This window comes from Streptomyces sp. Act143 (assembly GCF_003143935.1).
Classification (GTDB): Bacteria; Actinomycetota; Actinomycetes; order Streptomycetales; family Streptomycetaceae; genus Streptomyces.
The window spans coordinates 6,220,384-6,386,628 of record NZ_QFRX01000001.1; the positions used below are offsets into that span (position 1 = coordinate 6,220,384).

Genomic DNA, 166,245 nt, shown 5'->3' on the forward strand with positions numbered 1-166,245 from the left:
GGCCATGACGGACGTCGTCGCGGCGGTGGAGAAGGCCAAGCAGGACATCGTGGACGGCAAGGTCACGGTCAAGACGTCGTAACGGCGCCAAGATCGACATCAGGCCACGCCGCCAGGTCCGTCAATAGGCCCTCTGGGCGCCCTTCCAGCTCGTACGCCCCTGAAGGGGCGGGCGCCGAATTCGCGCCTGCCCCGCCGTGCCTGGCACGCACGCTCGCCGCGTTGCCGGACCGCCCACGTGGCTCCGCCACGCGGACGCCCCGGCGCCTTGCGATCGCACGCACCAGGCACGGCAGGGCCCGCCCTCCGGGCGGACGACGCGAATTCGGCGCCCGCCCCTTGCCTCCCGCAAGGGGCGTACTGCTGTCCGTAATCTGGGCTGTATCTGTGGCCACAGCTCGATAACGGACCGGACAGAAGGGTTTTTCCGTCTGGTCTACGCGCGTTACGCTGCGGCGGAACCAGCGCCTGGTATGGGCGCTTGCACAAAGGAGTCTCGTTCCATGCGCCGGGTGTCCCGTATCACGGTTGCAGGCGTTGCAACCGCAGCCCTTGCCCTGACCGCGTCCGCGTGCGGCAGCTCGTCCAACGAGTCGTCGAACAGCGACAGCAAGAACCTGGGCCTCGCCCTGGCGTACGACGTCGGCGGCAAGGGTGACCAGTCCTTCAACGACGCCGCGACCGCCGGCATGGAGAAGGCCGACAAGGAGTTCGGCTACAAGTCGACCGCGGTCGAGCCGCAGGACGGCGAGTCCGAGGCGGACAAGGTGCAGCGCCTGGAGACCCTGGCCAAGCAGGGCTACAACCCGGTCATCGGGGTCGGCTTCGCCTACGCGCCCGCGGTCAAGGCGGCCGCCGCCAAGTACCCGAAGACCACCTTCGGCGTCGTCGACGACGAGCAGATCAAGGCCGACAACGTCGCGGACCTCGTCTTCTCCGAGGAGCAGGCCTCCTACCTGGCCGGCGTCGCCGCCGCCAAGACCACCAAGTCCAACGTGGTCGGCTTCATCGGCGGTGTGGACGTGCCGCTGATCCACAAGTTCGAGGCCGGCTTCAAGCAGGGCGTCGCGGACACCAAGAAGGGCGTCACGGTCAAGTCGCAGTACCTGACCGAGACCGCCGCCGAGGGTGGCTTCTCCAGCCCGGACAAGGGTGAGGCCGCCGCCGAGGGCCAGATCGACGACAAGGCGGACGTCGTCTACGCCGCCGCCGGTCTGTCCGGCCAGGGCGTCATCAAGGCCGCCAACGCCAACAAGGTGTGGGCGATCGGCGTCGACTCCGACCAGTACAAGCAGGACGCGCTCAAGGCGTACAAGGACTCGATCCTGACCTCCGCCATGAAGAACGTCGAGGGTGCGGTCTACGACCTGGCCAAGTCGGTCAAGGACGGCAAGCCGGAGACCGGTGTCATCCGCGGCAGCCTCTCCAACGGCGGCGTGAGCCTGTCGAACTCCAACCCGGTCTTCGCGGACAACAAGGACACCCAGGCCGCGATCGAGAAGGCCACCGCGGGCATCAAGGACGGCTCCATCAAGGTGAAGACCTCCTGACCCCACCCGGTCACAGGCCTTGGCCAAATAAGCGCTGTAATGGCAGCGTTACGGCCACGGAACGGGGTGCGGAGACCATGGCTCACCGCACCCCGTTCGCGCGGCAGAATGCTCGGAACGGATCGTTGGCCGAAAATGAACGATCAGGTCCGGGCACTATTTAAAGCAGGGGCGCTACGCGCGTAGAGTGGCCCCTTCCACAAGGAGAGTGCGCCATCGACGCGACCAGCAGCCCTCCGCTCACCGATCAGTCGACGATCGCCGTCGAGCTGGCGGGGATCACCAAGCGGTTCCCGGGTGTCGTCGCCAACCACGACATCCACCTGACGGTACGAAAGGGCACCGTCCACGCCCTCGTCGGCGAGAACGGCGCCGGCAAGTCGACCCTGATGAAGATCCTCTACGGCATGCAGAAGCCGGACGAGGGCACCATCGCGGTCGCCGGCGAGCAGGTGACGTTCGGCAGCCCCGCCGACGCCATCGCCCGCGGCATCGGCATGGTCCACCAGCACTTCATGCTCGCCGACAACCTCACGGTCCTGGAGAACGTGGCCCTCGGCAGCGAGAAGCTGTACGGCATCGGCGGTGGCGCCCGCAAGAAGATCAAGGAGATCTCCGACCGCTACGGGCTCAACGTGCGCCCCGACGTCCTCGTCGAGGACCTCGGTGTCGCCGAGCGCCAGCGCGTGGAGATCCTCAAGGTCCTCTACCGCGGCGCCCGGACCCTGATCCTCGACGAGCCCACCGCCGTCCTCGTGCCGCAAGAGGTCGACGCGCTCTTCGACAACCTGCGCGAGCTCAAGTCCGAGGGCCTGTCGGTCATCTTCATCTCGCACAAGCTCGGCGAGGTCCTCTCCGTCGCCGACGAGATCACCGTCATCCGGCGCGGCACGACCGTCGGTACGGCCGTCCCCGCCGAGACCACCCCGCGCCAGCTCGCCGAGATGATGGTCGGCAGCGAGCTCCCCACCCCGGAGACCGCCGAGTCGACCGTCACCGACCGGGCCGTCATCGAGGTCAAGGGCCTCACCGTCTACGCCTCCGGCGGCGCCTCCATCGGCGTCGACACCGAGTCCGTCACCGGCGGCCTCGCGGCGGCCGGCGCCGACGTCAAGAAGGCCCTGGACGACGTCACCTTCACCATCCACGCCGGTGAGGTCATGGGCATCGCCGGTGTCGAGGGCAACGGCCAGACCGAGCTCATCGACGCGCTGATCGGCACCAAGAACGCCGACTCCGGCACCATCGCCTTCCTCGGCGAGGACATCACCCCCTGGCCCACCCGCAAGCGCCGCGAGCAGGGCGTCGGCTACATCCCCGAGGACCGCCACCGCCAGGGCCTGCTCCTGGAGGCCCCGCTCTGGGAGAACCGCATCCTCGGCCACGTCACCGAGGCCCCCAACGCCAAGGGCTTCTGGCTCAACCCCAAGGGCGCCCAGGCCGACACCCGCCGGATCGTCGAGGAGTACGACGTCCGCACCCCCGGCATCGACGTCACCGCCGCCTCCCTGTCCGGCGGCAACCAGCAGAAGCTGATCGTCGGCCGCGAGATGAGCCACAGCCCGAAGTTCCTGATCGCCGCCCACCCCACCCGCGGTGTGGACGTCGGCGCACAGGCCCAGATCTGGGACCGCATCCGCGAGGCCCGCCGCCAGGGCCTCGCCGTGCTGCTGATCTCCGCCGACCTGGACGAGCTCATCGGCCTGTCGGACACCCTGCGCGTGATCTACGACGGCAAGCTCGTCGCCGACGCCAACCCCGCGACGATCACCCCGGAGGAGCTCGGCTCCGCGATGACCGGTGCCGCGACCGGACACCTTGAGCACGTAGAGACCGGCGAGGCCGCCGGATCCGCCCCGGAGGACGAGGCCCGATGAAGAAGTTCGACAAGGAGCGCCTGCTCCTCGCCGTGGCCGGTCCGGCCCTGGCGCTCGTCGCGGCGATCCTGCTGACCTCGGTCGTGCTGGTCGCCTCCGGCAAGAGCCCGATCGAGCCCTACCGGCTGATGATCGAGCAGGCCGGGTTCTCCGACGTCCAGGTCCTGATCATCAACCAGGCGTCGATGTACTACATCGCCGCCCTCGCGGTCGCCCTCGGCTTCCGCATGAACCTCTTCAACATCGGCGTCGACGGCCAGTACCGCCTCGGCGCCATGATGACCGCCGTCGTCGGCGCCCACGTGGCCCTGCCGGCCGCCCTCCAGGTGCCGCTGCTGCTCCTGGTCGGCGCGCTCACCGGCGCCATGTGGGCCGGTATCGCGGGCGTGCTGAAGGTGACCCGGGGTGTCAGCGAGGTCGTCGCGACGATCATGCTGAACTCCATCGCCACCAGCGTCATCGGCTACCTCACCCTCACCGACAACTGGGGCGTGCCGCTCGGCGACAACGTCACCACCGGTGTGATGAAGGAGTCCGGCTGGGTGCCCGGCATCGACCTCGGCTCCGACGTCGGCGAGATCTACGGCCTGGTCTTCCTCGCCGTCGCCATGGGCGTCGGCTACTGGTTCGTCCTCAACCGCACCCGCTTCGGCTTCGACCTGCGCGCCACCGGCGAGTCCGAGACCGCCGCCGCGGCCTCCGGCGTCAACGCCAAGCGCATGGTCCTCACCGCGATGCTGATCTCCGGCGCCGTCGCCGGCATCTCCGGCCTGCCGCTGCTCCTCGGCGACGTCCACACCTACAGCCTCAGCTTCCCGGCCGGCCTCGGCTTCACCGCCATCGGCATCGCCCTGCTGGGCCGCAACAACCCCGGCGGCATCGCCCTCGCCGCCCTGCTGTGGGCGTTCCTCGACAAGGCGTCCCCCGCCCTCGACTACGCGGTCCCGGAGCCGTACGAGAAGGAGATCGCCACGATCATGCAGGGCCTGATCGTGTTCGCGGTCGTCATCTCCTACGAGGTCGTCCGCACCTGGGGCCTGCGCCGGCAGCAGAAGCGCGTCGGTGAGGAACTCGCCGCGGCCGCCGCCCAGAACACCAAGAAGGAGGTGGCGGTCTGATGAGCACCGCGACCATCGCCAAGGCGCCGGCCAAGCAGCCCGGCAAGGGCGGCCGCCGCATGTCGCTGCCCGTCCTCCTCCTGATCATCGCGGGCGTGCTGGTCCTGACCTCGGCCGTCCGACTGATCACCGACGCGGACGGCATCACGTCCACCGGCCAGATGTCCACCGCCCTGCGCGCGGCCGTCCCGATCGGCCTGGCCGGCCTCGGCGGGCTGTGGGCCGAGCGGGCGGGCGTCGTCAACATCGGCCTCGAAGGCATGATGATCCTGGGCACCTGGTTCGGCGCCTGGGCCGGCTACCAGTGGGGCCCCTGGACCGGCGTCGTCGTCGGCATCATCGGCGGCGCGCTCGGCGCCGTCCTGCACGCCATCGCCACGGTCACCTTCAACGTCAACCACATCGTCTCCGGTGTGGCCCTGAACATCCTGGCCCTCGGCACCACCCGCTACCTGTCGAAGTTCACCTTCGAGGACGCCCCGCAGGGCTCCTCCAAGCAGTCCCCGCCGATCGAGTCGCTCGGCACCTTCGACGTCCCCGGTCTGTCCAGCTGGCTGGAGACCCTCAACCAGAAGCACTGGTTCCTGGTCTCCGACATCGCGGGCCTGGTCGGCGGTCTGATCACCGACCTGTCGCCGCTCACCGTCGTCGCCGTCGCCCTCGTGCCCGCCACCTGGTACGTGCTGTGGCGCACCTCGTTCGGCCTGCGGCTGCGCTCCTGCGGCGAGAACCCGATCGCGGCGGAGTCCCTCGGCGTCAACGTCTACAAGTACAAGTACATCGCCGTGATCATCTCCGGCGGCTTCGCCGGCCTCGGCGGTGCCTTCCTGTCGATCGTGTCGTCCAACGTGTACCTCGACGGCCAGACGGCCGGCCGCGGCTACATCGGTCTCGCCGCGATGATCTTCGGCAACTGGATGCCGGGCGGACTCGCCCTCGGCGCGGGCCTGTTCGGCTACACCGACAGCCTCAAGCTGCGCGGCGGCACCACCAACGTCCACGCGCTGATCCTGCTGCTCGCGATCCTGCTGGTGGCCGGTGCGATCTACCTGATCTGGAAGAAGAAATACGTCCCCGCCGCCGTCACCGCCGTGATCTCGGCCCTGATGTTCGTCTGGTACACCACCACGAACGAGGTCCCGAACCAGGTCGTGACGGCCAGCCCGTACGTCATCACCCTCCTCGTCCTGTCGCTGTCCGCGCAGCGCCTGAGGATGCCGAAGGCGGACGGACTGCCGTACCGGAAGGGCCAGGGCAAGTGACCGTCTCCGCCGACTTCGACTGGGACGCCCTGCGGGAGGTGGCACGCGAGGCGATGAGCCACGCCTACGCCCCCTACTCGGGCTACCCGGTCGGCGTCGCGGCCCTCGTCGACGACGGGCGCACGGTCTCCGGCTGCAACGTCGAGAACGCCTCCTACGGCCTCGGCCTGTGCGCCGAGTGCGGGCTGGTCTCGGAGCTCCAGCGCACCGGAGGCGGCCGGCTGACGCACTTCACGTGCGTGGACGGCCGGGGCGAGGTGCTGGTCCCGTGCGGTCGCTGCCGTCAGCTCCTGTACGAGTTCGGCGGCCCCGACCTGCTGCTGGAGACACCGGCGGGAATCCTGCCGCTGTCGGAGATGCTGCCCCAGGCCTTCGGCCCGGACCATCTCACCTCCAAGTAACTCCCGTGCGGCCCCTCTGCCTCGGCGCGGAGGGGCCGCGCGATTTCTCTGTACGTCCGGAAGGAAAGCCATGACTGTGGCGATGGATGCCATCTCCGTCATCCGCACCAAGCGGGACCGCGGCGAGCTCAGCGACGAGCAGATCGACTGGGTCATCGACGCGTACACCCGCGGCGAGGTCGCCGACTACCAGATGGCCGCGCTGAACATGGCCATCCTCCTCAACGGCATGAACCGCCGCGAGATCTCCCGCTGGACCGCCGCGATGATCGCGTCCGGCGAGCGCATGGACTTCTCGTCCCTCTCCCTGCCGACGGCGGACAAACACTCCACGGGCGGCGTCGGCGACAAGATCACGCTGCCGCTGGCGCCCCTGGTCGCGGCGTGCGGAGCGGCCGTTCCCCAGCTCTCGGGCCGCGGCCTCGGCCACACCGGCGGCACGCTCGACAAGCTGGAGTCGATCCCCGGCTGGCGCGCGCTGCTCTCCAACGAGGAGATGCTGCACGTCCTGGACACCACCGGCGCGGTGATCTGCGCGGCGGGCGACGGCCTGGCCCCGGCGGACAAGAAGCTGTACGCGCTCCGGGACGTCACCGGCACGGTCGAGGCGATCCCCCTCATCGCCTCGTCCATCATGTCGAAGAAGATCGCCGAGGGCACGGGCTCCCTGGTCCTGGACGTGAAGGTCGGCTCGGGCGCCTTCATGAAGACCATCGAGGACGCGCGGGAGCTGGCGTCGACGATGGTCGGCCTCGGCACGGACCACGGTGTGAAGACGGTCGCCCTCCTGACGGACATGTCGACCCCGCTCGGCCTGACGGCGGGCAACGCGCTGGAGGTCCGCGAGTCGGTGGAGGTCCTGGCGGGCGGCGGCCCGGCGGACGTCGTCGAGCTGACGATCGCGCTCGCCCGCGAAATGCTGGACGCGGCGGGCGTCCGCGACGCCGACCCGGCCAAGGCGCTGGCCGACGGCTCCGCGATGGACGTCTGGCGCCGGATGATCGCGGCGCAGGGCGGCGACCCGGACGCCGAGCTCCCGGTGGCCAGGGAGCAGCACGTCATCAAGGCGGGCGCCGCCGGCGTCCTGACCCGCCTCGACGCCTACGACATCGGCGTCGCCGCCTGGCGCCTGGGCGCCGGCCGGGCCCGCAAGGAGGACCCGGTACAGGCGGGCGCGGGTGTGGAGATGCACGCCAAGCCCGGCGACACGGTCACCGAGGGCCAGCCCCTCCTGACCCTCCACACGGACACCCCGGAGCGCTTCGAGTACGCCCTCCAGGCGATCGAGGGCTCCTACGACATCGCAGCGCCCGGAACGGACTTCACCGCCTCCCCGGTGGTGCTGGAGCGGATCGCCTGATCCTCCGCCGACGTCAGGGACCCCGGCCTCCGGGCCGGGGTCCCTGGTGCGTACCCGGTCAGCCGAGCAGGGCCGCCACCACCACCAGCACCGGCACCGACAGCACCGTCGACACCAGGATCGAGTCCCGCGCCAGCCGCTCGCCCACCCCGTACTGGGAGGCGTACGTGTAGAGGTTCTGCGCGGCCGGGAGTGCCGAGGTGACCACCACGTCCAGGAGTTGATGGCCGCGCAGGCCGAAGACGCCCGCCGCCAGGACCCAGGCCAGGGCCGGCTGGCCGAACGACTTCAGGGCGACCGACAGCAGGACCGGGGCGCGGTCGGGGCCCTTGCCCGGCATCGTGCTGCCGCACAGGGAGATGCCGAAGGCGAGCAGGACCGCCGGGACGGACATGCCGCCGATCAGCGTCAGCGGGTCCATCACCGGGCTCGGCACGCGCACCCCGGTCGCCGCCGCGAGGACGCCCGCCAGGGAACCCACGGCGATCGGATTGCGCAGGGGCGTCAGCAGACGGCGCCACAGCGGCCCCTTGTCACCGTCACCGGACAGGTCGAGGACCGTCACCGCGACCGGCGCGACCAGGACGAGCTGGAACAGCAGCACCGGGGCCACCAGCGAGGCGTCTCCCAGCACGTACACCGCGATCGGGATGCCCAGGTTGCCGGAGTTGACGTAACTGGAGCACAGCGCGCCGATCGTCGTCCGCCCCACGCCCCACCCCCGTACGACACCCGCCGTGACGAACACACCCGCCGCCGCTGCCGTGCTGAGCGCCGTCACCAGCAGGCGGCTGGAGAAGACCACCGACAGGTCGGCCTTCGCCAGTGTGGTGAACAGCAGGGCGGGCGAGGCGACATGGAAGGCGAGCTTGGTCAGCACCTCGCGGCCCTGGTCGCCCAAGTAGCCGCGCAGACCGATGACATAGCCCACGCCGATCACCACCGCGATCACGGCGAAGCCCGTCAGCACTCCCTGCACGGAACCTCCTCGGAGGTGAGAAGGGCGTGCGGGAGCCGGGGCGGTGCCGATATGTGGGGCATGCACCTAACCCTCCGGGGCAGGAGGGGGGCAGGTCAATGTGATCCCGGTCGGCGGACAGACGCCAGGGCGGCCCCGGCCGCGATGAGTTCCGCCGCCCCCTCCGGTCTACCGCTCGTGGACGCTGCCATGACACCCGCCGTACTCGTGCTCGCCCGCCCCGTCACCCGGGACGAGGTGGTGGGGCTGTGCGAGGACGTGCGAGGGCTGCTGGCGGCCACCGGGGCGGGGGTCGTGGTCTGCGACGTCGGCGGGCTGGGACCGCCGGGGCTCGGCGTCGTCGACCTGCTGGCGCGGTTGCAGCTCGCCGCCCGGCGGGCCGGGGGGCGGATCAGACTGCGCGATCCGGACCCGGCGCTACACGCTCTTCTCGGCCTGGTCGGACTCCGCTTCGAGATGGAGGGGGAGGCCGAACAGCGGGAACCACCGCTGGGTGTCGAGGAAGAAGTGGAATCCGGTGAGCCGCCCGTCTGAGATCTCCAGTACCTGCACCGCCCAGGGGGCGTAACCGCCCTCCTCGGGGTCCGGCTTGTACTGGGCGAAGCCCGGCAGACCGTTGACCTGCACCGGCACCAGACGGGAGCCCTCGCAGGCCGAGCCCAGCGTCGTCATGAAGCCCGTGATGTCGTCGTGGCCCGTCAGCCACAGGTCGAACGGCGGCATCGTCATGATGGCGTCCTCGTGCAGCAATGCCGTCAGGGCCGTCATGTCGTACCCCTCGAAGGCCGCCACATAGCGGTCCAGGAGCTTCTGCTGCTCCTCGTCCAGCGGGTCGGAGACGGCCGCCTCCGCGCCATGCCGGCCCTCGCCCTCGGCGAGGGTCGCGCGGGCCCGCTGAAGGGCGCTGTTGACCGACGCGACCGAGGTGCCGAGGAGCTCGGCGACCTCGCTCGCCTTCCAGGCCAGGACCTCGCGCAGGATCAGCACCGCCCGCTGCTTCGGCGGGAGTTGCTGGAGGGCGGCCATGAAGGCGAGCCGCACGGACTCCTTGGCGACGGCCGCCTCCGCCGGGTCCTCGACGGTGGGCAGGACGCGGGCGTCCGGCATCGGCTCCAGCCAGGTGTTGTCCGGGCGCGGGGAGAGGGCGGCCTGGGCGAGGGGGGTGGACTCGGTGAGGTCCATGGGGCGGGCGCGCTTGTTGCTCGCGGTCAGCATGTCCAGGCAGACGTTGGTCGCGATGCGGTACAGCCAGGAGCGCAGACTGGACCGGCCCTCGAACTTCTCGTAGCTCCGCCAGGCCCGGACCATCGTGTCCTGCACCGCGTCCTCGGCCTCGAAGGAGGAGCCGAGCATGCGGTAGCAGTAGCCGGTCAGCTCGACCCGGTGCTTCTCCAGCCTGATGTCGAGGTCCGCCGTCGTCGTGTCCGTCATCGTCCACCCACCCCTGTGGCCGTTCTGTGTCGCGCCTTTGCGCCCAGCACGTCCGAAGCTATCGCAGGGCACTGACAACGGCCCCTGGAGCAGGTGAACACGCAGGTCAGAAAGCCGATCCCCCTGGCCGACCGACCTCGACCAGGGGGAAGACAGGGGGAGCGGACGTGCGGCTCAGGCAGTCAGGAGCCGCTGCTGAACCCGAGCCGCACGCGTACCCAGGAGCGTGATCGTGACCACGCCGAACACCGCCAGCAGGCCGACCCCCACCGTCCCGGCCCAGCCGCCCGCGTGGAAGGCGAGCGCCCCGACCGTGCTGCCCGCGCTGGAGCCGATGTAGTACGCCGACTGGTAGAGCGCCGACGCCTGGGCGCGGCCCTCCGTCGCCGTCTTGCTCACCGCCGAGGAGGCCACCGCGTGTCCCGCGAAGAAGCCGCCCGTGATCAGCACCAGGCCCAGCAGGACCAGGACGAGGGAGTCGGCCAGGGACAGGACCAGGCCCGCCGCGGTCGTCGCGCCCGCCGCGTACAGCGCACCCCGGCGCCCCAGCCGCCCGACCAGGCGGCCGGCCGTCGACGCCGAGACCGTGCCCACCAGGTAGACCAGGAAGATCGAGCCGATGATGCCCTGCGGAAGCCCGAACGGCGCCTCCGTCAGCCGGTAGCCGATCACCGTGTACACGCCGCCGAAGACGGTCATGAACAGCGCGCCGATCGCGTACAGGCGGCGCAGCAGCGGGTTGGCGAGGTGGTCACGGACCGTCCCCGCCAGGACCCGGGGCCGCAGCGACCCGGCGACGAAGTGCCGCGGGGCCGGGAGCAGCAGCCGGAACGCCACCGCGCAGCCGACCGCGATCACACCGATCACGCCGAGCGCGACCCGCCAGCCCCACTCCTGGGCCACCCACCCGGTGATGACGCGGCCGCTCATGCCGCCGACGCTGTTGCCCGCGACGAAGAGACCGATGGCCGTGATCAGCGCCCTGGGGCGGACCTCCTCCGCCAGGTACGCCGTCGCGGAGGCGGGCAGGCCCGCCAGCGCCGCACCCTGGACGGCCCGCAGCGCGACCAGCGCCGGCAGCGAGGGCGCGAAGGGGACCAGGAGCCCGACCGTCACCGCCACCGCCAGCGACGCCGTCATGACCGTACGCCGCCCGAACCGCTCGGACAGGGCGCTCATGGGGAGGACGAACAGGGCCAGTCCGCCCGTGGCCGCCGCGACCGTCCAGCTCGCGTCGCTCGCCGCCACTCCGAACTCGCCGGAGATCAGCGGCAGAAGGGCCTGCGTGGAGTAGAGGAGGGCGAAGGTCGCGACACCGGCGAGGAACAGGGCGAAGCTCATCCGGCGGTAGCCGGGGCCGCCCGGGGACAGACGGGAGTCGACGACAGGAACGACGGGGTCGGCGCCCACGCGGGTGGTGGACGCCTCGGTACTGGCAGGCATGACTCGAAACTACGACCGCCTGCGTTGATGCGTCCAATGCATGAACTCGCCATAATCGTTCCCATGGTGCATCAACCCAGCTCACAGGGCCGCCTGTCACCGTCCAGTGACACAGAAGACATGCCGGAGATGTCACTGCTGCTGGCGCCGCGGCTCGCCTACTTCGCCGGTGTCGCCCGCACCGAGCACGTCACCCGGGCCGCGCTGGAGATGGACGTCCCGCAGTCCACGCTGTCCCGCGCGATGGTCCGCCTCGAACGGGACCTGGGGGTCGACCTGTTCGCGCGTATCGGCCGCACCGTCTCCCTCACCCCGTCCGGCCGTGCCTTCCTCCGGCACGTCGAACGCGCCCTCGCCGAGATCGAGCGGGCCGCCGAGGAGGTGCGCGCGGACGCCGATCCGGCCACCGGCAAAGTGGCCTTCGGCTTCCTCCACACCATGGGCTCGGAGACCGTCCCCGGCCTCATCCGCGCCTTCCGCGCCGACCACCCCCGCGTCCGCTTCAGCCTCGTCCAGAACTACGGCGAGGCGATGATCGAGCGGTTGCGGGCGGGTGAGCTCGACCTCTGCCTCACCTCCCCGGTCCCGGACGCCCCGGACCTGGTGGCCCGCCGCCTCGACGAACAGAAGCTGCGCCTGGTGGTGCCGGCGGACCATCCGCTGGCCTCGCGCAAGCGCGTCCGGCTCGCCGAGGCCGCCGACGAGACCTTCGTGACCCTGGAGCCGGGCTATGGGCTGCGCAGGATCACCGACGACCTGTGCAAGGAGGCGGGCTTCCGCCCGAGGGTGGCCTTCGAGGGGGAGGAGGCGGAGACACTGCGGGGGCTGGTGGCGGCGGGGCTGGGGGTGGCGTTGCTGCCGCCGCCGGCCGTGGCACGCCCGGGGGTGGCGGAGCTGACGGTGACGGCCCCAAGAGCGGTACGGGAGATCGGCGTCGCGTGGCTCGACGGCCACCCGGACACGCCCCCGGTGGCAGCCTTCAAGAAGTTCCTGCTTTCGAGAAGGGGGAATCTGCTGCCCGCCTAGGGGCGCGGGGCTGTTCCGATGTGCGGCTCCGCCGCGTGGGCGAGACCAGCCACCGCGCACCCGCAGCCCCCGCAACGCGCGACGCCCGAGCCCTACCGCCGCAAAGACCGCCCGAACCCGGAGGCCAACGGCATCCGCAGGCCCAACGGCGGCGGAGCGGCGAGCGCGTCCTCGACCGGCCGCGACAACGGCCGCCCGAACAGCGCCCCCATCACGAAGTCCTCCGCCAGCGCCAGCACTTCGTCCCGGTACTGCCGCAACCCGTGTCCGTCGGCGTGCACTTCGAACCGGCACACGTCCCGGTTCGCCTTCTTCGCCCGGGCCGCGAGACGGAACGACAACTCTGGGTCCGTACGCTCGTCATGCGTGCCGTGCACCACCAGCACCCGCCGCCCGACGAGCTGCTTCACCGGTTCGGGTGGCGCGGCCACGTCTTCCTCCGGCAGCCAAGGGGCGAGTGCCACAACGGAGTTGACGGCCTCGTGGCCACCCGCACGGAGTGCCGCGCGTCCGCCCATGCCGACACCGGCGAGGCACACGGAGACGTCTCCGTAGCGCCGTACGACCTCGTCCGCCGCCCAGGTGGCGTCGTGCGCGAGATGGGCCTCCGAGCCGTTCCAGCCGCGACAGCGGTAGTGGACGACGTGCGTGACCAGGCCGTCCGCGCGGCCCGCGCGGGCCAGCCGGCGGCTGAGGGCGCGGACGGAGGCGTTCGCCAGCAGGGGGGACGGTCTGCGTTCGGAGAGTTCCTCGCCGCCGGGGAGCAGCAGCACCACCCCGCTCACCGCCGTCGGTTCCGGACCCGGTGCCCGCCCCAGCCGGGCCGTGCGAACCGGCGTCGATTGCTGTGCCATGGCAGAACAGTGTCAGAAGCAACGGTGTACGCCACCTGTCGGGGCGGTCACCGTTACGTATCGGCGGAGTTGTACACCGCGCGATCTACGCGCGTAGGAGTTAGAGTGCGGAAATGACGAGCCAGACTGACCGGATGGGGAACACCCCGAGCTCGGACCAGATCCGCCGGGCGCCCAAGGTTCTGCTGCACGATCACCTCGACGGCGGGCTGCGCCCCGGCACGATCGTCGAGCTCGCCCGGGAGACCGGGTACGCCCAACTCCCCGAGACGGACGCCGACAAGCTCGGCATCTGGTTCCGCGAGGCCGCCGACTCCGGTTCCCTGGAACGGTACTTGGAGACCTTCTCGCACACCGTCGGCGTGATGCAGACCCGGGAGGCGCTCGTGCGGGTCGCCGCCGAGTGCGCCGAGGACCTCGCCGCGGACGGGGTCGTCTACGCCGAGGTGCGCTACGCGCCCGAACAGCACCTGGAGAAGGGGCTGACCCTCGAAGAGGTCGTCGAGGCCGTCAACGAGGGCTTCCGGGAGGGCGAGCGGCGGGCCAGGGCGGACGGCAACCGCATCCGCGTCGGCGCCCTCCTCACCGCCATGCGGCACGCCGCCCGCGCCCTGGAGATCGCCGAACTCGCCAACCGCTACCGCGATCTGGGTGTCGTCGGCTTCGACATCGCGGGCGCGGAGGCCGGCTTCCCGCCCACCCGGCACCTCGACGCCTTCGAGTACCTCAAGCGGGAGAACAACCACTTCACCATCCACGCCGGCGAGGCCTTCGGGCTGCCGTCGATCTGGCAGGCGCTCCAGTGGTGCGGCGCCGACCGGCTCGGCCACGGGGTGCGGATCATCGACGACATCGAGGTGCAGGGCGACGGGAGCGTCAAGCTCGGGCGGCTCGCCTCCTACGTCCGCGACAAGCGCATCCCGCTGGAGCTGTGCCCCAGCTCCAACCTCCAGACCGGGGCCGCCGCCTCCTATGCCGAGCACCCGATCGGGCTGCTGCGGCGGCTGCACTTCCGGGCCACCGTGAACACCGACAACCGGCTGATGTCCGGCACCAGCATGAGCCGGGAATTCGAGCATCTGGTCGGGGCGTTCGGTTACACGCTCGACGACATGCAGTGGTTCTCCGTCAATGCGATGAAATCAGCGTTCATTCCTTTCGATGAACGACTGGCGATGATCAATGACGTCATCAAGCCCGGATATGCCGAGCTGAAGTCCGAATGGCTGTTCCAGCAAACCGCTTCCACCAGCGGTTCTGTGCCGGACGAGGGCTGATCGAGGGATAAATCGCACATCGGAATGCGGACGGGTATTCACAATCCGTCCGCATTTTGATGTTTGCGGCGGATGGCCTGGCATGTTTACGGTCGTGGACCGCTCACACCCATCGTCATCTCATTTCGAGGACGCAATTTCATGAAGCAGTCTGCTGCCAAGACCCTCGGTGTCGCCGCCCTCGGTGCCGCCTTCGCCGCCGCCGGCGCGGGTGCCGCGAACGCCGCCCCGGCCGTTCCGGACGCCTCCCAGGCGCTGGACACCGTCACCAAGACGCTCCCGGCGGAGAACGTCTCCCGGGCGCTGCCCGGTGCCGGTGAGGCCCTGTCGCAGGCGCAGCCGGCGGTCGCCGCGGGCCTGACCGCCGTGCAGCCGGCCGCCCAGAAGGTGCTCGCCGACGGCCCGACCGCCCCGGTCGCCGGCCTCCTCGGCGGTCTGCCGGCCGGCCAGACCGGTCTGCCCACGCACGGCCTGCCCGTGAACGGCCTTCCGCTGGGCTGAGCGGCGCCCTCGAACGCCCCGATGGGGCGCACCCCGTGGAACAAGGGGTGCGCCCCATCGGCGTACGTACGGACGGGGTTACCAGGCGGCCTGCGTCCGGTCCGCCTTGTCCTCGGACGGGAACAGGATCCACAGGGCGATGTAGAGCAGGAACTGGGGGCCGGGCAGCAGGCACGAGAGCAGGAAGATCACCCGCATCGTGGTGGCCGAGGTGCCGAAGCGCCGAGCCAGCGCGGCGCACACTCCGCCGATCATGCGGCCGTGGGTGGGGCGGGCGAGGCGGTTCATCATCTGCTCCTTCGTGAGCGTCGTCGGAGGCTCTTCCACCGGCTCTTCCGGTCGCCTCATCTGCCATCAACGCTACGGAGACGAAGGGGGCAAAGCGTCGCTCTACGGTGCGATCCCGACCCTGGGAAACGTCGGGGTCCGACCCTGAGCCGCCTCCTCCTGGGGCACCTCGGTCCGCTCCAGGCGCTCGGAGCGGCGGCGCAGCCAGGCGCGGGACGCGGGGACGACGGCGAGGTGGGCGAGCAGCACGCCGAGCGTGTTGAGGATCAGGGAGTCGACGTCCGGGACCCGGCCGGGCACGCCGGTCTGGAGCAGCAGGACGCCCAGCGAGACCAGGGCCCCGGCGGCCCCCGTACGGATCAGGGACCCCAGCGGTGACGCCTCCAGCCTGCCGTGGGCCGTGGGGAGCAGGACGCCGAGCGGGGCCAGCAGGGCCAGCCCCTGGGCGATCCGGCGGGCCGCCTCGGGCCAGCCCAGCGCCAGGTCGGCCCGGATGCCGGCGAACGGCGTCACATTGGGCGGCATCACCCAGGGCACGTCCAGGGGACGCAGCGTCAACCAGGCGACGAACGCGAGGTGAGCGACGAGGAGGACACCCCCTGCCGCACGGAGTCGGATCGCGGCGTTGCCGCCGATGAAGCCTTGACGCTGCACGCCCCCCTAGACGCCACCCCCGGCACGATCGGTTCCGGCACACCCCGACACGCCTGCGTGAGGCGTATGCCACAGGGCACGCAGCCGGGCGCCACTCAAGCCACCACTCAAGCCACTCAAGCCGCTGAAGGCGCGCCTCAGGCCACTCAAGCCACTCAAGCCGCTCAAGCCGCTGAAGGCGCGCCTCAGGCCACTCAAGCCGCTCAAGCCGCGCAAGGTGCGCAAGGTGCGCCTCAAGCCGCTCCAGGAGCGGCTCAGCCGCCCGTGACCTCCGATGACGGTGGCTTGCGGCTGCTCGGGTCGGTGCGGACCTCGTCCGTGCACTCGTAGCTGCGCAGCGTGGCCTTGTCCGGGCCGCCGAGGATCACCGAGCCGTCGCCCTCGGCCGCCGCCGAGTCGGAGAACGTGCAGACGATCTGGGCGAGCGCGGAGTCGGTGAGGGCGTCCGGCGGGAAGCTGAGCCGCAGGGTGTCGTCGGGGTCGTCGGGGCGCGGCCCGCTCACCGTCATGCCGTCGCGGACCGTGGTGGTGTACCCGGCCTCCTGCTCACCGGCCGACGGTGCCGCCGCCAGCTGGTTGAGCAGCTCCTGCGCGACCTGGACCCGCCGCAGCGAGTCCGCCGTGCCGTCCTCGACGCTCACCGTCCGGTCGACGGCCACCAGCGACGAACCGCACAGCAGGAACACCTGCACGGGCAGCCCGCGCGAGGACTGCGTGGAGACGTCCGGCGAGGAGGCGGAGCACGCCACCCGGGAGGGCGCGGGGCCGAAGTCCGTCGGGACCTCGGTGGCCCGGATGCCGCAGCCGGTGAGCAGCGCGGCCAGCACCGGCAGCGCGAGGAGACGTCGTACCCTCATGAGCTCTTCTTCCCCTCGCCCTCCTGCGCCAGTTCCGACGCGTCCCGGGGCAGCCGGAGCGTGAACACCGCGCCGCCCTCGGGGGAGTTGGCGGCGGTGATCTCGCCGCCGTGGATGTGGGCGTTCTCCAGGGCGATGGAGAGGCCGAGCCCGCTGCCCTCGGACCGGGGGCGGGAGGCGCTCGCCTTGTAGAAGCGGTCGAAGACGTGCGGCAGGACGTCCGCGGGGATGCCGGGCCCGTGGTCGCGCACCTCGATGACGACCTCGGCGCCTTCCCCGCCCTCGGCGTCCGACGTCCGCACCGCGACCCGCACCGGCGAGCCGCCGTGCTTGAGGGCGTTGCCGATCAGGTTGGCGAGGATGACGTCCAGGCGCCGCGGGTCGAGGCGGGCGTGGATGCCGCGCTCGGCGTCCAGGTCGACGGCGTCCAGCCAGGCCCGCGCGTCGATGCAGGCGGTGATCTGGTCGGCCACGTCGACGTCGTCGAGGACCAGCCGGGCGGTGCCCGCGTCGAAGCGGGTGACCTCCATGAGGTTCTCGACCAGGTCGTTCAGGCGGCGGGTCTCGCTGACGACCAGCCGGACGGCGGGCTCGATCATCGGGTCCATCGACCCCGACTCCGCCTCCAGCTCCTCCTCCAGCACCTCCGTCACCGCGGTGATCGCCGTGAGGGGCGTACGCAGTTCATGGCTCATGTCCGCCACGAAGCGCCGGGACGCCTCGTCCCGCGCCGCCATGTCGGCGACCCGCTTCTCCAGCGCCTCGGCCGCGTTGTTGAACGTCCGTGACAGGTCGGCCAGTTCGTCCGTCCCGGACACCCTGAGCCGGGTGTCCAGCCTGCCCTCACCGAGCCGGCGCGCCGCGACCCCCAGCCGGTGCACCGGCTTCAACACGGTCGTGGCGGCGGCCTGCGCGAGCAGCGCCGAGCCGATCAGGGCGAGGCCGGTGGCGATGCCGAGCGACCAGGCGAGGGAGTTGAGGTCTTTCGCCTCCGGCTCCAGCGACTTCAGCATGTACCCGGTGGTGCCGCCGTTGATCACCCTCGTACCGGCCACGAGATACGGGGTGCCGTCCTCCACCACGCGCTGCCAGTACAGGTGGTAGGCGTACTCGTTGTGGGAGTCGACCTTCTGTTCCTCGTCCACCGCTGTGCGCAGCGACTTGGGCACGTCCTGGAGCGAGAAGCCGTTCAGGGCGCCGGAGTTGGCGGAGATGTCCGCGCCGTCGGCGTTCCGCGCGACGAGCAGCACGCTGAAGCGCTGGCTGCTGGTCGCCATCTCGCCCGCGACGCGCTGGAGTTCGTACTGCTCGGGGTGGGTGCGCAGCAGGCCCGCGCGGTTCTGCATCTCCTGCTGGAAGTCCCTGAGCACCGCGTCCTGGGTGCGGGTGAGCACGGCCTCGCGGTTGAGCCAGTACGCGATCCCGGACGCCGAGACGGCGGCGGTGAGCGCGACGAGACCGAAGACGACGACGAGCCGGAGTCGCAGACTGGTGAAACGCAGCCGCGACAGATGTCCCTTGCGAGCCGCGGCCCAGCCGCGGACCCCCCCTTGCGCTTGGGTCACTGAGGCGTGTCCAGCCGGTAGCCGACACCACGGACCGTACGGATCAGTGTCGGGGACGACGGCACGTCCTCGACCTTGGCGCGCAGCCGCTGCACACAGGCGTCGACCAGCCGCGAGTCACCGAGGTAGTCGTGCTCCCAGACCAGACGCAGGAGTTGCTGCCGGGACAGCGCCTGCCCCGGGCGCCGGCTCAGCTCCAGGAGCAGCCGCAGCTCGGTGGGCGTGAGCTGGAGGTCCTCGCCGTTCTTGGTGACGGTCATGGCGGCCCGGTCGATGACCAGGCTGCCGAAGGTCGCCGAGTCGTTCGCCTCCCGCTCGCCACGCCGCAGCACGGCACGGATCCGGGCGTCGAGCACCCGCCCCTGCACGGGTTTCACGACGTAGTCGTCGGCACCGGACTCCAGGCCGACCACCACATCGATGTCGTCGCTGCGCGCGGTCAGCAGAATGATCGGCAACTGGTCCGTGCGCCGGATGCGTCGGCACACCTCGAAACCGTCGATGCCGGGCAGCATGACATCCAGCACGATCAGGTCCGGCCGCTGCTCACGCAGCAGCTTCAGGCCGTCCTCGCCGGTGGCAGCGGTGGCAACCCGGTGACCCTGGCGCGTCAGAGACAGCTCCAGGGCCGTACGGATGGCGTCGTCGTCCTCGATCAGCAACAGGGAAGGCACGGGGCTCATTCTGGCCCATGGCGGGGCGGGGTTTCGACACCTGTACACCTACGTGCCCATAGCGCTGCTCTCCGTGTTCGCGCTGTGCGTCCACTGTCACAGACCCCTGTGACAGGTCTGTGACAGTCGGCGGACACGGCCATGAAGGTGCGAGGGCAAGCTTTTCGGCACAGGCAAGGAAGCACCGCGGAGACAGCGCGGGGATCCACCGCCTGAGCAAGCCGAACACCGGAAGTCCACGACGGGGGGCGCGAGATGAACACGCTGCACAGCAACAGCACCAGCGCAGTGATCACGCGCCTGCACGACGTGAACGGGGGCCGGGGTTCCGAGAAGTCCGGTGCCGTGAGCGGGCGGGGGTGCGCTCGCGGCACCGGGCGTCAGCACACCGCGTACATGACGGTGGTTGACGGTTTCACGGGGGAGACGCACGGGGGAGCCGCGTACAGGGAGGACTCGGGGGAGCGTCGTCGCTCGCTGTCGGAGGCGGAGTTCACCGCCTACGTCCAGGAGCGCCGCGCCTCCCTGTACGCAACCGCCTACCACCTCACCGGTGACCGCTTCGAGGCCGAGGACCTGCTGCAGAGCGCGCTGTTCTCGACGTACAAGGCGTGGGACCGGATCAGTGACAAGGCCGCGGTCGGGGGCTACCTCCGCCGCACCATGACGAACCTGCACATCAGCGCGTGGCGCCGCCGCAAGCTGAACGAGTACCCGACCGAGGAGCTGCCGGAGACGCCCGGCGACACGGACGCGATGCGCGGCACGGAGCTGCGCGCGGTCCTGTGGCAGGCGCTGGCCCGGCTGCCCGAACTCCAGCGGACGATGCTGGTCCTTCGCTACTACGAGGGCCGCACCGACCCGGAGATCGCGGACATCCTCGACATCAGTGTCGGCACGGTCAAGAGCAGCATCTGGCGGTCGCTCCGCCGGCTGCGCGAGGACGAGATCCTCAGCCACGGCCGTGACGAGGAGAACGCCTTCGGGGAGCTTGTCGCCTGAGGGCCGGGGGGCGCGGCACCGCTACGGGGGAGCGGTAACGGTGGTGCCGCGACACGGGGGAGCAGTACCGGGGGGTTTCACGGGGGAAACACCACGGGGGAAACGGGGGAAACGGGGGAAACGGGGAAGAGCGGGGGGAACACGGGGGAAAGCGGGGGGAGCTCCTCCACGGGGGAAGTACCGGGGGAGCACCGAGAAGCGGGGCTGGAGGGCCGGGGGGTCCGTCCAGCCCCGTTCTGGTGTGCGCGGTCAGCGGTGGACGGCCATGGGGGCCGCCTCGGTGGCGCTGTCCCCGACCGCGATGCCCTCGGCGGGATCGGTCCCCTCGATGCGGTAGGCGCCGGTCCTGCTCTCGGGGACGTCGTCCGCGCACTCGGCGACCCGGGCGGTGCCCAGACGCTCGCCGACCGTGAAGACGGACTTCTCGGTGGGCAGGTAGTCGCGGTTGTCGTACGTCACCAGCCCCGCACAGGAAGCCGAGCCCCCGGACCCGCCGCTCGATGCCGTGCATCCGTTCGCCGCCAGCAGCGCAGCGACCGCCACCACCAGTGCTCCACGTGTGATCGTCATGGCCCTACGACGCGGAAACCCCCGGGGACGTTCAGCCCGCCTGCGCCGAGGCCGCCGGACGGCGGCCCGCCGCCGCTGCCGCCAGGCGGCCCAGCGCCTCGTCCTTGTCGCAGGCGTGGGCGCCCAGCGCGGTCTGGCGGGCGATGATCGTGCGCTCCAGGCGCATCAGGCGCCAGCCGCGGCGGATCAGGAACGGCACCGACTTGCGGCCCTCCTTGAGGTCGCGCAGGAAGCGGCGGCGGAACGTCTGCACGGGGCCGCGGCTCAGGCACAGCGCGTCGGCGAGGACGCCGAGGTCCCGGCAGCGGGTGACGATCTCCGCGGCGAAGATGCCCTCCGCGATGAACAGCGGGGTGCGGCCGATGTCGACGGTCTCCGTGCCGGTGATGGCGCTGAGCGAGATGTCGTACTGCGGGACGTCCGTACGGCCCGTGCGGCACAGCTCGGTGAGCGCGGCGACCGCCGCGTCCGCGTCCCAGGACTCGGGGTGGTCCCAGTCGATGTCGGAACTCCCCGCCACCAGCGGCAGCGTCGGGTCGTCGCCTTCCTTGTAGAAGTCGTCGAGGCGCAGCACCGGGAGGCCGGAGCGGGCCGCGAGAAGGGACTTGCCGGAGCCGGAGGGGCCGCAGAGCAGCACGACACGCGTCGGTATGGACGAAGGGGAACTCACGGGACACCAGTGTGAGGCATTCACCTGCTGTTCAACGACCCCGCGGGTCGCCTTTGAAGCGCGCGTCACACCTCAACTACCCTTCGTGTCGACCCGATTACCCAGTGCGAGCCGAAGGTGGCAGCAGCAATGGCCCGACAAGCGTCCCCCTCCACCCCCACTGCCCAGCGTGCGCTGGCCGCCCTCGCGACCGCGGGCGTGGCCCTGGGCGCGGGCGCCGCGTCGGCCGCCGCGGACACCCAGCCGGTCGCCGACGAGCTGGTCCGCACCCGCCCCACCTCACTGGGCCAGATCGACCCCCAGGCCGGCCTCCAGAGCATCACCGGCACGGTCGGCTACGTCACCGGCCCGGTCGCCGGGCTCAAGCCCAACCCGCTGGCCGGGACGGGCGTCGACCCGCTCGACAACGGCCTCGGCACCCAGGTCGCCGACTTCCAGCCGGTCGCCACGCAGATGCTCACGGCGCCGGTGGCGCAGGCCCAGTCCATCGGGGGCATGCCGGTCATCGGACAGGTCACCGGCCTGCTCGGCAACGGCTGAGACCACCGCCGGGCGCAGCGGAGAGCCGCGTCTCCCCTGGACGGAGGGGAGGCGCGGCTCTCCGGACCTGGAGGGCCTTCGGCGGCTCAGTACGAGGAGCCCGACGCGCCCAGCGAACCCGTCGGGTGCCAGACCGTCTTCGTCTCCAGGAACGCCGTCATGCGGTCGATTCCGGGGACGGCCGCGTAATCCACAGGCTGTGGACGCAGCACCCGCTTCAGGTTGTCGGCCGCCGCGATCTCCAGCTCCTTCGCCAGTACGTCGTCGGCGCCCGTGAGGTCGATCGCGTTGACGTCCTGGTGCGCGGCGAGCGGCGCCGCGATCTCCGCCGTACGGCCGGACAGGACGTTGACCACGCCGCCGGGCAGGTCGGAGGTGGCCAGCACCTCGCCCAGGGACAGGGCGGGCAGCGGGGCCTTCTCGGACGCGATCACGATCGCCGTGTTGCCGGTCGCGATGACCGGGGCGACGACCGAGACCAGGCCGAGGAACGACGACTCCTGCGGGGCGAGGACCGTCACCACACCCGTCGGCTCCGGCGAGGACAGGTTGAAGTACGGGCCCGCCACCGGGTTCGCGCCGCCGATCACCTGGGCGATCTTGTCGGTCCAGCCCGCGTACCAGACCCAGCGGTCGATCGCGGCGTCGACCTGCTCGGCCGCCTTGGACTTCGACAGGCCCTCGGCGTCGGCCACTTCGCGCACGAACTGCGCCTTGCGGCCCTCCAGCATCTCGGCGACGCGGTAGAGGATCTGGCCGCGGTTGTACGCCGTCGCCCCGGACCAGCCGCCGAACGCCTTGCGGGCGGCGACCACCGCGTCACGAGCGTCCTTGCGGGACGACAGGGGTGCGTTCGCCAGCCAGTTGCCCTTCTTGTCGCTCACCTCGTACACCCGGCCGCTCTCGGAACGCGGGAACTTCCCGCCGACGTACAGCTTGTAGGTCTTGAAGACAGAAAGTCGCTCAGACATCGAGGTACGCCTCCAGGCCGTGGCGGCCGCCCTCGCGGCCGAAGCCCGACTCCTTGTAACCGCCGAACGGCGAGGTCGGGTCGAACTTGTTGAACGTGTTGGACCAGATGACGCCCGCGCGGAGCTTGTTGGCGACGGCCAGGATGCGCGAGCCCTTCTCCGTCCAGATGCCCGCCGACAGGCCGTACTGGCTGTTGTTGGCCTTGGCGACGGCCTCGTCGGGCGTACGGAAGGTCAGCACCGACAGGACCGGGCCGAAGATCTCGTCGCGGGCGACGGTGTGCGCCTGGGTGACGTTGGTGAACAGCGTCGGCGCGAACCAGTAGCCGCTCTCCGGGAGTTCGCAGGCCGGGGACCAGCGCTCGGCGCCCTCCGCCTCGCCCTGCTCCACCAGGGAGGTGATCCGGGCGAGCTGCTCGGCGGAGTTGATCGCGCCGATGTCCGTGTTCTTGTCCAGCGGGTCGCCGAGGCGCAGCGTGGACAGGCGGCGCTTGAGGGAGTCCATCAGCTCGTCCTGGATCGACTCCTGCACCAGGAGGCGGGAGCCCGCGCAGCAGACCTGGCCCTGGTTGAAGAAGATGCCGTTGACGATGCCCTCGACGGCCTGGTCGACCGGGGCGTCGTCGAAGACGATGTTGGCGCCCTTGCCGCCCAGTTCGAGGGTGAGCTTCTTGCGGGTGCCCGCGACCGTGCGGGCGATCTCCTTGCCGACGGCCGTGGAACCGGTGAAGGCCACCTTGTTCACGTCCGGGTGCGCGACCAGCGCGGCGCCCGTGTCGCCGTAGCCCGGAAGGATGTTGACGACACCCTTGGGCAGACCGGCCTGGCGGCAGATGTCCGCGAAGAACAGCGCCGACAAGGGGGTCGTCTCGGCCGGCTTGAGGACGACCGTGTTGCCGGTCGCCAGCGCCGGGGCGATCTTCCACGCCAGCATCAGCAGCGGGAAGTTCCAGGGGATGACCTGGCCCGCCACGCCCAGGGGGCGGGGGTTCGCGCCGAAACCGGCGTGGTCGAGCTTGTCGGCCCAGCCCGCGTAGTAGAAGAAGTGCGCGGCGACCAGGGGCAGGTCGGCGTCGCGGGTCTCCTTGATGGGCTTGCCGTTGTCCAGGGTCTCCAGGACGGCCAGCTCACGGCTGCGCTCCTGGATGATCCGGGCGATGCGGAACAGGTACTTGGCGCGCTCGGAGCCGGGCAGCGCCGACCACTTCTCGAAGGCCTTGCGGGCGGCCTGCACGGCGCGGTCCACGTCCGCCTCGCCCGCCTGGGCGATCTCGGACAGCACCTCTTCCGTGCTGGGGCTGACGGTCTTGAAGACCTTGCCGTCGGCGGCTTCCGTGAACTCGCCGTCGATGAACAGGCCGTAGGAGGGCGCGATGTCGACGACGGAGCGGGACTCGGGTGCGGGAGCGTACTCAAAAGCCATGATGGATCAGTCCACCGTCACGTAGTCGGGGCCGGAGTAGCGGCCGGTGGCCAGCTTCTGACGCTGCATCAGCAGATCGTTCAGGAGCGAGGAGGCGCCGAAGCGGAACCAGTGGTTGTCCAGCCAGTCCTCGCCCACGGTCTCGTTGACCAGCACCAGGAACTTGATGGCGTCCTTGGTGGTGCGGATGCCGCCGGCGGGCTTCACGCCCACCTGGATGCCGGTCTGCGCACGGAAGTCCCGTACCGCCTCCAGCATCAACAGGGTGTTGGCGGGAGTGGCGTTGACCGCGACCTTGCCCGTCGAGGTCTTGATGAAGTCGGCGCCCGCCAGCATGCCGAGCCAGCTCGCGCGCCGGATGTTGTCGTACGTCGACAGCTCGCCGGTCTCGAAGATGACCTTCAGTCGGGCCGAGGTCCCGCAGGCCTCCTTCACCGCGACGATCTCGTCGTAGACCTTCATGTAGTGGCCCGCGAGGAACGCCCCGCGGTCGATGACCATGTCGATCTCGTCCGCGCCGGCGGCGACGGCGTCGCGCACGTCGGCCAGCTTCACGGAGAGGGCGGCGCGGCCCGCCGGGAAGGCGGTGGCGACCGAGGCGACCTTCACGGTCGAGCCCGCGACGGCCTCCTTGGCGGTGGCCACCATGTCGGGGTAGACGCAGACGGCCGCGGTCGGCGGGGTCGTGCGGTCGGTCGGGTCGGGGTGGACCGCCTTGGCGCCGAGCGCCCGGACCTTGCCCGGGGTGTCCGCGCCTTCCAGCGTCGTCAGGTCGACCATCGAGATGGCGAGGTCGATGGCGTACGCCTTCGCGGTGGTCTTGATGGAACGGGTGCCGAGGGAGGCGGCGCGCGCCTCCAGGCCGACCGCGTCGACGCCGGGCAGCCCGTGCAGGAAGCGGCGCAGCGTGCTGTCGGACGCGGTCACGTCCGTAAGAGCGTGTGCGGGGGATGCAGTGGTGGGCATGGTCACCACACGAGCATATCTACGCGCGTAGCGGCTGTACACCCCCGCCTGCTGATCTCCGCCGGGCCCACCAGGTACGAGCGCCGCCGACGCCGTCGGGCAGAATCGGCCCCATGACGACCAAGGACCGGATCTACCGCTCACCCGCGGCCATCGCCGGAGGCGTGCTGCTGCTCGCCATCGCCGCCTGGCTCGGCATCGACGCCCTGGTCCAGGGCACGGGCCGCACCCCCTGGCTGGCGCTCGCCGCGATGATCCTGGTGATCCCGCTGGTCGTCGCCTTCACCCTGCGCCCGGCCGTCTTCGCGGGCGAGGACCGGCTGCGCGTCCGCAACCCGTTCCGCGTGATCGTGCTGCCGTGGAGCCAGATCTCCGGGTTCCGCTCCGGCTACTCCAACGAGGTCGTCGCCGCCACCGGCACCAAGTACCAGCTCTGGGCCATTCCGGTGTCCCTGCGCGCCCGCAAGAAGGCGGCCCGGCGGACCGCCCGGGCGGCGGCGGGCGAGCCGGCCGGCGGCCGGCGCTCGCCGGGCCTGGGGCTCGGCTTCCCGAGCACCGGCTCCGTCGCCGACGCCAAGGACGCCGCCGACGGTCCGCTGCGCGCCGAGACCGACAAGGTCATGGACGAGCTGCGGGACCTGTGGGAGTCCCGGGAGAAGGCCGAGAGCGCGCAGGGCGAGGTGTCGGTGCGCTGGGCGTACGAGGTGCTGGGCCCGGTCCTGGCGGGCGCGGTACTGCTGGTGATCCTGATCGCGACCGGCTGACCCCGGATCACGGCCCGCGGCGCCGTGATCCGCCCCGTGCTCCGCCCCCTACGGCGCGCTCGGCCACACCAGCACCATGTACGCCCCCCAGTACGCCGACCCCAGCACCGCCCCCGTCAGCGCCAGCGCGCGGTAGCGGGCCGGGACGCGGAGGAGCCGGACGGCGACCGGGAGCAGCAGCGGGAAGCCCGGGAGGAGGAAGCGGGCGCGCGGGAAGTAGACGCCGCCGCTGGCCAGGACGATCGCCAGCAGCACGCCCGCGAAGAGCAGCAGGGGAAGCGGCTGGCGGTCCCTGAGGCACAGGGCGAACAGCGCCACCGACGCCAGCAGCGTCACCGTCACCAGGACCAGGAACAGCTCGGGCGTCGAGTCCCGGACCAGCAGCTCCCGGAACCGGCGCAGGGTCTCCCGGCCCCCGTCCACGTCGTTGTGCCACAGCCGCTGAACGGCGAAATAGCCGTCCCAGCGCCCCAGCCGCAGCCCCACCCAGCCGACGTACCCGCACCAGCCGAGCGGGGCGAGCAGGGCGGCCGCGAGGACCCGTACGCAGAAGCCGCGGCGCAGGGCGAGCAGACAGGTCACCGACACCGCGGCGGCGACCGCGACACCGGTCGGCCGGGTCAGACCGGCCGCCACCGCGAGCCAGGCCGCCGTGAGCGGGCGGTCGGCGAGCAGGGCGTACAGGGCCCAGGCGGCGCACGCCGTGAACAGGGACTCCGTGTAGCCCATCCACTGCACGAGGCCGACCGGGAGGGCGGCCCACAGGATGGTGAGGAGGATGCCGGCGCGGCGGCCGTGCAACCGGTCGCCGACCGCGAAGACACCCCAGGCCGCGGCGAGGGAGGCCAGTACGGCGATCGCCAGGCCGGTGGTGGCACGGGTGCCGGGGGTGACGGCCGCGACCGCCTTCACCAGCACCGGGTACAGCGGGAAGAAGGCCAGGTTGTTCGCGTCGTACGCGGTGCCCAGCTCGTGCGCGTAACCGTGGTCGGCGATGCCCAGGTACCAGTCCGCGTCCCACTGGGTCGCCAGGATCGGCCAGACGCCATGGCCCTGCCGGTGCGCCCAGAGGGCGAGGACCAGCAGGCCCAGCATGCGTACGGCGACGTAGCCGAGGAGGGCGGGGGCGGCCCGGCGCAGGGCGGGCGCGCAGGGGCGGGCCGTGGTCGCGGTGTCGGGCCGCCGGCTGCCCGGGATGCTGGGGGCGGTCGAGGACACGGGGCGGCTCCGGGGAGTGCGGCGGACGGGTGGTCCGTTCACCGTTTCCCGGCGGGCGGGCCGTGGCGGGGAGCGTGTGCGGGGTGGGGCGCGAAATCACCCGTTGGGGTGCCCCGGCGGGCGGGGCACCCCCGGTCGTACGGGTCAGATGCCGGCCGCCGCCGACAGGTCCCGCTTGATCGTCTCCAGTACGTCCGTCGCCCTGGCGCGGGCCGCCGGGAGGTCCGCGTGGGTCGCGACCGGGACGACGACCTCCAGGTAGCACTTCAGCTTCGGCTCGGTGCCGCTGGGCCGGACGATGACGCGGGCGCCGTCCAGGGTGTACCGCAGGCCGTCCGTGGGCGGCAGCCGGTCCGTGCCCCGGGTGAGGTCCTCGGCCTCGGTGACGGCCAGTCCGGCGAGCGCGGTCGGCGGCTGCTCGCGCAGGCGCCGCATGGCGTCCGCGATGACCGACAGGTCCTCGACCCGCACCGACAGCTGGTCCGTGGCGTGCAGGCCGTGCTCGACGGCGAGGTCGTCCAGGAGGCCGAGGAGCGTGCGGCCCTCCTCCTTGAGCTGCGACGCCAGCTCGGTGATGAGCAGCGCGGCGGTGATGCCGTCCTTGTCGCGTACGCCGTCCGGGTCGACGCAGTAGCCGAGGGCCTCCTCGTAGCCGTACCGCAGGCCGTCCACGCGGGCGATCCACTTGAAGCCGGTGAGGGTCTCCTCGTACGGCAGACCCGCCTTCTCGGCGATCCGGCCGAGGAGGGAGGAGGAGACGATCGACTCGGCGAACGTGCCCCGCGCGCCGCGCCGGACCAGGTGGGCGGCGAGCAGCGCGCCGACCTCGTCGCCGCGCAGCATCCGCCACGCGCCGTCCTGCTGGACGGCGACGGCACAGCGGTCGGCGTCCGGGTCGTTGGCGACGATCAGGTCCGGGGCCGTCTCCCGGGCCTTCGCGAAGGCCAGGTCCATCGCGCCGGGCTCTTCCGGGTTGGGGAAGGCGACGGTCGGGAAGTCCGGGTCGGGCTCGGCCTGCTCGGCGACGAGGACGGGGGTGGGGAAGCCCGCGCGCGCGAACGCCGCGAGGAGGACGTCCTTGCCGACGCCGTGCATCGCCGTGTAGACGGTGCGGGCGGTGCGGGGGGAGTCCGGGGCGAGGACGGCGTCGGTGCGGGCCAGGTAGGCGTCGAGGACGGCGTCGTCGAGGGTCTCCCAGCCGGCCTCCGGACGGGGGACGTCGTTCAGGCTCACGATCGCGTCGATCTCCGCCGCGATCTCCGCGTCGGCGGGCGGGACGATCTGGGAGCCGTCGCCGAGGTAGACCTTGTAGCCGTTGTCCCGGGGCGGGTTGTGGCTGGCGGTGACCTCCACGCCCGCCACCGCGCCGAGGTGCCTTATGGCGTACGCCAGGACGGGGGTGGGGAGGGGGCGGGGGAGGACGGCGGCCTTCAGGCCCGCGCCGGTCATCACCGCCGCCGTGTCGCGGGCGAAGTCGGCGGACTTGTGGCGGGCGTCGTAGCCGATGACGACGAGGCCGTCGGTGCTGCCCTGCTTCTTGAGGTACGCCGCGAGGCCGGCCGCGGCGCGGATGACGACGGCGCGGTTCATGCGCATGGGCCCTGCGCCGAGTTCGCCCCTGAGGCCGGCGGTGCCGAACTGGAGGGTGCCGCTGAAGCGGGCGGTGAGCTCGGTGACGTCCCCCGCCTCGATGAGCTTGCCGAGTTCGTCACGGGTGTCGGGATCGGGGTCCTCGGCGAGCCAGGTCCTGGCGGTGGTGATGAGGTCGTCGTGCACCGGGGTCAGCCTCTCGTCGTGTGTGCGGTGCGGGTGCGTGGGGGTGCTGACACCCACGCGTCCCGGCCGGCTGAACGGTTCCCCCTCCAGCCGACCGAGACGGGGCGGTCAGATGCGGCCGAGCACCTGTGCCAGCAGCGCGCCCATCTGCGTCGCCGAATCCCGGCCCGCCTGGAGGACCTCTTCGTGGTTGAGGGGCTCGCCCGTCATGCCCGCCGCGAGGTTCGTCACCAGGGAGATGCCCAGCACCTCCGCACCCGCCTCGCGTGCGGCGATCGCCTCCAGGACCGTCGACATGCCGACCAGGTCCGCGCCGATGACGCGGGCCATGCGGATCTCCGCCGGGGTCTCGTAGTGCGGGCCGGGGAACTGCGCGTACACGCCCTCTTCGAGCGTCGGGTCGATCTCCTTGCACAGGGCGCGCAGGCGCGGCGAGTACAGGTCCGTCAGGTCGACGAAGTTCGCGCCGATGATCGGGGACGTGGCCGTGAGGTTGATGTGGTCGCTGATCAGGACCGGCTGGCCGGGACGCATGCCCTCGCGCAGACCGCCGCAGCCGTTGGTGAGGACGACCGTCTTGCAGCCCGCCGCCACCGCCGTACGGACACCGTGCGCGACCGCCGCCACGCCGCGGCCCTCGTAGTAGTGCGTGCGGCCCAGGAAGACCAGGGCGCGCTTCTCGCCGATCCGGTACGAGCGGATCTTGCCGCCGTGGCCCGCGACCGCCGGCGGCGGGAACCCGGGCAGCTCGGTGACCTGGAACTCGGCGTCGGGCACGCCGAGGGCGTCCACGGCCGGAGCCCAGCCGGAGCCCATCACGAGGGCGACGTCGTGGGTCTCGGCGCCGGTCAGTTCGCGCAGGCGCGCGGCGGCGGCGTCGGCGGCGGCGTGCGGGTCGCCCTGGATGTCGTCCGGAAGAAGAGATGCGTTCACGCGGATGAGCGTAGCCGCTTCCGGCCTACGCGCGTAGATGACAGAGCGAACGGGATGGCGATCGTTGTCTTGTCGTTTCCAACGAAGGGCGTGACTCCGGTTACCGGGCGGGTCAGCAGGGGCGCTTGCGCAGCTCCATCACATAGTCGTGCGGCGCGCCCGCCGATTCCGCCGCGTCCGCGATCTCGCCGAGGTAGCGGGCCGAGGGCAGGCCGCCCTCGTAGGCGTCGAGGACGTACACCCACGCCGACTCCTCGGAGTCGAGGGTGTGCACCCGGACCCGCATCCGGCGGTAGATGCCGAGCCCGACGCCCTCCCAGCGGTCCAGGGACTCCTCGTCCAGCGGGGCGATGTCGTACAGCGCGACGAAGACCTGGCAGGTGGGGTCCTCCACGATCGTCGCGAGGGCGCCCTCCCAGCCCATCTGCTCGCCGCCGAAGGTGAGCCGCCAGCCGTTGAGCCAGCCGGTCGCGCGCAGCGGCGAGTGCGGGGCGCGGCGCGTCATCAGCCGGGCGTCGAGATTGCCGGCGTAGGCGGCGTAGAGCGACATGCAGAGAGGGTACGGCAGCGGCATCCGGCGTCACTCCCGTAACAGTGGCGTCTCGGGCGGGGCCCCGGGCGGTAGCACCTTGAAGCGTGCGGGACAATGGAGTACGTGACTCGGATCGTGATCATCGGTGGCGGACCCGGCGGATACGAAGCGGCGCTGGTCGCGGCGCAGCTCGGCGCGGAGGTGACCGTCGTCGACTGCGACGGTCTGGGCGGAGCGTCGGTGCTGACCGACTGCGTGCCGTCGAAGACCCTTATCGCTACGGCCGAGGTGATGACCACCTTCGACTCGTCGTACGAAGAGCTCGGCATCATCGTCGCCGACGACACCCCGCCCCTGGAGCAGGCCGCCCGGGTCGTGGGCGTGGACCTCGGCAAGGTCAACCGGCGGGTGAAGCGCCTCGCGCTCGCCCAGTCGCACGACATCACCGCCTCCGTCACGCGGGCCGGCGCCCGGGTCATGCGCGGCCGGGGCCGCCTGGAGGGCATGCAGGCCCTCGACGGCTCCCGCAAGGTGGTCGTCAGCACCGCCGACGGCAGCGAGGAGACCCTCACCGCCGACGCCGTCCTCATCGCGACCGGCGGCCACCCCCGCGAGGTGCCCGACGCGCTGCCCGACGGCGAGCGCATCTTCAACTGGACGCAGGTGTACGACCTCACCGAGCTGCCGGAAGAGCTCATCGTGGTCGGTTCCGGTGTGACGGGTGCCGAGTTCGCCGGCGCCTACCAGGCGCTCGGCTCCAAGGTCACCCTGGTCTCCTCCCGCGACCGCGTGCTGCCGGGCGAGGACCCGGACGCCGCCGCCGTCCTGGAGGACGTCTTCCGCCGCCGCGGCATGAACGTCATGGCCCGCTCCCGCGCCGCCGCCGCCAAGCGGGTCGGCGACCGCGTCGAGGTCACCCTCTCCGACGGCCGCGTCATCTCCGGCACCCACTGCCTGATGGCCGTCGGCGCCATCCCCAACAGCGCGGGCCTGGGCCTGGAGGAGGCCGGCGTCAAGGTGCGCGACTCCGGGCACATCTGGACCGACAAGGTGTCCCGGACGACGGCTCCCGGCGTCTACGCCGCCGGTGACGTGACTGGCGTCTTCGCGCTCGCGTCCGTCGCCGCCATGCAGGGCCGTATCGCCATGTACCACTTCCTGGGCGACGCGGTGGCCCCGCTGAACCTCAAGACGGTCTCCTCCAACGTCTTCACCGACCCGGAGATCGCCACCGTCGGCTACACGCAGGCCGACGTCGACGCGGGCAAGATCGACGCGCGGGTCGTCAAGCTGCCCCTGCTGCGCAACCCGCGCGCCAAGATGCAGGGCATCCGCGACGGCTTCGTGAAGATCTTCTGCCGTCCGGGCACCGGCATCGTGGTCGGAGGTGTGGTCGTCGCGCCGCGCGCCTCGGAACTGATCCATCCCATCTCGATCGCCGTCGACAACAACCTGACCGTCGAACAGATCGCGAACGCGTTCACCGTGTATCCGTCCCTTTCGGGGTCGATCGCGGAGGTGGCCCGTCAGCTCCACACCCGTAAGGAAACCGGCGAGGTCTGACGGCCGAAACCGACTCCCCGCTGGTCACGGGGAGTTGCCGACCATTCGTGCGGCATAGTCGGGCGGAGTAGGCCCTATACCACTTCCGACTCTGCTGTGCGAACAACTTCGTTTATTCGGCGCATACTGCTGAAAGCAGACGGTCGTCCGCGTTACTGTCAGTTTCGTGTTCGCTGCAGAACGTCGCCAATTGATCCTCGAAATGGTGCGAGCGAACGGGGCCGTGTCGCTCCGTGAGCTCGCCCGCGTCGTCCAGACCTCCGAAGTGACCGTACGGCGGGACGTGCGCGCGCTGGAGGCAGAAGGACTCCTCGACCGCCGACATGGCGGTGCGGTATTGCCGGGCGGGTTTACGCGGGAGTCCGGCTTTCCGCAGAAGTCACATCTCGCGACCGCCGAGAAGACGGCCATCGCCGACCTCGCCGCGAACTTCGTCGAAGAAGGCGAAGCCATCGTGGTCGGGGCGGGTACGACGACACAGGAGCTGGCCCGCCGGCTCGCTCGTGTACCCGGGCTGACCGTCGTCACCAACTCCCTGCTGGTGGCACAGGCGTTGGCCCATGCCAACCGGGTGGAGGTCGTGATGACCGGCGGCACTCTGCGCGGTTCCAACTACGCGCTGGTGGGCTCCGGCGCCGAGCAGTCCCTCCAGGGGCTGCGGGTCTCGCGGGCCTTCCTGTCCGGCAGTGGTCTCACCGCCGAGCGCGGGCTGTCCACGTCCAACATGCTGTCGGCGTCCGTCGACCGGGCGCTGGTGCAGGCCGCGGCGGAGGTCGTCGTGCTCGCCGATCACACCAAGCTCGGCACGGACACGATGTTCCAGACCGTGCCGACCGATGTGATCACCCGGCTGGTGACGGATGAGCCGCCGGCTCATGACGACCGCGCCGGCACGGAGTTGCAGGCGCTGGCCGACCAGGGTGTGCAGATCGCCGTCGCGGGGGCGTCCGGGAAATCGGGGGCCTCGGGGACCTCGGGGGGTGATTCCGTCCCCCCGCGCCAAGCGCGCCGTGACGTCGCCCTGCCGGGGCCGCGGCGAGTACCGGGCGGCGCCGGGGCGGGACTTCGGGCAACGTCGGTTCTGAGTGAGCCGGCGTCGGGGGCGGAGCGGGCGGCGCGGGTTGCTGACATGCGGCGGCGTTAAAGGCGCCGACGCCTGATCGCCGTAGGGGTTCGTGCAATTGCGCGAGTGCACATCGTGTGTGGCTGGTCGCGCAGTTCCCCGCGCCCCTAGGCGGGCTTCAGTCCCCTCAGGGTCAACATGAGCAATCTGTCCGCCAGGGCCTCGTCCCCCGGGCTCTCCTCCGCCGCCAGTGCGATCGCGTGCGTCAGCTGGAGCAGGTCGCCGATCGCCACTTCCGGCCGGACCGCCCCCGCCTCCTGCGCTCGCCGCAGCAGCGCGCCGCCCGCCTCCCTGATCGGGTCGCTGCAACGCGCCAGGGCCGATCCGTCGTCGGACGTCACCGACATCAACTGCCTTGCCAGGCCCCGGTATTCGCCCGCGTGCGTGACGATCTCGCGCAGCCAGGTCACCAGGGCCGCGCAGGGGTTGGGGTCGGCCAGCAGCTCCCGGGAACGCGCCAGCAGGTCTGCCACCGCCTCCTCGAACACCGCGCTCAGCAGCGCGTTGCGGTTGGGGAAGTGGCGGTAGAGGGTGCCGATGCCGACGCCCGCGCGTCGTGCCACGTCCTCCAGGGACGCCTCCGCGCCATGGGCGGCGAAGGCCGTGCGGGCCTCGGTGAGGAGGCGTTCGTAGTTGCGGCGGGCGTCGGCGCGCATGGGGCGGGCCGGTGCCGGAGCCGCCGGAGTCGCCGGGGCCCCCGCGCTCCCCGCGGTCTCCTGTGAGGTCGCGCCCACCATGGCTCCCACCTGCTCTCTCGCACGCCCCCGATATGCCTCCAGGATGCCATCGGAGACGGCCCTCCGGGCTTGCCGGGGGCCGCTCAGGACGTACCTTCTTCTCGGGGACGCCCTTCTCGGGGCTTCCCCTGACATCTCAGGACTTCTCATGGCGAGAGCAGCGCCGGGAGAGTGCGTATGGAGATCGCCGGAGCGGACGCGCGGCGGGTGCTCGGGATCGCGAGCGAGCTGGCGGACGCCGGGTCGGAGCGAGAGTTGCGGGAGCGGGCCCTGGGGGCGCTGATGGAGCTGATCCCGGCCGACGCGGGGCAGGCCTACCGGCTCTCCGTCGACGGGAGCGGGGTGTCCGCGCTGTCCGTGCCCGAGGACTCCTTCCACGCGGACCCGATGGTGATCTACGACCATCCGCTGGACCACCCGCTGACCGAGGTCATGCTGGAGACCCCCACGTCACAGGCCTGGCGGGTCAGCGACGTCGTCGGGGACCGGCAGTGGTGGCGCACCCACTGCTACAACGCGGACTTCCGGCCCTTCGGGCTGCGCCGGCACCTGGTGGCGACCGCCGGTTCGGGCGCGGGAGCCGTCGAGGGGTACGCGCTGGTCAGGTCCGGCGCCGACTTCAACGAACGGGAACGCGACCTGCTCGGCCTCGCCCAGCTCCAACTGACCGGCCTGGAACGGCGGCTGGCCGAACGGCAGCGGCTGCTCGCGCTCTCCGCCGCGGCCCTGGCCCTGGCCGCGAGCCACGGCTGGGGCGTGGCGGCGCTCGGCGAGGACGGCCGGCCCGAGCCGCTGAACGCCCTCGCCGCCGAACTCCTCGCCGTCGTGCGGGACGATCCCCGGAGGGGGCAGGAGCGGCCGTTCACCGTCCGGGACGTCGAGGTGCGGCCCGTGCCGCCGGACGCCCCCGGACTGCCCGCCCTGCTCCTCCTGCGCGACCTCGCCCGGGGCCGGACCCTCGCCCGGCTGCTCGGGGTGACCGAGCAGGAGCACCGGACGCTGCGCCACCTCCACGACGGCCGTACGGCGACGGAGGCGGCCCGCAGGATGGGCCTGTCGCCGACCACCGTGCGCGGCTACATCGCCTCCCTGCACCGGAAGCTGGAGGCCGGTCACACGGCGGCGCTGCTGCGGCGGGGACGGGATCTCGGACTGCTGAGCGACTGAGCGCGCCCGCCGCAACCCCTCAGAATTGACGGATGGTCACCGGCCGGGTCCTCTCGGTTCACTGGCTTGAGGCGCTCCGCACGACGCGACCTCAGGGGGACCCTCATGGCCACTACCTCGTCACATCCGCCCACCACCACAGAGGCGCCGTCCGCCGGGACCGCGCGGCGGCTCGCGGGGCTCGCGGCCGTGCTGGGGCCGCTGCTGTTCGCGGCGGCGTTCCTGATCAGTCCGTACGACACCAACGCCGACGCGGACGAGATCGCCCGGGTGATCGCCGCCCACCAGGGAGCCACGGAAGTGTCCGTGTGGCTGTGGACGGCCGGGACCCTCGTCATCGCCCCGGGTCTGGTCGCCGTGGGGATGCTCGCCACCGCGCGATCCGCCCGGCTCGGCCTGTGGGGCTCGGTCCTCTTCGGCACCGGGCTGCTCGCGATCACCCTGACCCCGTCGCTCGACACCGTCGCCCTCGGCGCGCTCGACAAGGGAGTCGACGTCAGCACCCTCGCGAAGGTGGCGAAGGGCACCGACGACCTGGTCGTGGTGGGCGTGCCGGTCCTGTACTTCGTCGCCGCCCACGTCATCGGCGCCGTCCTGCTCGGTGTCGCGCTGCTGCGCACCCGGACCGTCCCGGCGTGGGCCGCCTGGCTGCTGATCCTGTCCATGCCGCTCAACGTCGCCGGGTTCGTCACCGGCGTGGAGCCGGTGACCGTCCTGTCGTTCGTGATGCTCGCCGTCCCCTTCGGCTGTGCGGCCCTCGCCTTCGTCCGCCACGGCACGGGCTGGGTGCGCGGCACCTCCTGAACCACTGCCTCGGGGGACCCCCTTGGACCACTGCCTCGGGGGAAGACGGAGCGCCCGGCGGACTGACTGCTCCAGTCCGCCGGGCGCCCCGGGATGTCGTACGAGAGTCTCCGTACGGTCAGTCCTTGATCTCGCAGATCGCCGCGCCGGACGTGATCGACGCGCCCACCTCCGCGGACAGGCCCTTGATGGTGCCGGACCTGTGCGCGTTGAGGGGCTGCTCCATCTTCATGGCCTCCAGGACGACGACCAGGTCGCCCTCCTTGACCTCCTGGCCCTCCTCGACGGCGATCTTGACGATCGTGCCCTGCATCGGGGAGGCGAGGGTGTCGCCGGAGGCCACGGGGCCGGACTTCTTGGCCGCGCGGCGCTTGGGCTTGGCGCCCGCCGCGAGGCCGGTGCGGGCCAGCGACATGCCGAGGGAGGACGGCAGGGAGACCTCGAGGCGCTTGCCGCCGACCTCGACGACGATCGTCTCGCGGTCCTTGTCGTCCTCGTCCGTCTCCGCGTCGGCGGGGGCGGCGAAGGGCTTGATCTCGTTGACGAACTCGGTCTCGATCCAGCGGGTGTGAACCGTGAACGGGTCCTCGCTGCCGGTCAGCTCCGGGGCGAACGCCGGGTCCTTGACCACCGCGCGGTGGAACGGGATGGCCGTCGCCATGCCCTCGACCTGGAACTCCTCCAGGGCGCGGGCCGCGCGCTGCAGCGCCTGCTCACGGGTGGCGCCGGTGACGATCAGCTTGGCCAGCAGGGAGTCCCAGGCCGGGCCGATGACCGAGCCGGACTCGACGCCCGCGTCCAGGCGGACGCCCGGGCCGGCCGGCGGGGTGAAGGCGGTGACGGTGCCGGGGGCCGGGAGGAAGTTGCGGCCCGGGTCCTCGCCGTTGATGCGGAACTCGAAGGAGTGGCCGCGCAGGACCGGGTCGCCGTAACCGAGCTCCTCGCCGTCGGCGATGCGGAACATCTCGCGGACGAGGTCGATGCCGGCGACCTCCTCGGTGACCGGGTGCTCCACCTGGAGACGGGTGTTGACCTCCAGGAAGGAGATCGTGCCGTCCATGCCGACCAGGAACTCGACCGTGCCGGCGCCGACGTAGCCGGCCTCCTTGAGGATGGCCTTCGACGACGAGTACAGCTCGGCGACCTGCTCCTCGGACAGGAACGGCGCCGGGGCCTCCTCGACCAGCTTCTGGTGGCGGCGCTGCAACGAGCAGTCACGGGTGGAGACGACGACCACGTTGCCGTGCTGGTCGGCCAGGCACTGGGTCTCCACGTGCCGCGGCTTGTCCAGGTAGCGCTCGACGAAGCACTCGCCCCGCCCGAACGCGGCCACGGCCTCACGGACCGCGGACTCGTAGAGCTCCGGGACCTCTTCCAGGGTCCGGGCGACCTTCAGACCACGGCCGCCGCCGCCGAAGGCGGCCTTGATCGCGATCGGCAGGCCGTGCTCCTCGGCGAAGGCCACGACCTCCTCCGCGCCGGAGACCGGGTCCGGCGTACCGGCGACCAGCGGCGCGCCGGCGCGCTGGGCGATGTGCCGGGCGGCGACCTTGTCGCCGAGGTCGCGGATGGCCTGCGGCGGCGGGCCGATCCAGATCAGGCCCGCGTCCAGGACCGCCTGGGCGAACTCGGCGTTCTCGGACAGGAAGCCGTAGCCCGGGTGGACGGCGTCGGCACCTGACTCCCGTGCCGCGTTCAGGATCTTGTCGATGACCAGATAGCTGGTGGCCGGGGTGTCACCGCCCAGAGCGAACGCCTCATCCGCGGCGCGGACATGCAGAGCGTCCCGGTCCGGGTCGGCGTAGACGGCCACGCTCGCGATACCGGCATCCCGGCAGGCCCGGGCCACGCGGACAGCGATTTCGCCACGGTTGGCGATGAGCACCTTGCGCACGATTGAGGCTCCCTCCTTGAAACAAGCCGAGTTTAGGGACTGCCGACACGGCACTTCGACCCGTCCCCAATGGTGAGCTTGCCCACACGGAGCGTGATTCGAGGCTCGCTCGACCCGCGAAATCCCTTGTCGCGCTTCGGTACGCAGGACTCCTCCGGAAAACCCTAGCCCGCCCCTGTGGTCAAGGTCTCTGTCACCACGTGCTGCGGGCCACTCTGTTTCTTTGTGGAGTCCCTACGAATGGCCCAATGATTCTTTGCCGTTCGCAGAACCCTTGTCCCACGGTTTACCCGTTAGTAGCGTTCGCGCTGTATCGAACGTACTTGGGGTAACCAGGGCTCGGCTTGAGAGTGGGTGGGGACCGGTGGTGCGCAGACCGGTGGCGTGGATCGTGGCGGTCGTCCTCTTCGTGGAGGCGTTCGGGATCGCGGCGGTCAACTGGTTCCTCGGGGTGGTCGTCGACCGTCAGGACATGTCCCTCGCCGGCCTCGACCCGGACATGATGTCGGTCTCGTCGAAGGTCGGCGGCATCGTCTTCGGCCTCTACTTCGCCCTGTGCGGTCTGGTGGCACTGCTGGTGGCGCTGCGCAACCGGCCGCCCGCCGGCTTCGGCCGCATCCTGCTGATCAGCGCGGCCGTGGTGCACGCCCTGCTGGGCGCGTTCGCCTGGGGTCTGCTGGGCCCGGCCGAGTTCGTGTTCATGGTGGTCGTGCTGGCGCTGATCGTGCTGCTCCTGATGACGTACGACAGTCCTCAGGAGCCCGCCGACGCCGTCCCCGGGGACCCCAAGGGGGACGGCGGCGCCAAGGGGGGCGCGGACCCCGTCACTTCTCCGCCGGCGCCCACAACTCCGTGATCCGCACGCCCAGTTCGGCCAGCAGCCTGCGGACCAGGGGCAGGCTGATGCCGATCACGTTGCCGTGGTCGCCGTCGATGCCGTCGATGAACGGCGCGCTGCGGCCGTCGAGCGTGAACGCCCCGGCGACGTAGAGGGGTTCGCCGGAGGCGACGTACGCGGCGATCTCCTCGTCGGTCGGCTCGCCGAAGCGGACGACGGTCGAGGCGACGGCCGAGACGTACCGGCCGGAGACGGTGTCGTAGACGCAGTGGCCGGTCTGGAGCGTCCCCGCGCGCCCGCGCATGGCCTTCCAGCGGGCGGTGGCCTCCTCGGCGTCCGCGGGCTTGCCGAGCGCCTCGCCGTCGAGGTCGAGCACGGAGTCGCAGCCGATCACGATGGCGCCCTTGATCTCGGGCTTCGCCGACACCACGGAGGCCTTCGCCTCGGCGAGCGCGAGGGCCAGTTCGGCGGGGGTGGGGGCGCTGACGGCGTCCTCGTCGACGCCGCTCACGATCACCTCGGGGGCCAGCCCGGCCTGCCGCAGCAGGTTCAGCCGGGCGGGGGACTGGGAGGCGAGGACAAGTCGGCGGCGCGGCTGATCAGTCATGCGGTCAGGGTATCGGCGGCCGTCATTTCGTGCCGAGCACGAGCATCGCCAGCAGCATGGCCAACGCCAGGAACAGGCCCAGTCTCCGCAACATCTCCTGCATGTCGCGCAGTTCCTTGGGCGGTTCGTTCTCGGGGTCGGACCAGAGCATGGGGCCAGCGTGCGCGGGCGGGGCGGGGCGGCGCCTGAGTACGCGTACTCAACTTCACCAAAAGGGTCTGGAGTTCCATTACTGTGTCTATCGTTAAAGGAACTTCAGTCCCGTTTGGAAGGTCGTGCTGCCATGTCCACCGACGTCTGGACCACCGTCTGGGCCGCCTCGCCCCAGCTCCCGAGCGAGGGCTTCACCCCCAACTGGTCGCGGGAGGGCTTCTGGCGGCAGTCGCTGCGGCAGGTCGTCCCGCTGAGCGGCGGCGGGGAGCGGGTGCGGATACGGCTGTCGAACGCGTACGGCACCTCGTCGGTGCGGGTCGCGGGGGCGAGCGCGGGCGGGCGGAGGCTGAGCTTCGGGGGCCGCCCGGACGTGGCGATCCCGGCCCGCGGGGAGGCCGTCAGCGACCCGGCCCGACTCGCCGTCGCCGCGGGGGAGTCGGTCGCCGTCACGCTGTACTTCGACGCGGCGACCGGGCCCGCGACCTTCCACGCGCAGGCGTTCGCGACCAGCCATCGCGGGGAGGGGGAACTGCTGGAGTCCGCCGACGGCTTCGACGCGGTCTCGGAGTCCTGGTACTTCCTGAGCGCGGTGGAGGCGGACGCCGGACGCGGCGACGGGGTGGTGCTGTTCGGCGACTCGATCACCGACGGGTTCGGGTCCACGACGGGCGCCGACCGGCGGTGGTCGGACGCGCTGGCGAGGCTGACCGGGCGGCCCGTGCTCAACGCCGGGATCGGCGGGAACCTGCTGCTCAACGACTCCGCGTGGTACGGCGAGAAGGGCGTCCACCGGTTCGGGCGGGACGTCCTCAGCCAGGCCGGGGTGGACACGGTCGTCGTCCTGCTCGGGCTGAACGACATCGGCTTCAGCGAGGCCGGCGAACAGCCCACGTACCGGCCCGCCCCGGTGGTCGAGGCGGACGAACTGATCGCCGGGTACCGCGCGTTGATACGGCAGGCCAGGAGCCGGGGCCTGACGGTCGTGGGCGCCACCCTGCTGCCCTTCGGCGGCTCGGACCACTGGGGCGGGCACGCGGCCGAGGTGAGCCGTGAGGTGAACGAGTGGATCAGCCGCGCGGGGGAGTACGACGCGGTGGTGGACCTGCACCGGGTGATGGCCGATCCGGCGGACCCGGACCGGCTGCACCCGGCGTACGACTTCGGCGATCACCTGCACCCGAACGACAAGGGGTACCAGGTGATGGCCGAAGCCCTGGCGGCGGTTCTCCAGCCGGTCGTCTAACCGGGCCAGTACGTACGTGCCCAGGTCGACGGCCCCGGCTGGGGGAGCCTGCGGGTGGCGATGCGGGACGGGTCCGACCACCCGTCCCGCGGCTGGGGGGCGCCGGACGGCGCTGCCGCTGCCGCCGCGGCGCGGGCTCTGACCACCGCCAGGGCGGCGGCCAGCTCCTCAGGGGTCGGGTTGCCCCGGACGACCTTGATGTTCACAGCGACTCCTTACAGGGGGATGTTGCCGTGCTTCTTGGGCGGCAGCGACTCGCGCTTGGTGCGCAGCTGGCGCAGGCCGCGGACGATGTGGTGGCGGGTGTCGGACGGCATGATCACGGCGTCGACATAGCCGCGCTCGGCCGCGATGTAGGGGTTGAGGAGGGTGTCCTCGTACTCCTGGATCACCCGGGCCCGGGTGGCCTCGACGTCATCCGCCTCGGCGATGGTGCGCCGGTGCAGGATGTTGACCGCGCCCTGGGCGCCCATGACCGCGATCTGGGCGGTGGGCCAGGCCAGGTTGAGGTCGGCGCCCAGGTGCTTGGAGCCCATGACGTCGTAGGCGCCGCCGAAGGCCTTGCGGGTGATGACCGTGATCAGCGGGACGGTCGCCTCGGCGTAGGCGTAGATCAGCTTCGCGCCGCGGCGGATGATGCCGTCGTGCTCCTGGTCCACGCCCGGCAGGAAGCCGGGGACGTCGACGAAGGTCAGCACCGGGATGTTGAAGGCGTCGCAGGTCCGCACGAACCGGGCCGCCTTCTCGGACGCCTTGATGTCCAGGCAGCCGGCGAACTGCATCGGCTGGTTGGCGACGATGCCGACCGGGTGGCCCTCCACGCGCCCGTAGCCGGTGACGATGTTCGGCGCGTACAGCGGCTGGGTCTCGAAGAACTCGGCGTCGTCCAGGACGTGTTCGACGACCGTCTTGATGTCGTACGGCTGGTTGGCGCTGTCCGGGACGAGGGTGTCGAGCTCGCGGTCCTCCTCGGTGACCGTGAGGTCGGCCTCCTCCGGGTAGACCGGCGCCTCGGAGAGGTTGTTGGACGGCAGGTACGACAGCAGCTGCTTGATGTACTCGATGGCGTCCTTCTCGTCCCCGGCCATGTGGTGGGCCACGCCGGAGACGGCGTTGTGGGTGCGGGCGCCGCCGAGCTCCTCGAAGCCGACGTCCTCGCCGGTGACGGTCTTGATGACGTCCGGGCCGGTGATGAACATGTGCGAGGTCTGGTCGACCATCACCGTGAAGTCGGTGATCGCCGGGGAGTAGACCGCGCCACCCGCGCACGGGCCCACGACGAGGCTGATCTGCGGGATGACCCCCGACGCGTGCGTGTTCCGGCGGAAGATCTCACCGTAGGCGCCGAGCGAGGCGACCCCCTCCTGGATGCGGGCGCCGCCGGAGTCGTTGATGCCGATGACCGGGCAGCCGGTCTTCAGCGCGAAGTCCATGACCTTGACGATCTTCTGGCCGTACACCTCGCCGAGCGCCCCGCCGAAGACGGTGAAGTCCTGCGAGAACACGGCGACGGGGCGGCCGTCCACCGTGCCGTACCCGGTGACGACCCCGTCGCCGTACGGGCGGTTCTTCTCCAGCCCGAAGTTGGTGGAGCGGTGCCGGGCGAACTCGTCCAGCTCGACGAACGACCCCTCGTCGAGCAGCAGCTCGATCCGCTCGCGCGCCGTCAGCTTGCCCTTGGCGTGCTGCTTCTCCACGGCGCGTGCGGAGCCGGCGTGCGTCGCCTCGTCGATGCGGCGCTGGAGGTCCGCGAGCTTGCCCGCGGTGGTGTGGATGTCGATCTCTTCCGGCTCGGCCATCGGGTCGCGGCTCCCTGCCTGCTCAAAAGGGGGGACGGTTACTCATCCGTAGAGTAGTGGCGGGCCCACCCATCAGCAGTGCGGCGTAGGACACACCTAGGGTGGCTTGCATGACGCCGCGAGATGCTTCAGACGACAGCCGCTGGTCCGACCTGGACCGTCCTCCGCTCAATGTCACCGCGCTGCGGCGTGGTCTGGTGCGCGAGGGCGGGCTGTGGCGCGAGGTGGAGGTGGTGCAGCGCACCGGCTCCACCAACAACGACCTGGTGGGCCGGGCCGTCAAGGGGGACGCCGGGGAAGGGGCCGTCCTCGTCGCCGAGGAGCAGTCGGCGGGGCGGGGACGGCTCGACCGTCAGTGGACGGCGCCGGCCCGTTCGGGGCTGTTCTTCTCGGTCCTGCTGAAGCCGGCGGAGGTACCGGTGGCGCGGTGGGGGTGGCTGCCGCTGCTGACCGGCGTGGCCGTGGCGACCGGGCTGTCGCGGGCCGCGGGGGTCGACACGGCACTCAAGTGGCCCAACGACCTGCTGGTGACCGTGGGCGGCGAGGAGCGCAAGGCCGGGGGCATCCTCGCGGAGCGGGCCGGGGAGGACGGGATCGTCGTCGGGGTCGGCATCAACGTCACCCTGCGCGAGGACGAGCTGCCGGTGCCGGCGGCCGGCTCGCTGGCGCTGGCGGGGGCGGTGAGCACGGACCGCGATCCGCTGCTGCGGGGCGTGCTGCGGGCGCTGGAGGAGTGGTACGGGCGCTGGCGGGCGGCCGGGGGCGATCCGACGGTCAGCGGGCTTCAGGAGACGTATGCGGCGGGGTGCGCGACGCTGGGGAGGACGGTGCGGGCCGAGCTGCCGGGGGACCGCTCGATCACCGGGGAGGCGGTGGCCGTGGACGGCGACGGCCGTCTGGTGATCGCGACGGAGAACGGCGTACAGGAACCGGTGGGGGCGGGCGACATCGTCCACTTGCGACCGGCGTGAGCCGACGGCTCCTCGGGGGCGCGGGGCGGTGCCATCAGCGGCTCCGCCGCTGGGCGCGACCAGCCGCAACGCGCCCGCGGCCGGCAACGCATCCGCAGCCACCCCCTCCTTCGGCTCCACGGGAGTGAGCTACCGCACACCTGCCGTAAAGTGAAGGCCGGTCGATACCTGGCCGTGGCAGATCGGAAGGGCAGCAGGCGTGACCGTCGACGACACGGGTTCCGGCGCGGACTCGAACGGCGCCGACCCCGCAGGGGCCCCGCACCCGCTCGCCGTGCGTCTCGAAGCGCTGATCCTCGGTGCCGAGCGGCGCTACACGCCCTTTCAGGCGGCCCGTACCGCCGGTGTCTCCATGGAGCTGGCCACCCGTTTCTGGCGGGCCATGGGCTTCGCCGACGTCGGACAGGCCAAGGCCTTCACCGAGGCGGACGTGCTCGCCCTGCGGCGCCTCGCCGGTCTCGTCGAGGCCGGGCTGCTCAGCGAGGCGATGGCCGTGCAGGTGGCCCGGTCCACCGGGCAGACCACCGCCCGCCTCGCCGAGTGGCAGATCGACTCGTTCCTGGAGGGGCTGACCGAGCCGCCCGAGCCCGGCATGACCCGTACCGAGGTGACGTACCCGATCATCGAGCTGCTCCTGCCCGAGCTGGAGGAGTTCCTCGTCTACGTCTGGCGCCGCCAGCTCGCCGCCTCCGCCGGACGGGTCGTGCAGGCCGCCGACGACGAGGAGATGGTGGACCGGCGGCTGGCGGTCGGCTTCGCCGACCTCGTCGGGTTCACCCGGCTCACCCGGCGGATGGAGGAGGAGGAGCTCGGCGAGCTGGTCGAGGCCTTCGAGACCACCGCCGCCGACCTGGTCGCGGCCCACGGCGGGCGGCTCATCAAGACCCTCGGCGACGAGGTGCTCTACGCCGCCGACGACGCCGGTGTGGCCGCCGAGATCGCGCTGCGCCTCATCGAGACCATGGCGAACGACGAGACCATGCCCGAGCTGCGCGTCGGGATCGCCTTCGGCACGGTCACCACACGGATGGGCGATGTCTTCGGCACGACCGTCAATCTGGCCTCCCGGCTGACCTCGATAGCTCCCCGCGACGCCGTCCTCGTCGACACCGACTTCGCCCAGGAGCTGATCCGCACCGCCGAGGCGCCGGCCTCGGAGGCGGAGGCCGCCGAGGCCGCGGCCGCCGCCGAGAAGGAGGGCGAGGAGCCGCCGACGTACCGCTTCGCGCTCCAGCCGATGTGGCAGCGGCCGGTGCGCGGGCTGGGCGTCGTCGAGCCGTGGCTGCTGACGCGGCGGAGCGAGCCCGCCTGACGCCGTCGGCTCAGTGGCTCAGCGGCCCCACGCACAGGCCGATGACGGGCACGCACACCCCCACGCCACCGCCGGGCTGGCCCGGCTGCGGGGTCGGGGTCGGGGCCGGTGCGGGCGGGTTCGTGCTCTGACTCGGTGCCGGGGACGGCGTACGTGTCGCCGTCGGTGTCGGCGTCGGGGCGGGCCGCGGGGCCGCGCCCGTCGGATCCGGGGCGTCCGGGATGGTCGTGGGACCCGGGGCCGCCACCGTCCCCGCCGGTGCCGAGGGCCGCGGTACGAGACTCACCCCCGTGGTCGGCGCCGCGCTCGCCCCGCCCATGGCCGAGGTCGCCGACGGGCTCACCTTCGGGACCGCCGCGACCGTGGCGGCGGCGTTGGCGGACCGGTCCGTGCCGGAGCCCGGGTGCGGGCCGCCGAGGTGGGGCTCGGCCTCCGCGGTGCCGAGCCCGCCACCGCCCAGAGTGCCGTCGGGGGCCATGCGTACGAGGCTCAGCGTGCCGGCCGCCACGGCCAGTCCGCCGACGGCGAGCAGGACCTTGCGGGGGCGGGGCCGGCGATGCCGGCCGCGCGAGCCGAAGAGACGTTGCGGCACGGCGTCGACGGCGTCGGGGACCGCGGCCCCGGCGGCCGTGTCCTGTGTGTCCGTCGTCGTCATGGCGACCCTCCCCGATATGTCCGCCGATACCGCGCCCGCTGCGCTCACGCCCCCTGTGCGCCGTGGCGGAGCGCACGCTATGCGCTCCCGTGGGCGAGGGAGCCGGAGTCGGGCGGGATGTCACTCGAACGGGGTGTCGGGCGCTGACACGGGAACGCGCGCCGTGCGGCGGCCCGCCCTTTCGCCCCCGGGGCCGGACTGCGATGATCGGCCCCGGTGAAGTCTGTTAACCCACGTTAACTGGAGGGTGTCATGAGCGAGGAACGGTACGGGGAGTTCGTGCTGGTGCGGCGGCACGGACACGTCGCGGAACTCGCCCTGGACCGGCCGAAGGCCATGAACGCCGTGTCCACTGCGATGGCCCGCTCGATCGGCGCCGCCTGCGCCGCGCTGGGCGACGACCGGGACGTACGGGCGGTCGTGGTGACGTCGACCCACGAACGGGCGTTCTGCGTCGGCGCCGACCTCAAGGAGCGGAACTCCTTCACGGACGCCGATCTGGTCCGGCAGCGGCCCGTCGCGCGCGGCGCCTACACCGGTGTGCTGGAACTGCCCGTGCCGACCGTCGCCGCCGTCCACGGCTTCGCGCTGGGCGGCGGCTTCGAGCTGGCCCTGTCCTGCGACCTGATCGTGGCCGACGGCACGGCCCTGGTGGGGCTGCCGGAGGTGTCGGTCGGGGTGATCCCGGGCGGCGGGGGCACACAGCTGCTGCCGCGCCGGGTGGGTGCGGCCCGGGCGGCCGAGCTGATCTTCACGGCCCGCCGGGTGGAGGCCGCGGAGGCGCGGGAGCTGGGCCTGGTGGACGTCCTGGTGGAGAACGGCCGGGACCGGGAGGAGGCGCTGGCGCTGGGCGCCCGGATCGCCGCCAACTCGCCGGTGGGGCTGCGGGCGGCGAAGAAGGCGCTGCGGCTCGGGCACGGCCTGGACCTGCGGGCCGGCCTGGAGGTGGAGGACGCGGCGTGGCGGTCGGTGGCGTTCTCGGGGGACCGGGCGGAGGGCGTGGCGGCTTTCAATGAGAAGCGGAGCCCGCAATGGCCGGGCGAGTGAAGGGCCTTCAGGGGCGCGGGGCCGTGTCGGTTTACGGCTCCGCCACGCGGCGCGACCAGCACCCACGCACCCGCAGTCGCCGGCCGGCCCGACCCCGCCGTCACCCTTCGCGCCCTCCCAACACCGCTTATCACCCAAAACATCCCTAACCTGGAGCAATGGCGGAGGACACGCGGCTCACGGCAGTCGTCGCGCTGGCGCAGGGCATGGCCGCGGCCCACGGCTCACGGGAGGCGTGGCGCGCGGCGGCCACCGGCGCCTGCCGTGCCCTCGGCGGGAGCTTCGCCGCGCTGTCCGTCTGGGAGCGCGAACTCGGCCGGCTCCGCGTCCTCGTGAACGTCGGGGACCGCGCCCCCGACGAGGAGGAGTTCCCCGACGCCGAGGCCTACCCCGTGCACCAGTTCCCGGAGATCACCGAGTTCCTGCACGAGCGGTGGGCCGGGGGCGGCGAGCCCAACGCCTGGGTGGAAACGGCCGAGGGACCGGCCGCCGGAGTCCGCCCCGGGTACGTCCATCAGCGCGTCGCCGCCCTGCGCAGGAGAGGCCGTGGCTGCTGTGTCGTCGCGCCGATCGTCCTCAACGGCCGCGCCTGGGGTGAGCTGTACGTCGCCCGCCCGGCCGGTGAGCCCGTCTTCGGCCGGGCCGACGCCGACTTCGCCACCGTGCTGGCCGCCGTGGTCGCCGCCGGGATCGCGCAGGCCGAGCGGCTGGAGGAGGCGAGACGGCTGGCGTTCACCGACGCCCTCACCGGGCTCGCCAACCGCCGCGCCGTCGACGTACGCCTCGACGAGGCCATCGAGCGGCACAAGCGGGAGGGGGTCGTCGTCAGCCTCGTCGTCTGCGACCTCAACGGGCTCAAGCGGGTCAACGACACCCTCGGGCACGCCGTCGGCGACCGGCTGCTGGAACGTTTCGGGTCCGTGCTGTCGCTGTGCGGGGCCATGCTGCCGGGGGCGCTGGCCGCGCGGCTCGGGGGCGACGAGTTCTGTCTGCTCGCGGTCGGGCCGGCCGCCGACGAGGTCGTCAAGGCGGCCGACGAGCTCTGCCGCCGGGCCGCGGAGCTGGAGCTCGGGGAGGGCGTGGCCTGCGGGGTCGCCTCCACCGAGGACCCCATCGGGCCGGTGCGCTCGGCCCGCCGGCTGTTCCGGCTCGCCGACGCGGCGCAGTACCGCGCGAAGGCCGAACGCGCCGCCAAGCCGGTCGTCGCGGGGCGGGAAGGTCCGGACGACCCGGTCGTACGGCTTGCGGACGCGCCTTCGGCCGACCGGGAGGCGCGCGGGGAGCGGCGCCGCTTCCGGGGGCGCCGGGTGTGACGTACCAGCGGGTAAGGGGCGAACCCCGCACCCACTCGTGACATCTTCGTCTTCACTGCGTACGCTCCTGAATATGGATATGCACACTGTGGTGGTGGGGACGTCCGGGGTGACCGCGTCCGACGTTCTCGCCGTGGCGCGCGACGGCGCCCGGGTCGAGCTCTCCGCCGAGGCGGTCGCGGCCCTCGCCGCCGCCCGCGAGATCGTGGACGCGCTGGCCGCCAAGCCCGACCCGGTCTACGGCGTCAGCACCGGCTTCGGCGCCCTGGCGACCCGGCACATCAGCACCGAGCTGCGCGCCCAGCTCCAGCGCAACATCGTCCGCTCGCACGCCGCCGGCATGGGCCCGCGCGTCGAGCGGGAGGTCGTACGGGCCCTGATGTTCCTGCGCCTGAAGACCGTCTGCTCGGGACACACCGGTGTGCGGCCGGAGGTCGCGCAGACCATGGCCGACGTACTGAACGCCGGGATCACCCCCGTCGTGCACGAGTACGGCTCCCTCGGCTGCTCCGGCGACCTCGCGCCGCTGTCCCACTGCGCCCTGACGCTGATGGGCGAGGGCGACGCCGAGGGCCCGGACGGGACCGTGCGGCCCGCCGGTGAGCTGCTCGCCGAGCACGGCATCGCGCCCGTCGAACTGCGCGAGAAGGAGGGCCTCGCCCTCCTCAACGGCACCGACGGCATGCTCGGCATGCTGGTCATGGCCCTCGCCGACCTGGACACGCTCTACAAGTCGGCCGACATCACCGCCGCGCTGTCCCTGGAGGCGCTCCTCGGCACGGACAAGGTCCTCGCGCCCGAGCTGCACGCCATCCGCCCCCACCCGGGGCAGGCCGCCAGCGCCGCCAACATGCTGGCCGTGCTGAAGGACTCCCAGCTCACCGGGCACCACCAGGACGACGCCCCGCGCGTCCAGGACGCCTACTCGGTGCGCTGCGCCCCGCAGGTCGCCGGTGCCGGACGCGACACCATGGCGCACGCGCGGCTGGTCGCCGAGCGCGAGCTGGCCTCCGCCGTCGACAACCCCGTCGTCCTGCCCGACGGGCGGGTGGAGTCCAACGGCAACTTCCACGGCGCGCCCGTGGCCTACGTCCTCGACTTCCTCGCCATCGCCGCCGCCGACCTCGCCTCCATCGCCGAGCGGCGCACCGACCGGCTGCTCGACAAGAACCGCAGCCACGGGCTGCCGCCGTTCCTCGCCGACGACGCCGGAGTGGACTCGGGGCTGATGATCGCCCAGTACACGCAGGCCGCGCTGGTGAGCGAGCTGAAGCGGCTGGCCGTACCGGCGTCCGCGGACTCGATCCCGTCCTCCGCCATGCAGGAGGACCACGTCTCCATGGGCTGGTCCGCCGCGCGCAAGCTGCGCACCGCCGTCGACAACCTCACCCGGGTCGTCGCCGTCGAGCTGTACGCCGCCACGCGCGCCGTCGAGCTCCGCGAGGGGCTGACCCCGGCGCCGGCCTCGCGGGCGGTCATCGAGGCCGTGCGCAAGGCCGGGGTGCAGGGCCCGGGGCCCGACCGGTTCCTGGCGCCGGACCTGGCCGCGGCGGACGCGTTCGTGCGCAGCGGGCAGCTGGTGGCGGCGGCGGAGTCGGTGACGGGGCCGCTGCGCTAGGCTGTGCACAGCAGGAAGGGGCCTCGTCGCAGGACGGGGCCCCTTCGGTGGTTCTGCGTGCTTACTTGAGCTTGGCGACCTGGGCCTTGACGACGTCGGCCGGGATCTCGGTCTTGCCGCCCTTGGACAGCGCGGCCAGGTTCACGGAGTAGAACGTGGCCACGGTGTTGCCCTTGCGGACCACCTCGGTGAGGAAGGTGGCCGTGCCCTCGCCGTCCATGTCGACGTCCTCGGCGAACGCCACGGACTCGTCACCGGCGCCGGAGCTCTTCGCCGTGGTGACCTTGGTGACCTTGCTGTTCTCGCCCTCGGCCTTGAGGCCGTAGCCGCCGGAGCAGGCCGTCACGCCGTCGGAGACGGCCTTGAGGGCCTTCTCGGCGCCGTCGCCGTCGTAGGAGGACAGGCCGACGAAGGTGATGCTGACGTCGAAGGCGCCCTCGATGTCGGCCTCGCTGAGCTCCGACGGGTCCTTGGCGGCCGACGGGTTCGCGGTGACGGTGTTGCTGGCGTTGGCGTCCGTCTCGCCCGGGGCCAGCGCGGCCGTCGCCCAGGCGAGCGGGTCGCACTGGGCCTTGTCGGTCTTCACGTCGCTCTTGGACTTGGGGAGGGTGTCGTCGCCCGACTCGACCTCGTAGTCCTTGACGTCGCCCTTGGCGAGCAGCAGCTTCTCCAGCTCGGCGGAGGTCAGTGCCTTCGCGGCCGGCGCCGACGAGGCGGCGGCGGACTCCTTGGCGTCGGTGCCCTTGGCGTCGTCCGAACCGTTGTCGGAGCAGCCGGTGATGAGGGCGAGCGACAGCGCGCTCACGGTGAGCGTGGCCGCTATGCGGGCCCCCGATGATCTCTTCATGAGCGGACTATGAGGTTTTGGTCAAACGTCCGTCAAGTCGATTCAAAAACCGTGACGTTCCCGGCGTACCGAATAAGTGACGAACCCGGCACCGAGTGCGAGGAAGGCGGTGCCGCCGACGACGTAGGGCGTGGTGTCGAAGCTGCCGGTGTCGGCGAGACGGGTGCCCTCGGCGGAGCTCTGGGTGGTGGCGGTGGTCACCCTGGCCTGCTGCGTGACCTGCGGTCTCGCCGGTTCGTCCGGGGTCGCGCCCGCGGACGGGACGAACCACAGGGCGCACAGCAGCGTGCCCGCGGCGGTGGCGGTCAGCAGAGGACGGCGAGCGGATGACACGGAATATCGATCCCCTTGTGGCGCTGGCGAATTGGCCGTGTGGGGAGATGTTAGTGAAAGGCGCGGGTCACGGGAAAGTCACGGGGGAAAAGGGCCGTACTCTCCGGGACATGAGCACTGAAGAGACTTCACGGTTTGTGCGGCTTCGGGTGGAATTGGTGGTGGAGATCGACGACGCGGACGGCGTCACCAGGGCCGCGCTGGAGCGGATCGCCGACGATCCCGAGATGCCGGCCGACGAGCGGGCGCACGCCGAGGGCGCTGTGACGGAAGACACCGCGGAGGCGCTGGCGTATCTCGTCGACCCGTTCGACCTGGTCAGCGAGGTGCCCGGGGTCGAGCTCGTGCAGGCCTCCTGGTCCAGCGAGCGGATCGACTACGACCCGGATTCGCCGGAGTGGGACCTCGACGAGGATGATGAGGACGAGGACGACGAGCAAGAGGCGGCCGGCTGAGCGGTCTTGGGGAATTGATGGCCCCGGACGGCAACCGCCGTCCGGGGTTTCGTCGTCTCAGGGGGCGCGCGAACCGAGACGCGCACCACCCGCCACGGCGGACGTGGTGTGCCCCACACCTTCCAGGAATGTGGAACGGGACGAACCGGTCGTAGCGTTTAGGTTTCATTGACGGGACTCTCGGGTGTGACGGGGGGCTCTCGGCTCTTTGGGGAATCGGCAACGATGGAGAAGCGTGTGATGACGGTCAGTAAGCGGCGCAGGGGCCTGGCGGTCGCGTCCGCACTGCTCGGCGGAGTGCTGGTGCTCTCGGCCTGTTCCGGTGGCGACGACGACGCCTCCGCCGGCGGGAGCAGCGACACCTCGCAGGCCAAGGCCGACGAGGCGGCGGCCAAGGAGACCTCTCAGGCCGACATCAAGATCACGCCCAAGGACGGCACCGACAACGCCTCCATCAACAACTCCGCCGCCGTCACCGTGAGCAAGGGCACCCTCACGGACGTCCGGATGACCACCGCGGACGGCACCGAGGTCAGCGGACAGATATCCGCGGACAAGGCCAGCTGGAAGCCCAGCGCCCAGCTGGAGCGGTCCACCACCTACAAGGTCTCCGCCGAGGCGAAGGACTCCGACGGCCGCGTCGCCCACGAGAACGCCTCGTTCACCACGGTCTCCCCGGCCAACAGCTTCATCGGCAACTTCACGCCGGAGGACGGCTCCACGGTCGGCGTGGGCATGCCGGTGTCGATCAACTTCGACAAGGCGATCACCAACAAGGCGGCCGTCCAGAAGGGCATCACCGTCTCCTCCTCCAGCGGCCAGGAGGTCGTCGGGCACTGGTTCAACGCCAACCGCCTCGACTTCCGCCCCGAGGACTACTGGACCGAGAACTCCACCGTCACGCTGAAGCTCGCGCTCGACGGCGTCGAGGGCGCGGACGGCGTCTACGGCGTCCAGCAGAAGACGGTCACCTTCAAGATCGGCCGCAACCAGATCAGTTACGTCGACGCGAAGACCAAGCAGATGAAGGTCACGCACAACGGCGAGACGATCAAGACCATCCCGATCTCGGCCGGCTCCCCGGAGAACAAGACCTACGAGGGCATCATGGTGATGTCCGAGAAGTTCAAAGAGACCCGGATGAACGGCACGACCGTCGGCTTCACCGACAACGACGGCAAGGCCGAGTACGACATCAAGGACGTGCCGCACGCCATCCGCCTCACCAACTCCGGCACCTTCGTGCACGGCAACTACTGGGGCGCGAAGTCCATCTTCGGCAGCGTGAACACCAGCCACGGCTGCGTGGGCCTCTCGGACACCAAGGGTGCCGACGACAAGGGCACGGCCGGCTACTGGTTCTACAACAACTCGATCATCGGCGACGTGGTCGTCGTCCAGAACACCGGCGACAAGACGGTGGCCCCGGACAACGGCCTCAACGGCTGGAACCTGAGCTGGGCGGACTGGAAGGCCGGGTCGGCGGTCTGACGTACCGCTGAGCAAGCCGAAAGGCCCGCCGGAAGCGAGACGCTTCCGGCGGGCCTTTCTCAATGGGTCACTTGCCGTAGTACGCGTTGTAGATCGAGACCGTCGACTTGTTGTTCTTCTTGTCGGTGATCTTCGCGTGGAACGAGATGCCCTTGCCCTTGTCCGGGTTCTTCACGGTGATCCTGCCGTCCTTGACCGTGACCTTCTTCCAGGTCTGGCCGTAGTCGTAGGACACGTACACCGTCAGGGACTTGAGGTTGGAGCCCTTGGCCGCACCCTCGACCGTGACCGGGATCTTCACCGTCTCGCCCGCCTTGACGCGGCTGTCGAGGCCCGTCTTGGCGTTGAAGCGGACCGTGGAGGCCGGCAGCCTGACAGCGTCCTCGGAGGCGGCCTTCTTCGAGCGGAACGTGAAGCTCACGTCGATCCGCGTCGAGGCCGCCGCCAGCTTCACGCTCCGCTTCACGGACGACGTCAGCTTGTACTCGGCGTCCCCGGCGGGCACCGTGAACACCTCACCGAAGAGCGGGTCCTGGTTGGAGCCGACCTTCGTGCCGTTGCGGTACAGCTCGGTCTTCACCGAGGTGAAGTCCGACGAACCCGCGTGCTGGGCCCCGTCCGCGAACAACGGCAGCGCCCCGTAGAGGTAGTTGCCCTCGCGGAAGACGCCGTAGGTCTTGTTGAGGTGCGGGCCGAAGACCGCGGTGTTGAAGGTCTTCTTGTACGAGGTGCCCGCCTTGAGGACCTGCGGGTCACCCAGCGTGTAGCCGGCCTCCGGGATCGGGTTGCCGTCCGGGTCCTTGGCCCCCCCGAACTGCAGGAAGTCCAGACCCCACTTGATCCGGTCGCCCGTCGACAGCCGCAGGGTGCGGGTGCCGGGCAGCTTCTGCTCGACCATGGTGCCGAAGACACCGTCGTCGGGCAGCTCGCCCCACGGGCTGATCGCGCCGGTCTTGCCGCTCGCCGCGGCGCCCATGTTCGCCTTGACCGTGGCGAACTCGCTCTCCTTGAAGTGCCGGACCTTGTCGCCGACGAGGTGCTTGACCTTGGCGGTCGTCGCAACGTCGTACTCGGCGTTCGGGCCCTTGGCCCACTGCCCGTACCAGGTCTGGGTCAGGCCGCCGGAGACATCGGAACCGAGCGCCGCGACCCGGATGCTCCCGAAGGAGTCCAGGTTGACGGCGACGGGGAACAGCGCGGGCTCGTAGAAGTAGCTGATCATCGCCGACAGCGGCGTGGCCGAGGCATCCGGCACCGTGATGTCGGCCGACTTGGTCTTACGGGCGTCGATCGTCACCGAGCGGTTCTTGGTCATGCTCAGCTTCGGCTGGACCACCCAGTCGAGACCGCCCTCGAAGGTGACCCAGTCCTTGGCGATCCAGGCGTCCAGCAGGTACGTGCCCTTGGGCAGGCGCATCTTGGTGGTGCCGGACTCGTCGATCGTCACCTGGTAGCCGCGGTCCTTGGCCAGCCCCGTGTAACCGAACACGATGGTGTTGTAGTCCGCGGTCGGCCGGCCGTCCTTGCCGATGTGCTTGACGGTGAGGTCGTACGACTCCACCTCACGCTGCACCGCCGCGGCCGTACGCACCGTCTGGCCGCCGCCCGTCGCGGTCACGTACGCGGAGTACGCGCCGTCCACCGTGCCGCCCAGCTTGGTGTTCACCGTCGCCTTGACGGTGGCCTTGCCGCCCGCCGGGACCGTCACCTTGCTCGCGCCGAGCTTGAAGAAGCCCGAAGGAGCCGCCTGGCCCTTGGGGTTGGTGGCCTTCACCGACAGGGTGAGGGTCACGTCCTTCGTCCCGAGGTTGCGGTACGTCAGGTCCTTGCTGACCGGCTTGTCGTCGGTGTGCGGCCACTGCTGCGTCCCGAAGCTCACCGACACCGGGTCGGCGATCACGGTCTGCTTGATGGCCCTGTCGACCTGGATCCGGCCCGAACCCTGCTCGAACGCGGTGTACTTGCCGCCCTTCGTGGAGCCCGTGAGGGCGCCCTTCAGCTCGGTGTACGTCCAGTCCGGGTGCTCCTGCTTCAGGATCGCCGCCGCGCCCGCCACATGCGGCGTCGCCATCGACGTACCGGAGATGGTGAGGTAGCCGTCCGGCTTCTCGCCGACCTCCTGGTCGATGACGCTGCCCTTGGCGGCGGCGGCCGTGATGTCCACGCCCGGCGCGGTCACGTCCGGCTTGATGGCACCGTCGCCGGCGCGCGGACCGGTGGAGGAGAAGAAGGCCAGCTTGTCCTTGTCGTCGACGGCACCGACGGTGAGCGCGGCGTCCGCGCTGCCCGGCGAACCGATCGACTCCGGACCGGAGTTGCCCGCCGCGATCGCGAAGAGCACGCCCTTCTCGGCGGACAGCTTGTTGACCGCCGCCTCCAGCGGGTCGATCTCCGGGGTGTCCATGCCGCCGAGGCTGAGGTTGACGACGTCCGCGCCCTCCGCCGCCGCCCACTCCATGCCGGCGAGGATGCCGGAGTCGTCACCGGAACCGGTGTCGTCCAGGACCTTGCCGTTCAGGATCTTGGCGCCCGGCGCCACGCCCTTGTACTTGCCGTTCGACTTGGCGCCGGTGCCCGCAGCGATGGACGCGACATGCGTGCCGTGACCGAAGTGGTCGGTGGCGTCGGCGGCCGTGGAGAAGTTCTCGGCCTCGATCACCTGGTCCTTGAGGTCCGGGTGGGTCGCGTCGACCCCCGTGTCCAGGACGGCGATCTTGACGCCCTTGCCGTCGTAGCCGGCGGCCCACGCCTTCGGGGCGCCGATCTGCGGAACGGACTTGTCGAGGCTCGCGGTGCGCACCCCGTCCAGCCAGACGTGCGCGATGCCGGAGGCCGCCTTGTCGCCGTTGGTGACGGCGTCCCACAGCTCCGGCGTCTGCCGCGTCGACGTCTGCACCGCGTCCGCGTTGAGCGTCTTCAGGGTGCGGCGCAGGGTGCCCGCGTCGCGGACGTCGTCCTTGGCGCCGGTGGCGGCACCCTGGTAGCCGACGATCACCTTCAGGCCCTTGGCCTGCGACGTGCGGGTCGCGGACCTGTTGAGCTCGGTGACGTCGAACAACCGCTGGTCCATCTTCCCGGCGGCGACCAGGCGGGCCGCGTCACCGGGTATGACCAGGGTGTGGCCGTCCGCCTTGCGGACCTGGAAGGGTATGTGTTCCCGTCCCTTCGCCCGCTCCACGCCGACGACCCGCCCCTTGGCGTCCACGGCGACCCGGTCGCCCGTGATCAGGGTGATGCGGTGGTGGGAGGTGAGGGACGCGGCGGACTGCGCCGCCTTGTGCTCGGGCTTCGCCGCTGCCGGGCTGGTCATGCCCGCGGCGAGAGCGACCGCTGCTCCCGTGGCCACGGTGGCAGCACAAACTCTTTTCACTTGTCTGCGCAAGACTCCCCCTTGCTGAAGGTCCGGGCGAATTCCCCGTTCACCCGGCCGGGGGTGGTCCTGCACAGATATACGTGCACCCCCCGGAATACGCAGTATGCCGGGGGGTGATCAGGCACCTCAATAGACAGGTGACGCACAGCTTCGGACTGTTACGCGTTGCTCATACTCAGAAGCACGCGCTCTCGTACTCAGGAGTTCACGTTCTCGTACTCAGGAGTTCGCGTTCTCCTTCACCGTGATCTTGCCCTTGCGAATGGTGGCCAGGCGCGGCGCTTTCCTCGCGATCGCGGAGTCGTGGGTGACCATGATGAAGGTCAACCCCAGCTCCTTCCACATGCGTTCGAGCACGTCCATGATCTCGTCGCGCATCGACTCGTCGAGATTGCCGGTGGGTTCGTCGGCGAGCAGCACCTTCGGCTGCTTGACGAGGGCGCGGGCGATGGCGACGCGCTGCTGCTGGCCGCCGGACATCTCGGAGGGGAGGTGGCCCAGCCGCTCGCCCAGGCCCACCGACCTGAGGGCCTCCGCGGCACGTTCCCTGCGGTCCTTGACCTTGACGCCGAGGGGGACGAGGGCGGTTTCCACGTTCTCCTGGGCGGTGAGCGTGGGGATGAGGTTGAAGCTCTGGAAGACGAAGCCGATGTTCTCGCTGCGGACCCTCGTGAGCCTGGCCTCGGACAGCCGCGCCAAGTCGGTCCCGTCCAGGACGACTTCGCCGGACGTGGGCTTGTCCAGGCCGCCCAGCATCTGGAGGAGGGTGGACTTGCCGCCGCCGGTGGGGCCCTGGATGACGAGGCGGTCCCCGTCGGCGATGGTGAGGTCGACGCCGGCGAGGGCGTCCACCGTCTCCTTGCCCCGGGTGTAGCGCTTGGTGACGTTTCTGAGTTCGTACATGGTGGTGCCTCCTGGGTGGGGTGGTGATCGCTACTCGACGCGCCGCAGTGCGTCCGCCGGACGCAGCCGCGAGGCACGCCATCCGCCGAACGCCCCCGCGATCAGCCCACCGGCCACCGCCAGGCCCACCGCGATCGCCACCGTCGCCGCGCTCACCGGAGCCGTCAGGGCCACGTCCAGCGTCTTGGCCGCCGCCTGGCGACCGGGGCCGCCGAAGCCACCGCCGCCGGGTCCGCCGCCCATGCCGCCGCCACCGCCACCGCCGCCCAACTGGGCCTCCAGCGTGGGGCTGATGGCCGTGACGACGTACGCGCCCGCCAGGCCCAGGGCGATGCCGAGGGCGCCGCCGAGGAGGCCGTTGACCATCGCCTCGCCGACCACCTGCCGGGTGACCCGGCCCGAGCGCCAGCCGAGGGCCTTCAGCGTGCCGAACTCGCGCACGCGGCGGGAGACCGCGGAGGAGGTGAGCAGGCCGGCGACCAGGAAGGCCGCGATCAGGACCGCGATCGACAGCCACTTGCCGACGTTCGTCGCGAGGGAGGACGCCGTGGACAGGGAGCCGGAGACGGTGTCGGCGAGGTCGGCGGAGGTCGTCACCGTCGTACCGGAGATGTTCTTCTGGATGGTCGACTTGACGCTGTCGATCTGCTGCGAGTCGGTCGCCTTGACGTAGATCGTGGTGACCTTGTTCTTCGAGTCGCTGAGGGTCTGCGCCTGCTTCAGCGGGATGTAGAGGTTGGCCGCCGCGTCACCGCTGCTGGCCGTCGCGATGCCGATCGCCCGGTACTTGGTGCCCTTGATGGTGATCGTGGAACCGACCTTGTACTTCTTCTCCTTGGCGTACGCCGAGTCGACCACGACGACCTTGGCGTCGGTCTCGGAGGTCTTGAAGGTGCGGCCGCTGGTGATCTTCGAGGAGGTCAGCGGGCCGAGGGCCGGCTCGGTGACGTCGGTGCCGAAGACGGAGTAGTTGTTGACGTCGAAGTCCGCGCCGCCGCCCTGCACTTCACCCTGCGGCTGGCCGTTGCCGCCGCCGGGGCCGCCCTGCCGGTCGCCGCCGTTGCCGTTCTGCTGGAACTGGCCGCGGGTGAACTGGCCGCTCACCTTGATGACCTGGAGGCTGAGGCCGCCCACGGCGTCCGCGACGCCCTTCTGGTCGCCGACCTTGGTGACGGTCGAGGTCGCCAGGGTCTGGAAGCCCTGGACCATCACGCGGTCGCTGCTCTGCTCCTCGTCGGAGTCGCTGTCCTGCGCGTCGAAGTTGAAGCGCGGGCGCTCGGAGCTGTTGGCGGAGGGCGCGGCGGCGGCCTTGGTGACCGTCATGTCGGTGCCGAGGCCGTACAGCGACTGCAGGACCTTGTCCTGGGCCTTGCCCATGCCCGAGGACACGGAATTGACCACGATGACCAGCGCGATGCCGAGCGCGAGCCCGGAGGCGACGACGAGGGCCGCCTTTCTGCGGCGGCGCAATTCGCGCCTCAGGTAGGTGAAGAACATGGCCGCAAGGTAGGTACGGCGCGTGATGGCTGGATAAGGCTGAAATAAGAGAACGATGAGAAGGCTGTCCGTCGGCCAGGAGACAGCCCGCACGAGCCTGTCAGGCGGAGGTGCAGCGTCCGGGGGGCCTGGCGTGTTTCTGTGGGGTGCATGACCACAGAGACCGTCGAATACATCCGTTATCGCATCCCGGAAGACCGTTCGGCCGAGTTCCTGTCCGCCTACACCCGCGCCGCGGCGCAACTGGCCGCGGCCCCGCAGTGCGTCGACTACGAACTCGCCCGCTGCGAGGAGGACTTCGAGCACTACGTCCTGCGCATCACCTGGACCTCCACGCACGACCACATCGAGGGCTTCCGCAAGTCCGAGCTGTTCACCGACTTCCTCGCCGAGATCCGGCCCTACGTCGGCGACATCGAGGAGATGCGGCACTACAAGCCGACGGCGGTACGGGGGACCGGGGCGGCCGTACCCACCCTGTACGCGTGGGCCGGCGGCGAGGAGGCCTTCGCGCGGCTGACGTCCGTCTTCTACGAGAAGGTGCTCAGGGACGACCTGCTCGCGCCGGTCTTCGCGGGGCTGGCCCCCGAGCACGCCGCGCACGTCGCGATGTGGCTCGGCGAGGTCTTCGGCGGCCCGGCCACCTACTCCGAGACCCAGGGCGGCCACGGCCACATGGTCGCCAAGCACATGGGCCGCGGCATCACCGAGCCGCAGCGCCGCCGCTGGGTGAACCTGATCCAGGACGCCGCCGACGAGGCGGGCCTGCCGACGGACGCCGAGTTCCGCTCGGCGTTCCTGGCGTACGTGGAGTGGGGCACACGGCTCGCCGTGTACTTCTCCGGCCCGGACGCCAGGCCACCGGCCGAGCAGCCGGTGCCGCGGTGGGGGTGGGGCGTGACACCGCCGTACCAGGGGTGAGCAACCGGCTTCGCCGGGACGGGGGCAGCCCTTCTTTTCGGTGGCCGGGCCTTCGGGGCCGCCGGCGGGCTTTCGCGGCTGGCGTCAGCCTTTCGGGGCCGTCGCGTCCTTGCCCACCCGCGTCGCGTCCGTCCCCCAACTGGCCAGCAGGCGCAAGGCCTCGGCGGACGGGGAACCCGGTTCGGCTGCGTAGGTGATCAGGGCCTGTTCGGTGCCGTCGGCCAGGCGGAACGACTCGAAGTTCAGGGTCAGTTCGCCGACCAGCGGATGCATCAGACGCTTGACGCCGTAGCTCTTCTCCTTGACGTCGTGAGTGGCCCACAGCCGTCTGAACTCCTCGCTCTTGACGGAGAGTTCACCGACCAGCGCGGCCAGGCGCGGGTCGTCGGGATGGCAGCCCGCATCCATGCGCAGGAAGCTGACCATGTCGTACGCCTTCTGGTCCCACTCCACGAACAGGTCGCGGTACTCGGGGCGCAGGAACACCAGCCGCGCCCAGTTCCGCTCCTGCGGCGACAGCTCCGACCAGTCGCCGAAGACGGCGGCGGCCATCCGGTTCCAGGCCAGGATGTCCGACCGCCGGCCCGTGATGTACGCGGGGACGCCGTCCATCGAGTCCAGCAGCTGCCGCAGCGCCCCGCGCACCTGCTCCGTCCGCGCCGTCGGCTTCTTCTTGTGCTGCTTCGGCTTCGCGAGATGGGTGAGATGCGCATGCTCGGCGTCGTTCAGCCGCAGCGCGCGGGCGATGGCGTCGAGGACCTCCGCGGACACGTTCCGCCCGTTGCCCTGTTCCAGGCGGGTGTAGTACGCCACCGAGACACCCGCCAGCTGGGCCAGCTCCTCGCGCCGCAGCCCCGGCACCCGCCGGTGCCGCCCGAAGTCCGGCAGCCCCACGTCCTCCGGCTTCAGCCGGGCCCGCCGGGTGCGCAGGAACTCGCTGAGCTCGGCCCGCCGGTCCAGGGTGCCACCGACTCCGCCGCGTTCCTCCGCCGTCTCGGCCATCTCGGCCATCTCGTCCATACGTCAAGTATTCACGGTCGTACGTTCACCATCCTGTCCCCGCCAGTAGTAGGACCAGCGAGCGTACGCAAAGCTGTGACCTGGGTGAATGCCGCACCCTCCGGCACGCTGGTCGTCGTGCCCGGCCGGAAGGCAGCCGGGTGCGACCCCCTCTCTGCTAGGAGAACCCCGGCATGACCACCGTTGCCGCGTACGCCGCCCCCGCCGCGAAGGCCCCGCTGGAGCGGACCACCATCGAGCGTCGCCCGGTCGGCGAGTTCGACGTCCTGATCGACATCAAGTTCGCCGGCATCTGCCACTCCGACATCCACCAGGCCCGCGAAGGCTGGGGCACGGCGATCTTCCCGATGGTCCCGGGCCACGAGATCGCGGGCGTCGTCTCCGAGGTCGGCCCCGGCGTCACCAAGTACGCCGTCGGCGACCGGGTCGGCGTCGGCTGCCTCGTCGACTCCTGCCGGGAGTGCGACAACTGCAAGGCCGGTCTGGAGCAGTACTGCACCGGCGGCAGCGTCGGCACGTACAACGCCATCGGCAAGGACGGTGAGCCCACCTACGGCGGCTACTCGGAGAAGGTCGTCGTCGACGAGAACTTCGTCGTCCGCATCCCCGACGGCCTGTCCCTCGACGAGGCCGCGCCGCTGCTCTGCGCCGGCATCACCACGTACTCCCCGCTCAAGCACTGGAACGCCGGCCCCGGCAAGAAGGTCGCGATCCTCGGCATGGGCGGCCTCGGCCACATGGGTGTGAAGATCGCGCACGCGCTGGGCGCCGAGGTGACCGTCCTCTCCCAGTCCCTGCGCAAGAAGGACGACGGTCTGAAGCTGGGCGCCGACCACTACTACGCGACCAGCGACGAGGCGACCTTCAAGGAGCTGGCGGGCACCTTCGACCTGATCCTGTCGACGGTCTCGGCCCCGCTGGACCTCGACGCCTACCTGTCCCTGCTGAAGACGGACGGCGCGTTCGTGAACGTCGGCGCCCCCGAGGAGCCGGTCAAGCTCAACCTCTTCTCCGTGATCGGCGGCCGCAAGACCCTCGCCGGGTCCGGCATCGGCGGCATCCAGGAGACCCAGGAGATGCTGGACTTCTGCGCCGAGCACGGCTTCGGGGCCGAGATCGAGCTGATCAGCGCCTCGGAGATCAACGAGGCGTACGAGCGGGTGCTGGCGAGCGACGTCCGCTACCGGTTCGTGATCGACACGGCGACGATCTGAGCCACTTGCCGAGGGCGCCTGCCACCGCTGCGACCGCGGTGGCAGGCGCGGCGAAGGCCGTGAGTGCCGTGAGTGCCGTGAGTGCCGTGCGTGCCGTGAGTGCGGTGAGCGCGGTGCGTGCCGTGAGTGCGGTGAGCGCGGTGAGCGCGGTGCGTGCCGTGAGTGCGGTGAGTGCGTCCGCCGGGATCTCCAGCGGAAGGACGTAAGCCTCACCACCCCCACCTGATCGACTTCAAAAGAATCCGCCCCCGCCTGTCACATCGCTCCCGGCCGCCGCGTCATACCGCCGAAGGCAGTTCGATGCGACGCAACGGGAGCAGTCATGGAGCACACGGAAACCATCCTCGTCACCGGCGGCACCGGAACCCTGGGCGGCCACGCGGTCCCGCTGCTGCGGGCGGCCGGCCGCTCGGTACGGGTCCTCAGCCGCCGCGAACGCGAGAACGCGGGCGGAGTCGACTACGTGACCGGCGACCTGATGACGGGCGACGGCGTCGACGCGGCACTGGCGGGCGTCGACACGGTCCTGCACCTCGCGGGCGGCCCCAAGGGCGACGACGTGGCCACCCGCACCCTGGTCCGGGCGGCCCGCGCGGCCGGCGTACGCCACCTCGTCTACATCTCGGTCATCGGCGCCGACCGCGTCCCGCTGGCCTGGCTGCGCACCAAGCTGGACTCGGAGCGGGCCATAGCCGACTCGGGCATCGCGTGGACGATCCTGCGGGCCGCCCAGTTCCACGACCTGACCCTCACGATGGTCGAGAAGATGGCGAAGCTTCCCGTCCTCCCGGTGCCGGGAGGCCTGCGTCTCCAGCCGGTCGACTCGGCCGAAGTCGCCGCGAGAATGGTGGAGTTGACGCTGGACGAACCGGCCGGCCGGGTCCCGGACATGGCGGGCCCGAAGGTGTACGACATCGCCGCGCTGGTCCGCCCCTACCGTGAACTCCGCGGCGGCCGGGGCCGGTTGAGGGTGCCGGTCCGTATCCCGGGAAAGGCCGGCAAGGCGTACCGCGCGGGCGCGAACCTCACGCTGGAGGGGGCGGAGACGGGGAAGCGGACGTGGGAGGAGTTCCTGGCGGAGCGGGTCTGACGGTTGCGGTTGCGTGCGCGGGGGTTGTGTTGCCCGCGGCCCCACTCGGGGCGGAGTGGTTCGCGTCGCGCCTCAGCCGAGTCTTCAACAGGCCCTGAACCCGTCCCACTTGCTGGGCCGGCTGAGTGCGAAGCCCCGGTTTGTGTCCTGGGGCGGAGTCCCGCTGGGTGACCTTGAGCGCGCTTCCCGCCCGCCGGTCACCCCTGCGGAGCGGGGTAGGGGCGCTCCGGCGGCAGTAGCCGGGCGGCGGCGTCGAGGTCACCGCTGCCGACCAGTGCGTGGATCTCACGGGCGAGCGGGGTCACATCACGGATGGACACCGTCCACTCGTCGGCGTAGCGCCGCGAGGCCTCGCCGGAGAGGCCGAGTTGCAGGGAGCGGTACGGCAGCGGCCGCAACCGCAGATCCCGCTCGGGGTCCCACTGCACGCGGGCCGGCGACCGCTTCAACTCCCGCTGCCAGGTGGCCAGGTCGGGGTGCACACCGCGCTCGTAGCTCGACAGGCAGGAGTTCCGCAGCGCCCACTCGAAGCCGTCGCGGGTGATCTCCACGGCGAGAACGGTCTCCTGACCCTCCTTGGTGCCCCATCCGCAGCGGTACATCATCCAGGTGAAACTGGGCTTGATCCATGTCATGCGGTCGCGTTTCCAGGCGGCGGGAAAACGGCCGTCACGGGCGGCGGGGAGGCCGAGCGCGGGGGAGTAGGCCTGGTAGACGGTGATGGTGGAGTCGGTGTGGACGGCGCGGATCTGGTGTTGCGGTGTTTCCATGGCGTACAGCGTGCGGTCGGCGGACGAGTGGAGACCACTGATTTTCCGCTCGGTGATGTGGGGTGGCCGGGCGGTGGGGCGGGTGGTCGGGCGGGCGGCGGGGCGGTCGGGCGGAGCTGTCAGGTGGCGCCGGCGCGGGTCCAGAGGGTGAGGCCGCTGCTCGTGGCGACGGCGAGGGTACGGCCGGAGGGCGAGAAGCCGGCGGCCCGCAGCTCGCTGTAGCGGGAGTTGTGGCCGTTCGGTGCACGACCCGGGGCGAGGGCTGCGCGGACCCTGTGTGCTCAATACACTCGGCGATCGCGCCCATCGCGGCGCACACTCGCATATCGGGGGACGAACCATGAGCAACTGGAACCCGGGCGGACAGTCGCCCCAGGGGCCGCAGCCCTACCAGCCGCAGCCACCTCAGCCCTATCCGCCCCAGCCCTACGTGCCGCCACAGCCCCAGCCGCCCTACCCGGGGCCGCCGGTGCCGCCGCCGGGCGGGCCGATCACCCGGCTGCGGCGGCGGATCGGCCCCATCCACACCGCGCGCAGGGTCTTCACCCCGTCACGGCCGGGCATCGTCTCGGACCCTGAGGTGGCGCGGATGCGGAAGATCAGGACCCTGGTCGGCGTGGGCGCGTTCCTGTGGATGTCTTACTCCTACAAGATCGCCCCCAAGCTCAGCGATGCGGCGGACGAGCAGGTCGACAAGTCGTGGACCAGCGCCCTCGTGCTGGCGGTGACCCTCCCGGTCGTCGTCGGCGTCCTGTACGGCCTGGCCGCTCCGGCCGCGCGACGGGACCTGCTGCGCCGGGCAGGGCGGTGCTTCGGCGCGATCGTGGCCATGATGGCGGCGGCCTCCGTCTTCCCGATCATCGTGCTCTCAGGGTTCTTCGAGGGCCAGGAACCCCTCGTGGAGGGCCACTTCACCGTGACGAAGGGCCTCATCCTCGCGCTCACCCTCTTCGTCCTCTTCTGGGTGACGCCGTTCGTCGTCTGGGGCGTGGGACTCGCCGTCCAGCACGTGTTCCGCACCGCGGACATCCACGAGACGGTGCCGCCGCTGCTGATCATGGCGTTGGCGTGGGAGATGGCACTGATCGACATCTTCACCGGCGCCCACGAGGGCGTGCCGACGGTGATCCGGTACGTGTTCATCCTGGGCGCCCCGATCTCCGTCACGGCGGTGGGCCTGTGGGAACTGCACCGGCTGCGCGTGCACTACGGGCTGGGGATGCAGGGACTGCTGATGCGCTAGGGACGGCGCCTCGCAGGACGTACCAGTGATCTGGTGTTGAGGTCGTGGGTCGCCACATGAGGCGTCCCCTCTTTCAGATTGCGGCGTGCTGCTGCGGCGGGCAGCGCGCTCGCGCTGTGCCGCGTGGATGGGCGATACCCGGCTGGAACCTGTCGGGTTGTCGGAGGCCGAGCGACGGAGATACCGTGCGCCGCTGGCGCGTACGACTACCTCGCTCCGCCGGTCAATGCCGTCGTCTTCGCGATGGACGAGAAACCACAGATCCAGGCTCTTGAGCGGACCGCAACGGTCCTGCCGATAGATGACCTGGACCGCCAGGCGCTTGTCGGTCTGACGGTCTGACGGTCACCAGATCACTAGCCCGATACTTGCGCTCGTGCGATCTGGGAGCGCAGGGCACGGCTGACCGGGGCAGTTCCAGTCAGCAGGCCGCTGCGCGTTGCCGAAACATCAGGAGGCAGAACCTCAGCCCTCCGCCTTGGCCACACCGACCGGGCAAGAGACACCGGTGCCGCCCAACCCGCAATACCCTGCCGGGTTTTTGTCGAGGTACTGCTGGTGGGAAAAGTGCCTACTCAAGTACCTGTGATCAGTGCTGTCTATTGAGTTGCCCTGTCCTGCTGGAGCTCATTCAAGTGCGACCGCGTAGCGCGCCATGACGTCCAGGAGTAGTTCGACGCGGATTCGGCTGCGGCTGTCCACCGTCCCCTGGACGCTCACCGATACCTTGCTGCCGCCTACGGATCGAGCGACGTGGAGGTCTAGGCGGGTGCGTCCGACGAGAGGGTAGGTGTACCAGGCCGAGGGTGGCTGTTCGTCGTCGGTGTGGGGGAGGGCCATGTCGATGGCCAGCCAGTCGCTGTCGTCGAAGTCGTAGGCCACTTCCGCTGCGAGCGACTCGCAGAAGGCACGGAGGTTGGATTCCCGGATCCACCCCTCCGCGACGGTCCTGCTGCGAGGCGCCTCGGCCGAGGGGGCCATGGTGTCGAGGTCCTCATGCAAGGCATCCAGCACCCGATGCGTCGGCTCGCCGGCGGACGTGGTCTCCATGAGGACCCATCCGGGCAGCTGCTGCCGGAGGTCGGTGGGCAGGTCGTCGCTGTCCGGGTCCGCCAGCCGGTAGAGGATGCCGAAGGCGGTTTCCCGGGCGACGGCGCGGGCGATCCACGCTGCTTCCGACACGGGATCGGTGTGGTGGGCTCCCTCCGCATTCATTCCGGCGCGAAGGGAGTCGATCGAAGCGGTGTCCCAGCCCTCGATGTCCTGGGACAAGGCACGCAGGAGCCGGTACCGAGCCAATTGAGGAAGGCCCTCCTCGACCTCCGACTCGGCCCAGCCCTGCGGGTCCTCTGCGCCGAGAGCGGCGAGCAGGCGTCCAAGCGTCTCGGCGTCGGTCATCGGTGCTCAGCCGTCGGCCTTGGCCACGCCGATCGGGCACGACACCCCGGTCCCGCCCAGCCCGCAGTACCCGTCCGGGTTTTTGCTGCCTGAAAGGTACTGCTGGTGATATCCCTCGGCCGCGTAGAACGGGCGGGTCTCCGCCGGGAGGATTTCCGTGGTGATCGTGCCGTGGCCCGTGCGTGTCAGGGCCTTCTGGTAGGTCTCGCGGGACGACTGTGCCGTCTGGGCCTGGGCGGGGGTATGGGTGTGGATCGCCGAGCGGTACTGGGTGCCCACGTCGTTGCCCTGGCGGAAGCCCTGGGTGGGGTTGTGGGATTCCCATAAGGTCTTCAGGAGGCGGTCGTAGGAGATGACGGCCGGGTCGAAGACCACGCGGACCATTTCGGCGTGGCCGGTGAGGCCCGAGCAGACCTCCTCGTACGTGGGGTTCTCGGTGTGGCCGCCCTGGTAGCCGACCAGGGTCGTGTACACACCGGCCGGGAGTCGCCAGAACGCGCGCTCGGCGCCCCAGAAGCAGCCCAGGCCGAAGTCGGCGATCTCCAGGCCCTCGGGGTAGGGGCCGAGGAGCGGGGTGCCGAGGACGGTGTGGCGGTCGGGGACCGTGAAGATCGGCTCCGGGCGGCCCTTCAGCGCCTGCTCGGCGGTGGGCAGGACAGGCGTACGGCCGGACAGCAGCATCGTGGCGGCTCCTTCTCGCGTCGTCGTCCGGGCGGTGGGCGTCGGACGGCCCCACCGCCCGATGCCTACCGCCCGACCACCTCGGGCCGGGCCCCAGGGAGGGCAGGCTGTGGGGGCGGGGCGGGCGGCAAGGGTGGCAACGCCGGGGCAGCCCTCCCGCATTCCGGCAGCAGCCCTCAGTGCGGCAGCGTCGCCGGGCTGCCGCCGTTCGCCTCGTAGCCCGCCACCGCCAGCGCCCGGTAGACCGCGAACTCGGCCGCCGGGTCGGGGGACAGGGTCCACGGCAGGGCGCCCACATGGCCGTCGATGTGGACGAGCTGGTTCATGGCCTCGGCCCAGCGCTCGCCGCGCACCAGGAAGAACACCAGCATGTGCCGGACGTGCGCCAGCATCGGGTCGTCCGCGCGGGCCGAGTGCACGGCGTGCAGGGCGCCGTGCATCGCCTTCGTGACGACCTCGCTCTGATAGAAGCCGGCGACCAGGTTGACCTCGGGCAGATGCTCGAAGACCGCGAACAGCGGCATCGCCGACAGGAGCGAGCCCTGGGGCGCCCGCGCGGCCGCCGCCTCCGCGAAGGACATCGCCAGCTCACGCGAGCCGTGCCACTTCTCGCACCAGTAGTGCAGCGCCGCCAGGTGCGCACCCATGTGCGCCGGCGCGCGGTCCAGGATCTTCAGCCAGAGCTGCTCGAACTCCTCGCGCGGGTACGCGAGCCCCCGCGCCACCGACAGCTCGACGATGTACGGGATCGGATCACCGGGAGCCAGCAGCGCCGCCTCGGCGCACGCCGCCTTCGCCTCCTCCATGATGATCCGGAAGTCGTCCGTCCCCGGCGTCGCCGTCCGCCACGCCTGCTGCACCAGGAACTCCGCGTGCACGGCCGCGCCGCCCGCGTCCTTCGGCGCCTCGGCCCGCCACACCCGCAGCCACTGCCCGCCCGGCGTCTCGCTCACCCCGCCCGGCCGCTGCGCCAGCTCGAGGGAGGCCGCCCCCGCGAAGGCCTGCACGCGCTGCCATCGCAGCTCGCCCGCCGTCTCGGTGCCGGCGAGCAGCTGGGAGGCCGCGCGGTAGTCCTGGGTGCGCTGCACCAGGTCCAGAACGTCCAGCAGGTCCTGGTCGGGGCCGGGCATCCGGACGTCCAGCTCCTCCTGCCGTACGAAGCCGTAGTCCGCGGGGTCCGCGGCGTCGGGGTGGCCCGGCGAGACCTGCTCGATCATGCCCCGCCTGCGCCGCAGGACCGGAAGCAGCACGAAGCCCAGCATGACCACCGCCATCAGGGCCCAGAGAATCTCCATGGCACAAGCGTTCCAGACACCGCCGACAATTGGCCAACCCGGTCCCCGGCCTGTGGACGGACTGGCCTTCGGCGGGGTCCCCGGCCTGTGGACGGACCCCGTCTGTGGCGGGCTCTCCCCCTGTGGACGAACCGGCCCGTCGCGCAGTTCCCCGCCGGTGGACGAACCCGCCGTGGGGCGGGGGAGATGCGCGTGGGCAACCCGTGCCGACGGTCGTGGGCAACCCGTGCGACGGTCGTGGGTAACCAGTACCGACGGCCGTGGACACCCGTACCGACGGCCGTGGACACCCGTACCGGCGGAGGTGGACACCCGTACCGGCGGAGGTGGATACCCCGTGCCGGTGGCCGACCGAGGCGGGCCGGCGGCCGGGGACAGTCTCGGCGCCGACATCGGTCCACGATGCGGACTACGCTCGGGGCTCATGAGCGACAGGCACATCAGTCAGCATTTCGAGACCCTCGCGATCCACGCGGGCAACACCGCTGATCCCCTCACGGGCGCGGTCGTCCCGCCGATCTACCAGGTCTCCACCTACAAGCAGGACGGCGTCGGCGGCCTGCGCGGCGGCTACGAGTACAGCCGCAGCGCCAACCCCACCCGCACCGCCCTGGAGGAGAACCTCGCCGCCCTCGAAGGCGGCCGCCGGGGTCTCGCGTTCGCGTCCGGACTGGCGGCCGAGGACTGCCTGCTGCGTACGCTGCTCAGCCCGGGCGACCACGTGGTCATCCCCAACGACGCGTACGGCGGCACCTTCCGCCTCTTCGCCAAGGTCGTCGCCCGGTGGGGCGTGGAGTGGTCGGTCGCCGACACCAGCGACCCCGCCGCCGTTCGGGCCGCCATCACCCCGAAGACCAAGGTCGTGTGGGTGGAGACCCCCTCCAACCCGCTGCTCGGCATCACCGACATCGCCGCCGTCGCGCAGGTCGCCCGGGACGCGGGCGCGAAGCTCGTCGTCGACAACACCTTCGCCACGCCGTACCTCCAGCAGCCGCTGTCGCTCGGCGCCGACGTCGTGGTGCACTCCCTGACCAAGTACATGGGCGGCCACTCCGACGTCGTCGGCGGTGCGCTCATCGTCGGTGACGAGGCGCTCGGCGAGGAACTCGCGTACCACCAGAACGCGATGGGCGCGGTCGCCGGCCCCTTCGACTCCTGGCTGGTGCTGCGCGGCACCAAGACGCTGTCGGTGCGCATGGACCGGCACAGCGAGAACGCCACCAAGGTCGCCGACATGCTGACCCGGCACGCGCGCGTGACGAAGGTTCTCTACCCGGGCCTGGAGGACCACCCCGGGCACGAGGTCGCCGCCAAGCAGATGCGGGCGTTCGGCGGCATGGTCTCCTTCCGGGTCGAGGGCGGCGAGGAGGCGGCCGTCGAGGTCTGCAACCGCGCCAAGGTCTTCACGCTGGGCGAGTCCCTCGGTGGCGTCGAGTCGCTCATCGAGCACCCCGGCCGGATGACGCACGCGTCCGCCGCGGGCAGCGCCCTGGAGGTGCCCGCAGACCTGGTGCGCCTCTCCGTGGGCATCGAGAACGTCGACGACCTGCTGGAGGACCTGCAGCAGGCCCTGGAGCGCTAGCCGACCGGCCTCGTCAGCCGGCGTCGTCAGCCGGCCTCGTCAGTCAACGGCTCACCGGCCGGCGGCTCACCGGCCGGCGGCTCACCAGCCGGTCAGCGGTGGGGTCGTCTCCGACGGCGGCTCCACCCAGGGGCGGGCCATCACCGCCCAGACGACGAAGGCGATGCTCGCCGCGAACAGCAGGAACCACATCACGCGGCGGGCCGCCCGCCGGCGGCGCAGCATGCGGGTGCCACGGCGCACCACCTCGGCGTGCAGCTCCGGCGGCACCGGCGGCGGCACCCGCTCCATGACCCGCCGCACGGCGGCCTCACGCTCGGGCCGGTTCACGGCCGTCCCCTTCCAGTCATGCGGCTGCTCCGCCGAGGGCCCCACGGCCGCGACCCCTCATGACGCCGCCACCTTCGCTCCGCCCACCGCCGGGGCCGGGCCCCGTGGTGGGTGCAGCAATGTCGCCGTGGCCCGGTCGCAGATCGTGTGGACGCGTTCCGTCGGCAGGCCGAGAAGTGCCGCCGTCTGTTCCTCGGCGACCCCCTCGTAGAGCCTGAGGACGAGGACCAGCCGCTCCTGCGGGGCCAGGCCGGCCAGCGGGCTGGCGGGATGGGGACGGGTGCCCAGCAGGCCGCCGTACTGGTGCCACGCGCCGCGGGCGAAGCGGGTCGCCAGGTACTGGCGGGTGCGGTCGTACGGGTCCTCGCCGTGCAGTCCGTCCCAGCACGCGTACGTGTGCGCCAGCGACAGTGTCAGCAGGCGCCGCGCGCGCGGGTTGTCGTCCGGAGCCTCCGCCGTGAGCAGCGTCGCGGCATGCAGCAGCCGCCCGGCCGCGCCCGCGACGAACGCCTTGAACTCCCGGGCTCGGCGGGCGTCTTGGGACGCATGCCGTTGTCGCACCGCGCCTCCCGCCTCAGGCCGACCGTACGAGGGAACCCGGCCCCGGGGCGCGTACGGGCTGTTACGGAACACGCAACCCTGTACGACTCGGGACCCGGTCTCATATGAGGCCAGGGGTGGCCTTTCGGTCAAGAGTCGCGCGCCGTTCGGCCAAGGCCGCGTGCGCGGCGCTCGATCCGGAGCGTGCCCACTCCACAGACCCACGCACCACCCCGACGCGCCGGCGCACACCTGCCCCGCGCACGCCCCGCCGCGAGCCGCACCCGCGCACTACCAGGCGCGCGCACCGCCACCGGGCACCACCAGGCGCGCGGCATCAGTCCCGCCTACCGCCACTCGCCACTGCCACCCGCCCCCGCCACCCGCCGCTCACGCGCGCGTGCCGGTCAGCCCGGTCACGCCGGTCGCGCCGGTCGCGCCGGTCCTCAGGACGTCGACGGTGATTCCGCCCCCGACAGGCCCTGGGCCGCCATCCGGGAGGAGAGCGCGGTGTTGAAGCGTGTGAGGAGCGTGCAGAAGGCCTCGCGCTCCTCCGGCGCCCAGTCGTGGGTCAGCTCGGCCATCAACTGACGCCTCGACGAGCGCACTTCCTCCAGCCGCGACAGCCCGCGCGGGGACAACTGGAGCACCACCGCGCGCCCGTCCTCCGGGTGCGAGGTGCGCTTGACGAGCCCGGTGTCCACGAGCGGCGCCACCTGCCGGGTGACCGTCGACGAGTCGATGCCCATGCTCGCGGCGAGCGCCTTGACGCCCATCGGGCCTTCGTTGTCGAGGCGGTTGAGCAGCAGGTATGCGGCGCGGTCCATGGAGTTGCGCACCTGCCCGACCCCGCCGAGTCGGGTCTGTTCCGCACGGCGGGCGAAGACCGCCACCTCGTGCTGCAGCGTGTCGAGGAGACCGGTGTCACCGACGGTCGTCATGTCCATCGACATTTCAGGTGTTGTGGGCATGGCCGGGGGCTCACTTCAGATAAGGGGTGCTGGGTTGGGGGACAGGGTACGCGGCCGGAAGGCGGGTCGTACCGGCGCTGCGCAATCCGGTCTCGGAGGTTGGTCACAGCGGCCGCTCCCGCCTGTGAACTGCGATGCTTGTGTCATGAGCTATGGCACGGCTGACTCCTTGCACTCCCTGCGGTCCGTCACTCTCGACGACGTGCGCGGCGCCCAGAAGATGCTCACGGGCGTGGCGCGGGTGACGGCCATGGAGGGCAGCCGCCACCTCTCCCAGTCGGTCGGCTCACCGGTGCACTTCAAGTGCGAGAACCTCCAGCGGACCGGGTCGTTCAAGCTCCGTGGCGCGTACGTGAGGATCGCCGGGCTGCTGCCCGAGGAGCGGGCCGCCGGGGTCGTCGCCGCGAGCGCGGGCAACCACGCGCAGGGCGTGGCGCTGGCCTCGTCCCTGCTGGGCGTGCGGTCGACGGTGTTCATGCCCAAGGGTGCCCCGCTGCCCAAGATCAGCGCGACCCGGGAGTACGGCGCCGAGGTGAGGCTGCACGGGCAGGTGGTCGACGAGACGCTGGCCGCCGCGCAGGAGTACGCGGAGCGGACGGGCGCGGTCTTCATCCACCCCTTCGACCACCCGGACATCATCGCGGGCCAGGGCACGGTCGGCCTGGAGATCCTGGAGCAGTGCCCGGAGGTGCGCACGATCGTGCTCGGGATCGGCGGCGGCGGTCTCGCGGCCGGGGTCGCGGTCGCGGTGAAGTCGCTCCGGCCCGATGTGCGGATCGTGGGCGTGCAGGCGGCGGGCGCGGCCGCGTATCCGCCCTCGCTGGCGGCCGGGCGCCCGGTGTCGATCGAGAACCCGGCGACGATGGCCGACGGCATGAAGGTCGGGCGGCCGGGCGACGTGCCGTTCGCGATCGTGGGCGAGCTGGTCGACGAGGTGCGCACGGTCACGGAGGACGAACTGTCCGCGGCGCTGCTGCTGAGCCTGGAGCGGGCCAAGCTGGTCGTCGAGCCGGCCGGCGCGAGCCCCGTCGCGGCGCTGCTGAGCGACCCCGGCGCCTTCGAGGGGCCGGTCGTCGCGGTGCTGTCCGGCGGCAACGTCGACCCGGTCCTGTTGCAGCGCGTCCTGCGCCACGGCATGGCCGCGCAGGGCCGCTACCTGGCCGTACGGCTGCGGCTGACCGACCGTCCGGGCGCCCTCGCCACGCTCCTCGGGGTGTTGTCAGTGGTCGACGCTAACGTCCTCGATGTGAGCCACGTACGGACCGACCCACGGCTCGGGCTCACGGAGGCGGAGGTCGAGCTGCACCTGGAGACCAAGGGTCCTGAGCACTGCGCCGAGGTCGGCCGAGCCCTGCGGGACGCGGGTTACACGGTCATCGACTGAAGCCGTCGATCGAGATCATCGATCGAGGTCATCGATCGAGGCGGTCGATCGAGGCGGACGGTCAGGGCCATCGACCGAGGTCAGCGGCTCGGATTCACCCTTTCGGGAAAGTCCGTTGAGACTCGCGATACATCGCGTTATGGTGTGTCTCGTATCCCGAATCCCCGCCCGGCGTCAAAAAAGAACGCGCGGCGGAACCCGCACAAACCTAGGCTTTTCGAAGAATCCCCGACGACGTGGAGACTCATATGCCAGGCGCCATCTACGCCGAAGGCCTGGTGAAGACCTTCGGCGACGTAAGGGCTCTGGACGGCGTCGACCTCGACGTGCCGGAAGGCACCGTCCTGGGCCTGCTCGGGCCGAACGGCGCGGGCAAGACGACGACCGTCCGTTGTCTGACGACCCTGCTGCGCCCCGACCGCGGCAAGGCGGTCGTCGCCGGCATCGACGTCCTCAAGCACCCCGACGCCGTGCGCCGCAACATCGGGCTGTCCGGCCAGTTCGCGGCGGTCGACGAGTATCTGACCGGCCGCGAGAACCTCCAGATGGTCGGCCGGCTCTACCAGATGAAGGCGAAGGCGGCGAAGACCCGCGCGGCCGAGCTCCTGGAGCAGTTCGACCTCGCGGACGCCGCCGACCGCCCCACCAAGACCTACTCCGGAGGTATGCGCCGCCGCCTCGACCTCGCCGCCGCCCTGGTCGTCTCCCCGCCCGTGATGTTCATGGACGAACCGACGACCGGCCTCGACCCGCGCAACCGCCAGCTGCTGTGGGACGTCATCAAGCGACTCGTCTCCGGCGGTACGACCCTGCTGCTGACCACGCAGTACCTCGAGGAGGCCGACCACCTCGCCCATGACATCGCCGTCGTCGACCACGGCCATGTCATCGCCCAGGGCACCTCCGACCAGCTCAAGGCCCGCACCGGCGGCGAGCGCGTCGAGGTCGTCGTCCACGAGCGCGAGGACATCGCGACCGCCTCCGAGGTCCTGCGCGGCTTCGGCAAGGGGGACACCACGGTCGAGGAGCACACCCGCAAGCTCACCGTCCCCGTCACCGGCGGCGCCAAGCTGCTCGCCGAGGTCATCCGCGAACTCGACACCCGCGGCATCGAGATAGACGACATCGGACTGCGCCGCCCCACCCTCGACGACGTGTTCCTCTCCCTGACCGGCCACGTGGCCGAGGAGAAGGACGCGGAGAGCGACGACGGGGGCGGCGGCGAGAGCGCCAAGAAGGCCGCCAAGACCGGCAAGGAGGCCGTCAGGAAATGAGTGCCGTCACCGACACCGCACGCATCGCACCGGCCACCAACCCGGTCAGCCAGTCCGTCCGGGACTCCATGGTCGTCGCGAAACGCAATCTGATCCGCATGTCGCGGATTCCCGAGATGATCATCTATGGGCTCATCCAGCCCATCATGTTCGTGGTGCTGTTCACCTACGTCTTCGGCGGCTCCATGCAGATCGGCGGCAGCACCAGCGCCGTCGACTACAAGAACTTCCTGATGGCCGGCATCTTCGCGCAGACCGTCACGTTCGCCACCGCCAGTTCCGGCGCGGGCATCGCCGACGACATGCACAAGGGGCTCATCGACCGGTTCCGCTCGCTGCCCATGGCCAGGGGCGCGGTGCTCACCGGGCGTACCTTCGCCGACCTCGTCCAGACCGCGCTCACCCTGATAGTCCTCGCGGTGGTCGCCCTGCTGGTGGGCTGGCGCGTCGGATCGGACGCGGACACCAACGTGGGCAAGGTGCTGGGCGCCTTCGGGCTGCTGCTCCTGCTCGGGTACGCGTTCACCTGGATCGGCGCCCTGATCGGCATGTCCGTCCGCACCCCCGAGGCGGCCACCTCCAGCGGGCTGATCTGGCTCTTCCCGGTCACGTTCATCTCGAACGCGTTCGTGGACACCAGCCACATGACGCCGTGGCTGCGCCATGTCGCCGACTGGAACCCGTTCAGCGCCACGGTCCAGGCCTGCCGGGAGCTGTTCGGCAACCCCGGGGTCTCGCCCTCCGAGGCATGGCCGATGCAGCACCCGGTATGGGCCTCGCTGATCTACTCGCTCCTGATCATCGTCGTGTTCAGGACGCTGGCGGTCCGGAAGTACCGCTCGGCGACAGCATGACAAGACCCCCGGGGTCCCGAGGGACACCGGGGGCCGTCAGAAACAGGTCTCGGCTGCCGGAGATCGAGGTCTCAGCCGCTGTAGGGCTCCGCCTTGAGGATCGTCACGGAGGCCTTCTTGCCGTTGGGCAGCTCGTACTCCGCGTCCTCGCCGACCTTGTGGCCGATCACGCCGGAGCCCAGCGGGGACTGCGGTGAGTAGGTCTCGATGTCGGAGCTGGCGTATTCGCGGGAGGCGAGCAGGAAGGTCATCGTGTCGTCCTCGTCGCCGTCGAAGGCGATCGTGACGACCATGCCGGGCGCCACCGCGCCGTCGGCGGACGCCGGAGCCTCGCCGACCTTGGCCTTCTCCAGGAGCTGGGTCAGCTGGCGGATGCGGAGCTCCTGCTTGCCCTGCTCTTCCTTGGCCGCGTGGTACCCGCCGTTCTCGCGCAGGTCGCCCTCCTCGCGCGCGGCCGCGATCTTCGCGGTGACTTCCTCGCGCGCGGGACCAGACAGGTACGCCAGCTCCTCCTTGAGCTTGGTGTACGCCTCCTGCGTAAGCCAGGTGACGTCTTCGCTGGTCTGGGTCACAGGTGCTCCTCGTAGGTACTGGGAATACAAAGCATCGCCCTACCCAGAAGAATGTTCCTTCACGGAAGGGCGAAACCACGAGCCTAACAATTCAACGGCTGAAGGGGGAGGACATAAGCCATCAGAATCACGTCGACGCAGGTCAGCCAGTACGTAATACGGATGACCTCAGTCGGCGTGGCAACCCAGCAGCTCGGCGGTGGTGCCCGGCGACGTGGTACGGAGCGTGACGACCTTGTCGATGCGCGTGGCGTCCCCGGAGAAGCGGAAGTCGGCCCGGCCGACCTCGGAGCCGTTCTCCGCCTGGGAGCGGACCGTGCAGTAGCCGCTGGCGCCGGCGTCCTTGCGGACCTCCAGGTGCACCTGTACCGAGTCCTTGCCCGGCTCGAAGGTGATCACCTCGGCGCTGATCTTGTTCTGACCGACGTAGTGCCAGGCGAAGTAGCCCACCATCGCGAGCAGCAGGGCCCCGAGGACGGCACCGGCGATCTTGAGCTTGTGGTCGGCGCGTTCGTCCGAGGAGCGGCCGTAACGGCCCTCGGGCAGTCGCGTGGTCGACGCGCTCATGATCGTCCTCTCGGCAGAAACCGGGCAGAAACGGGGCCGCACCCGGACCCCGGAATTATTCACCCTCCGATTCGGTCACTATAGAAGCCGCCGATCGCACCCGAAGACACCGGGGCGCCGACTTACCAAGGATTGAGTCTTGACTGACCAGCTGCGACTGATGGCCGTTCACGCGCACCCCGACGACGAGTCGAGCAAGGGCGCGGCCACCATGGCGAAGTACGTGTCCGAGGGGGTGGACGTGCTGGTCGTGACCTGCACGGGCGGGGAGCGCGGCTCCATCCTCAATCCGAAGCTGCAGGGCGACACGTACATCGAGGAGCACATCCACGAGGTACGCAAGAAGGAGATGGACGAGGCCCGCGAGATCCTCGGCGTCAAGCAGGAGTGGCTCGGCTTCGTCGACTCCGGCCTGCCCGAGGGCGACCCGCTGCCCCCGCTCCCCGAGGGCTGCTTCGCCCTGGAGGACGTCGACAAGGCGGCCGGCGAGCTGGTCCGCAAGATCCGCGCGTTCCGTCCCCAGGTGATCACCACCTACGACGAGAACGGCGGCTACCCGCACCCCGACCACATCATGACCCACAAGATCTCGATGGTGGCGTTCGAGGGCGCGGCGGACACCGAGAAGTACCCGGAGGCGGAGTTCGGCCCCGCGTACCAGCCGCAGAAGCTCTACTACAACCAGGGCTTCAACCGCCCCCGCACCGAGGCGCTGCACCAGGCGATGCTGGACCGCGGCCTGGAGTCGCCGTACGGGGACTGGCTCAAGCGCTGGGACGAGTTCGGGATGAAGCAGCGCACGCTGACCACGCACGTGCCGTGCGGGGACTTCTACGAGATCCGCGACAAGGCGCTGATCGCGCACGCCACGCAGATCGACCCCGACGGCGGCTGGTTCAAGGTCCCGCTGGAGATCCAGAAGGAGGTCTGGCCGACGGAGGAGTACGAGCTCGCGAAGTCCGTCGTCGATACCTCCCTCCCCGAGGACGACCTCTTCGCGGGCATCCGGGACAATGCCTGACATGAGCGCAAGCGTGAGCCTGGCAATGACGCATCTCGTCCCCCTCGCCAAGGAGGTGGACGAGAACAAGGTCACCCCCGGCGTCCTCGGCTTCATCGTCTTCGCGGTGATGGCCCTGGCGGTGTGGGGTCTGATGAAGTCGATGAACCGGCAGCTGGGCCGGGTCGACTTCAAGGAGACCCCGGACCCGGACGCCGGGAAGCAGGCCGACGCCGAGCCGCAGAAGAGCTGAACGGCGGGGCGGACAGCCCCTTCGGTTCCGCGGCTGTCCGGGGTGGTCGGCCGGTGACAGCAGCAGGTGCGCCGACTCCGGCCGTACATGGTCGGAGTGGGCGCCCGCGGGTCCGTGGCCGCGGACGAGGGCAGAGCGGTGCCGTGCCCGCACCTGAGCGGGTGCCGTGCCGATGCCGGCGTGGCCTGTGCCTGGGCCTGCCCGGCGCTCGTCCGGTCGCCGGGACGTCGTCATTCATCCCCGAGCCGGTACCACCGCCACCCCCATGACCTCCCGCGCATGGCGGTTCGGCACCATTCCCAGCCGCCACGCCTGCCAGCCGGCCTCCAGGCTCACGCCCCGCTCCAGCAGGAGCAGGTATGCCTCGACGTAGTCGTCCAGCTTCTCGTCCCGCAGCGGATGGCCGCCGCGGGACAGCTGCGACAGCTCCTCCTGGGCCACCGCCGTGCCGATCTCCACGCCGCCGGGGGCCGCGTACGGGAGCAGCGTGCAGCGCAGGAAGCGGGCCCAGTCCTCGCCGCGGCGGTCGCCGTACGACGTGAACAGGCCGATCGCCTCGTCGCACAGGGCGAGCGCCTGCGGGGTGCGGGCGTTGCCCGCGTCCACCACGGCCAGCTCCAGGCAGGTCCACGCCTCGCCGTGCGCGACGCCGATGCGCTGGAAGTCGGCGCGGGCGTCGACCAGCAGCTGACGGGCGAAGCCGGAGTTGCGCAGGGAGCCGGTCTGGGCCGCTCGCTGGTCCCTCGTCACACGAGCCGAGTGGTGCCGGGCGCAGGCCAGGCCGTACACGTCCCTGATCCGGGAGAACATCGTCCGGGAGCGTTCCAGCTCGCGGACCGCCAGGTTCAGGTTGCCGGTCTCCTCCAGGGCCTGCCCCAGGTAGTACACGCTCCATGCCTCGCCGCGCGCGTCCTCGTTCTCGCGGTGCCGGGACGCCGCCTGGCGCAGGCCGTCCACCGCGGGGGAGGGATCGCCGGCGACGAGGCGGGCGCGGGCCAGCTGGGTCAGGGCCCAGGCCTCGCCGCGGGCGTCGCGGGTACGGCCATAGAGGTCCAGGGCCTCGCGCAGCTCCTGCTCCGCCCGCGGCACGTCGCCCATGCGCAGGGCCAGCTGGCCGAGTTGGAAGTGCGCCCAGGCCTCGCCGTGCACGGACTCGCCCGCGTGGTGCAGGACCAGGGATCGGGTGAGCAGGTCCATGGCCTCGGCGAGGTGCGCGCGGTCGCGTTCCACCGCCGCCAGCGCGTGCATCGTCCAGGCGCGGTCCGTCGCCAGTTCCGGGGCCGCCTGGAGGTCCAGGGCCTCGTGCAGCTTGGCCGCCGCCTCGGTCAGATTGCCCTGGTGGTGGAGGGTGATGCCCAGGGAGCACAGGGCCCGCGCCGCGCCCGCGTCGTGGTGCGCCTCCAGGTAGAGGTCGACCACCGAGGTCAGGGTGGTGCGTGCCTTGTCCAGCTCGCCGAGCTGGCGGGCCGCGATGCCGGTGCGCCACTGGACCGAGCGCACCAGCAGGCCCTGGTCGACGGCCTGCGCCAGCTCGCTGATCTCGCCCAGGCGGTAGAGGTCGCCGCGCAGCAGGCAGTAGTCGCACAGGGCGCCCAGGAGGTTCAGCACCGCCGCCTGGTTCACGCCCTCCGCGTGCCGCAGGGTCGAGGTGATGAAGCTCGACTCGTCGTCCAGCCAGCGCAGCGCCTCGTCCAGGGAGGTGAAGCCGTGCGGGCTGAAGCGGTCCGAGCGGGTCGACATGTTGCCGTCGACCAGCCGCAGGACGGAGTCCGCGAGCTCGGCGTAGTTCACGATGAGACGTTCCTGCGCCGCGGTCCGCTCGGTCGGCTCCTCCTCGTCGAGGAGGCGGTCCTGGGCGAAGGCGCGCACCAGGTCGTGCAGGCGGTAGCGGTCGCCGCGGACGTGGTCGATCAGACCCGCGCGGGAGAGCGCGACGAGCTGCCGGGCCGCCTCCGACTGGTCGGTGGCGAGCAGGGCCGCCGCCGCTGCCGCGCCCAGGGACGCCCGGCCGGCCAGCGCCAGGCGGCGCAGCAGCCGGCGGGCCGTGTCCGACTGGTCGGTGTAGCGCAGCCACAGCACCCGCCCGATCGGCTCCACCGGGCCGTAGGCGCCCAGATCGGAGGCGAGCGCCCGCGGGGAACGCGGACCGAGGGACGAACCCGCGATGCGCAGCGCGAGCGGCAGGCCGCCGCACAACTCCCGCATGCGGTCGGTGGATTCGGCGTCGTACGGGCCCGATCTGTCCTGTGCCGTCGCGGCGAGCAGCTCCTCCGCGCCCGCCGCGTCCAGGGCCTCGACCGGCAGCTGATGCACCCAGGCGGGCAGATCGGCGGGCAGCTCCAGGGGGACCCGGCTCGTGACCAGGACCAGGCTGTCGGAGCGTTCGGGGACGAGCGTGCGGACCTGCTCGGCATCGGAGGCGTCGTCCAGGACGACCGTCACCGGCAGGCCCGTCAGATGCTGGTGGTACAGCTCGCTCAGCCGCTTGACCTGCTGGTCGGGGGAGGAACGTTCCCGGAACAGCAGCTGCTCGCGGGGCGCGCCGAGCCGGTTCAGCAGGTGCAGCAGCGCGTCCCGGGTGGGCAGCGGCGGCTCCTCCGGGCTGTCGCCGCGCAGGTCCACCACACAGGCGCCGCGGAAGTGGTCCCGCAGGTCGTGCGCGGCGTGCAGCGCCAGTGCCGTACGGCCGCTGCCGGGCGAGCCGTGCAGCACGACCACCGTCGGCCGGGTCTCGGTGCTCGCCCGCGCCGACTGCACCCAGTGCCTGATCCGCCCCAGCTCCTGCCGTCGGCCTGCGAACGCGGCGACCGGCTGGGGGAGTTGGCCGAACGACTGCTCCAGCACGTTCCGCCCGCGGGCCGCGGCGCTCTTGTCGGCGCCCTTCAGGCGCGGCCCGGTCTTCTTCGGCCCGGTCGACGCGCTCAGCACCCGCTGCTGGTCCAGGAACGGCCGGATGCCCCGGACCTCCAGCGCGGTCAGCCACGACAGCCGCAACTGCTCGGGCCCGCCCGGCTGATTGGCCGCGCCCGCCTGGTGGTGCGCGGCCGGCAGATGCGACCCGGCGACCTTCACCACGGTCGCCGCGGCCCCCACCACCCCGACGGTCACCCCGGCGCCGAGGGCCGTCCCCGCGCCGGTCCCCAGCACCAGATCGGCGGCGACGGCAGCCGCGGCCGCAACTCCGGCCACCAGCAGCGGAGTTCCGCCGCCTTCCTGCGCGTACCGCTGCCCGAACGTCAGCTGCCCGGCCGTCGCCTCGTCCAGCGCGCGCGTATAGGCCTCGTACTCCTCGGCGGCGGTCCCGGCCATGGCATCCAGCGCGCCGCGCGCCCGCGACAGCAGCACACCCCCGTCGATGCGCCCGCCCGACCGCCGCACCTCCTCCTCCACGGCCCGGGCCACCAGCCGCTCGGCATCCGCCCGATGGCTGTCCCGCATGTCCCGTCCCCCTCCGACGACAACGGTTCCTTGGTCAAGTGTGCTGCGGGCCGGGCATCGGGGCGAGAGGGCGAGCGGAGTCCACAACTCCGTGGAGAATCTGTGAATCGGTGCTGTGGACCGCCTGTGCGGCTGTCCTGATCGCCGACAGCGCAGGGAGACAAAGGGAATTGCCGGGCGCCGCCGCCCCTCGGCCGCACCGCAGGGCGCGGGCGTGAGGCGGCTCGACGTCGCCGTGCGGGACCCGCCTGCCGTCTGAGCCCCGGGGTACTGCGGCAGGATGGACCCCATGCCGAACCGACTGGCCCAAGAGACGTCCCCCTACCTCCTCCAGCACGCGGACAACCCCGTCGACTGGTGGCCGTGGTCCGGTGAGGCCTTCGAGGAGGCGCGCAAGAGCGGCAAACCGGTGCTGCTCAGCGTCGGGTACTCCAGCTGCCACTGGTGCCATGTGATGGCGCACGAGTCCTTCGAGGACCAGGAGACCGCCGACTACCTCAACGCCCACTTCGTCAGCGTCAAGGTCGACCGCGAGGAACGCCCCGACGTCGACGCCGTCTACATGGAGGCCGTGCAGGCCGCCACCGGGCAGGGCGGCTGGCCGATGACCGTGTTCCTCACCCCCGACGCCGAGCCCTTCTACTTCGGCACCTACTTCCCGCCCGCGCCCCGGCACGGGATGCCGTCCTTCCGGCAGGTGCTGGAGGGGGTGCGCAGTGCGTGGGCCGACCGGCGGGACGAGGTCGCCGACGTGGCCGGGAAGATCGTGCGGGACCTGGCCGGGCGGGAGATCTCCTACGGCGACGCGCAGGCGCCCGGTGAGGAGGAGCTCGCGCAGGCGCTGCTGGGGCTGACGCGGGAGTACGACGCGCAGCGCGGCGGGTTCGGCGGGGCGCCCAAGTTCCCGCCGTCCATGGTCGTGGAGTTCCTGCTGCGGCACCACGCCCGCACCGGTTCCGAGGGCGCCTTGCAGATGGCGCGGGACACCTGTGAGCGGATGGCGCGCGGGGGGATCTACGACCAGCTGGGCGGCGGGTTCGCGCGGTACTCCGTGGACCGGGAGTGGGTGGTGCCGCACTTCGAGAAGATGCTCTACGACAACGCCCTGCTGTGCCGCGTCTACGCCCACCTCTGGCGCGCCACCGGCTCCGAACTCGCCCGCCGGGTCGCGCTGGAGACCGCCGACTTCATGGTGCGGGAACTGCGGACCGCCGAGGGCGGGTTCGCCTCCGCGCTGGACGCCGACAGCGACGACGGCAGCGGGAAGCACGTCGAGGGCGCCTACTACGTCTGGACGCCGGAGCAGCTGGCCGCCGTCCTCGGCGACGACGCCGACCTCGCCGCCCAGTACTTCGGCGTGACCGAGGAGGGGACCTTCGAGGAGGGCGCCTCGGTGCTGCAACTCCCGCAGCAGGAAGGCGTGTTCGACGCCGAGAAGGTCGAGTCCGTCAGGCGGCGGCTGCTGGCCGCGCGGGCGGCCCGCCCCGCCCCCGGCCGGGACGACAAGGTCGTCGCCGCCTGGAACGGGCTCGCGATCGCCGCGCTGGCCGAGACCGGCGCCTACTTCGACCGTCCCGACCTGGTCGAGGCCGCCGTCGCCGCCGCCGATCTCCTCGTACGGCTGCATCTCGACGAGCAGGCGCGGCTCGCCCGGACCAGCAAGGACGGGCAGGTGGGGGCCAACGCCGGGGTGCTGGAGGACTACGCGGATGTCGCGGAGGGGTTCCTCGCGCTGACGTCCGTGACGGGGGAGGGGGTGTGGCTGGAGTTCGCCGGGTTCCTGCTCGATCATGTGCTCGCGCGGTTCGTGGACGCGGAGTCGGGGGCGCTGTTCGACACCGCCGCCGATGCCGAGCGGCTCATCCGGCGGCCTCAGGACCCGACCGACAACGCCGTTCCGTCCGGCTGGACGGCCGCGGCGGGGGCGCTGCTGAGCTATGCCGCGCTGACCGGTGCCGAGCCCCATCGCACCGCCGCCGAGCGGGCGCTGGGCGTGGTGAAGGCGCTCGGGCCGCGGGTGCCGCGGTTCATCGGGTGGGGGCTCGCGGTGGCGGAGGCGCTGCTGGACGGGCCGCGGGAGGTCGCCGTCGTGGGGCCCGCGCTCGACGATCCGGCCACGAAGGCCCTGCACCGCACGGCACTTCTGGGGACGGCGCCCGGTGCCGTGGTCGCCGTCGGGGTCCCGGGGAGCAGCGAGCTGCCGCTGCTGGCGGACCGGCCGCTCGTCGGTGGTGAACCGACCGCGTATGTCTGCCGTAACTTCACTTGTGACGCCCCGACGACCGAGATCGAACGGCTTCGGTCATCCCTGAATCGGTGAAGTCACCACACCTCTACGAAACGTAGTATTTATCGGAAGATCCCTCGCGCTTCACAGATCCCTCATAATCTCTGCATTGTGACTCGACAGGAGTGACAGTCCTGTCGTGCTCGGGGGTTTTCGGATCTGGGGGGATCTTTGCTGACGTCTGTCTTCATCGCTGCCGTTTCACTGGCCTTGTTCTGGATGGCGGCGTTCACGCTGTGGTGGCAGATGCACGCGTGGCGCACGCCCGAGGTGCTCGCCTCCACCCGGTTCAGCAGACCGGACGGCGGTGAGCACCTGTCCTTCTCGCTGCTGCTGCCCGCGCGGCACGAGCAGGCCGTGCTCGACCACACCATCCAGCGGCTGCTGGAATCCAGCCACACCGACTTCGAGATCATCGTCATCGTCGGGCACGACGACCCCGAGACCACGGCGGTGGCCGAGGCCGCCGCCGAGCGCGATCCGCGCGTCCGGGTCGTCGTCGACACCCACGAGAAGAAGAACAAGCCCAAGGCCATGAACACGGCGCTGCCGCACTGCCGCGGCGACGTCGTCGGGGTCTTCGACGCCGAGGACCAGGTCCACCCGGAGCTCCTCGCCCACGTCGACCACGCCTTCCGGACCACCGGAGCGGACGTCGTCCAGGGCGGCGTCCAGCTCATCAACTTCCACTCCAGCTGGTACTCCCTGCGCAACTGCCTGGAGTACTTCTTCTGGTTCCGGTCGCGGCTGCACCTGCACGCGCAGAAGGGGTTCATCCCGCTCGGCGGCAACACCGTCTTCGTCCGCACCGACGTCCTCAGGGAAGCCGACGGCTGGGACCCCGACTGCCTCGCCGAGGACTGCGACCTGGGGGTGCGGCTCTCCAGCGTGGGCAAGAAGGTCGTCGTCGCCTACGACTCCGACATGGTGACCCGGGAGGAGACCCCCGGCTCGCTGATGTCGCTGCTCAAGCAGCGCACCCGCTGGAACCAGGGCTTCCTCCAGGTCTACCGGAAGAAGGACTGGAAGCAACTGCCGGGCTTCGGGCAGCGGTTGCTCGCCCGCTACACCCTCATGACGCCGTTCCTCCAGGCCTTCTCCGGCGTCGTCATCCCGCTCAACGTGGCGATCGCGCTCTTCCTCGACGTGCCCGTCGGCATCGCCTTCATCACCTTCCTGCCGGCCGTCACCGCGCTCGTCACCTTCGTCTTCGAGCTCGTCGGACTGCACGACTTCGGCAAGCAGTACGGCCTGCGCGTCCGCTTCGTCCACTACCTCAAGCTCATCGTGGGCGGCCCCTTCTACCAGGTCCTCCTCGCCGGGGCCGCCGTCCGCGCCGTATGGCGTGAGCACCGCGGTCGCAACGACTGGGAGTTGACCAGCCATGTCGGCGCCCACCTGCACGACACCGTGGCCATCCGAGAGGACGTCCCTGCGTGACCTCCACCCTTCCCGCGGTGACCGCTCCGAAGGTCCCCGCGCAGCGGCAGCCTGCGCCCGAAGCACGCCCGGCCGACGCGACGAAGCCGTCGATCCGGCCCGACCTCCTCCTCTGCGGTGCCCTCCTCGTCGCGATCCTCGTCGTGCAGGGCTGGAACATCGCCGACTACCCGAACCTCAGCGACGACGAGGGCACCTACCTCGCCCAGGCCTGGGCCGTCCAGGAGGGCAAGGGCCTCGCCCACTACACGTACTGGTACGACCACCCACCGCTCGGCTGGATCCAGCTCGCCCTGCTGACCTGGATACCGAAGCTGCTGAGCCCCGACTCCATGACCGTCGGCTCGATGCGGGTCATGATGCTGCTGATCAGCGGCATCAGCGCGGTCCTGGTGTACATGCTCGGGCGGCGGCTGTCCCTGCCGCGCTGGGCCGCCGGGCTCGGCATGGCCCTGTTCGGGCTCTCCCCGCTCTCCGTCGTCCTCCAGCGCGAGATCTTCCTCGACAACCTCGCGGTGATGTGGACCCTGCTGGCGTTCGTCCTCGCCGCCTCCCCGAGCCGCCACCTCTGGCACCACTTCGGCGCGGGCATCGCCGCCGCCACGGCCGTGCTGACCAAGGAGACGATGCTCTTCGTCCTCCCGGCGGTCTTCGTCACCATGTGGCGGCACAGCCACCGCGAGACCCGCAAGTTCGCGCTGACCGGCGCGATCACCGCCTGCGCGCTGATCGGCCTGTCGTACCCGCTCTTCGCTCTGCTGAAGGGCGAACTGCTCCCCGGCAGCGGGCACGTCTCGCTCTGGGACGGCGTCAAGTACCAGATGACCAGGCCCGGTTCGGGCTTCATCCTGGACGCCGGGACCGGCTCGCACGGGGTGCTCACCTCGTGGCTCTACTACGACCGGGTCCTGCCCCTCGGCGGCCTCGCGGGCGCGCTGCTGCTCCTCGCCACCTGGCGCTGGTCGGTCACCGCCCGCGCCCTCGCCGGGCCCTCGCTGGCCGTGGGCATCCTCGCCCTGGTCGCGATGCGGCCGAGCGGCTATCTGCCCGCGATGTACATCATCCAGGCCCTGCCGTTCCTCGCCCTCGTCCTCGCCGGCGGGACCGCCTCGGTCGCCCACGCCGTCCTCAACAAGCTGCGCTGGGTGGGCCGTTACGGCATCGCCGCGCTCCTCGCCGTCGCCGCTTGCGTGTACGTCGTGCCGCGCTGGTACGACGGTGCCCGCACCGCCCTCACCGCCGACGCCAACGCCCCCTACCGGGCCGCCGCGAAGTGGCTGGGGAGCGAGGTGGCGCGGCCCGAGGAGACGCGGGTCCTCGTCGACGACGCGCTCTGGCTGGACCTGGTGCACTCCGGGTACCGGCCCGGGCTCGGCGTCATCTGGTTCTACAAGGCCGACCTCGACCCGGCGGTCACGAAGACGATGCCGCGCGGCTGGAAGGACCTCGACTACGTGGTGGCCTCGCCGACCGTGCGGCGCGACGCGGTCGACCTGCCCAACGTCAAGGCCGCCATCCAGCATTCGACGCCGGTCGCCGTCTTCGGCACCGGCGCGGACCGGATCGAGATCCGGCAGATCCAGCATGCCACCGGAGGCGTCCGATGACCCACGAGTACACCGCACCCGTACCGGATCTGACGGCCTCCGAGGTTCCCGAACCGGCCGCCGTCACCATCGTCGTCCCGACGTACAACGAGTCCGCGAACGTCCGCGAACTCCTGTACCAGATCTCCGAGTCGGTCCCCGCGCGGCTGCCCTGCGAGGTCGTCTTCGTGGACGACTCCACCGACGACACCCCCGAGGTGATCCGCGAGGCCGCGAAGAACTGTCCCTTCCCGGTGACCGTCCTGCACCGGGACGAGCCGGTCGGCGGGCTCGGCGGGGCGGTCGTGGAGGGCATGAAGGCGGCCGGGTCGGACTGGATCGTCGTCATGGACGGCGACTGCCAGCATCCGCCGTCCTTGGTGCCGGAGTTGGTGGCGACCGGACAGCGGGCGAACGCCGGGCTCGTCGTCGCCTCCCGTTACATCAAGGGCGGCAGCCGCGCCGGGCTCGCGGGCAGCTACCGCGTGGCCGTCTCCCGCGGGGCGACCTGGCTGACCAAGTCCCTCTTCCCGCGCAGACTGCACGGCATCAGCGACCCGATGAGCGGCTTCTTCGCGATCCGGCGCAGCGACATCACGGCGGACGTCCTCCAGCCGCTCGGCTACAAGATCCTGCTGGAACTGGCGGTGCGGAGCCGGCCGCGCGCGGTCACCGAGGTGCCGTTCGTGTTCCAGGAGCGGTTCGCGGGCGAGTCCAAGTCCACGGCCGAGGAGGGGCGCCGTTTCCTGCGGCACCTCGCCGGACTGCGCACGGCGACCCCGCTGGCCCGCATGGTGGTGTTCGGGCTGATCGGGCTCACCGGATTCGTGCCCAACCTGGTCGGGCTGTGGGCGCTCACCCACATGGGCCTGCACTACCTCCCCGCCGAGATCGTCGCCAACCAGTTCGGGGTCGCCTGGAACTTCCTCCTCATCGAGAAGGTGCTCTTCCGTGACCGGCGCCGCCACCGGCACTGGGCCGACCGCACGGTCCGGTTCGCGCTGCTCGCCAACGCCGACCTGGTGCTGCGCATCCCGCTGATCGCGCTGCTCGTCGCGCACTTCGGCCTGTCGGCGGTGCCCGCCACCGCCCTGGCCCTCGTCATCACGTTCGTCCTGCGCTTCGTCGGGACCGAAGCGCTGGTCTATCTCCCACGCCGGAGCCGTCGCCGTAGTCACAGCGAGTCGCAGTAGGAGCCGCACCGCATGAAGAACCGCCGCAGACAAGCCCTGTTGGGGGTGACCGCCCTCACGGGCGGCCTCCTCCTCGCCACCCCACAGCCCGCCTCCGCCGCCAACCTCATCAAGAACCCCGGCTTCGAGACCGCCGGCAGCGGCGACATGCCGTACTGCTGGGAGAAGTCGGGCTGGGGCGACAACGACTTCACCTTCACCACCACCGCCGACGCCCACTCCGGCGGCAAGGCCATGAAGGTCGAGCTCACCCGCCGGGTCGAGGGCGACCGCAAGGCGCTGATCACCGAGTCGGCCGAGTGCGCGCCGGGCGTGACGCCGGGCAAGCAGTACGACCTGAGCCTCTGGTACAAGTCGACGACCCCGGACACCGCCGTCACCCTCTTCCGGCACGACACGACGGCGGGCTGGCAGTACTGGACGGATCTGAAGACCCTGGAGATGGCGGGGAGCTGGACGCAGGCGAGCGTCCGCACCCCCGAAGTCCCCACCGGTACCGACCGGATCACCTGGGGCGTCTCCGTCTACGGCACCGGCTCCGCGACCACCGACGACTACACGATGGAACAGGTCGCCGACCCGCTCCCGCCCGCCCAGTGCACCGGCACCGCGGACGAGTGCGCCAACGGCCGCTGGGACGTGCTGCCCACGCAGAACCCGGTCCGCTCCATGCACTCCGTGGTCCTCAACAACGGCAAGGTGCTGCTGATCGCGGGCTCCGGCAACAGCGAGGAGCAGTTCAACGCGGGCACCTTCACCTCGGCCGTGTACAACCCGGCCACCGGCACCTACAAGGTCATCCCCACCCCGAAGGACATGTTCTGCGCCGGCCACGTCCAGCTCCAGGACGGCCGGGTGCTGGTGATGAGCGGCAACAAGGCGTACCCGGTCGCGGGCGGCCACGGCTACGAGGGCTTCAAGGACTCGTACATCTTCGACCCGGTCACCGAGACGTACAGCAAGACCAACGACATGAACGACGGCCACTGGTACCCGTCGGCGACGATCCTCGGCAACGGTGACGTCATCTCCTTCGGCGGGCTGCGCGAGGACTCCACCGGCTCGGTGACCGCGGAGCTGTTCTCCCAGGCCGAGCAGCAGTGGCAGCCGCTGTGGAAGGTCAACCAGACCTGGTCGTACTGGGGCCTGTACCCGTCGATGATCCTGATGCAGGACGGCCGCCTCTTCTACACGGGCAGCCATGTCTTCGGCAACAACATCCCGGGCACCGGCAGCGCGATCTACGACTACAACGCCAACACCGTCACCCAGGTCCCGGGCCTCCAGAACAAGGACGAGCGCGACCAGTCGGCGAGCGTGCTGCTGCCCCCGGCGCAGGACCAGAAGGTCCTCACCCTCGGCGGCGGCAACATCGACTCCAACCCGGAGGGCAACCGGCTGACCGACGTCATCGACCTCAAGCAGCCCAACCCGTCCTATGTGGCCGGGCCGCCGCTGCCGCAGGGCACGGTCGACCTGGGCAACGGCAAGGTCCCCGAGACCGGCAACCAGGGCAAGATGTACGTCTCCGCGGTCCTGCTGCCCGACGGCAAGGTGCTGGAGACCGGCGGCGGTCTGCACAACCGGGCCAACCCGGTCTTCGAGTCCTCGCTCTACGACCCGGACACCGGCACCTTCGACCCGGTGGCCGCCGACCCCGAGGCCCGCGGCTACCACTCCTCGGCGTTCCTGCTGCCCGACGGCCGGGTCATGGCGACCGGCGACAACCCGGGCAACGGCACCTGGAACCACAACGTGTCGATCTACACGCCGCCCTACCTGCTCAAGGGCACCCGGCCCACGATCACTTCGGTGATCGACACCGAGTGGACGTACGGCGACACCCAGCGCATCACCGTCGACCGGCCCGTCGCCAAGGCCGAGTTGATCCGCCCGGCCGCGGTGACGCACTCCTCCGACCCCAACCAGCGGTTCGTGGACCTGCCGCTGTCGGTGGACGGCAACAACGTCGACCTGAACGTGACGAGCAACCCCAACCTGGCGCCGCCCGGCTGGTACATGCTCTTCGCGGTCGACGCCAACGGGGTGCCGTCGGTGGCGAAGTGGGTGCACTTGCAGGGTCCCGCCGCGCTCAGCGCGACGGACGCCACCGCCCATGTCCACGCCTTCGCCGACGACCTCTCCGGCAAGGTCACCGGGCCCGGCAAGAAGCGCACCTCGCAGAAGGTCAGCCCGACCGTCTCCGGCTGCGACCGCCACTACGGCTCGCTCAACGTGTGCGTGCCGACGGCGTTCCCGAAGGAGGTGAAGGCGACGACGGCTGCCCGCTGCACCTGGCTGAAGAAGAACGACTACGGCCGTCTGAAGGTCAACGGCAAGGACGATCCGCTGGGCCTGGACCGGAACAAGGACGGGATCGCCTGCGGCAAGGGGGACATCTGGAGGCGCTGACGCCTCCAGGGGTGCGGGGAACTGCGCGACCAGCCACAACGGACGCGCAGTTCTCCACGGCGCCGAGCCGTCAACGGTCCTCCGCGCGGAGCGCCGTCGCGCGCTCCACGATGGCCTCCAGCTGTTCGTGGTGCGCGCCCTTCCAGTACGCCCGCCCGCAGTCCGTGCACTGCGCGAAGACGTCGTACGACCGGTGCGTGCCGCCCGCCAGCTGGTCCGCGACCTCCTCCTTCGTGGCCTCCTTGAGCAGGCCGTTGCAGGCGGTGCAGCGGGTCCAGGGGCGCAGTTCGGGGCGGAAGCGGTCGAGGATGTCGTGGAGCTGCTCCTCGGGACGGGTGCTGTAGACGTACGCGCCGGCCCACAGTTCGCGGCGCCGCAGCAGTCCCCGGTCGCGGCTGAGCATGACCCGCTGCTCGGCGGCGGAGAGCGCGGCGAGGGCCGGGTCGCCCAGGTCCGTCGACTCGTACGCCGTGTCCACGCCGAGCAGGCGCAGTCGGCGGGCGAGGGTGCCGAGGTGGACGTCGAGCAGAAAGCGGAGCGGGGCGCCGGGGACCCGCTGGGGGCGGGTGACGGGCCGGACCTCCACATGGTCGCCCGCCACGGGGACGTACGACGTGGGCACCTCGCGGCCGTCGACCAGCAGTGTTCCGGCCTCGGTCAGCGGGACGCCGAGGGACTCGACGACATGGCCGAGGGTGGAGACACCGTCGGTGGGGACCGCGGTGGCTCCGGTGCGGCGTCCGTGCGGGACGAACAGGGCCAGTTCGGGGGCGACTTCGAGGTGGATCTCCGGTCCGTTCACCCGGTCAGGATGTCACGGCAGGAGCGCTGGGCCTCAGGTGTTTTTCGTGGTGAGGCCGTTGGCGAGGACGTCCAGGGCGCGGTCGAGGAGGTCGGCGAGGTCCTCCCGGAAGTCGTTCTCGGCCCAGTAGCGGGAGATCTCCGCGAGTCCGGCGACCACGGACATCGTGTAGACGCGCACCTCCAGGCTGTTCACGTCCCGTCCGGTGCGTTCGGCGAGGCCCTCGGCGAGCATGTGGGAGGCGACCGACATGCTCTCCATCATGCGGGCGCGCACCGTCGGGACCTCGACCATGAGCTGTGCGCGGATCCGCGTGATCTCCGGTTCCCGGTCGTGGCCGAGGCGGACGGCCTTGTGCATGATGTGCCGCACGGAGTCCGTCCAGGGCTCGTCCTTCGGCCGGGCCTTCAGCTCCTCCAGGATGAGCGCGTCGTGCTCGTCGGTGAGGACGATGTCCTCCTTGGTGGGGAAGTAGCGGAAGACCGTGGACGGCGACACCTCGGCGCGGTCGGCGATCTGCTCGATCGTGGTGGCGTCGTAGCCCTGTTCCTGGATGAGGGCGTACGTCGCGTCGCGGATCGCCGTCCGGGTCTTGATCTTCTTCCGCTCACGGAGTCCCAGCTGGGGGACGTCCGTGGGCGGAGAGGTACGTGCGGGTGTCATGGAGGCCATTGTCAGGCATCGGCCGGCTGGGGAGCCATGTCCGGGGTGCCCGCGGTCTCGTCGGTCTTCCCCGGTCCCGGCAGGAAGGCCGCCGCCAGCAGGGCCGCTACGAGGGCGGCGGCGCCGCACACCATCAGGATGACGCCCATGCCGTGGACGTAGGCGCTGTTCGCGGAGGCCAGCAGGTCCGCCGAGCCGGTCTTCGCGGCCACCAGGTGCGCCGCGACCACGGAGTCCCCGGCGGTGTCGGCGGCCTGCGCGGGCAGCCCGCTGACGTCCAGCCGGTCCCGGAAGGTGCCGGCGAGCAGGCTGCCCAGGAGGGCGATGCCGATCGCGCCGCCGACCTGGCGCAGCGTCATCAGGAGGCCGGAGCCGCTGCCGGCGCGGTCGCGGGGCAGGGCGCCGAGGGCGCCGTTCATGGCGGGGATGAGGGAGAGGCCGAAGCCGAGGCCGGTGACCGAGAGCCACAGCGCGGTGAAGCCGTAGCCGGAGCCGGTCGTCGTACGGCTGCCGAGGAACGCGGCGAACGCCAGCACCACCAGACCGGCGCTGACCGTGGCCCGGGCGCCGAAGCGGGTGACGACCTGCGGGGCGAGGCGGGAGGCGACGAGCAGACCGCCCATCATCGGCAGCAGCCGGACGCCGGTTCCCAGGGCGTCGTTGCCGAGGACGGCCTGGAGGTAGGGCGGCAGCACGAACAGCAGGCCGGACAGGACGAACATCACCAGGGTCGCGGCGAGGGTGTTGAACAGGAATCCGCGGTGGGCGAGCAGGGACATGTCGAGCATCGGCCGGGACTGCCGGCGCTCCCGCAGCACCAGGGCGGTCAGGAGTGCGACCGCTGCCGCGAGCATGCCGAGGACCAGTGCGTCGCCCCAGCCGCGGGTGGGGGCCTCGATGATGGCGTAGATCAGGGCGCCGAGGCCGGTCGCGGTGAGCGCGGTGGAGACGGTGTCGACCTTGGGGGAGGCGGGGTCGCGGGTCTCGGGGAGGAGCAGGACGCAGGCGGCGATGCCGATGGCGGCCATCGGGACGTTGATGAGGAAGACCGAGCCCCACCAGAAGTGGTTGAGCAGCCAGCCGCCCATGATCGGGCCGAGCGGCAGGCCGAGTGCGCTGGCGGCGGAGATGATGCCGACGGCCTTGGTGCGTTCGTCGGCGCCGAACAGCGAGGGCAGTACGGAGAGCGCGAGCGGGGTGACGAGCGCGCCGCCGACGCCCATCAGGGCACGGGCGGCGACGACCCAGTTCACGTCGCCGGCCATGGCGCCCGCCAGGGACGCGGCGAGGAAGACGCCGAGGCCCACGACGAGCATCCGGCGGCGGCCGAACCGGTCCCCGAGGAGTCCGGCGGGGAGCATCAGCGCCGCGAAGACGACGACGTACGCGTCCGCCATCCACTGCTGTTCGCCGGTGGTCGCGCCGAGGTCGGCGGCCATGGTCGGCAGTGCCACGTTGAGGATCGTCATGTCGAAGCCGAGGGTCAGCATGCTCGCGACCAGGGCGGCGAGGGCCCACCAGCGACGGGGGTCCGGAGTGAAGGTGTCCATGAAATGAGAGTAGCTGTCAAAATAGGGCTACTGTCAATAGGGGTGCGATGTCAGATGGTTGCGCATGCCAAAAAGGGCCACGGCTCGCAAGCCGTGGCCCTTCGGGAGGTGCGGGTGAGGGTGCTACGCGTGCTGGTAGGCCACCAGTGAGATCCCCACGTAGTGGACGACGAACGCCGCCAGCGTGAGCGAGTGGAAGACCTCGTGGAAGCCGAAGAAGCGCGGGGACGGGTTCGGTCGCTTGATGCCGTAGATCACGCCGCCGGCGCTGTAGAGCAGGCCGCCGACGATCACCAGGACCAGTACCGCGATGCCGCCGGTGCGCATGAAGTCGGGCAGGAAGAAGACCGCCGCCCAGCCCATCGCGATGTAGCAGGGGGTGTAGAGCCAGCGCGGGGCGCCCACCCAGAAGACCCGGAAGGCGATCCCGGCGAGCGCGGCACCCCAGATGCCCCACAGCAGCCACTGCCCCTTGGCTCCCGGCAGGAGCAGCAGGGTCAGCGGGGTGTAGGTGCCGGCGATGATCAGGAAGATGTTGGCGTGATCGAGTCTGCGCAGGACGCCGTCCATGCGCGGACTCCAGTTGCCGCGGTGGTAGAGGGCGCTCACGCCGAACAGCAGACAGGCGGTCAGCGCGAAGATCCCGCAGGCGATCCGGCCGCGGGTCGAGTCGGCGAGAGCGGTGAGCACCAGGCCCGCGATGAGTACGGCCGGGAACATCCCGAGGTGCAGCCAGCCGCGGAGCTTGGGCTTGACCGGGTGCGGTAGGGAAAGCGCCACAGGACCGCGGCCGGCGGCCGAGGGGTCCAGGGGCGCGTCGGAGGCGGACGCAGTCATGCCCGGCATCGTACCTACGGAACCGTAAGTTGCAGATGAGTAGACGCTGAGATCCGGCCGAGAGTGGCCATCATCTCACGGGAGTTGACCCGCCGGGCCCCTGGTCAAGGAATCTTCAAGCGAACTCAAAGTGCACGCATGGCAACACTCCGACACGTGGCAATGCTCACTCCGCTCACCTGTGATGCCTTCTGGACAGATGGGCGCTCGGGACGGATGATCAGATGAGTGCGGTCGGCACCGGATGAGCGCCTTGGTCACCACCGAGACGGCGCGAACAGCATCCGGGTCGCAGCCCCCACGGGGCCTCCAACAAAAAATCCCTCATTTAGGAGCAATCGTGGCGCGCGACATCGCGGCTCCCCCCGTCATCCCCACCCAGCACCAGGAACTGATCTCGTGGGTGAACGAGATCGCCGAACTGACCCAGCCGGACAACGTGGTCTGGTGTGACGGATCCGAGGCCGAGTATGAGCGCCTGTGCGAGGAGCTCGTCGCGAAGGGCACCTTCAAGAAGCTCGACCCGATCAAGCGCCCGAACTCCTACTACGCCGCCTCCGACCCCACCGACGTCGCGCGCGTCGAGGACCGCACCTTCATCTGCTCCGAGAAGGAGGAGGACGCGGGCCCGACCAACCACTGGAAGGCCCCCGCCGAGATGCGGGACATCTTCCAGGGCGAGAAGGGCATCTTCCGCGGCTCGATGAAGGGCCGGACGATGTACGTCGTCCCGTTCTGCATGGGCCCCCTCGGCTCCGACCTCTCCGCCATCGGCGTCGAGATCACCGACTCGGCGTACGTCGCCGTCTCCATGCGCACCATGACCCGCATGGGGCAGCCCGTCCTGGACGAGCTCGGCTCGGACGGGTTCTTCGTCAAGGCCGTGCACACCCTCGGGGCACCGCTGGCGGAAGGCCAGCAGGACGTCCCCTGGCCCTGCAACCCCACCAAGTACATCTCGCACTTCCCGGAGTCCCGCGAGATCTGGTCCTACGGCTCCGGCTACGGCGGCAACGCCCTGCTCGGCAAGAAGTGCTACGCCCTGCGCATCGCCTCCGTCATGGCCCGCGACGAGGGCTGGCTCGCCGAGCACATGCTGATCCTCAAGCTCACCCCGCCGCAGGGCGAGCCCAAGTACGTCGCCGCCGCCTTCCCGTCCGCCTGCGGCAAGACCAACCTCGCCATGCTGGAGCCCACGATCTCCGGCTGGACGGTCGAGACGATCGGCGACGACATCGCCTGGATGCGCTTCGGCGAGGACGGCCGCCTGTACGCCATCAACCCCGAGGCCGGCTTCTTCGGCGTCGCGCCCGGCACCGGTGAGCACACCAACGCCAACGCGATGAAGACGCTGTGGGGCAACTCCGTCTTCACCAACGTGGCGCTCACCGACGACAACGACATCTGGTGGGAGGGCATGACGGAGGAGACTCCCGCCCACCTCACCGACTGGAAGGGCAACGACTGGACTCCGGCCTCGGAGACCCCGGCCGCCCACCCCAACGCCCGCTTCACCGTCCCGGCCGCGCAGTGCCCGATCATCGCGCACGAGTGGGAGGACCCGAAGGGCGTGCCGATCTCGGCGATCCTCTTCGGCGGCCGCCGCGCCTCCGCCGTACCGCTGGTGACGGAGTCCTTCGACTGGAACCACGGCGTCTTCCTCGGCGCCAACGTGGCCTCCGAGAAGACCGCCGCCGCCGAGGGCAAGGTCGGCGAGCTGCGCCGCGACCCCTTCGCCATGCTGCCGTTCTGCGGCTACAACATGGGTGACTACATGGGCCACTGGGTCGATGTCGCCAAGGGCAAGGACCAGTCGAAGCTCCCGAAGATCTACTACGTCAACTGGTTCCGCAAGAACGACGAGGGCAAGTTCGTCTGGCCCGGCTTCGGCGAGAACAGCCGCGTCCTGAAGTGGATCGTCGAGCGCCTCGACGGCAAGGCCGAGGGCGTCGAGACGCCGATCGGCATCCTGCCCGCCAAGGGCGCGCTGGACACGAACGGTCTCGAACTCGACGAGAAGGACCTCGACTTCCTCCTCACCGTCGACAAGGAAGTCTGGCGCGAGGAGGCCGCCCTGGTCCCCGAGCACCTCAACACCTTCGGCGACCACACGCCCAAGGAGCTGTGGGACGAGTACCGGGCGCTGGTGGAGCGCCTGGGCTGAGCCCGCGGCGGGATCACCCGAAGACTCCGCGGCCGGCAGGGATATGCCCTGACCAGCGATCGTCACGGCCGGCCGCGGTGTGAGCCGACGAGGTTCCGTACAACGGCGTGCGGAGCCATGGGCCTGCCGTCGTACCCCCGTCCGCCCCGACGGGAGAACGACGGCGGGCCCTCGTCTTTTTCGGCCATCACCTCTGTGCGGACGGGGATTTCGCGGGACACTCGGGACATCCTGCAACGAACCCCGAAATGAGGTGAGCGGGGTGCGCACACCGGTCAGCGACCCGTTGAAAGTGGGCCCCTACCGGGTCGTCGGGCGGCTCGGGTCCGGCGGCATGGGCTGGGTGTATCTCGGGCGCTCGCCCGCCGGGCGCGAGGTGGCGGTGAAGGTGGTGCGCCCCGAACTGGCGGCCGAACCGGAGTTCCGGGAACGCTTCGCCCGCGAGGTCGCCGCCGCCCGGCTGGTGAGCGGCGCCTACACCGCGCCGGTGATCGACGCCGACACCCGCGCCGAACTCCCCTGGCTGGCCACGATGTACGTGCCCGGCCCCTCGCTCGCGGAGGCGGTCCGCTCGGACGGGCCGCTGCCCGAGGGGCAGGTGCGCCGGCTCGGCGCGTTCCTGGTGGAGGCGCTCCAGGCCGTGCACGCCGCCGGGGTGGTGCACCGCGACCTCAAACCGGCCAACGTGCTGCTGGCCTCCGACGGCCCGCGGGTCATCGACTTCGGGATCTCCCGGGTCGACGGGGCACCCGGCCTCACCCGGGCCGGACTCATCGTCGGCACACCGCCGTTCATGTCGCCGGAGCAGATGAAGGGCGAGCAGGCCGGCCCGCCGAGCGACGTGTTCTCCCTCGGCGGGGTCCTGGTGTACGCCCTGACGGGCCGCCCGCCGCACGGCAGCGGCGCCGAGGTGCGCTACCGGGTGGTGCTCGGCGACCCCGAGCTGGACGCCGTACCGCCCGGCCTGCGGCCGGTGGTCGCGCACTGCCTGGCCAAGCGGCCCGAGGACCGGCCCCGGCTGGCGGAACTGCTGGCCGAGCTGGTGCGGGAGGCCCCGCAGGCGCCGGTGTGGCCGCCGCCCAAGGTGCGGCGGACCATCGAGGTACGGGTGAAGGAGCTGGACCAGCGGCGCGGCGACGGGCCGAGCGTGTCCGTGCCGTCCTGTCTGATGCTGCACGCCCAGGCCCTGCTGGACGCCGGTCTGACCGATGCGATGGTCGCGCGGGCGGTGGGCCGTGGGACCGTCTGAGTCGTCGATCGGTCCGGCCTGTGAAATCGGCACGCACTGGCGGCAGTTGGTGCGGAACTGGGGGGCCGGGCGGAATTTCCGTGCCGTGACCGACACCGATTCCGTGTCGCTGCAATTCGATCTCGAGGAAACGGGCCGCACCCTGACGGTCAGATTCATGACCACCAAACGGCTGCTCGTCGCCTTTGTCACCGACGGGCATTTCCTGCGCCACGACCAACTCGCCATGGCCGCCGCGGCGTCGAACGCGTGGAATACCGAACAACTGAACCCCATGCTCTCCGTGTGGGATGTCCGGGGTCCCCGTCCTTGTCTCGCAGGGGTGTGCGATCTGCCCCTGACCTGCCGTATCACCCAAGCGGATTTCGATGCCTTGGCCAGTGATTGGGTGGAACGGGCGCGGCAGATGTTCACCCGTTGCCACCAGGTTTTCCAGCTGTAGAAGTGACGGGTGTGAGGGCTTCAACCCCCTTTCGGACACAGGGGTGTTGCCTCCACTATGGGCCAGGGCCTTTGTCGGGCCACGGGGGATGTGGCCCATGGGTCACAGGGGGTGCCCATGCGGCGTTTTCTCTGTCTCGTTCTGCTGCTGTGCTGGCTCGGCGCATCGATGTCCGCGATGTCCGCGATTTCCGCGAGCGCCGACGACTCGTGCGACGGAACCTTCACGCAACTGCTGGACTGCTGGACCCGGGGATTGAAGGGCCACACTGTCGCCGTCGACCTGGACCGGAAACTCGCCTTCAACGGCGACCCGGCCGACCGCGCCGCCGTCGCCGCCACCGTGCTCCGGAACCGCCACAACCTGGAAGTGCGGGTGCTCGCCGGGACCACGACCGACCAGGGCGGTACGGCGCTGCTGGTGCTGGCCGGCCATCGGCTCGTCCATCCCGGCGCCCATGTCACCCGGCTGACCCAGGACCAGGTCACCGAGCTGAGGAACGCCGGTGCGTGCAGTCCGCGGCCCGGGGACCTGTGCGCGGTGGTCGGCCCCAAGTCCGGCGCGCCGGACTATCTGTCCGGGCGTGACCTGATCGGCTTCGAGGGCATCGCCGCCCTCCCGCGGACCGAGTACTCGCTCGCCGCGCGGGGTGACCCGGGCCCCGGCCTCAAGGACTGGCTGCTGATCGGCATGAGCGCCCTGCTCGCCCTGCTCCTCGCCGGGCTCGTCCTCGCCGTCCGCCGCTCCTCCGCGCCGCAGACGGTCCTCGCCACCCCGGGCACCGCCCGCCGGGCGGCAGACGAGCCCACCGTCCGCGTCCGGGCCGCCGCGGCCCGCCCCCACGGCCGCCGCACCACGGCGAGGCCGACGGGCCCGACCAGCAGCGCCGTCGTCCGCACCGAACTGCACCCGCAGGGATACGTCGAACTCGGCCGCGTCCTCTACCGCGCCCGCTGGGCGGACCCCGGCCGCCCACCCCCGGGCCCCGGCTCCCGCGTCGACGTCACCGAGGCCCCCGACCCGGACTCCGGCCTCCTGCACGCCTTCCCGCCCGCCCCGGCCCGCGGCAACCACACCCACTGACACCCGCGCGCCCCAGGGAGACCCCACCGTGCCCACCGCCCACCGCCGTTCTTCGCCGGCCCGCGCCCCAAAGGGAGACCACCGTGCCCATCGACCGCCGGTGAACCGCCGCTCCTCGACGGCCCGCGCCCCGAGCAGAGCCCACCGTGCCCATCGACCGCCGGCCCACCGCCGCTCCTCGACGGCCCGCGCTCCGGGAGTGAAGTCCCTCGTGCCGAGCGATCACCTGTCCACCGCCGCCCTCTGACGCACCGCGCCACCAGGAGACGCCCATGTCCAGCGAATACCCGCCCACCCTGCCGGCGGAGTACGCCGACATCGAGTTCGAGAACAACGCCCAGCGGCTGCCGCTCGTGCTGTGTCTCGACACCTCCAGCTCCATGGCGGGACCGCCGATCCAGACGCTCAACAACGCCCTCGTGGAGTGGACCCGGGAACTGCACGACGACGTCTCCCTCAGCTACAGCGTCGAGGTCGCGGTCGTCACCTTCGGGGGGCAGGGCGTCACCGCCTGGCGCGGCCCGCAGCCGCTCGCGCCCGGCGCCCCGGTGAGCCCCTTCGTGCCCGCCCACACGTTCCGGCCGCCGCAGCTCGCCGCCGCCGGCGTGACCCTGATGACGGAGGCGCTGGAGCTGTCCATGCACATCGTCGCCGCCCGCAAGGCCGAGCTGCGCGCCTCCGGACTCCAGTACTACCGGCCGCAGATCTGCCTGGTCACCGACGGCATCCCCACCGACGCCACCGGCCGCCGCACCGACTCCTGGCACCGGCTGGTCCCCGTCCTCGCCGAGGAGCAGAACTCCCGCCGCTTCCGGCTGTACGCGATCGGCGTCGGCGGCATCACCGACTTCGGCGAGCAGGTCCTGCGGGCCTTCGCCCCGAAGTTCAACGCCACCATCCACGGCTTCCCGTTCCGCGAGCTGCTCCAGATGATGTCCGCCAGCGCGAACGCCGAGCAGAAGGGCGCCGGCGACGAGGTCTTCGAGAAGATCTTCAGCCAGTTCAAGACCCAGCGCCCGGCCTGGGAGAGCTAGCCGATGGCCACGGACCGGGCCGACTGGCGCATCCACGGCATGAGCGTCGAGGGCTACCGGCACCGCCGCGACGGTCTGCCCTGCCAGGACGCCTGCGCCCACACCACGTCCGGCCCCGTCGCCGTCCTCGCCGTCGCCGACGGCGCCGGGAGCCGGCCGCGCTCCGACGAGGGCTCGCGGCTCGCCGTGGAGCTGGCCGCCGAGCACTTCGTACGACGGGCCGCCGCGCAGGCCGGCAGCCCGCCCGGCGAGGCCGTGCACGCGCTGCTCGCGGACGCCTTCCGGGAGGTCACCAAGGTCTTCCTGGAGACCACGGGGGCGTCGGCCGCGGACTTCGCCACCACCCTCACCGTGGTCGTGCTGGCCCCCGACTGGCTCGGCCACCTCAGCGTCGGCGACGGCTTCGTGGTGCTGCGGGCCGGCAGCGAGGACGGTGAACGGCAGTTCCACCTGCTGCCGCAGCCGGCCGCGGCCGGTGAGTACAGCAACGAGACCGTCTTCCTCACCTCCCCGGAAGCCGCCCGCTGGGTGCACACCGACTGTGTCGCCGACCCGGGGATCGACGGCGTACTGCTGTCCACCGACGGTCTCGCGCAGGCCGCGCTGTCCCGGTCCGGCGGCGGCGCCATCACCCCCAACGCCTCCTTCGTGGACGCCGTCTTCCGCTCCCTCGACACGCCGGGCCCGGTCTCCGAGGCCGCCCATGACAACCTCGCCGCCCTCCTCAGGTCGGACCGGCTGACCGCGCTGAACGCCGACGACAAGACGCTGCTGCGGGCCGTGCGCAGGACGAGGTCATGAGCGGCCGCGTCGTCCACCTGGACGGGAAACCGGTGGTGCTCGCCGGGAGCCCCCTCAAGGGCGGCGGCCAGGCGGCCGTGTTCCCCGTCGAGGGCGACCACTCGACCGTCGTCAAGCTCTACCGCGACCCGCCGGGCCCCGACCAGGAGCGCCGCCTGACCCGCATGCTCACCATGTCCCCGCTCGCCGCCCGCCCCACCGACCGCTCCCAGCCGCCCGAGCTGGCCTGGCCCACCGCACTCGCCCGCAGCCCCGAGGGCGCGTTGCTCGGCTACGCCATGCACCGCTTCGGCGAACCCGAACACGTCCAGCTGGTCGGCCTGTTCACCCGCGCCCAGCGCCTGAGGCTGTTCCCCGAGGCGGACTGGCGGTTCCTGCTCGGCGTCTCCTGGAACCTCGCCTTCATGACCGCCCGCATGCACCACGACAACCTCGTCATCGGCGACTTCTCCAGCAGCAACGTGGTCGTCGACGCCAACGGCTTCGTCACCTTCCTCGACTGCGACTCCATCGCCTTCACCGACCCGGTCACCGGCGAACCCTTCCCGTGCCTGATGCACACCACCGACTACTCCGCCCCCGAACGGCAGTCCGGCAGCCCCGCGAGCCGCGCCAGCGACGACTTCGCCCTCGCCGTCCTCGTCTACCAGCTCCTGACCGCGGGCAACCACCCCTTCGGGGGCGTCCCGCACGCCAGCACCTCCGAGTCCACCGTCAAGGACAACATCGCCGCCAGCTGCTCCTACGTGGTCCGCCCCGAGCACGTCGTCGTCCCGCGCGGCACCGTCGACCCCTCCGTCCTGCCGCCCGGCCTGCTCACCCTGGCCCGCGCCGCCTTCGGCCCCGGCGTCCACGCCCCCGCCGCCCGGCCCCCGGCGGAGGCATGGCTGCGGGCACTGGACAAGGAGCGCTCCCAGATCCGGGTCTGCCAGGACCGCCCCCTGCACACCTACGGCGCCCATCTGGCCGCCTGCCCCTGGTGCGCGCGGGCCGCGCTGACCGGCCACGACGTCTTCAACGGCCCCCGCCCGGTGCCGCTCCCGCCACCGCCACCGCCCGTGCCGCAGCCGGTTCCGGCCGGCCACCGGCTGGGCGTGCTGAAGGTGACGGGCCTGGTGGTGCTGCTCCTGCTGATCCTCACGGTCGTGGCCGAACTGCTGCAGAAATAGGGTCAGTTCGCGCGGCCCCGGTCCTCCAGATACCGGGTGTGCGACTCCTGCCGCCGCGCCTCGGTCTCCCGCAGCGCGCCCGCCAACCGCTCGGCCTCCTCCTGGAGCAGCGTCAACTGCCGTTCCAGGTGCCGTTCCGGGGCTTCCTGCCCCGGTGCCAGCCGGGTCCACCACCGGGTGCGCACGAAGGTGTCGACGGCCTCGGGAACGTCCTGCCGCACGGCCCGCGAGAGCGTGTGGACGCCCTCCGGATCGTGCGCGAGCAGCTCGGGCGCCCAGCCGGGGTCGAGCAACGCCGTGAGCAGGTCGGTCAGTTCGGTGAGGCGGCCCGCGGCGGCCGGGGGCAACTCGACCTCCGCCAGATACCCGCACAGCTTCTCGAAGTCGGCCCGCAGGGCGCCCAGTCGGGCCGAGGCGTCCGGGAAGTCGGGCAGCGCGGGCCGCTCCGGCGGCGCCACCAGGGCGCCCGCCCCGTACAGTCCCGCGACGACGACCGGCCAGTACGGCCCCGCCACCCCCGCCAGCGTCAGCCCCACCCCCACGAGCCCGCACACGCTCCCCGCGATGTTCTTGCGGGACTCCAGGTACCTACTGATAGCCACGGATCTCCTCGAAGGCGCCGTCCAGCGAGCCCTGCCGGGCGTCGAAGAGGCGGCCGCCGGTCAGGTCGGCGATGTGCTCCAGCTCGGACCGGTCGGAGTCGCCGAAGAGGATGGGGAAGACGGGGATCTGGCGTGCGATGCCGTCGAGCCGCTCGTAGAACGCCGTGAACTCGCGGGCGTCCGCCCCTGCCGTGTTCTCGCCGTCCGTCATCAGCACGATCGAGGTGAACGTGTCCTCGTCGGCGCCCAGGTGGTCGTACGCCTTCTCCAGCGAGGTGTAGATCGCGGTGTCCCCGTCGGCCTCCAGTCCCGCCGTGTCCTTCCTGATCCCGTCGAGCCCGGACTGCGGGTCGGCGGGGTCCACCACATGGGTCCGCACGCTCTTGACCACCGAGCCGAACGGCATCAGCGTCACCGCCTCGCGCTCCCGGAAGTCGCCGGTGAGGTCGGTGAGGGCCTTCTTCAGCCCGGCCAGGCGCTCGCCCTCCATGGAGCCCGAGGTGTCCAGCACATACACCGTCCGGGAGGGGCGGCGCAGTTTGTTCTGGTACGAGTCGAGCAGGCCGTCGGCGACCGAACGGCTGCCGGGGAAGGGGAGTTCGCGCCGCCGGGTGGTGTCGAGCCCGGCCGCGGGCGCGACGCCCGCGACGACCGGGCGGCGGTGGGTGCGCTCGGTGATCTCGCGCTGGACCCGAGGGGTGCGCAGGGCCTCGCCCAGGCGGCGGACGTCCTCGCGGGTCGTGCCGTCCGTGGCGGCGAGGGAGGACAGCGGGTAGTCGGCGGTGACGACACCGTCACGGGGGCGGATCACGGTCAGGCCCGGGATGCCCTTGAGGACGGACTCGTAGTTGAGGAGCGCGTCGACGTTCCCGCGCCGCTTGTAGGCGGACGCCAGCCAGCCCGACGACCCCGAGGTCAGCTGCTGGCCCCGGAAGAACTCCTTCAGCCGGGGCGTGGCCTTGGTGATGTCCGCGTCCGTGAGGGCGGACTGGGCCCCGGAGAGCGCCGAGGCGACCGCGACCAGCGTCGAGAACCCGGAGTTGGAGCGGGACGGGTCGGTCATGCCGTACGTCAGCTTCCCGGCCCGGACCGCCTGTTCGACCTGTGCCCAGGTGACGTTCTCCGCCGTCCAGCCGAGGGCCTGCACGGACGTGCTCCGCACGCCGATCGCCACCGGGCTCGCCATCACCGGCGTCTCGGAGACCACCTTGCCCGCCGCGTCCGGGCGCAGCCGCAGATAGTCGTTGGAGGACAGCCACAGCGCGTCGTAGCGGCCGTCGGCCCTGCCGCTCGCGAGCAGGTCCACCGCGTCCAGGGTGCCCATGTAGGTGGGCCGCACCGTGACGCCGGTCTCCTTCTCGACGCGCTCCAGGACCGGGGCCATGTCGGCGAGCTCGCTGGAGGCGAGGACCCGCAGGGTGCCCGGCTGCGGGGCGTCGGGGGAGGCGCCCTTCCCGGACTCCGCGGTGCAGCCGGTCAGCAGGGCGGCGGCGAGCAGGGCCGTCAGTCGCAGCAGTCTCATCCGAGTCCCCCCTCCAGCGCGCCCTGCGCCCGGCTGCGCTCCAAGTACGCGGTGGCGTGCTGGAGTTCGGAGGTCAGGGACGCCACGGTCGACGCCATCGTCTCGGTGGCCTGCACCTTGTAGGTGTCGATGGCGTCGAGGGTGCGGTAGATCTGCTGGAAGGCGCTGCGCAGGGTCTCCGCGCCCACGGCCGGGTCGGCGGCGATGCGCTGGATCTCCCCGCTCTGCGTGGCGAGCATCTCGGCGTTGCCGCGGATGAGGTCCTCGGTGGTCCCGCGCAACGCGTTGACCTGCTCGACGACCTTCTTCTGGTTGTCGAGCGCGGAGGCCAGCATCACGGAGATCCGCAGTGCCGACACGGTCGTGGTCGCGGCCCGGTCGACGCCCTTGATCAGCTCCTCGTTGTTGCGGCGTACGACGTCCATGGCGAGATAGCCCTGTGCGCACACCGCGAGCTGGGTCAGCAGGTCCTGGTGCTTCTGCCGGACCGGGAAGAGCACGTCGGCCCGCAGACCGTCGGCCTGCTGGGGGTCGGCGACCCCGTCGATGTGCCGCTCGACGGCCGCGTCCAGGGCCTCGGTCAGCACGACGTACTCCTGGAGCTTGCCCATGGTCTCCCACAGCCGCACCCGCTCGGTCTGCAACGCGGCGTTGTCGCGCCGCAGTTCGTCCTGCCCGCCGCGCAGCGCCCCCACGATCCGGTTCAGCGTCCCTTGTGCGGAGGCGTACTTGGCGATGTGGTCCCGCACCTTGTTGCCGCCCGGCAGCCGGGACAGGAACTTCCGCCCCCTGGCGGCGGCGAGGTCACGCGGGTCCAGGTCCTCGACCACCCGCCGCAGCTCGACGAGCGAGCCCGCGACCTGTGTCTGCGCGTCCCCGCCCTGATCGGGCAGGCTGCGTACGGTCCGCTCCAGCATGCGGTTGGACTGGGCGGCGGCACTGCGCAGGTCACCGGCCCCCAGCGCGGTGATCTCCCCGACCTTCCCCGCGAACTCGGGGGAGCGGGCGTCGAGCGCCGCGAGCCCCGCGACATAGTCGGCGGCCTTCTGCGCCATCCCCGTACGGACGGAGTCGTCGACGGGCACCAGCCCGCCGGCCCGGTCGCGCGGCACGGCGGCAACGGCCTCGGGCGGAGTGAGAACGAAGTCCTGCTCGGTGTCGGTCACTTGTCGCCCCCCGTCACCCGGCGGGCCAGCTCGTGCAGCACCGCGGAGGTGGGCACGGGAGCCTGGCGGACGCCGGTCAGTTCCTGCTTGAGATGAGCGCCGGCCGAGCCGAACGCGGTGGCCGCCCCCTGCGGCCGGAACCCGTGCCGCACCAGCAGCCTGCGCAGCTCGGGGTCGGTGGACAGCAACTGGGCCAGCGCCCGACCGTCCTCGGTCAGCGGTACGACGGTGTGGTCGCTGTTGACGGTGGTGTCCGGGTAGAGGACGACCAGGTCACCGGGCTGCTGCCCGCCCGCCAGGAGCGAGGCGACCTGCGACTCGTACACGAGGACGAGCGGATTGCCGGCCCCGCTGACGAAGTCCCGGAAGGACGCGTCCGTGCTGGTCTGCTGGCTGCCCTGGACGCTGATGAGCTTCGTCAGCAGGGGTGCCGTGCGCTCGATGTCGGCCTGGCTCGCGACGACCTTGCCGCCGTTGGCCACATAGGAGGTGGCGGCGAGATAGAGGGCGCCGGAGTTCGAGGACTCCGGGTCGGTGCTGGAGATGTAGAGCGTGCCGCCCAACTCCCCGTGCTTCCCGGCCCCCTTGAGCTGCTGCCAGGTCCGCCCGGCGCGGGCCGCGTCGAGATACGCGGCCATGTCCAGGGTGCCGCGGCTCTTGCCGTCCAGCGTGGCGAGCCCGTTGCCGGCGAGCACCTCGGCGGCGCTCCGGTGCGCCACGACGACGAGGGGCGAGTAGAAGGGGCGGGGGAGGGTCCCCCGTACCTTGTACTTCGCGGCGAGTTCGACGGCCGGCGCCTGACTGGAGGGAAGGGCGAAGTCGTACTCCTTGAGGTCCAGCCCTTCCATGGCCCATGACCCGGAGGTCTCGGCCTTCACGGTGAATCCCTTGGCGGCGAGGGCCTTCACCACGTCGGGATCGGCGAAGAACTCCGCCTTCTCCGACCCGATCACACCTTGCACGGTCTTCGTTGCCGTGCCGCTGTCCCCGGCTTCCCGGCCCGCGACGACGGCTACCACCACACCGCCGACGAGCAGGACCGCGAGGACGATTCCGATGATTCGTCTCACGGGGAGAGAGTGCTCGCGGAACGAAACATTCCCGGCGGGGAAGGGTGAACGGGGGATGTCGTACCGGCCCCGGAGCTGCAACGCCCTTCAGGGGCGCGGGGCTGTGTCAATGTGCGGCTCCGCCGTGTGGGCGCGACAAGCCACGACGAACCGGCACCCGCACGCGCACACAAACCCCTACGGCGAACAGGCGCCCCCGCTCAAGCCGACGCAGTGCCGTGGCACCCGGTCCGCGCGTCGCTGCGGGTGCACGCGGACCGGGGCCGTTCTTGGGGTCAGCCGACGCTGCTGAGCTCCTGCGCCTCGGCGTGGGCGTCCATCCGCTCGGCGGCGAGGATCGCCACCGCGGTGTCCGCGCGCGACGCGGCCACCACCAGCGCCCGCCCCGCGAGGGCGTGCGCCCGCTCGTGCAGAGCCGTCACGTCACCCGTGCCGGAGGCGACCGCACGGACCGGCGTGCCGCCGCCCCGCAACCGGCTCACCTGCGCGGCGAGCCGCTCCGCGGCGGTGTCGAGGTCGGTCGACGGCTCACGTGCACGCAGCTCGTCCGTGACGGCGAGCAGCGCCGACAGATGCCCGGCGAGCTGGATGTCCAGCTCCTCCTCGCGGCTGCGGTGCGGGAAGTCGGAGGTGGCGTCGGCCATCGTGCTGTGGACCGACTTGGTGCGGATCGGTTCGTACATGAGAGGGCCTCCGTCGCTGTCAGGAAGCCATCCTAGCTTAGATTCATTCTAAAGTTGGCTGCGATCACAGAACTGCTCCACCCACGGAGCGTCACGGCTGGCTGTAACCGTCCAGGAAGTTCCCGATCCGCGTCACCGCGTCCCGCAGGTCACGCGCCGTCGGCAGGGTCACGACCCGGAAGTGGTCCGGCTCGCTCCAGTTGAAGCCGGTGCCCTGGACGACCATGATCTTCTCGCGCCGCAGCAGGTCCAGGACCAGCTGCCGGTCGTCCTTGATCTTGAAGACCTGGGGGTCGAGGCGCGGGAAGAGATACAGCGCGCCCTTGGGCTTCACGCAGCTCACCCCGGGAATCTGGGTCAGCAGCTCGTAGGCCACGTCCCGCTGCTCCCGCAGCCGCCCGCCGGGCAGCACCAGGTCCTCGATGGTCTGCCGCCCGCTGAGCGCGGCCACGACGCCGTGCTGCCCCGGCATGTTCGCGCACAGCCGCATGTTGGCGAGGATGGTCAGGCCCTCGATGTAGGAGTCGGCGTGCGCCCGGGGGCCGGAGATGGACATCCACCCCACCCGGTATCCGGCGACCCGGTAGGCCTTCGACATGCCGTTGAAGGTGAGGGTCAGCAGGTCGGGGGCGACGGACGCGGTCGGGATGTGGACGGCGTCGTCGTAGAGGATCTTGTCGTAGATCTCGTCGGAGCAGACGAGGAGGTTGTGGCGGCGGGCGATGTCGGTCAGACCGCGGATCATGGCCTCGTCGTACACGGCCCCCGTCGGGTTGTTCGGGTTGATGATGACGATCGCCTTGGTGCGGTCGGTGACCTTCCGCTCCACGTCCGCGAGGTCCGGCATCCAGTCCGACTGCTCGTCGCACCGGTAGTGCACCGCGGTGCCGCCGGACAGCGACACGGCGGCGGTCCACAGGGGGTAGTCCGGGGACGGTACGAGCACCTCGTCGCCGTCGTCCAGCAGCGCCTGCATCGACATCACGATCAGCTCGGAGGCGCCGTTGCCGATGAAGACGTGCTCGACGTCGGTCTCGATGCCGAGGGTCTGGTTGTGCATCACGACGGCCCGGCGGGCGGCGAGCAGCCCCTTGGCGTCGCCGTAACCATGGGCCGACGACACGTTCCGCAGGATGTCCTCGAGGATCTCCGGCGGGCACTCGAACCCGAACGCGGCCGGGTTGCCGGTGTTCAGCTTGAGGATGCGGTGGCCCGCCGCCTCAAGCCGCATGGCCTCCTCGAGAACCGGGCCCCGGATCTCGTAACAGACGTTGGCGAGCTTGGTCGACTGGATCACCTGCATGTCAGGGAGCTTACGGCCCGGTAACGCCGCATGGGCCGTGTTTTCCACCACTCGAGACGCGGCGGTTTGTGCGGTTATCGCCGGTAGCTGTCTCAGGACCCCCTCCCGTCTCTACAATGCGCGGCCATGTCCAGGCCACCCCAGTACGAGAACGGCATCGGCGCGGCCGGAGAGCCCCAGGGTGCGCCGAACGTGTACCACCCGCAGCCCGAACCGCCCCCCTCCTACGACGCGTACGCGGACCCGGCCATCGCGCACGGGTGGCAGAACGCCTACGACGAGACCGCCGAGCTGCCCGCCGTACCGGAGCGGTTCGGGGGCGCGCCGGCCCCGGAGGGTGCGGAGCCGCTCGGGAGCGCGGCCGTCCCGGACGGCGGCTCCGGCCACCGCGCCGCCCCCCGCCCCGGCCCCCGCTCCCGTCGCAAGCCCAAGCCCAGCCCCTGGCGCTCGCGGCGCGTGGCGGTCGCGGCCGGTGCGGTGGGCGCGGTGTCGGTGGCGGCGCTGGTCGCCGGGTTCTCCCTGTCCGGGTCGTCCGGCGGCGCGGAGGGCAAGGAGCGGCGTACGGGTTCGGCGGCGCCGGACGTCTCCACGGAGTCCGCCACGGACACTCCCGGCGAGACCGAGGACCCGGAGACCTCCGGGAGCGGTGCCGCGTCGCCCTCCTCGGCCCCGTCCGCGGCGCCGTCGGCGACACGGCGGGAGACGGGCGGGAGCTCGGCCGGCGCGGCCACCACGACGGCCGCCCCGGCTCCCACCTCGACCCCGACCCAGGCCGACCCGGGCGGCTCGGGCTCGGATTCCGGCGCGGGCTCCGGCTCCGACACCAAGCCCGGCAAGGGGCAGGGCAGCACCAAGCGGCCCAGGTAGGGGCCGGGGGTGCATGAAGTCCTCAACCGTGGGCAGCAGTGCGCCTGTTGACAGAGGACGCATAGGGAAACCCCCACCGCTCGAAAGAACTCCTTGCCCGGCCGCCCCTCCGCGATGACAATGCGCATGACAACTTGGCGGGTGGCCGGAGATTCTCCGGTCACCCTCGTCGCAATGAGGGGACCCCCACATGAAGAAGCCTCTCGGTGCCGTACTGCTCGCCCTGGCGATGGCCGGGGCCGGCGCGGCACCCGCGGTCGCGGCCCCGGACACCGCGAGCACCACGGGCGCGGTGGACACCAGCACCGCCGTCTCCACGGTCTGGGACACGGTCACGTCCGCCTCGGCGAGCCTGAACAAGGCCCTCGCCCCCCAGGTCCAGGCCGTCACCTTCGCCGGCACCGTCTCGCTGAGCAACTGCTCCGGGTCCGTCATCCGCTTCCCGGGCTCCGAGGCCGACGACCCCGCGCTGGTCATGTCCAACGGCCACTGCCTGGAGACCGGCTTCCCGGCGGCCGGCGAGGTCATCGTCGACCAGGCCTCCACCCGGAGCTTCGGGCTCCTCAACTCCGCCGGCACCCGCGTCGGCACGCTTCGCGCCAGCAAGATCGCCTACGCGACGATGACCGACACCGACGTGTCGATCTACCAGCTCACCCGCAGCTACGCGTCGATCAAGAGCACCTACGGCATCGACGCGCTCACCCTGAACGACACGCACCCGGTCGCCGGCACCGCCATCACGGTCGTCTCCGGCTACTGGAAGCGCACGTACGCCTGCAACATCGACGGCTTCGCCTACCGCCTCAAGGAAGGCGCGTGGACCTGGAAGGACTCGGTCCGCTACACCTCCGCCTGCCAGACCATCGGCGGCACCTCGGGCTCGCCCGTCATCGACAACGCCACCGGCAAGGTCGTCGCCGTCAACAACACCGGCAACGAGGACGGCGGTCGCTGCACCGACAACAACCCCTGTGAGGTCGACGAGAGCGGCAACGTCACCGTCCGCGAGGGCATCAACTACGCCCAGGAGACCTACCAGATCCCGGCCTGCTTCGGCGTGGACAACAAGCTCGACCTGAGCGCGAGCGGCTGCACGCTGCCCAAGCCGTAACAGGCGTCAGGGAGTTCGCCGGACGGCGCGTCCCGCCAGGACGTCCGTCCGGTGCCCCTCCTCGATGACGAAACGGCCGTCGACCAGGACGTGCGGGATGCCGGTCGGCAGGGTGCGGGGCTCGGCGAAGGTCGACCCCGCGGCCACCGTCGCCGGGTCGAACAGCACGAGGTCGGCCTTGTAGCCCTCGCGGACCCGGCCGCGGTCCGGCAGCCGGAGCCGGGCCGCCGGGCGGCCGGTCAGATGGGCGACGCACTCCTCCAGCGACAGCACCCCCAACTCCCGCACGTACCGGCCGAGATAGTGCGGGAACGTGCCGTACGCCCGCGGATGCGGTTTCGCGCCCTGGAGGATGCCGTCCGAGCCGCCGGTGTGGACGCGGTGGCGCATGATGTGCCGGACGTTCTCCTCGTGGCCGACGTGCTGGATGATCGACGGGGCCAGCCGGTCGGCGAGCAGCAGCCGGCGGGCCGTCGCCCAGCCGTCCACACGGCGGCCGACGTGCTCGGCCAGCGCGGGATCGCCGACCCCCGAGATCTCGATCGTGTCCCACTCCACCGGCACCCCGTGGCAGCCGTCCGAGCCGACGGCCTCCAGCTGGTGGCGGATGCGCTCGGCGGTGTCGTCGTCCGCCAGCCGCCTGAGGATCTCCTCCGGGCCGCCCTCGCTCGCCCAGCTCGGCAGCAGCGCGGCCAGCGTCGTGCTCCCCGGGGTGTAGGGGTAGGTGTCGAGGCTGATGTCGGCACCGTCCGCGAGCGCCTTGTCCAGCAGCGCGGTCAGTTCCGGCGCCCGGCCCTCGTTCACGCCGAAGTTCATGGTGGCGTGGGCGAGATGCAGCGCGCAGCCCGCCTCCCGCGTCAGCGCCACCATCTCCTCGTACGCCGCCAGCGCGCCGGCCCCGTAGGAGCGGTGGTGCGGGCAGTAGTAGCCGCCGTAGGACGCCACCACCCGGCACAGCTCGGTCAGTTCGGCGTCCCCGGCGTACATGCCGGGTGTGTAGGTCAGCCCCGACGACATGCCGACCGCGCCCTGCTCCATGCCCTCCGCGACCAGCTGCCGCATCCGGTCCAGCTCGGCCGGGGTCGCCGCGCGGTCCTCCCAGCCGACGGCGAGCATGCGCACGGTTCCCTGGGGGATCAGATAGGCCGCGTTGACCGCGATCCCCCGGTCGAGCCGGTCCAGGTACTCGCCGACGGTCCGCCAGCCGAAGTCGATGTCGTCGCCGTACCCGTTCCACCCGGTGATCGCGCGGCGCACCTCGGCGAGCGTGCGGTCGTCGACGGGCGCGTACGACAGCCCGTCCTGGCCGAGGACTTCGAGGGTGACGCCCTGCGCGGCCTTCGCGCTGTGGTCGGGGTCGCGCAGCAGGGCGAGGTCGCTGTGGGCGTGCATGTCGATGAAGCCGGGGGAGAGGACGAGCCCCTCGGCGTCCAGCTCCCGCGTCGCCTTGGGGCGCTGACAGCCCGCGGCGGCCGCCTCCTTGACGATCGAGACGATCCGGCCGCCGTCGACCACCACGTCCGCGCGGTACGAAGGCTGCCCGGTGCCGTCCACGACGTCCGCGTCCCGGATGACGAGTTCCTCCACGGTCGCACCTCCTAGAAGAACGTACGGATGTAGTCGACGACCGTGCCGTCCGCCTCGGCCACCGGGATCAGCTGCCACTTGTCGAAGGACGTGCACGGGTGGGACAGCCCCAGGCCCAGCCAGTCACCGACCGCCAGATCCGCCTCGGGCCCGGTGCGCAGCCAGGCGTGCTGGTCGGACAGCCCGGTGACCTCGATCCCGGTCGCCGGACGCTCCAGCCCGTCCCGGCGTACCACCTGGGCGGACGGCAGGTCCAGGTCGTGGGCCGCGTCCCGCTTGCCTGCGTTGACGAAGGCCTGCTCGGCGGAGGGCCGCGAGACGACCTGCGCCCACAGCCGGAACGCCGGCTCCAGGGCGCCCTCCTGCGGGACCCGGTTGAAGGGGGTGATCCTGCGGTAGTGGCCGTCGTCGTGCGAGACGTAGGCGCCGGAGCGCAGCAACTTCAGTACGGGGAGGGAGAGTCCGGGAATCCCGCCGAAGACGTCGGCGACCGCGTCGAACCAGGCGCTGCCGCCCGCGCTGACGACGATCTCCTCCACCCCGGCCCCGGCGAACCGCCCGGCCTTGTCGAAGTCGGCGGCCAGTGCGACGAGCCGCCGCAGCCAGGCGTGCACCCGCTCGGGATCGGCCCGCGGCACCTCGCCCTCGTACCCGGCGACACCCACGAGCCGCAGGGTCGGGACGGCGGCCACGGCATCGGCGACGGCCGCGCACTCCGCCTCGGTCCGGACGCCGGTCCGGGCGCCCTCGCCGGCGGCGAGCTCGACGACGACGTCCAGCGGGCGGCCGGTCCCGCGCAGGGCCTCGTCCATCAGCTCGACGCCGCGCACGGAGTCGACGTAGCAGATCAGCCGGAAGGCGGGGTCCGCCGCCAGTTCACCGGCGATCCAGCGCAGGGCGGCGGGGTCGGTCAGTTCGTTCGCGAGGAAGATCCGCTGCACACCGAAGGCCCGGGCGACCCGCACCTGGTGCGGCACGGCGAGGGTGATGCCCCACGCCCCGTGCTCGATCTGCCGCTGGAAGAGCCGGGGTGCCATGGAGGTCTTGCCGTGCGGGGCGAAGGCGAGGCCGTGGCGGGTCGCGTACGTCTCCATGAGCCGCAGGTTGTGTTCGAGCCGCTCGGCGGAGAGGGCGAGCACCGGGGTGGTGAAGCCGCCGGTGAAGAGGTTGCGGCGCTGGGCGGCCAGCTCGCCGACGGTCAGGCCGTCGGCGTCCGGGGGGAGGCCCTTGAAGCGGTGGTCGACGCGTTCCTCCGCGAGGCGGGCGAGGGCTTCGGTGCCGGTGCCGAGGGACACAGGGCCTCCCTGATCAGGTCGGTTGCATGGTGTGCAACGTCCATTGCGTATGTCGCTTGTCGCTGTCTAACATCCAGGCCAACGCCGGGTCAATGGAGCCGCCCGGACCCGGGACGACGAGGAGCTACGACCATCGTGAACACCTCCGACGTCGCCGATGTCGTCTCGCTCGGCGAGTCCATGGTCACCTTCCTGCCCACCCGCCCGGGCCGCCTCGCCGACGTACCGTCCTTCGACCGGGCGATCGGCGGCGCGGAGTCCAACGTGGCGTGCGGGCTGGCCGCCGCCGGCCATGCGGTGCGGTGGGTCAGCCGGGTCGGCGCGGACGGGTTCGGGGATCACCTGGTCGAGACGATCGGGTCGTACGGCGTGGACGTGAGCGGCGTGCGCCGCGATGCGGTGCGGCCGACGGGGGTGTACTTCCGTACGGCGGGGGAGCGGGGGACGGCCGCGCACGAGGTCGCCTACTACCGGGCGGGGTCGGCGGCGTCGGCGATGGCGGTGGGCAATGTCGAGGTCGGGGCGGGACGGGTGCTGCACCTGTCCGGGATCACGGCGGCGCTGTCCGACAGCTGCCTGGCGCTGATGCGTTCCCTGACGGCGCGCCGTGCGGGCCGGCCCCTGGTCTCCTTCGACGTGAACCATCGCGCGGGGCTGTGGCGCGACGCCGACGGGCCCCGGGTGCTGCTGGAGCTGGCGCGGGGGGCGGACGTGGTGTTCGTGGGGGAGGACGAGGCGGAGGAGGTGTGGGGAGTCGCGGGCGGACCGGAGGCGGTGCGTGAACTGCTGCCGGAGCCGGCGGTGCTGGTGGTGAAGCAGGGCGCGGCGGGGGCTGCCGCGTTCGTGTCGGCTGCGGGCGAGCGGGGGCCGGTCGCGCAGTTCCCCGCGCCCCCGGGTCCGTTCGACCGCGGGCAGCGGTGCCGCGCGGCGGGGTGCGCTCAGCAGTCGCATCCGGCCGTCTGCCCCGGCTGCGGGCAGTCGTGCCGCTCGGGCGGCACGAGTGGGCGCAGCGGCACCCCGCACGCGCGGGCGAGCGAAACCCACCCCCGGCCCGCCCCCACCCACCGCACCTTCGAACCCGCCCCCACCGTCGACGTCGTCTCCACCACCGGCGCCGGTGACGCCTTCGCCGCCGGGTTCCTCTCCGGCACCCTCCGGGGCCTCTGCGTGCGGGACCGGCTGAGGCACGGCCACCTCTGGGCCGCCGCCACCCTCACCACCCCCGGCGACCTCGCGGCACCCCCCGCCCGCGCACACGCCGACCGCCTCGTCGCCCTCGACGACCACGCCTGGGAGAGACTTCGACTCGGCCCCGGCTGGACCCGAGCCGAGCAGGCCCCGGAGGAGGTACGCACCCCATGAGTCAGACCGTCGACCGCGCGCTCAGCATCCTGCCGCTGCTCGCGGAAGGCCCCGCCGACCTCGGACAGGTCGCCGACCGCCTCGGCGTCCACAAGTCGACGGCGCTCCGCCTCCTCCGCACGCTCCACGAACACGGCATGGTCTACCGCCAGTCCGACCAGCGCTACCGCCTCGGCGCCCGCCTCATCGCCCTCGCCCAGGAGGCGATGGAGAACCTCGACATCCGCGAGATCGCCCACCCCCACCTCGTACGCCTCAACGAACAGGTCGGCCACACCGTCCACCTCGCCGTCTACGAGGAGGAGGACGTCCTCTACATCGACAAGGTCGAGAGCCGCTACCCGGTACGGATGTACTCCCGGATCGGGAAGCCGGTGGCGATCACCGTCGCCGCCGTCGCCAAACTCCTCCTCGCCGACCTGCCGGAGGCCGAGCGCCGCGCCCTCGCCGAGAAGCTCGACTACCCCCTGTACACGGCCCGTTCGACCCCCAACGCCCCGGCCTTCCTCAAGGAGCTGGAGCGGGTGCGCGAACAGGGCTGGGCCACCGACCTCGGTGGCCACGAGGAGTCCATCAACTGCGTCGCCGCGCCGATCCGCGGTGTCGACGGCCGCGTCGTCGCCGCGATGTCGGTCTCCGCGCCGAACGTCGTCGTCACCGCCGACGAACTCCTCACCCTGCTCCCGCTCGTGCGCCGCACGGCCGACGCCATCAGCGGCGAGTACTCGGGCAGGACCGCACCCAACGACCCCGCATGAAGGACCTCGTATGACGGACAAGACCGCCCTCACCCCCAGGACCCACACCACCCCGCCCGCGAAGTTCTCGCACGGAGTGAAGAAGGGCAACATCCTCCAGGTCGCCGGTCAGGTCGGCTTCCTCCCGGCGGAGGAGGGGCAGCCCCCGACACCCGCCGGGCCCACCCTGCGTGAGCAGACCCTCCAGACCCTCGCCAACGTCAAGGCGATCCTGGAGGAGGGCGGCGCCTCCTGGGACGACGTGATGATGATCCGCGTCTACCTCACGGACGTCGACCACTTCGCCGAGATGAACGACCTCTACAACACCTACTTCGAGGAGCAGGGGCTCACCCAGCCCCCTGCCGCCCGTACGACCGTCTACGTCGGTCTCCCCGCCGGTCTCCTCATCGAGATCGACGCGCTCGCCGTGCTCGGCTGACACCCTCGCAACCTCCCGCACGCCGTTCACGGCACGGCACCCCACCGGGTGCCGTGCCGCGATCCCCCCTGCCCGAAAGCTGCATGTACTTACCCAGAGGACCCCCATGTCCCATCCGCTCGCCGCGACCGCCCCCGTCACAGCCCCACCCCACACCGGCGGTCTGCTCCTCCTCGTCGACGGCACCGCAGGACTCCTGACCGTCGCCGCCATCGGCATCGCGCTGCTGCTCTTCCTGATCATCAAGGTCAGACTCCAGCCCTTCGTCGCCCTCCTCGCGGTCTCCATAGCCGTCGGCCTGCTCGCCGGCCTGTCGGTCACCGAACTCTTCGGCACGGTCCAGCGGTCCGACGCCGTCTCCACCATCGAGTCCGGCATGGGCGGCATCCTCGGCCACGTCGCGATCATCATCGGCCTCGGCACGATGCTCGGCGCGATCCTCGAAGTCAGCGGCGGGGCCGAGGTGCTGGCGTCCCGGCTCCTCAGCCTCTTCGGCGAGAAGCGGGCGCCCCTCGCCATGGGCCTCACCGGCCTGATCTTCGGCATCCCGGTCTTCTTCGACGTCGGCATCTTCGTGCTCGCCCCGATCGTGTACGCGGCGGCCAAACGCAGCGGCAAGTCGATCCTGCTGTACTGCCTGCCGCTGCTCGCGGGGCTGTCGATGACCCACGCCTTCCTGCCCCCGCACCCGGGTCCGGTGGCCGCGGCCGGCCTCCTGCACGTGGACCTCGGCTGGGTCATCCTCATGGGCGTCGTCTGCGGCATCCCGGCGGTGCTGGCGGCGTGGGCGTTCTCGGCGTGGATCGGCCGCCGCATCTTCGTGGCCGTACCGCAGGACATGGTCGAGGCGGCGGCGGAGGCGAAGCTGGCCGTCATCGAGGAGCAGCGGGCCTCGGGCGTCGAGCCCCGGGAGAAGCCGGTCCCGCTCGGCACGGTCCTCGCCATCATCGGCACCCCGCTGGTGCTGATCCTCGCCGCGACCTTCTCCTCGATCGCCTTCGACCCCTCCACCGCCCGCTCGGTCGTCGAGTTCTTCGGCAGCCCCTTCGTCGCCCTGACGATCGCCCTGTTCCTCGCGTACTACTTCCTCGGCATCCGCCGCGGCTGGTCCCGCAAGTCCCTGGAGACGGTTTCGACGGCGTCGCTGAAGCCGGTCGGCAACATCCTCCTGGTCGTCGGCGCGGGCGGGGTCTTCGGCGCCGTCCTCAAGGGCAGCGGCGTCGCCCAGGCGCTGTCCGACACCTTCAACGACGTCGGCCTCCCGGTCATCGTCCTCGCCTACCTGATCTCGGTGGTCCTCCGGGTCGCCCAGGGCTCGGCCACGGTCGCCATCGTGACCACGGCCGGCATCGTGGCACCCCTGCTCGCCGAGGGCGACCACTCCCAGGCCTTCGTCGCCCTTGTCATCATGGCCGTCTCGGCCGGCTCCATCTTCGCCTCGCACGTGAACGACGGCGGCTTCTGGATGGTGGCCAAGTACTTCGGCATCAGCGAACGCGACACCCTGAAGACGTGGACCGTGCTGGAGACGGTGCTGTCGGTGGCGGGCTTCGTGGTGGCGGCCGTGCTGAGCCTCTTCGTGTCCTGACTCCCCCCGAACCACACCCCGAACTCCACCCCGAACTCCCCTACCCACGACCTGACTTCGCCCCGGTCGCGCCCAGTTCGCGACCGGGGCGTGCGCTGGAATGGTTGTACGGAGCGGGCTTGTGAGGGTCGCGACGGCGGTGCGATGCTGATCGTCATGCCGCCGTCGCCTCACGTGCCCGATCACGGAGCGGTACTCGCGGAGGTGCGGAAGGTGCGGCGGGCCGGAGTCGTCAGGCTGCGCGCACTCGACGTACCGGCACTCACCGGAGCCGCCCGTGAACTCCCGCGGGGAGACGGCGAGTCGCCAGGGGGGCCGGTGGAGAAGGTATTACGGCTCGCCGTCTCCAGGATGGGCGGCGGCACCCTGCAGACCGCCGCCGAGTACAGCCTCGGCCTCGCCCAGGGCACCCGCGACTGGCCGGCCGCCGACCGGCGCCGGCGGGCCGCCCAGGTGTACGGGGTGAGCGTCGAGCGGTTCCGCAAGCACCACGAGCTCATGGTCCTCGGGCAGGTCGCCGAACAGGTCGTCCAGCTCGTCGCCCAGGGGGTGCCCCGGAGGGGAGCGCCCGTACCGCCGTACGCCCCGTCGCCCGACCGCATGCCCGCCGCCCACCGCACCCTGCGCCTGCACATCGACCGCCGTACCCGTACCGTCCCCGTCACCCTGCACGTGCACTCCGTCGACCTGCTGCGCGACATCGACGTCGTCGTCTCGCCGTCGAACACCTACTTCGCGCTGCCCGCGCCCTACAAGTCGTCCGTCTCCGCCACGCTGCGCCGCGCGGGCGCGCACCGGGACCCCGTCGGGGGACTCGTCGAAGACAGGATCGACGACGAGTTACGGGGCTGGACCGCCCGGCACGGGGCTCCCGGCCGGGCGGCACAGCCCGGCACGGTCGCCGTCACCTCCGCGGGCGCGCTGGAGGGGCAGGGAATCCGCCGGATCTACCACGTCGCCGTGGCCGTACCCCGCCCGGAGACCAACGACTACGACGTCCAGCCCGCCGACATCACCCGAGGCGTCGCGCGGGTCTTCGCGCTGCTCGCCGAGGAGGCCGGCGCCCACGACCCGCCGCTGCGCTCGGTCTGCCTGCCCCTGCTCGGCGCCGGCCGCGGCGGGCTCCCGCCGCTGGAGAGCTTCGGCGCGCTGTGGGCCGCCGTCGAGGCCGAACTGGCGCGCGGCGCCGACTGGGACATCCACTTCGTCGTACGCCGGCACGCCCGCGCCGACCTGCTGGAACGCCTGCTGGGACGGTTGCGGGCCCCCGAGGCGACCGGGCCGAGCCCCACGGAGGACGACCGATGAGCGTGCCCGACGACCCCTACGTCGTCCTCGCCGCCGCGGCGGCCCGCTGGGACCGGGTGGCCGGACGCCTCGGCACCGAGGAGCGGGAGCGGCTGACCGGGCTGGTCGCCGTCGTCAGGGACCGGGAACGCGACGAGCGCCTGCGGTACGCCGCCGCCCGGCAGGCCGCCGACCTGCTGGCGGAGTGGCTGCCGGACGAGTTCGGGGCGGACACCGGGGCCCGGTTCACCGGGACCCCGGCGGCGGGCGGCGGCCGGCCGACCGTGCAGGGTTTCGCCGCCGAGGACCTCGCCGTCCTGCTCATCGACGGGCACCGCATGGTCGGGCCGGTCCTCGGGCCGGTGCGCGAACGGCTGCTCGCCGAGCCCGCGTTGGACGCCGAGACGCTGCTCCGGCGCGGCGGCGCCCCCTTCGCGCCCGAACTGATCCGGCTGCCCGGCGTCGGCGGACGGCTGCGCCTCCCGCGGTTCCAGTTCTCCGAGGACACCCTGCCCTGGCTGGTCGTCCTGGAGGTCAACGCCCTGCTGGCCGCCGACCGCGACCCGTGGGGCGCCGCCGACTGGTGGCTGTCCGCCAACGCCTGGCTCGGCACCAGCCCGGCGAGCCTGCTGGGCACCGGCCGCGACCGCCAACTCGTCGACACCGCGAGGTTTCTGATGGAGAGCGGGGAATGAAGGGTGGACGGGAAGAGATCCGCCGGACGGGAAGCGATGTGCCGGATGGGAAGTGACTGACCGTGCCCAACTACCGGCCGCCCGACGCCCTGACCGGCACCCCCGGCAAGGTCACGCTGACCCGCGGCACCCCGCTGTACCGCATCCACGGCTCCCACCGGCCCGCCGCCGGCTTCAACCCGAGACCCTCCCACTGCCTGTACGGCGGCGGCCGCTTCGACGCCACCACCTGCGACACGTACGGCTACCTCTACGCCGGTCTCGGCCCCACGGCCGCCGTCTGCGAGACCCTGCTGCGCTCCCTGCCCTTCGACCCCGCCGGCGGACCGCGGCTGCTGCCGCGCCGCGCGGTCGAGGGCCGCCGGCTGAGCACCCTGCGGCTCACCGCGGACCTGACCGTCCTGCCCCTGGTCAGCGCGCAGGACCTGGCCGCCGTCCACCAGGACAGCTGGCTGGTGCACACCGAGGCCCACGAGTACCCGTACACCCGCGACTGGGCCCACTGGATCCGCCGCCACACCGAGCCCTGGGCGCAGGGGCTGCTGTGGGCGTCGAAGCGGGAACCGGCCGACCGCACGGTGGTCCTGTTCGGCGACCGCAGTCCGGCCGGCGCCCTGCGCGCCGAGGAGGACTCCACCGTGGACTTCGACACGACCGACGGCCGAGAGTGGCTGAACTCCGTTCTCCAGCCGTACTACGTCCAGTTGGCGCCCTAGGGAACGACCGTCCGAACGGTGACGGTGCTGGTGGACCAGCGGCTCGACGGCCCCGGTACAGCCGGTCCGAGGTCGCGTCCGTCGGAGGCGGTGCCGAACCGCAGCACGTCCTCGGCCGCACCGCCCGCCCACGGGCTCCACGCCCGCATCCGGAACGGCACGGTGTTCAACTCGCCCTCCGCCACGATCAGTTTGAGCCAGTCACGGGCCTCGGCGCCGGACCCGGCGGCCCGGGACTGCGGCAGGGCCAGCCGCACCGGCTCGCCGTCCAGGGCGTGTCCTGACCGCCCCGGCCCGATGAAGTGCCCCGGGAAGAGTGCCGGATCGCTGGCGTAGCTGTCGGTGAGATCGAGCAGGACGCACCACAGAGGCCGCTGGGAGCGGTTGTCGAGCCGGACGGACACCAACGGCGGTTCCCCGTCCGGCCCGTACGCGCACACGATCTCGCCCCGCCCGTCCGGCACCAGCGGGGCCCCGCCGCCCCACGGGGCGATCTCGACCCGCACCTGGTTGTCCAGCACGGAGGGGCGGGAGGTGAGATCGCGCAGCCGGTGCCAGCGGGTCAGATGGGTGAGGCAGTCGACGACGCCCCGGCCGTCGTACGGGGCTGCCGCACTGGATGCCGAGCCGTCCCGCACGGCCGACCGCGGCCCCGGCCGCAACGGCTCCACGAACCGCGTCCCGTCCCGCCCCAGCACCTCCACCGCGCCGCCCACCGCGGCCACCCGGAAGTGCAGGTCGCCGAACTCCTCGGGCCGTTCGACGACGTGCAGCAGCGGCGTGGCCTGCGAGGTGACGGCCGCCCGGAGCCGTTCGTCGTCCCCCTCGATGCTCACCGTGGCGGGCGGGGAGGCCAGCGCCGTCAGGGTCACCGGGTAGGCCCGCCCGGGGTCCGGCGTCCAGTCCACCGGTTCCACCAGCGACCGGTCGGCCCGCACCACGCGCGTCCGTACCACCCGCGCTTCCCCGATCACCCCGAACTCCGTCCCCCCGGCGTCCGCCCCGCCCCGCAGGCCGTGCGCCGTCCCGCAGTCCACCTCCCACCCCTCCGGTCCGCACCGCAGCAGATGGTCGCCCGGGACCCCGCCCGCCCCCGCGAGGAACGGCAGGTCGGCGGTCTCGGCCGTCTCCGGGAACAGCACCGGCTGCTGCCGGCCACCGGACCGCCGTACCCGCGCGTCCGCCGCCGCCAGCAGCTGCCGGTAGGTGGCGGCGGGGCCCGCCGCCCGTGCCGCGCCGAGCAGGGCGTGGGTGAAGATGCCGTGCCGGCGTCCGTCGAACCAGCCCTCGTAGGAGAGCTGGTCGAGCCGGCTCGCGGCGAGCAGCAGATGGCGGGCGGCGTCTTCCGTGGGTGCGGTGCCGCGCGCGCGGGGCCAGTCCGGCCGGGCCGGCGCGTGGCGGGCGGTCAGGTCGGCCGGGGCCCGGTCCTCGCGGGTCGCGCCGCCCGAGTAGCAGCAGTCCAGGACCGCGACCACCTGGGCCCCGCGCCCCGCCACCCGGTCCAGCAGCACGCCCAGCCGCTTGTCGGACAGGGGGCCGTCCACACAGACCAGCGCCTGGTTCCGGCCCGTCGCCTCGACGAGGAGCTCCGCACCGGTGGCGACCCGTTCGCTGCCGTGCCCCGAGAACCAGAACAGCGCCGTGTCCCCGGGGCCGGCCGCCCCGAGGAAGCCGCTGATCCCCTCCTCGACGGCCGTGACCGTCGCCTCCCCGTCCGTCAGGGTCCGTGCCTCGACGGCGTCGCCGCCCCGCTCGGCCACCAACTCCCCGGCCGCGCGGACGTCGTTGAGGCAGCCCGACAGCGGTGTGGCGATGTGCGGCGGATAGGCGTCGACGCCGACCATGAACGCGTAGATCGTCCCCATGGCCGGAGAGTCTGGCAGGCGGGCCGGGCGCGCGGCGGGGCGAACCGGTCGGCAACGGGGCGGATTCCGGCGGGAGTTCGGTCAGCCGAAGGCCTTCTCCGCCTCCAGTTCGGCCACCCGCGCCAGGAGGTCGTCCCGGCCGATCGCATCCGCCCGGGTCGCGGGCACCGTGCAGGCGTACGCGCCCGCGACCGCCCCGTACCGCGCGCAGCGCAGCACGTCCGCGCCCGTCAGCCGGCCCAGCAGGAACGCGGCGGCGAAGGCGTCCCCGGCGCCGTTGGAGTCCACGACGGGAGCGGGCGGTTCGACCGCGGGCACGTGCGTGAGCTCACCGTCGGCCAGCAGATACGCCCCCTCCGCCCCGGCGGTCGCGACCACGGCGCTCGCCCGGCCGCGTGCGGCGATGTCCCGCATGGTGGCCTCGGGGTCGGCCAGCGCGGTCGTGGACAGGAAGACCAGGTCGGCGGCGAGGGCGAACGCCTCCTGGTACGGGTTCTCGCCGTCCCAGTTGTGCAGGTCCGTCGAGATCGACACCCCGCTGCGGCGCAGCAGGGGCAGGGCGTGGACGGCCGGGTGGGTGATCACCACGTGCGCGTGCCGGGCGCTGCCGGCCAGGGTGCGCAGGGTGTCCTCGGGGAACCGGTCGGCGTCCTGGCCGCGCGTGATGTCGTACAGGGAGAGCCGGCGCCCGTCCGGGCCGACCAGGTTGACCGCCCGCTTGGTGCCGGTGGCCGAGCGCACCTCGGTGAACGGGATGCCGCGGTCCCGGTGCAACGCGCGTACCAGGTCGCCCTCGTGGTCGTCGCCGACGACGTCGAGGTGGTGGGCGCGCAGGCCCAGCGCGTGCACGCCGAGCGCGACGAAGTCCCCGCTCTGGCCGGCGCGGTTCACGATGCCCGGGTCGATCATGTAGCTGTCGGCGTAGGGGAGCGGCAGCTCGGGGACGTGGACGATGGTGTCCACGCCGGCGCCGCCCAGGACGAGGACATCGGTCTCGGGGCTCATGGCAGCCGAGTCAAGCAGCCGTCTTTCCCGCCGGGCAAGAAGTTGCAGAAAATTTCTGCAAGAGCTTCTTCCGTGGCTTCCGCCCCCGGCGCCCCACGGCACAGCTTCGTCCGCCATACTTCCGACCGTGGAGCAGCGCATAGGTTCGAGCAGCAAGCCCCTGGAAGGCGCCGGATTCGACCCGGCCTTCATCCCCGGGCTGACCTCACCCGTGTCCGGCGAGCCCGCGGACGCCGAGCCGGCGGACGCCGAGGAGCCCCTCGCGCAGGAGGAGGCCGCCGAGGCCGCCCCCGAGGAAGCGGAAACCGGGGCGGACGAGGACGCGGCGGCCGACGGCCCCGTCTTCGAGGCCTCCGACCGCCGCGCGAAGATCGTCGCCGACGCGAAGGGCGTCCGCCTCAGCCTCGACGAGGAGCGGTGCGAGTTCGGGTGGGACGAGATCGGCGCGGTCGAGACGGAGTCCCCCCGCTTCGGCAAGCGGTTCACGATCACGGTCCACACCCCTGACCGCCGCTGGTACCCGATCGAGATCGAGGCGGCGGCCAGGGCGAACTTCAAGGAGTGGGAGGAGCAGCTGGACGCTGTCCTCGACGCCTACTTCGAGGAGTCCGACTGAGCGGGCGCCCCTAACTGCAGTACTGGGCCGCCTTCCCGATGGACCGGTACATGCAGTCCGCGTTCTCCAGCAACTGCAGCACGGCGTCCCGGTTCCTGGCGGTCTCCCGGGCGATCACCTCGTCGGGCGGATAGAACCCGCCCTGGGAACTGGACGTCGGGTACATCTCGAAGGTGTAGGCGAAGATCTTCTGGTTCCCCCACAGCCAGTCGTCGATCGACCCGTCCGTGATGTACAGGTCGCTGGACTGCTCGGGCGTGTACCCGTTGCTGGCGGCCATCTTCTGACCCACCGTCGCGAACGCGTTCCGGTCGTCCGCGGTCATGCCGGTCGTCGTGTCGGCGGTCGTGTACCCGAACGGCCACAGCACCAGCTCGCTGTACGTGTGGAAGTCGATGCCGGCCTTGATCTGCTGCACCCCGCCGACCACGCGGCTGCGCACGAAGTTCGCGACCACCTTGACCTCGGGGGCCGACTCGGCCGCCGGCCCGCGGTAGGTCTCCGAGGACGTCGACCCGGACGAGCCGCCGCAGCAGCCCCACCGGTGGTTCCAGTTGCGGTTGAGATCCGTACCGACGTACGAGGAACCGGAGTTGGGCTGCCGGTTCTTGCGCCAGGAGCGGTACGAGCCGGTGGCGATGTCGTACTCGCCGCCGTCGGGGTTGAGGTCCGGCACGATCCAGATCTCCCGGCTGTCGACCAGGCTGGTCACGCGTGAGTCGGTGCCGTAGCCGGAGGTCAGCTGGTCGAGGAGGTAGAGCGCCATCTCCACGGTCAGGTGCTCACGTGCGTGCTGATGGTGGGTGAACAGCACCTCGGGCTCGGACTCGTCCGTCGCCACGTTGTCGCTGATCTTGAGGGCGACGATGTTCCGTCCCTGGTAGGACGTGCCGATCACGCGCTGGCTCACGATGTCCGGGTGGGCCGAGACGACGGAGTTGATCTGGCTCGTCATCTCCGCGTAGTTGTGATAGCGCGAGTCGGCCGACGGGAAGTCGTAGAGCCGCAGCTCGTCCTCGCTCAACCGGTCCGGGGCCGCGGCCAACGCCTGCACCTGGTAGCCGAGTCGGCGCAGCTCTCTGATCTGGTCGGCGCGGCCGGAGACCACCACGGTCTCCTCGTCGGCCTCGTCCACCGTGACGCCGGTCTGCTGGATGGCGGTACGGGTCAGCGGGGTCGTGTGCTGGTGGATCTCGTACTGGCGGATGTCGTCCGCGGAGGGGGCCGCCTTGCCGACGCTGTCGGCGGACGCGTCCATGGAGGTGAGGGGCGCGGCGAGCGCCAGGGCGAGCAGGGCGGCGAGCGCGGCGGTGCGTCTGCCGGCCCGGGCGCCCGAGCCCCGTGTCCGAAGTCGCATGAAGCCTCCTTGTGGGAGTGGGGAGTGGCGATTCAGTGCGACGTACGTGGTGCGGGTGTGCGGCTCATGGTCGAGGCATGGCATGAGCAGGTCAAGGGCGGATGAAGACGCACTGGCGCGAAACGGCCGCTCCTCCGCGCGCCGCGCAGCCGCGGTCCATGCTGCCCGCGGACGGACTCACGGACCGCGCACGCCCTCTTGTCACGGCTGGATCTTTGCGGTTTGTTGACCTTCATGGCGGACACCACGGGACACCCCACTGACACCCAGGTATCGACCACCCCCACACCCCGCAAGTCCAGTTGGAAGTACATCGGCCCCGGCATCGTCGTCGCGGCCACCGGTGTCGGCGCGGGCGACCTGGTCGCCACCCTCATCGCCGGCAGCAACTTCGGCTACACCCTGCTGTGGGCCGCCGTCATCGGCTGCCTGGTGAAGATCTCCCTCGCCGAGGCCGCGGGCCGCTGGCACCTGTCCACCGGCCGCACCCTCTTCGACGGCTGGGCGAGCCTGGGCCGTTGGACCACCTGGTTCTTCGTCGTCTACGCCGTCGTCTGGGGGTTCGTGTACGGCGCGGCGGCGATGTCGTCGAGCGCGCTGCCGCTCCAGGCGCTGTTCCCGGGCGTGCTGGACCTCGAATGGTGGGGCGTCGCCTGCGGCCTGGTCGGCCTGGTCTTCGTCTGGTTCAACAAGTACGAGGTCTTCGAGAAGGTCATGACGGTCCTGGTGGGCGTCATGTTCGTGGTGACCGTCTACCTGGCGGTCAGGGTCACCCCGAACCTGCCCGACGCCCTCGCCGGCCTGCTCCCCGTCCTCCCCGACGAGAACGACTCGATCCTCAACACCCTCGGCCTGATCGGCGGCGTCGGCGGCACCATCACGCTCGCCGCGTACGGCTACTGGGTCAACGCCAAGGGGTGGACGAACACCGGCTGGATGAAGGTCATGCGGCTCGACAACCGCGTCGCCTACGCCACCACCGGCATCTTCGTCATCGCCATGCTCTTCGTCGGCGCGGAGCTGCTGCACTCCGCGAACATCGCCATCGCGAGCGGCGACAAGGGCCTCATCCAGCTCAGCGACATCCTGGAGCAGGAGTACGGCTCGGCGACCGCCAAGTTCTTCCTGATCGGCTTCTTCGCCACCTCCTTCACCTCCCTCATCGGCGTCTGGCACGGCGTGAGCCTGATGTTCGCCGACTTCGTCGCCCGCTACCGCACCGCGGACACGGCGAAGGGCGAGGAGGTCGCCTCCGGCGCGCGCGAACGCTCCTGGCCCTTCCGCGCGTACCTGCTGTGGCTGACCTTCCCGCCCATCGTCCTGCTCTTCCAGGGCCAGCCCTTCCGCCTGATCATCCTCTACGGCGTCCTGGGCGCGGCCTTCCTGCCCTTCCTCGCCGGCACCCTGATCTGGCTCCTCAACTCCTCACGCACCCCGGCGCAATGGCGCAACGGCCCGGTCAGCAACGCGATGCTGGCCATCGCCGGGCTGCTGTTCCTGGTGCTGTGCGTCAAGCAGATCTGGGATCAGCCCTGGTCGGAGTTCTTCTGACCGGTCAACGACTCCTCCCGGCTCGGCCCCCACGCCGAGCTGAGCGCGATCGTCTTGAGCTGATCGATCGTCAGGGCGGGCTTCTCACGGCCGGGCGCGTCGTGCGGCCCGCCCTGGTTGTAGGCGCTGATCACGACCCGCAGGCCGTTGATCCGCACCGTGTCGACGGTCCACCGGACCGCGCCGGCGACGTCCTTGTCACCGGCGTCCTCGTGGGTGACGAGCATCGTGCCGTCCCCGACCTCCTCGGCACCGTCGAACATGCTCTCCCCCAGCAGGTCCCCGCTGTTCGGCTGCACGTTGATCTCGACGAGGCTCTTGCCCTTGCCGTCGTCGACGACCACATACCCGTACTCGCCCTCGTCACCGCTGCGCGAGACCACCTGCACCCCGTCGGGCAGCAGGTCGACGAGCTTCTTCGCCACATCGGTGACGGGCGCGGACTGCGTCGGCTCCGGCTCCTGAGGGGGCGGCCCGGGAATGGCGTCGATCGCCTTCAGCCAGGCCGGCGCGGTGGCCAGCTTCTGCAACTCGGCGTTGTCCAGGGGTGGTTCGTCCCGCGTGACCGGAGCGTCCTTCTCCGCCGCCGCGTTCCACTCCGACACCGAGACGTGCTGTCCCTCGGCGCTGACGAGATCGGCGTACCACCACTTGGTGGGCACCCGCTTGTCGGGATACTCGTACCCCTGGACGATCTTCAGCACCGAACCGTTGTCGAGCCGGGTGGACTTGCAGTCGTCGTAGGGGACGTACAGCTTGTCCGGGCACTGGGCCAGCTGGCGGGCCTCCTCCCCGCCCGGCTGCACCCGGTTCAGGCTCACGGCGACGGCCGCCGCCCCGTCCCCGTCGTCCCATACGAGCGCCGCGTACGGGCCCGCCTTGTCCGCCGTGCCGCTGCCGCGCTCCTCGCTGAACTTGCCGTACCCGAGCTGCTCCTTGAGGGTGTCGATCAGCTCCTGGTCGGAGACGGCGGGCAGGGTCGGCGTGACGGTCGGCGTGGCGCTCGGACCGGCCGCCACCGAGGCCTGGTGCGGTCCCGCACCCCCGCCGGGCAGCAGCAACGCACCCCCCACCCCGACGAGCGCCAGCGAGGCCGCACCGCCCACGACGGCGGCCCGGCGCCGCAGCCGCAGCCGCCGCCCACGGGCCAGCCCGGCCGTCGTGAGCGCGGCCAGGTCGGGTTCGAAACCGCCGCCTGCGGCGCGCAGTTCGGCGGCGACACGGTCCTCGAAGGGATCGCTGTGCTGGTCAACGGGCATGGCAAACCACCGTTTCCGCGAAGTCTGAGTGATGGGAGTCGTGGGGGAGGGTGGAAGGGGAACGTGCAGGGGGAGCGTGCAGGGGGAGCGTGGAGGGGGCGGGTCAGGAGCGGGCGTACTCGCCCAGGTCCTCGCCGAGCAGCTCCCGCAGCCGCCCGAGGGCACGGGTGCAACGGGTGCGCACCGCGGACGAACTGGCGTTCATCGCGTCGGCGGTCTCCTCGATCGAGCGGTCCTCCCAGTAGCGCAGGACGACCACGGCCCGGTCCTTGGCGGGCAGCCGGGCCAGCGCCTCCAGCAGCGTCAGCCGCAGCGGCACGTCACGCTGGTCGGCGGCGGCCCGGTCGGGGAGGGGGTCGGTGGCCCGCTCGGTGCTGCTGCGCCGCCGCTGGTGCGCGAGGAACGTCCGGGTGAGCACGGTCTGCGCGTACCCGGCCGGATTGCCGACCCGGCTCACCCGGTGCCAGGCGATGTAGAGCCGGCCCAGGGTCTCCTGCACCAGGTCCTCGGCGAGATGCGTGTCACCCGCGGTGAGCAGGCACGCGGAGCGGTACAGATGTCCCGCGCGCGCCGCCGCGAACTCCGCGTACTGGTCCGCAAGGACCTGTCTCATGTGTTCCCCCTGCTCGTGGGTGCCCGGCGTGCACCGTCCTCACTTGTACTGATGCGGTGGGCCCGGGGAAATGTTTCACAGGGCTCGGAGACAGGACGGACAGGGTTGCGGTGCCGGGGCGCGGCCCAGGTAGGTTTCGCCGAGGAAGTCGTACGACAGTTGTACGAGGCAACTCACCCGGGGACACCGATGACCCAGCCGCCCTACGGCCCACCGCCCCCCTCCTACGGCCCCCCGCCGGGAGGCTTCGGCCCGCCGCCCCCGCAGTACCCGCCGCAGTACGCGCCACCCGCGCAGTACGCGCCACCCGCGCAGTACGCGCCCCAGCCCCAGCCCGTCCCCCCGGCCCCGTACCCGCCCCAGGCCCCCGCCGGCCCGGAGTTCCTGGCCGTGGACCGCCACAACTCCGTGGTGATCGACATGTCCGGCGTGGCCTTCGAAATGCGCGGCGCGGAGGCCGAGTTCAGCTGGCCCGAGATCCACACCGTCCATTACAAGGCGACCCCGAACGGCAAGGCCCTCGTCGTCGCGGTGGTCCTGCACAGCGGCCAGTTCTACGAGTGCCAGGTCGAGGCCAGGCCCAAGGACCGCCTGCGGGAATGGTTCGCGGCACTCCAGGCGATCCTCGGCCACTACAAGCCGGTGCGATGACCCGCACGACACCGCCCCGCCCCCTCGACATAGAGGCCCTGTTCCCCGAACTCGCCGCCCACCGCGGCACCTGCACCCGGCTGCACCCCCGCCCCGGCGCCCCCACGCCGTACGACAGCTCGGTGGGCGGCCCGTTGCTGTGGCCCGCGGCCGAGGCGTGGCCGACGTGCACGCAGGAGCACCGCAGGAACACGGGCCGCAGGATCGAGGACATCCACGAGGAACGCCGTGTCCACGCGGCGGCGGACGGCCGCGCCCTCACCGGCGAGGAGCACGCACGCCTGACGGCCCTGCAACGCCGCCACGAGCTCCCGGACATCGCGGACACCCACCCCGTCCCGCTCCTCGCGCTGGCCCAGCTGTACGCCCGTGACGTGCCGAACCTCCCGGCGCCGCCCGGCCGCGACCTCCTCCAGGTGCTGTGGTGCCCCTTCGAGGCCCACGGCTTCCCGCACACCCCCGCCGTCCACCTGCGCTGGCGCGACTCCGGGGCCGCCGCGGCCGAGGCCGTGCTCACCGACCCGCCGCTCCCGCCGGTCGTCGGCTACGAGGGCCTGGTCCCCGAGCCCTGCGTCCTGCACCCCGAGCCCGGGGTCGTGGAGTACGAGTGGCCCGAACTCCTCCCCGAAGACCTCCAGTCGAGGATCGAGGAGTGGGAGGAGGGACTCTGGGAGGACGACGACAACGACGACGACTCCCTGGGCTACGACGCCGACTTCGCGGTGGCCGCCGGCTGGAAGGTGGGCGGGTACGCCTACTGGGGAGTGACCGGTCCGCACCCGATGGTCTGTTCGTGCGGCACGGCCATGGAGCTGCTGCTGGCGATCCGTCCCTCGGAACACGGCGGCAGCCGTAGCTGGATCCCCCTGGAGGACAGCGTCTTCACCCCGACCCACGTCAGCGTGGGCCGGGCCGGCACCCTCAACCTCTTCGTCTGCCCCGCGGACCCGACGCACGCCCACCGGACGTCCCTGCAAGGCTGACAGAAGCCCGGAAACACGAAAGGCAAGGAGGTGTCGACACCCCTTGCCATATTCAATGTATAGCGCACGGGGGGCCTTGCGGCAAGGCCCCCCTCGTCCCGCAGAATCGTCGGCCTGAAGCCGGTACCTGCGGAAACGGGGAAGTCACGGATGCGTGTTGTGCTGCTGACGTATGGATCGCGCGGTGACGTGGAGCCGATGGCGGCGCTCGCCGTGACGCTGCGGGAACTCGGTGCCGAGGTGCGGGTCTGCGCGCCGCCCGACTTCGAGGAACTGCTGGCCGGTGCCGGTGTCCCGCTGGTGCCGATCGGCCGGTCCGTGCGGGCGCTGGCGACGGACGCCCTGACCGGTAAGCCGACGGAACTGCCCCCGACGATGGCGGAGCGGGCCGCCGCCCTGTTCGACTCGGTGTACGACGCGGTCGCCCCGGTCGCCGAGGGCAGCGACCTGGTGGTGGCGACGGGCCTGCTCCCGGCCGCCGCCGGTGCGCGGGCCGCCGCCGAGAAGCTGGGCGTCCCGTACGCGTTCGTCTCCTGCTTCCCGTCCTACCTGCCTTCCCCGCACCACCCGCCGCTCGCCTTCCCGGGCCACCCGCTCCCGGCGGACGTCACCGACAACCGGGAACTGTGGGACCTGAACACCGAGGTCCTGAACGAGCTGTTCGGCGGCGCGGTCGACGCCCGGCGCGCCGGGCTCGGCCTGCCCCCGGTGGCCGGCCTCCGCGACCACGTCCTCACCGACCGCCCGCTGCTGGCGGCCGACCCGGTCCTGAGCCCCTGGCAGGAGCCCGCGGAGCTGGACGTCGTCCAGACCGGCGCCTGGATCCGCGCCGACGAACGGCCGCTCCCCGAGGAGCTGGAGAAGTTCCTGGCGGCGGGCGCCCCGCCGGTGTACGTGGGCTTCGGCAGCATGCCCCTGCGGGACGCGGCGGACGTCTCTCGGGCGGCGGTGGAGGCGGTCCGGGCGCAGGGCCACCGGGTGCTGCTCGGCCGCGGCTGGGCCGACCTGGCGCTGATCGACGGCCAGGACGACTGCCTCGTCGTCGGCGAGGTCAACCAGCAGGAGCTGTTCCGCCGGGTGGCCGCGGTCGTGCACCACGGCGGCGCCGGCACGACCACGACGGCCGCGCGGGCAGGGGTACCGCAGGTGGTGGTGGCCCAGATGGCCGACCAGCCGTACTGGGCCGGCCGGGTCGCCGAGCTGGGTATCGGCGCGGCCCATGACGGCCCGACGCCGACCTGCGCGTCCCTGACGGCCGCGCTCACCGTCGCCCTGGCCCCCGAGACCCGCGAGCGGGCGCGGTCCCTGGCGGCCGAGGTCCGCACGGACGGCGCCGCGGTGGCGGCGAAGCTGCTGCTGGACGTCGCCGCGCAGGGCGGCACCGGCGCCCCGTAAGGTCACCGGGCGGCACTCCGCCGAGTCCGGAGCCCTGTCGCCCGCGTCCTGTCGTATTCATCCGCAATCATCCTCATTCGGCCTCGCATCGGAGCTGATCACGTGAACCCCCAGGGAACCGCCGCCACCACGGCGTTCGCCCTCCCCGACCGTCTCTCCGCCAAGGCCGACCCCACCCTGATCGCCGGTGACGAGCGGCACTTCGCGGCGATCGCGGTGAGCCTGGAGGAGTCGATCGCCGAACTGTCGACGCGCCTCGACGCCGAGCTCAGGGCGCCCGGCGGAGCCGGCCGGGCCGCCATGGAGCGGGACGCGGAGATCCACCGCCTGACCGCCCGCCTGCGCACCCTGCGCCGCTTCGGCCTCGACCTGTGCCTCGGCCGCATGGTCGCCGCCGACGACCCCGAGCCCCTCTACGTCGGCCGCCTCGGCCTCACCGACAGCGAGGGACGCCGCCTGCTGATCGACTGGCGCTCCCCGGCCGCGGAGCCCTTCTTCGCGGCCACCCACGCCCACCCGATGGGCCTGGCCAGCCGCCGCCGCTACCGCTGGACCGACGGCCGGATCAGCGACTACTGGGACGAGGTGTTCACCGCCGACGGCCTGGAACGCCAGGTCGCCCTCGACGACCAGTCCGCCTTCATCGCCAGCCTCGGCGGCAACCGCTCCGACCGGATGCGGGACGTCCTCGCCACCATCCAGGCCGACCAGGACGCCATCATCCGCGCGGGCTCACGCGGCGCGCTCGTCGTCGACGGCGGCCCCGGCACCGGCAAGACGGTCGTCGCCCTGCACCGCACCGCCCACCTGCTCTACTCCGACCCGCGCCTCGGCCACCGCAGGGGCGGCGTCCTCTTCGTCGGCCCGCACCGCCCCTACCTCTCCTACGTCGCCGACGTCCTCCCCAGCCTCGGCGAGGAGGGCGTACAGACCTGCATCCTGCGGGACCTGGTCGAGGAGGGAGCCGCGGCGGGCCCGGAGCCCGACCCGGAGGCGGCGCGCCTGAAGTCGTCGGCGGACATGGTGAAGGCGATCGAGAAGGCCGTACGTTTCTACGAGGAGCCGCCCGCCGAGGGCCTGACGGTCACCGTCGACCACACCGACCTCCGCCTGACCGCCGCCGACTGGGCGGAGGCGTTCGACGCCCCGGAACCGGGCACCCCGCACAACGAGGCACGCGGCCAGATCTGGGACAAGCTGGTCGCGATCCTGGCGGAGAAGTACGACGACAAGCACGACGAGAAGCACGACGGCCGGGACGGCGTCCCGCCGGAGCTGTTCCGCAGGGTGCTGCGCCAGCACAAGGAACTGGTCGGCGCCCTCAACGCCGCGTGGCCCCTGCTGGAGGCGGCCGACCTGGTCGGCGACCTGTGGACGGTCCCCGCCTACCTGCGCCTGTGCGCCCCCTGGCTCACCCGCGACGAGGTCCGCACCCTGCAACGCGCGGACCCGAGTGCCTGGACCGTCTCCGACCTCCCCCTCCTCGACGCGGCCCGGCAGCGTCTCGGCGACCGGAAGGCGGACGGCCGCAAACGCCGGCAGGAGGCCACCCTCGCCGCCCAGCGCGAGCAGATGGCGCAGGTCGTCGAGAACCTGATCGCCGCCGACCCCGACGGCGAGGGGCTGATGACGCAGCTGCGCCGGGAGGACTTCCAGCGCAACCTGGTCGACGAGTCCGAACTCACCACCGCCGAACCCGACCTCCTGGCAGGCCCGTTCGCCCACATCGTCGTCGACGAGGCACAGGAACTCACGGACGCGGAATGGCAGATGCTCCTGCTGCGCTGCCCGTCCCGCAGCTTCACCATCGTCGGCGACCGCGCCCAGGCCCGCCACGGCTTCACGGAGACCTGGCAGGAACGCCTCCGCCGCATCGGCCTGACCAGCATCACCATGGCGTCCCTGAGCATCAACTACCGCACCCCGGAAGAGGTGATGACAGAGGCCGAGCCGGTCATCCGCACCGCCCTCCCCGACGCCAACGTCCCCACCTCCATCCGCAGCAGCGGCATCCCGGTCGCGCACGGACACGTGGAGGAGCTGGCCTCGATCCTCGACACGTGGCTCACCGACCACCCCGCCGAGGGCATCGCCTGCGTCATCGGAGACCCGGCCTTCCAGCCCTCGGCCCGCGTCCGCTCCCTGACCCCGGAGCTGTCGAAGGGGCTGGAGTTCGACCTGGTGGTCCTGATCGACCCGGAGAACTTCGGGACGGGCGTCGAGGGGGCGGTGGACCGCTATGTCGCGATGACACGCGCGACCGAACGGCTGGTCATCCTCACCGGCTCCTGACAAGGTGACCCCTGTCGTCGAACGATCGGGGGAGCCCTTCATGACCGTCGCCCGCGCCCGCAAGCGCGCCGTAACCGTCCGGACGCTGCTCTGGACCGGGCGCGAGGAAGACCTGCCCGCGGTCCGTGCCTTCCTCGGCGACGACTTCGCCGGTGCCGAGGAGCGGAACGGCACGCCCGTCCTGCGCATCCGCACCATGGAGCGCGGCTCGGAGCCGGACGAGATCCCGCCGGGGTGGGTCCTGATCGAGGGCGTGCGCGGCGAGCACTACGCCTGTGAGGGGGAGATCTTCGCCGAGACCTACGAGATCGTCGACGCCGATACGCTGCCGCCCGCCGACCGGGCCGCGGTCCTGCTGGAGGCCGCCGACGCCATCGAGGCCGACCAGATCCGCGAGGAGCACGAGGAGCGGGCCCGGCGCGGCGGGCTCACTCAGGAGACGGTCCTGCGGGGTGCCGCCGTACGCGCGAAGGCGGACCTGCTGCGCCGCATGGCCGCGGCGCAGCAGGTGACCTGACAGCGACAGTGGCGCTACGGCAGTCCGTGCACGTGCGGACCCACCGCGTTCGACCAGGCGTTCCCGGCGGAGGCGTCCCAGTTCGTCGACCAGGTCATCGCGCCCCGCAGGTCGGGATACGTCTTCGACGGCTTGAAGGAACCGCACCCTGTGCCCTTGGTCAGGCAGTCCAGGGCGTTGTTCACGACGGTCGGTGACACGTACCCGCTGCCCGCGCCGCTCGTCGAGGCGGGGAGACCGAGACCCACCTGGGACGGCGCGAGGCCGCCCTCCAGCTGGATGCAGGCGAGGGCCGTCAGGAAGTCCACCGAGCCCTGTGAGTACACCTTGCCGTCGCAGCCCAGCATCGAACCGCTGTTGTAGTACTGCATGTTGACGACGGTGAGGATGTCCTTGATGTTCAGCGCCGTCTGGAAGTAGCCGTTCGACGTCGACTGCATGTCGATGGTCTGCGGCGCCATCGTGATGATCAGCGACGAGCCCGCCTTCGAGGACAGTGACCTCAACGCCTGTGTCATGTAGGTGGCGTTGATGCCGTTCTCCAGGTCGATGTCGACGCCGTCGAAGCCGTACGTCTGCATCAGCGAGTACACCGAGTTGGCGAAATTGGCCGCCGAGGCCGAGTCGTTGATCGACACCGTGCCGTTCTGGCCGCCGACCGAGATGATCACCTTCTTCCCGGCCGCCTTCTTCGCCGCGATGTCCGCCTTGAACTGGTCGACGGTGTAGCCGCCGAGGCCGGCGGAGTCGAGGTTGAAGGTCACGGCGCCCGGCGTCGTCGTCGCGTCCGCGAAGGCCACGGCGATGATGTCGTACTGGGACTGGACGTCGGAGATCTTCTGGACGGTGGCGCCGTTGTTGAAGTTCTGCCAGTAGCCGGTGACGGCGTGCTTGGGGAGGGCCGGGCCGGTCGGGGTGGCCGTGGTCGTGCCCGTCACCGTCGCCGACTTCGGCGACTCACCCGCCGAGTTCGTCGCCGTGACCTGGAAGGAGTACGACGTCGAGGCCGCGAGGCCGGTCACCGTGGCCGACGTGCCCGTCACCGCCGTGACCTTCGTGCCGTTGCGGTAGACGTTGTAGCCGGTCGCGCCCGAGACCGTGTTCCAGGCCAGCGACACCGACGAGGACGACGTGCCGGAGACCGCCAGACCGGCCGGCGCGGCCGGGACCGTCGGCGCCGGGTCGGTGCCGCCGCCTCCGTCGGGGCCGTAGACCGAGAGGTCGTCGGCGTAGTAGGCGGCCTGGCCGTACCAGCCGTGGGTGTAGACCGTGACGGACGTCGTCGAGGCGCCGGTGGTGAAGGTGGTCGACAGCTGCTTCCAGGACGCGGAGTCGGGGGTCCAGGTGGACACGTCCGTCGTGCCGGTGCCGGTGACGCCCAGGTAGGAGTACCCGCCCTGGACCCAGGCGCTCAGCGTGTACGTCGAGTTGGGCCGCACGGCGACGGCCTGGGTGCACTTGGCGTTGTCCTGGCCTGCCGGGGTCGCCTTCAGGGCGGCGGCGCCGCCGTGGACCGGCGAGGAGACGGCCGTACCGCTGCTCGCCGTGCAGGTCCAGTTGGTCAGGCCGGACTCGAATCCGGCGTTCTTGACGTTGTTGACGTCCGCTGCGGACGCCTGGCCCGCGCCCGCGAAGGACAGGGAGAGGGCGACGAGGGTGGCGGTGGCGACTCCGGACCAGAGCCGGGTCGATCGTCTCTGTGGGGACATGACAATAAACTGGTCCAGACCAATCAGTCTGTCAATAGGTCCAGACCAAGCCGCGCGCTCATCGCGCCGCCCGGCATGGGCCCCCAGGCCCACCCGGCGGCCCCGGCAAGGGCCCCAGGGTCGAAATGTGACGGGCAAGATGCTCAACCTGCCCCGATTTGGCGCAACTTGTGTAACGGCAGTTCCTCGCCAGCTACACAAACGCTGTTCTCCGGTCACAACCGCGTGGTTAGAGTGCTGACGTAGTCACGCAGTGAAGTCGACTGGGTGGGTCGGGTAACGCCGGTCGGGCCGGCGGGGCATGGGAACGGGGAGCTGCGCGTGCCAACTGCCATTGCCGTGACCGGTGCCGACATGGCGCTGCCGCCGCAGGACGAGCGGACCGTGCCCGCGGTCGTCCTGAAGGACCTCGACCGTCAGCCGCTCGACCGGGCGCTGGCGGCGATGCAGGGGCTGATCGACCAGTGCGGACATGTGATCGTGGTGTGCTCGCAGGTGGCCGCCCCCGGCGTGGAGCAGCGGCTGCACACGATCCGCTCCCTGCTGGAGAGTGACCGGATCGCTCTGTTCCGTCCCGATCTGCCGCCTCTCGGACTGGCCGTCCTGGCCCGTCAGTTGCGGCAGCTGGCCTCCTGCGACCTCAGCCCCGGCGTCCTCGCCTCCGCGGGCCGCCTGCTCACGCACTACATCCACGCGGGTGCCGTCCTCGGCTCCGTCACCAAGCTCGACCGCGTCCCCGTGGGCCTGAAGTCCCACGCCAAGTCCTGGGTGCCCGGCAGCCAGTTCGGCGTCATCGCCCACCCGGAGCCGCAACTCGTCCGCATCGGACCGGAAGCGGCCCTGTCCGGCCCCGAGTTCGCCACCTCGATGCTGGTCGCCAAGGGGCAGCTCCAGACCGACTGGGTCGCCGACACCCTGGCGCCCGCCTGGAACGTCCAGGGGCTGCGCGAGGCCCCGCTGCCCGCCGAGTCCGCGGCCTGGTGGGGCACGGCCAGGCTGGTCGAGTTCTGCACCTTCCTGCCCGACCTCTCGGTCCTCTACCAGCTGGTGACGTCCGTCCGGCAGAGCAGCTGCCACTGGTGCGGCATCGACGTCATCGGCGACCGCTGTGTCTTCTGCTCCGCGACATCGTCCCTCGAACAGAACCAACTCACCGCCGGGTGAGCCCTGCCGACCCACATCCCCCAATGAGGTTGTCCGGTTCATGAACTCCCGTCAGCGCCGCGGCGTAATACTCCTGATCCTGTCGGTCGTGTGTGCCCTGGCGGCCTTCGCCGGTGTGCTGTCCGTCATCAGCGACGTGAAGTCCAAGGTCGGCCCCGAGGTCACCGCGTACGAGGTCAGGTCCGAGATCCCGCCCTACACGGCGCTGAGCAGGGCCCAGTTCGAGAAGATCTCGATGCCCGAGCGGTGGCTGTCGTCCAACGCCGTCACCGATCTGCGCGACATCGAGGGCAAGATCGCGGTGACGACGCTCCAGAAGGGCTCCCTGCTGCAGCGCGACATGATCGTGGCGCAGCCGGCCCTGCAGCCCGGGCAGCAGGAGGTCGCCATCATGATCGACGCGGCGACCGGTGTCGCCGGCAAGATCACGCCGGGCTCCACGGTCAACGTGTACGCCACCTTCGAGGGCGAGCGCCAGGGCAGCCCCGCCCAGTCCAAGATCATCGTGACCGACGCCAAGGTCCTCGACGTCGGCAAGCTGACCTCCCTCGACCCCGACGAGAGCAACCGCGACCAGCGGTCCAAGGAAGCCGTCCCGATCACCTTCGCCCTCTCCACCCTCGACGCCCAGCGCCTCACCTACGCCGAGTCGTTCGCCGAGCGGGTCCGGCTCGCCCTGGTGGCTCCCGGCAGCGACCAGCCGGTCCCCGACCAGGACCGCACGTACGAACTCGCGAAGGACAAGTGAGAGCCGTATGCCCACGAGGATCCTGCCGGCCGTAGGCGACGCGGACGCCGTCCGCTCCATCACCACCCTGCTCAGCCAGCTCCCGGACGCCGAACCGGTCGCCCCGGTCGTCGACTCCACCCAGCTCGTCGACACCCTGGCCCGACTCGCCGCCGAGTCCGTCGACGAACTCCCCGAGGTCGTCGTCGTCCACGAACGCATCGGCCCGGTCCCGGCGCTGGAACTCATCCGCGAAGTCGCCCTGCGCTTCCCCGCGGTGGGCGTCATCCTCGTCACCTCCGACGCGAGCCCCGGCCTGTTCCAGGCGGCCATGGACTACGGTGCCCGCGGCCTGGTCGCCCTCCCGCTGCACTACGACGAACTGGCCAACCGCGTCCAGGCGGTCGCCGCCTGGTCGGTGGGGGTACGCCGCCATCTCGGCGCGTCCACCGACGTGTTCACCGGCGTCGGCGGCACCGTGGTCACGGTCAGCGGCGCCAAGGGCGGCGTGGGCGCGACCCTGACCGCCATCCAGCTCGCCCTGGCCGCCCAGGCGTCCGGCCGCAGCACCGCACTGGTCGACATGGACCTCCAGACCGGCGACATCGCCTCCTTCCTGGACGTGCAGTTCCGCCGGTCGGTGGTGGACCTGGCGGCGATCACGGACATCTCGCCGAGGGTGCTCGCGGACGCGGTCTTCCGCCACGACACGGGCCTCGCCCTGCTCCTGGCCCCCGGCGAGGGCGAACGCGGCGAGGAGGTCACCGACCGCGCCGCCCGCCAGATCGTCGGCGCCCTGCGCTCCCGCTACGAGGTGGTCGTCGTCGACTGCGGCGCCCAACTCGGCGGCGCCGGCGCGGCGGTGGTGGAGATGGCGGACGCGGCGGTCCTGGTCACCACGCCGGACGTGGTCGCGGTGCGCGGCGCCAAACGGACCGTACGGATGTGGGACCGGCTCCAGATCCGCAAGGCGGAGGAGACGACGGTGGTCGTCAACCGGCACACGCGCGGTACGGAGATCCAGCCCCCGCTCATCCAGAAGATCACCGGCACGGCCGTCGCCGCGACCGCGATCCCCGCCAACTTCAAGGAACTGCAAGGGGTCGTGGACGCGGGCCGCGTGCACGAGCTGGAGAACAAGAGCGCGGTGAAGCAGGCGCTGTGGGCCCTGGCGGGGGAGCTGGGGCTGGTGAAGGTGCGGGACGGGGCGGCGCACAAGGGCGGCGGGCGGGGGGACCGGGGTGCGGTGAGTTTCCGCAGGCGCAGGGAGCTGGGGCCATGAGGCGGCGGTACGGCGACCGAGGGCAAGTCGCCATCGAGTTCCTCGGGATGACCCCACTGATCATCCTCACCCTGGTGCTGGTCTGGCAGTTCGTGCTGGTGGGATACACCTTCACGCTGGCCGGGCACGCCGCGGACCGGGCGGTGCGGGCGGGCACGGCCTCGGAGGGCCAGGCGGGCTGCGAGGAGGCCGGGCTCGCGGATCTGCCGGGCGCGTGGCAGGGGGACGCCCAGGTGACCTGCACGGCGGACGGCGACTACGTCCGAGCCGACGTGTCCCTGAAGGTGCCCGTGCTCTTCCCCGGCGCGATCGGCTTCCCCTTCACCGTCGAGGGCCACGCGGGTGCCGTGCAGGAGGAGAAGGACTGAGATGTCGTACCCAGCGAACGGCTCAGGAGTCCGTGACCGCGGCCAAGTCGCCATCGAGTACCTGGGTTTCCTCCCGATCCTGCTCCTCGTCGCCCTCGCGGGCGTCCAGGTCGGCCTCATCGCCTACGCCGCCCAGCAGGCCGGCACGGCGGCCAGGGCGGGGGCCCGGGCCGCCTCCCTCGACCAGGGCGCCCAGGAAGGGTGCGCGACCTCGGTCAGCGACTGGCTGTCCGTGAACTGCTCCGAGGGCGGGGGCGGCGACTCGGTGACCGTCACCGCCACCGTCGACATCCCCAACGTCGTCCCCTTCTGGGACTTCGGCACCGCCCAGAAGACCGCGACCATGCCGCTCGACCACTGAACGAGGTACGACGATGAGCCTGCGAGCACGCATCAGCACCCCCGAGGAGAGCACCGCCCGGGGCGAGGACGGCCACCTCGTCGCGTCGTACCGCGCCAAGCTCCTGGAGGAGATCGACCTCGCGGAGATGAGTTCCCTCGCGGCGGCCGAGCGCCGGGCCCGGCTGGAGCGGGTGCTCGGGCACATCATCAGCCGCGAGGGCCCCGTGCTGTCGACGGTCGAGCGCTCGCAGCTCATCCGCAGGGTCGTCGACGAGGCACTCGGCCTCGGCATCCTGGAACCGCTCCTCGAAGACGCGTCCATCACCGAGATCATGGTGAACGGCCCGGACGCGATCTTCGTCGAACGCGGCGGCCGGGTCGAGCAGTTGCCGCTCCGCTTCCCCTCCCACGACCAGCTGATGCAGACCATCGAGCGGATCGTGTCGACGGTCAACCGCCGGGTGGACGAGTCGAACCCGATGGTCGACGCCCGCCTCCCCTCCGGCGAGCGCGTCAACGTCATCATCCCGCCCCTGTCGCTCACCGGCGCCACCCTGACCATCCGCCGCTTCCCGCGCTCCTTCACGCTCCACGAGATGATCGGCTTCGGCTCGCTGGACGAACACATGCTGTACCTGCTGGCCGGGCTGGTGCGGGCGAAGTTCAACATCATCGTCTCGGGGGCCACGGGCACCGGGAAGACGACCCTCCTCAACGCTCTCTCCGGCCTGATCCCGGAGCACGAGCGCATCATCACCATCGAGGACTCCGCCGAACTCCAGCTCCAGCAGGCGCACGTGATCCGCCTCGAATCCCGCCCCCCGAACGTCGAGGGCAAGGGCCAGATCACCATCCGCGACCTGGTCCGCAACTCCCTCCGCATGCGCCCCGACCGGATCGTCGTCGGTGAGGTCCGCGGCGGCGAGTCCCTGGACATGCTCCAGGCGATGTCGACCGGCCACGACGGCTCGCTCGCCACGGTCCACGCCAACAGCACGGAGGACGCCCTGATGCGTCTGAAGACCCTCGCCTCCATGTCCGAGGTGGGCGTCCCCTTCGAGGCGCTGCACGACCAGATCAACAGCGCGGTCGACGTCATCATCCAGCTGACCCGCTTCCCGGACGGGGCACGCAGGATCACCGAGATCGCGCTGCTGGACAGCCACGGCGGCGAACCGTACCGACTCGCCACGGTGGCCCGCTTCAACGCCCGGCCGATGACGGCGGACGGCCTCGTCCACGGCGACTTCACGTACTCCCCGCTGCCCCGCCGCACCGCGAACCGCCTCTACATGGCGAGCCAGCCGATCCCCCAGGCCTTCGGCGTGGCCCAGTCCGCGGCCGAGCTGACGACCCGAGAAACCAGGTAGGTGTACGCCCCCATGGAACTGCGGACCTTGGCCGAGCTGACGACGGGCATCACCCTGCTCGCCTGCGCCCTCGCGGTGGCGGGCCTGCACGCGTACGCCATGGGCCGGGCCCAGCGCCAGGCCCTCATCGACCGCCTCTCGGCGACCGGCCAGATCGAGACGGGCGGACGCAGGCGCCGCTTCCCGAAACTCGACCGCCGCCTGCGCCGCACCCGGCTCGGCCGCAAACTGGAACTACGCCTCGCGGCCACCGGCCTGGACATCACACCCGGCGAGTTCTTCGTCTACATGATGGCCGCGGCGGCCGGTCTGTTCCTGATCGGCCAGGCGTCCCTGGCCCCCTTCTTCGGCCCGCTGGCCGGCCTGCTGGGCATCTGGGCGGCCCTTCAGTTCCTCAACTGGCAGCGCCAGAAGCGCATCGAGAAGTTCATCAACCAACTCCCCGAACTCTCCCGCATCCTGGCGAACGCGACCCAGGCGGGTCTGGCCCTGCGCACGGCGATCGGCATGGCGGCGGACGAGATGGAGGCACCGGCGGGCGAGGAGTTGGGAAAGGTGGCCAACCAGCTCGCGCTGGGCGCCTCGCTGGACGACGCGCTGGGTGAGATGGCGGAGCGGCTGCCGTCCAGGGAGCTGGTGGTGCTGGTGACGACGCTGGTCCTGTCGAACCGCGCGGGTGGTCAAGTGGTCGGCGCGCTGCGCAACCTGACGGAGACGCTGGAGGAGCGCAAGGAGACGCGGCGGGAAGTCCGTACACAGCTCTCCCAGGTCAACATGACGTCGTACGCCGTCCCGATCCTCGGCATCGGCTCCCTGTTCCTGATGAACGGGGTGAAGGACGGGGCCCTCGACCGCATGACCGGCTCCCCGATCGGCCAGGGCGTGGTGATCGTGGCCTTCGCGATGTACGCGGTCGGCTTCCTCCTCATCCGCCGCCTGTCGCGCATCGACGTCTGAGGGAGGTGACGACCGACATGGCGATCGGACTCGCCCTGCTGATGGGCCTCGCCGTCTGGGGCGTCTTCGCCGGCATCCGCATGTACCGGGCGGACGCGAAGCTGCCGAGCGACCTGGTGCTGGCCCTGGAGGTCGGCGCCACCCGCACCGGCGCGGTGGACTCGCTGATCGACCGGCTGGGGATGCGGTACGCACCCGCCGTGCTGCGGCTGATGGGCCCGAAACAGGTGGCGAAGTACCGCAGGAAGATCGACTTGGCGGGCAACCCAGGGGGCCTGACGATCGACCGCTACGCGGCGCGGAGGGCCGTCTACGGCTTCCTGGGCGGCTTCGGCGGCCTGCTGTGCGTGATGCGCGGCAGTCTGCTCCTCGCCCTGCTCCTGTTCGCGTTCGGCGCGTTCTGGACGGAGGTCGGCATCTGGTCGGCGATCCGCGTCCGCAAGGACGTCATCGAGCGCACCCTGCCGGACTTCCTCGACGTCCTCGCGGTCGTGGTCAGCGCGGGCCTCGGCTTCCGCCAGGCCCTGGACCGGGTGGCGACGAAGTACGAGGGCCCGTGGGCCGACGAACTCCGCATCACACTCCGCCAGATGGACCTGGGCATGAGCCGCCGCCAGGCGTTCGCGGAGCTGCGCAGGCGGAACGACTCGGAACAGGTCGCCATGTTCGTGACGGCCCTGCAGCAGGGCGAGGAACTGGGCGCCCCGATCGTCGACACCCTCATCGCCCTCGCCAAGGACATGCGCCGCACCGACGCCCAGAACGCCCGCCGCAAGGCGGCCCGCGCGGTACCCAAGGCCACGATGATGATCACCACGTTCATGGTCCCGGCGACGATGCTGCTGCTGGGAGCCGGCCTGATCCTGGGGTCGGGGACGGACTTCGGCTCGATCACGGGGAAGTAGGGGAAGGAGGCGGGAGATGGCGATGACAAGGCCGAGGCCGAGGGCCGGGTCGGACGGGGCGGGTCTGCTGCGCCGCCGTGTGAAGCGCTCGGAGGCGGTGCCGCCGACGGCGAAGATCGCCACGGCGCTGCGGTCGGCCGCCGACGGTGCTCGCCCCCCACAGGGGCCACCGGCACTCGACACCGAAACCCGCACGGGCGGTGCGAGGGGGAACCCCATCCCGGCCGAAGGCCGGAAGAACACCCCCGCACCCGCACCCGCACCCGCCATCCCCCTCCAGGCCAACGCCCTCCAGGCCATGTGCCGCCAGGTCTTCGGCTTCCGCCTGGCGATGATCGCCCTCGCCGCCCCCGCCGCCCTCCTCAACGCCGCCCCCGGCCTCGGCGCCCGCCTCGTCGCCGCAGCCGTACTCGTCACCTTCATGGGCTCGTACGTCCTCTTCAGGGACTGGGAACGCTTCGGCCCCCTCCTCCTCCGCCACCCCATCCTGCTCGCCGCCGACACCCTCTTCGGCGCCCTGCTCCTGATCTCGGCCGGCCCCGACACCACCCTCGCCTACGTCAGCGTCTGCACCCCCCTCCTCGCGGGCCTGGTCTACGGCTGGCGAGGCGCAGGCTGCTTCGCCTCCCTCCAGGGCCTGATCCTGATCACCGTCTACGCGAGCTCGAAGGACCTCCACCCCACCGTCGCCGAGGCCCTCCTCCTCCCCGGCCTCTGCGTGGTCACCGGAGCGATGGGCGTGACCCTGCGCAACCTGATGCTCCGCTTCGGCGCGGCCACCCAGGCACTGACCGAGGTGCAGGCCCGCCTCGCCGTCACGGAAGCGGTGAGCGCCGAACGCGCCCGCCTGGCCCGCGAGATGCACGACTCGGTGGCCAAGACACTGCACGGCGTGGCGCTGGCGGCGGACGGCCTGGCGGCCACGGCCGGAGCGGCCGACATGAACCCGGAACGGGTGAAAGACCAAGCGGGCCTGGTCGCCCGCTCGGCCCGCAGGGCAGCGGCGGAGTCCCGCGAACTCCTGGCGGACCTGCGCCGCCAGGCGGACCCGGCCCACGGCACCGACGTCCTCGCGGAACTGGCGGCCAGAACAGCCGACTTCAGCACCCGCACCGGCCTGCCCGCCACCTACCACCCCACCGGCGGACACCCCGTCCCCCCCATCCCGCCCACCGTGGCCCGCCACCTTCTCACCATCACCACGGAGGCCATGGAGAACGCCCACCGCCACGCGTCACCGACCCGAGTGGACGTGACCGGAGGAGTCCACGGCGACTTGCTGCGCATCACCGTCTACGACGACGGCAGCGGCCTCCCCCAGAACACCACCCTCGAACAACTGCGCAAGGCAGGCCACTTCGGCCTGACGGGCATGGTCGAACGCGCCGCCTCGGTCGGTGCCCGCATCCGCATCGGCCGCGGAGACCACCCGAAGGGCACGGAGGTCCGCCTGGAACTCCCGCTGGCAGCAGTGACGGCGACGCACGCATGAGTTTCAGACGAGCCGAACCGAGAGGAGGCGGCAAGGTGCCGGAGCAGATGCCCCCCCACACCCATCTGAGGGTCCTGGTCGCGGACGACAACCCAGTGGTCCGGGCCGGTCTCACCGCCCTCCTCTCCGGCCACGAGGACATCACGGTGGTGGCGGAGGCGACCGACGGCCGCGAGGCCCACGAGGCCGCCCGCCGACACCGCCCCGACGTGATCCTCCTGGACGTCCGGATGCCCGGGGTCGACGGCATCTCGGCCCTCCCGAACCTGGTGCCGATCGCTTCCGTGCTGATGCTGACGTACAGCAACGAGTCGGAGATCGTCCACGAGGCCCTCCGCCGAGGCGCCGGTGGCTACCTGGTCCACGGCGAGTTCACGGCGGACCAACTGGTGGCGGCGGTACGGGACATCGGCACCGGCAACGCCCACTTCACCGCGTCGGCGGCGGGCGCCGTGATGGCTCGTCTGCGGAGCTCGAAGGGGGCGCCCCTGCCGGAGAACCTGGGTCGGTCAAGTGCAACTGCATACGATGCGGAGATCCCAAACCCCCTTCCACGAGCGACTTCTGCCAAAGTACTTTCGCAACTGCAACCATCTGTGGCACAGTCTCGCTATCAACTCAGCACGAGGGAGGCGGAGATCATGGAGCACATCGCGTCCGGCATGAACAACCAGCAGATCGCCGCCACCTGCTTCATCAGCGAGAAGACGGTCAAGAACCACATCAACCGCATCTTCGCCAAACTCCACAGCACCAGCCGCGCCGAAGCGGCGGCCAAGTGGCTGGGCACGGCGCCGGATTCACGGGGGGAGCTGCGGTGAGCGCGTTTTGGGCCCGGGATTGGGCCCTGGGACCCTCCGAGAACCGGGCTGCCGCCCCGTACGTTGCTCGCACCACGGACAATGGAGGGCAACGCCATGAGCAACTGGATCAACACCACGGTCTCGTACCTCAAGGCCCGCGTCGAGCGGAACGACAAGGGGCAGACGGCCGTGGAGTACCTGGGCATCATCGCGGTGGTGGTTGCGATCATTCTGATTCTTCTCGGTACGGATTTCGGGGGCCAGATTGCCGACGCGATCACCGGCAAGATCGGCGAAATTACGGGCTGATGCGCAGGCGCGTTCGCGGAGACGCAGGGCAGGCTTTCCCCATCTACATCACGGTGGTGGGCGGCCTGCTCTTTCTCGCGTTCGCGTACCTTGCGGTCGGCCAGGCCGCGGCGAACAAGAACGGTGCCCAGACGGCCGCTGACGCGGCGGCCCTCGCGGCAGCCCAGGACCGGCGGGACCAGCTCGCGGGGCAGTGGGTGACGGACATCCTCGACCCGACCAAGTGGCGGGACATCTTCGACGGCAACGCGGAGGGCCTCGACCCCTCGTGCGGGCGTGCGGACCAACTGGCGGCGCAGAACGACGCCGTGGTGCTGGTGTGTGACCCGATGGGGCCGTTGGCCTACACGGTCGAGGTGAGGACCAACAAGACAGTGGGGGAGTCCGTCATCCCCGGTACTGCGGACAAGCAGTCGAAGGCGTCCGCCACCGCCGAGATCGAGCCCCTGTGCACGTTCGAGCCCCCTACTGATGATGCGGCGGACGACTTGCTGCCGCGCCTCACCTGCAAGGACCGCGACTGGGACCTGGATCCGGAGGATCTCGGTGATCTGCCCGAGCCCAAGGACCTCTTCGACGTCCACCTGGCCGACTGACAAGCGAACGACGAGTGACGAAGGAAGCAGACGCATGAGCAGCATTCGGTTCACTGCGCAGGCCCGCAGAAGGGTGGTCGCGCTGGCGCTCGCGGCCGGACTGGCCGTCGGTGTGGCCGGCTGCGGTGGTGGCGGTGACGACGACAAGAAGCCGGAGACGACGGCGTCTGCTCCACAGAAGGACGGAACTGACCCGAGCCCTCAGGAAGGGCAGTCGGATGAGCCGCAGGCCGAACTGAAGGGGCCTAGTGGGCTGATCCTGCAGATCACCTCCGCCCAGAGGGATGCCGGCGGATTCGTCACTGTGAACGGCATGCTGAAGAACGACAGTGGCAAGTCGGTCACGGTGCCGTCCGGGGTGCGAGGCGACGAGACCGAAGTCATCGCCCATGGCAGGTCGCTCGGCGGTGCCACCCTGGTGGACTCCAAGGAGAAGAAGCGTTACTACGTCCTGCGTGATACCGACGGACGGCCACTGACGACAACAGGCCTTGCGAACCTCAAGGCAGGCGAAGCCCTTCCCGTCTTCATGCAGTTTCCGGCCCCACCGACGACCACCACTGACGTGACCCTACAACTCCCCACCTTTGCCAGCGCCACGATCAACATCACCGGGTGAGGCAGGCGATGACCCTCACCTCCTCCCGCGTGGCCTGGGCCGCCGCCACGGTCCTGATCGTCACCAACCTCTACGGCGTCACGACCGCCCACGCCGATGAGACCCCCAGCCCCAGCGTCCCGCCGGGCACCGAGGCCACGGCCACCGCTCCCGTGCAGGTCGATCCGAACGACCCCGACCTGAAGCTCCCCGAAGGCGCGACCCTCGCCGAACCGAAGGTCCTGGACATCAAGCAGGTGGTCGAGGACGAGGGCGGCGAGGAACGCCGCGAGGACACCAACGCCGACGTGAAGTTCGCCCTCCAGGCGGAGGTGCTGTTCAGCAAGGACAGCGCGAAGCTGAGCGACGACTCCAAGGCCCGTATCGCCGCGATCGCGGACGAGATCAAGAAGCAGAACGCGACGAGGATCAGGGTCTTCGGCTTCACGGACAACCTGGGTTCGTCGGCGCACGGAGACGTCCTGTCCCGCCAGCGCGCCAACGCCGTACAGGACGTCCTCGACGACGAACTGAACGACGCGAACATCACGTACGAGGTGCGCGGTTACGGCGAGCAGTACCCGATCGCCGACAACTCGACGGAGACGGGCCGGAAGAAGAACCGAAGGGTGGAGGTCTCCTTCCCGCGCTCCGAGAGCTGACCGTGACCGTACTCATGGTGGCCGCCACCCTCTACGGCGTCGTACAACTGCTCCTGCTCTCCTCACCCACCCGGTCCGTGAGCGTGGCGACGACGCTGCTCGCCGTGCTCGTCGGCGTGTACGCCTGCGGCACGGCGGCGGCGCTCCTGGAAATCACCTACACGAGGCTGATCGCCGAGCAGACGGGTGAGTCCCTGATCCGGGTCGTGAACACCACCTCCTACACCACGGCCCCTTGGGTGGAGGAGTTGCTCAAAATCTCCCCGCTCTTCCTTGCGGGCCTGTACGTCAAGGTCCGCCGCCAGTGGGGCCTCGCCGACTTCACGGTCCTGGGCGCCGCTCTCGGCGCCGGTTTCGGCCTGCTGGAGGCGGTGCTGCGGTACGCCCTCGACGCGGACCGCGCCATCGCCGCCCACGGCGGCTGGATCGTGCCGGACAGCCTGTCGGCGCCGTACGTCCCGGGCCCTGTCCACGTCCTCACCTCCTGGCTGCCGGCACCCGTCGCATCCCTGGACCTGAGCCGGGGCGGCGAGGTGACGGTCGCGACGTTCACGCACCTGGTGTGGTCGACGCTCGCGGGACTGGGAGTCGGCGTGCTGTGGCGAGCGAGCACTTGGTGGAAGGCCTTGGCGCTGGTGCCGCTCGGCGCGGCGGTGGCCCATCACACCCTGAACAACTACGCGGCCACACACGCCCGTACCCCCGCGGACGACTGGCTGGACAACCTCCACCCCACCCTCGGCCTCGCCCCACTGGCCGCCCTGCTCCTGGCCATGACGGCGGACACGGTCGTCCTGCACCGAGCGAAACGAGAGCTCCCCGACACACTCCTGCCCGCCGAACGCAGGGACGGCGACACGATCGCGGCGGTACTTTCCTACGCGTCGCTTCGCCCTCCCTGGACCCCCCTCATAGCGCTGCGCTTCCTACGCCTGCGCCGCTCCCTCTTCTACGAAGCCGCCACCGGCCTGCCTCACCCCCTGGCCCCGTTACGCCGAGCCGTGTCCGAGACGGCCTCCCGTATCGCGGCGACCGACGGGGCGAGGGCATGGCGTACGCCCGACCTGAGAGCGCGCATACGCGCGGCGGCAGGGGCCTCCACCGCCGCCACCCGCACCAGGCGCCTGCTGATACTGCTGATCCCTTGTGTCCTGGTCCTCCCGTCCGTGGTCTTCCTCGGGCTGGGCTCGTTCAAGTCGACAGTCGGGGTGCAGGACTACTTCACGACCGGCACCGGCTCAGAGCTCCTACGAGCCTTCGCCGTCGCAGCCCTGGCATGGATCGCCTGGCAACTCTCCGCCCTGCTCCGCACCTGGCGCCACGCAGCCACGGTCGTCCCCCTCCTGGCCGAACCCCTCGCCACCCACCGCTTCCGCACCGCCTCGGCCCTGGGGGCGGCCACGACCGGCACCCTCCTGCTCTGGCGAAGCCTGGGCGAAGCAGGCACGGAGGGCCAGGCCGTTCCACCCGCCCACCTCCTGGACGCCCTGGACCGCTTCCTTGTTTACCTGGGCTTCGCGCTGCTCCTCCTCTCGCTCCTGGCCCTCTTCCCACCGGGCGCGGGCCTCGCCCTGGCAGGTGTCACGGCCACAGGGGAGGGCGCGTTGGGCGCCGCGCTCGCCGCGCGCCTGGGGTTGGCCGGGGTGGCACTCATGGTCGTCGGGGCAGCGGGCGGCGGCGGGACCGCGGGAGCCGCCGACGGAGAAGACGGGAGAGCGCAGAGCGACGGTGGAAATTCGCGGAACGGGTCCATAGACGAGACCGAAAAGGCGTTCAGTGCCAAGGAGCGGCGGATTGCTGAGACACTGCAGAACGAAGGTCGGCACGTGAAGGCTCTCAAGGAGTCCTCAGTGGAGGGGCAGAGAACTCCGGATGCCGTCGTGGACGGAGTTCCGACCGAGTTCAAGACCCTGGACCCCGGAGCGAGTGTCAACTCCGTCAAGAACACGCTGAACACCGCGAAGAAGCAGGCGCGCGACGCCGTCGTCGATGCGCGGGGAAGCGGCCTCGACGAGGCCGGGGCACGCGAGGGGCTGGGGAAGTTTCTGCGCAACAATCCGCCGGGACGAATGAACTCGATCCGGATAATCGGCGACGATTACCATATCATTTGGCCTTGATTGTGCCGCATGAGGGGTTTCACGTGAGCGAGTATCACTACATCTTCATCCGTCCTGGTCTCCCGCGGGATCGGCTGATCCAGGACATCTCCGCGGCGTGCGGCGCCGAACTGAGCCACACCGAGGACGAGTTCATCGATCGCGCGGGAAACCTCGGTCATGCGGCGGTGGAGGTCGAGTTCAGCCACGAGTACGAGGACGACCACGGTATGCCGTTCCAGCGCTACGACTCCCTCCTCACCATCAGGGACTTCGACACGGATCGAAAACGTCAGGAGGCCACGGCCCGGCGGATTTTCGAGAACCTGCGCGCCTTCGACCGCTACGACCTGATCCTCGTACGAGACCTGCAAGAGCTGCTGGCCTCCTCGTCCGCGGCGGGCGCCGAGCCGTCGTGAGCGAACAGAACTGCTACGCACGAGCCGGAATCGAATCCCCGGAAGCCCCCACGGAGCCGCTCAGGCCCCCGACGGCTTGATCTCCCCGGCGAAGACGATGATCTGGTCGATGAGGCTCCGGCGCAGATGGACGACGTCCGTTCCTGCCAGGCGGGGGCCTCCGTCCGGGGTGGTGAAGACCCACTCGTACCGGGCCCATTCGTCCGGCATGTCCACCGCCGAGCAGCGCACCATCGTGCCCGCCCCCGCCGGGTGCCGCCGGATGTCCAGCACGAACCGCTCGACCGCCTCGATCCCCTCACTGCGTCCCAGCGGGCCCCAGAAGACCACGTCCGAGGTCAGGGCCTGCGAGAGCAACGACGTCACATACGCGTCGTCCGAGGCGTTGAAAGCGGAGATGAAGGTGTCGATCGCGGACCGCGCCGTCTCTTCCTGCATGCCCCAGTAATACCAGCCGGCGTGCGGGTCCTGAGCGCGGTCACGCGAGCGTGTGCGTCACGCGATCACGGTCACCTGGCGAACATGAACTTCTCGGTCGCGGCGAGGTCGGTGTTCCAGTACGTGACCTGAGGGGTGGAGGTGACCGCGGGATCGCCGACGTTCAGGAAGTCCGTCCCGCCGGGGAACTCGACGGCGAGCTGCGCGACACCGGCCTCGACGTTCTCGATGTCCACGAAGCCGATCGTCATCGACTTCACGGCGATCGTCTTCTCGTCGGGCCGCCACAGCAGCAGGCCCGCGTACCCCTTCCCGCCCGGCGCGATCGTCGCGAGCCGCTTCGGCTTGGACTCCATCGGCCCGATCTGCTCCACGGCACCGTCACCGAACGACACGTACGGGTAGAGGTACAGCGTGCACGTCGAGTCGCTGATGTTCGTGGCCGTGAGGAGGAGATGCCGGGCCTCGTCGTGCGGGTAGACCTTCGAGACGACGGAGACGTCGGAGTCGGTGCAGGGCCTGGCTTGCGCACCGCTGACGTTCTCGTCGTCGGAGCCGGGGGTGACCGTACCCGGGGTGGCCGTGTCCGGGGTGCCGCTGGGGGCGCTGGACGCCTTGCCGGACGCGCTGGACGGCGTACCGCTCGGCGCCGCGTCGTCCGCGCCCCCACCCGGCTCGCACGCCGTGACGGCAAGCAGCGCGGCGACAGCCGTCGCGCCGAGGGCGTACGTCTTGAGTCTGGTCCGGGCAGCGCCCATGGTGTTCCCCCGAGTGGTCGGACTGGACTGACGCTCCGATTCTGCACAGCGGAACGCACCGATCCAGACACCCTCCGCGATCGTTACGGTGCAAGGACATGGACGGGACACTTCCGTTTCGCCAGGTCAGCGCCATGAAATGGGTCAAGCGGCGGCCAGCTCGCACCAGACGTACTTCCCGCTCCTCCCGTCCCTGGACAAGGGCTGCCAGCCCCAGAGATCAGCGCAGGCCCGCACCAGCACCAGCCCCCGCCCCTCCTCCGCGAGCCCCAACTCCCCGTTCGGCTCGGGAGGTTGTGGGTCCGCGTCCCAGGCCCCGATCCGCAACACCCCCGCCGACCACCGCACCCGCAACGCGGCAGGGCCTTCCGTGTGCCGTACGGCGTTGGAGACCAGCTCGGCCGCGAGAAGCTCGGCGACGTCGACGAGGCGGATCAGGCCGTGGAGCGTGAGGACGAGGCGGAGGGTGCGGCGGCTGACGGTGACGGCGCGGGTGTCGTTCGGGATGTAGAGCGTGTACTCCCAAGGGGCGGAATCGGTTTCGGGCATGGTCAACTCCCGGTGGGTGGTGGGGGTGGGTCGGACCGCGGTGGCGGTGCCGCCGACGCCATGGCAGGGCGGAGCGGTGCACTTCCGCAGCGTGTGCGTTGCGTCACTGAAGGTAGGGGGTACATGTAACTTCCGGCAAGCTGATCCCGTAATCTGGCCCCGAACGGGCGTCACTGAAACGCTTGTTGAACCGAGGAGCGGCGGATGGTCCCGAGGCGTGAACCAACTGCGCGGCAGATGCGCCTGGCGGTCGAACTGCGCAGGCTGCGCGAGGCAGCCGGGCTGACCACCATTGAGGCGGCGGCGCTGCTCGGGGTGAACCGGGTCCAGATCAGCCAGATCGAAGCCGGTATGAAGGGGGTCAGTGAGCAGCGTCTGCGCCGCCTCGCTTCCCACTACGCCTGCACGGACAAGGAGTTCATCAACGCTCTGGTCGCCATGGCCACCGATCGAACGCACGGCTGGTGGGAGGAGTGCCGAGGGCTGCTGCCGACGTCATTCCTGGATCTCGCGGAACTGGAGCACCACGCCACCTTCCTGCACGAGGTGGCGATCCTGTATGTCCCGGGACTCGTTCAGACGGAGGACTACGCCCGCGGTGTCTTTGCCTCCAGGGTTCCGGAACTCGCCGAGGACGAGCTTGAGTTGCGCCTGCGCCACCGAATGCGGCGCCAGCGGCTGACCACCCCCTACGAGCTGGTGATCCATGAGGCCGCCCTGCGTATCAGGGTCAGTGACCGTGCCGTCGCCAAGGCGCAACTCGCCAAGCTCGTGGACGTTTCCGAGGCCGAGCACATCACCGTGCGTGTCATCCCCTTCGACCTTGACCATTTCGGCAGTGCGGCCAGCGCGATGACGTATGTCGGCGGTCCTTTGTCCAAGTTGGACACTGTCGTGCGCGACGTTCCTCACGGCCTGGCGTTCGTCGACTCCGAAGCGCAACTCGAAGTCTTTCGAACGCGCTTCCGTAAGGTGGAAGCTGTATCACTCGACCCCGAGCGGTCGCGTGACTTCATCCATCGGCTGGCGAAAGACCTGTGAGGCATTCCATGGACAACTGGCGAAAGTCGTCCTACTCAGGCCCCGACGACGGCAACGCCTGTGTCGAGATCGCGAACTCGGCGACACACGTGGCGATACGCGACTCCAAGGCCCCCACCCGAGCCACCCTCACCTTCCCCACTGCCTCCTTCGCCCCCTTCATCGACGCCCTCAAGGCCCGCCCCTCGTAACGCACACCGACGCCCGCCGCTGGTCCGGCATGGCGAACGTGTTCATCAGCCACAAGGGTGAGGACAGGGACCCGGCGTGGGAGCTGCGTGAATGGCGGGTCTGCGTCCCTTCGACGCCGACCTGCGCCGGCCCGCAAGCCGACGGGCACTCCGGCAGTGAGGTGATGGGGGAGCGGCAGCCGTGCCGGTGAACGCCGACCACGCGGTCACCGCCTCTCAGGCAACGGCGTCAGCCTCCGCCACGACCTCCACCTGCACCCCACCCCGCAACCCCCACCCGGCCATGGCCCCCGCCTCGGCCTCCACCACATGCCGAGCCCGCACCCGGGGCAGCCCCAACCGCCCGGGCCGCATGGTCGTCACGGCGATGACGACGAGATGGCGATCGAGATATGCGACGTCGATGGGGATACGCATCCGAAAGGTGTGCACGCTGTTGGCAGGCGACAGCAAGACAGCCCCCTCCACATGGTCCCGCCCCAACAGCCCTTTGGTACGGGCCCGATAGGAGGCGGCGATCTCCAACGGAACGGAAACGTCCCGCCCGTCCCCATGCACGACCAACAGCCCCCGCCCATCCCGCAACCGCCGCCCCATGCCGGACCGCCTCTCTCACGCCCTGCAACTGACGTGCCCTGGATAGCGTCGCTTCACCCAAGAGGACTCACACATCCCAGGGAGCTGAAGTGAATCGCCGCCCCAGCCTGCTCGCAGCGACGGCACTGACCGCCGCAGCGGCCCTGACGCTGTCCGCATGCGGAAGTGACGACGGCGCCCAGGACGAGGCCGAGGGGGCAACGGCAGTTACCACCAACGAGACACAGCCGTCACCGGCGGCCACCACATCGACGGCAGCCGCGGACCACCGGCCGAAGATCGAACTTCCCTCTGACCTGACCTACACCTTCGACTGGCCCAGGGCAGGCGACAAGGACAAGGACGCGGTCCTCGCCGACAGCGAGCAGTCCATCAAGGCGGTCGACCTGGCGATCGTGAAACAGGACGCCCTCGACAAGGCGTACCTCTACTACTACGAGGGTGAAGCCGCCGCTGGTGTGAAGAAGTTCGTCCAGGAGTACGTGGATGCCAAGGCCACCATCACGGGGGCGTACCGCTTTTACGACCCGGAAGTGACCCTGGACGGGGACGACACAGCTTCGTTCCGCTATTGCGAGGACCAGGGCCAGGCGTACGTGAAGTACCTGCCCGACAAGGTCAAGAGGACCGAGGTCTCCAAGGACAGCTACGTCGTGTATCACACGTCGCTCAAGAAGAACGCCGAGGGAGTCTGGGTGATTCAGAGGATTGTCTCGCAGCGGGGGAGCGACAAGTGCCAGCCGTGAGTGCGACCGGCGGCGAGCGATCTCACCGTCTTCTCCTTTGCTCATTCATAAGTGGAACCACCAGTTCGCTGCGTACGCCCGCCCGCACCCGCCGCGTTACGGAACCGTGACCGCCCAATCGGACCGAGGAGCGGCCCATTTGGCCCCTTTCGTGCCGCTGGGTGTCCATCTTCACCCTGGTATCGCTCCACCCCGCTGGATAGCGTTGGTTCGCTCAAGAGAAGCCTCGCCTCACCAGGAGCCGATCGTGAATCGCCGCCCCACCCTGATCGCAGCGCTCACGCTGACCGCCGCAGCGGCCCTGACGCTGTCCGCGTGCGGGAGCGATGGCAGCTCCAAGGACAAGGACAAGGACAAGATCGCCGGCGCCGACACCGGAGGCAGCGCGTCGGCGTCGCCGACGGCATCGGCCTCGGCGACTGCGGACCGCCCGAAGATCGAGTTGCCCTCCGATCTGTCCTACACGTTCGACTGGTCCAAGACCGGCGACAAGGACAAGGACGCTGTCCTGGGCGACAGCGAACAATCGATCAAGGCCGTCGATCTGGCCATTGTCAACCAAGACGCCCTGGACAAGGCTTACCTCTTCTATTACGAGGGGGAGGCTGCTGCCAACACGCAGGAGTTCATCCAGGCGTACGTCAAGGCCAAGGCCAGGGTCACTGGGGCTTACCGCTATTACGACGCCTCCGTGAACGTGAGCGACAAGGACAGCGCGTCACTTGTGTACTGCGAGGACCAGAGCAAGGCGTACGACATGTACTTGAAGACCAAGAAGGTCAACAAGACGCCGGCTACGAAGAACAGCTACGTGCTCTACATCACTCAATTGCACAAGAACGACGAGGGCGTGTGGGTCGTCGAGAAGATTGAGTCCCAGAGGGGGAGCGACAAGTGCCAGCCTTGAGCGTCGTGTCGCGGGTCCTGGTAGCGCCCGCTGTGATCGGTGTGCTGCTGTTGAGTGGTATGCCCGCGCTCGCCGACAACACGATCGGCGGTGGTGCTCAGGCACCCAGCACGAATGCCGACACCAACGGCGACACCCTTTCCGTCACCGCCGGCGGCGTCGTCTTCGACCGTTCCAAGAACGGCAGCGGCACCTCCACCGGCGCCCTGACTTCGTCGAACACCTCCTGGTCCCCGCCCCCCTGCTGGTATGCGCCCAAGTACACCCCGGAACAGCTCCAGAAGACGCTGGAGCCGATCTGGGAGGCCGATTCGACCGGCTACGAGTGGGACGCCGAGCAGCGGAAGAAGTACAACGCGGACGACGAGGAAAAGGGCTTCAACAAGGACAAGACCGGCAAGGGCTACTGGTGGGACTCCTACGTCGACAAGAGCTACCCCCCGGGCTGGGACTCCTGCGACAAGGGCCCCTTCTGGGTGGACACGGGCGACGCCCCGCCGGCCGAGTACGAGAACGCCGTCACCCCTGAGATCCTCGCCGAACTCGCCTACAACGAGATCCGCGTCCCCGGCACCAAGGTCACCCTGGCCCCCGCCGAGACGACGAAGGTCAACCTCCCGACCTGGGCCTGGCTCGACGCCGCCGACTTCAAGCCGGTCTCCGTGACGGCCTCGGTCCCGGTGCTCCAGATCCAGGCGACGGCGACCGCCGAACCGGTGTCGCTCAAGATCGAGCCCGGTACCGGCGACGCCGTGACCTACCCGGCATCCGGCGTCTGCGAGATCAACAACGGCCGCATCGGCGAGCCGTACGCCAAGGGCAAGGCCGGCCAGACACCCCCCTGCGGGGTGAAGTACCTGCGTGCGTCGGGTGACGCGACCTACCCCCTCAGGGCAACCGTCACCTGGCAGATCCACTGGACCGGCACCGGCGGCGCGGGCGGCGACCTGCCCGACGGCAACTTCGGCGCCACCCAGGACGTCGTCGTGCAGGAGATCCAGGCCGTCAACCGCTGACGATCACGCTGTCCCACGGTCGGGCGATCACTCCCCTCGGGAGAGTGATCGCCCGCCTTGCTGTGCAGGCGGCGTGGATAGAGTCCGTCACTCGCGCACACGGCAGGAACGGGGAGCAAGCGCATGGCGGGTCGGCTGGCCGTTGACGGTGATGAACTCTCCGATTTCATGCGGAAGTTGAGAAAGTCGACGAGCTCGCTCGCAGGGGTCCGCAAGGCGCTCTCGGACGCCGGTGTCAGAGGCCTGGGAACGGACGATCTCGACTCCGCATGTGAGGACTTCCAGGACGACTGGAAGTACGGCGCCGAGGAGATCGGCAAGCAGACGGAGGACCTCGCCGAGATCATCGGCAAGAGCCGGGACAGCTACCGCGAGGTGGACAAGGCGCTGGAGGCGGCGTTGGAGAAGGCCGCCCGGGAAGCGAAGCGCGGGGGCAAGAAGTGACCCTCACGCCCGGCGTAGAGCGAACCCGCTCGACCGACTCCCGGTACCGGCAGTACGACGACGATCTCAAGAAGCCCCAGGGTCTGCAGACGACGTCCCCGGTCCCGAATCCCCACTACCCGCACCTGGGCTTCAACCCGGTGCCTGGCGACACGGAGACCGTCCGAGGGCTGCACAAGAAGCTCAACAGTTGCGCCGAGACCCTGGAAGACGCCTACGACCTGGTGACCAAACTGCTCGACGGCAGCTATTGGAAGGGGGACGCGGCCGTCGCCTTCCGCGAGCAACTCGCCGAAGGCCCACTTCCGTTGAACCTCAAGAACGCCGCCCACTCCATCCGCAAGGCGGCCAAGCAACTGGTTCGCTGGGAAGGCGAACTCGACGAGTACCAGGGGCGCGCCAAGAAGCTCGAAGAGGACGCGAAGGACGCCCGAGCGGCCGTCGACCGGGCGAAGGGGAAGGCGGCCAAAGCGGCGGACGACCCCCACCTGGAAGGAAAGGGAGCCGACAGCGATGCCGCGCGGAAGGCGCTGACCCACGCCGACGCCGATGCCGAGGAGGCCCAGGCCGAACTCGACAAGGTCATCGCCAGGGCGAAGAAGCTCGCCGAAGAACACGAAAGCAAGGCCAAGCTTCGCGCGGGCAAGATCCGCGACGCGACGAAGAAGCTGGTCCCGCACGAACCGGGGTGGTTCGACGAGGCACTCGACTGGCTCAGCGACAACCTGCCGGACATCCTGAGCTTCGTGGCGGGGGCGATTGCAGTGGGGGCGCTGCTGCTCTCCGGGCCGCTGGGCTGGACCCTGGCCACCGTGGCGGCACTCATGCTCACGTCGTCGGCGATGAGCTTGGCGGCCCTCGCGATCAGGGTCTCGGACCCGGAGGTTCGAGCCTCACTCTGGGACGGGCTCATCAAGGGCGAACGGGACGCCGACTTCTGGAGCAACACGGTATCGGTGGGGGCGGATCTCGCCGGCGCACTTCCGGGCCTGGGCGCCGTGGCCAAAGGCAGCCTGGAGGCGGCGCAGGCGATTCGGGCAGGTGGTCAGAGCCTTGGCTTCTGGGAGAAGGCGACAACCTATGGCTCGAAGACACTCGACGAGGCGAGGCTCATCTCCGAGCTGGACAATCCGTTGATCGCGCGAGCTGTCCGTGGTTGTAGTGATCCCGAGAAGGCGGCTCGCGCTGTGGCAGGAACGTCGGGACTGGTCGGTGTCGGAACCGGCGGTTTCGGCCTGCACAACAAACTGGTGGACGCGGACGCCAGTGACATCAAGGACGGAACCGTCGCAGGCATCGACGGCTCACGTCTCGTCCTCGACAATGCCGGAATTCTCAAGTTGGTCACTCATGTCTTTTGAGGTCTCACAGGAGAGCAGAAAACTGGTGAACCCCGTGGACCATCCCACTGCGTGGGCTCATGCGCCTACACGTCGTGCCTGGGCAGCACACATGACCATGAACGTCATCGGTCTTGTCGGTTGGGTCAGCGGCTGGATCGCCGTCCTCGGCATTTCCCTCCAGCTCCCGGATTGGGCCGTCTGGATCTGCATGCCGTACTTCATCTACGGGGCATATCGGGCAGTGACGCAACTGCGCTATATCGGACCGGCATTGTGGATGCTGCGTATTCTGCGCACATACCCCTGGCAGATCGTGCCCAACATTCCGCATGGGCTGACCAAGAGGTCGGAAGTCCTCGGCCGCCAGTACGGTTGGTTCGAACTACCCAATCCCGCCCGTACGGATCAGTGCCTGCCACTCGTCTTCGCCGACCATCTCCGCACCGGCTGGTGGAGCCGCCGCATGGCACCGCGTGCCAAGCCGCGTTTGAAGGCCGAGATCAAGACGGTTTGGTTCGCGGGCGATCCACGCTTTGTCGGTCTGATCGCCGCTCCCACTCCGAGGGGGACAACCCCTCGCCGACTGCACATCGTCGAGCAGAAGACCGATGTCCGCAGTGGACAACGCTTTATGGACTGGGGCGCCACACCCGAGGACATCGAGCGCGGTCGGCAAGCAGGAGTGACGCCGGTCCACCCCTGACCGTACGGAGAGACGTGCAATGACCACACCTACGATCCTTCTCCACGACTCCCTCAACGACCCCCTCGGGGAACTTTGGTTCGCCGAACCCGCCGGCTTTACGACCCTGCCAGTCGGGGCCCTGCTCCCGACTCTGGACTCGGCGGCCGTCGATGACCTACGGGCGGCAGCCGCTCCGCTACTGGACTCGGCCCCTGACGACCTGGCCCGGCAACGGTTCATCGCTCACATCGCGTCGGGACAGCAGGTACTGGCCGCACTCCGCGATATGGGGACCGTTCACTGCGCGATCGGCCTCCACCGTGATGACGTGCGGGAGGCGAGCCCGGGCGCCCGTAACCTTCTCTTCTCCTTCTTCACCATCTCCTGGTGCCAGTCCAATGTCGCCTCGCGCGGTGTCACGGCCGCCCGCGCGGTAACGTCCTTCGGTGGACACACTCACATTGAGTACATCGAACTGGCCTGTGGACCTGCGTCTCTGAGCGAGCGCCTGGTGAGGCTGTCGGACGCGAACAGCCTCTTTCAGCAACCACTGCTGCAAATCCATGCGCATCTGCCCCACCCCGACTGTCGGCGCCTCGCCGTGCTCACTCTGAGTACGACGGCCGTCGCACGTCGAAGCGAGTATCGCGCCATCCTCAGACAGATCGCGGAGACGGTTCGCTTCGAGTGTCCGGTGGACGCCGACACGTAAAGCAGTTGTCCACTGGCCTCCTCACGGGTAGGAAGACCCCCATGACCGCACTCGGCGCAGTCTTCCGCCCCCAACTACCCCCCGAACGCCTCCGCGCAGTGGCGCAGCTCGCGGACGACGCCGGGCTGGATGAGCTCTGGCTCTGGGAGGACTGCTTCCGCGAGGGCGGTATCTCCACCGCCGCCGCAGCCCTCGCCTGGACCGAGCGGGTCAAGGTCGGTGTCGGGCTGCTTCCCGTGCCGCTGCGCAACGTCGCCATCACCGCCATGGAAGTCGCCTCCCTGCACCGCATGTTCCCGGGACGGGCCGTCGTCGGCGTCGGGCACGGGGTGCAGGACTGGATGGGGCAGGTCGGGGCGCGGGTCGAGTCGCCGGTGACGTTGCTCCGGGAGCATCTCGTCGCGTTGCGCGCGCTGTTGAGGGGGGAACGCGTCACCACCGACGGGCGGTACGTCCATCTCGATGACGTCGCGCTCGACTGGCCGCCCGCCACCCCCGTACCCGTCCTCGCCGGCGCCACCGGCCCCCGTACCCTGCGCCTCACCGGGGAAGCCGCCGACGGCACCATCCTCACCGCCTCCACCACCGCCGACGGAGTCCGCCGGGCATGCCGACTCATCGCCGAGGGGCGGGAGTCCGCCGGGCGCGGCGACGACATCGACGGCACCGGCGCCACCAGTGGCACCAGCACCACCGGCGACCCTCGCCCCGAGCCGCACCGCATCGTCGTCTACCTGCTCACCGCCACCGGCCCCGACGCCGCCCGACGCCTCCGTGCCGAGCTCGTCGACGAAGGGCTCCAGGACGTTCCCGACCTCGGTGTCGCCGGTGACGCGGGTGCCGTCGCCAAGGCGGTGCGGCGGCTTGCCGAGGCCGGGGCCGATGCCGTCATCCTTCAGCCGACCGGCGACGAGCCCGACCCGGAGGGGTTCGTGCGCTTCGCCGCCGAGGAAGTACGGCCCCTGGTGCGCTGACGTGAACCCCAAGGACATGGACACGGACACGGACATGGACACGGACATGGACATGGACACGGACACGGACACGGACAGCGTGCGGCTGCGGCCCGTCACGCCCGCCGACCTCGACGCGTTCCTTGCCTTCGAGCACGACGAGGAGGCGCTGCGACGGTCCCGGTTCACGCCCCGGCCGCGCGACCGGTTCATGCATCATTGGCGCGACAGTGTCCTCGGCGACGAGACCTGCCTCGTCCGCACCGTCACCGTGGGTCCCGACCATCAGCCCGCCGGTCATGTCGTCAGCTGGTGGGAGGGCGAGCGGCGCTTTCTCGGGTACTGGCTCGGGCGGCAGTACTGGGGGAGGGGCATCGGCAGCGCGGCCCTGCGGCACTATCTCGACGACGAGGAGACCGTTCGGCCGTTGTACGCCGACCCCTTCGTCGGCAACACCGCCTCCGTACGGCTCCTCGAGAAGCTCGGCTTCCGCCACACCGGCACCCTCCGGCACGGCGACGACGAACACGCCCTTCTCGTACTGCCGCCCGAACCGGCACAGTGAGCGCCTCTCCCTCCACACTCCCCGCCCCCTGGCGCCTCCCCTTCGACCTCGCCTGGGAGGCTCTCCGTGCCGGCAGCCTCCCCGTCGGTGCCGTCCTCCTCGACGCCGACGGGCGGCTCCTCGCCGCCGGCCGCAACCGGAGCCACGAGACCACCGCCCCGCCCGGACAGCTCGCCAACAGCGCCCTGGCCCACGCCGAGGTCAACGCCCTCGCCCAACTCCCCCTCGACCGCCGCCATGACGGCCACCGGCTCCACACCACCCTCGAACCCTGCCTCCTGTGCAGCAGCGCCCTGATCCACAGCCGGGTCCGGCACGTGCTCTACGCTGCGCCCGCGTCCTCGCCGGCCTCCCCGGCCTACTGGACGCCCCCACCGCGCAAGCGGCCTACGACCTCCTCCGTCCGCATCTCACCGTCACCCCCGCCGGTGATCTCCCGTAGCCCCGTCGATCAACTCACGCACCACGTCCATGTGCCCGGCGTGCCGAGCCGTCTCCTCGATCATGTGGACGAGGACCCAGCGCAGCGAGACGTCGTGGTCCCGCCAGGACGGACGGCCCAGGCCTGTCAGCGGCACCTCCGCGATCACCCGGTCCGCCGCCGTTCTCGCGCGACCGTAGAACTCGACGATCTGCGCCGTCGTCTCGCCCTGGTCGGCCCGCATGTCCTGGTCCGTGGTGGGGTCGAACCAGAGCTCCTCGACCTCCGCGCCCACCTCGGCGCCGAAGGTCTCCACGAACCAGCCGTACTCCACCGACGCCAGGTGTTTGACCAGGCCCAGCAGACTCGTGCCGGACGGGGTCATCGGGCGGCGCAGCTCCTCGTCGTCCAGCCCCTCCAGCTTCCACAGCACCGCGTCCTGGTGCCGATCCAGGCTCGCGCGCAGCGTCGCCTTCTCGTCGCCGCGGTACGGCATGCCGTCCGCGGCGTCGCCTGTGACCTCGGCATTCGTGACCTCAGGATTCGTCATGCCGGAAAATTAGCAGCGCCCACTGACAGCGCTCTGCGACGATCACCCCCATGCCCGCCACAGACGACGACCGGCCGCAGTCACACCCGCAGCCGCAGCCGCAGCCGCAGCCGCAGCCGCAGCCGCAGCCGCAGCCCCACCGTCACGACCAGGGCCGCCATCGCACCTTCGAGGACCTCGTCGCCGAAGGTGCCGCCGTTCCCACCGACGGCTGGGACTTCTCCTGGTTCGAGGGGCGGGCCACCGAGGCGCGGCCCTCGTGGGGGTACGCCACCGCCATGGCCGCCCGGCTCGCCGGCGCGACCGCCGCCCTCGACATCCAGACCGGGGGAGGGGAGGTGCTCGACTTCGCCCTCGCCCAGGTCGAGCCGAAGGCCCCCGTCCTCGCCGTCGCCACCGAGGGCTGGCCGCCCAACGTCGCCAAGGCCACCGCCCTGCTCCGCCCCCGCGGCGTCGCCGTCGTCGCCGCGCCCGAGGACGCGCCGCTGCCGTTCGCGGACGAGGCGTTCGACCTGGTCACCAGCCGGCATCCGGTCAGCCCGAACTGGGCGGAGATCGCGCGCGTACTGCGGCCCGGCGGGACCTACTTCGCCCAACACGTCGGCGCTCGCAGCGTGTTCGAGCTCGTCGAGCACTTCCTCGGCCCCCTCCCGGCCGAGCAGAGCGCCGCCCGCCTCCCCGAGCGGGAACGCGCCGGTGCCGAGGCCGCCGGGCTGGAGATCGTCGACCTGCGCTCCGAGCGACTGCGGATGGAGTTCTACGACATCGCCGCCGTCGTTCACTTCCTGCGCAAGGTGGTGTGGATGGTCCCGGACTTCACCGTCGACAAGTACGAGCCTCAGCTACGGTCCCTGCACGCGCGGATCGAGTCCGAGGGTCCCTTCGTCGCCCACAGCACCCGCCACCTCTTCGAGGCCCGCAAGCCGTACTCCGTCTGACGGCCGTACTCCGTCTGACAGCCGCACTGCGGCTGAACGGCAGCACTCCGCCTTACGAGCCGCACCCGCCGACAGGGTGCATCTACTGCAAATCGGGCAATTCGTGTATCCAGGCGCCATTCCCCCTTCGCTTCCACGGGGTTCACCAGGTTTCCACATCGTTATCACTGTCGGCTCGCTTCTTACCTTCGTCTCACGTAGGTTCGGACCAAGGTAATTCGCGTGAGCAAAGCTGCGCGGGCGGCACCGCGCAGTGGAGGGGGCTGCGCGGTGCCCTGCCTTGCAGCTCGCGACACCGGTCGTTCGCGTCAAGCGGGCGCGTGCGGGCGGGGTCACCCGCCTGGGGGATGCGAAGCCGAATTGCCGATGCGGCGCCCGAGTCGTCCCGGACCCCCGGATCTCGTCCCGACTCACACGATTGCCCTGGGAATCCGCTGTGTTCCGGCCATGAATCCACTGTGAATGCGGTGTTCCGCGAGCACCGGGCCGTCGTCGCGCGACTGCGGAGAGTAGTTGTGGCACGCCGATGCACGCAGCATCACTTACGAAGGGTTATGGTGGAAACCCCCCCTCGGGCCGGTCCGTCTCCCCCCCACGGACCGGCCCGTTTTTTGTGCCCCGACGGCCCGCGCCGCACCCCGGACACCGCACCCCACGTCGACACCGCGCGCCGCAATAACAAACCGCCCCTCTCGCCACCCAACACCCCGCCCCGCCTCTCCCTGCCTCTCCCTGCCTCTCCCCGTGTGTCTTCCCGCTCCCTCCCCACCCCGCATTCGACCCGCGCTCAAGTCTCCCTCTAGCGTCCCGGTAGGCTTCCGCGCGCGGGGACCGCATCTGCACGGAGGGGCTGACAATCACGTGAACCTGCGCGACAAGCTGCGCGGCCTGCTGGTCAGGCTCTACGCACGCCGGGTGGAAGGCCACCTGGACCACGCTCAGGTGCCCAAGCACATCGGCGTCATCATGGACGGCAATCGCCGCTGGGCGAAGGCCTCCGGTTCCACCACCGTGCACGGTCACCGGGCGGGTGCCGACAAGATCGAGGAATTCCTCGGCTGGTGCTCCGAGACGGACGTCGAAGTCGTCACGCTGTGGCTGCTGTCGACGGACAACTTCGACCGGCCCCAGGAGGAACTCGGCCCGCTGCTCGGCATCATCGAGGACGTCGTCCACACGCTCGCCGCGGACGGACGCTGGCGAGTGCACCATGTCGGCACGCCCGACCTGCTGCCCTCGCAGATGCAGTTGGCGCTCAAGGAGGCGGAGGAGGCCACCGCCCACGTCGATGGGATACTCGTCAACGTCGCCATCGGCTACGGCGGCCGTCAGGAGATCGTCGACGCGATGCGCTCGATGATGCTGGACGCTGCCGACAAGGGCACCTCGCTGGAGGAGCTCGCCGAGTCCGTGACCATCGACGCGATCGGCCGGCATCTCTACACCGGCGCCCAGCCCGACCCCGACCTGGTGATCCGTACCAGCGGGGAACAGCGGCTGTCCGGATTCATGCTGTGGCAGACGGCCCACTCCGAGTACTACTTCTGTGAGGTCTTCTGGCCGGCCTTCCGCAAGGTCGACTTCCTGCGGGCCCTGCGCGACTACGCGGCTCGCCACCGGCGTTACGGCGGCTGACACACGTGCGCCCCCGGGGGGGTCCTTCGGGTACCCCGTTTGGGACGGAAGTAACAAGGAGTTCACCAGCGCGCCGTCATCCGCACTGGCATGGCAGCGCATGTTCGAGGGCATAAGCCAAGCAGGTCGACACCCGAACCACGGGTGTCGGATCCTCAGCGGACGGCACGGGGCCGTCCGCCCGGGAGGCCCTTTGCACCAGCCCGATCGTGCGGCGACCGCACGGACGAACAGGCGGAGGGCCGGTTCTCGGCCCGTGCGCAGTGTGCAGGGCGGCCGTCGACCGGTCCAGCTCCACTCCGTCGCTCCCCGACCTCATCCGAGGGGGTACGTCCTTCCGTGGTGACCAGCACAAAGCGCCACAAGCCAGACCGGCGCACCTATGTTCTCGACACCAGCGTTCTGCTGGCCGACCCGAACGCCCTGAGCCGCTTCGACGAGCACGAGGTCGTGCTCCCCATCGTCGTGGTGACGGAGTTGGAGGCCAAGCGGCACCATCCCGAGCTCGGCTACTTCGCCCGACAGGCGCTGCGCCTGCTGGACGAGTTCCGGGTGAAGCACGGTCGCCTCGACGCCCCCATCCCGATCGGGGAACTCGGCGGCACCGTCCGTGTCGAGCTCAACCACTCGGACCCCAGCGTGCTGCCGACCGGCTACCGCCTGGGGGACAACGACTCCCGTATCCTCGCGGTCGCCCGCAATCTGCAGGCCGAGGGGTTCGACGTCACCGTCGTGTCGAAGGACCTGCCGCTCAGGATCAAGGCCTCCTCGGTCGGTCTCCTCGCCGAGGAGTACCGCGCCGAACTCGCCATCACGGACTCCTCCGGCTGGACCGGAATGTCCGAACTGACCCTGCCCGGCGATCAGGTGGACATCCTCTTCGAGGAAGGGCATGTGTACGTCCCGGAGGTCTCCGACCTTCCCGTGCACACCGGCCTGACGATCCACTCCGAGCGCGGCAAGGCGCTCGGCCGGGTCACCGCCGAGGGCAACATCCGGCTGGTGCGCGGCGACCGGGAGGCGTTCGGCATCAAGGGGCGCAGCGCGGAGCAACGTATCGCGCTGGACCTGCTCCTCGACCCGGACGTCGGCATCGTCTCGATGGGCGGCCGGGCCGGCACCGGCAAGTCGGCGCTCGCGCTGTGCGCGGGCCTGGAGGCGGTGTTGGAGCGCCGCCAGCATCAGAAGGTCATGGTCTTCCGGCCGTTGTACGCGGTCGGCGGGCAGGAACTCGGCTATCTGCCGGGGTCCGAGGCCGAGAAGATGAGCCCCTGGGCGCAGGCGGTCTTCGACACGCTGTCCGCGGTCACCAGCCGCGAGGTCATCGAAGAGGTCACCGCGCGCGGCATGCTCGAGGTGCTGCCGCTCACCCACATCCGCGGACGCTCGCTGCACGACGCGTTCGTGATCGTGGACGAGGCACAGTCGCTGGAACGGAATGTGCTTCTCACCGTTCTGTCCCGAATCGGCGCCAATTCGCGGGTGGTTCTCACCCACGACGTGGCCCAGCGGGACAACCTGCGGGTGGGGCGGTACGACGGTGTCGTCGCCGTCGTGGAGAAGCTGAAGGGACATCCCCTCTTCGCCCACGTCACGCTGACGCGGTCCGAGAGGTCCCAGATTGCCGCCCTTGTGACCGAAATGCTGGAGGACGGGCAAATCTGAGGTAGTACCCGCCAGTTGGCGCCGTCCGAAAAGGCGAAGAGCCTAGTCGGGCGGCGCCTTCGCGTGTTGCGGTTTCTCAAAATCACTGGGGTCAAACGGGATGTGAGCTTTCACACGCAACTCAGAATTGCCACCCGGCGTCCCGTTACGGCAGAGTCTCACTCCTGTCAGGCCCCGCATACGACACACCTGTACCGCCAGCGGTACGGCACCACAGCAACACCAGGTTCAACTCCATAGTCGACGTCGTATGCCGCCCGAGCACCACGCGGCGCCTCCCGCACGGGAGTTGCCCACCGGGCCCGTACCTCCCGTGACCCAGTAGTGGGGAGGTCAGCGCCAGGGGCACGATTGCGTCCGCCAGGGTCACCGAAGCGGACGACGCTGGAAGGAAACCGTGTGAGTCCGATTTCGGTCCGGGGATTCGCAGTGGCCTCTGCCACCGCGGTCACCGCTGTCGGAAGCGTCGTAGGCGTTGCCTCGGGCAGCACCGCACAGACGAACGACGCCGAGGCGACAGCAGCCGAGACGACGCTCCTCGCGGGCATACCCGCAGGCCAGCAGGCCCAGGTGCAGACCGCGTCGCTGACGCAGCAGGCCAACGTCCAGGCCATCCAGGCGGACGCGAGCGCCAAGAAGGACGCCGAGGAATCGGCCCGCAAGGCTGCTGCCAAGTCGGCGATCGAGAAGAAGGAAGCCGCCGAGAAGGCGGCGAAGGAAGCCAAGGAACGCGCCGAGGCCAAGACGGTGGCCTCCCGGTCCGCGTCCAGCTTCCCCGTGCAGAGCTCCTACACGGTCGCGCAGATCCAGGCGAT

The 166,245-nt window shown here is 70.9% G+C and carries 159 protein-coding genes and 3 pseudogenes (1 of these 162 only partly in view); 97 read left to right on the plus strand and 65 right to left on the minus strand.

Features of this window, described 5'->3' with window-relative positions; translation table 11 throughout:
* The 7 genes from DI272_RS28395 to DI272_RS28430 all read left to right on the plus strand — a co-directional run.
* Nucleotides 1–82 carry the end of a BMP family protein gene (locus DI272_RS28395; RefSeq protein WP_258314910.1) on the plus strand. 956 nt of this gene lie to the left of the window's left edge, so only the last 82 of its 1,038 coding nucleotides appear in the window; its start codon lies off the left edge, out of view; it ends in the stop codon at nucleotides 80–82.
* A 421-nt stretch (nucleotides 83–503) separates the two neighbouring features.
* Nucleotides 504–1,550, plus strand: a complete 1,047-nt coding sequence (locus DI272_RS28405) for a BMP family protein (protein WP_109498059.1) — start codon at nucleotides 504–506, stop codon at nucleotides 1,548–1,550.
* A 215-nt stretch (nucleotides 1,551–1,765) separates the two neighbouring features.
* Nucleotides 1,766–3,427 (plus strand): ABC transporter ATP-binding protein, encoded by a 1,662-nt coding sequence (locus tag DI272_RS28410; protein WP_109498060.1) that lies wholly within the window; start codon nucleotides 1,766–1,768, stop codon nucleotides 3,425–3,427.
* Nucleotides 3,424–4,545: an ABC transporter permease gene (locus tag DI272_RS28415; protein ID WP_109498061.1), complete on the plus strand. Its 1,122-nt coding sequence runs from the start codon at nucleotides 3,424–3,426 to the stop codon at nucleotides 4,543–4,545. Before DI272_RS28410 ends, DI272_RS28415 begins: the two co-directional genes overlap by 4 nt.
* The gene (locus DI272_RS28420) at nucleotides 4,545–5,807 is read left to right on the plus strand and encodes an ABC transporter permease (protein WP_109498062.1); all 1,263 of its coding nucleotides are present in this window, start codon (nucleotides 4,545–4,547) and stop codon (nucleotides 5,805–5,807) included. Before DI272_RS28415 ends, DI272_RS28420 begins: the two co-directional genes overlap by 1 nt.
* The gene (locus DI272_RS28425; RefSeq protein ID WP_109498063.1) at nucleotides 5,804–6,208 is read left to right on the plus strand and encodes a cytidine deaminase; all 405 of its coding nucleotides are present in this window, start codon (nucleotides 5,804–5,806) and stop codon (nucleotides 6,206–6,208) included. Before DI272_RS28420 ends, DI272_RS28425 begins: the two co-directional genes overlap by 4 nt.
* Before the next feature lie 76 nt (nucleotides 6,209–6,284).
* Nucleotides 6,285–7,568 carry a thymidine phosphorylase gene (locus DI272_RS28430; RefSeq protein WP_109501078.1) on the plus strand — a complete coding sequence of 428 codons (1,284 nt, stop codon included), beginning with the start codon at nucleotides 6,285–6,287 and terminating at the stop codon, nucleotides 7,566–7,568.
* A gap of 58 nt (nucleotides 7,569–7,626) precedes the next feature.
* Here DI272_RS28430 and DI272_RS28435 read toward each other — a convergent pair whose 3' ends face one another.
* On the minus strand, nucleotides 7,627–8,547 hold the full coding sequence (locus DI272_RS28435) for an AEC family transporter (RefSeq protein ID WP_109498064.1): 921 nt from the start codon (nucleotides 8,545–8,547) through the stop codon (nucleotides 7,627–7,629).
* A gap of 144 nt (nucleotides 8,548–8,691) precedes the next feature.
* Here DI272_RS28435 and DI272_RS28440 point away from each other — a divergent pair, with 144 nt between their 5' ends.
* Nucleotides 8,692–9,081 (plus strand): STAS domain-containing protein, encoded by a 390-nt coding sequence (locus DI272_RS28440; RefSeq protein WP_146238394.1) that lies wholly within the window; start codon nucleotides 8,692–8,694, stop codon nucleotides 9,079–9,081.
* Here DI272_RS28440 and DI272_RS28445 read toward each other — a convergent pair.
* Both DI272_RS28445 and DI272_RS28450 read right to left on the minus strand, forming a co-directional pair.
* On the minus strand, nucleotides 8,965–9,978 hold the full coding sequence (locus DI272_RS28445; protein ID WP_109498065.1) for a sigma-70 family RNA polymerase sigma factor: 1,014 nt from the start codon (nucleotides 9,976–9,978) through the stop codon (nucleotides 8,965–8,967). The two genes, DI272_RS28440 and DI272_RS28445, sit on opposite strands and share 117 nt — an antisense overlap.
* Before the next feature lie 174 nt (nucleotides 9,979–10,152).
* Nucleotides 10,153–11,421 (minus strand): MFS transporter, encoded by a 1,269-nt coding sequence (locus DI272_RS28450; protein WP_109498066.1) that lies wholly within the window; start codon nucleotides 11,419–11,421, stop codon nucleotides 10,153–10,155.
* A 63-nt stretch (nucleotides 11,422–11,484) separates the two neighbouring features.
* On the opposite strand from DI272_RS28450, the gene DI272_RS28455 reads away from it, so the two are divergent.
* Nucleotides 11,485–12,447: a LysR family transcriptional regulator gene (locus tag DI272_RS28455; protein WP_109498067.1), complete on the plus strand. Its 963-nt coding sequence runs from the start codon at nucleotides 11,485–11,487 to the stop codon at nucleotides 12,445–12,447.
* A gap of 92 nt (nucleotides 12,448–12,539) precedes the next feature.
* Here DI272_RS28455 and DI272_RS28460 read toward each other — a convergent pair whose 3' ends face one another.
* On the minus strand, nucleotides 12,540–13,301 hold the full coding sequence (locus DI272_RS28460) for a prolyl oligopeptidase family serine peptidase (RefSeq protein ID WP_109498068.1): 762 nt from the start codon (nucleotides 13,299–13,301) through the stop codon (nucleotides 12,540–12,542).
* Between the two features lie 113 nt (nucleotides 13,302–13,414).
* Here DI272_RS28460 and DI272_RS28465 point away from each other — a divergent pair, with 113 nt between their 5' ends.
* Nucleotides 13,415–14,578, plus strand: a complete 1,164-nt coding sequence (locus tag DI272_RS28465; RefSeq protein ID WP_109498069.1) for an adenosine deaminase — start codon at nucleotides 13,415–13,417, stop codon at nucleotides 14,576–14,578.
* A 141-nt stretch (nucleotides 14,579–14,719) separates the two neighbouring features.
* Nucleotides 14,720–15,079, plus strand: a complete 360-nt coding sequence (locus DI272_RS28470) for an ATP-binding protein (protein ID WP_109498070.1) — start codon at nucleotides 14,720–14,722, stop codon at nucleotides 15,077–15,079.
* 78 nt (nucleotides 15,080–15,157) lie between these two features.
* On the opposite strand, the gene DI272_RS28475 is transcribed toward DI272_RS28470, so the two are convergent.
* The 5 genes from DI272_RS28475 to afsQ1 all read right to left on the minus strand — a co-directional run bounded on the left by DI272_RS28475 (nucleotide 15,158) and on the right by afsQ1 (nucleotide 19,117).
* Nucleotides 15,158–15,367: a PspC domain-containing protein gene (locus DI272_RS28475; RefSeq protein WP_109498071.1), complete on the minus strand. Its 210-nt coding sequence runs from the start codon at nucleotides 15,365–15,367 to the stop codon at nucleotides 15,158–15,160.
* 102 nt (nucleotides 15,368–15,469) lie between these two features.
* Complete coding sequence (locus tag DI272_RS28480) at nucleotides 15,470–16,021, minus strand: VanZ family protein (protein WP_109498072.1); 552 nt, start codon at nucleotides 16,019–16,021, stop codon at nucleotides 15,470–15,472.
* A gap of 254 nt (nucleotides 16,022–16,275) precedes the next feature.
* Nucleotides 16,276–16,878 carry a hypothetical protein gene (locus DI272_RS28485; RefSeq protein ID WP_109498073.1) on the minus strand — a complete coding sequence of 201 codons (603 nt, stop codon included), beginning with the start codon at nucleotides 16,876–16,878 and terminating at the stop codon, nucleotides 16,276–16,278.
* Nucleotides 16,875–18,443: a HAMP domain-containing sensor histidine kinase gene (locus DI272_RS28490; protein WP_109498074.1), complete on the minus strand. Its 1,569-nt coding sequence runs from the start codon at nucleotides 18,441–18,443 to the stop codon at nucleotides 16,875–16,877. The genes DI272_RS28485 and DI272_RS28490 overlap by 4 nt, the downstream gene beginning before the upstream one ends.
* Nucleotides 18,440–19,117: a two-component system response regulator AfsQ1 gene (afsQ1, locus tag DI272_RS28495; protein ID WP_181387337.1), complete on the minus strand. Its 678-nt coding sequence runs from the start codon at nucleotides 19,115–19,117 to the stop codon at nucleotides 18,440–18,442. The genes DI272_RS28490 and afsQ1 overlap by 4 nt, the downstream gene beginning before the upstream one ends.
* Nucleotides 19,118–19,372: 255 nt before the next feature.
* On the opposite strand from afsQ1, the gene DI272_RS28500 reads away from it, so the two are divergent.
* A complete protein-coding gene (locus DI272_RS28500; protein ID WP_109498076.1) occupies nucleotides 19,373–20,119 on the plus strand; it encodes a SigE family RNA polymerase sigma factor in 747 nt (248 codons plus the stop codon).
* A gap of 249 nt (nucleotides 20,120–20,368) precedes the next feature.
* Here the strand turns inward: DI272_RS28500 and DI272_RS28505 are convergent, their stop codons facing one another.
* The gene (locus DI272_RS28505; protein ID WP_109498077.1) at nucleotides 20,369–20,689 is read right to left on the minus strand and encodes a DUF6281 family protein; all 321 of its coding nucleotides are present in this window, start codon (nucleotides 20,687–20,689) and stop codon (nucleotides 20,369–20,371) included.
* Between the two features lie 31 nt (nucleotides 20,690–20,720).
* A complete protein-coding gene (locus tag DI272_RS28510; RefSeq protein WP_109498078.1) occupies nucleotides 20,721–21,428 on the minus strand; it encodes a uridine kinase in 708 nt (235 codons plus the stop codon).
* 60 nt (nucleotides 21,429–21,488) lie between these two features.
* Here DI272_RS28510 and DI272_RS28515 point away from each other — a divergent pair, with 60 nt between their 5' ends.
* A complete protein-coding gene (locus DI272_RS28515; RefSeq protein WP_109498079.1) occupies nucleotides 21,489–21,899 on the plus strand; it encodes a hypothetical protein in 411 nt (136 codons plus the stop codon).
* A gap of 86 nt (nucleotides 21,900–21,985) precedes the next feature.
* Here the strand turns inward: DI272_RS28515 and DI272_RS28520 are convergent, their stop codons facing one another.
* The 3 genes from DI272_RS28520 to deoC are packed head-to-tail and all read right to left on the minus strand — an operon-like array spanning nucleotide 21,986 to nucleotide 25,265.
* Entirely contained in the window at nucleotides 21,986–22,870 is an 885-nt protein-coding gene (locus tag DI272_RS28520) for an aldehyde dehydrogenase (RefSeq protein ID WP_109498080.1), read from the minus strand.
* The gene (locus tag DI272_RS28525; protein ID WP_109498081.1) at nucleotides 22,863–24,293 is read right to left on the minus strand and encodes an aldehyde dehydrogenase family protein; all 1,431 of its coding nucleotides are present in this window, start codon (nucleotides 24,291–24,293) and stop codon (nucleotides 22,863–22,865) included. Before DI272_RS28525 ends, DI272_RS28520 begins: the two co-directional genes overlap by 8 nt.
* A 6-nt stretch (nucleotides 24,294–24,299) precedes the next feature.
* Nucleotides 24,300–25,265, minus strand: a complete 966-nt coding sequence (gene deoC, locus DI272_RS28530) for a deoxyribose-phosphate aldolase (RefSeq protein WP_109501079.1) — start codon at nucleotides 25,263–25,265, stop codon at nucleotides 24,300–24,302.
* Between the two features lie 107 nt (nucleotides 25,266–25,372).
* Here deoC and DI272_RS28535 point away from each other — a divergent pair, with 107 nt between their 5' ends.
* Complete coding sequence (locus tag DI272_RS28535) at nucleotides 25,373–26,023, plus strand: PH domain-containing protein (RefSeq protein ID WP_109498082.1); 651 nt, start codon at nucleotides 25,373–25,375, stop codon at nucleotides 26,021–26,023.
* A gap of 48 nt (nucleotides 26,024–26,071) precedes the next feature.
* Here the strand turns inward: DI272_RS28535 and DI272_RS28540 are convergent, their stop codons facing one another.
* From DI272_RS28540 to DI272_RS28555, 4 genes are all read right to left on the minus strand, one after another.
* A complete protein-coding gene (locus tag DI272_RS28540) occupies nucleotides 26,072–27,241 on the minus strand; it encodes a hypothetical protein (protein ID WP_375138072.1) in 1,170 nt (389 codons plus the stop codon).
* 144 nt (nucleotides 27,242–27,385) lie between these two features.
* Complete coding sequence (locus DI272_RS28545) at nucleotides 27,386–29,017, minus strand: phospho-sugar mutase (protein ID WP_109501080.1); 1,632 nt, start codon at nucleotides 29,015–29,017, stop codon at nucleotides 27,386–27,388.
* A 108-nt stretch (nucleotides 29,018–29,125) separates the two neighbouring features.
* A complete protein-coding gene (locus DI272_RS28550) occupies nucleotides 29,126–29,950 on the minus strand; it encodes a purine-nucleoside phosphorylase (protein ID WP_109498084.1) in 825 nt (274 codons plus the stop codon).
* 112 nt (nucleotides 29,951–30,062) lie between these two features.
* On the minus strand, nucleotides 30,063–30,500 hold the full coding sequence (locus tag DI272_RS28555; RefSeq protein WP_109501081.1) for a gamma-glutamylcyclotransferase: 438 nt from the start codon (nucleotides 30,498–30,500) through the stop codon (nucleotides 30,063–30,065).
* Between the two features lie 96 nt (nucleotides 30,501–30,596).
* Here DI272_RS28555 and DI272_RS28560 point away from each other — a divergent pair, with 96 nt between their 5' ends.
* Both DI272_RS28560 and DI272_RS28565 read left to right on the plus strand, forming a co-directional pair.
* On the plus strand, nucleotides 30,597–32,045 hold the full coding sequence (locus DI272_RS28560) for an NAD(P)H-quinone dehydrogenase (RefSeq protein ID WP_109498085.1): 1,449 nt from the start codon (nucleotides 30,597–30,599) through the stop codon (nucleotides 32,043–32,045).
* 166 nt (nucleotides 32,046–32,211) lie between these two features.
* A complete protein-coding gene (locus tag DI272_RS28565) occupies nucleotides 32,212–33,189 on the plus strand; it encodes a DeoR/GlpR family DNA-binding transcription regulator (RefSeq protein WP_109498086.1) in 978 nt (325 codons plus the stop codon).
* An 86-nt stretch (nucleotides 33,190–33,275) separates the two neighbouring features.
* On the opposite strand, the gene DI272_RS28570 is transcribed toward DI272_RS28565, so the two are convergent.
* Nucleotides 33,276–33,905: a TetR/AcrR family transcriptional regulator gene (locus tag DI272_RS28570; RefSeq protein WP_109498087.1), complete on the minus strand. Its 630-nt coding sequence runs from the start codon at nucleotides 33,903–33,905 to the stop codon at nucleotides 33,276–33,278.
* Nucleotides 33,906–34,082: 177 nt separating this feature from the next.
* Between DI272_RS28570 and DI272_RS28575 the strand changes: the two genes are divergently transcribed.
* Both DI272_RS28575 and DI272_RS28580 read left to right on the plus strand, forming a co-directional pair.
* The gene (locus DI272_RS28575; protein ID WP_109498088.1) at nucleotides 34,083–35,072 is read left to right on the plus strand and encodes a helix-turn-helix transcriptional regulator; all 990 of its coding nucleotides are present in this window, start codon (nucleotides 34,083–34,085) and stop codon (nucleotides 35,070–35,072) included.
* A 105-nt stretch (nucleotides 35,073–35,177) separates the two neighbouring features.
* Nucleotides 35,178–35,876, plus strand: coding sequence for a hypothetical protein (locus DI272_RS28580; protein WP_109498089.1), 699 nt, complete (start codon nucleotides 35,178–35,180; stop codon nucleotides 35,874–35,876).
* A gap of 118 nt (nucleotides 35,877–35,994) precedes the next feature.
* On the opposite strand, the gene DI272_RS28585 is transcribed toward DI272_RS28580, so the two are convergent.
* On the minus strand, nucleotides 35,995–37,770 hold the full coding sequence (locus tag DI272_RS28585) for a biotin carboxylase N-terminal domain-containing protein (protein ID WP_109498090.1): 1,776 nt from the start codon (nucleotides 37,768–37,770) through the stop codon (nucleotides 35,995–35,997).
* A gap of 364 nt (nucleotides 37,771–38,134) precedes the next feature.
* Between DI272_RS28585 and DI272_RS28590 the strand changes: the two genes are divergently transcribed.
* Nucleotides 38,135–38,626, plus strand: a complete 492-nt coding sequence (locus tag DI272_RS28590) for a hypothetical protein (protein ID WP_109498091.1) — start codon at nucleotides 38,135–38,137, stop codon at nucleotides 38,624–38,626.
* Here the strand turns inward: DI272_RS28590 and DI272_RS28595 are convergent.
* Nucleotides 38,595–39,215, minus strand: a complete 621-nt coding sequence (locus DI272_RS28595) for a nucleoside triphosphate pyrophosphatase (protein ID WP_109498092.1) — start codon at nucleotides 39,213–39,215, stop codon at nucleotides 38,595–38,597. The genes DI272_RS28590 and DI272_RS28595 overlap by 32 nt on opposite strands.
* Before the next feature lie 22 nt (nucleotides 39,216–39,237).
* A complete protein-coding gene (gene mmpB, locus DI272_RS45545) occupies nucleotides 39,238–39,366 on the minus strand; it encodes a morphogenic membrane protein MmpB (protein ID WP_109498093.1) in 129 nt (42 codons plus the stop codon).
* A 132-nt stretch (nucleotides 39,367–39,498) separates the two neighbouring features.
* Between mmpB and DI272_RS28605 the strand changes: the two genes are divergently transcribed.
* Nucleotides 39,499–40,611 (plus strand): SGNH/GDSL hydrolase family protein, encoded by a 1,113-nt coding sequence (locus tag DI272_RS28605; RefSeq protein ID WP_109498094.1) that lies wholly within the window; start codon nucleotides 39,499–39,501, stop codon nucleotides 40,609–40,611.
* Here the strand turns inward: DI272_RS28605 and DI272_RS28610 are convergent.
* Both DI272_RS28610 and DI272_RS28615 read right to left on the minus strand, forming a co-directional pair.
* Nucleotides 40,608–40,817: an acyl-CoA carboxylase epsilon subunit gene (locus tag DI272_RS28610; RefSeq protein WP_109498095.1), complete on the minus strand. Its 210-nt coding sequence runs from the start codon at nucleotides 40,815–40,817 to the stop codon at nucleotides 40,608–40,610. The two genes, DI272_RS28605 and DI272_RS28610, sit on opposite strands and share 4 nt — an antisense overlap.
* A 9-nt stretch (nucleotides 40,818–40,826) precedes the next feature.
* Nucleotides 40,827–42,410, minus strand: coding sequence for an acyl-CoA carboxylase subunit beta (locus DI272_RS28615; protein WP_109498096.1), 1,584 nt, complete (start codon nucleotides 42,408–42,410; stop codon nucleotides 40,827–40,829).
* Nucleotides 42,411–42,520: 110 nt separating this feature from the next.
* On the opposite strand from DI272_RS28615, the gene DI272_RS28620 reads away from it, so the two are divergent.
* Both DI272_RS28620 and DI272_RS28625 read left to right on the plus strand, forming a co-directional pair.
* Nucleotides 42,521–43,381, plus strand: coding sequence for a biotin--[acetyl-CoA-carboxylase] ligase (locus DI272_RS28620; protein WP_109498097.1), 861 nt, complete (start codon nucleotides 42,521–42,523; stop codon nucleotides 43,379–43,381).
* A gap of 199 nt (nucleotides 43,382–43,580) precedes the next feature.
* Nucleotides 43,581–44,693, plus strand: a complete 1,113-nt coding sequence (locus DI272_RS28625) for an adenylate/guanylate cyclase domain-containing protein (protein ID WP_109498098.1) — start codon at nucleotides 43,581–43,583, stop codon at nucleotides 44,691–44,693.
* Nucleotides 44,694–44,703: 10 nt separating this feature from the next.
* Here DI272_RS28625 and DI272_RS28630 read toward each other — a convergent pair whose 3' ends face one another.
* Nucleotides 44,704–45,348 carry a hypothetical protein gene (locus tag DI272_RS28630; protein WP_258314706.1) on the minus strand — a complete coding sequence of 215 codons (645 nt, stop codon included), beginning with the start codon at nucleotides 45,346–45,348 and terminating at the stop codon, nucleotides 44,704–44,706.
* A 252-nt stretch (nucleotides 45,349–45,600) separates the two neighbouring features.
* Between DI272_RS28630 and DI272_RS28635 the strand changes: the two genes are divergently transcribed.
* The 3 genes from DI272_RS28635 to hutH all read left to right on the plus strand — a co-directional run bounded on the left by DI272_RS28635 (nucleotide 45,601) and on the right by hutH (nucleotide 49,326).
* Entirely contained in the window at nucleotides 45,601–46,395 is a 795-nt protein-coding gene (locus DI272_RS28635) for an enoyl-CoA hydratase/isomerase family protein (protein ID WP_109498099.1), read from the plus strand.
* Nucleotides 46,396–46,553: 158 nt separating this feature from the next.
* On the plus strand, nucleotides 46,554–47,708 hold the full coding sequence (locus DI272_RS28640) for a GGDEF domain-containing protein (protein WP_109498100.1): 1,155 nt from the start codon (nucleotides 46,554–46,556) through the stop codon (nucleotides 47,706–47,708).
* A 79-nt stretch (nucleotides 47,709–47,787) separates the two neighbouring features.
* Entirely contained in the window at nucleotides 47,788–49,326 is a 1,539-nt protein-coding gene (hutH, locus tag DI272_RS28645; RefSeq protein WP_109498101.1) for a histidine ammonia-lyase, read from the plus strand.
* Nucleotides 49,327–49,387: 61 nt separating this feature from the next.
* Here the strand turns inward: hutH and DI272_RS28650 are convergent, their stop codons facing one another.
* The gene (locus DI272_RS28650; RefSeq protein ID WP_109498102.1) at nucleotides 49,388–50,173 is read right to left on the minus strand and encodes a hypothetical protein; all 786 of its coding nucleotides are present in this window, start codon (nucleotides 50,171–50,173) and stop codon (nucleotides 49,388–49,390) included.
* Between the two features lie 42 nt (nucleotides 50,174–50,215).
* On the minus strand, nucleotides 50,216–50,506 hold the full coding sequence (locus DI272_RS28655; protein WP_109498103.1) for a hypothetical protein: 291 nt from the start codon (nucleotides 50,504–50,506) through the stop codon (nucleotides 50,216–50,218).
* Nucleotides 50,507–50,616: 110 nt separating this feature from the next.
* Between DI272_RS28655 and DI272_RS28660 the strand changes: the two genes are divergently transcribed.
* Nucleotides 50,617–50,961: a hypothetical protein gene (locus DI272_RS28660; protein WP_109498104.1), complete on the plus strand. Its 345-nt coding sequence runs from the start codon at nucleotides 50,617–50,619 to the stop codon at nucleotides 50,959–50,961.
* 225 nt (nucleotides 50,962–51,186) lie between these two features.
* A complete protein-coding gene (locus DI272_RS28665) occupies nucleotides 51,187–52,452 on the plus strand; it encodes an Ig-like domain-containing protein (protein WP_109498105.1) in 1,266 nt (421 codons plus the stop codon).
* 67 nt (nucleotides 52,453–52,519) lie between these two features.
* Here the strand turns inward: DI272_RS28665 and DI272_RS28670 are convergent, their stop codons facing one another.
* The 3 genes from DI272_RS28670 to DI272_RS28685 form a co-directional block, all read right to left on the minus strand.
* The gene (locus DI272_RS28670) at nucleotides 52,520–55,762 is read right to left on the minus strand and encodes a S8 family serine peptidase (protein WP_109498106.1); all 3,243 of its coding nucleotides are present in this window, start codon (nucleotides 55,760–55,762) and stop codon (nucleotides 52,520–52,522) included.
* Nucleotides 55,763–56,044: 282 nt separating this feature from the next.
* Complete coding sequence (locus tag DI272_RS28680) at nucleotides 56,045–56,728, minus strand: ABC transporter ATP-binding protein (protein WP_109498108.1); 684 nt, start codon at nucleotides 56,726–56,728, stop codon at nucleotides 56,045–56,047.
* A 30-nt stretch (nucleotides 56,729–56,758) separates the two neighbouring features.
* A complete protein-coding gene (locus DI272_RS28685; protein WP_109498109.1) occupies nucleotides 56,759–58,225 on the minus strand; it encodes an ABC transporter permease in 1,467 nt (488 codons plus the stop codon).
* Nucleotides 58,226–58,375: 150 nt separating this feature from the next.
* Here DI272_RS28685 and DI272_RS28690 point away from each other — a divergent pair, with 150 nt between their 5' ends.
* Nucleotides 58,376–59,146 (plus strand): group II truncated hemoglobin, encoded by a 771-nt coding sequence (locus DI272_RS28690; RefSeq protein ID WP_109498110.1) that lies wholly within the window; start codon nucleotides 58,376–58,378, stop codon nucleotides 59,144–59,146.
* Between the two features lie 84 nt (nucleotides 59,147–59,230).
* Here the strand turns inward: DI272_RS28690 and DI272_RS28695 are convergent, their stop codons facing one another.
* Nucleotides 59,231–60,166 (minus strand): helix-turn-helix transcriptional regulator, encoded by a 936-nt coding sequence (locus DI272_RS28695; RefSeq protein WP_181387339.1) that lies wholly within the window; start codon nucleotides 60,164–60,166, stop codon nucleotides 59,231–59,233.
* A gap of 173 nt (nucleotides 60,167–60,339) precedes the next feature.
* Between DI272_RS28695 and DI272_RS28700 the strand changes: the two genes are divergently transcribed.
* Together DI272_RS28700 and DI272_RS28705 are read left to right on the plus strand one after the other, a co-directional pair.
* Complete coding sequence (locus tag DI272_RS28700) at nucleotides 60,340–61,380, plus strand: NAD(P)-dependent alcohol dehydrogenase (protein WP_109498111.1); 1,041 nt, start codon at nucleotides 60,340–60,342, stop codon at nucleotides 61,378–61,380.
* A 322-nt stretch (nucleotides 61,381–61,702) separates the two neighbouring features.
* Nucleotides 61,703–62,470 carry an SDR family oxidoreductase gene (locus DI272_RS28705; protein WP_109498112.1) on the plus strand — a complete coding sequence of 256 codons (768 nt, stop codon included), beginning with the start codon at nucleotides 61,703–61,705 and terminating at the stop codon, nucleotides 62,468–62,470.
* 197 nt (nucleotides 62,471–62,667) lie between these two features.
* On the opposite strand, the gene DI272_RS28710 is transcribed toward DI272_RS28705, so the two are convergent.
* Nucleotides 62,668–63,240, minus strand: coding sequence for a DUF4291 domain-containing protein (locus DI272_RS28710; protein WP_109498113.1), 573 nt, complete (start codon nucleotides 63,238–63,240; stop codon nucleotides 62,668–62,670).
* A gap of 340 nt (nucleotides 63,241–63,580) precedes the next feature.
* Between DI272_RS28710 and DI272_RS28715 the strand changes: the two genes are divergently transcribed.
* Nucleotides 63,581–64,483 (plus strand): hypothetical protein, encoded by a 903-nt coding sequence (locus DI272_RS28715; RefSeq protein WP_258314707.1) that lies wholly within the window; start codon nucleotides 63,581–63,583, stop codon nucleotides 64,481–64,483.
* A 465-nt stretch (nucleotides 64,484–64,948) separates the two neighbouring features.
* Here DI272_RS28715 and DI272_RS45550 read toward each other — a convergent pair.
* The 4 genes and pseudogenes from DI272_RS45550 to DI272_RS28745 all read right to left on the minus strand — a co-directional run.
* Nucleotides 64,949–65,044, minus strand: a pseudogene (locus tag DI272_RS45550) (peptide-methionine (S)-S-oxide reductase); the annotation flags it as partial.
* A gap of 66 nt (nucleotides 65,045–65,110) precedes the next feature.
* Entirely contained in the window at nucleotides 65,111–65,881 is a 771-nt protein-coding gene (locus DI272_RS46040; protein ID WP_309221674.1) for a hypothetical protein, read from the minus strand.
* A 6-nt stretch (nucleotides 65,882–65,887) separates the two neighbouring features.
* On the minus strand, nucleotides 65,888–66,559 hold the full coding sequence (gene msrA, locus DI272_RS28740; RefSeq protein WP_109501086.1) for a peptide-methionine (S)-S-oxide reductase MsrA: 672 nt from the start codon (nucleotides 66,557–66,559) through the stop codon (nucleotides 65,888–65,890).
* Between the two features lie 179 nt (nucleotides 66,560–66,738).
* Nucleotides 66,739–67,857: a hypothetical protein gene (locus DI272_RS28745; RefSeq protein WP_109498115.1), complete on the minus strand. Its 1,119-nt coding sequence runs from the start codon at nucleotides 67,855–67,857 to the stop codon at nucleotides 66,739–66,741.
* Between the two features lie 424 nt (nucleotides 67,858–68,281).
* On the opposite strand from DI272_RS28745, the gene DI272_RS28750 reads away from it, so the two are divergent.
* Nucleotides 68,282–69,439, plus strand: coding sequence for a cystathionine gamma-synthase (locus DI272_RS28750; RefSeq protein WP_109498116.1), 1,158 nt, complete (start codon nucleotides 68,282–68,284; stop codon nucleotides 69,437–69,439).
* Between the two features lie 81 nt (nucleotides 69,440–69,520).
* Here the strand turns inward: DI272_RS28750 and DI272_RS28755 are convergent, their stop codons facing one another.
* The 3 genes from DI272_RS28755 to DI272_RS28765 all read right to left on the minus strand — a co-directional run bounded on the left by DI272_RS28755 (nucleotide 69,521) and on the right by DI272_RS28765 (nucleotide 71,262).
* Nucleotides 69,521–69,769, minus strand: coding sequence for a hypothetical protein (locus tag DI272_RS28755; protein WP_109501087.1), 249 nt, complete (start codon nucleotides 69,767–69,769; stop codon nucleotides 69,521–69,523).
* 57 nt (nucleotides 69,770–69,826) lie between these two features.
* Nucleotides 69,827–70,330 (minus strand): sigma factor-like helix-turn-helix DNA-binding protein, encoded by a 504-nt coding sequence (locus DI272_RS28760; RefSeq protein ID WP_109498117.1) that lies wholly within the window; start codon nucleotides 70,328–70,330, stop codon nucleotides 69,827–69,829.
* Between the two features lie 425 nt (nucleotides 70,331–70,755).
* On the minus strand, nucleotides 70,756–71,262 hold the full coding sequence (locus DI272_RS28765) for a MarR family winged helix-turn-helix transcriptional regulator (RefSeq protein WP_181387340.1): 507 nt from the start codon (nucleotides 71,260–71,262) through the stop codon (nucleotides 70,756–70,758).
* 163 nt (nucleotides 71,263–71,425) lie between these two features.
* On the opposite strand from DI272_RS28765, the gene ilvA reads away from it, so the two are divergent.
* The 3 genes from ilvA (at nucleotide 71,426) to DI272_RS28780 (ending at nucleotide 74,792) form a co-directional block, all read left to right on the plus strand.
* Complete coding sequence (gene ilvA / locus DI272_RS28770) at nucleotides 71,426–72,664, plus strand: threonine ammonia-lyase (RefSeq protein ID WP_109498119.1); 1,239 nt, start codon at nucleotides 71,426–71,428, stop codon at nucleotides 72,662–72,664.
* Between the two features lie 248 nt (nucleotides 72,665–72,912).
* Nucleotides 72,913–73,938, plus strand: a complete 1,026-nt coding sequence (locus DI272_RS28775) for an ATP-binding cassette domain-containing protein (protein WP_109498120.1) — start codon at nucleotides 72,913–72,915, stop codon at nucleotides 73,936–73,938.
* Complete coding sequence (locus DI272_RS28780; protein ID WP_109498121.1) at nucleotides 73,935–74,792, plus strand: ABC transporter permease; 858 nt, start codon at nucleotides 73,935–73,937, stop codon at nucleotides 74,790–74,792. The genes DI272_RS28775 and DI272_RS28780 overlap by 4 nt, the downstream gene beginning before the upstream one ends.
* A 71-nt stretch (nucleotides 74,793–74,863) precedes the next feature.
* Here DI272_RS28780 and greA read toward each other — a convergent pair whose 3' ends face one another.
* Both greA and DI272_RS28790 read right to left on the minus strand, forming a co-directional pair.
* On the minus strand, nucleotides 74,864–75,364 hold the full coding sequence (gene greA / locus DI272_RS28785) for a transcription elongation factor GreA (RefSeq protein ID WP_109498122.1): 501 nt from the start codon (nucleotides 75,362–75,364) through the stop codon (nucleotides 74,864–74,866).
* A gap of 168 nt (nucleotides 75,365–75,532) precedes the next feature.
* On the minus strand, nucleotides 75,533–75,931 hold the full coding sequence (locus DI272_RS28790; RefSeq protein ID WP_109498123.1) for a DUF4307 domain-containing protein: 399 nt from the start codon (nucleotides 75,929–75,931) through the stop codon (nucleotides 75,533–75,535).
* A gap of 160 nt (nucleotides 75,932–76,091) precedes the next feature.
* Between DI272_RS28790 and mca the strand changes: the two genes are divergently transcribed.
* Together mca and DI272_RS28800 are read left to right on the plus strand one after the other, a co-directional pair.
* Nucleotides 76,092–76,952 (plus strand): mycothiol conjugate amidase Mca, encoded by an 861-nt coding sequence (gene mca, locus DI272_RS28795; protein ID WP_181387558.1) that lies wholly within the window; start codon nucleotides 76,092–76,094, stop codon nucleotides 76,950–76,952.
* A complete protein-coding gene (locus DI272_RS28800; RefSeq protein WP_181387341.1) occupies nucleotides 76,945–77,184 on the plus strand; it encodes a hypothetical protein in 240 nt (79 codons plus the stop codon). The genes mca and DI272_RS28800 overlap by 8 nt, the downstream gene beginning before the upstream one ends.
* Before the next feature lie 234 nt (nucleotides 77,185–77,418).
* Here DI272_RS28800 and DI272_RS28805 read toward each other — a convergent pair whose 3' ends face one another.
* On the minus strand, nucleotides 77,419–80,622 hold the full coding sequence (locus DI272_RS28805) for a tetratricopeptide repeat protein (protein ID WP_109498126.1): 3,204 nt from the start codon (nucleotides 80,620–80,622) through the stop codon (nucleotides 77,419–77,421).
* 289 nt (nucleotides 80,623–80,911) lie between these two features.
* On the opposite strand from DI272_RS28805, the gene DI272_RS28810 reads away from it, so the two are divergent.
* The 5 genes from DI272_RS28810 to DI272_RS28830 all read left to right on the plus strand — a co-directional run bounded on the left by DI272_RS28810 (nucleotide 80,912) and on the right by DI272_RS28830 (nucleotide 89,540).
* On the plus strand, nucleotides 80,912–82,942 hold the full coding sequence (locus DI272_RS28810; RefSeq protein WP_109498127.1) for a thioredoxin domain-containing protein: 2,031 nt from the start codon (nucleotides 80,912–80,914) through the stop codon (nucleotides 82,940–82,942).
* Between the two features lie 138 nt (nucleotides 82,943–83,080).
* Nucleotides 83,081–84,349, plus strand: a complete 1,269-nt coding sequence (locus DI272_RS28815) for a glycosyltransferase (protein ID WP_109498128.1) — start codon at nucleotides 83,081–83,083, stop codon at nucleotides 84,347–84,349.
* The gene (locus DI272_RS28820; protein ID WP_109498129.1) at nucleotides 84,346–85,956 is read left to right on the plus strand and encodes a glycosyltransferase family 39 protein; all 1,611 of its coding nucleotides are present in this window, start codon (nucleotides 84,346–84,348) and stop codon (nucleotides 85,954–85,956) included. Before DI272_RS28815 ends, DI272_RS28820 begins: the two co-directional genes overlap by 4 nt.
* Nucleotides 85,953–87,128, plus strand: coding sequence for a glycosyltransferase family 2 protein (locus tag DI272_RS28825; RefSeq protein ID WP_109498130.1), 1,176 nt, complete (start codon nucleotides 85,953–85,955; stop codon nucleotides 87,126–87,128). The genes DI272_RS28820 and DI272_RS28825 overlap by 4 nt, the downstream gene beginning before the upstream one ends.
* 12 nt (nucleotides 87,129–87,140) lie before the next feature.
* Nucleotides 87,141–89,540, plus strand: a complete 2,400-nt coding sequence (locus DI272_RS28830) for a galactose oxidase-like domain-containing protein (RefSeq protein ID WP_109498131.1) — start codon at nucleotides 87,141–87,143, stop codon at nucleotides 89,538–89,540.
* A 70-nt stretch (nucleotides 89,541–89,610) separates the two neighbouring features.
* Here the strand turns inward: DI272_RS28830 and DI272_RS28835 are convergent, their stop codons facing one another.
* From DI272_RS28835 to DI272_RS28850, 4 genes are all read right to left on the minus strand, one after another.
* Nucleotides 89,611–90,342, minus strand: a complete 732-nt coding sequence (locus DI272_RS28835; protein WP_109498132.1) for a Mut7-C RNAse domain-containing protein — start codon at nucleotides 90,340–90,342, stop codon at nucleotides 89,611–89,613.
* Nucleotides 90,343–90,375: 33 nt separating this feature from the next.
* Nucleotides 90,376–91,005 carry a TetR/AcrR family transcriptional regulator gene (locus tag DI272_RS28840; protein ID WP_109501088.1) on the minus strand — a complete coding sequence of 210 codons (630 nt, stop codon included), beginning with the start codon at nucleotides 91,003–91,005 and terminating at the stop codon, nucleotides 90,376–90,378.
* A gap of 11 nt (nucleotides 91,006–91,016) precedes the next feature.
* Entirely contained in the window at nucleotides 91,017–92,555 is a 1,539-nt protein-coding gene (locus DI272_RS28845; RefSeq protein WP_109498133.1) for an MFS transporter, read from the minus strand.
* A 123-nt stretch (nucleotides 92,556–92,678) separates the two neighbouring features.
* Complete coding sequence (locus DI272_RS28850) at nucleotides 92,679–93,392, minus strand: hemolysin III family protein (RefSeq protein ID WP_109501089.1); 714 nt, start codon at nucleotides 93,390–93,392, stop codon at nucleotides 92,679–92,681.
* 340 nt (nucleotides 93,393–93,732) lie between these two features.
* Here DI272_RS28850 and DI272_RS28855 point away from each other — a divergent pair, with 340 nt between their 5' ends.
* The 7 genes from DI272_RS28855 (at nucleotide 93,733) to DI272_RS28885 (ending at nucleotide 101,334) form a co-directional block, all read left to right on the plus strand.
* Complete coding sequence (locus DI272_RS28855; protein WP_109498134.1) at nucleotides 93,733–95,556, plus strand: phosphoenolpyruvate carboxykinase (GTP); 1,824 nt, start codon at nucleotides 93,733–93,735, stop codon at nucleotides 95,554–95,556.
* A 262-nt stretch (nucleotides 95,557–95,818) separates the two neighbouring features.
* On the plus strand, nucleotides 95,819–96,805 hold the full coding sequence (locus tag DI272_RS28860) for a serine/threonine-protein kinase (RefSeq protein ID WP_109498135.1): 987 nt from the start codon (nucleotides 95,819–95,821) through the stop codon (nucleotides 96,803–96,805).
* 85 nt (nucleotides 96,806–96,890) lie between these two features.
* The gene (locus tag DI272_RS28865; RefSeq protein ID WP_258314708.1) at nucleotides 96,891–97,247 is read left to right on the plus strand and encodes a hypothetical protein; all 357 of its coding nucleotides are present in this window, start codon (nucleotides 96,891–96,893) and stop codon (nucleotides 97,245–97,247) included.
* Nucleotides 97,248–97,364: 117 nt separating this feature from the next.
* On the plus strand, nucleotides 97,365–98,330 hold the full coding sequence (locus DI272_RS28870; RefSeq protein ID WP_109498136.1) for a hypothetical protein: 966 nt from the start codon (nucleotides 97,365–97,367) through the stop codon (nucleotides 98,328–98,330).
* A gap of 272 nt (nucleotides 98,331–98,602) precedes the next feature.
* Nucleotides 98,603–99,364 (plus strand): hypothetical protein, encoded by a 762-nt coding sequence (locus DI272_RS28875; RefSeq protein ID WP_109498137.1) that lies wholly within the window; start codon nucleotides 98,603–98,605, stop codon nucleotides 99,362–99,364.
* Nucleotides 99,365–99,367: 3 nt separating this feature from the next.
* On the plus strand, nucleotides 99,368–100,165 hold the full coding sequence (locus DI272_RS28880) for a PP2C family serine/threonine-protein phosphatase (protein ID WP_109498138.1): 798 nt from the start codon (nucleotides 99,368–99,370) through the stop codon (nucleotides 100,163–100,165).
* Nucleotides 100,162–101,334: a hypothetical protein gene (locus DI272_RS28885; RefSeq protein ID WP_109498139.1), complete on the plus strand. Its 1,173-nt coding sequence runs from the start codon at nucleotides 100,162–100,164 to the stop codon at nucleotides 101,332–101,334. Before DI272_RS28880 ends, DI272_RS28885 begins: the two co-directional genes overlap by 4 nt.
* Nucleotides 101,335–101,336: 2 nt before the next feature.
* Here the strand turns inward: DI272_RS28885 and DI272_RS28890 are convergent, their stop codons facing one another.
* The 6 genes from DI272_RS28890 to DI272_RS28915 form a co-directional block, all read right to left on the minus strand.
* Nucleotides 101,337–101,936, minus strand: coding sequence for a hypothetical protein (locus DI272_RS28890; protein WP_109498140.1), 600 nt, complete (start codon nucleotides 101,934–101,936; stop codon nucleotides 101,337–101,339).
* Nucleotides 101,923–103,458 carry a VWA domain-containing protein gene (locus tag DI272_RS28895; protein WP_109498141.1) on the minus strand — a complete coding sequence of 512 codons (1,536 nt, stop codon included), beginning with the start codon at nucleotides 103,456–103,458 and terminating at the stop codon, nucleotides 101,923–101,925. Before DI272_RS28895 ends, DI272_RS28890 begins: the two co-directional genes overlap by 14 nt.
* The gene (locus DI272_RS28900; protein ID WP_109498142.1) at nucleotides 103,455–104,624 is read right to left on the minus strand and encodes a toxic anion resistance protein; all 1,170 of its coding nucleotides are present in this window, start codon (nucleotides 104,622–104,624) and stop codon (nucleotides 103,455–103,457) included. The genes DI272_RS28895 and DI272_RS28900 overlap by 4 nt, the downstream gene beginning before the upstream one ends.
* The gene (locus DI272_RS28905) at nucleotides 104,621–105,694 is read right to left on the minus strand and encodes a substrate-binding domain-containing protein (protein WP_109498143.1); all 1,074 of its coding nucleotides are present in this window, start codon (nucleotides 105,692–105,694) and stop codon (nucleotides 104,621–104,623) included. Before DI272_RS28905 ends, DI272_RS28900 begins: the two co-directional genes overlap by 4 nt.
* A gap of 275 nt (nucleotides 105,695–105,969) precedes the next feature.
* Nucleotides 105,970–106,377, minus strand: coding sequence for a hypothetical protein (locus tag DI272_RS28910; RefSeq protein WP_109498144.1), 408 nt, complete (start codon nucleotides 106,375–106,377; stop codon nucleotides 105,970–105,972).
* A gap of 91 nt (nucleotides 106,378–106,468) precedes the next feature.
* The gene (locus DI272_RS28915; RefSeq protein WP_109498145.1) at nucleotides 106,469–107,680 is read right to left on the minus strand and encodes a pyridoxal phosphate-dependent aminotransferase; all 1,212 of its coding nucleotides are present in this window, start codon (nucleotides 107,678–107,680) and stop codon (nucleotides 106,469–106,471) included.
* 126 nt (nucleotides 107,681–107,806) lie between these two features.
* Here DI272_RS28915 and DI272_RS28920 point away from each other — a divergent pair, with 126 nt between their 5' ends.
* Together DI272_RS28920 and DI272_RS28925 are read left to right on the plus strand one after the other, a co-directional pair.
* The gene (locus tag DI272_RS28920) at nucleotides 107,807–108,547 is read left to right on the plus strand and encodes a hypothetical protein (RefSeq protein ID WP_109498146.1); all 741 of its coding nucleotides are present in this window, start codon (nucleotides 107,807–107,809) and stop codon (nucleotides 108,545–108,547) included.
* A gap of 190 nt (nucleotides 108,548–108,737) precedes the next feature.
* Complete coding sequence (locus tag DI272_RS28925) at nucleotides 108,738–109,661, plus strand: serine protease (protein ID WP_109498147.1); 924 nt, start codon at nucleotides 108,738–108,740, stop codon at nucleotides 109,659–109,661.
* A gap of 6 nt (nucleotides 109,662–109,667) precedes the next feature.
* Here the strand turns inward: DI272_RS28925 and DI272_RS28930 are convergent, their stop codons facing one another.
* Both DI272_RS28930 and DI272_RS28935 read right to left on the minus strand, forming a co-directional pair.
* A complete protein-coding gene (locus tag DI272_RS28930) occupies nucleotides 109,668–111,248 on the minus strand; it encodes an amidohydrolase family protein (RefSeq protein WP_109498148.1) in 1,581 nt (526 codons plus the stop codon).
* Nucleotides 111,249–111,259: 11 nt separating this feature from the next.
* Nucleotides 111,260–112,543, minus strand: coding sequence for an amino acid deaminase (locus tag DI272_RS28935; protein WP_109498149.1), 1,284 nt, complete (start codon nucleotides 112,541–112,543; stop codon nucleotides 111,260–111,262).
* A gap of 180 nt (nucleotides 112,544–112,723) precedes the next feature.
* Here DI272_RS28935 and DI272_RS28940 point away from each other — a divergent pair, with 180 nt between their 5' ends.
* The 7 genes from DI272_RS28940 to DI272_RS28970 all read left to right on the plus strand — a co-directional run bounded on the left by DI272_RS28940 (nucleotide 112,724) and on the right by DI272_RS28970 (nucleotide 119,370).
* Nucleotides 112,724–113,905: a sugar kinase gene (locus tag DI272_RS28940; RefSeq protein ID WP_109501091.1), complete on the plus strand. Its 1,182-nt coding sequence runs from the start codon at nucleotides 112,724–112,726 to the stop codon at nucleotides 113,903–113,905.
* The gene (locus DI272_RS28945) at nucleotides 113,902–114,663 is read left to right on the plus strand and encodes an IclR family transcriptional regulator (RefSeq protein WP_109498150.1); all 762 of its coding nucleotides are present in this window, start codon (nucleotides 113,902–113,904) and stop codon (nucleotides 114,661–114,663) included. Before DI272_RS28940 ends, DI272_RS28945 begins: the two co-directional genes overlap by 4 nt.
* A gap of 10 nt (nucleotides 114,664–114,673) precedes the next feature.
* A complete protein-coding gene (locus DI272_RS28950; RefSeq protein ID WP_109498151.1) occupies nucleotides 114,674–115,084 on the plus strand; it encodes a RidA family protein in 411 nt (136 codons plus the stop codon).
* A gap of 106 nt (nucleotides 115,085–115,190) precedes the next feature.
* Complete coding sequence (locus tag DI272_RS28955) at nucleotides 115,191–116,672, plus strand: GntP family permease (RefSeq protein WP_109498152.1); 1,482 nt, start codon at nucleotides 115,191–115,193, stop codon at nucleotides 116,670–116,672.
* A 156-nt stretch (nucleotides 116,673–116,828) separates the two neighbouring features.
* Complete coding sequence (locus DI272_RS28960; RefSeq protein ID WP_109501092.1) at nucleotides 116,829–117,980, plus strand: hypothetical protein; 1,152 nt, start codon at nucleotides 116,829–116,831, stop codon at nucleotides 117,978–117,980.
* The gene (locus tag DI272_RS28965; RefSeq protein ID WP_109498153.1) at nucleotides 117,977–118,654 is read left to right on the plus strand and encodes a hypothetical protein; all 678 of its coding nucleotides are present in this window, start codon (nucleotides 117,977–117,979) and stop codon (nucleotides 118,652–118,654) included. Before DI272_RS28960 ends, DI272_RS28965 begins: the two co-directional genes overlap by 4 nt.
* Before the next feature lie 62 nt (nucleotides 118,655–118,716).
* The gene (locus tag DI272_RS28970; protein WP_109498154.1) at nucleotides 118,717–119,370 is read left to right on the plus strand and encodes an RES family NAD+ phosphorylase; all 654 of its coding nucleotides are present in this window, start codon (nucleotides 118,717–118,719) and stop codon (nucleotides 119,368–119,370) included.
* Here DI272_RS28970 and DI272_RS28975 read toward each other — a convergent pair.
* Nucleotides 119,367–121,235 carry a caspase family protein gene (locus DI272_RS28975; protein ID WP_109498155.1) on the minus strand — a complete coding sequence of 623 codons (1,869 nt, stop codon included), beginning with the start codon at nucleotides 121,233–121,235 and terminating at the stop codon, nucleotides 119,367–119,369. The genes DI272_RS28970 and DI272_RS28975 overlap by 4 nt on opposite strands.
* Nucleotides 121,236–121,316: 81 nt before the next feature.
* Complete coding sequence (locus tag DI272_RS28980) at nucleotides 121,317–122,240, minus strand: PfkB family carbohydrate kinase (protein WP_109498156.1); 924 nt, start codon at nucleotides 122,238–122,240, stop codon at nucleotides 121,317–121,319.
* 127 nt (nucleotides 122,241–122,367) lie between these two features.
* Between DI272_RS28980 and DI272_RS28985 the strand changes: the two genes are divergently transcribed.
* The gene (locus DI272_RS28985; RefSeq protein WP_109498157.1) at nucleotides 122,368–122,856 is read left to right on the plus strand and encodes a hypothetical protein; all 489 of its coding nucleotides are present in this window, start codon (nucleotides 122,368–122,370) and stop codon (nucleotides 122,854–122,856) included.
* Nucleotides 122,857–122,866: 10 nt separating this feature from the next.
* On the opposite strand, the gene DI272_RS28990 is transcribed toward DI272_RS28985, so the two are convergent.
* Entirely contained in the window at nucleotides 122,867–124,213 is a 1,347-nt protein-coding gene (locus DI272_RS28990) for a M14 family metallopeptidase (RefSeq protein WP_109498158.1), read from the minus strand.
* A gap of 234 nt (nucleotides 124,214–124,447) precedes the next feature.
* Between DI272_RS28990 and DI272_RS28995 the strand changes: the two genes are divergently transcribed.
* Nucleotides 124,448–125,764, plus strand: a complete 1,317-nt coding sequence (locus DI272_RS28995) for an Nramp family divalent metal transporter (RefSeq protein WP_109501093.1) — start codon at nucleotides 124,448–124,450, stop codon at nucleotides 125,762–125,764.
* On the opposite strand, the gene DI272_RS29000 is transcribed toward DI272_RS28995, so the two are convergent.
* Nucleotides 125,740–127,023 carry a hypothetical protein gene (locus tag DI272_RS29000; RefSeq protein WP_109498159.1) on the minus strand — a complete coding sequence of 428 codons (1,284 nt, stop codon included), beginning with the start codon at nucleotides 127,021–127,023 and terminating at the stop codon, nucleotides 125,740–125,742. The genes DI272_RS28995 and DI272_RS29000 overlap by 25 nt on opposite strands.
* 103 nt (nucleotides 127,024–127,126) lie before the next feature.
* Nucleotides 127,127–127,636 (minus strand): SigE family RNA polymerase sigma factor, encoded by a 510-nt coding sequence (locus DI272_RS29005; RefSeq protein WP_109498160.1) that lies wholly within the window; start codon nucleotides 127,634–127,636, stop codon nucleotides 127,127–127,129.
* A gap of 189 nt (nucleotides 127,637–127,825) precedes the next feature.
* Between DI272_RS29005 and DI272_RS29010 the strand changes: the two genes are divergently transcribed.
* The 5 genes from DI272_RS29010 (at nucleotide 127,826) to DI272_RS29030 (ending at nucleotide 133,474) form a co-directional block, all read left to right on the plus strand.
* Nucleotides 127,826–128,287 (plus strand): hypothetical protein, encoded by a 462-nt coding sequence (locus DI272_RS29010; RefSeq protein ID WP_109498161.1) that lies wholly within the window; start codon nucleotides 127,826–127,828, stop codon nucleotides 128,285–128,287.
* The gene (locus DI272_RS29015; RefSeq protein ID WP_109498162.1) at nucleotides 128,284–129,270 is read left to right on the plus strand and encodes a hypothetical protein; all 987 of its coding nucleotides are present in this window, start codon (nucleotides 128,284–128,286) and stop codon (nucleotides 129,268–129,270) included. Before DI272_RS29010 ends, DI272_RS29015 begins: the two co-directional genes overlap by 4 nt.
* A gap of 150 nt (nucleotides 129,271–129,420) precedes the next feature.
* Nucleotides 129,421–130,665 carry a glycosyltransferase gene (locus DI272_RS29020; protein ID WP_109498163.1) on the plus strand — a complete coding sequence of 415 codons (1,245 nt, stop codon included), beginning with the start codon at nucleotides 129,421–129,423 and terminating at the stop codon, nucleotides 130,663–130,665.
* A 102-nt stretch (nucleotides 130,666–130,767) separates the two neighbouring features.
* Nucleotides 130,768–132,957 carry an RNA polymerase recycling motor ATPase HelR gene (gene helR, locus DI272_RS29025; RefSeq protein ID WP_109498164.1) on the plus strand — a complete coding sequence of 730 codons (2,190 nt, stop codon included), beginning with the start codon at nucleotides 130,768–130,770 and terminating at the stop codon, nucleotides 132,955–132,957.
* Nucleotides 132,958–132,997: 40 nt separating this feature from the next.
* On the plus strand, nucleotides 132,998–133,474 hold the full coding sequence (locus DI272_RS29030) for a hypothetical protein (protein WP_109498165.1): 477 nt from the start codon (nucleotides 132,998–133,000) through the stop codon (nucleotides 133,472–133,474).
* A 14-nt stretch (nucleotides 133,475–133,488) separates the two neighbouring features.
* Here DI272_RS29030 and DI272_RS29035 read toward each other — a convergent pair whose 3' ends face one another.
* A complete protein-coding gene (locus tag DI272_RS29035) occupies nucleotides 133,489–135,183 on the minus strand; it encodes a chitinase (protein WP_109498166.1) in 1,695 nt (564 codons plus the stop codon).
* A gap of 354 nt (nucleotides 135,184–135,537) precedes the next feature.
* Between DI272_RS29035 and DI272_RS29040 the strand changes: the two genes are divergently transcribed.
* The 16 genes from DI272_RS29040 (at nucleotide 135,538) to DI272_RS29115 (ending at nucleotide 149,276) form a co-directional block, all read left to right on the plus strand.
* The gene (locus tag DI272_RS29040) at nucleotides 135,538–136,347 is read left to right on the plus strand and encodes a hypothetical protein (protein ID WP_258314912.1); all 810 of its coding nucleotides are present in this window, start codon (nucleotides 135,538–135,540) and stop codon (nucleotides 136,345–136,347) included.
* A gap of 40 nt (nucleotides 136,348–136,387) precedes the next feature.
* Nucleotides 136,388–137,095: a Flp pilus assembly protein CpaB gene (gene cpaB / locus DI272_RS29045; protein WP_109498168.1), complete on the plus strand. Its 708-nt coding sequence runs from the start codon at nucleotides 136,388–136,390 to the stop codon at nucleotides 137,093–137,095.
* Between the two features lie 7 nt (nucleotides 137,096–137,102).
* Complete coding sequence (locus tag DI272_RS29050; RefSeq protein WP_109498169.1) at nucleotides 137,103–138,356, plus strand: P-loop NTPase; 1,254 nt, start codon at nucleotides 137,103–137,105, stop codon at nucleotides 138,354–138,356.
* A complete protein-coding gene (locus DI272_RS29055) occupies nucleotides 138,353–138,724 on the plus strand; it encodes a TadE/TadG family type IV pilus assembly protein (protein ID WP_109498170.1) in 372 nt (123 codons plus the stop codon). The genes DI272_RS29050 and DI272_RS29055 overlap by 4 nt, the downstream gene beginning before the upstream one ends.
* 1 nt (nucleotide 138,725) lies before the next feature.
* A complete protein-coding gene (locus DI272_RS29060) occupies nucleotides 138,726–139,085 on the plus strand; it encodes a TadE/TadG family type IV pilus assembly protein (protein ID WP_109498171.1) in 360 nt (119 codons plus the stop codon).
* 13 nt (nucleotides 139,086–139,098) lie between these two features.
* On the plus strand, nucleotides 139,099–140,436 hold the full coding sequence (locus tag DI272_RS29065) for a CpaF family protein (RefSeq protein WP_109498172.1): 1,338 nt from the start codon (nucleotides 139,099–139,101) through the stop codon (nucleotides 140,434–140,436).
* Between the two features lie 12 nt (nucleotides 140,437–140,448).
* Nucleotides 140,449–141,393 carry a type II secretion system F family protein gene (locus DI272_RS29070; RefSeq protein WP_109498173.1) on the plus strand — a complete coding sequence of 315 codons (945 nt, stop codon included), beginning with the start codon at nucleotides 140,449–140,451 and terminating at the stop codon, nucleotides 141,391–141,393.
* 17 nt (nucleotides 141,394–141,410) lie between these two features.
* Nucleotides 141,411–142,298 (plus strand): DUF5936 domain-containing protein, encoded by an 888-nt coding sequence (locus DI272_RS29075; RefSeq protein ID WP_109501094.1) that lies wholly within the window; start codon nucleotides 141,411–141,413, stop codon nucleotides 142,296–142,298.
* Nucleotides 142,299–142,314: 16 nt separating this feature from the next.
* Nucleotides 142,315–143,790: a sensor histidine kinase gene (locus DI272_RS29080; RefSeq protein WP_375138073.1), complete on the plus strand. Its 1,476-nt coding sequence runs from the start codon at nucleotides 142,315–142,317 to the stop codon at nucleotides 143,788–143,790.
* A gap of 47 nt (nucleotides 143,791–143,837) precedes the next feature.
* Nucleotides 143,838–144,611, plus strand: a complete 774-nt coding sequence (locus tag DI272_RS29085; protein ID WP_109501096.1) for a response regulator transcription factor — start codon at nucleotides 143,838–143,840, stop codon at nucleotides 144,609–144,611.
* A 96-nt stretch (nucleotides 144,612–144,707) separates the two neighbouring features.
* A complete protein-coding gene (locus DI272_RS29090) occupies nucleotides 144,708–144,902 on the plus strand; it encodes a Flp family type IVb pilin (protein ID WP_109498174.1) in 195 nt (64 codons plus the stop codon).
* A complete protein-coding gene (locus tag DI272_RS29095) occupies nucleotides 144,902–145,498 on the plus strand; it encodes a pilus assembly protein TadG-related protein (protein ID WP_109498175.1) in 597 nt (198 codons plus the stop codon). The genes DI272_RS29090 and DI272_RS29095 overlap by 1 nt, the downstream gene beginning before the upstream one ends.
* Nucleotides 145,499–145,532: 34 nt before the next feature.
* On the plus strand, nucleotides 145,533–146,117 hold the full coding sequence (locus DI272_RS29100; RefSeq protein WP_109498176.1) for a hypothetical protein: 585 nt from the start codon (nucleotides 145,533–145,535) through the stop codon (nucleotides 146,115–146,117).
* An 8-nt stretch (nucleotides 146,118–146,125) separates the two neighbouring features.
* Nucleotides 146,126–146,758: an OmpA family protein gene (locus tag DI272_RS29105; protein WP_109498177.1), complete on the plus strand. Its 633-nt coding sequence runs from the start codon at nucleotides 146,126–146,128 to the stop codon at nucleotides 146,756–146,758.
* Nucleotides 146,759–146,760: 2 nt separating this feature from the next.
* On the plus strand, nucleotides 146,761–148,878 hold the full coding sequence (locus tag DI272_RS29110) for a PrsW family glutamic-type intramembrane protease (protein WP_109498178.1): 2,118 nt from the start codon (nucleotides 146,761–146,763) through the stop codon (nucleotides 148,876–148,878).
* Nucleotides 148,879–148,901: 23 nt separating this feature from the next.
* Nucleotides 148,902–149,276, plus strand: coding sequence for a hypothetical protein (locus DI272_RS29115; protein WP_109498179.1), 375 nt, complete (start codon nucleotides 148,902–148,904; stop codon nucleotides 149,274–149,276).
* 60 nt (nucleotides 149,277–149,336) lie between these two features.
* Here the strand turns inward: DI272_RS29115 and DI272_RS29120 are convergent, their stop codons facing one another.
* The 3 genes from DI272_RS29120 to DI272_RS29130 all read right to left on the minus strand — a co-directional run bounded on the left by DI272_RS29120 (nucleotide 149,337) and on the right by DI272_RS29130 (nucleotide 151,021).
* Nucleotides 149,337–149,714, minus strand: a complete 378-nt coding sequence (locus tag DI272_RS29120; RefSeq protein WP_079308016.1) for a nuclear transport factor 2 family protein — start codon at nucleotides 149,712–149,714, stop codon at nucleotides 149,337–149,339.
* Between the two features lie 71 nt (nucleotides 149,715–149,785).
* Complete coding sequence (locus DI272_RS29125; protein WP_109498180.1) at nucleotides 149,786–150,472, minus strand: DUF4232 domain-containing protein; 687 nt, start codon at nucleotides 150,470–150,472, stop codon at nucleotides 149,786–149,788.
* Nucleotides 150,473–150,616: 144 nt separating this feature from the next.
* The gene (locus tag DI272_RS29130; protein WP_109498181.1) at nucleotides 150,617–151,021 is read right to left on the minus strand and encodes an ATP-binding protein; all 405 of its coding nucleotides are present in this window, start codon (nucleotides 151,019–151,021) and stop codon (nucleotides 150,617–150,619) included.
* Between the two features lie 204 nt (nucleotides 151,022–151,225).
* Here DI272_RS29130 and DI272_RS29135 point away from each other — a divergent pair, with 204 nt between their 5' ends.
* Nucleotides 151,226–152,062, plus strand: coding sequence for a helix-turn-helix transcriptional regulator (locus tag DI272_RS29135; protein WP_109498182.1), 837 nt, complete (start codon nucleotides 151,226–151,228; stop codon nucleotides 152,060–152,062).
* An 8-nt stretch (nucleotides 152,063–152,070) separates the two neighbouring features.
* A complete protein-coding gene (locus tag DI272_RS29140; protein WP_109498183.1) occupies nucleotides 152,071–152,253 on the plus strand; it encodes a DUF397 domain-containing protein in 183 nt (60 codons plus the stop codon).
* A gap of 216 nt (nucleotides 152,254–152,469) precedes the next feature.
* Here the strand turns inward: DI272_RS29140 and DI272_RS29145 are convergent, their stop codons facing one another.
* Complete coding sequence (locus DI272_RS29145) at nucleotides 152,470–152,850, minus strand: DUF192 domain-containing protein (protein ID WP_109498184.1); 381 nt, start codon at nucleotides 152,848–152,850, stop codon at nucleotides 152,470–152,472.
* A gap of 89 nt (nucleotides 152,851–152,939) precedes the next feature.
* Here DI272_RS29145 and DI272_RS29150 point away from each other — a divergent pair, with 89 nt between their 5' ends.
* The 10 genes and pseudogenes from DI272_RS29150 to DI272_RS46265 form a co-directional block, all read left to right on the plus strand.
* Nucleotides 152,940–153,596 carry a hypothetical protein gene (locus DI272_RS29150; protein ID WP_109498185.1) on the plus strand — a complete coding sequence of 219 codons (657 nt, stop codon included), beginning with the start codon at nucleotides 152,940–152,942 and terminating at the stop codon, nucleotides 153,594–153,596.
* 247 nt (nucleotides 153,597–153,843) lie between these two features.
* Nucleotides 153,844–154,503, plus strand: a complete 660-nt coding sequence (locus tag DI272_RS29155; protein WP_181387343.1) for a hypothetical protein — start codon at nucleotides 153,844–153,846, stop codon at nucleotides 154,501–154,503.
* Nucleotides 154,491–155,519: a hypothetical protein gene (locus tag DI272_RS29160; protein ID WP_375138074.1), complete on the plus strand. Its 1,029-nt coding sequence runs from the start codon at nucleotides 154,491–154,493 to the stop codon at nucleotides 155,517–155,519. The genes DI272_RS29155 and DI272_RS29160 overlap by 13 nt, the downstream gene beginning before the upstream one ends.
* A gap of 168 nt (nucleotides 155,520–155,687) precedes the next feature.
* Nucleotides 155,688–155,963, plus strand: coding sequence for a hypothetical protein (locus DI272_RS29165; RefSeq protein ID WP_258314710.1), 276 nt, complete (start codon nucleotides 155,688–155,690; stop codon nucleotides 155,961–155,963).
* A complete protein-coding gene (locus DI272_RS29170) occupies nucleotides 155,960–157,324 on the plus strand; it encodes a putative T7SS-secreted protein (RefSeq protein ID WP_181387344.1) in 1,365 nt (454 codons plus the stop codon). Before DI272_RS29165 ends, DI272_RS29170 begins: the two co-directional genes overlap by 4 nt.
* 91 nt (nucleotides 157,325–157,415) lie before the next feature.
* Complete coding sequence (locus DI272_RS29175) at nucleotides 157,416–158,009, plus strand: hypothetical protein (protein WP_146238396.1); 594 nt, start codon at nucleotides 157,416–157,418, stop codon at nucleotides 158,007–158,009.
* A gap of 19 nt (nucleotides 158,010–158,028) precedes the next feature.
* Nucleotides 158,029–158,703 carry a hypothetical protein gene (locus DI272_RS29180; RefSeq protein WP_109498189.1) on the plus strand — a complete coding sequence of 225 codons (675 nt, stop codon included), beginning with the start codon at nucleotides 158,029–158,031 and terminating at the stop codon, nucleotides 158,701–158,703.
* Between the two features lie 41 nt (nucleotides 158,704–158,744).
* Entirely contained in the window at nucleotides 158,745–159,677 is a 933-nt protein-coding gene (locus DI272_RS29185; protein ID WP_109498190.1) for an LLM class flavin-dependent oxidoreductase, read from the plus strand.
* A 52-nt stretch (nucleotides 159,678–159,729) separates the two neighbouring features.
* Nucleotides 159,730–160,221, plus strand: a complete 492-nt coding sequence (locus tag DI272_RS29190; RefSeq protein WP_181387559.1) for a GNAT family N-acetyltransferase — start codon at nucleotides 159,730–159,732, stop codon at nucleotides 160,219–160,221.
* Nucleotides 160,218–160,541 (plus strand): annotated as a pseudogene (locus tag DI272_RS46265) (nucleoside deaminase); the annotation flags it as partial. The gene DI272_RS29190 and the pseudogene DI272_RS46265, both read left to right, overlap by 4 nt.
* A 96-nt stretch (nucleotides 160,542–160,637) precedes the next feature.
* Here the strand turns inward: DI272_RS46265 and DI272_RS29200 are convergent.
* Nucleotides 160,638–161,192, minus strand: coding sequence for a DinB family protein (locus tag DI272_RS29200; RefSeq protein ID WP_375138075.1), 555 nt, complete (start codon nucleotides 161,190–161,192; stop codon nucleotides 160,638–160,640).
* A gap of 50 nt (nucleotides 161,193–161,242) precedes the next feature.
* Here DI272_RS29200 and DI272_RS29205 point away from each other — a divergent pair, with 50 nt between their 5' ends.
* From DI272_RS29205 to DI272_RS45555, 4 genes and pseudogenes are all read left to right on the plus strand, one after another.
* Nucleotides 161,243–162,130, plus strand: a complete 888-nt coding sequence (locus tag DI272_RS29205; protein WP_109498191.1) for a class I SAM-dependent methyltransferase — start codon at nucleotides 161,243–161,245, stop codon at nucleotides 162,128–162,130.
* An 861-nt stretch (nucleotides 162,131–162,991) separates the two neighbouring features.
* Nucleotides 162,992–163,765, plus strand: a complete 774-nt coding sequence (locus tag DI272_RS29210) for an isoprenyl transferase (protein ID WP_109498192.1) — start codon at nucleotides 162,992–162,994, stop codon at nucleotides 163,763–163,765.
* A 339-nt stretch (nucleotides 163,766–164,104) separates the two neighbouring features.
* A complete protein-coding gene (locus DI272_RS29220) occupies nucleotides 164,105–165,430 on the plus strand; it encodes a PhoH family protein (RefSeq protein WP_109498194.1) in 1,326 nt (441 codons plus the stop codon).
* Nucleotides 165,431–165,829: 399 nt separating this feature from the next.
* A pseudogene (locus DI272_RS45555) lies at nucleotides 165,830–166,245 on the plus strand (lytic transglycosylase domain-containing protein); the annotation flags it as partial.

Excerpts from the sequence above, each read along its gene's own strand:
- DI272_RS28960 (WP_109501092.1), top strand. The coding sequence starts at position 116,829 with ATGCCGCCGTCGCCTCACGTGCCCGATCACGGAGCGGTACTCGCGGAG.
- DI272_RS28505 (WP_109498077.1), bottom strand. The coding sequence starts at position 20,689 with ATGACGATCACACGTGGAGCACTGGTGGTGGCGGTCGCTGCGCTGCTG.
- DI272_RS28525 (WP_109498081.1), bottom strand. The coding sequence starts at position 24,293 with ATGGCTTTTGAGTACGCTCCCGCACCCGAGTCCCGCTCCGTCGTCGAC.
- DI272_RS28870 (WP_109498136.1), top strand. The coding sequence starts at position 97,365 with ATGCGGCGTTTTCTCTGTCTCGTTCTGCTGCTGTGCTGGCTCGGCGCA.
- DI272_RS28405 (WP_109498059.1), top strand. The coding sequence starts at position 504 with ATGCGCCGGGTGTCCCGTATCACGGTTGCAGGCGTTGCAACCGCAGCC.
- DI272_RS28475 (WP_109498071.1), bottom strand. The coding sequence starts at position 15,367 with ATGAACCGCCTCGCCCGCCCCACCCACGGCCGCATGATCGGCGGAGTG.
- DI272_RS28710 (WP_109498113.1), bottom strand. The coding sequence starts at position 63,240 with ATGGAAACACCGCAACACCAGATCCGCGCCGTCCACACCGACTCCACC.
- DI272_RS29190 (WP_181387559.1), top strand. The coding sequence starts at position 159,730 with ATGGACACGGACACGGACACGGACAGCGTGCGGCTGCGGCCCGTCACG.
- DI272_RS28450 (WP_109498066.1), bottom strand. The coding sequence starts at position 11,421 with ATGCCTGCCAGTACCGAGGCGTCCACCACCCGCGTGGGCGCCGACCCC.
- DI272_RS28825 (WP_109498130.1), top strand. The coding sequence starts at position 85,953 with ATGACCCACGAGTACACCGCACCCGTACCGGATCTGACGGCCTCCGAG.
- DI272_RS29060 (WP_109498171.1), top strand. The coding sequence starts at position 138,726 with ATGTCGTACCCAGCGAACGGCTCAGGAGTCCGTGACCGCGGCCAAGTC.
- DI272_RS28630 (WP_258314706.1), bottom strand. The coding sequence starts at position 45,348 with ATGACGACGACGGACACACAGGACACGGCCGCCGGGGCCGCGGTCCCC.
- DI272_RS28980 (WP_109498156.1), bottom strand. The coding sequence starts at position 122,240 with ATGAGCCCCGAGACCGATGTCCTCGTCCTGGGCGGCGCCGGCGTGGAC.
- DI272_RS28975 (WP_109498155.1), bottom strand. The coding sequence starts at position 121,235 with ATGGGGACGATCTACGCGTTCATGGTCGGCGTCGACGCCTATCCGCCG.
- DI272_RS28470 (WP_109498070.1), top strand. The coding sequence starts at position 14,720 with ATGAAGCAGTCTGCTGCCAAGACCCTCGGTGTCGCCGCCCTCGGTGCC.
- DI272_RS28660 (WP_109498104.1), top strand. The coding sequence starts at position 50,617 with ATGAGCACTGAAGAGACTTCACGGTTTGTGCGGCTTCGGGTGGAATTG.
- DI272_RS28560 (WP_109498085.1), top strand. The coding sequence starts at position 30,597 with ATGGAGTACGTGACTCGGATCGTGATCATCGGTGGCGGACCCGGCGGA.
- DI272_RS28765 (WP_181387340.1), bottom strand. The coding sequence starts at position 71,262 with ATGTCGATGGACATGACGACCGTCGGTGACACCGGTCTCCTCGACACG.
- DI272_RS29200 (WP_375138075.1), bottom strand. The coding sequence starts at position 161,192 with ATGACGAATCCTGAGGTCACGAATGCCGAGGTCACAGGCGACGCCGCG.
- DI272_RS29005 (WP_109498160.1), bottom strand. The coding sequence starts at position 127,636 with ATGAGACAGGTCCTTGCGGACCAGTACGCGGAGTTCGCGGCGGCGCGC.
- DI272_RS28910 (WP_109498144.1), bottom strand. The coding sequence starts at position 106,377 with ATGTACGAACCGATCCGCACCAAGTCGGTCCACAGCACGATGGCCGAC.
- DI272_RS28570 (WP_109498087.1), bottom strand. The coding sequence starts at position 33,905 with ATGGTGGGCGCGACCTCACAGGAGACCGCGGGGAGCGCGGGGGCCCCG.
- DI272_RS28705 (WP_109498112.1), top strand. The coding sequence starts at position 61,703 with ATGGAGCACACGGAAACCATCCTCGTCACCGGCGGCACCGGAACCCTG.
- DI272_RS28990 (WP_109498158.1), bottom strand. The coding sequence starts at position 124,213 with ATGCGACTTCGGACACGGGGCTCGGGCGCCCGGGCCGGCAGACGCACC.
- DI272_RS29035 (WP_109498166.1), bottom strand. The coding sequence starts at position 135,183 with ATGTCCCCACAGAGACGATCGACCCGGCTCTGGTCCGGAGTCGCCACC.
- DI272_RS29065 (WP_109498172.1), top strand. The coding sequence starts at position 139,099 with ATGAGCCTGCGAGCACGCATCAGCACCCCCGAGGAGAGCACCGCCCGG.
- DI272_RS29130 (WP_109498181.1), bottom strand. The coding sequence starts at position 151,021 with ATGCCCGAAACCGATTCCGCCCCTTGGGAGTACACGCTCTACATCCCG.
- DI272_RS28520 (WP_109498080.1), bottom strand. The coding sequence starts at position 22,870 with ATGTCTGAGCGACTTTCTGTCTTCAAGACCTACAAGCTGTACGTCGGC.
- DI272_RS28690 (WP_109498110.1), top strand. The coding sequence starts at position 58,376 with ATGACCACAGAGACCGTCGAATACATCCGTTATCGCATCCCGGAAGAC.
- DI272_RS29090 (WP_109498174.1), top strand. The coding sequence starts at position 144,708 with ATGAGCAACTGGATCAACACCACGGTCTCGTACCTCAAGGCCCGCGTC.
- DI272_RS29030 (WP_109498165.1), top strand. The coding sequence starts at position 132,998 with ATGACCGTCGCCCGCGCCCGCAAGCGCGCCGTAACCGTCCGGACGCTG.
- DI272_RS28670 (WP_109498106.1), bottom strand. The coding sequence starts at position 55,762 with ATGACCAGCCCGGCAGCGGCGAAGCCCGAGCACAAGGCGGCGCAGTCC.
- DI272_RS28695 (WP_181387339.1), bottom strand. The coding sequence starts at position 60,166 with ATGGACGAGATGGCCGAGATGGCCGAGACGGCGGAGGAACGCGGCGGA.
- DI272_RS28555 (WP_109501081.1), bottom strand. The coding sequence starts at position 30,500 with ATGTCGCTCTACGCCGCCTACGCCGGCAATCTCGACGCCCGGCTGATG.
- DI272_RS29180 (WP_109498189.1), top strand. The coding sequence starts at position 158,029 with ATGACCACACCTACGATCCTTCTCCACGACTCCCTCAACGACCCCCTC.
- DI272_RS28665 (WP_109498105.1), top strand. The coding sequence starts at position 51,187 with ATGGAGAAGCGTGTGATGACGGTCAGTAAGCGGCGCAGGGGCCTGGCG.
- DI272_RS28805 (WP_109498126.1), bottom strand. The coding sequence starts at position 80,622 with ATGCGGGACAGCCATCGGGCGGATGCCGAGCGGCTGGTGGCCCGGGCC.
- cpaB (WP_109498168.1), top strand. The coding sequence starts at position 136,388 with ATGAACTCCCGTCAGCGCCGCGGCGTAATACTCCTGATCCTGTCGGTC.
- DI272_RS28780 (WP_109498121.1), top strand. The coding sequence starts at position 73,935 with ATGAGTGCCGTCACCGACACCGCACGCATCGCACCGGCCACCAACCCG.
- DI272_RS29085 (WP_109501096.1), top strand. The coding sequence starts at position 143,838 with ATGCCCCCCCACACCCATCTGAGGGTCCTGGTCGCGGACGACAACCCA.
- DI272_RS28885 (WP_109498139.1), top strand. The coding sequence starts at position 100,162 with ATGAGCGGCCGCGTCGTCCACCTGGACGGGAAACCGGTGGTGCTCGCC.
- DI272_RS29145 (WP_109498184.1), bottom strand. The coding sequence starts at position 152,850 with ATGGGGCGGCGGTTGCGGGATGGGCGGGGGCTGTTGGTCGTGCATGGG.
- DI272_RS28680 (WP_109498108.1), bottom strand. The coding sequence starts at position 56,728 with ATGTACGAACTCAGAAACGTCACCAAGCGCTACACCCGGGGCAAGGAG.
- DI272_RS28940 (WP_109501091.1), top strand. The coding sequence starts at position 112,724 with ATGGTCACCTTCCTGCCCACCCGCCCGGGCCGCCTCGCCGACGTACCG.
- DI272_RS28615 (WP_109498096.1), bottom strand. The coding sequence starts at position 42,410 with ATGGCCGAGCCGGAAGAGATCGACATCCACACCACCGCGGGCAAGCTC.
- DI272_RS28460 (WP_109498068.1), bottom strand. The coding sequence starts at position 13,301 with ATGGCACAGCAATCGACGCCGGTTCGCACGGCCCGGCTGGGGCGGGCA.
- DI272_RS29000 (WP_109498159.1), bottom strand. The coding sequence starts at position 127,023 with ATGCCCGTTGACCAGCACAGCGATCCCTTCGAGGACCGTGTCGCCGCC.
- DI272_RS28995 (WP_109501093.1), top strand. The coding sequence starts at position 124,448 with ATGGCGGACACCACGGGACACCCCACTGACACCCAGGTATCGACCACC.
- DI272_RS28965 (WP_109498153.1), top strand. The coding sequence starts at position 117,977 with ATGAGCGTGCCCGACGACCCCTACGTCGTCCTCGCCGCCGCGGCGGCC.
- DI272_RS28840 (WP_109501088.1), bottom strand. The coding sequence starts at position 91,005 with ATGACACCCGCACGTACCTCTCCGCCCACGGACGTCCCCCAGCTGGGA.
- DI272_RS28750 (WP_109498116.1), top strand. The coding sequence starts at position 68,282 with ATGAGCGACAGGCACATCAGTCAGCATTTCGAGACCCTCGCGATCCAC.
- DI272_RS28925 (WP_109498147.1), top strand. The coding sequence starts at position 108,738 with ATGAAGAAGCCTCTCGGTGCCGTACTGCTCGCCCTGGCGATGGCCGGG.
- DI272_RS29100 (WP_109498176.1), top strand. The coding sequence starts at position 145,533 with ATGAGCAGCATTCGGTTCACTGCGCAGGCCCGCAGAAGGGTGGTCGCG.
- DI272_RS29070 (WP_109498173.1), top strand. The coding sequence starts at position 140,449 with ATGGAACTGCGGACCTTGGCCGAGCTGACGACGGGCATCACCCTGCTC.
- DI272_RS28415 (WP_109498061.1), top strand. The coding sequence starts at position 3,424 with ATGAAGAAGTTCGACAAGGAGCGCCTGCTCCTCGCCGTGGCCGGTCCG.
- DI272_RS28595 (WP_109498092.1), bottom strand. The coding sequence starts at position 39,215 with ATGACTGATCAGCCGCGCCGCCGACTTGTCCTCGCCTCCCAGTCCCCC.
- DI272_RS28790 (WP_109498123.1), bottom strand. The coding sequence starts at position 75,931 with ATGAGCGCGTCGACCACGCGACTGCCCGAGGGCCGTTACGGCCGCTCC.
- DI272_RS28745 (WP_109498115.1), bottom strand. The coding sequence starts at position 67,857 with ATGGAGATTCTCTGGGCCCTGATGGCGGTGGTCATGCTGGGCTTCGTG.
- DI272_RS29075 (WP_109501094.1), top strand. The coding sequence starts at position 141,411 with ATGGCGATCGGACTCGCCCTGCTGATGGGCCTCGCCGTCTGGGGCGTC.
- DI272_RS28605 (WP_109498094.1), top strand. The coding sequence starts at position 39,499 with ATGTCCACCGACGTCTGGACCACCGTCTGGGCCGCCTCGCCCCAGCTC.
- DI272_RS28875 (WP_109498137.1), top strand. The coding sequence starts at position 98,603 with ATGTCCAGCGAATACCCGCCCACCCTGCCGGCGGAGTACGCCGACATC.
- DI272_RS28845 (WP_109498133.1), bottom strand. The coding sequence starts at position 92,555 with ATGGACACCTTCACTCCGGACCCCCGTCGCTGGTGGGCCCTCGCCGCC.
- DI272_RS28640 (WP_109498100.1), top strand. The coding sequence starts at position 46,554 with ATGGCGGAGGACACGCGGCTCACGGCAGTCGTCGCGCTGGCGCAGGGC.
- DI272_RS28700 (WP_109498111.1), top strand. The coding sequence starts at position 60,340 with ATGACCACCGTTGCCGCGTACGCCGCCCCCGCCGCGAAGGCCCCGCTG.
- hutH (WP_109498101.1), top strand. The coding sequence starts at position 47,788 with ATGCACACTGTGGTGGTGGGGACGTCCGGGGTGACCGCGTCCGACGTT.
- DI272_RS29050 (WP_109498169.1), top strand. The coding sequence starts at position 137,103 with ATGCCCACGAGGATCCTGCCGGCCGTAGGCGACGCGGACGCCGTCCGC.
- DI272_RS29125 (WP_109498180.1), bottom strand. The coding sequence starts at position 150,472 with ATGGGCGCTGCCCGGACCAGACTCAAGACGTACGCCCTCGGCGCGACG.
- DI272_RS29205 (WP_109498191.1), top strand. The coding sequence starts at position 161,243 with ATGCCCGCCACAGACGACGACCGGCCGCAGTCACACCCGCAGCCGCAG.
- DI272_RS28445 (WP_109498065.1), bottom strand. The coding sequence starts at position 9,978 with ATGACGGACACGACGACGGCGGACCTCGACATCAGGCTGGAGAAGCAC.
- DI272_RS28775 (WP_109498120.1), top strand. The coding sequence starts at position 72,913 with ATGCCAGGCGCCATCTACGCCGAAGGCCTGGTGAAGACCTTCGGCGAC.
- DI272_RS29080 (WP_375138073.1), top strand. The coding sequence starts at position 142,315 with ATGGCGATGACAAGGCCGAGGCCGAGGGCCGGGTCGGACGGGGCGGGT.
- DI272_RS29140 (WP_109498183.1), top strand. The coding sequence starts at position 152,071 with ATGGACAACTGGCGAAAGTCGTCCTACTCAGGCCCCGACGACGGCAAC.
- DI272_RS28955 (WP_109498152.1), top strand. The coding sequence starts at position 115,191 with ATGTCCCATCCGCTCGCCGCGACCGCCCCCGTCACAGCCCCACCCCAC.
- DI272_RS29175 (WP_146238396.1), top strand. The coding sequence starts at position 157,416 with ATGACCATGAACGTCATCGGTCTTGTCGGTTGGGTCAGCGGCTGGATC.
- DI272_RS28500 (WP_109498076.1), top strand. The coding sequence starts at position 19,373 with ATGAACACGCTGCACAGCAACAGCACCAGCGCAGTGATCACGCGCCTG.
- DI272_RS28535 (WP_109498082.1), top strand. The coding sequence starts at position 25,373 with ATGACGACCAAGGACCGGATCTACCGCTCACCCGCGGCCATCGCCGGA.
- DI272_RS28810 (WP_109498127.1), top strand. The coding sequence starts at position 80,912 with ATGCCGAACCGACTGGCCCAAGAGACGTCCCCCTACCTCCTCCAGCAC.
- DI272_RS28880 (WP_109498138.1), top strand. The coding sequence starts at position 99,368 with ATGGCCACGGACCGGGCCGACTGGCGCATCCACGGCATGAGCGTCGAG.
- DI272_RS29040 (WP_258314912.1), top strand. The coding sequence starts at position 135,538 with ATGGCGCTGCCGCCGCAGGACGAGCGGACCGTGCCCGCGGTCGTCCTG.
- DI272_RS28950 (WP_109498151.1), top strand. The coding sequence starts at position 114,674 with ATGACGGACAAGACCGCCCTCACCCCCAGGACCCACACCACCCCGCCC.
- DI272_RS29105 (WP_109498177.1), top strand. The coding sequence starts at position 146,126 with ATGACCCTCACCTCCTCCCGCGTGGCCTGGGCCGCCGCCACGGTCCTG.
- DI272_RS28455 (WP_109498067.1), top strand. The coding sequence starts at position 11,485 with ATGGTGCATCAACCCAGCTCACAGGGCCGCCTGTCACCGTCCAGTGAC.
- DI272_RS28915 (WP_109498145.1), bottom strand. The coding sequence starts at position 107,680 with ATGCAGGTGATCCAGTCGACCAAGCTCGCCAACGTCTGTTACGAGATC.
- DI272_RS28465 (WP_109498069.1), top strand. The coding sequence starts at position 13,415 with ATGACGAGCCAGACTGACCGGATGGGGAACACCCCGAGCTCGGACCAG.
- DI272_RS28420 (WP_109498062.1), top strand. The coding sequence starts at position 4,545 with ATGAGCACCGCGACCATCGCCAAGGCGCCGGCCAAGCAGCCCGGCAAG.
- DI272_RS29165 (WP_258314710.1), top strand. The coding sequence starts at position 155,688 with ATGCGGAAGTTGAGAAAGTCGACGAGCTCGCTCGCAGGGGTCCGCAAG.
- DI272_RS28575 (WP_109498088.1), top strand. The coding sequence starts at position 34,083 with ATGGAGATCGCCGGAGCGGACGCGCGGCGGGTGCTCGGGATCGCGAGC.
- DI272_RS29020 (WP_109498163.1), top strand. The coding sequence starts at position 129,421 with ATGCGTGTTGTGCTGCTGACGTATGGATCGCGCGGTGACGTGGAGCCG.
- ilvA (WP_109498119.1), top strand. The coding sequence starts at position 71,426 with ATGAGCTATGGCACGGCTGACTCCTTGCACTCCCTGCGGTCCGTCACT.
- DI272_RS28685 (WP_109498109.1), bottom strand. The coding sequence starts at position 58,225 with ATGTTCTTCACCTACCTGAGGCGCGAATTGCGCCGCCGCAGAAAGGCG.
- DI272_RS29095 (WP_109498175.1), top strand. The coding sequence starts at position 144,902 with ATGCGCAGGCGCGTTCGCGGAGACGCAGGGCAGGCTTTCCCCATCTAC.
- DI272_RS28580 (WP_109498089.1), top strand. The coding sequence starts at position 35,178 with ATGGCCACTACCTCGTCACATCCGCCCACCACCACAGAGGCGCCGTCC.
- DI272_RS28485 (WP_109498073.1), bottom strand. The coding sequence starts at position 16,878 with ATGAGGGTACGACGTCTCCTCGCGCTGCCGGTGCTGGCCGCGCTGCTC.
- DI272_RS28635 (WP_109498099.1), top strand. The coding sequence starts at position 45,601 with ATGAGCGAGGAACGGTACGGGGAGTTCGTGCTGGTGCGGCGGCACGGA.
- DI272_RS28715 (WP_258314707.1), top strand. The coding sequence starts at position 63,581 with ATGAGCAACTGGAACCCGGGCGGACAGTCGCCCCAGGGGCCGCAGCCC.
- DI272_RS28800 (WP_181387341.1), top strand. The coding sequence starts at position 76,945 with ATGCCTGACATGAGCGCAAGCGTGAGCCTGGCAATGACGCATCTCGTC.
- mmpB (WP_109498093.1), bottom strand. The coding sequence starts at position 39,366 with ATGCTCTGGTCCGACCCCGAGAACGAACCGCCCAAGGAACTGCGCGAC.
- DI272_RS29010 (WP_109498161.1), top strand. The coding sequence starts at position 127,826 with ATGACCCAGCCGCCCTACGGCCCACCGCCCCCCTCCTACGGCCCCCCG.
- DI272_RS28515 (WP_109498079.1), top strand. The coding sequence starts at position 21,489 with ATGGCCCGACAAGCGTCCCCCTCCACCCCCACTGCCCAGCGTGCGCTG.
- DI272_RS29185 (WP_109498190.1), top strand. The coding sequence starts at position 158,745 with ATGACCGCACTCGGCGCAGTCTTCCGCCCCCAACTACCCCCCGAACGC.
- mca (WP_181387558.1), top strand. The coding sequence starts at position 76,092 with ATGGCCGTTCACGCGCACCCCGACGACGAGTCGAGCAAGGGCGCGGCC.
- DI272_RS28920 (WP_109498146.1), top strand. The coding sequence starts at position 107,807 with ATGTCCAGGCCACCCCAGTACGAGAACGGCATCGGCGCGGCCGGAGAG.
- DI272_RS28440 (WP_146238394.1), top strand. The coding sequence starts at position 8,692 with ATGAGTTCCGCCGCCCCCTCCGGTCTACCGCTCGTGGACGCTGCCATG.
- DI272_RS29120 (WP_079308016.1), bottom strand. The coding sequence starts at position 149,714 with ATGCAGGAAGAGACGGCGCGGTCCGCGATCGACACCTTCATCTCCGCT.
- DI272_RS29135 (WP_109498182.1), top strand. The coding sequence starts at position 151,226 with ATGGTCCCGAGGCGTGAACCAACTGCGCGGCAGATGCGCCTGGCGGTC.
- DI272_RS28850 (WP_109501089.1), bottom strand. The coding sequence starts at position 93,392 with ATGACTGCGTCCGCCTCCGACGCGCCCCTGGACCCCTCGGCCGCCGGC.
- DI272_RS29015 (WP_109498162.1), top strand. The coding sequence starts at position 128,284 with ATGACCCGCACGACACCGCCCCGCCCCCTCGACATAGAGGCCCTGTTC.
- DI272_RS28945 (WP_109498150.1), top strand. The coding sequence starts at position 113,902 with ATGAGTCAGACCGTCGACCGCGCGCTCAGCATCCTGCCGCTGCTCGCG.
- DI272_RS28830 (WP_109498131.1), top strand. The coding sequence starts at position 87,141 with ATGAAGAACCGCCGCAGACAAGCCCTGTTGGGGGTGACCGCCCTCACG.
- DI272_RS29055 (WP_109498170.1), top strand. The coding sequence starts at position 138,353 with ATGAGGCGGCGGTACGGCGACCGAGGGCAAGTCGCCATCGAGTTCCTC.
- DI272_RS28650 (WP_109498102.1), bottom strand. The coding sequence starts at position 50,173 with ATGAAGAGATCATCGGGGGCCCGCATAGCGGCCACGCTCACCGTGAGC.
- DI272_RS28895 (WP_109498141.1), bottom strand. The coding sequence starts at position 103,458 with ATGAGACTGCTGCGACTGACGGCCCTGCTCGCCGCCGCCCTGCTGACC.
- DI272_RS28620 (WP_109498097.1), top strand. The coding sequence starts at position 42,521 with ATGACGCCGCGAGATGCTTCAGACGACAGCCGCTGGTCCGACCTGGAC.
- DI272_RS46040 (WP_309221674.1), bottom strand. The coding sequence starts at position 65,881 with ATGACCGACGCCGAGACGCTTGGACGCCTGCTCGCCGCTCTCGGCGCA.